The organism is Gelidibacter pelagius (assembly GCF_017581925.1).
Classification (GTDB): domain Bacteria; phylum Bacteroidota; class Bacteroidia; order Flavobacteriales; family Flavobacteriaceae; genus Gelidibacter; species Gelidibacter pelagius.
On the sequence record NZ_JAGEVG010000012.1, the window covers coordinates 1 to 168,629 of the forward strand.

A 168,629-nucleotide genomic window follows, 5' to 3' on the forward strand; every position below is an offset into this window, starting at 1 on the left:
GGCGCCATATCATAACTTTCAATGGGGTTTATTCTATCGACCGTCAAGGTACTCTTAAAAAGGAGATGCAGATTTCGAATAAATACCGACCGACGCGATTTTATAAACTTGGGGAATAATATATATATGTCGCCCCTTCAGGGCTATATGGTAAATCGGTTTATTTCCATTAGCATAGGTCTACGCACTATGCTTATGTATGACACTCTTTCAGAGCTCTTGAAATGCGAGAGGTACACAATTGTTTTTCAGAAAACGGGATGCAGCCCTGAAGGGGCGTCATGTCATCAGTCAAGACGACAATCTTGAGTTATGAATGTTTGGGGAATAATGTGTATGCCGCCCTTTCAGGGCTATATGGCGAATCGGTGATTTTTATTAGCATAGGTCTACGCCCAATGCTAATGTATGACGCTCTTTCAGAGCTCTTGAAATGCGAGAGGTATATAATTTTTTTTCAGAAAGCGGAATGCAGCTTGGAAGAGACGCCATATCATACCTTTCGATAGGGTTTATTCTATCGACCGTCAAGGCACTCTGAAAAAGGAGATGCAGATTTCGAATAAATACCGACCGACGCGATTTTATAAACTTGGGGAATAATAGGTATGTCGCCCTTTCAGGGCTATATGGTAAATCGGTTATTTCCATTAGCATAGGTCTACGCCCTATGCTAATGTATGACGCTCTTTCAGAGCTCTTGAAATGCGAGAGGTATATAATTGTTTTTCAGAAAGCGAAATCAGCCCTGGAAGGGGCGCCATATCATAACTTTCAATGGGGTTTATTCCATCGACCGTCAAGGGACTCTTAAAAAGGAGTTGCAGATATCGTACAAATATCGGCCTACACGATTTTAAAAACTTGGGGAATAATATATATGTCGCCCTTTCAGGGCTATATGGTAAATCGGTTTATTTCCATTAGCATAGGTCTACGCCCAATGCTAATGTATGACGCTCTTTCAGAGCTCTTGAAATGCGAGAGGTATATAATTGTTTTTCAGAAAGCGGAATAAAGCCATATCATAACTCAAGGCGAAAGTCTTGAGTTATGAATGTTTGGGGAATAATGTGTATGTCGCCCTTTCAGGGCTATATGGTAAATCGGTTATTTCCATTAGCATAGGTCTACGCCCTATGCTAATGTATGACGCTCTTTCAGAGCACTCGAAATGCGAGAGGTATACAATTGTTTTTCAGAAAGCCGGATGCAGCCCTGAAGGGGCGCCATTTCATCAGTCAAGACGACAATCTTGAGTTATGAATGTTTTGGGGAATAATGTGTATGCTGCCCTTTCAGGGCTATATGGAGAATCGGTGATTTTTATTAGCATAGGTCTCGCACTATGCTAATATATGACGCTCTTTCAAAGCTTATGATTCGCATAATTTTCGTCATTATAATTCAGAGAACAGAATGTAGCCCTGAAAGGGCGCCATGTCATAACTCAAGGCGGTAGCCATGAGAAGTGAGAATGTATAACTATAAAGGATACAGCCCTGAAAGGGCGCCATGTCATAACTCAAGGCGAAAGTCTTGAGTTATGTATGTCAAGAGAAATTAAGCCCTGAAAGGGCGATATACCTTCATCAATTATCTTCCAATCTTTATGAATGCCGCATCTCTCATCTAATCCCACACATATCGCTCATCGTATTCCATGTGGTTACTCTCGAGGAATGCGCGATATTCGTCTTGAAAAGTTTTGCGTCTGTGATGCTCTTTCTGGTTGGCGATATAATTAATAACCACATCGACTTCTGAAGCTTTTACTGAAAATGCGCCATATCCGTTCTGCCAATAAAAATTACGATAGGCCTCACCATGTGTTTTCATCCATTTTGAGGAATTGGCCTTCAGTTTTGACATAAGCGTTGCTAAAGTGATGTTTTTGGAGAGTAAGCATAAAATATGGACATGATCTTGATGTCCGCCGACCTTTATAGCTCGACATCCCAGATTGTTGCAGGAGTCACCGAGATATTTATAGAGTTCGTCTTCAATGGATTCATCGATTAATTTTTGACGGTACTTGGTACTGAATACAATGTGCAGATAGTTTTTGACTAATGATTGTGACATAGGCTTTGAATATTATAGCCCTTATTGGGCTACCCAGGGCTACCCAGGGCTGCCATACTGGGGTGAATATGCCGCCCTTTCAGGGCTAACCAGAGATATTATCTCAGTTAGGTTATGCCGCCCATTCAGGGGATACCAATGACTATCGTCATAGGTTGCAGTATATCGTCCCTTCAGGGTTAACATCACACTAAAATACGATATTTATTGGATGTTAATCGTACGGTGGCAGATGTGTAAAGTTGTCAGTATCTTTGTGTAAAATCAATTGATCATGACTACTATTTTTTTTAAGCGCTATCAGATCGCACTATCCGTTTTTTTAAGTTTATTTTTCACTTCACTTGTGGCCCAAGAATCGCTGCCTAAGAATTTCGATGCGTGGGTTGAGTCGAGCAGACAGGATTGGAAAATCCCAGGCATGGCAGTTGGCATTGTGAAAGATGGCCAAGTGATCTATGCGAAAGGATTTGGAGAAAAACGCTTGGGAAGCGGAGAGAAGGTTGATGCCAATACGATTTTCAGTATTGCTTCGGTCAGTAAAAACATGACTGCGGCTGCACTAGCAATCTTGGTAGATGAAGGAAAAATAGATTGGGATGATAAAATCACCAAACATATTCCGTGGTTTCAGCTAAAAGACCCTTGGGTAACGCAGGAAATCACTATTCGCGATGCCTTGACACATCGGGTGGGCTTGGGACGGAAATTAGGTAATAGACTTCAATTTATGACCAATAGTTCACGAGACAGCATTTTGTATCAGATGCGCTATATGGAATTGGAAAAACCTTTCCGTTCAGACTTTGTATATAACAATGTCATGTACTCATTAGCAGGGCAAATTATCGAATATGTCGACGGACGCACTTGGGATAATTTTTTAAAAGAACGACTTTTTGCACCTCTTGAAATGAATTCGACAACTACCAGTATCACTCAGATAAAAACCAACGCTAATCAAGCCTATCCACATCAAGAAATTGATGGAAAAGTAGTGCCGATTTCGAGGCGAAATTGGGACAATGCAGGGCCTGCCGGTGGTGTAAACGCTTCGATAAACGATTTAAATAAGTGGATGTTGATGCAATTGGGAATTTCTGGCGAGTATAATGGGAAAACCATCATCAGTGAGAAGCAGATGAACGAGATCCATAAACCACAGATGGCCCGTCCACAAGCAGATGCAATGGCAGCACAGGGCAGTTATGGTTTTGGCTGGACCATTACCGATTATAATGGAAAACGAGTCCTAACTCACGGTGGCGCAACGGATGGTTTCAACACGGCCATGTACCTCATGCCCGAATTGGAATTGGGAATTATCGTCGTAGGGAACAATTTCAATAGCTTGGGGAATGCCGTTGCTTATCAGGTCATGGATGCCTATTTGGGAAAAAGTGATGTTGACTGGAATAATCGTTACTTACAAGGCTATAAAAAATCTTTTGCACGAGCCGCGGAAGCACGTGAAAAAATCCATCAAGCTCAAGTATTGAAAACAAAGCCGAGCTTAAACTTAGATGCCTATATTGGTAGGTATCAATCTGTAGGGTACGGAAGAGTAGAAGTGAAAAAGCAGGGTAAGGATTTAGTATTACATTTTTGGGATACGGATGGCTTGGAAGCGAAACTTGAGCATTGGCACTACGACACGTTTAGAGCGGTTTGGAAAAACCCGGCCCAACGTGAAGAATTTATGCAATTCCATTTAGGCAAGGATGGCAAGGTAGAAGCTTTGGATTTCGAGTTTTCTCTACGGCCATTATCTTTGCAAGTAGGTGCCTATCCATCGAATTATACACATACAGAGCAGTTTGTTAAGCAGAAATAAAACGGATTAAAAAAACTTAAATTTGATCTCCTTCGGCATGAAATGAACCCCCTTAAAATCGGTAATGGCTTTAATTTGATGCCTGACTTCTGGGGGAACAATAATCGTGTCCCCTTGTTTTAGAACTCGTTCTTCATTGTTCATTTTAAAGACGCATTCGCCTTCACGAACAAAAACAATCGATTCGAGATTGGCAAGATGTTCGGGCAATAGCTGTCCAGCATCAGCCTGCATTTGTTTGGCGACTAATACATTGCCTTCGGCAAGTGTCTTTACTTTAGGTGGCGTTACTTTTTCCATAATATCATAGTTTTAAATTGATAGAATTTAGTTTGTAATAACTCTGTTGATGATTCACATCTACAATTTAATCAATCATTATCAGGTTTCAAAACGTCTTGCACTTTGCTTAGAGTTCCATCAATGTTATCGGGGACTTCAAAACCTAAGATGTCACAGATTAACGGATAGATATCAATGTTTTGAAACGAAGGTATTGTATGCTCCGTTTTAAAAGCTGGACCATTGGTATAAAATATGCCATGCATATCTCTGTTGTCGCTGTCAAAACCATGGACGCCAATAGTTTTAATGTTGTTTTGGTTTAAAAGTGCTATGTTTTTTTCATTAGAAAAATAATAGCCAGAATCTGGAATCAATTGGATGGCACCCCAATCTTTGTTTTTTGGGGAGTATTCAAATCCTGGAGTGTCTTCAGTCTTATAGACTTTAAAATGTTTTTCTTTTTCTTTCAGATATTGAAATACTGCGTCCACTTCGGTATCATTATTCGGATGGATATTGACAATAGACCCATTATCGACCGAACGAAATAAACTATCGTTTTGAACCGTTTCGATAGGAATGAGGTGATCTGTAGCAACTGCTGCCATGCCATGGTCTGAAACAATAATGATGTTTACGGGCAGACCGGATGCTTTTACGCCGGTGAGTAAGACGCCTAAATTCTTATCTAAACTATCGAGTGTTTTTTGTAATTCTGCTTCGTTATTAGGACCATATCTATGTCCCGTATCGTCCATGTCAGAAAAATACATGGTTATTAAATGTGGTCGTTGTTTTACTGGTAAAGCCAACCACTCTAACACTTGTGAGATCCGTGTTTCATTTTTTACTTTTCCATCATAATCTTTAGAATACGTTGGTCTTACACCCTGTATTTCTACATCAGAACCCACAAAGAAATAGCTCGCCGTTACCATATTGTTCCTATCTGCGAGCATCCAAATAGGTGTGCCTCCGTAAAAATCGCCATCAGTCACAACTTCTCGGTTTCTGATGCTATATACTTTTTGCTTCTTATTGCTGTAAAAGGTATTACTTAAAATTCCGTGATTATCGGGATACATTCCCGTGGCAATGGAATAATGGTTGGGAAATGTTTTGGAAGGGAAGGTTGAGATCAACGACTCGGCACTGACACCATTCTCAACAAAATTACTGAGATGTTGAGGTTTATATTTATTTACATAATCCCAGCGAAAACCATCCAGGGAAATTAATAGCACATAAGGCTTTTTTTGAGAAGCTTTAGAATTGACAGTAGGGGAGTGTGTACCTAAGTTTGAGCTTGATCCGCAAGATACTATCGTTATTGAAAACAGAATGGAAACAAGTCCGAAAATGAAATGTCTTTTCAACATATTGTATGAATTATTGGTGAAGATTTTGGTGTGTTTATAAATGACTTTATCGCAACAACTGAAATGCTAATTTAAAGAATTAATTTGCGATTCTTCAATTTTAAAGCATTACTCTAAGCCACTAATTAACTTTCTAAAATAAGGATAGTAAATTCTTCCCCAAATTGGATTCTTTTGAAACTTATAGATTTCATTCTTGTCAGAATTATAAATTACAGGAATAGTGAAGCCTGCCCATTTTTTTCCGGATTTTAACTTTCTACAATATTCTTTTGCTTCTTCATTCATTTTGGAAGAAATCAGAATGGATATGACACCTAAGCCAGATTGCAGTCCTTGTGGCCATCCTTTATAATTGGTTTCTGCCAATTTAAAGGAATCGTTCAAATGCTTTTCAATCATGGGAATTGTGATTTCATCACCTCCCATATCGGTTGCGACAATAAACGTATTTAATTGAGTGGCAATCCAAGTCCATTTGAATTTCATTTCGTATCCAATGATCGTTTTTTTTATCCGAAATTGTGGTTTCAGAATGAAAAATTCCACCACTGGAAAGGCTTTTTTTAATTGATTCGAGATTCATTCTTGATTTGTATTAATTTTGACTAATGTTTTTTAATGATTTTAAAATCAGTTGTTAGCATTTTTTTGTTAATAGCTTTTCTTTTGATTTTTTTTTAAAATGTTAGTTTTAAAAGATTGTTTACTTCGCAAATAGGAAGGATTATGGTAAACGTTTTATGTATGCGTTGTGGTGTGGTTTCGGAACATTTCAAACAGGTACTTCCCAATGGGAAATCTGCCCTGTCACACATTTTTGCGTGGAGGATTTTCGAAGTAGGCGATTACAAAATATTACACATCTCTGTTAGAAAATACCTTTTTTTTCAGTTCAACAATTGCTCAATCAGGTTGATAAATTCGCTTAATTCATAAGCAACTAATATAGTTAAAATAGATAATTCGTTTTAAACTTCTCTTTTCTTGTAAAAGCTAAACTAAAGCATACAATTAGAATAATCATGAATAATTTAATTTCATTCGCATAAGAATAGTGCATGACTTTCGAGAAGAAAGATAAAGGAGTAAAAACTCCTATAATCAAATTCAGCCATTTTGTTTTTATTCCGCTATATACAGAGAATATTAAGCTTGAAATTCCGAAACCAATAAAGGAAATATTAGTCAGAAGTTTATTTTCAAGAAATGACATCTTATAACTAATAATTAAACCAATCAAAACTTTAACTAAAAATTTCATTTTGTTTTTTCAAAGAGACGAATTCCAATTAAGATCCCAATTCCGATTATTATCCTTTCGTTGTTCATTTTTCAGTTGTTTGCTAACGGTAATGTGTTTTAGTTGTGGCGTGGGATAAACACGGGAGATTCCAAAAGGCAAACTGCCAGTGGAAAATCCGTCCTACAACACTTTTGGTCGTTGAGGTTTTTTCAAGTAGGAAGTAAAAGCCCTTGCTTATAATTACTGTTGCAGTAGTTTTAAAATATTAATCCTCTTAAAATTTAAATGCTACAAGGCCTCCTATTGTAGATACTTTAAAATTCATGCTATAATCCATTCCAGCGAATTTTATAGAATCTTTCGTAAAGTGTAAAAAATTACCACCTAAAAAATTGATTCCTTGCATCTTTATAGCATCATTTTCCATTTCAATTGATAAATATTGCGGATTACACCTGTTTTTAATAAATAAATAGCTGCGTTCTGATTCAACAATAAAAGGAACTGCCGACCAATACCTGTTAGAGTTCATCCAAAATATCAATCTTCCATTTATGTCATAAAATTTCGTTTTTATCGTGTATTTTCCATTTTTAAGTTTTTGAAATTCTATAATATTTTCTTCTTGGTATTTAACTATTATAGGGGTATCAATAAAAGTACTCCCACCAGTAATAACTTTTCTTTTAGTAACTTGAAGAAAAATGCTTCCACTAATTCTATCTCCCTGTTTATGTAAGTTTACTCGCTCTAATAATTCTTTTTTAGATATTTGTCCTTGATGAGTTTGTCTATGACAGTTTGGACATAATAATATTAAATTTTCAATTGAATGCTTGCCTCCATCTGAAAATTCTTCAATATGATGTCTGTCTGTTATGATAGTTCCACACCAGGCACATTCAAAAAAATGCTTTTCTTGAACGGCTTTACTAATTCTTTGTGGTATATATCTCTTACTCATTTTTTGATTTATTTCCAACTAAGGCTTATTAATGTTCTGAAAATCAATTGTGCGTATTTTCAGTTGCATTTTTGTTTTCTCGTCTAAAAAAGGTTAATTTGAGGAGTCAATTTTTATAATTTACGGGAAATTACTGCCAACTCATATTTATAAGCACACAATATACTCATATTCCCCAAACATAGGTAGATACAAATATCATTTACACTCGTTTTCTATACAAATAGCGCTGTTCACTAATGGATCAATTCATAACTGAATAATATTAAAAACCAGTCAACACTCGTTTATCTTAATAAAAAAAGCACCAACAAATGCTGGTGCTTATTCTATAAAAGTATGTGCTTTTAAGGCGCTGGTGCCGCTACAACTCCTAAAGTATATAATTGCTCCATGGTTGGTGTTTCACTACCACCTTCTGGTTCTAAAGTAATTCCAAAGGCTTCACTTTCGTTGGCATTGGCAATGGCAAATATTTTGTTGTCGTCGGTATTGAAATCGTCAATAGTGCCCAAACTCGTTGGCGTTAACGGATTCAGTTTTAAAGACCATACTTGGTACACTTTGCCAGATGGCGCCTCCGGAAGTCCTTGAGCGTCTAAGTAAATACTGTTGTCCTTTTTGTTCCAATAGACCTTCGCGTAGGTGTTTGCAAATTCACCTTGGCCTCCTAACGGTACTGAGATGATATCCTTATCACGTAAGAAATCCAACAATTTTTTTGAATCGGCGAGCTTTGTTCTGGAGTTTGCTATCTGCTCTTCCAAAAAGGCATTTTCTATTTCGGCAGTATTTAAATTGGATTCCAGTTCTTTATTTTGATTCAATGTCCAAAATAATCCAGCACCAATAATAATAGCTGCCGCCCATCCTGTATAGGTCAACCAGTTGTATTTGGGTTTGGCAATGGAAATGACTTTGGTGTCGGCCTCTGATGTATTAAATGTTAATTTGTCCTTGATTGTTTGAAGCAATCCTGCGTTCTTATTATTAGAGGCGGCAGCAGTGAGTTTAACAACGGCAGCTTCTATGTCTAAAACCTCCTGAAGTATTTCTGGATGTTCGCGCATGAGTTGATACACCTCTTTGTTTTCGTTCTCAGATAGTGCACCGGCCACGTAAAGCTCTAAAATTCCAGATGCTATATAAGCGTTTATATCCATATTATTTGAGTACAATAGTTCTTAGTTCCTTAATGCAATTTCTATTTCGTGTTTTGATGGTGCCAATGGGCATGTCAAGAGTCTCTGAGGCTTCCTTTTGGGTGAATCCCTGAAAGTACAAAAGTTCAATCACTTCAATACATTTTTTGGCAAGCTGGCTCACAAACTTTTTGATGCCAATGGCGTCGGTCTGATCATCTAAACTATCACTGTGTTGTAAAATATCTACGAAATATTCAGCATCCAGGTTTTTTCTTGAATTTTTAAATGCTTTGGACCGCGTTTTGTCAATGGCAGCATTTCTGGCAATATTCAGGATCCAGGTGAAAAACCGTCCTTTCTCTGCAGAATAGCTGTTGGCATTGTTCCAAGCTTTTATAAAAACATCCTGCATGACTTCTTCTGCAATGGCATGATCTCTCACTATATTGTAGATGACGCCCTGCATGCTATCGCCATACATACGGTAGAGCTCTGTAAACGCTTTTTCGTCCTTTTGTTGAAATTTTGAAATCAATACTTCTAATTGCATATAGTGTTTTTAGATGTTCTTAAGGAAATTTAAAATTGAGAACAAAAAAGCCACCTTTTAAAGTGGCTTAAGTTTGTCATTGTTTCTTAACGTCACGGATTATTCAATAATTCCCCCACAACTTACGCGTCCGCCGGCATCACCTGTTGGTTGGCTTACAAAATCATCAACACCTTCGTGTACGATGATGGCTTTTCCTATAATGTCTTTATTGGCATCTCCACATCCAATGCACCACTCGTCAGTAGACATAGTAATGGTTGCATTTCCATTGGCATCGGCTTGAAGGTTTCCAATATCGCCTTTGTGATAGCCATCTGGACTTCCCCATTTGCCGTGAGGTTGATTGGTTGGATTCCAGTGACCTCCAGAAGACGTCCCGTCGGCTGCTGAACAATCTGCTTTTTCGTGAAGGTGGATCGCGTGCTCACCTTCGGTAAGTCCGCTAAGCACTGCCACCATAGTGACTATGCCATCTTCTTCAGTAAAAACAGCATTACCTTTCACCTGACTGTCGCTTTTGGCTTCCATGGCCACTTGCAATTTTATGACTTCTTTTACTGGGGTTTCTTTTGACATTTCTTTCGTTTCATCAGTCTTCGTTTCCTTTTTGTCGTTTTTGCAGGAAGTCGTGATGGTCATAGCAAAAACAGCTAAGAGTATCAGTGATATTCGTTTCATGGTTCTAGTTTTTAGTGTTTAAATTTTAATTATGAAGGATTAAAGTTACAGTTAATTTACGTGTATTTAGCAATAGGGATTGTAAAAAATAAGATTCATCTCAAATAGTTGCTATTTAATCTTATGCTAAAATTAATTTAAACGGAAGAGGTTATATGACTTATATCATATTTTTTATAACGTATTTAAAATATTTTTGAATCAGATTTAATCGAAACAAGAATGAAAAGGTCTTTAATAGATAAATACAATGTTGCTGGGCCTAGATATACCAGTTATCCAACGGTTCCGTATTGGATTGATGACACATTTTCCATGAAAGCATGGAAAGATTCACTTCTTATGGCTTTTGATGAAAGTAATGAAGAGGAAGGACTGAGCCTTTATATCCATTTACCATTTTGTGAAAGTTTATGTACGTTTTGTGGCTGCCACAAGCGGATTACCAAACAACATAGTGTTGAAATTCCGTACATCAATGCCTTAGTGAAAGAGTGGGACCTCTATTGTGATCTGTTGCCATCAAAACCCATAATAAAAGAAATGCACTTTGGGGGCGGCACACCAACCTTCTTTTCACCCACACATTTAAGCCTACTCATCAATTGTATTTTAAGACGTGCTACCTTGGCTGAAGACTATGAGTTCAGCTTTGAAGGCCATCCTAATAATACGACAGAAGAGCATTTACAGACTTTTTATGACCTCGGATTTAGGCGAGTTAGTTTTGGGGTTCAGGATTATAATGAAACCGTTCAAAAAGCGATACATAGAATCCAACCTTTTGAGAATGTCAAACGGGTGACTGAGCAGGCAAAAGCTATCGGTTATACTTCGGTTGGACATGATCTTATTTTTGGATTGCCATTTCAAACAAAGGAGCATGTCAAAGAATCGATAGCCAAAACAAAACTATTGAAACCTGATCGGATTGCATTTTACAGTTATGCCCATGTTCCTTGGATAAAAGGCAATGGCCAACGCGGTTTTGATGAAAGCAATTTGCCATCTGGAGAGGCCAAAAGAAAGCAATATGAATTGGGCAAGACCTTGCTTTTTGAAGCGGGTTATCATGAAATTGGAATGGACCATTTTGCATTAGAATCAGATTCATTGTACCAATCCATGATTACAAATCAACTTCATCGTAATTTTATGGGATATACAGCTTCAAAAACCAAGGCGATGATTGGTTTGGGCGTATCGGCAATTAGTGATAGCTGGTACGGATTTGCACAAAATGTCAAAAATATTGAAGATTATTACCATTTGGTTGATGAAGGCATCATTCCTGTAGTGAAAGGCCATATTTTAAATTCTGAAGATCTAATCATCAGGAAACACATTCTAAATTTAATGTGTCATTTTCAGACCTCTTGGACTTCAAAAAATCTATATTTTGAAGAATTGCCGGAGACTTTGGAGTATTTGAAAGAAATGGAACAGGATGGTTTGTTAGTGCGTAGTGAAGGGCAATTGACTATTACCGAGGAGGGAAAACCATTTGTTAGAAATGTATGCATGGCCTTTGATTTGCATTTAAAAAGGAAAAAGCCTGAAACACAATTGTTCTCAATGACTGTATAAAGAGTCAAAAATTAAAATCAAACTTTGATAGTGGCTTTCATTTGTCACTTTAACATAATATTAGTACCTTTTATCTTTAATAAAAACACCTACCTATGAAAAAAATTATTGTTCCAATAGATTTCTCCAAATATTCTGAATATGCCCTTGAGGCGGCAGCTATATTGGCGAAAAAAAACAATGCAGAGATTTTCGCATTGCACATGTTAGAAATGTCCGATGCCATATTGACTGCCTCAAATGACGGACCAAAGCCGAAAATGTTGTTTTTCTTAAAACTTGCTCAGCAAAAATTTGATGAGTTTTTAAGTAAAGACTATTTAAAAGGCATTAAGGTGACTCCAATTGTCAAACATTCTAAAGTATTCAGTGAAGTCAGTGAGGTTGCTGAAGAGCACCATGCCGATTTAATTGTTATGGGATCTCATGGCGTCACTGGATTTACAGAGGTTTTTGTAGGGTCGAATACTGAAAAAGTAGTACGTCATTCTAAACTTCCGGTACTTGTGATCAAGCAAAAACCGACCAATCTCAATTTTGAAACCGTTATTTTCCCTTCAGATTTTACAGAAAAGAGTGTGGACGTTTATCAGCGTGTTTTAAAGACGTTGGGAGAGACTTCCAATGTGCATTTATTGTATGTGAATGTCCCTGGGGAGAATTTTAAAAGCACAACTGAAATGGAAAAGAACGTGGCAAACTTCTTAATGAAAGCGGAAGGGGATATGAACAATTTAAACAAGGTTCATTATGTGTCAGATTATTCCATACAACAAGGAATTATGAATTTTTCAAATCTTTTTGGAGCCGATTTGATCGTCATGCCAACGCACGGAAGAAAGGGATTGGCACATTTTTTTGAAGGAAGTATTTCTGAGGATTTGGCAAATCGAGCCAATCTTCCTGTAATGACATTTAAAATATAGAGAAAATTTATGATATATAAGACGATGAATTATATCTCATGTCGTGTAACAAGCAGGCTTTAAGGCTGTTCGTTACATGACATTTTTAATTAGGACAAAAACGTCCGATATATGACAAAAGTCATATTTTGTACTGTTAAATACTAATAACTTTGAACCATAAACCAATTATAACCACACTATGAAATCAAAACTAAAATTTACAGTATTAATTGCAACAGTATTTTTATTTAGCTGTTTCCAAGAAAAAAAAGAAAAATACACGGCCGCTGAGGACATCCCGGTGAGTCTTGAAATGATTGCGGAATTGACCGCACCGCCACACGTACCAAAACCTGTGGGCAAGCGCAAAGCAAAAAAGCTTATTGTAAAAATGGAGATCCTCGAAGCCGAAGGTGAAATTTCAAATGGGGTACGTTATGTATTCTGGACTTTTGGAGGTTCAGTTCCAGGAAGTTTTATCAGAGCTCGTGTTGGAGATGAAATCGAATTCCATTTACAAAACCACCCAGACAACAAACTACCTCACAACATTGATTTACATGCGGTGAATGGTCCAGGTGGAGGTGCAGAGTCTTCTTTTGTGGCTCCAGGTCACGAAAAAGTGTTTTCCTTTAAGGTATTGGCTCCTGGTTTGTACGTTTACCATTGTGCAACAGCTCCTGTAGGGATGCATATTGCCAACGGTATGTATGGTCTTATTTTGATAGAGCCTGAAGGTGGTTTGCCTCCAGTAGATAAAGAGTACTACGTCATGCAGGGCGATTTCTACACTGCGGGTCCTAACGGCGAACGTGGGTTGCAACCTTTTGACATGCAGAAAGCAGTTGATGAAAAAGCGGATTATGTGGTCTTTAATGGAAAAGTAGGTGCGTTGACTGGTGATGGAGCATTAACCGCTAAAGTAGGGGAGACCGTAAGACTTTTTGTGGGGAATGGAGGCCCTGGATTAGTGTCATCGTTCCATGTCATTGGAGAAATATTTGACAGGGTAACCGTTGAAGGAGGAAGTCTTATCAATGAGAATGTCCAAACAACGTTGATTCCTGCCGGCGGGGCAGCTATGATAGAATTCAAAGTAGATGTTCCAGGATCGTATGTTTTGGTTGACCACTCTATTTTTAGAGCGTTCAATAAAGGTGCTTTAGGATTGTTGAATGTGACTGGTGAAGAAAACGAAAAAATATACTCTGGAGAGCAGATGGATAATATTTACCTTCCAGAAGGTCCAGGTATCCAAAGAATGCCAACAACAAGCGAGATTAAAGAATCTGATGTTCCTGCAAAATCCTTTGAGGAGCAAATGAAGTTCGGAAAACAGATTTATGGTCAAACCTGTATTGCTTGTCACCAAGCGGAAGGACAGGGTATTCCAAGCGCATTCCCTCCATTGGCAAAATCTGATTATCTAAATGCCGATGTTGACAGAGCTATTGAAGCCGTGCTTTTCGGATTAAGTGGAGAAATTACCGTAAACGGTGAGAAGTACAACAGTATTATGACCGCACAAATGATTTCACAAGAAGAAGTTGCCAACGTAATGACCTATGTTTATAATAGCTGGGGCAATAATAAAACGGTGGTGACAACTGAGATGGTGAAGAAAGTGAAAGAAAAAAATAAGTAGTCGAAATTGCCCGCCTGAATGACGGAGTCGGGCAGGAAGTTGAATCCCGATAGCTATCGGGAGAAGTTGAAGTTGAAATGATTTTTTTGACAACAGACAACAGACAACCGAAATAATAATTTATAAAAACCACAAATCATGCGTACCAAATTCTTCAGATTGTCCTTTGTTTTGATTTTTGTCCACCTATTTAGTTTTGGGCAATCTGAAGATATGGCACGTATTGATGGCGCCCGATACATTCCGTTATACGGACGGGATTCCACGGTAGTTGAGGTTAAGGACTTTGATCTGGATAAGTATCCGGTGACCAATGAACAGTATATGGACTTTGTAAGGAAATTTCCAGAATGGCAGAAATCCAAAGCTAAAAAAATCTTTGCCGATGGGATGTACCTCAGAAGTTGGAAGGATGATTTTGAACTCAATGACGACGCCAAGTTAAATAGCCCTGTTACCTATGTGAGTTGGTTTGCAGCTAAGGCTTATTGCGACTGTATGGGCAAACGTTTACCAACCATGGACGAATGGGAATATGCTGCCATGTCAGATGAAACGTCTAAGGATGCCCGTATCAAGAAATCTTACAATGAAAAGATTTTATCCTGGTATGAAGCCCCTCGATCCAACGAAAATCAAATTGGGCAAAACCCAAAAAATTATTGGGGTGTTTCTGACTTACATGGTTTAGTTTGGGAATGGACCTCAGATTTTAATTCTGTTATGCTCTCGGGTGAATCACGAAAAGATCAAGACGGAGATAATAACTTATTCTGCGGAAGCGCCTCCGTGGGTGCTACTGATTTAATGAATTACGCAGCGTTCATGCGCTACGCTTTTAGAGGCAGCATCAAGGCCAATTACGCGATAAAGAATCTCGGGTTTAGATGTGCCAAAGATATTGAAACCCCATAATTATTATGAAAAAAACACTTTTTATACTGTGTAGTATTCTTTTTATAGGATTTACTGCCTGTAAAAACGACAGCTCAAAATCATCGGATGAAGCCATAGCGTATTACTGCCCAATGGAATGTGAGGGCGATAAAACCTACGATGAGCCTGGCAGTTGCCCTGTTTGTAAAATGGATTTGGTACCCATTGAAACGATAAAAGAATCAGAAAAAAGATCAGATGAAATTTCAGACCTTTCAATTTTCAACATAAAATCTACTTGGACTAATCAAAATGGAGAAGACCTTCAGTTTGAAGATCTTAAAGGTGATGTTTTGGTTACGGTCATGATCTATACCTCTTGTAAAGCAGCTTGCCCACGATTAGTGGCCGATATGCGGAATATTGAGGAGCGACTTTCAAAAAGTACTAAAGAAAATGTCAAAATGGTACTGGTCAGTATCGATCCAATTACAGATACGCCTGAACGGCTAAAAGCCTTTGCAGAAGAAAATGTCATGGATAAACACCCGTGGCTGTTTTTGCGATCTTCAGAGGACAATACCAGAGAATTTGCTGCAGTTGTAGCGGTTAATTATATGAAGATTTCACCAATTGACTTTTCACATTCAAACATTATCACCGTTTTTAATGCTGAAGGTGAAATGGTATTTCAGCAAGAAGGTCTTGGGGTTAACTCTGATGCCACTGTTCAAAATATAGAAAAAGCGGTTGCATCCATTCAATAGGCTAAAAACCATGACTCTTAACAGGTCAAACAAGTATAGGTTCTAATAAACAAAACTCATGAAAAAACTAATTTTTTTAATGTGCTTCGGCATGTTGAGCCAGACATTTTTTGCCCAAGAATTTGCTATCGATCTCCAATTAAGACCGCGTGCTGAGTATAGGCATGGCTTCAAAACCTTAGTTCCTGACGCTGCCGATGCTGCGACGTTTATCTCGCAACGTTCGCGACTTAATTTTAACTATGGCAGCGAAAAACTGAATGCTTATATTTCTTTGCAAAATGTCAGAACTTGGGGAGAGGTCAGCACCTTATCTGCAAGTGATGCAAACGGAACTGCCATCCACGAAGCTTGGGCATCTTTTAAATTGGATTCTGAATTTTCATTTAAAATGGGACGTCAGGAAATCATTTATGATGATTCGCGAATTTTCGGCAATGTCGATTGGGCACAGACGGGGAGAAGTCATGATGCGTTTATAGCCACTTACCAACCCAATTCTAAAAACCGATTGGACATTGGTCTTGCACTGAATGAAGAGGATGAAACGCTGTTCAAAACCGATTATGATGTCAATAATTACAAGGCATTTCAATATGCATGGTACCATACCAGTTTGGATAATTTAAACTTGAGCCTTTTGGCACTCAATACAGGGTTTACATTTGATAAAAATGGCAAACAGGAGGTAGATTATAATCAGACACTTGGTGCTTTTGTATCCTTTGGGAAAAATCAATTAAAGGGTGATGCTTCAGCTTATTTCCAAACTGGAAAAATTGCCGATCGCAGTTTAAGTGCTTATAATTTAGCCGGAAACTTACATTATCAAATCAATTCAGAATTTACTTTTGGGCTTGGTGCCGAATTGCTTTCTGGGACCGATATGAACTCAACATCAGATAAGATGAACTCATTTAACCCATTATTCGGTACCAATCATAAATTCAATGGATGGATGGATTATTTCTATGTGGGAAATCATATCAACTCTGTCGGATTATTGGACATTAGTGTGCCATTAAAATATCAAAAGGAAAAAGTAACACTTCAATTGGTACCGCATTTATTTTCATCTGCAGCCACTGTGGTGGACAATTTTGGGAATGAAAAAGACAACTATTTAGGCACTGAAATAGATTTTTCATTTGGCTATAAAATTGCCTCTAATATTGATTTCCAGTTGGGATATTCCCACATGTTCGCAACAGAAACCATGGAGGTCTTAAAAGGTGGCAACAGAAACAATACCACAAATTGGGCTTGGGCCATGTTTGTGTTCAAACCAAAATTATTCACGCATACAACTAGTAAGTAAATCACTGTTTTTATTGGAATTCCGAAGAGAGGAATTCCGAACAAAATTAGCATAGATCATCCTTCAAGATATCCAATATATGGGTCTTGAAGGATTTTTTGCGTTTTGCCTATGGCTTCTATAGTTCTGCTTTTAAGAAGGTTAGTATGGAATGTCTCATAAATGTAAGTTTTATAATCACTTTAGTGCAAATTACCACAGTAAAGAGGACAAAATCATCCGAAATATGATTATTGTCATGTTTTATAATAGATTATCGACTTAAATTTGTTGTATAAAATCAAAAAGAATAGAACTATCACGTGAAAATAGTTCTGAAATTTTTATCACAACTTAAATTTTTAACAAAATGAAAAAAACACTAACAATTTTCACAGTATTAAGTGTAATGCTGTTTATGGGGTGTGGTGATGGAGAAAAAAAGAAAGATGATCCATATGCGAAACCAGCACCTACAGAGCAAACTAAAGCTGTATCCAGCGTGCCTGCTTCTCAAAGGGTAGACTTGACCAACAAAGGTATTGGTCCGATCAAAAATGTTGAACTTGGTGAAACGATTGATATGGAAATGGCCGCCAAAGGAGAGGAAGTGTACAACATGAACTGTACTGCCTGTCACAAAGTAGACAAAAAATTCATTGGTCCCGCTCCAAAAGGGATCTTGGAAAGAAGAACTCCAGAATGGGTAATGAATATGATCTTGAACCCTGAGGAAATGACTAAAGATGATCCGCTTGCCCATGATCTTTTACTTGAATTTAACGGTTCGCCTATGGCAAACCAACACATGACGGAGGAACAGGCAAGACAGATGGTGGAATATTTTAGAACTCTATAATATATATACTAACAACCGATCGGCTTTTGAAGGAATTAATTTCTTCTTGATCTAAAAACTAATCTCGTATGAAAACAACTCTTAAAATGCTCTTTGTTTCATTTACATTACTTCTGTTTGCAGCTTGTAAGAATGAAACAGCCACCGGAACGACAGAAGAGCTTTCCACTCAAAGCGATGTCCAAACAAAAAACCAGGGACAGGCATTTATTGAAGATGATGAGTCACAGCCAAATGTTCTGCAAATTGCAATTGGATCCCCTGACCATACCACATTAGTGGCAGCTGTCCAAGCAGCAGGTTTGGAAAACTCGTTGGTTAACGCCGGACCTCTAATGGTATTTGCACCCACCAATGCCGCCTTTGATGCGTTACCTGCAGGAACGGTAGAGGACCTTTTGAAACCTGAAAACCAAGAAAAGTTGGCTTTTATCCTTAAGAATCACGTAACACCTGGTAACTACTCAAAGGATTTTTTGAAGAAATTTAAGAAAGTCGGGCAGGCTAGTGGCGAGGATGCCGCAGTAGAGGTTAAAGGTGAAGAGGTATACGTAGGTGGCGCTAAAATTTTAGCGAGTGTTCCAGCCGGAAATGGTATTGTACACGTCGTGGATAAAGTAATATTACCAGCAAACTAACTATAAATCAATTTAATATAAACAATAAGGACAATGAAAAAATCAATTAATATTTTATTTTTCTTAGCTATAGCTGCCGGATTGGTTGGCTGTAACAATGGAAATGACAGAAAGTCGGGCAAAGGCCAAGGTGGTCTTGCTACCAATGCAGCAGAAAGAGTCTATGTTGCTCCCGGTGAGCACGACGAATACTATGCATTTATGTCCGGAGGATTTAGTGGTCAGCTTAGTGTTTATGGCTTGCCATCAGGTCGTATGCTAAAAGTTCTTCCAGTTTTCTCACAAAATCCTGAAAATGGATATGGTTATACAGAGGAGACCAAACCGATGTTGAACACATCTTTTGGATTCGTGCCATGGGATGACTCTCACCACCCTGATATTTCACAAACAGATGGAGTGTTGGATGGTCGTTGGATATTTATCAATGGAAACAATACCCCACGTATTGCACGTATCGATTTGAAAAACTTTGCAACTGAAGAAATTATTGAAATTCCAAACAGTGCAGGGAACCATAGTTCATCATTTATTACCGAAAACACCGAGTACGTTGTTGCCGGAACACGTTTTTCTGTGCCAATCCCACAAGAAGATATGCCAATCAATGAATACAAAGGGAACTTTAAAGGATCTCTAACGTTTATTAGCGTTGATCAAGAAACAGGAAGAATGGGAATTAAATTCCAGTTGATAATGCCTGGATTTAACTATGACCTTTCTCACCCTGGGCGCGATAAAAGTCACGGTTGGTTCTTCTTTACCACTTATAACACTGAAGAGGCCCACTCACTTTTGGAAGTTAACGCATCACAAAACGATAAAGACTTCATCGCAGCCATTAACTGGAAAAAGATTGAGGAATATGTGAACAATGGCGGTGGAAAAATGGTTCCTGCCAACTATGCACACAACGTCATGGATGAGCATACCCACACGGCTACCTCTACAATGTTGAAAGAAGTATTGACCGTAAATCCATTGGACGTTCCTGGAGCTGTTTATTTCTTACCAACTCCAAAATCGCCGCACGGTTGTGACGTAGATCCAACAGGAGAATATATTATTGGTAACGGAAAACTTTCTGCCGACTTGACAGTGCACAGTTTTACCAAAATGCTTGATGCTATTGAGAACAAGAAATTTGATGGTGAGGCTTATGGCATTCCAATCTTGAATTTTGAAGACATTCTTGCTGGTGTTGTTAAGCAACCAGGCTTAGGACCATTACATACTGAATTTGATGATAAAGGAAATGCTTATACCACCTTCTTCATCTCCTCTGAGGTTGTAAAATGGAAAGTTGGAACTTGGGAAGTTTTAGATCGTCAACCAGTATTTTACTCTGTAGGTCACGGAATGATTCCTGGAGGAAACTCACGTAAACCGTTTGGTAAATACTTTGTAGCCTTAAATAAGATTACAAAAGACAGATACCTGCCAACCGGCCCAGAGTTGACTCAATCGGCACAATTGTTTGATATCACAGGTGATAAGATGGAGCTCTTATTGGATTTCCCAACTATTGGTGAACCTCACTATGCTGCTGCCATTCCTGCGGATATGATTAAGAACAATTCAAGAAAGATCTATAAACTTGCTGAAAACAAGCATCCTTATGCTGCTTTTACTAATTCAGATACTAAAGTCGTTCGCGAAGGAAAGAATGTTCATATTTATATGAATATGATCCGTAGCCACTTTAACCCTGATAATATTGAAGGTGTAAAAGTAGGAGACAAAGTATTCTTCCACATTACAAACCTTGAACAAGACTTTGACGTCCCTCACGGATTTGCGGTAATTGGAGCTAATAATGCAGAAATGCTGATTGTTCCAGGTAAGACAGAGACCTTGGTTTGGGAACCTAAACAAGTAGGTGTATGGCCGTTCTATTGTACGGACTTCTGTTCTGCGCTTCATCAAGAAATGCAAGGCTATGTCCGCGTATCACCAGCAGATTCTGACATTGAGTTGTCTTGGTCTTTAGATGAAGATTAAATATAAATAACCAATATTATAAGTTTAGGGAAATTTTGTTTTAGTGTTTATTTCCCTACTATAAGGCGAGAGTTGAATTATCGCTCTCGCCTTTCTATTCTTGCGTAGGCAGGAATCTCTAAAATAATTTAAACAATTGATTGTCAAAATTGATTTTTTAATGCTGTGAACAGTTTATTAAGATAGACTGTTTTAAAATGAGTATTAACAAAAAAAATATTCCCGTTTGCATGGGAAGCACTATTATGAAAAAAGCAGGAATAATAATGATCATAGGCTCCTTGCTATTATTGGGTCTCTTTAAATTCCCATTGTGGAATATTATGCTCGGCGCACCACAGTACCCAGATCCACTTGGGATGAATATTTATATTCAAGGTATAGAAGGTAACGAAGAGTTTGATATTCAGAACATTGATGGTCTTAACCACTATATTGGGATGAAAACCATTCCCAAAGTTGAAGAGATGTGGGAATTTGATGTATTTCCAAAGGTTATTGGGTTTATGGTGGCTCTTGGCGTCATCATTGGTGTGCTTGGTTTCTTTGGAAAAGTGAGCTATAAATGGTTCCTTGGGTGGTTTGTATTAATGTCTGTTTTAGGGGCATTAGGAATGTACGATTTCAATTTATGGTTAATTGATTATGGTACTGATCTAGATCCCAAAGCGATTATGGCATACACCCATCCAGATGGTACGCCAATGACCTATAAACCACCACTGATAGGCTATCAAAAGATGCTGAACTTTGATGTGGATTCTTGGCCAGCAACAGGAGCATATATGATATTTGTTGGAATGTTGCTTACTGTAGTAGCCTTCTTTGTTGGGAAAAAGGAATCCAAAAAAGTTGCTTAATTTGTGCTAAAGCTAGTGTTGAACAAATTTTGATTTGATTGCCAATATTATAAAAATATAAACAAATGAAACAGTTTTTTTTCCTAAGTATTATCAGTCTTTTATTAGCGTCCTGCAACGTGAGTCCGCAGCCTATAAATTACGGGTCTGATGCCTGTCATTTTTGTGATATGACCATTGTGGACAAGCAACATGCCTCGCAATTGGTGACTACAAAAGGTAAAGCTTATAAATATGATGCCATTGAATGTATGGTTCATTCCGTACAGGATGAGTTTAAGGATACTGAAATGGCTTATTATTTAGTGGCAGACCTCAATGCACCAGGTGAGTTGATTGATGCTACAAAGGCCACTTATTTGGTCAGTGAACGATTGCAAAGCCCAATGGGAGAAAATCTTTCAGCATTTTCAACTGAAGAATCTGGAAAGAAAGCCCGGGAGAAATTCACTGGAGATCTCTATTCCTGGAAAGAAATTCAGGACCACCTGAAAATTATAAAATAGAAAAAGGGCTTCAGCAGTTCCTGAATGACTAAAAATCTCCAAGATTTGCTGAAGTTTTTTTATTAATTTCGAAATCACACTGATTTTCTAAAGTTTTATTTTTTTAATCTTCTCGGAAGAGAATGACTTCATATAGCTTAATTTTAACTTCATTTTGAAAAATAAACACTACATAATCTTCTTTTTAGCGGTATTGTTTTGCATGACCAGCGTATGGGCAAAAACAATCACTGTTTGTTCCTCTTGTTCCGTCAAAACAATCCATGAAGCGATTCAGCAGGCATCGGAAGGTGACACTATTCTGGTTAAAAAAGGAATTTATAAGGAGGCCAATTTAAAAATAGATAAAAGTATTACGCTAATCGGTGAGGACCTTCCAACGATAGATGGGGAAGAAAAAGGCGAGATTATAACCATAGGCGCGGACAACGTGACGCTCGATGGGTTTAAAATTATTAATGTAGGCGTTAGCTATACCACCGATTATGCCGCTGTACGCGTTGTAAATAGTTCTGGATTTGTCATTCAGAATTTAGATCTTGAAAAACTCTTCTTCGGAATTTATCTTCAAAAATCCAATAATGGAAAAGTTCTGAACAATACTGTTAAAGGAGAGGCTGTGACTGAATTTAATTCAGGTAATGCCATCCATTTGTGGCATTGTAGTAATGTGGAAGTACGAGGTAATGATGTCCGAAATGTTCGTGATGGGATTTATCTTGAATTCTCTGATAATATAACCATCACTGATAATTTCACCAAAAACAACGTGCGATATGGACTTCATTTCATGTTTAGTAATAATAACAAAGTGCGCAATAATGTTTTTGAAACCAATGGTGCTGGAATAGCTTTGATGTTTTCGAAATTCATGGAGGTGGAACACAATGTCATTACTAAAAACTGGGGAACCGCATCTTATGGTTTACTGTTGAAGGAGGTAACCGACGTTAATCTTAAAAACAACAAATTTATAGAAAATACGGTGGGAATAACGGTTGAAGGGAGTAACCGTTTGGTATATGCCAACAACGATTTTATAAGCAATGGTTATGCCATAAGAGTTAAAGGTGCTTGTTATGAAAATCAAATTATTAAAAACAACTTCCTATATAACTCATTCGATATTTCCTATAATGGAAGGATCCACGACAATAAATTTGATAATAATTTTTGGAGTAATTATACAGGCTACGATTTGGACAAAGACGGCATAGGCGATGTGCCCTACCGACCCGTAAAGCTTTTTTCATATATAGTGAATAGAACCCCAGAAGCCATAATTTTATTGCGAAGTCTATTTATTGATCTTATAGATTTCTCAGAAAAGGTTTCCCCAGTTTTCACCCCAGATGATTTGATGGATGAAAATCCAAGAATGAAACGCATAGACCATGATAAAAATTAAGGAATTGTATAAAAAGTTTGGAAAAAATGAGGTTCTAAGTGGCCTCAATTTAGAAATCGGAGAAGGTGGGATTTTCGCCGTCTTAGGTCCAAACGGATCTGGCAAAACAACCTTGATCAAATGCTTGTTGGGCATGGTAATTCCAAACAAAGGGGATGTCTCTGTGTTAGGTGAGAACATAAAAAAAGATTCTAACTACAGACACAAAATAGATTATCTACCCCAAATCGCCAATTTCCCCAACAACTTAAGAGTGAAAGAATTAATTACAATGATTAAAGATCTACGTGGCAAGACTAACTTGGATCAGGAATTAATCAGCTTGTTTAAATTAGAGCCTTTTTTAGATAAAAAATTAGGAAATCTTTCGGGTGGTACCAAACAAAAAGTAAACTTGGTATTAACCTTTATGTTTGATAGTCCATTGGTGATATTGGACGAACCAACTTCAGGTTTAGACCCCATTTCATTATTAAGATTAAAAAAATTGATCCAGGCAGAGAAAGCCAAAGGTAAAACCATTCTGATCACCTCGCATATCATGAGTTTTGTTGAAGAGATTTCAGATGAAATTGTATTCCTTTTAGAGGGTAAAATATACTTTAAAGGAACGATTACCGAACTTAGAGACAAAACCAATCAACCGGATTTCGAACATGCCATCGCATCCATATTAACAGACAATCATGTTTAAAATATTAAAATATAGTTTTTACGATTTAATGCGCAGCCGTTGGAGCTACGTGTATTTTGCATTTTACTTATTACTTGGTGTTGTGTTGTTGTTTTTAAACAACGACTTGTCCAAAGCGGTCATCACCTTAATGAACGTTATTATTGTTTTGGTGCCTCTAATAGGAACCATTTTTGGCGTCATGTACTATTATAATTCCAAGGAATTTACAGAGCTGTTATTGGCACAACCCTTAAAACGATCATCGATTTTCCTGGGTCAGTATCTCGGTGTAGCCATTTCGCTGTCCATGAGCTTGATTTTAGGATTGGGCATCCCGTTTGTTTTTTACGGTTTGTTTATGTCCAATGCCATTTGGGATTTTTCCTTATTACTTATAACAGGAACATTTCTGACCCTCATATTTACAGCTTTGGCCTTTAATATCGCTTTATCCAATGAAAATAGAATTAAAGGTTTTGGTTATGCCATTTTATTATGGTTGTTCTTAGCCATTATTTATGATGGCATCTTCCTAATGTCACTGATTATTTTTGAAGATTATCCTTTGGACAAACTTTCTTTAATTGGAACCATGTTAAACCCCATAGATCTATCTCGTACTTTAATCTTGCTTAAGTTGGACATTTCTGCCTTGTTAGGTTATACCGGCGCGGTATTCAAGCAGTTTTTTGGAACCAATTTCGGATTGATCGTATCTTTTTCGGCATTGACTTTGTGGGTGATTTTACCGGTTTTGAGAATCACCATGAAAGCCAAGAAAAAGGATTTTTAAACTTTTAGTGATTGGAATTGGATTGTGATAATTATCATATAAAATTTAGAATATGATACTTAACTTTGTACCATGATTACTACCATTGCACATAAAATTACAGCCTATGTTTTGGTGTTTATATTATTTGCACATAATATCAATACTCTAATGATTATAGGTGATTTTTTGGCAAATCAAGCAGTCATCGCAAAAAACCTGTGTATTCAAAAAGACGACCAACAAGGCTGTAATGGGAAATGTCAATTGACCAAACAGATTGTAGAAAGTACACCAGATTCCAATACCGACTTGCCAGCACAAGAAACAAGGCGTATGTCCTTGGATGCCTTTTGTTTGTATACAATTCAAGTGGCAGAAACTCAAACGGAGATCTTTTCTGCAACAAAGAACATACCTTTTGGATACACACCGTCCATTCTTCTTCAGTATCAGGATATTGATACCCCACCACCCAACTTTAGTTAATTTTTTAGGTATAAAAACCTTGTTTTTTCCTTTTCTGGCTTGTTTTTACACGCGAGCAGGGGACTTTAGAACTTTTTTAAACTTTATCATTAGTGTCCGATAAATGATATAATTAGTTATAAACCTATTCAAAACATAGGATGTTACTTGATTTTCAAAATGACTCCTTACTCTTTAGAAACCATTTCTATGGAAATTGATTGGGCAATTTTAGCTGAAACAATATCTAATTGTTAATTAGTTACAATCAGGTCTTGATTTTATATCGAACAACAATGAAACTTAATACTCAAAAAAATGAAACTAAAATATATCATCCCAATTCTTTTTATCACCTTATTTACAGTGTCATGTTCGAGTGATGACGATAATTCAGACACCATCATCAATGAGGTTGAAAATCTTAAAAAAATACAAGAACTGACCAACGCTACACATTCTGTCGAATTATTCAACACTTCTGGTAAATTTGAAACCGGTTATAATGCAATAACTATCCGAATCAAGGACAATGCCACCAACAATTATGTTGAAAACGCTTCCATATCTTGGATGCCCGTAATGCAAATGTCCACAATGAAACATTCGTCTCCAAAATCTGATATTACTAAATCTTTGGGTCAGAAAACACTTTATGAGGGATTTATTGTCTATCAAATGGCTAATCTCGATGGGTCAGGGTGGTCTTTAAAAGTTGATTATACAATAGACGCCATTAATTATTCTGTCCATTCAGATATTACCGTGATGCAAAGCGAGTATCAAAACGTGACCAGTTTTATGGGTGCCGATGACAAACGCTATATCATTGCTATGATAGAGCCAAGATCTCCTAAAATAGCTATTAACAAGTTGAAATTGGGTTTGTTTCAAATGGAAAGCATGATGTCATTTCCAGTTGTTGCAGATTATCAAATAACCTTGGATCCACGCATGCCAGGAATGGGAAATCACAGTTCACCTAACAATACCGATTTGAACTATAATTTGGCAGAGAAAATGTATGAGGGGAATTTGTCCTTAACCATGACTGGCTATTGGGTACTCAATCTAAAGTTGTTGAATGATTTTGATGAGGTTTTGAAAGGTGAAAATGTCACCGAAGAACATCCGAAGAGTTCCCTTTATTTGGAGCTTGAATTTTAACCCATCCTTTTTTACAAATTTTACAAAGCTATCTGAACACATCGTTCTGTCAGGTTGAGCGCAGTCGAAATCAAATTGAACTTTTCGACTCTTCTCATTCTGACAGAAAGGATAGTTTTTATAACCACTACGACAATGAAAAAGCTCATAACAGCTGTGATTTGGATGTTTTGTGGCGGATTTATCTTCGCTCAAGAATCCCATGACACTAAAAAAGATACGACCAAATTAGATGAAATCACTTTGGTTGGCAGACGTAAATTAAGTAATTATCGACAAGAAAAAACCTTATCGAGTATTGATGATTATTTAGAAAAATCGAATAAAATTACTATGATCAAGCGTGGCAATTACGCTTGGGAACCCGCCATGAACAATATGAACAGCGAGCGGTTAAACGTGACTATTGATGGTATGCAGATATTTGGGGCCTGTACTGATAAAATGGATCCCATTACCTCTTATGTTGATGTATCCAATTTGCAGAAAGTAAGCATCGGCTCAGGACAATCAGGATCTGAAAATGGGCATACTATCGGAGGAGGTATCGATTTGCAGTTACCAAATTCTAAATTCCAAGGTTCCGGATTAAAAACAAGTGTCGATCTGGGCTATGAAACCAATGGCAACTATAGAACGGGTGGTTTGGATCTGGAATATTCTGGTGCTATATTCTATCTCAATGCTGATGGCATCTATCGTAAGTCAGATAATTACGATGCAGGAAATAATGAGGAAGTGCTGTATTCGCAATTTCAAAAATATAATATTTCGCTGCAAAGTGGCTATAAATTGAATGAGCATCACACATTAGAGGCAGCCGTCATTTATGACAAGGCAACTGATGTCGGATATCCTGCACTGACTATGGACGTTTCGCTTGCCGAAGCACTGATTACTTCAGTAACGCATAAATATGAAAATGATTCGACCTTTATTCAGTCTTTGGAGTCTAAGCTTTATTACAACACCATCACTCATGTAATGGACGATTCCAAACGTCCAGATGTGCCTATTCGCATGGACATGCCTGGATGGAGTGATACTTATGGGTTTTATAGTAAAGCGTCTATGCAGGTGAGCAAACACGCACTTGAAGTCAATCTCAATGGGTTTTACAACCGCTCCTGGGCAGAAATGACTATGTATCCCAACGATCTCAATCAATCTGCTATGTTTATGTACACATGGCCAGATATTCGAACCTTGTATTCAGGTATTTACGCTAAAGATACTTATGCTATTAATGATCATACTTCTTTATCAGCAGCCTTGAGGGTCGGATTTCATCAAAATGAGATTGCCAAAGAAACCGGCTTGGAAAGTCTTCAAATATTCTATCCGGAAATTGGAGCTCTAAAAAACAGAGCCTTGTCCAGTTTTACAACCAATTACCTATATAAAAAAGAGCATTATGATGTGTCTTTTGGAGCAGGTTATGGTGAAAGAGCACCATCAGTCAGCGAAGGTTATGGGTTTTTCCTCTTCAATAGTTTTGACAACTATGATTATATAGGCAATCCGACCTTAAATAACGAAAAGTCTATTGAAGCCAATTTTAAAGCGAATTACCACGAGAATAATTTTCATATAGGATTGGAGACCTCTTATTTTTATATCATGGATTATATCATTGGAAATATAGATGAAAGCTTGAGTGCAATGACTATTGGTGCTGATGGTGTAAGAGTATACGATGCGCTTTCAAATGCCAAAATATTTAATGTGTATTTGAATTCATCTTACAAGCTTTCAAATTCATTTTCAGTAAATGGAACTGTGGGCTACAATTATGGAAGTGGTAGCAATGGCGAGAACCTACCTTTGATAAAACCCTTTTCCTATTTGGCGGAAGTGAACTATTCAATTCCAAAATTTAACGCGGCGTTACAATTGGAAGGTAATGGCAATCAAACCCGATATAGCAGTTATTATGGCGAAGATGAAACGCCATCATACGCGACTTTAAACTTAAATTTAGGCAATGAATTTAATCTCAAGACCAATAAGGTGGTCTTGAAATATGGGATAGAAAATATTTTGGACACTAATTATTCAACTTATGCCGACTGGAATAATATTCCACGACAAGGCCGAAATTTTTATATAAATATGTCTTATGTAATCTATTAGATCAGCGCCAGAACTCATCACTCACATTGTCTACAAAGCGTTCGTCATGATGAATGTCTTCAATGAGTGCCAATTGTGCTTCTGTAGCGTTCTTTTGGATTTCGGGAAAAAGTATACGTTCTTCAAATCGGATGTGCTGCTCTAATTCCTCTTCAATTTTATGAAGGGACTTTTCAATATCCTTTTCGTCATTGAAGAGGCGTTTTAGGCGTCTGTGCTCAGCCAAGGCACGTTTTACCAATTCATTGTCTGCTTTTAAAAGCGGGAAGATATGGGCTTCTTCAAGTTCAAAATGTGGAATCAGTTCATTTTCAAAAAACCAATCGGCGTAGGTTTTAATGCGCTCAATTTCGATGTTTTTGCTGAATCCACTTCTGATTTTCCAAGAAAGCAATAAACCATGATGGTGCTCTCTGCTGAAAGGTTGAAGTGCTTTATGTCGTTTTAACGGTTTTTGTTTCATGATTGATAATATTTAAGATAAAAATTAAAATGCCTAAGGGCAAAAGAATACTGCTAATGAAAAGCAATAAATAATAGTTGGGTAACATCCCAAGGGCAAAATAGTAAAAAAGACCCTGAATAAGCAATAAAACCTCAGTTGCAATGAATCCGATGATGAAACAATAGATTCCAAAGGTCAAAGGCTTGCTTTTAATGGAAATCAGGTTTGAGCTCAAAAGGAATGCAAACAAAAATCCTGTGATGACTCCTAACATCATCAAATGGATAAAACCAATCACAAAATTGTGATACTGGTAGGCCATTCTCGAGATGGTGGGCACGATAGAACTGGTTTGTAGAGCTATTTTCATGATAAAAGAAATGAGTGCCAAAGCATACATCGATTTGATCAGTGTTGGTGTCTTCCTCCAGAATTCCTGCCAGTGTGGACGCAGCAATAAGATAAAGTAATATCCTGATAAAAGCTGTAATAATGCACCCAGTCCATTAATCCATAAAAGTATAGAATGAAAGGCATACCAACTAACAGGTAAGGCAAAGGTCAGTACGGTGGAGGCAATAAGTGTGATGAAAAAACGCTGAAAAAGCGGGGTGCCTTTTATATTAAATTGATGTAGGAATACCGCTAAAACAGCAAACATAAACCAACCATTAAACTGAAAATGCAGGAAAAACTGAATAGCTATTTGAAAAAATGCAGATTCTATCCCCAATTTTGCAGCCGCTGGACCTAAGCACCAAATACCAATAGTAGAAATGAACATAAAAACTAATGAAGCCTTCAGCAGTAATTGTATAGGTTTTGAATGGATTTTGTGATGTTTCCATATCAATCGGATAAACAGGTAGCTACATATAATATGCAAGGTTGAAAAACTAATGGAGATGGCAGCGTATCCTTGAAATGGAAAACTGACCATCATGCCAATCACGGCAATCTCCGTGAGCCAAAATAGACGGTTATAAACCGGTTTCTTATCTGGGATAAAATGATGGATTAGCAGCACATATAACATGAGATATACCCAACCCAACATTGCGCCATGCGAATGGGCATGCATCAGGCTCCTAAATTCAAAGGGTAGGGGTTTTACAAATTCATGAAGGGGAATCACAAAAACATACCGTAACATCAAACCCATTATGGCTGCGACCAAAAAGTTTATGAGACATACGATAACGAGTTTTTTCTGCATTTAAGAGGTTTTCATCATTCAATAAATGAATCCACTATGATAGGATTTTTTTTGATAAATAAAGAATTTATAAAGAAGAATTCTTTAGTCATTCTGTATAGTGTCAGGCTATGATGTTTCAAAATTAAATAGAAAAACACTCCCTAATCGTATCTTTTATTGCGGTACTTGAATTTCTTCAAAGAAGCATACAAATACCACAGCAGGCCAAGAAACGAAAAAGAAGTGTCTTATCAACAATTAAAACCAAAACTAATTGAGAGTTTGTTCCAGCGCAATTGCTTTAGGGAACAATATATTATTTTCTAAATGTATATGTAGATGTAAATCCTTTTCAAATTCATCCAACATGGCAAAGGTTACTTTGTACGTGTTGCAGGCATCCGCTGGTGGCGTATAATTATTTGTCAGTTCCACGATTTTTCTGAAGCGATCACCTTCAAGTTCATGATCATGTTTCATCAAGGCAATTGGATTTTCTACAGTTGTAAATTGTGGCGATTCAATTTTAGTACCTTCCATTTGGGCCTTCACCATACGCTTTATAAAAGGGAAGAGAATAAGTTCTTCTTTTTTCATGTGAGATGCCATCTCTTTGGCACAGCCGATAAAAAGTGTTGTAATTTCTAAAAGTTCAGGATGTCTTTGTCCGTGTACTTTACAAAGTTTATCTAAAAATTGACGTAATATTGGTGTTTTTTCTTCAACATATCGGTGGTGTTTCTTTTCGATATATTCTGCCAACAAATCCAATGGCCATGATTTATAGTCAATAGATTGTTGGTTGTTTGAAATTTGAATTTCCAGGAGTTTACCGAGTAATTCCTCGACCTCGATATTATTTTTTTTGCATACCTCTTCAACAGTTCTATCACCTTTACAGCAAAAGTCGATACCATAGTTTGAAAATACCGCTGCGGTTCTAAAGTCGTCAGCCACAAACTGACCGATCTGTTTTTGTGCGTCTTTATGTAATGTTTCCATAAATTTCTTCCCATCCTCTATAAACAAGGATTTTTTCGGGTGCTTATTAATTAGACAATTATTATTTCGGATAGTTTTATCCTATTTATATATAAATTTTTTTTTTTAAATTTTTAAAAATGAAGCCCCAGATTTGATGTCTAAAGCCAGTTGCTCAAGATTAGTGCTTTCCAACATTAGTTTTAACTCGTTGCGTATCACTTTAAATTGGTCGTGGACAGGGCATGGGTGATTCTCATCACAAACGTTCAAACCCAAACCACAACCGTGATAAATGCTGTCGCCGTCAATGGAATTTACAATTTGAGACAGTTTGATTGAGGAAATCTCTTCTTTCGGAATTTCGAATCCACCATGAGCACCTTTTACTGAATTGATAATGTCGTTCCTTACTAAGGCTTGAAGTATTTTTGCAGTAAACGCTTCTGGGGAATCGATTTCTTTAGCAATCTCCTTTAAACTGACCCGATTGCCATCATAAGAGTTCAAGGCTATATAGATAGATGCTTTAATACCGTATTCGCAAGCTTTTGAAAACATATTGGGTTTTTAATTTAAACAAATATACATTAAAATTTAATTCGGACAAAATTATCCGCATTAAAACATTGCTAATATTTTTAATCACAATCAATCGTACCTTGGACCATATCAACAACCGGCGCAGGGGATATATAAGGAATACCTAAGCCCATGCCTCGAAGAATAAATAATAGACCTATGACCACTACAAATACTGGAATTGCTTTTTGAATACGCTGTTTTACTGTGGTATTTAGAAATTTTCCGAGATAAATGGCTGATGTCATCAACGGGATGGTACCTATACCAAAGAGTGCCATATATAAACTGCCTTTTAGGGCGCCTTCCATGCCTAAAGAAGCAAAAACTGCCATATAGACAAGTCCACAAGGCAAAAAGCCATTTAGGAATCCGATAGTCAAAAAAGTGTCCGCAGTTTTTTTCTTAAAAGCTTGGCCCAGAGCTCTCTTCACTCTAGAAATCAGCTTATATATAGGTTTCGAAAAATTGTATTTATTGAAAATTTTTGTAGGCATGAGAACGACTACGATCATCAAAATACCAATAAATATGGAGAGTTGTTGTTGCAAGCCAAAAATATAAAGACTTTTTCCAACCAATCCGAAGAAGAGACCTATAATACTATAGGCTAAAAGCCTTCCGAAATGATAGGTGAAAATCTGGAAAACTTTTTTGGCGGAGTTTTCACGATCTACAGGTAACATAAAGGCGATTGGCCCACACATGCCCACGCAATGAAAACTTCCTAAAAGACCAAGTATGACCGCAGACCAGAGCATTTAATAGACAATATCTTTTTTGTACAAATACAAATTTCCGTTATATTGCCAATCCACTTTAATGTTCCAACGACCACCTAACAAACTTTTGTCAGGTATGAGCAAATTATGGTCAGACAATGAAATTGCACTTTCAAAGTCTAATTGTTTATTAGATGGTCTATATAGGAACACTTTTCCTGTGATTTTTGATAGCTCCATATCTTTCGGAAAACTAAGAATTATGCCTTCCGGAACGCGTTTCCAAGTAATATCCTCTTTTAGATGTTGCGCGTTTTTCTGTTTGTTCATGTCGTTTTCAAACTCCAATTCCTGATTGTAGTAGTTCTCAACCACCAAATCATGTTCATACTTTTTGTTGACGGTCATTGAAATAACAAAATACAATATAAAGCTTATAAAAAATATAAACGCCAACACAATCCCTGTACCCCAATTAATTTTCATAATCCTTTATGCCTGCGAAGGCAGGCATCTCTTTTTAATTCGTTAATATTTAGTTTCTGAAACCTCCACCCCTGAAACTTTGGGAGTAAAACCTTCCCGCTTATTTCGTTCTTTCTCTGCGACGCTAATTATAACTTCTCGGTCCCAAAAAGTTGACAGAAGTGGTTTCAATCAGTTCATCATCACTGTAAACTTCAATCATTACTTTATTCTTGTCCGATTTTAATTCACTTTGGTCAATTTCAATAAACATGGTGCCTTCTGCTAATCCTTGCATAGGAACGATAAAACGATCCTCTGCGGAAACCACCTTGACAACGCCTTTATAACCTCTCAATTTGAAATTAATTTCTGGAATATCCTTCGTGGTCTTATTGATCAGTTTATAGGTGAATACATTACTGATAATGTTATTTTCCTTGTGTTCATATAATTGACCAGGAAGTCTTAATACACGCGCTTCTACATCATTTCTCAACATTAACATGCCTATAAGAAGACCTGTTAAGATCACTAAAACCGCAGAGTATCCTTTGAGGCGTGGTGTAAATTCGAATTTCTTTTTCTTTTCAATATTTTCTTCACTGGCATATCTGATCAGGCCTTTCGGAAGGTTGATGCTCTCCATGATATGGTCGCACTCGTCAATACACGCCGTACAGTTGATGCATTCCAACTGTGTGCCATTTCTGATGTCAATACCTGTTGGACACACATTCACGCATTGAAAACAATCAATGCAGTCTCCAAAACCAAGTGCTTCTCTATCTTCGTTTTTACGGAATTTTTTTCTACCATTTTCACCTTCTCCACGTTTGTGGTCATAAGCAACAACTATCGATTTATTATCCAATAATACGCCTTGTAATCTTCCATAAGGACAGGCTATTATACATACCTGTTCTCTGAACCATGCAAACACAAAGTAAAAGACACCAGTAAAAATGAGCAAGGGAAGTAACGTGCTGGCATGGGCCACCGGACCTTCGGCGATATATACCAACAATTTATCGCTGCCAATTAAAAACGCTAAAAATACGTTCGCAATGACGAATGAAATGACCAAGAACAGAAACCATTTGAAACCTCGCTTTCTGATCTTTTCCGCATTCCAATCTTGTCGATCCAAACGCATTTGTGCACCTCTGTCGCCTTCAATGGCGTATTCAATCCGTCTGAATACCATTTCCATGAAAATGGTCTGTGGGCAAATCCATCCGCAGAAAATACGGCCGAAAGCCACTGTAAACAGGGCGATAAAAATCACACCTATCAACATTGAAATGACAAAAAGATGAAAGTCTTGAGGCCAAAATGGAAAACCGAAAATATTAAAACGGCGTTCTAAAATGTTGAACATTAAAAACTGGTTGCCGTTGATTTTAATAAATGGTGCGGACAAAAAGAAAGCCAAAAGCACATAACTTACCCACTTCCGATAATCGTAAAATTTTCCGCTTGGTTTTTTCGGAAATACCCATTTTCGGTTACCTTCTTCAGTGAGTGTACCTATTGAATCTCTAAAGCTTTCGTTTTCAGGAGTCTCCACAGTATTTTATATTTTATCCCGAAGGACATGATCGGTTTTTCAAAATAAAAAGCCGAATGATTTTAATCTATTCTTCTACCCAGATATCACCTTCCGGATCTTTTGGATTTGCAGGTGTTGTTCCTTGAAAAGTCAGGATGTAACTTGATACCTGAGCCATTTCAATTGGCTTTAATGTCGATTTCCATGGAATCATTCCTTTTCCACTACGCCCACCTTCACTCACGGTATGGAAAATGTTTTTGATTCCACCACCCAAAATCCAATGTTCGTCTGCGAGGTTTGGACCAATTCCACCGCCACCATCTGGCATATGACAAGCTACGCAATAAGCATCATAAACGACTTTTCCATTAGCTAAATCAGCCGGATCTGTCATAACGGTTACAGAGTCAAAATCGACCAGATCTTTGGCGTTTTTCTTATACTCTTCCAATTCCATTTTTGCGAGTTCTAAAGTGGAATGTAATTCGTCATATTGGGTTGGCCCGTTAAAGACATGAAAACGCAACATATAAACCACTGCGAAGACAATTGAGGCATAAAAACCATAGCGCCACCATGGTGGAAGATCGTTGTCTAGTTCTTTAATACCATCATAATCATGATCAAGGATGATTTCACCTTCTTTTTCAATGGGCTTTGAACCCAGCATCTTTTTATAGGTTTTTTTGACCCATTCCACAATTTTTGGAGTCGATGTTTTAGTGGTCAGATACCTCGCTTTAGCGTCTTCATCCAAACTTTGAAACATGACATTCTCCAAAGCGGCAATAATAGCTTCAATACCTATAATGAGAAGCAATACAAACCCTAAGAACAATAAAATCATGGGATTGTTCATAAATGCGGGATCGTGCGGTGTGCCCACAAAGAGTTCTACAATGACCCAGATAATAAAGAATAGTACGGGTACCCTAACGTATGCTGGAATTAAATTTCTCATAATTGTGTATCGTTTTGGTTGTCTAAAGGAATGTCGCTCATTCTATCGATATATTCTTTTTTTGCAGTCAATACCCACCAAAAAAGCGCTACGAAGAAAATGAAAAATATGAGCAAGGAAATCAATGGATATATTTCTATACCTGAAATACTGTCCATATGGTTTTTTATATATTTCAACATAATGGTTAGTTTTGTGTTGTTTCTAAATCTTTGACTTTAATATCAGTTCCAAGGCGCTGTAAATAGGCGATAATTGCCACAATCTCACGATCGCGCATTTCAACGAAATCATCGCCGCCATTGGCTTTATCTTTTTCGTAAGCCTCTGCAAAAGCAGGATCACCGTAAAGGTTCTCTTCAATCTGAGTTCCTTGTTCTGTCATGCTTTGTTGTGCATTTGCAACGTCTTCTTCCGTATATGGCACTCCTAAAGTCATCATGGCCCTCAATTTTCTCTCGGTTACAGACTTGTCCAATTTATCTGTGATCAGCCATTTATAACCAGGCATAATGGAACCAGAAGAGGTACTTTGTGGATCATACATGTGGTTAAAGTGCCAACTGTCAGAGTATTTGCCACCAATTCTGTGTAAATCAGGTCCTGTACGTTTACTTCCCCATAGGAATGGATGGTCATAGACATACTCACCAGCTTTTGAGAATTCACCATAGCGTTCTACTTCATCCCTAAAAGGTCTAATCATTTGAGAGTGACAGCCAACGCAACCTTCTCTAATATAAAGATCTCTACCTTCAAGCTCAAGGGGGGTGTATGGTTTTACGCTCGTAATGGTTGGAATGTTTGAGTCTATCACTAAGGTCGGTACAATTTGAACAATACCACCAATAAGGATGGCTATTGTTGCTCCAATAGTCAATTGAACAGGTCTACGCTCTAACCAACTGTGCCAGTGTTCGCCAGCAACCATTCCTTTAGAAACGCGTTGTAACGCAGGAGCTTCTGCAAGCTCATCAGTAACTTCGCTTCCTTTTCTTACTGTTTGAATAATATTGTAGATCATGACGATCATTCCCGTCAAGTATAAAGTACCACCAATAGCACGCATCCAATACATTGGCATAATTTCGGTAACGGTTTCCAAGAAGTTACCGTAAACCAAAGTACCATCAGGATTAAATTGCTTCCACATACTTGCTTGGGTAAAACCAGCAACATACAACGGTAATGCATACATGATAATTCCTAATGTTCCTATCCAGAAATGGAGGTTGGCCATTCCAGTAGAATATAGTTTCGATTTGGTCAATCGAGGAATCAACCAATAGATCATCCCAAAGGCTAAGAATCCGTTCCAAGCTAAGGCAGCAACGTGCACGTGCGCAATAATCCAGTCGGTATAATGAGCAATGGCGTTTACGTTTTTAAGCGATAACATTGGTCCTTCAAATGTTGCCATACCGTATCCAGTAATCGCTACCACCATGAATTTTAAAACAGGATCAGTTCTTACCTTATCCCAAGCACCACGAAGTGTCAATAGTCCGTTGATCATCCCTCCCCATGAAGGCATTAATAACATGACTGAGAATGCGACCCCTAAATTTTGTGCCCATTCAGGTAATGCTGAGTATAATAAGTGATGCGGTCCTGCCCAGATATAGATAAAGATCAACGACCAGAAGTGGACTATGGAAAGTCTATAGGAATACACAGGTCTGTTGGCTGCTTTAGGTACAAAATAGTACATAAGACCTAAAAACGGTGTGGTCAGGAAAAACGCTACAGCGTTATGCCCATACCACCATTGTACCAGGGCATCCTGAACTCCTGCATAAACAGAATAACTTTTAAAGGCACTGACCGGTATCTCTAAACTATTAAATATATGAAGTACGGCAACCGTAACAAAAGTGGCAATGTAAAACCAGAGCGCAACGTACAAATGACGTTGTCTTCTTCTTAAAATAGTCCCGATTAGGTTCCATCCAAAAACAACCCAAACAAAGGCAATGGCAATATCGATTGGCCATTCTAATTCAGCATATTCTTTTGATGTTGAAAAACCTAACGGCAGAGTAATTGCCGCGGCAACAATGATTAATTGCCATCCCCAAAAGTTGATGTTACTTAGGGTATCACTGAACATCCTGGCTTTTAGCAAACGCTGTGATGAATAGTAAACCCCAGCAAAAATGGCGTTACCCACGAATGCAAAAATAACCGCATTGGTGTGTAAAGGTCTCAACCTTCCAAAACTCAACCATGATATGCCATCGGTAAGGTTAGGGAAAAGGAATAGAAAAGCTAATAAGAGTCCCACGATCATCCCAATAAGCCCCCAGAACAAGGTGGCATAAAGGAATTTCTTAACGACTTTATTATCGTAATAGAATTGTTGCATTTCCATAGTAAAAAAATTATTCTTGGTTAGTTAGTTTTGATTTTTTTAAAGTTTTTGGTTTTTCTTTTACTAATTCGTCTTCAAAAAGCATACGTACAGACGGTGTGTAGCTATCATCATACTGTCCGTTTTTTACGGCGAAAATGAAGGCAACAAAAAAGATGACGGCTACTAAAATGCTCAGACTCAGTAATAAATATATAACACTCATACCTGATAGAAGTTATGGCTCAAAATTACGTTTGACGCTTTTATTATTTTATGATATTTATCATGTTTCAGATATTCGAATTACGAATATCGGAATATTTTTATAAACTTTCTCCTTTTATTACCGTGTAATTCCTACGGGTTATTAAGGTGGTTTGGCATTTAAATCTCCCAAGGCCTCATATTTTAAATGATGAAATAAGAACATGCCTATCAATACTGCATTCTATTTCAATTTTCGCGCAGTTAAGTTTGTAGCGATAGTCGTGAAAACCACAATACTAATCGAGCTTAAGGGCATCAAGATGGCTGCAACAACAGGTTCCAATCGTCCGGTTACCGCAAAAGAGACGCCCACGACATTATACATAAATGACAGTACAAACGCCCATTTCACAATTTTAATGGCCGATTTTGACAAGTTAATAAAATCGCTGAGACTATTAAATCTTTCTGCATCCAAAATAGCATCACATGCAGGAGAAAATACATTCACGTTTTCTGAAAGTGCAATTCCAACGTTACTTTGTGCAAGAGCACCGGCATCATTGAGACCATCTCCAATCATCAATACCTTAGCACCTTCACTTTGATGATGTTTGATATATTCTAACTTATCATCGGGTTTTTGATTAAAAAGCAATTTGGTCCTTGCCGGAAGCAATTTTTTCAAATTTTCCATTTCGCCTTCATTATCACCAGAAAGAATGGCCAAATCATAGTTCTTTTTAAGCTTATTGAACAACTGCGACAAGCCTTTTCGATAACTATTATAGAAGGTGTATTTTCCTTTGTAAGCATCGTTGCTACTGATATGGACTGATGTGTTCAGGGCAGCTGCCTCGTTTGTTCTTCCAACAAAATTTGCAGAGCCGATTTTCATGCTGTCTTGTTGGTGCATCCCTTGAATGCCTTGACCTACATGCTCTTCAAATTGATCGAGCATGATGATGTCATTCTCTTCTAAAAGATCATAAAGCGTTCTGCTCAGTGGGTGGTTGGAACCTCTCAAAGTGTTTTTCAATAAAACCTCTTCAGCTATCGAAAGGGAATCCCCTTCGTAAGTTGCTGTGCTTTGTTTGTTGGAAGTGATAGTTCCAGTTTTATCAAATATGATGGTGTCTATCGCTGCCAACTGTTCAATAACAGTGGCGTTTTTTAAATAGAACTTATGTTTGCCAAAAATGCGAAGGATATTTCCAAGTGTAAATGGTGCTGCGAGGGCAATGGCACACGGGCAGGCAATAATCAAAACTGAGGTAAAAACGTTTAATGCCTTACTGGAATCAACAAACAACCAAAATGCTGTAGAAATAAAGGCGATGCTCAGAACGACAATGGTAAACCGTTTACTGATCAGGTTGGTCAATGTGGTAAATCCGTCTTCCTTAACTTTATTGAACACATCATTGCCCCACAATTGGGTCAGATAACTTTGTTCCACACTTTTTAAAGCTTCCATTTCTATACTTCCAGAAGTCTGCTTGCCTCCTGCAAAAAGCTTATCTCCAGAGATTTTACTGACAGCATCTGATTCCCCTGTGACAAAACTATAATCTATTTTTGCTCTTCCTTTGATGAGCACACCATCTACAGGAATCAATTCCTCATTTCTGATCAGCAATCGGTCGCCCTTTTTAATATCATACACTTGAATTGGATGTTCCTGACCAGCTTTGGAAATTTTAGTAATGGCTATTGGAAAATAGGATTTATAGTCGCGTTCAAAAGATAGAAACGAATAGGTTCTTTGTTGAAAGAATTTGCCCAATAATAAGAAGAACAATAAGCCTGTTAAACTATCAAAAAAGCCCGATCCGTGGTCGAAAATGATATCAAAAGTGCTTCGTAAAAAAAGCACGATAATTCCTAATGCAATAGGCACGTCAATATTCAATACTTTGGCGCGTAAGCCTTTGTAAGCAGAGATATAGTAATCTTGTGAAGAATAAAAAACCACAGGTAGTGAAAATGCAAACATCAACCACCTGAAAAATGGCTTGTACTGGTCGAGCCAAAACTCTTTCACTTCAAAATACTCGGGAAACGACAGGAACATCACATTGCCAAAGGCAAATCCAGCAATTCCGAGTTTGTAAATTAAGGAGCGGTTAACCTGAGTTTTACCAGTGGAGAAATCTTCTAAGCTGATATAAGGCTCATATCCGATGGAACTCAGTAAAATGACCGCTTCTTTTAAGCTGAAATTTTGAGAGTTATATTGTAGTCGCACAGTTTTCTTGCCGAAATCTACTTGCGAATTTGAAATATGGCTATTGAGTTTATTTAGGTTTTCAAGAATCCAAATACAGGAACTACAATGGATTTGTGGAATATAAAGTGTTGCTATTTGTGATTTGCCATCATCAAACTCCACCAATTTATCAATAATGTTCTGTTGGGAAAGGAAGTCGTATTTTCCTTGAATATCTTTTGGAGTTGTGCCTGGTGCAGATTGGAGGTCATAATAGCAAGTGAGGTCATTTTCTGAGAAGATTTCATAAACCGTCTTACAACCTTGGCAACAGAAAGTTTTCTCGTCAAAAAAAATAGTGGACGAATCAGAGAGATCTCCACAGTGGAAACAAGTTGAAGATTCCATAATTATGCTCTTTTATACCTTGCGCAAAGGTCGCAAATGATTATCATTTAAACTATGATAATTGTCATGTTTTTCTTAATTTTGGGGGTCAATAAACTAGGTATGAGTAGATGTGAGCAATGCATTGCACGTCAATTGAATTCGATGAAAACCTTGACAAAAGATGAACTCAAAGAGGTAGCTGCATGCAAGAGAACAATTTTTTATAAGAAAGGGGAAGTCATTTTTGGTGAAAATGAAATGCTCTCTGGCGTTTATTGCGTGAGAGAAGGCATTTGTAAAATGACAAAATTGAGCGCCAATGGAAAAGATCATACTGTCAAATTAATGGGTAAGGGCAAATTGATAGGCCAGCGCTCCGTGATTAGTGAAGAACGCACCCATTTAAGTGCGGTGGCTCTTAATGATGTTGAGCTGTGCTATGTGCCTAAAGATCAAATTTTGGGCAGTATTAAATCCAACCAAGAATTTTCTTTTAATGTGTTGCAGAATTTGGCCCAAGACTTAAGGGAAGCCGAAGGTGACCTTATCAATATGGCCCAAAAATCTGTGAGACAGCGTCTGTCTGAGGCTTTGACCTATGTTAGTAAAAATTTCGGAGAGACCGAAGAAGGTTATTTGAACGTCAACTTATCCCGCGAAGACTATGCAAGTATCGTTGGAACGGCTACGGAATCTGCCATCAGGATTCTATCCCAATTTAAAAAGGAAGGTCTGATTTCTACCTCAGGTAAGAAAATTAAAATTGAAAAGTTAAAGGAGTTGGAACGTGTGGAGTAAGAGGTATTCTATATTCTTTTGAACATTGTAAAACACTGTTCTCAATTCAATTCCAAAAATAAACCCCAAAGCTTTTAATGCTTTAGGGTTATTCTCAAAGTTTTTTCAAAGTATTCTCAATATTTCGAATCACTAAGACTCGTTTTTAGATTTTATCTCTGTAGCTTTCATTTCTCCATCAAGAGGTGCATTTGCATTCTTCAAATATTTATCTAAAAACTGAAGCACTCTGCTATAGGCTTCAATTTGATTTTCTTTTTTGATAAACCCATGACCTTCATCCTCAAAGAGGACATATTCAACAGGAACTCCATTTTTACGGACCCCGGCCACAATTTCATCAGATTCTACCTGTAAAACCCGTGGATCTTGAGCGCCCTGTAAAACGATCAATGGCTTGGTTACTTTATCTGTATGGAACAACGGCGAAATGCGCTTGAGCCGTACAGAATCTTCTGTAAATGGATCACCCAATTCTAAGTACAATGATTTTCTCATAGATTCCCAATAAGGAGGAATACTTTTTAAAGTTCTGATCCAATTGGTCACGCCAAATAAATTGACCCCCACATCAAATTCTTCAGGAGCGTAGGTTAAGGCTGCCATGGTCATATAGCCACCATAAGAACCTCCAATAATTCCAATTTTATTACCATCGATTTCCGGTTGGGTGGCGAGCCAATTTTTGCCTTCCACACAATCCTGTAAATCTTTTTCACCGTGATTCAAATCGTCCATTTGGTAAAAAGTTTTACCGTAACCACTACTGCCTCGATTGTTGACGGCCAGAACGGCATAGCCATGATTGACCATATATTGAATAAACGAACTAAAGCCTTGACGAGATTGTCCACCAGGACCTCCATGCACCCAAACCATTGCTGGTACTTTGTTGTCCTCTGAAGCTTGATGAGGGAGGTAGTAAATGGCAGGAATTTCCACACCATCAAAGGATTTATAGCGAATGACCTTGGCAGTCACCAAATCTTCTGGATGAATGTCCTCGTTAAGGACATTGGTCAGCTGATGTTGTTTTTTGGTTTTAAAATTATACGTGTATAGATTGGATGGCATATTGGATCCACCAACATATAGGCGCATCCATTGTTCGTCATCACTGAAACCAACGCTGGTAATGCTTTGATCTCCGAAATCAGGCAAATCAATAGGAGCATTCGTGGCGACATCTATAACTTCAATGGCGTTTTTGCCATCTTCATTCACATAAACGACCATATACGTGCCGTTTTTGGTGAAACCTGCACCCATAATATCCCATGATTTTTCAAGGACCTGAGTTTTTTCCTTTGTTTTGAGATCATATTTCATTAAATAGGAAAACTCTACCCCATCATCTGTGGTATAATAAAGTGCACTACTGTCATTGGAAAAGTCTTGTGCCGAATTGCTGCTCTGGTTACTGTTGACTTTCGACTTCTCTCTTGTTTGTACATTATAAACATATAAATCGCTGTCATTGGTGTTCAAAGATTGTGCTAATGCAATAAAGTTTTTGTCCTTTGAAATCCCGCTGAAATTTAAGCCATCATTATTTTGATAAATCATTTTTGAGTTAAAGTTGGAAATATCCATCTCATAGACATCAAAGAATTTCGGATTCATTTTATTGGATCCGAAGTAAAACGATTTACCGTCATCAGCCCAACCATAGAATTGTGATTTTGCTCCTTTCTCTGGGGTCAAATCTTTAATAGTGCCTGTGGTATCACGTAAATAAATATGATCGATTTCATCCCCATTGCCATCTGCTGATAATAGCATACGGTCATCATTTGGGAAAAATGATTCTGCAAAATAAGACGTGCTGTCAGAGGCGGTAATGGGTGTGTAGCTGCCTCCAGTGGTCGGCACCGTGTAAACATTAAAAATTCCTGATCGGTTGCTTGAAATCAAGAGTTTGGAATTGTCAAAAGAAAAACTGCCACCAGTTACGGCTTCGTTATCCATAAACTGCTCAATGGTGTACTGCTCAACTTTGACGGCAGTATCCTCTTTTTTTTCATCCTTTTGGTCCTTGCAAGAAAAGCAAAGAAGAATTGTAATCGCAAAAATGAAGTGTTTCATGATTTTAGTGTTTTAGTTGGTTGGTATGCGGAAATATCTTAGACCTCAGATTTACATCGCTATTTCAACGCGTTGGCTTAAAGATAATAAAAAGGTATTATTAGATTCATAAAATAGATGTTAATAGATTTATCAGTCGCGCAAAATGTCGTATTTTTATGATGCTATGACAAAAAATACAAACACAAAACGAAAAGGTTTTGTTTTCAAGACTTATGAAGCGCCTTTTCAATCACCTTTTGATAAACTTTTCGAGATTTTTAAGGAGCTGATTACCCATACTTCTGGTGATTTTGACGAGGCTATTGATTGGTTGCGGGAATTGGATAAGGAGTACAAATTGACCACTGCAGAATACACCATTGATGATTTTATCGAAGACCTTAAGAAGAAAGGTTATATAAGAGAAGAAATCGATCCGGACGGAAACGGTGGAATAACCATTACCTCAAAAACCGAGCGTGCCATTAGACAACAAGCACTTGATCATATTTTTGGGCAGATCAAACGTAGTGGACAGGGCAACCATAAAAGTAAAAGCCCTGGAATAGGTGATGAGCATACGGGCGACTTTAGAAATTATCAGTTTGGTGATGCTTTGGACAAGGTGTCTATAACCGAAAGTTTAAAAAATGCTCAGATCAATCATGGCATTGGTGACTTCAGCCTATCTGAAGAGGATTTGGTGGTTGAAGAAACTTTGCACAAATCCCAAATGAGTACGGTGCTAATGATTGATATCAGTCACAGTATGATTTTATACGGTGAAGATCGGATCACTCCTGCAAAAAAGGTAGCAATGGCTTTGGCCGAATTAATTACTACCCGTTATCCGAAAGACACCTTGGATATCTTGGTTTTTGGCAATGATGCATGGCAAATAGAAATTAAGGACTTACCATATTTAAAAGTGGGGCCTTATCATACCAACACCGTTGCCGGATTACAATTGGCTATGGATTTATTACGAAGAAAACGAAATACCAATAAGCAAATCTTTATGATTACCGATGGAAAACCGAGCTGTTTGCGACTTCCAGATGGTCAGTACTACAAGGACAGTGCGGGATTAAATCCGTATATCGTGAATAAATGTTATGCCATGGCGCAACAAGCCAGAAGATTGCATATTCCAATTACCACCTTTATGATTGCGCAGGACCCCTACTTGATGCGTTTTGTAACTGAATTCACAAAAGCCAACCAAGGGAAAGCGTTTTACACAGGACTGAAAGGGTTGGGTGAGATGATTTTTGAGGATTATGAGACGAATAGGAAGAAGCGGATTAGAGGATAGAATGCTGGAAGTTGGAAGCACGAAGCACGAGGTTCACTCAACCTGCAAGCTTTCTAAAACCTTGTAGTTTAAAATTAGATAAATAACGAATTCAAATTGATGTAAATAAATTCTGAAATTTTTGTGTCAGAACTTTTTTATGTAGACAAATAACATATGAAAATAGAAACTATAACAACATTAGGCGAACTAAAAAACGCCAATTATCAAAGCAAATCGATAAAAGACGAATTGCGAGACAATCTGATTCAGAAAATTAAAAATAAAGAGACCTCATTTGAGGGCGTGCATGGTTATGAGAATACGGTGATTCCTGAATTGGAACGAGCCATTCTTTCCCGTCATAATATCAATTTATTGGGATTACGTGGCCAAGCTAAAACTCGCTTGGCGCGATTGATGTTAAATCTCTTGGATGACTATATTCCGGTGGTAGAAGGTTCTGAAATTAATGATGATCCTTTACATCCAATTTCGAGATATGCCAAGGAATTGATCAAGGAAAAAGGCGATGATACACCTATTGAATGGTTGCACAGAAGTGAGCGCTTTGCCGAAAAATTGGCAACTCCAGATGTTACGGTTGCCGATCTTATTGGTGATGTGGATCCGATCAAAGCAGCGAATTTAAAATTGAGCTACGCCGATGATCGCGTGATCCATTACGGTATGATTCCGCGCGCCAACCGTTGTATTTTCGTAATTAACGAATTGCCGGATTTACAAGCGAGAATACAAGTGGCATTATTTAATATTCTTCAAGAAGGTGATATTCAAATTAGAGGTTTTAAATTAAGACTGCCATTGGATATTCAATTTCTGTTTACTGCAAATCCTGAAGATTATACCAATAGAGGAAGTATTGTGACCCCGTTAAAAGATAGGATTGGCTCTCAAATCTTGACGCATTATCCAATTGATATAGAAACGGCACGATTGATTACGGAACAAGAGGCGAGAGTAGTAGAAGGGCAGAATGACATGGTTACGGTTCCTGATTTGGCTCGGGACCTATTGGAACAAATTGTTTTTGAAGCACGGGAAAGCGAGTATATTGATTCCAAAAGTGGTGTGAGTGCCCGTTTGAGTATTACCGCTTTAGAAAATTTAATGAGTACCGCAGAACGTCGCGCTTTAATAGCAGGCGATGGAAAGACAATGGTGCGTTTAAGTGATTTTGTTGGGATTATCCCATCCATAACTGGAAAGGTGGAGTTGGTTTATGAGGGTGAACAAGAAGGTGCAGCCGCTGTCGCTTATAATTTGATCGGAGAAGGTGTTAAAAGTCTCTTTGAGGAGTTTTTCCCTAAGATTGAAAAGCTAAAGAAAGAAGACGCTGAAACCCCTTATGACGATATTGTGTCTTGGTTCTTCAATCAAAAGGACGGCTTTGAGCTTTTGGATGATTTGAATGATACAGACTATAAAAATTTATTGGATACCATATCACCATTAGACGAATTAATGAGTGAACATCAACCTAAATTAACTAAGGAAGAAAGTTATTTTGTTAAGGAGTTTGTGCTATGGGCCTTGGTGGAATTCAAACAATTGAATAAATTCAGATTTTCAGAGGGCATTCATTTTAAGGATCCTTATGGAAGTTTTATAAGTGGTATTTAAAAGAATACGTCACTTTTAAGCGTCGGAAAAGAGTCGTTTTAAAAATAAGTTAAAACAGCATATAACACGCATCAAATTAGAGTTTTGGTGCGTGTTTTTTTTATCATTTATGGCATGGATTTAGCGCGTTCCTCTGGATTTCACATTATTTTCGCATAGCGTAATAATTTCTATTATTCTTTTTTTTCGAGTGATCTCTCTTTTAGCCTGATTTAGCCAATACAAATAGTTTTTTCTGTACGAGGGCGCGAAATCTTGATAGTTCTGAAACGCCTCTGTGTTTTTATTAAATTCGATTTGAAGATCTTCAGGAATGATGCCGTTTTCAACCGCATCCAATGCGGTCCAACTGCCATTTTGTTTTGCAATTTCAATAGTCTTAAATCCGCTGTCATGCATTAAATTATGGGATGTCAATTCTATAATATGACGTTTATTTAAAGCACTCCAAACGCTTGTAGCATTTCGTTGTGTAAAATACTGACGACGTTTGCCATCTCCCAAACTCCTTGCAGTGGAATCGATCCAACCATAACACAGTGCCACCTTTACCGCTTCTTCCCAACGCATGGAATCTTTTTCGTGGTCTATCTTGTAGAAAATTAGATGCACACCTTTACAGGAAGAATGATTTTCATGGAGCCATTCTCGCCATTCGTGGTCTGATTTAATATAGAGTTCTTCGAGATTCAAGTTTATAATTTTTTGGATTTCACATAAGAATCGACGTCGATTAAAAGGTCATCTCCTTTTATATTCATCATGGACCAATCTGCTTTGGGGTATAACCACAGTTCTTTACCGTTAATAGCAACTCGTATTGGCATTTCGAAACCCTTGACGGTATTGATCCATCGGTATTTCAATTGTTGATCTTTTATTTTATACTCCAGAGTTGGGATTCTGACATCTCTCAGATATTGATTAAAGAACGCGGACAAATCAATTCCAGACGTTTTAGAGATATAGTTTTCAATCTGTTCTGTAGTGACTGTTTGATGGTAAAATGTCTCGTTCAGACCTCTTAAAATTTGTCGCCACTGGTCATCATTGTTGATCCATTGTCTCAAAGTATGCAACATATTGGCGCCTTTATAGTACATATCTCCAGAGCCTGATTGGTTCACCTTATACGGGCCAATAATGGGTGCATCGTTTTGAATACCTCGTCGTGTACCGATGATATATACTGCCCCAGCCTTTTTCCCATAGAAATACTCTACAAATATACTTTCAGCATAGGCCGTAAAACTCTCGTGGATCCACATATCGGCCATATCCTTATAGGTGATGTTGTTGGCAAACCATTCGTGGGCAGATTCGTGGATGATGATGAAATCGAATTTTAAACCCCATCCCGTACCAGAGAGATCTCGTCCTAAATAGCCATTTTCAAATCCGTTGCCGTAAGTGACGGAACTTTGATGCTCCATTCCCAAATAGGGCACTTCTACCAATTTATAACCATCTTCATAAAACGGATAAGGCCCAAACCAATGTTCAAATGCTTCCATCATTCGTGGGGCATCTTTAAATTGTTCCTTGGCTTTCTCAAGATTGTCTTTCAGAACATAATAATCCATTTTCAAGATCCCGTTTTCGCCATTATAATCTTCAGAAAAATGGACGTAATCGCCAATATTCACATTGACCCCGTAATTATTGATGGGATTGTTGACAAACCAATGATAGGTTTTTGTCCCGTCTTTATGGTCTTCAATACTGCGCAACTGTCCGTTGGAGACTTCCATCAGTGCCTTCGGAACCCTAACGCTGATGAGCATACTGTCCACTTCATCATACATGTGGTCTTTGTTTGGCCACCAAACGCTGGCACCAAGTCCTTGGCAGGAAGTGGCCACAAAATCATTGCCATTGTCGTCCTTTTTCCAAGAAAAGCCACCATCCCAAGGGGCTCTTATGGCTTCTTTGGGTTGGCCTTCATAATAGACATCCAGACTTTGGAGACTTCCTTTTTTTTGATCCTTCTTTAGGCTTATAAAGTGGGCGTTGCCTTGAAGATCTACGCTGAGCTCTTCTCCGTTTTGAGTTACTTTGGTGATGGCTAATGGCGCTTGTAAATCAATTTGCAGCACCGAATTAGGTTCTATAACCCTATAATGTACAGTGTTTTTACCTTCGATGGATTTAGTACTCGGATCCACTGAAATATCCAAATGATAATACGTCAAATCCCACCAGGCACGTTCAGGTGTTATGGAGCCTCTTAGGCTATCTTGTTTTGTAAAGATTTTGTTTTGGCCATTTATGGTTTGAAATGATACTATAACCAAAAGGGAAAAAATATACTTGTTCATTGTCTAATTTCTTAAGATTGAGTTTGGAAAAGCGACCACACTTTCATAACCATCTTTTCCTACTGAAGCAACACCAAAATACGAATTGTCAATGACAATGCCTTTCAGTGTAAATTCGTCAATATCTCCAACATATCTGGAATGGTCCCAAGTTGGTGAGGTTGTATCTCTCCAGTAAATTTTATAGCCTTTAGCACCTTCCACTTGGTCCCATTTTAATCTTGCGGATGCTTCTACAATCCCACCAATGGCAACGGATTTAGGTGGAGGTGGAGCAGACGCCAAACTCTCCATGTTTATGGCATTGACTGCAGTTAATTTTGCGGCGTACGGAAAATTGACATGGTTAAAGGTGTCGCCATAATTGATCCCGTTTTCGATGCGAATATCTTGATGTTGTTGGGTATAATTCTCATGCGCTTCCATGATACGGATGCCAGCAAATCCTAAATCGTTGAACGGACGATGATGGCCGCCGCGACCAAAACGATCGAGTCTATAAACCATCATCGGATTCATTTCAGGCATATACGTTTGAGTGGTTTTATGAACGTAACGAGCCAATTGTCGTGAAATTCCATCTACTTCACCACCATAAAAACGGCGCATTTGACGTTCACGCTCAGTTTCGGTTGGAGGTACAGGCTCTGAAAATATTCTAAAGGTTCGGTTGTCAATCACACCATCAACGCCTTCAATATTTCCAATCATATCATTGTTCAAAACGCCAATAATGTCCCAGCCTTTTTCCTTGGCATAAGCGGCCAAGCCTGCACCACCAAAAAGACCTTGTTCTTCACCAGAAAGCCCAACATAAACAATACTGCTTTCAAATTTATATTTGGAAAGTACACGCGCCGCTTCAATGGCTCCGGCCATTCCCGAGGCATTGTCATTGGCACCTGGAGCATCTACGGTAAAATCCATAGTGTCGCTGCCACGTGAATCAATATCGCCACTCATTATGATGTATCGGTTTGGGTATTTGGTGCCTTTTTGAACGGCAACCACATTGACTACCCATGTATCATGTGGCACGCGATTGTTACCTTCTTTGGTCACAAAATCCTTTTGATAGAACACGTGCAAACAGTTATTACAATCTTTGGAAATAGTTTCAAATTCCTGTTTGATCCAGCGTCTGGCAGCACCAATTCCCCGAGTGTCAGAAACGGTGTCACTAAACGTATTTCTGGTGCCAAAATTGACGAGTATTTGCACGTCGTTTTTAATCCGGTCGGCCGATACAGCATCGATTATATTGTATATTTTCTGGTCAGTTTGTGCTGAAAGATGATAACAAAAAAAGAATAGAATTATGAATTTTAGTAGCGTCTTCATGGCATTTTATTTTCTGATGATTAACTAAGATAGTTGACTTTATTTTTTATAATTAAATTTTACGGTTTCCACGCTGCCGTTGTCTTGTTTGATATCGACATAAATATTCATTTCGTTGGCACTTATTTTTTCAAAAATCATGCCTTCAAAAACGACTTTATTTTCTGTGATTTCTTTCAGTGGAAAATCGATGGTTTTTTCCTTTTCTTCCCAACCTTTAAGATCGCTCCCAAAATGTTTGAGTTGTAGGATGAGCGTATTTTCTATCTCACGAATGATTATAATCTCATAAAAAACTACTTTGTCGTTATCAACCAATTTAAAGGTGGCCATCATGGAACCAGCAGAAGGTTCGCTCCAGTTTTCTTCCGTCTGTCCACCGAATGCTTCTCCTTTCCAATTGCCAGCAATCCATTTGATGTTCTCGAGTTTGGGCTCCAGTATCGCAGATGTATTCATTAATGTGTTTGTGGCTGAGGTTGTAAGCTCTCCAACGATGGCTAATTTGTTTCCATCAGGACTTACTGTTAAACGGCTGAGATTGTTAATGCCATAGGATTTTAAGGAGGTTATTTCAATCCACCCCGATTTGTTTTTGGGATTTAACTTGAAAAGTGCCTCGTCTTTGGCCATAAGAATACTCCCATCTGCCAACCAGCACATATCTTCAACCCCAGAAAGGGTAGGGGCAATCGTTTTTATAACCCCAGTTTTAGGATTTAAAGATTTTATTTCTGAAGTACCATCCGTGTTTTTAGAGATAAAACTGATCAGGTTCGAATTTGGAATGTGATGTAAAGATCTCCCGACATGTGTTGTTATCTTTTTATTTAGACCTGTCTTTAAATCAGAGGTATAAAGAGAGAGATAGTCAGCTTCCAAAACAGAAGAAATAACTGTGTTGTTGTCAAACCAAAGATGATAGCCAACAACCAAAGTATCTAAAATAACGGTATTGGTGCTGTTTTTTAAATCATAACGATATAGGCGCTGTTTTCCGTCAGGATCTAATCGGATAGCAGAAACGGCATTTTGGTTAGGGATTTTTAATGGGGAATATTCGCCACCTTCCGTAAAGCAAATCCAAGTTTTTGAACCGTAATTGAGGTTGTATTTGACGATATCGGTTTGTGCATTCCGCGTTCCAGCGTATAAAATCGTCTCATTATCCATAAAGGACGGTTGATTGTCGTAGCCCTCATTATTTGAAATGTTTTGAAAGTTGGATAACTTAAATCCGTCTTTTTCAGTATTCAAGTCTAATAAAAAAACGTCAGTGTTGGGTTGTGCAAAGCTTAAAAATGTACTTAACGCGAACAGGATTGAAAATCTCGATTTCATAGAGGCTTATTTTTATAAAGATATAATTTTTGAATGTAAATTGAGTATTAAATTTACAGGGCCATTCGTGTTCTCTATAAGTTTAATGAGGAAAACGAAGAAGAGTCAAAATGGAATGATTATCAATCAAGAACTTCGAGGTATTAAAACCCACTGATGGATGGAAATCAAAAAGCCAATTCAAATTAATGAATTGGCTTTTCTTTGTTAATCAAATTTGAGTTAGTCAAAATTTCAGAAACAATATGTGTATCGGATCGTTTCGCACTGATGTCTCAATTTGAAATCTGGAAAATTAATTATAAGTTATACTTGTTTTCCGCTTTAACTTTTTCCGCAATGGTATTACGCAAATCTACAATATCTGGGTAGTTGGCGTATTTCACAAAACGCTTCAAGCCCATCAACAACATACGTTGTTCATCGCCTTCTGCAAATGAGATGATACTTTCCTTTCCGTTTTTCTCAACAATAGAAACCGCATTGTACAAATACAATTTCGCCATTGCAATTTGGATTTCCTGATCTTTTTCACCAAAACGTTTAGCGTTTTTCTCAGCTCTTAGAATAGTAGATTCAGCCATGTAAATCTCAATGAGGATATCCGAAGCAGCTAACAATAATTGTTGGTGACCTTCTAAATCTGGACCAAACTTTTGGACTGCAGCACCTGCTACCATTAAGAAGACTTTCTTAAGTTTAGCGATCATTTCTTTTTCTTCAGCAAATAACTCAGAATAATCTGGGGTGTCAAAAGAAGGGATGCCCAATAATTCGTCGGCGACAGCTTTAGCTGGACCTAACAAATCGACATGACCTTTCATTGCTTTCTTGACCAGCATGCCCACAGAGAGCATTCTATTGATTTCGTTGGTTCCTTCATAGATTCTTGCGATACGCGCATCTCTCCAAGCAGCTTCCATTGGCGTATCTTTGGAAAAGCCCATCCCACCAAAAATTTGGATGCCTTCGTCAGCACAGTTTTGAAGATCTTCAGAAACAGCAACTTTCAAAATGGAACACTCGATAGCATATTCTTCAACACCTTTTAATTCGGCTTCCTGATGAGAGTTACCAGCCGCTTGACGCATGGCAATTCGGTCTTCTATATTTTTGGCAGCTCGGTACGAGGCTGATTCCCCAGCATAAGTACTGGTAGCCATTTCGGCCAATTTCATTTTAATGGCACCAAAATCTGAGATTCGAGTGTTGAATTGTTTGCGTTCATTAGCGTATTCAACAGCAGTTGTTGTAATTCTTCTTTGAGAATCCAAACAAGCTGCAGCCAATTTGATTCGACCAATATTCAAGGCATTCATGGCGATTTTAAAGCCTTCACCACGACCGGCCAACATGTTTTCTACAGGAACAACGGTGTCACTAAAAAAGACTTGTCTTGTTGAAGACGCGTGAATTCCCAATTTATTCTCTTCCTCACCTAAGGTAATCCCATTTTTAGGATCTTGCTCTACGATAAATCCAGTGATGTTTTTATCATTTTCTATACGAGCAAAAACAATGAACAAGCTACAGAACCCCGCGTTGGAGATCCACATTTTCTGTCCGTTGATTTTGTAAGATTTACCATCTTCAGAAAGTGTTGCTGTTGTTTTACCTGAATTGGCATCAGAACCAGCGCCCGGCTCAGTAAGTGCATAAGCTCCAAACCATTCGCCGCTCGCTAATTTAGGAACGTATTTCTGTTTTTGCTCTTCCGTTCCATAAAGGGTAATTGGCATCGTTCCAATTCCTGTATGTGCTCCGAAAGCCGTACTGAAAGATCCTGTTCCACTGGAAATGTATTCACAAACAATCATGGTTGAGACAAAGCTCATTCCCATTCCGCCATAAGCTTCAGGAACTGACACGCTCAAAAAGCCCATTTCACCTGCTTTACGCATTACTTCTTCAGTCAAGGCATAATCCTTGGCTTCAAAACGATCTTTATGCGGAATAATCTCACGATCATTAAACTCCATGACGGAGTCGCGCATCATTTTTTGCTCTTCATTAAAATCTTCAGGAGTGAAGATATCTTCGCAATTGGTTTCCTTGACGATGAACTGGCCACCTCTTAGTATTTCTTTTTCTTGTTGTGTTTCCATAGTAGTTAGATTATAAGTATCAAGAGCCAGGAGTCAAGACTAAAGATTTAGTCCCGATTGAAATCTTGAAATCATTTTTTGAATATGTATTATTTTTTGTTCTAATTCTTTAAATTTTTCTTCTGATAAGTAATTTTCATTGAATGCCACTATCAATTGTGTTTCCCATTCAAATGCTGAACCTAAGCTGTCTTCAAGATATTTATTGAAATGTTTATCGGTGCTTTTACTTGAGCCTTCAGATATATTTGAAGGAATTGATATGGCACTTCTATTCATTTGTGAAACCAGAACGAATCTTTCAAAATCAGGAAACGTTCGGGTTAATTTGTAATTATCTTTAACCAAACTAATACCTTCCTGCCAAATTTTTAATTTTTTGAAGTTGTGCATAGTCTTGCTTCTTGGTTCTAAAAGTCTTGATACTACTTTAGGAATTCAAATATCCCACATGCCCCTTGTCCTGTACCAACGCACATCGTTACGGCACCATATTTCCCTTGCATATTGCGTTTGCGCATCTCGTCAAATAGCTGTACCGATAATTTTGCACCTGTACATCCAAGTGGATGGCCTAAAGCAATAGCACCTCCGTTGACGTTTATGATATCTGGGTTAAGGTTGAGCTCTCTGATAACGGCAATGGATTGCGAAGCGAAGGCCTCGTTTAATTCAATTAATTCCAAGTCTTTCTGCTCTAAACCAGCCAGTTTTAATGCTTTAGGAATTGCCTTAACAGGACCGATTCCCATAATGCGAGGTTCAACTCCTGCAGCTGCATAATTGACCAATCGGGCAATAGGTTCAAGATTCAATTCTTTGACCATCGCTTCACTCATAATCATTACAAAGGCAGCACCATCACTCATTTGCGATGAATTTCCAGCCGTAACACTTCCGTTTGCAGCAAATACTGGACGTAATTTGGCAAGTGCTTCTAAGCTTGTTCCTGCTCTTGGCCCTTCATCTTTAGTGACAGTATAAGATTTGTTAGCTTTTTTACCGTTGGCATCCACATAAGTCTGATCCACTGTGATAGGTACAATCTGATCTTGAAAACGATTTTCTGCTTGTGCTCTTAAAGCTTTCATGTGTGAATTGTACGCAAATTGATCTTGGTCTTCACGAGATACTTTAAATTGGTTGGCCACTGCTTCTGCAGTATTGCCCATGCCCCAATAATAATCTGGATGACCGGCTTTTACGGTATCGTAATTCAATTCTGGTTTAAATCCAGTCATGGGTACAGCGCTCATGCTCTCTGCGCCACCTGCTATGATGCAATCGGCCATACCTGATTGGATTTTCGCTGTAGCAATGCCGATCGTTTCGATGCCCGAAGCACAGAAACGATTGACGGTTACTCCAGGTACATCAACACTATCCAATCCAATTAATGAAATAAACCGTGCCATATTCAAGCCTTGTGCGCCTTCTGGCATGGCGTTCCCAACAATAACGTCGTCAATTCGCGACTTGTCAAAATCAGGAAGCTCTTTCATCATGTGCTGGATGGTTTCAGCAGCCAGTTCATCAGTTCTTTTAAATCGGAACACGCCTTTTGGTGCTTTACCAACTGCGGTTCTGTATGCTTTTACTATATATGCGGTTCTCATAGGCCTCTCCCCAGCCCTCTCCAAAGGAGAGGGAGTTTGTTCGGGATTTTGTTTTAAATTATAAGTTTCATTTTAAATTGATCTATTTAAAAGTCTCCCCTTTGGGGAGATTTAGAGGGACTTTTAGTTCCTCAACGGCTTTCCAGTCTTCAACATATGCTGAATTCTTTCCAAGGTTTTTCTTTCTGTTGCTAAAGACAAAAATGCTTCACGCTCCAAGTCCAATAAATATTGCTCCGAAACTAAAGTTGGTTCTGACAAGTTACCCCCAGCCATTACGTAGGCTAGTTTATTGGCAATTTTTTGGTCATGTTCGCTAATGTATTTACTGTCTTCCATCGAATCGGTTCCTACTAAGAACATTCCTAAAGCTTGCTTACCGAGAACTTTGATGTCTGTGCGTCTAACAGGTTGCGTGTAACCCGCATCCGCCATTAACTTAGCATGCGCTTTTGCAGTGGCTAATTGTCTGTCCTTATTGACCACAACAACATCTTTCCCTTTTTGTAATAGGTTTAAGTCGAAAGCTTCGTAAGCAGAAGTTGATACTTTTGCCATTCCTATAGTTAAGAAGTGTTCTTGTAGAATGTTTAATTTCACATCACCTTTTTGGAAAAGATCTTGTGCTCTTAAAGCCATTTCTTTAGAACCTCCACCGCCAGGAATAACACCAACACCAAACTCTACAAGTCCCATGTAAGTTTCTGCAGCAGCAACAACTACATCGGCGTGCAGAGACAATTCACATCCTCCACCAAGTGCCATACCATGAGGTGCAGCAACAGTTGGGATTGCAGAATAACGCATACGCATCATTGAATCTTGGAAATATTTGATTGCCGCATTTAATTCGTCATATTCTTGTTCGGCAGCCATCATGAAAATCATTCCGATATTGGCACCTACAGAGAAGTTAGCCGCTTGGTTGCCAACAACCAGTCCTGCGAAATCTTTTTCAGCAATATCTATCGCTTTGTTTAATCCAGCAAGTACATCGCCTCCAATGGTATTCATTTTAGATTGGAATTCCACATTCAAAATGCCGTCTCCTAAATCTTCCACAACTACGCCCGAGTTCTTGAAAACTTCTTTGGACTTACGGATGTTGTCCAAGATGATAAACGCATCTTGCCCGGGTACTTTTTCTTGTTTTTTGGATGGTATATCGTAAAAGAAGGTATTGCCATCTTTTATGGTATAAAACGATTTGTTTCCAGATTCCAACATCTCATTAATCCAAGCTGCAGGTTCTAAACCTTCTGCTTTCATCAATTCAATACCTTTTTCAACACCAACGGCGTCCCAAATTTGAAAAGGACCGTGTTCCCAGCCAAAACCGGCTTTCATGGCATTATCTATCTTATAAAGCTCGTCGGTGATTTCTGGAATTCTGTTAGCAACATAAGCAAACATGGCCGCAAAATTCTTTCTGTAAAATTCTCCGGCTTTATCCTTTCCTGAAATTAAAATTGGAAAACGATCGATCACTTTATCGACCGTCTTGGTCAATTCTAAAGTGGCAAAATTAGCCGATTTCCGATCTCTATATTCAAGCGTATTTAAATCTAAGGTTCTAATGTCCTTGCCTTCCTTTTTATAAAAGCCTTGTCCAGTTTTACTTCCAAACCATTTGTTTTCCACCATTTTATTGATGAAATCTGGAAGTTTGAATAGCTCGTGAGCTTCATCTTCAGGGCAGTTTTCATAAATACCATTGGCAACATGCACCAAAGTATCCAAGCCAACGACGTCAACGGTTCTGAAAGTTGCTGACTTAGGACGGCCAATTACCGGTCCTGTCAATTTATCGACTTCTTCAACCGTCAAATCCATTTCCTTAACTTGGTGGAAGAGGCTTTGGATTCCAAAAATCCCAATACGATTTCCTATAAATGCAGGCGTATCCTTAGCTATAACTGAAGTTTTCCCAAGGAACTTTTCACCATAATTATTTAAAAAATCCAATACATCCTGAGATGTTTTTGGTCCAGGAATAATTTCAAATAATTTCAAGTAACGTGCAGGGTTGAAAAAGTGAGTTCCACAGAAATGCTTTTGGAAATCTTCACTTCGGCCTTCACTCATAAAATGAATCGGAATCCCTGAGGTGTTCGAAGTGATCAAAGTTCCAGGAGTTCTGTGTTTTTCAAGTTTTTCGAAGACTTGTTTCTTAATGTCCAAGCGCTCCACAACAACTTCCATAATCCAATCCACATTTTTCACCTTTGCAATGTCGTCTTCAAGGTTACCAGTGGTAATCCTGCTGGCGAACGATTGGTGATAAATAGGAGAGGGCTTCGATTTTAGAGAAGCAGTCAAAGAATCATTAACAATTCTGTTTCTAACGGCTTTATCTTCTAAGGTCAGTCCTTTAGCTTTTTCGGCATCATTCAGTTCTCTTGGAACAATATCAAGAAGTAATACGTCAACGCCTATATTGGCAAAATGACATGCAATACCGCTTCCCATAATTCCAGAGCCAACAATGGCTACTTTTTTTATTCTACGTTTGCTCATATTATTATAAACTATTTTCTTTTTGATTGTATATGTTTTTGTTGGAGATCATATTATTGATTATTTCAGCCACCTCATAGAAATGCTGCAATTGTTCCTCTGTCGCATTGTTACGAATGGCTTCATTAAAAGTCAGTACTTTTTCTTTAGAGTAAGCTCGTTTTTTCTTTCCGAAATCGGTTAGAAAAATCAAAACGCCGCGTCCGTCTTCTGGATTGGGACGCCGCTCAATCAGTCCACGTGCTTCCATTGATTTTAAAGTCCTGGATAAACTCGTGGCTTCCATGCCCATTTTAGGGCCCATAGCGGTTGAAGGCGTGCCTTTTTCTGGATCAATGCTCAGAAGAGCAAATCCTGTTGCCATTGTGCTATCAAATTTTGAAGCCTCTTCGTTGTACATTTTAGTAACCGCTAACCAAGTGGTTCTAAGAACATAATCAATGGTTTTGTCTTTCATTGTAATTAATAAGGATTCCAAATATACAAAAATTTACTATGCATGCATAATAAATTGAAAATATTTTTTACAGAAATATTTGAGAAATTTCGATTCGTTTCAGAAGACTATTAAACCTTTCTAATCTAGATTGGTTAATGAGTTATTTGTACTTTTGCGCAATTACTAACATTACATTTGTTTTGCATGAAATTGTTCTTTAGGAAGCAGGAATATCTAATTCTACTTTACCGTCTGTTTTTAGCTTATGTCTTTTATTTTCTTGCTAGGGTTTTGTTCTTCCTCTATAATTATGATGTTTTGGAAGTGCATTCTGTAGGAGAGTTTTTCAAATTGTCTTATTATGGATTGGCTTTTGATACGGCGGCGATTTTATATGTCAATAGTCTGTTTATTGTACTGTCCCTTTTGCCACTTCGCTTAACAGTTTCTTCCTGGTATCAAAAATTATTGATCTACGTTTATTTTATTACCAATTTGATCGGTTATGCCTTCAATTATGTAGATTTTATTTATTACAAATTCAATTTTGCCAGAACGACACTATCGGTTTTAGAGGTTGTAGAAAATGAAGCCAATAAGACCACGATGTTTTTTAGGTTTATGGTGAGCTATTGGCATGTGTATCTCATCTTTGTTTTGGTGAGCTTACTATGGATTTATCTATACAAGCGCGTCAAGCTGAAACCATCGGCCCATCGATTATCAACGGCAACATATTATTTGTCTTCTCTTATTGGTTTCGTTGTCATCGCTACGTTGATCGTGGGTGGCATAAGAGGAGGCGATTTCAAAAAAAGTACGCGTCCCATCAATTTAGTGGATGCCAGTAAACATGTTAAAAAAATGGAGCAAGCAGATTTGGTACTCAATACCACATTTGCATTTATCAGAACCTTTGGTAACAATAGCTTTAAGAAAGTAGATTATGATATTTCCGATGAAGAGATTCAATTCTACATTAAACCTATTAAACACTATAAAAATAATCCACCCACAAAACCGAATATTATCGTCATCATCACCGAAAGTATGGGAAGGGAGTATTTGGCCTCGTTTAATAAGGACATTGGAGTGGAAGATTATGTGGGCTACACACCATTTTTAGATTCTTTGGCGCAACATAGCCTTATTTTTCCAAATGCTTTCGCCAATGGTGCGAAGTCCATACATGGGATGTCTTCTGTATTGTCCGGGATTCCATCCTTTGTTGATGCCTTTACATCATCAAGCTATTCCAATCAAAAAATTCAGAGTTTGGTTTCTGTTTTGAACGATTTGGATTATGACACGTCTTTTTTTCATGGCGCACCAAATGGATCAATGGGGTTCTTGGGCTTTAGCAATATTTTGGGATTCGATCATTATTATGGTATGGAAGAATACGGCAACGACGATGATTTTGATGGGAGTTGGGGTATTTGGGATGAACCCTTTTTACAGTATATGAAATCCACTTTAGATCATAAACAGCAGCCATTTTTTAGTACTGTTTTTACAGTGTCTTCCCATGAACCGTTTAAAATCCCTAAAAAATACAACGGCGAATTTCCAAAGGGACACATCCAAATGCACGAACCTGTTGGCTATACAGATTATGCGTTTAAACAGTTTTTTAATGCGGCAAAGAAGGAACCGTGGTTTGACAATACCATATTTGTCATTACTGCCGATCATCCCAATCAGGTATATTATGATGTTTACAATAAAACGATCAACAGACGTGCAGTACCGATCATGTTCTACAAATCCGATGGAAGTTTAACAGGTGTAGATAATGAATTGGCGCAGCAGATAGATATTTATCCCACCCTGTTAGATATTATCGGGTACGATAAACCCTTTAGAAGTTGGGGAAGAAGTCTCATTTCAGATGATGGTGTTGTGCCCTTTGCGATTAACCATAATGCATCGCAATACCATATGTTAAGAGGTAACTACATTTGTACTTTTGATGGCAAGAAGGCTACAGGGTTTTATGACATTGACGATAAAAGTCTCGAGCATAATTTGATCGCCAATCGAACGCCCGAAATGGATGAAACTGAAATAGCCTGCAAAGCATTTTTGGAGGATTATTTTGAACGTATTGTGGATAAGAAGTTGAGTTTGGAGAAATAAAAAAGAGCTTCGTTTTAAGAAGCTCCATGGTTTAGGGTCTATATATTTTCTCAATAAGGTCTTTATACATCTCTTTGATAACTTTCCGTTTCATTTTCATGGTTGGCGTTAGTTGGCCACCTTCAATGGACCATACATCAGGGGTCAGTTCAAATTTCTTAATTTGCTCCCATTTCCCAAAATGCTCATTAGCTTTGTCAATTTCCTCTTGGATTCGTGCCAATACAACGTCCGAGTTTTCAATTGAATCGCTATCCAGCTTAATATCTTTGTCTTTATGTTTGATCCATTCCCTGATGAATTCAAAATTAGGTTGGATCAATGCCGCTGGCATTTTTTCGCCTTCACCGATCACCATGATCTGTTCGATAAATCGAGATTGTTTTAATTCGTTTTCCAATAGTGCCGGAGCCACATATTTTCCTCCAGAGGTTTTGAACATTTCTTTTTTACGATCAGTAATTTTCAAAAAGCCGTCTTCATCTATTTCTCCAATGTCGCCAGTATGAAAAAAATCGCCGGTCATGACTGACTTCGTTTGTTCAGGTTCATTAAAATAGCCTAACATGATATTTGGACCTTTCACAAGAATCTCCCCGTCCTCAGCAATTTTCACCTCCACATTATCAATTATTTTTCCAACAGTGCCTACTTTAAAGCCTTTGTTTCGCATATCATTTACTGAAATCACCGGAGAGGTTTCTGTCAATCCGTAACCTTCCATGATCGGCATTTCGGCAGCGGCAAAAGTTCGTGTGAGTCGTGGTTGCAATGCCGCACTTCCAGAAACCATCATGTCCAAATTGCCACCAAGACCTTCTTTCCATTTGCTGAAAATGAGTTTTCTTGCTAGTTTGAGTTGCAGTTCATACCACCATCCGTTGGCACCATAGGGCTCATATTCGAGACCTAAATCTATGGCCCAGAAGAATAACTTTTTCTTAATGCCTGTCAATTCACTTCCTTTGGCTACAATTTTATCATATACTTTTTCGTAAAGTCTCGGCACCGCAGTCATGACATTTGGCTTGACTTCTTGAAGGTTTTCGCTCATTTTCTCAATGGATTCTGCGAAATAAATTTCCACACCACAATATTGGTAGAGGTACAGAATCATACGTTCAAAAACATGGCAAACAGGAAGGAAGCTTAAAGCCTTGGATTTTCCGTATTCAAACGGTACTCGTTTTTTGCTATCCAGGACGTTAGATACCAGGTTGTTATGAGAGAGCATGACTCCTTTTGGTTTTCCAGTAGTTCCGGAAGTATAAATTAAAGTGGCTAAATCGTTAGGCTTTACCGCAGCCATACGTCCTTCAACCTCATGTTGATTACTCTCATCTTTACCTAATTCTAAGATTTCTTTCCAACTTTTTTCACCTTTGATATCATCAAAAGTGTAGACCGCTTTCAGTTTGGTGTTTGCTTTGATGGCATTGATTTTGGCCAATACTTCTTCATCCGAAACAAAACAAATTATTGATCCGGAATGGTTGAGGATATACTCGTAATCAGACTCAGAGATGGTAGGATAGATGGGTGTGTTTTGCGCTCCAATTTGCAAAATTCCAATGTCCATAACGTTCCATTCCGTTCTATTATTGGATGAAATGACCGCGATTTTATCATTAGTCTGTATACCAAGACGCAGCAAACCTCTGCTTATGGCATTGGCTTGATCAATATATTCTTGAGTCGAAATTGAGGTCCATTGGCCGTCATATTTTGTAATAAGTGCTTTCTCAAGGTTATAATGTGTTAATTGATACCTTGGAAAATCAAAAATTCTGGTAACGTCAGTCATTAGTTATACGAAGTTTAGGTTATGCAAAGTATGAAAATAAATAGGATATTCAAATGACGACATAAAAAAAGGGGCTTTTAATAATAAAAACCCCTCTATATTCCTAATCTAATAATTGTTTGTTATTGGTTTTCAATCCATTTACGCGCATTGACAAAAGCTTCCAACCAGGGAGAAACTTCATCTTTTCTCCCTTCTGGATAATACGGCCAATTCCATTGAAAGGTGGAACGCTCAATATGCGGCATGGTCACTAAATGTCTACCAGATTTATCACACATCATGGCAGTGTTAAAATCAGATCCATTCGGATTAGCTGGATAAGCGTCATAACCATATTTGGCCACGATATTATAATGGTCTTCCGAGAGTGGAAGTTTGAACTTGCCTTCGCCGTGTGAAATCCATACGCCTAAGGTGCTGCCCGCCATACTTGAGAGCATGACCGAATTGTTTTCTTGTATTTTTACTGAACTAAAGCTGCTTTCGTGTTTATTCGATGTATTATAGGTGAGTTTTCCGTGAGTTTCGTGCTCTGGATTGACTAAGCCTAATTCCATCCAAAGTTGAGCACCATTACAAATCCCCACGGAAAGTGTATCCTCTCTTTTAAAGAAATTCTTTAAGGCGAGATTTGCTTTTTCATTGTATAAAAACGCACCGGCCCAGCCTTTTGCAGAGCCTAAAACATCAGAGTTTGAAAATCCGCCAACGGTGCCAATAAACTGAATGTCTTCCAGGGTTTCACGACCCGAAATTAAATCGGTCATGTGTACATCTTTTACATCAAATCCTGCCAAGTACATGGCGTTTGCCATCTCGCGCTCGGAGTTGGAGCCTTTTTCTCTTAAAATGGCTGCTTTGGGGCGTGCAGTACGGTCAAGTCGCGACTTGACCGTACGTCGCGACTTGACCGTACCTTCCAATTTCCCTGTGAAATGCTCTGGAAATTTATATCGTAATGGCTGATTCTTATAATTCTCAAAGCGAGCTTTTGCCAAGCCGTTTGCGGTTTGTTTTTGATCGAGTAGAAAAGAGGTTCTATACCACATATCACGCAACTTCGATACCGTCATGCTAAACACATCGCTTCCATTGATAATATTTAGGAAATCGCCTTCCACAACCTTTCCAATCTTGAAAAATTCAATATTTGCATCGGCTAATATCTTTTCTGCTGAAGCGTCTTTGGTCTGAAAAACGAATCCTGAATTTTCAGCAAAAAGTAGTTTGAAAGAATCTTTTTCACGGATGTTGGTCATATCAAATTCGGCACCCAAATTGTTATCGGCGAAACACATTTCCAATAAGGTGGTGATCAATCCGCCAGAAGCCACATCATGTCCAGCAACAATTTGGTCATCTTTAATTAAGGTTTGGATGGTGTTGAAAACAGTTTTCACATAACTTGCATGTTGAACTTTCGGCGTTTCGGCACCAATTTTATTCAGGATTTGCGCAAAAGAGCTACCGCCCAATTTGAATCCATCCTGAGAAAGATTGATATAGTAGATGCTTCCTGCATTTTTCTTTAAAACAGGCTCGACGACTTTAGAAATGTCGTTACAGTTTGCTGCAGCTGAAATAATTACGGTGCCAGGAGAAATAACCTCTTCATTGGGATATTTCTGTTTCATGGAAAGCGAATCTTTGCCAGTTGGCACATTGATGCCCAAATCAATTGAAAATTCAGAAACTGCTTTTACGGCAGTGTAAAGTCGTGCATCCTCACCTTCATTTTTACATGGCCACATCCAATTGGCTGAAAGTGAAACACTTTGCAATCCATCTTTTAGAGGCGCCCAAATTATGTTTGTGAGTGCTTCAGTAATCCCATTTCTACTTCCTGCAACAGGATCTATCAAACCCGAAATAGGGGAGTGGCCAATGGAAGTGGCGATACCTTCTTTTCCTTGATAATCCAGGGCCATAACGGCCACGTTATTCAGTGGTAATTGTAATGGTCCGACGCATTGCTGCTTGGCCACCTTACCGCCCACACAACGGTCTACTTTATTGGTCAGCCAATCCTTACAGGCAACGGCTTCCAATTGTAATAATTGGTCTAAGTAATCGTAAAACTTATCTTTTTTATAAGTAACGGAGTCGTAATTTCTGCTGATGGTTTTATCCGTCATGATTGTTTTTGGAGAACTTCCAAACATGTCATTAATTTCCAAGTCCATTGGTTTTTTGCCTGTGGTCTTGGATTCAAAAGTAAAACGGTGATTTCCGGTCACGTCTCCAACTGTGTACATTGGCGAACGCTCACGATCTGCTATCTTTTGAAGTGTTTCTAGATGTTTTTCAGCAATGACCAAGCCCATACGTTCTTGCGATTCATTGCCGATAATTTCTTTTGCAGAAAGTGTTGGATCTCCAACCGGTAATTTATCTAAATCGATCAATCCGCCGGTATCTTCAACCAGTTCACTTAAACAATTCAAATGGCCTCCAGCACCATGATCATGAATGGAAACAATAAAGTTTTCTTCACTTTCAACCATGCCACGAACGGCATTGGCGGCACGTTTTTGCATTTCGGGATTGGAACGTTGAACGGCGTTTAATTCGATACCGGTTGAGAATTCCCCAGTATCAGCAGAGGATACAGCTGCGCCACCCATTCCAATACGGTAATTTTCACCACCAAGAATAACGACTTTATCACCAACTTTAGGCGTGTCTTTCAAGGCTTGATCTGCTTTTCCGTAACCAATGCCTCCAGCTTGCATGATGACTTTGTCGTAACCCAGTTTACGTGGAGAGGCCGAGCCTGTTGAAGCCTCTTGATTTTCATCGTGCTCAAAAGTTAAAACGGAACCACAAATTAACGGTTGGCCAAATTTGTTACCAAAGTCGGAGGCACCATTACTGGCCTTAATTAAAATATCCATCGGGGTTTGGTACAACCACGGACGGGTTTTCATTTTTTGTTCCCAAGGCCGGTCGGCTTCCAATCGTGAATAAGCCGTCATATAGACCGCAGTTCCTGCTAAAGGCAAAGACCCTTTTCCTCCTGCGAGTCGGTCTCTGATTTCTCCTCCTGAACCTGTAGCAGCACCGTTAAACGGTTCTACCGTGGTTGGGAAATTATGAGTTTCTGCTTTTAAAGAAATAACGGATTCGTAATCTGTAGTTCTATAAAAATCAGGTTTGTCGGCAGTTTTTGGTGCAAATTGTTGAACGATTGGGCCTTTTACAAAAGCGACGTTGTCTTTGTATGCCGAAACTATGCTGTTTGGGTTTTTATTGGAAGTTTCACGAATCATCTTGAACAGGGAGTGTTCCTTTTCATCGCCATCAATTACAAAAGTACCGTTGAATATCTTATGGCGACAATGTTCGCTATTGACTTGTGAAAATCCAAAGACTTCCGAATCGGTCAGTTTTCTACCTATTTTGTTGGAAATAGCTTCTAAGTATTCAATTTCCTCGTCATTTAACGCCAATCCCTCTTGTTGATTATAAGCTGAAATATCATCAATATCGATGATCGGCTCGGGTTGGATATGAATTGTGAATGACTCTTGGGTAATCCCCTTATATTTTTCAGAAATCATCGGATCAAAGTCTGTGAAATCTTCTGTTACAGACTGGAATTCTTCAATTCGGATGATGTCAGAGACCCCCATGTTCTGGGTGATTTCAACAGCATTCGTACTCCAAGGAGTGATCATAGCAGCACGAGGGCCAACAAAAAAAGCATCCAGAGATGCTTGTTCTATTTTAGGTTGGTTGCCAAATAACCATACCAATTTATCGATGGTTTCAGTTGCTAATTCTTTTGTGGCTTGAACAGCAAATACCTTGCTGTTTTGGTTTCCGAAGAAATGAATCATTATGTCTTAGTTTATGCCTGACTTTTTGTGCAGACAGTTTGTATTTTGAAAGTGCAAAATTAGTCTTTTTTAAGGATATTATTTAAAAACTATTGATAAATAAAAACGGCTTTCACTTCAACAGGATTAGTGATCGAAGTAAAAACCGCGCTATAAGACTTTTTGCCAAATTGAGTAGAAATAAATGACAATCCTTTAGAACTTATCTACTCAGCTATCGGAAACATCTCCTATATAAGGAGAGCATTTATTCATAATAGAATGAACCGTACTAAATGGGGCATTCAAACTATATAATCCTTATTTTTTCTGTAAGAGTGCCATATAAAAACCATCAAAACCAGTGATATGGGCGAGTAGCTTTTCGTCTTTCACAAAAGTAAAATCTTCTCCAGCTTCTGAAGCTAAAAATGCTTTCACTTGATCTTGGTTTTCAGAAGGCAATATGGAACATGTCGCATAGACCATTTGTCCGCCCGATTTGACCATTCTTGAGTATTGTTGCAGAATTTCTTGCTGGGTTTTCTTTATTTTATCAATGAATTCAGGTTGCAGTTTCCACTTGGCATCAGGATTTCTTCTCAATACGCCTAATCCAGAACAAGGTGCATCAATCAATACACGATCGGCTGTGTCATAGAGTTTTTTGATAACTTTAGTCGAGTCGATAGCTCTTGTTTCAACATTGAAAACACCGTTACGTTTGGCACGTCGTTTAAGTTCGTTAAGTTTGTTTCCGTAAATATCCAACGCAATAACCTGACCCTTATTTTCCATCAAAGCAGCAAGGTGCAATGCTTTTCCACCGGCACCGGCACAAGCGTCAACCACGCGCATTCCCGGCTCAACATTTAAAAACTTTGCAACCAATTGTGATGAGGCATCCTGAACTTCAAAATGACCATCTTTAAAAGCTTCCGTTTGAAAGACATTGGCGCGTTCTTTTAACTTTAAGGCATCGGGATAGTTTGGTATAAAGTCCGTTTCAATATCTAAATCGAATAAAATGGCCTGTAGCTTTTCTTTAGTTGTTTTTAAAGTATTGACTCTTAAGATGACATCTGCCTGTTCGTTCAATGCACTAATTTCTTTGGTCCACACCTCATTGCCCAATTCTTTTTCGCCCAATTCATCCATCCAGTCAGGAATGGACTCTTTGAATTTTCTGATTTTGGAAAGTTCGTCAAACCGTCCTTTTATTTTTCTTGTAGGCGTGTTTTCAAAATACGGCCAATCCGGAAGTTTGATCCCTTTTAAAGTGGCCCAAACGGCAAACATTCTCCATATATTATCTCTATCAAACGGCTCTTTAACATCAGCAATTTCAGCGTATAGACGCTTCCATCTCACAATATCATAGGTGGTTTCTGCAACAAAGGCACGATCGCGCGCACCCCAACGTTTATCGCGTTTTAAAAGTTGTTGGATGACTTTATCGGCGTATTGCCCCTCGTTAAATATCAGCATCAATCCATCAATAACCGCAAAACATATATTTCTGTGTAATCTCATTTTTTAATTTATTAATTGTCGTTAAGTGACACGACGGCAAGTATTATTGTAAAAATTGCGACTGCAAAGTTACGTTAAAATGCCACGAATGCGCGACTATTTTATTTTTTTTGATTCTAAATCAAGTATCTTTCGGCAAAAAATGTGACCATGCGAATATTGACCACTCTATTTTTGTTAACAGTAATCCTGTCTTGTAAACAAAAAGAAGCACCTATTAAACCTGAAATCTCCTTAGTTGAGATTGAAGAAATTTTTAATGACAGCAGTTTAAGTTTCAGAGCGATTGATGTAGCCTCTGATAAGAGCTTAGCTTTTGCCGCCAATAATGGCGTTTTCGGTTTATATAATCCTCAAACTGAAGAGTGGGCAACGGCAACACAGGATTATGACACTTTAAATCTGCAATTTAGAGCAGTGGCCAGAACAGTTAATGATTTTTTTATGTTGAGCGTAGAAAATCCTGCCTTATTATTTAAGACAGGTGAAAATGGTGAAATGGAAGTGGTCTATAAAGAAGTACATGACAAGGTGTTTTATGATGCGTTGAGTTTTTGGAATTCAGAAGAAGGAATTGCCATCGGTGATCCAACCGATGATTGCATGAGCATCATCATTACACGAGACGGTGGCGAAACTTGGAATAAGTTACCCTGCGATAGCTTACCGAAAAGCATGGAAGGTGAGGCCGCTTTTGCAGCAAGCAACACCAATATTGCGATCGTTGGCAACAATACATGGGTTGCTACTGGTGGGAAAATTAGCAGAATATTATTTTCAGGTGACAAAGGAAAGTCTTGGGAAATTTTTGAAACGCCAATGATTAACGGAGAAAACACGACAGGTATCTATTCCATTGATTTTTATGACGAAAATAATGGATTTGCCATTGGTGGCGATTATACAAAACCCGAAGCGACAAAAGCGAATAAGATGAGAACCTCAGATGGAGGGAAAACTTGGCAATTGGTGGGTGATGGCTTAGAGCCAGGGTATCGAAGCTGCGTGCAATATGTTCCAAATGGCAACGGAAAGGAGCTTGTAGCCATCGGCTTTAATGGCATTGACTATTCATCTGATTCCGGTAGCAGCTGGAAACACTTAAGTGATGAAGGTTTTTACACCATCAGATTTTTAAATGATACTGTGGCTTATGCCGCAGGAAAGGGGAGAATAGCACGGTTGAAATTTCAATAATAACAAGGAAAATTCCAATAAAAAAATCCAAATTCCATTTATTTAGTTTTGGAATTTGGAATTTTTACTCTTTGAAGTTTGAGACTCTAATCATTGTTTCCCATGTTGATCACCATGACGCTTCCTGTACTCTTGGAGCATCTTTCGGTTGAATTCATCCTCAGCTGTTTTCAGCTGAAGAATTTTCTTCGCCGGTAACACATTTTGTTTCAAGAGATTTTCGATAAAATCGATACGTAAATTCTCTCTATTTCTTTCAAATTTGATAAGATCATTCAACATAACTTTGGCTTCTGCTTCAGAGATGTTTTCTGAAATCTGTTTCCTTTTTTCATAGCCAAGTCTTCGTTGTGTATCTTTTTCAGATTCATAAGCATTGTAGATAGGCCAGAATTTCTGGGCTTCTGTTTGGGTCAATGCCAAACGCTCAGTAATAAAAGCGACTTTAAGCGACTTTATTTTTTCTCTTTTATCTGAGTCTTGTGAGAATGTTGACCAAGAGGTCAAAACCACAAATAAAATGATTGTTATCTTTTTCATTTTCCAAATATTAAATCTTCAATGGAAGTATTGTTAAGAAGGTAGTTTTCTAAGGACTCTTCTGTAAGTGTATTAGATACAAAGTTCTCTAAGACCAGATCGTCTTCATTTAAAAGCGTTGCAATATCATCAATGTTGAGATTTTCATTATTTAAATAATCTTCGATGGAAGCGGTCTCAACCTGATTGATGGATAGTGGATCATCAGATTTAAAAAACACTGTAAACATCAACAACAAAGTGGCAGCAACACCTGAAATGACGGCAACATTTCGCCATGGTATCATCGGTATGATTTTAGATGTATCTTTTAGTTCCTCTTCTTTTTTAAGACGTGCTTGTAATTTGACATCAAAATCTTCAAAGTAATTCTCAGGAACTTTGAAACCAGTGCCCGTCATAGATGCCATATCTTTCTGAACGGCCAGTTTATCTAACAAGTGCTGATCAAAAGTATCAAAATAAGAATCAGGGGTCGTAAACCCAGTTTCCTTAATATTATGTAACTGACTTTTCTTCATGCTATTACTATGACTTTTTATTTCGCAAAAGGTTTAATCGCTGGTTAAATAAGACTCTATTTTTTTCACGGCAATGTGATAAGAAGCTTTTAATGCTCCTTCACTAGTTTCCAATATCTCTGACATTTCAGAGTATTTCAAATCATCAAAATACCGCATATTGAATACCAGTTTTTGTTTTTGGGGTAAAGTTGCGATGGCTTTTTGTAATTTCAACTGAATTTCGTCACCTTCAAAATAAACATCGGCTTCAAGATTATCAATGGTATGATCTTGTAATTCCTGACTACCAATGCTCTTCAATTTTGAATGACGTTTTAGGTGCGAAAAGGCCTCATTGGTTGCAATGCGGTAGATCCATGAGAATAATTTGCTCTCACCCTTAAAACTATGGATATTTTTATAGACTTTGATAAAGGTGTTTTGTAAGACATCATCAGTATCATCATGACTCACAACTATTTTCCGAATATGCCAATACAACCGTTCCTTATATAGTGTAAGCAATTCCTTAAAAGCAGCGTCTTTAGTTGCTTTTGATGTTAATCTTAAAATGAGTTCTTCGTCGCCCTGCACAAAAACGTTTTTTATAAGACTGTGGAAGGTATGAAAAGTTTAATTCAATTGTTCTAAAGTTTTCTTAAAATCTTTTAACTGATAATCAATCAATTGCATCTTAAAAACTCGATTAAGGGTAAAATTTATCGATGAATCGCATTTTTTCCTTGTGTAGTATTATTAAAAGTAATAAGTTTACACCTACCTAACCTACTTAATCGTCAGTGTCTCCCTAAGCACTGGCAATAAAATGAAAAGGATGCGCATTGGTAGTGGCATCCTTTTCTTATTAGTAGAACTCTGTTTTAAAAATGAGCAACTCTCCTCATATAAAACAGATGATTGTCCCGATAGCTATCAGGATAATCCCGTTTTTTAGCAGGATAAATTACTTCTTTCTAAATGTTTTTGTAAGCTAATTTATCAATCTCCTTGATCTGATAAACGCTGAAAGAGATCGGTGATCAAGCCCATTCCAAAGCTTCCTTATTAGATGATTTTTTGTTTTAATAATTGAATAGGCTTACTCGAAACTTTGCATATCCACCAACATTTTGTAAACGCCATTTTTTTCAATGAGTTCATTGTGTTTACCCTGTTCAACAATCTCTCCTTTTTGCATCACTATAATTTCGTCGGCATTTTGGATGGTTGATAATCTATGGGCTATGACAATCGAGGTTCTGTTGCGCATCATGTTTTCCAGGGCAGATTGGACCAAACGCTCACTTTCTGTATCTAATGCAGAAGTGGCTTCATCCAAAATCATAATAGGAGGGTTTTTTAGGACCGCCCGGGCAATGCTTAAACGTTGCTTTTGACCTCCTGATAATTTATTTCCAGAATCGCCAATATTGGAGTCAATACCATTGGGGAGATCTTTTACAAACTCCCAAGCGTTGGCAATTTTTAAGGCGTCAATAACTTCTTTATCGCTCGCATTCTGCTTTCCGATTCTAATATTGTTGGCAATGGTGTCATTGAACAAAATAGAATCTTGAGACACGACACCCAACATGCCTCGCAACGAGGTTTTGGATAAGTTCTTAATGTCAACGCCATCAATAGAAATGGTACCTTCATTGACATCGTAAAATCTGGTAATTAAATTAGCAATGGTACTTTTACCGCTTCCTGATTGGCCAACGAGTGCAACAGTTTTCCCTTTAGGTACATTGATATTAAAGTTTTTTAGTACTAAATCATCTTCATATTTGAATGAAATGTTCTCTATGGCGATGTTAGATGTGAATTCGTTTTTAATTATAGGATTTTCAATTTCCATGATCGTGTTCTCAGATTCCAAAAATTCCAGAATCCGATTGGCCGCACCGTTTCCTTTTTTAACCCCATAACTTGCTTTAGCGATGGCTTTAGCTGGTGTGAGTACATTGTAAGCTAACATGATATAACCTAAAAAAATACTTGCTTCCATGGAGTTGTCCACGAATACCAGGTAGCCACCATAAACCAATAAAATTCCGATAACGATAATTCCTAAAAACTCGCTAATGGGAGCCGCTAAATTCTGTCTGTTTAAAAGTTTGTTTGAGTATTTATAGTAGCGATCATTTGAATCTTCGAACTTTTTTGCAAAGACGTGTTCTACATCAAAAGCTTTGATAATACGCAAACCAGACATCGTTTCTTCAAGAATCGACAGAAAGACGCCTTGTTCTTGTTGCACCAGTAAAGAGCCCTTTTTAAGCGATTTTCCAACCTTAGAGATGATAAAACCTGAAATAGGAATAAATACAAACACAAACAAGGTAAGTTTGACACTCATAAAAAGCATTACTCCTAACGAGAATAAAATGGTTAGAGGCTCTCTGACGACCATCTCCAAAATTGACAAAAAAGAATTTTTGACTTCATCCACATCAGCGCTGACACGAGAAATTGTATCACCTTTGGTTTTTTCAGAATAGAAGGCGAGGGGCAACGTGACTATTTTATCGAAGAGCACATTTCTGATGTCTTTTAGAACGCCATTTCTTAAAAATGTGATATAATACATGGCGAGATAATTGAAGAGGTTTTTCAGCAAAAAGATGGCAATGATCACAGAGACCATAAACATCAGTACCTTGAAATCACCGTATGTCTCAATTTTATCAACTATAAAAAAATTGAGGGAATCTTCCATATACTCTTTGAAACCAGAAAACCCTTCAAATGTAGGTTCAGCAACAACTGGACGTTGATCGCTAAAAATAACCTTAAGGACGGGTATTAAGGCAACAAATGAAAGTGTGCTAAAAAGCGCATAAAGTATATTGAAAAAAATGTTGAGGTAAGCATATTTTTTATACGGAATAATAAACCGATAAAACTTTTTTAAATACTCCATTTAACTTAGGTTCATGTCTTTTAGCATCGCGTCAATTTTTTTCTGCAATTGACTATCCACAGAAGCATAAGCTTCTACAGAAGACAACGGTGCGTTAACGCTCATATAAAATTTTATTTTAGGTTCGGTGCCACTTGGTCTCAACGCTATTTTACTCCCATCTTCAGTATAATAAATAATGACATTTGATTTTGGGATATGTATGTCTTCATCTTTATTGGTGATAAAATTCTTTGCTTTAGAAATTTGGTAATCTTCAATCCGTGTTACTTTGGAACCATTGATTTCCTTTAAAGGATTTTCTCTGGCGTCAATCATCATTTGTTTAATTTCTTGGGCGCCTTCTCTACCTTTTTTGGTGATTGCAACTAAATGCTCTTTATAAAGTCCATGAGTGACGTACAATTGCAATAGTGTTTCATAAAATGAGCTGCCATCAGCCTTGGCCTGTGCTTCTATTTCGCATGCCAATAGCGTAGAGGTTACCGCATCTTTATCACGTACAAAATCGCCAACCATATAACCAAAGCTCTCTTCGCCGCCTCCAATAAAGTCAAGCTCAGGAAAATCCTTGATCATTTTGGCAATCCATTTAAATCCAGTTAAGCCTTCTTTATATTCTACCCCGTAAGATTTTGTCAAGACTTCAACCATTGGCGTAGAAACTATGGTAGAGCCAACAAACTCGTTGCCATCCAGTTTGCCCTGTTTTTTCCATTGTCTTAATAGGAAATCAGTCATTACCAACATGGCTTGATTGCCATTAAGTAAGATTAATTTTCCCTCTAAATCTCTAACGGCAACACCTAAACGGTCACAGTCAGGATCTGTTCCAATCACAATGTCGGCATTCACTTTTTCTGCGAGTTCCAGCGCCATTTTCAAAGCTTCCGGTTCTTCGGGATTTGGCGATTCTACCGTTGGAAAATCACCATCTGGAACTTCTTGTTCTTTAACAATATGGACATTTTTATAACCTGCACGTTTCAGCGTTTCAGGAATGGTCACAATAGAAGTTCCATGGAGTGACGTAAAGACAACGCTGATGTCGTCTTTTGCTTTCTGGGTTGTGAAGTTTCCATTCTTTACCGAAGCGTCGATAAAGGCATCGTCCACTTCTTTGCCTATAATTTTTATGAACTTCTCCTTAGCTTTAAAATTGATTTCGGAATACTCCAAACTGTTAATTTCGTCAACAATGGCAGCATCTTGGGGTGGTACCAATTGTCCACCATCTTGCCAATATACTTTAAATCCGTTGTATTCAGGAGGGTTGTGAGAGGCTGTTAAAACAATACCACAATGACAGTCCAAATGTCTTACTGAAAAAGACAATTCTGGAGTTGTGCGTAAATCTTCAAACAAATAAACTTGAATGTCGTTTGCTGAAAATACATCGGCCACAACTTTTGCCAAGGTTTTACTGTTATGGCGACAATCATAAGCAATAACCACTTTAGGCGTTTCATTTGGAAACTGCTCATGCAGGTAATTGCTCAGGCCTTGTGTATTTCTTCCAAGTGTATATTTGTTGATGCGATTGGTGCCAACACCCATAACGCCTCGCATGCCGCCAGTACCAAACTCCAAATCCTTATAAAATGCTTCTTGGATTTCTTTAGGATGAAAAGCAATACTGTCCTTGATTTTATCTTGTGTTTCTTTATCAAAAGTTGGTGTTAACCAAGTGTTGATACGTTCTAAAATTTTTGGTTCAATGTGGATCATGGCGGTGTGATTAAAGTTAATATTACAAAAATAGGCAATTCAGCAAATGTTAATTGATTAAAGACTATTAATTTAATGGATTAGAAATTCAATTCACTATCAACAAGATAACGTTTTCTGTCGTCTTTGTTGCGTAAAATGATTTCGCCCAAAAAACCAGCAATGAAAAATTGGGTTCCAATGATCATCGTGGATAGTGCGATATAGAATTGTGGTCGATCTGTAATCAAACGTCCCGTAGGGTTTAAAAAGAGTTTGTCTATCCCGAGATAAAGCGTGAAACCAAGTCCGATAATGAGCATAATTGCGCCCAAAGCGCCAAAAAGATGCATTGGACGTCTTGCAAAACGTGAGATAAACCAAATAGTCAACAAGTCGAGAAAACCATGAATAAACCGGTTCATCCCAAATTTAGTTGTGCCATATTTTCGAGCTTGATGTAGGACTACTTTTTCGCCGATATTTGAAAATCCTGCATTTTTGGCCAACACTGGAATATAACGGTGCATTTCGCCGTGGACATCAATATTTTTTATAACGTTCTGATTGTAAGCTTTGAGGCCGCAGTTAAAATCGTTCAATTTTACTCCTGAAGTTCTGCGTGCCGCCCAATTGAAAAGTTTGGAAGGCAGGTTTTTTGAAACTACTGAGTCGTAGCGTTTTTTCTTCCATCCCGAAACCATATCATATTGCTCTTTGACGATCATATTATAGAGTTCAGGAATTTCTTCTGGACTATCCTGCAAATCGGCGTCCATGGTGATGACTACATCGCCTTGCGCTTTTTCAAATCCAGCGTGAAGTGCTTGTGATTTTCCAAAATTCCGCATGAAACGAATGCCCTTAACATTGGTGTCCTTTTCTGACAATTGTTTAATGACTTTCCACGAACTATCGGTACTGCCATCATCAATAAAGATGATTTCATAAGAAAAATGATTGGACTGCATAATTTTTGCAATCCAATCATATAATTCAGTTAACGATTCCTGTTCGTTGAGTAGTGGTATGACTACTGATATGTTCATTTAAATGGTTTCAAGTTGTAATGAATCAAAAGTAGTGAAATTAGTTCATAGAGATTGGCTCTGATTTTCTCATCACTAATGCAACAATAAGGCCGATTACTGCATATGCAAACAATTGCCATGCAATAGACTTTAATTGATTTATGACTGAAAATTGCTCTTGTTCACTCATTGCAGCAGCAGCTTTGTCAATTTCAGATTGAGGTGCGCCAAAATTCTCCATCATTTGAGTTGAGGTCTCAATAATCTTCTCTTTTAAGAACTGAGCTGCTTCAGGATCTATAATATTAAAAAGAATAATACTAAAAGCAGTGCTTAGAAGAACGCCAATTGCTACAGTTATAAAATACGAAGAAAACGCTTGTTTAAAGGTCATAAAGCCGCCTAATATTTTTTTTGATTTTGCAGACGAAAGAATTCCAAAAGATAAAATCATTAGGAATAAAATGATATTCAGCCACCATTTTGTCATGAGTTCTAAATCTACAACATACATTAGAACCATGATTAAAATCATTAACAAACCTAAATACACGCCATATTTTAATGCTAAAGATTTAATTGAGTTTTCCATATTATTTAGTTTAATTAGTTTATATATTAGTTAGTAAGCAAATATAGAAAAACGTTACAAACAAATTATAGTTAAGTTTGTAATCTACGGTTTAAATGAGCTAATTTTGCGCTATAAATGGAGGTGTAAAAACCATTCCGTAGTAAAAAGTGAAAATTTAAACCAAATGTATTGTGCATTTGTAAAAAATACTTAAATTTGCACTTTCAAAAATTGAACGATTTTAAAGTATTTAGAGATGAAAAAAGGTATACATCCAGAAAATTATAGACTTGTAGCATTTAAAGACATGTCGAATGAAGACGTGTTTTTAAGTAAATCTACGGCTGATACAAATGAAACTATTGACGTTGATGGTGTTGAGTATCCACTTGTAAAGATGGAGATTTCAAGAACATCTCACCCATTCTACACAGGTAAATCCAAGTTGGTAGATACTGCTGGTCGTATTGATAAATTTAAAAGCAAATACGCTAAATTCAAAAAGTAATTTAGTCTCCAAAATAGTAAAAGCCTTCAGATATTTTCTGGAGGCTTTTTTGTTTTCTATAAATACACTACTTTTGAGCCTTGAAATTTTCGAAATCGAAATAGTTGCAATATTAAGGAGATGTGTTTTTTCTCTTAGGTGGGAGTTTACGTCTGTAATATTGATTTTGATTTCTAACCAACTTTTATTTTAATAAATGAACTACATCCTTTTTGACGGTCCTTTTAGAGATAATCTTTTGCCTTTTACCTTTACACGGCCAGTGGCCGATCTTAGAATAGGTATTTTGACCATTAGGGAAAAATGGGAAATGCATTTAGGATTTACCACAACCACCATTACGGAAGATTATCTTTCCGAAAGATACCCTATGGTGGAAATGGATGAAAACGTCATGATCAATGCGTCTTATCTGCCAAATAATGAGTTGGTGCAATTGGTGAAGAACCTCAAAGAGAATCAAGCTGTTTTTCAGGGTGAAGATGTTATCGCTTTTTTTACTAAGGACGCTCAGGAAGATATTGATTTTAATGCTTTTCACGCTATTGAGTATGATGGACAAGCAATTAAAGTAGAGTATGTTTGGGATATTTTCTCAAAAAACGGAGAGGCCATCCAAGAAGATTTTGATTTGGTCACAAGTGGCAGGGATTCACAACCTATTTCTTCAACCAATAGTATCATAGCGCCACATAACGTTTTTCTCGAAGAAGGTGCTATTTTGGAATTTGCCACCCTCAATGCCGCTAAGGGACCAATTTATATCGGGAAGGATTCAGAAATAATGGAAGGTGCCATGATTAGGGGACCATTTGCGCTTTGTGAGCATTCAATTGTTAAAATGGGTGCTAAAGTTTATGGACCTACTACAGTTGGCCCGTATTCTAAGATAGGAGGAGAGGTTAACAACTCTGTTCTTTTTTCTCACGCCAATAAAGGCCATGAAGGTTTTCTAGGTAATTCGGTGATAGGCGAATGGTGTAATTTGGGCGCTGATACCAATAATTCCAATCTTAAAAACAATTATGCTGAGGTTAAAGTTTGGAACTATACCACCGAGAGTTTTGGAAAAACTGGACTACAATTCTGTGGACTTATGATGGGTGACCATAGTAAATGCGGGATCAATACCATGTTCAATACTGGAACCGTAATTGGTGTGAGCGCGAATATCTTTGGAAGCGGGTATCCCCGTAATTTCATACCGAGTTTTAGTTGGGGAGGTGCTTCTGGATTTACAACTTATCAAACCAATAAAGCCTTTGATGTGGCCAAAATGGTGATGGCCAGGCGCCAAATTGAGTTCTGCGATGTGGACAAAGAAATTATGAATCACATCTTCGAAATCACCAGAAAATTCAGAAGGGATTAACTCATTCCCGTCCAACTTTTGCGAAGTTTCCTATTTTTTTCTTTGTTAAAATGGAATAGAGCACAAGCTACATCATGAACAACATTAGTTTGTCTTAGACTGGTATTCATGCTATAAACCAACCCAGCGTGTTGAATTCTGCTTCCTACCTAATTGTATGATATTTGTATTACTTTCAAACAATTGCGTAACTTTGCGCTTCAAAATCCAAAAACAAGTTAAATTTGTATTTTACTTTTAGAGATAGAGATTTTTACTTTAAAAAGAAGCTTCTATTTTTAGAAAATGAAGACCGAATTATGAGAAAAAGAGTAGCGTTTTATACTTTAGGGTGCAAACTGAATTTTTCAGAAACCTCCACCATTGCAAGAACTTTCGTAAATGAAGGTTTTGATCGGGTGGAATTTAATGAAGTGGCAGATATTTATGTGATCAATACATGTTCTGTTACAGAAAATGCCGACAAACGTTTTAAATCCATCGTAAAACAAGCGCAAAAAGTTAATCCTAATGCTTTTGTGGCGGCGGTGGGCTGTTATGCGCAATTAAAGCCCCAGGAGTTGGCAGATGTCAATGGCGTGGATTTAGTGCTTGGAGCAACAGAGAAATTCAAAATCACCGATTATTTAAATGACCTTTCTAAAAATGACATGGGAGAGGTGCATTCCTGTGAAATAGAGGAAGCTGATTTTTATGTGGGAAGTTATTCCATTGGCGATAGAACACGTGCTTTTTTAAAGGTTCAAGATGGCTGCGATTATAAATGTACCTATTGCACCATACCATTGGCCCGAGGCATTTCGCGAAGCGACACTATGGAAAGTGTCATTGAGAACGCTAAAGAAATTGCCAGCCAGAATATCAAGGAAATTGTATTGACAGGGGTCAATATTGGCGATTACGGCAAAGGTGAATTCGGCAATAAAAAACATGAGCATACTTTTTTGGATTTAGTGACAGAATTGGATAAGGTAGAGGGGATTGAACGTTTGCGAATTTCTTCTATTGAACCAAATTTACTTAAGAATGAAACTATTGATTTGGTTTCTAAATCGAGAGCTTTTGTACCACATTTCCATATTCCTTTGCAAAGTGGGAGTAACGACATTCTTAAAAAAATGAAACGTCGATATATGAAGGAACTTTATGTAGATCGGGTTTCAAAAATAAAAGAAGTCATGCCAGAAGCTTGTATTGGAGTTGACGTAATTGTTGGTTTTCCGGGAGAGACGGATGAACTCTTTTTAGAAACTTATAATTTTTTAAATGGTCTTGATATTTCGTATTTGCATGTATTTACTTATTCTGAGCGTGACAATACTGAAGCTGCCATAATGGAAGGTGTTGTTCCCAAAAATGTGAGAGCAAAACGCAGTAAGATGTTGAGAGGGTTATCGGTAAAAAAACGTCGTGCTTTTTACGAAAGTCAATTGGGAACCACAAGAACTGTTTTGTTTGAAGGCGAGAATAAAGAGGGTTATATTCACGGATTTACAGAAAACTACGTCAAAGTAAAATATCCATGGAATCCGGAACTTGTAAACACGCTACATCAAGTAGAGCTCACTAAAATTGATGCTGATGGTATTGTAAGGTTTGATTTTATTTCCGTTCTTACTCACTAAATTTTCTTTATCAACATGTTAACCTGTTTTTTGTCCGGCTTTTAAGCTATTTAACCCTTTTTTTTTAGATAATCAACACTTATCAATAAATTTGATGTTGATCCCACATCTAATAAATTTAAAATGAAAACTTCTATACGCCTACTTTTTTTTACTTTCAGTTTGATTTTGCTTTTGAGCTCTTCAAAAAATGAAGTCAGAAACCCAGTAATTGGCGCTTGGGAATTAACGACTTGGACTGTGGGCATCCCTATCGCTTTAAACGATAATGCGCAGTTTACCACAAATCTTTTGGATCAAACATCCTGTGATGTGAATGAAATTCTATCCTTTGATAGCAACGAGATTGTGATTTCTGAGGATTCGTTCAGCCCCAATGTTACGATTCGCTTAAAAGATGGTACTTCTGATGTGTATTTAGTTGAAGAAACTTGTGCTGAGGGGGCTATTGGTTATGCGACGGATTATTCTCAAGATACAAATGGAGACATTCAATTTAATGGTACAGTGGGAGTTGTAACAAATAATCGACTGACCGTTATCTACAAGAATGCTATAAAGATTTATAATGAAGCGTTAACTGAAGTGATTGAGAGTAAAGATTTGACACTGATATACACGAAAAAAGGATAAAAAAAAATCCGAAGAATAAACTTCGGATTTTTAATTTTAGATTCTGATACCTACTGGAAGCATCTTTTGATACTTTCTGTTCCTCCTTACAAATTTAGCTATCTCCGGACTCGTTGGTACGACGCTAATATTTCGTTCAGAAATATTTTCAAATACCATAATCAAGAAATTAGTTTCAAATTCCTCAGACGTAACACACTCAGGAATGAACATTTTGGTTAGAAAAATTTTACGGTCTTGAAGAGAGTATTCGATTTTCGCCAAATCATCTTCAACTTTAAGCTCAAATTGACGTAAGAAGTCATTGTCAACTAATTCTGCTGCATCAATCATAATAATATATTTAATTTTATTTCATTGGGCTGGAAGGCGCAGTCACTACATTTTTATATAGCTTTGCGATACAAATTTACGAAAAATTACCATAGCAATCGGTTTCTTGACTGTTAAATACTTAAGAAGTAAACGCTTACGAGAGTTTTGAGCAAGCATTCTTTTATTTACAGTAGTTTAAAAAGTTTGTATAAAGATTTAAAATTTCAAATGGAGAAAAGCATAATACCTGTTTATCTTATGCCCGGAATGGCAGCGAAACCAACCATATTTGACCGTATAAAATTGCCTGAAGATCAATTTAAGATTTATTGGCTGGAGTGGATGATGCCTGAAGACAATGAAAGTTTGGAAAATTATGCCAAACGGATGATTCTAAAGATCGAACATGAGAATCCAGTGCTTTTGGGGGTTTCCTTTGGTGGGATTTTGGTGCAGGAAATGAGTAAATTTATGAAGCTAAGGAAATTGATTGTGGTAAGCAGTGTCAAATCACGCCATGAACTACCTAAACGGATGAAGATTGCTAAATTTATCAAAGCCTATAAATATGCCCCAACACAATTGCTATCAAATTTGGACGTTCTTAAAAAGTATGCCTTCAATGAAACCATTTCCAAACGTATTGATCTTTACAAAACCTATCTGGCAGTAAATGATAAGCGCTATCTGGATTGGGCTATCAAGGAAATGTTGCTCTGGGATCAGGAAAAATCCAATGAAGATGCCATTTATATACATGGAGACAAGGATGCTATTTTTACGCATTCATGCGACGGGGACTGTATTGTTGTAAAGGGTGGAACGCATATCATGATCGTTACAAAATACAAATGGTTCAATAAGCATCTGCCAGAATTAATAACAGGCTCAAAGTGAATATTGTTGAATTATTTTTTACATTTATAAAAAAATTGCAAAATGAAAATTATTAAGAATTTATTAGCCATTGTGGGTCTTGTCAGTATTTCAGGATTGTTCATATTTGCTGTCCAGTCACCTGTAGGTAAAGATATAAAGCCAGAGCAGAAAATTGAAAATGGTTATAATATTTATGCTTTAAAAATACCCGAGGACCTTAACTTTGCCGATGAGCCACTGCCATTGTCTATCCCAGATGTTTATGAGCGGATGGATAGAGAGCTTTTGGTCAATACCTATTGGCAATCTAATGCACTTTTGATGTTCAAACGTGCCCAAAAGTATTTCCCAGTCATTGAGCCTATCTTGGAAAAGCACGGTATTCCTGACGATTTTAAGTATTTGGCAGTGATAGAAAGTGGATTGACCAATGCTGTTTCTCCCGCAGGCGCAAGAGGTATTTGGCAGATTATGCCAGCAACTGGAAGAGAAAATGGCTTAGAAGTCAATGATAATGTAGATGAACGTTACCATTTAGAAAAATCCACCGAAGTAGCTTGTAAATACCTATTGCAATCAAAACGGAATTTAGGGTCATGGACTTTGGCAGCTGCAGCCTATAACGCTGGCAACGCTGGAATATCAAGACGTTTAAAAGAACAGGGAGTGAACGATTATTATGACTTACTGCTAGGGGAAGAAACAGGACGTTATATGTTCAGAATTGTGGCGTTGAAAGAGATTATGACAAATCCTAAAACATACGGTTTCAATTTTGAAGACAATGATCTCTATGCCAACATCCCAACGTTCAATGTTGTTATAGATAAGGAAGTTCCTGATTTTACAGCGTTTGCCCAAGAATATGGAATCAATTATAAAATTCTTAAAATCCATAATCCTTGGTTAAGAGAAACCCGATTGAATAATAAATCAAGAAAGGAATACGTCATAGAAATCCCTGAAAAAGGACATTACTCCAATAATTAGTGCTGGCTTCTATCTCCAATAATATTTGGGTCATCCTGATAGGTATAAATTATCTCTTAGTTATTTTAACAGCATTTATCGTGCTGACTAAAAACTTGAATCCAACCAAAACGATATCCTATATTATCGTTTTGGTTTTTTTTCCATTTTTCGGTCTTATCGTCTATTATCTTTTTGGACAGGAATATCGAAAAAATAAAATCTTCAACCGGAAAAATATTCTCAATCAAAAAATAATTACAGACATCAGTGAACGACTTAAACCTGATAAGCAGGAAATCAGAGATTTAAAGGAGGATCTCTTAGATGATAAAATTAAGCTTGTAAAGTTACTTCATAGCAGTCAAAATGCACCCTTAACAATTAATAATGATGTAAGAATCATTAAAAACGGGGAGAATAAGTTCAAATTATTGTTGGCAGATTTAAAAAATGCGAAGAAACACATTCACATGGAATACTACATTTTACGTGATGATAAGATTGGGATGCAGGTTATTGATATTCTTTGTGATAAAGCAAAGGAAGGGGTTAAAGTAAGATTGAGTATAGATGATGTAGGCAGTAGTATTTCAAGAAAGAACAAGAAGAAAATGGTGGAAAGTGGTGTGGAATGGCGTCCGTTCATGCCGGTTCTTTTTCCAGGTTTTACGGGAAAAATGAATTATAGAAACCATCGTAAAATTGTCATTATTGATGGACAAATTGGTTATATAGGAGGCATCAACGTTTCGGACACCTATGTCAACTATGACGACACTGCTATATTTTGGAGAGATACGCATTTAAGGATTATTGGAGAATCCGTGAAATCTTTGCAAATTCATTTCTTAATGACCTGGGAGTTTGTTTCCGGTGAGAAGATTGAGATGGAAGAGGACTTTTTTCCAAAGGATGATTGTAATGAATGTGCAGCTATGCAAATTGCGGCAAGTGGGCCAGATACAGATTGGTCCAATATTATGGAAGTTATTTTTACTGCCATTGTTACCTCTGAAAAATATGTGTATTTGACAACACCCTATTTTATTCCAAACGAACAGATCATTACGGCGTTGCAAGTAGCTTCAAAAAGTGGTGTTGATGTGAGATTGCTTATTCCTAAGGAATCAGATTCTTGGACCGCAAAACACGCTACCAACTCTTATATAGAGTGCTTACTAGAGGCCGATATTAAGGTTTATAGATACTGTAAGGGCTTTATCCATGCCAAAACGATCGTGATTGATGATGTGTTCTCTACTGTGGGAACCACTAATATGGATTATAGAAGCTTCAATATCAATTTTGAAATCAATGCGATTATCTACAATAAAGAAAAAAGTTTGGAGCTAAAATCACATTTCTTTGAGGATTTAGATGAAAGTGAAGCCATTGATAAAGAAAGATGGTTGAAAAGACCAAGGATTGAAAAATTAAAAGAATCCTATTGCCGACTATGGGCACCATTACTTTAGTCTGAGTTTTTTTATCGATAAACTTTAGGAACATTGAGTAAGGCAGTATCATTTTGATTCGCTAATAACTCGGTAATCCCTTTGTGGGCCTTTTCGGTGAACAGTTCTTTAGTTGACTTGTTTACGTTTTTTAGGAAGAATTTCCTATCGATATCCGAAATCTGTTTGAATTGGTTGATATAAAAACATGCAGGTGCGCCAAAGGAATGTTTTAATGCTGAAAGTGCGTGGTTGAAATTGTTATGGCGTTCATCAACATAGACTACAGTGATGTTCTTGTTGTAATGACGAGCTTTCTTTTTGGCTATGTCTTTCTTGTTCCAGTATAAGATAATGATGTCTACTTTTCCGTTATATTCATTAGCTAAAGAATTAATTGCTTTTATCTCCTCCTTTGTCTGAATAATTGCCGAATTCTTTGTGATCAATAAAAATGGCTTGTCAATATTTTCTGTATGCAGTGTGCCTCCCGCTACCTTTTTCAGTTTTAAATTAGAAATATAAGTATTCCGTATATGGACTCTTATGAGCGTATCAAATAAGGCATCTACTTTATCAGGCATTTGGTTTTTGATGGCCAAATCAGATTTGATATTGAATTTTCTTAAATGTTGCGAAAGTGCATCATCAAAATACACTTTATTTTCTTGAGCAAAGAGCAGTGGTATATATGTGAAAAGTAAAAGTATAAGTAGTTTTCTAAAGACCATAAGCGGAAGGTTTTTGTTAAGAGTGAGCAACTTAGGCTATATTCAAAACAATCTCAAATCTTATCGATAAGCGCTTAAAAAACACTGTTAATCTCCAATTATGAACCTCGGGCAAGCCTTGGAAAATCAAAAACCACTGGTGGCAATAAAAAAGCACCTCATAAAGAAGTGCTTGGATTTAAGTATCGGGTTAATGAGTAACTCTTATTTTGATTTTTTAAAAGAATGAATCCTAGCGTCTTCTTCCCTGTCTGTTTCCTCCGTAATGCTGATTGGGCATTTGCGCTTTCTTCATACTATCCTTCATCATTTTGATTTGATCTGCAAGCATATTGCGTTTATCTAGCTTTTGAGCTTCGTTCAAGAGCATCTTGGCTTCTTGAGGTCTTCTTTTGCTAAATGCAATTCCTGCAAGATTTAATTTTGCCATGGCCATATCGTGGTCCATTGCCAGACCAAAAGAAAGCGCTTTTTTAAAATATTTTTCGGCTTCATTCATATTGGTTTGGGAGACCATAATACCGTGAAGATAATTGTAATAGCCTTCTTGTTTTTTTACCAAAGCACTAGAAGGATTCTTAATCATATCCAACCACTTTTTAGCGCCGACAAAATCTTGCTTTCGCAACCTTAAAAATGCTAATAATATAAATTCGTTCTTAAAATAGAGGAATACGAAAATTGTGGATAATAAAATAAACATGATGCCATTTCCGATATATCCTTCGGTAAATTGATAAACGGCATAAGCTATGATTAAAGCAGTTATAACGAGTTTTATGTTTTTATTGTACATGGTTTAATTTAATATTTTGTAAGTAATAGTAGATGTTATTTCAGTTGGTATAGTCATGTTTTGGGCATTCACTTGCGTGTCGCCTATATAAATACCTTCAACAGTAATCTCCTTAAACAATCCTGTTTTTGAATTGGCATTAATCGTTGTTTTTTGGGTTCCGGTAAGCACCATTGTGACATTCTCATCAATATTGGACATGGTGACGTCTGCATTTCCAGAAACCGTATATGCATCCTCAGTATATGTTGATAAGGTCCATTTGTTTTTGGCTCGTAAATCTCCTTGATAAACATTCTCCCAAGTATCATTGATGGTTACGGCCTTGGCAGGCAAAAAATATGTCATCTGCTCAAAACTATTGGAAAGTGCCTCGCTTCCAAATTGTTTTTCAAATTGTGCTTTGTTAGCTTCGATGGTCGCTCCATCGATAATATTAGCGGCTTTGAACATGGAAGCAATTAACTCTTCACCTCCGGAAATAGATTGGATTTTCCCAGTTCGTTCCATGATCATAGTTACAGGGATGTTTAAAGTGCCTTTAAACATTTTCGAGGTCAGATCGGCATCATCTTCATTGGCTGTGTCTGCGTTGAGCAGCTCACCAAGCTCAGGAGAGCTCATGGTCATTTTTAGATGCTGAAATGTCATTTCCAAAACAATCACATCTTGTTCAACTTTAACCACCTTAAACTGCATCACGCTTTTCAAATGGTTATTAATAATTTGATCTACACCATTAATGTCTTGTGTAATATGCTGTTTGGCCTGTTGTTCAACTCTAAAAGTGTCATCTGTCTTAAGATTATATTGCAGCACTTTTTGAGCAGTTAAACTCAAAGATGAAAGAAAAATAAGCAAAATAGTTAATGCCTTCATATATCTTTTTAATGGGTCTGTTTTCAAATCACAAAGAAACTAATTTTTTTTAAGTTGGCATTGATATATTCTATCTTATTAAAGGCGACTCTCCTTAGAAATAAGTCGTAAATTTAAAGCCTTAATTGGAAGATGAAAATTTCATAAAAATATTTCAAAATTTGATTTGCCAGAGTAAAAAGTCTTTGTATATTTGCCCGCAGTTTTGAAGAAAGAATCAAGACCAAATTTTAGACTATACAAGATTATTTTAAAGATATAAAAAAATGAGCAAAAGAACGTTTCAACCATCGAAAAGAAAGAGAGTAAACAAGCACGGTTTTAGAGAAAGAATGGCTTCTGCCAATGGAAGAAAGGTCCTTGCACGTAGAAGAGCTAAAGGAAGAAAGAAAATATCTGTATCTTCAGAAACAAGACATAAAAAATAATGATTGGGAATGATTAACAATTGTTGATAATTTAAAGGTGTTACTTAGGTGTAACGCCTTTTTTTGTACCTAATTCATACTTATTTTTGTGCGGGTAAAAATCGAAACAATCGAAAGCATCAATAATTTGAAATAAAGACCCAAAGTTTCAACTTTTTTGAACACCGAATACTCAACACCAAACACCGAACACTGTCTGCCCCACCGGAGGATTTACGGAGGCAGCAACACTGAACACTGAAAAATAACCCAATACAATGCCTAGAAACAAAAACATTAAATCTGTACTTATTATCGGATCAGGTCCAATCGTTATCGGACAAGCTTGCGAGTTTGATTATGCAGGTACACAAGCCTTAAGATCACTTAGAGAAGACGGTATAGAAACCATTCTCATTAATTCAAATCCGGCAACAATCATGACAGACCCTACTATGGCGGATCATGTCTACTTATTGCCACTTACTACAAAATCGCTTATAACAATCTTGAAGGAGCATCCACAAATTGATGCTGTTTTACCGACTATGGGCGGGCAAACGGCTTTGAATTTATGTATTGAGGCGGATGAAAAAGGCATTTGGAAAGATTTTAATGTCAAATTGATTGGTGTTGATATCAATGCTATAAATATTACTGAAGACCGTGAAGAATTCAGAGAGTTGATGCTTAAAATAGGGGTGCCAATGGCGCCTCAAGCTACGGCGACTTCTTATTTGGAAGGTAAGGAAATTGCGCAAGAATTTGGTTTTCCATTGGTTATTAGAGCCTCATTTACGCTTGGAGGCGAGGGTGCGTCCTTTGTGCATACAGAGGATCAGTTTGACAACTTGTTGACTCGTGGATTGGAAGTTTCTCCTATTCATGAGGTCATGATTGATAAAGCTTTGATTGGATGGAAAGAATATGAATTGGAGTTGCTGCGTGATAAAAATGACAACGTAGTCATTATTTGTACCATTGAAAATATGGATCCGATGGGCATCCACACAGGAGACTCCATTACCGTTGCTCCTGCAATGACCTTATCGGATACAACCTTCCAACGGATGCGTGATATGGCCATTCATATGATGCGCAGTATTGGTGACTTTGCTGGTGGATGTAATGTTCAGTTTGCCGTGAGTCCAGATGAAAACGAAGATATCATTGCGATTGAAATCAATCCACGGGTTTCGCGTTCGTCAGCATTGGCAAGTAAAGCAACTGGATATCCAATTGCTAAAATCGCTTCAAAATTGGCCATTGGTTATAATTTGGACGAATTGACCAATCAAATAACAAAATCAACATCGGCTTTATTTGAGCCGACATTGGATTATGTGGTCGTAAAAATTCCGCGTTGGAATTTTGATAAATTTGAAGGCGCAGATCGTACTTTGGGACTACAAATGAAGTCTGTTGGAGAAGTGATGGCTATTGGTCGATCGTTCCAGGAAGCGCTTCACAAGGCTACTCAGTCATTGGAAATTAAGCGCAACGGACTTGGTGCTGACGGTAAAGGCTATAAAAATTATGACCAAATTCTCGATAAATTGGAACATGCCAGTTGGGATCGTGTGTTTGTAATATATGATGCCATTCAAATGGGGATTCCGTTGAGCCGCATCCATAAGATCACGAAAATTGATATGTGGTTCTTAAAGCAGTATGAAGAATTGTACCATCTTGAAAAGGAAATTTCGACCTTCACTATTGATACCATTGAACATGATTTGCTCTTGGAAGCAAAGCAAAAAGGCTATGGAGACCGACAGATTGCGCACATGTTGAACTGCTTGGAAAGTCAAGTTTATAAAAAACGTGATGAATTAAACATTAAACGTATCTATAAATTGGTAGATACCTGTGCTGCCGAGTTTAAAGCACAAACACCTTACTACTATTCGACATTCGAAAATAACGTGGAATCTCCAGATGGTACACAAATATCCGCTAATGAAAGTGTGGTTTCTGACAAGAAAAAGATCATTGTTCTAGGTTCCGGTCCTAACCGGATTGGACAAGGTATTGAATTCGACTATTGCTGTGTCCACGGTGTAATGGCAGCTTCAGAATGTGGGTATGAAACCATTATGATCAACTGTAACCCTGAAACGGTTTCTACAGATTTTGATATTTCTGATAAATTGTATTTTGAACCAGTGTTTTGGGAACATATTTACGACATCATCCGTCATGAAAAGCCAGAAGGTGTGATTGTACAATTAGGTGGACAAACAGCATTGAAACTGGCCGAAAAGTTAGATCGTTATGGGATCAAAATTATCGGAACAACTTATAAATCGCTTGACTTAGCTGAAGATAGAGGGAGTTTTTCTAAATTATTAAAGGAAAACAATATTCCTTATCCAGAATTTGACGTGGCTACCACAGCAGACGAAGCTTTGGCAATTTCAGATGTACTTGACTTCCCGATTTTGGTAAGACCTTCTTATGTTCTTGGAGGCCAAGGCATGAAAATTGTCATCAATAGGAAGGAATTGGAGGAACACGTCGTGAATTTGCTTAGAAAAATGCCAAATAACCAATTGCTTTTGGATCGTTATTTAGATGGTGCCATTGAGGCGGAAGCTGATGCGATTTGTGATGGCGAGAATGTTTACATCATCGGTATTATGGAGCATATTGAACCTTGTGGCGTCCATTCAGGTGATAGTAATGCAACGTTGCCACCTTTTAATTTGGGCGAATTTGTATTGCAGCAAATAAAGGATCACACCAAAAAAATTGCCTTGGCCTTAAACACAGTAGGACTGATCAACGTTCAATTTGCTATTAAGGATGATATTGTGTACATCATTGAGGCGAACCCAAGAGCATCCAGAACGGTGCCTTTTATAGCAAAGGCCTATAAGGAACCTTACGTCAATTATGCGACGAAAGTCATGTTGGGTGAGAAGAAGGTCGCAGACTTTAACTTCAATCCGCAATTGGAAGGTTTTGCTATCAAACAACCAGTATTCTCATTTAATAAGTTTCCAACGGTCAACAAACAATTAGGGCCAGAAATGAAGAGTACTGGGGAAAGTATCCTATTTATTGACAGTTTAAAGGATGATCAATTTTATGATTTGTACTCGAGGCGTAAAATGTATTTAAGTAAATAACAAGTTATTAGCGAAATTATTCGTTGAAATGCATTCTATGTTTTATTAATAAATTGTAATTTAGCTCGCTTGCTAATGAAATTTATTTAATGAATATAAAATGCATTTCTTTTTTGATGTTCTTTTTCGTGTCTCTTGTAGGGCATTCTCAAAAGAATATTTTTGAAGTAGCCCGTTCTGGCTCAGTAAATGAAATAAAGGCTTTGATGGCGATTAATGCGGATACGATCAATGCAGTTGAAGGTTCAGGTTATTTGCCTTTAACCTTAGCCTGTTATAATGGAAACAAGGAAGTTGCTCTTTTTTTAGTGAATCATGTCAAGGATATTAACGGTACGAGTAAGATGGGTACACCATTAATGGCAGCCGTTTTTAAGGATGATGTTGCTGTTGTGAAAGCCCTGTTGACTATGAAAGCAAATCCTAATTTGGCGGATGGCAATGGAACAACCGCGTTGCATTATGCTATTATGAGCAGGAATGAAGCTGTTATAAAGCTATTGGTTGATGCTAATGCAGATGTGGCTTTTAAGGATAAACGAGGAAACTCTGCTTTAGACTATGGCAAAATGACTCAAAACCAAACTATTATTAATCTATTAGAAAAGAATAAAATATGAAAAAAACTACTTTGGCCTTTTTAGGTGTTTTATTAACTTCATTTGCTTTTGCTCAAACCTATTCTACGGGGGCAATGGAGCTTCACAATGCAGATGGTATGGTTTTTACCGCAAAAGTGGACGTTACCAGCACTTTGGTAACTTTGACTCTTAACGGTCCAGATGATCGTTATTTGGGGTTCGGATTTGGTCTTCAAACAATGGCCTCCGGTGGAGATGTTATACTTTTTTATGATGATGTCAATACGCCTGCAGAAGACTTTCAGTTGTCTGATAGAAAATTCTTAGGTACTGGACAGGTACCTGAAATTGATGTCAATCAAGATTGGACCTTGGTGTCAAACACACTCGAAGATGGTCAGCGTACTGTGGTAGGCACGAGAGTTTTAGATACAGGGCATGATGACGATTATGTATTCTCTACTTCTGATAGTTCTTTGAATTTTACTTGGGCAATTGGTAGCAGTTATGCACTTGACCGTCACAGTGCAAGAGGTGGTTCTATGCAATCTTTAACCTTAAGTCAAGATGAGGCCGCATTAAGTGATTTTACCATGACGCCTAATCCGGGACGCTCTAAATTTGAATTGCGACTTCCTATTGGGGTCAGCAATGTGAAGCTGCAAGTTTATGATGTTTTAGGTAAAAATATTTTATCCAAATCAGTGAATACACTATCAACTACGGTTGATGTTTCAAAATGGAACAACGGAGTGTATTTGGTTAGAGTAACGTCAGACAATGGTTCACAAACCAAACGTTTTGTAAAACAATAAAATTGTAAAGAAATATATCAAAGACCATCAACACTAACATTGATGGTTTTTTTATGAAATTAAGGGAACACTTACCAAATACAGAAGTCCAACTAATATGGCGATCCCAAAACTGATCAGGGTTCCAATTAAAATATATTCTGTCAACTTGCGCTCTTTTGATTCTCTAAGATCACCAAATCTGAATACTGATTTTGCCGTAATCAAAAATCCTACAGCTTCCCAATGGTCTAAAATCACAAAGACAAATACTAAGACACGTTCCAGAATCCCGATATACTTTCCAGCATCCTTAAGAGATTCATTGCCTTCAATAATCTTTGAAATATTCCATTTTAAAAAGATGGTCTTCATAATGATAGAGACGGGAATGGTCAAGAATAATACGGAGGTAAGGAGTAGGAGTGTATGATCTGTCAGTAGATGATCTAAGCCCGCATCCTTGGCTATAAATAACCAATAGACCAGCAAAATAATCAGAAAGTGCAGGAACTGGTCTATAAAGAATAGTAGTCGTTTTGTTTTCTTGGTTTGAAGCTTCAGTTTTAAGGCATCAATAACAAAATGTGACACCCCGATGATTAATATTAATGGCCATTTTGAAACATCCCAAAGAATAACGAACAATAAAACAATATGAATAAAAACATGCAGGTATAGCTTTGGAGACCTCAATGTTTTCTTTTCCTTTTCTTTTATCCAAGATGTCGGTTGAAGGAAAAAATCTCCAATAAGATGTGCGAGTATGAGTTTTATGAGTATCATGCCTGTAATTGTATTATTTTTTGGCGGTAGTGGTGTTCCAACTGCATAATAAGTTCTAAATGGGCGCGTTTTTGTCTGCTGCTCACCGCATTTTGATTGATGCCTATAAGTTTGCCAAGTTCTTCTTGTAAGGCATTTGGTTGCTCTATATATAATTTTACAATTTCTGCCGAATTCGTTGTCCATTGATCCATTATGGTCAAAGCCAATTTAAAGTAGAGATTGAGTTCTTGATTCAATTGTTCGTTAGTGGTTTTGATCTTGAGATTGACTTTTTCTTTTTTCAAGGTTTCTAAAGTTTCACCCGAAAATTGAAAAGCCTCCCCATTGGATTCCACAACAGTTTTACCGGTAAATGATTTTTCTCCAATACCTATGGCAATACGTACGTCCAAGCCTTTGATGGTTTTGATGCAGGCCTTAATGTATAGGGCTGCTTTTAGACTTTCAGTAATATTTTCCAACTCCAATTGAAAGCTATCCCCTCTATAGATTTCCCATTGGGAAGGGTTTTGCGTACATACGGTTAACGCTTCTTTTAAAGTGGAAAGCCATACCTCAGGATTTTTGATGGATCGCGATTTGATGATATCTCCTGTCAATATACTGGTCATAAAAGGTATTTAATGAGTTTAGATTATCAATTCATTATGTGATAATGACAATTATCACATATTAAGTTGATAAATTCAATTATCATCTTATTAAATGATATTCAAATATATCGCTTATATACGAGATAAACAAGTTACGGAATAGCAACCTTAACTTTATAAGCTTCTAAAATATGCAAATAGTCATTCGGTGAAAAGTCTTTCTCTTTAAATTCCTTTCGTCTCAAGCGTTTCATATCATTCCGTTTTAAACATTTTAAAAACCGCCTGACTTCCTGTTTATCGTTGATGATCAATCCTGGAACTTCAACAGAATTTCCATCATCATCCTTTGCAACCATCGTAAAGTAAGAAGAGTTGCAATGTTTTATTTCGCCAGTTCTAATATTTTCGGCTTCCACACGAATGCCGACCACCATTGATGTATTGCCCACATAATTAATAGAAGCCTTCATGGTCACCAATTCGCCTATCTCAATCGGATTCAAGAAATCGACCGTATCTACAGATGCGGTAACACAATAAGTTTTAGAGTGTTTTGAAGCGCAGGCAAACGCAATCTGGTCCATTAAATTGAGAATATAACCGCCGTGAATTTTTCCATTAAAGTTCGAATTTGACGGCAGCATCAATTCGGAAATTAAAATCCTTGAGTCATCTATTTTTTTAAATTTTGTTTCGTCTTGCATATTATTCGTCATCAATGGCACGTTTTAATAGTTTTTCGTTTTGTTGTTTACTGGCTTTAGCGCCAAGTGTTTTAAGGGTTTCCACGCGTTTGATCAAATTTCCTTTCCCGGTTAATTTGACCATCGCACTGTCATAAGATTTTTGCACGGTTCCTATTTGATTCCCAACCTTGACCAATTCTTCCGTTAAGTTAACAAAAGAGTCATATAACCGGCCTGCGTGGGTGGCTATTGCAATGGCATTTGCCTTTTGCTTCTCGTTTTGCCACATGCTGTCAATAGTTTTTAAAACGGCAAGGAGCGTGGTAGGGGTGACAATAATAATATTTTTATCAAACGCATCGCTGTACAAGGCTGGATATTCCATAGAGGCGATGGCAAAAGCAGATTCTATTGGGATGAACAACAATACAAAATCCGGACTTTCCATGTCGTAGAGTTGGTGGTATTTTTTTTCTCCCAATTCACTGACACGTTTTCTAACCGAAATTAAATGGTTTTTCAAATGTGTAGAGCGTTCTGATTCGTCAACTTCGTTGATATACCTCTCGTAAGCCACTAAAGATACTTTTGAATCGACAATCATTTTCTTGTCCCCGGGCAAAGAAATGACCACATCTGGCAGTACGCGTTTGCCATCTTCAGTAGTAAAACTTTGTTGAACAAAATACTCGCTGTCTTTTTGAAGTCCGCTGCGTTCCAAAATCCGTTCCAATACCAATTCCCCCCAATTTCCCTGCATTTTAGTATCACCTTTCAAGGCTTTGGTCAAATTGGTGGTCTCTTTGCTCATTTGTTCATTGAGCTCTTTTAAGCCGATAATCTGACGACGCAAATCGGCGCTTCTGGTGATGTCTTCCTTATTGGTTTCTTCCACACGTTTTTCAAAATGTTGAATTTTTTCGTGTAAAGGTTTTAAGATGGCGTCTATATTCTCTTTATTTTGTGTGGTAAATTTAGTCGATTTTTCATCAAGGATTTTGTTGGCTAAATTTTCAAATTCAATGGTGAATTTTTCCTGTAACTTTTCTACTTCAGCTTTTTGTTCTTGATTTTTCGTGAATAGATTTTCGAAATCGGCATTTTTTCGCGTCAATTCAGTGTTTAGGAATTCCTTCTCACTGCGGATAAACTCACGATCTGTTTCAATTTTGGCCAAGGAGTCTTTAAGTGAACTGAGTTGGGCTTGATTATTTTGTTCAATTTTTTGAATCTCCAAATCATGCTGCATTCTTGAATCAAGAAGTTGCTGCTGAAGATTCAAAATGCGTTCTTCAAGCGTACTTTGTTCGCCCTTATTTGTGAGTTTAGTGATAGTAATACCAATATAGGCACCAATTCCGCCAGAAATAAGAATGGAAATAATAAGGATAATGCTGTCGTTCATTTCAAAAATGGGTTTGATCAAAGATAGATTTTTTTTCGAAAGAAGATGGAAGAAAGAAGTTGGAAGCTCGGAGCGGGAAGCGGGGAGTTGGAAGGATTAAGTGGGGAGCACGAAGTTAAAAACTACAATTTCAGATTTGTCAATTAATATAATAAAGTGAATACTGAGACTGCCAACTGAAGACTGAAAACTGCCAACTGAAGACTATTTTCTAACTCTAAATGTTCCCGTGTTTTCATCAAAAGAGATCAGATCTTTAGGGAATAAGCTGTTAAAAGTACCTTTGGAAATGAGCTGGCATGGTGGGCCAGATATGACTTCGTTTTCGCTCATCACAATCATATTATCGCATAGTTGAATGGCCAAGTCTATTTCATGAGAAGAGAATAAAATAGTTTTCCCGGTGTCTTTCGTTAATTTTTGAAGCAGTTTTAAAATATAGGCCTTATGGTACATATCAAGATGGGTGGTTGGCTCATCCAAAATGATCAAATCGGTATCTTGGGCCAAAGCACGTGCAATCATTACTTTTTGCAACTGCCCATCACTTAATTCGAAGCATTTTTTAGTTTTGAGAGCTTCAATATTGGTTTGAACCAATGCTTTATTGGTGATGGCAATATCTTCCTGAGATAAACTCCCCATCCAATTGGTATATGGTTGCCGTCCTAAAGCAACCAATTCAAAAACGGAGAGGTTTTTTGAAGCAATCAGCTCTGTCAGTACTAGACTTAATTGTTTTGCCAAATCAATCGGTTCATAATCCAAAACCGCTTTGGAATTGATATAAACCTCACCCGATAAAGGTTTTTGCACATTGGTCAAAGTCCGTAAAAGCGTTGATTTCCCGATGCCGTTGGCCCCCACTAAACCAACCAGCTGCCCTTTTTCTAAACTAATATTGATGGAATCCGCTATAATAGTTGCTCCTTTTTTGGAAGCGTAACCAATGGATAGGTTTTTGGTTTCGAGGACGATATGTGGTGGTGTTTTAGTCACGCTATTAAATGATGAAATTACTATGAGACGTTAAGATTTGTCTGTTATCTGTTATCTGTTGTCTGTTGTCTGTTTTCTATTGTCTGTGCTGTCTGTATAAAATTTCTATATTCTATATTCGAAATTGGATAGTCAAAATTACTGCCCTCCACATTATGAATTTTCAAGATGTCGCCCCTTTGGCGCTTGATTTTATAAGTTATATCCTATTACAGAGATATCATCCCTCAGGGATTTCTTTAGATCTATTGACGTCAAAAACTTATAAATCTGTCAGTTATCTGTTTTTGTTGTGTAGTCAGTTTTAACTTTGTGCGTTAGCTGTTTAAAACTTCTCTATCTTTTATTCGAAATTGGTTATAAGATAATCACAATTATTATTTTTCTCTTAAACATCTAAACATCTAAACATCTAAACATCTAAACATCTAAACATCTAAACATCTAAACATCTAAACATCTAAACTCATCCCTAATCTCCTAATCCCCTAATCCTCCATTCTTCTAAAACAACATCTTCCGCTTTCTCACCAACAACCAAATCACCACCGGCGCACCCACCAATGAGGTAATGGCATTAATAGGTAGTGTATAATCGCTTGTTGGCAATTGTGCAATACTATCACAAATAAGCATTACTATGGCACCAAATAAAAATACGGCAGGCAATAGAATTTTATGGTTGGACGTATGGAAAATCTGACGGGTCATATGCGGAATGGCCAAACCGATAAAGGCAATTGGTCCTGCAAAAGCCGTAATGGTTCCTGCCAATAAACTGGTGGCAATAATGATAATGAGTCTACTCTGTTTCAAGTTCAGCCCCATACTTTTAGCATAATTTTCGCCTAATAATAGGGTGTTCAAGCCTTTTATTGAAACGATGGTCATCAAAACACCTGTTAGATAGATTAAAAAGAAGATCAAAAGTTCGTTCCACGAAAGGTTGCCAAGACTTCCAAAGCCCCAAAAAATATATTGTTGGAGTTGTTCTGCGGAACTAAAATAAGAAAGGACACTAACTACGGCAGCGGTGATACTCCCAAACATCAACCCTATAATAAGGATAGCCATAGTGTCGCGTACCCTTGAAGATACGATCATGACGGCCAAGAGCACTAAAAAACTCCCTAAACTTGCAGCAATCACAACGCTCCATTTGGAGATCAGCAAGGTGGTAAAAATACCGCCAAAAAAGCCTGAACCCAGAATAACCAATGCAACACCTAAACTTGCTCCGGAACTAATACCCAAAACAAATGGTCCAGCCAACGGATTTCTAAAGAGCGTTTGCATCAGTAGGCCTGAGATACCTAATCCGGAACCCACCAAAATTGCCGTAAAGGCTTTTGGCAAACGGTAATTTTGAATGATGTAATTATCAGCTTTACCGATCAGACTATTGAAAATTTCCTTTGTAGTTATGGAGACAGATCCCAAACTAATGTTCACGAAAAAACAGATGATGAGCAGCGCTATCAGTATCAAGAATGGATATGTATATTTTTTTTCCATGTGTTCAAGATCTGACAGGTTTCTAAAACCTGTCAGATCTGAATAATTATTTTATTTTTTATTTTAAACGCTCAAAAAAATGAGGCTCATAGTCGTTTAATAGTTCTGGATGAGTTATTTTAATTAAATCCTTTAAGACCAAGTCTGGTCGTGCCATACCCATTTCAAAATAGGTAACGCCTCCTGTTTTTCCTGTAGTATTGACAAAGGAGTAGACCGCTTTGTTTTGGAATGCTTTAAACTTGGTGTAATGGGGACTAGCTTTTTCGATGGCCTCCAAACTTGAATAATAAGAAGGGCTAATCCAAATCTCGGCTTCTTTAGCCTTGTCAAAAACAACTTCAAAATTAAGTGAAAGACTGCCTTTATCCGTTGTGTCACTCCACAAATAATTAGCGTTGGCATCTTTTAATAGGATGGCTTCAGAGCTGGTGCCACTCGGTAAATACCAAATATCCTTGTACATGGCGCCACTTAATACTGTTGGACTTTGAGTCACATTTTGGGCAATCTTCTTAGCTTCTAAATAATCGGCTTCAATATTCTTAAAAATCGAATCGGCTTCTTTTTCTTTATCGTAAAGCACACCAAAGAACTTGATCCATTCTGCTTTAGCCAAAGGCGATGTTTCAACCCAATCGCCATTAAAGATCACTGGAATTCCCGCCTTCTGTATATTGTCAAAAGCTTTGTTGTTGCCATCAATGCCAAATCCGATCACCAGTTCTGGTCGCAGTTCCAATAAGACTTCCGTATTGATACTTTCATTTTTGCCTAATTCCCTCACCAAGCCTTCATCTATTAAAGCTCTTGTTTTCTCTGAGGATACATAATTTGTGTCAGGAAAACCGATCAACGTGTTTTCAACATTTAATAATTCCAATGCAGGAATGTGAGTGGTGGAGGTGACCACTATTTTTTCGATGGGTGTGATTAAAATGGCATCAAACTCATCTTTGTTTAAAGTAATCTTAGGTGCCACTTCTTTATTTACCAACGCATAGCGATAGGTTTTATCCGATTTTGGCCATGGATTTTTGATTTCCAATACCTTAAAATCTTGATAATTCTCTACGGAGAAACCTTCAGCATAAGAAAGTGATGGGTTTTCTTTGTTTGATGCTTGATGTTTTACAGGTAATCCTTTGTCTTCTTTACAGTTAACAAGGATTAAAAACAGTAATAAAAGTGATATTTTCTTCAAAATCTAAATTTTTCACTTCAAAAGTAAGATTATTAACTGAAATAGGGGACTTGCCCGTTGGGAAGATTCTGGAATAAAAACATTTTAAGCCTTCAGGCTTTATCCATATAAAATGATTAGTTTTGCAGCGAATTTGGTTTGATATAATAATCTATGTCAATTAAAAGGGAATTTGGTTAATATCCAAAACTGTTCCCGCAACTGTAAGCTATAACGCTTCATGTTACACTTCAAGTCACTGTTACGCATAGCGCGATGGGAAGACGAACATGAAGACGCAAGTCAGGAGACCTGCCAATTTCATCATCAAAAGCGGCTTTCGGGTAAAGAGCCTTTAGATTATGAAAAGACTACTTTATATTTTTATTATTCTGGTTCTTGGCAACGTTAATGTTGTTCATGCACAGCTGGATTCTATCCAAAAACTGGATGAAGTTATCTTGAGCGATGTTAAGTTGAAACGCTACACCTCAGGATACAAAGTAACGGTGTTAAAAGATTCTGTTTTAGCAAAAAGTCCGTGGTCGTTGACCGATTTACTGCGCTACAATTCAAATATCTACTTTAAGGAGAACGGTTATGGCATGGTGTCTTCACCATCTTTTAGAGGCACGAATGCCTCACAAACAGCGGTGGTTTGGAATGGCATCAATATCAATTCCCAACTTAACGGACAAGTCGATTTTAATACCATCAACACATCCAATTATGATTCTGTTGAGATACGGAGCGGTGGTGGCAGTGTGCAATACGGCAGTGGCGCCATAGGAGGGAGTGTGCATCTGAGTAATGCCTTGTCGTTTATGAAACACACCGATCATACGGTGAGAATGAGTTATGGCAGTTTTGATACCAAGCGGGCAAATTACGGACTTTCAACGGGCTCAGAAAATTGGTCGGTTAATTTAGGTGTGGCCTACGTCGATTCGGAAAATGACTATAAATATCTCGGCACGAATAAAACCAATAAAAATGGGCAATACGATAATTTAAGCTTTAATCTCAACGCGGGCTACCTGCTTAATGACCATCATGTCTTCAAATTGTATCATCAAAGTTTTGTAGGGGATCGTAATTTTTCAGGAACACTCCTGGCACCATCAAAAAGTAAATATGAAGACACCAATTACAGGTCCATGTTGGAATGGGGCTATTTTCATAAACAGTACACCTCCAAAGTAAAGGTGGTTCATCTTCTTGAAGAATTTAAATATTTTGAGAATAAAGATGCAGAGTACTTTTCCTTTGGTCGGGTGCAGAGTTTTATAGGAAATCACAATCTCAATATCAAACTGACTGAAACTATTGATTTGCGAACCATCATTGAGTTTGCCAAGTACTCAGGAAACGGAGATAGTTTCTCAAAGCCAAGCCGAGATGCATTTTCCGCCACCGCATTGTGGAGACATAAGGTTTCTGAACCACTGATTTACGGATTGAACATCAGAAAAGATTTTACCTCAGATTTTGAAAGTCCGCTCGTGTTTTCTGTGGATGGCGAATATCGTTTTAGTGAAAGCTATGCGCTCAAATTAAATGGTTCCAAAAATTTCAGGGTGCCTACGTTCAACGATTTGTATTGGAATCCTGGCGGTAATTTGGATTTGCTTCCTGAATCCTCTTATCAAGTTGATTTCGGACAGGAATTCTCATCTAAATTCGTCGATCTAAAATTGAACGCTTATTTTATCAACACCAAAGATATGATCCAATGGGTGCCTGATAATACCGGATTGTTTCGACCACAAAACATTAATAAAGTCAAAAGTTATGGTGGCGAATTGGAAGTTTTCCTTAAATATACTATCGGAAGCCATCATCTTAATATGAATTCGGGATATTCCTATACAGTTTCTGAAAATGATGCCAATGCCAAGCAGCTCATCTATGTTCCGTTACATAAAGCCAATTTAAACTTCGGCTATAGTTTTAAAGCTGTAGAATTATTTTATCAGCATCTCTTTAACGGTGAAGTTGACATTATTGGAGGACAGTTGGATGGGTATGATGTGGGGAATTTGGGACTTTCCTACAATTATGAGATTTCCAAAAATGTCCATTCCATTTTACAGTTTAATATCAATAACCTTTATAATACAACCTATGAAAATGTGGCGTTGCGTTCAATGCCCAACCGAAATTATCAATTACAATTAACTCTCAAATTTTAAAACTATGAAAATTAAAAACAATTTAGTATTAGCATTATCATTGCTTGTTTTGTCATTCTCTTGTAGTAGTGATGATGATAACCATGAGCAAGAGCCACAAGGCGCTTACGAAGATGGCATTTTGATTACAAATGAAGGTAATTATGGCCATGGTAATGGCACTGTTACTTTTATATCGGATGATTTCTCTTATGCTGAACAAAAGATGTTTTTCAATGTAAACGGTACGTTGTTAGGAGATACTGCTCAAAGTATTGGCTTTCATGAAGACTTGGCTTATATCGTAGTCAACAATTCCCAAAAGATTGAAGTGGTGAATCGCTATACATTTCAATCGGTAGCAACCATTGATTCTGGGTTGAGTAATCCACGCTTTATCACTTTTTTATCTGGAAAGGGCTATGTGACCAATTGGGGTGATGGTTCAAATCCAGAGGATGATTTTGTTGCAGTTATTGATTTAGAAACCAATATAGTTTCAGGCACAATTTCAGTAGAGGAAGGTCCTGAAAGAATTATTACAAATGGAACATCTATTTATGTAGCACATCAAGGAGGCTACAGCCAAAACAATATTGTTTCGGTGATTAAGCCAAACTCTGATGAGGTAGAAACGATTACTGTTGGAGATGTACCAAATTCGATGGTTTTTGATAGTCAAGGGGCGTTATATGTGTTGTCTGGTGGGATCCCAGCGTGGACGGAAAATGAAACAGGCGGTCAATTGGATGTTATCAACACGAGCTCTAACACCGTTTCAGCAACTTTTGGGTTTGACGATAATGAGCACCCATCTAATTTGACTTACGGAGAATCGCTTTATTATACTCTAAATGGAGGAGTTTATAAGTTAGCTATAGATAGCCAGGAGTTATCGACAACGCCAGAAATTGAAGGTGTCAATTTTAATTTTATGACCGTACGCAATAACATTTTATATGGTGTAGGTGCAGAAGATTATACTTCAAATGGAACTTTACAAAGTTATGATTTAGGAACAAATGCGACATTGCATTCAAAAGAGGTGGGAATTAATCCAGGTGGAATTTATTTTAACGATTAATCAGAATCGAATCTTATATTCAATAAAAAAGCCGCTATTTCAGCGGCTTTTTTTAGGTGATGATTTTATCTCAGATTTTGAAATGCTGGAAGATGATCCAGAACATCAATATACATTTCATTATCTAACAATTTCTTGTCAACTTGATCTTTTAAAGGAATCAAATTATTATCTATCGATGGGAATGGTCGTCCACTTCCAGTAATGTCAGCAATTGCTTTTGCTAAAAATGGTTCGTTAGCCTCACCTAAAACGCCAAGGAAGTTCACTGCCTCTGTCATTTGGAACTGCTCCATTGCGCTTAGAAAACCATTAGGTGGCACACGTGTATCATCTTTATTTACAGACACAGCTACTAAAGGCTGTATGGCATAGGTATGATTAGGATTTGCGTTTTGACGAGAAAAGTTTTCAGAATCATATAAGGTCACTGAAGCTTGGGACTTTCCGGTTGTTCTACCACCAATTTGAACTACATCAATATAAGCAGACAGCCCGTTAATTATCAGCTCGCTCGCAGAGGCTGTTCTGTTAGTTGTTAAGACATAAACCTTTTCTAAATTCAGAGAATTAATGGCACCTACACCTCCCGGGGCATTGTTCTTGAATGTATATGAAGTGTTTTCAGATTGTAAATTTTCATTCCAAACAAGTTTAGAAAAAACTTGACCATTGAATTGTCCGGTGATCATACTTGCCAAAAGTGCTGCGGTATTGACTGATCCGCCGCCATTATATCTTAAATCTAAAACCAAATGCTGAACACCCGCAGCTTTTAATTCCCCAAAAGCTTCATTTAATTGAGGATCATAATTACTAGTAAAGCTAGTATACATTAAATAACCAATTTTAGAACCATTGATGTCTAATATTTTGGTCGTGTGCACTGGATTCTCGTTATAAGGTTTTTTCGTCAATGTTACAGTATCAGAAGTTGAGTCTACGGAGTCATCATTAGGAGTTGCAGTGCCATTGTCGTTATAAGTAGCCAAATTTAATGTGTATGTTTCTTGATTTAAAAGCGCGTTGAAGTTATCTCTGGTCATTGGAACACCATCTATTGCATTAAAAGCTTGTCCGCGTTTTAAACCAGAGGTACTTGCTTCACTATCATTTAATACCAATCTGACAACGCCAAATACCTTGGTATCGCTACCAGGCTGCAGATAATAATTGGACTCTAAGCCGTTGGTTTTAAATTCACCCTGAAACTGCTGCTCTAAAGCAATATAGTCAGATGTAATAAAACTAAAACGATCCACAACCTCTCTTTGATATATTAAACTTTCAAAGAACTCTTCAGGTACGGAATATCCGTTTATGTAATTTGTATAAGCTTCATCGCTAGGAAAACGGCTGTCTGCTAAATTCGGAACATCAGCTTTATAGAGATAAAAAAGGTTCATCGCTGTCCAAACATAATCATTAACTTCATTTTTAACGACAACCGGAGGTGGCACTTCATCATCTTTATCTTTAGAACAGCTCATGTTTAAGCTGAAAACAACAAGTGCGAAAAGGGCAAATTTTAAAATTTTCATGGGACTTTTATTTTATTATCTATTAATAGGTCGGTAATTTAACTCGAAATTTACTTACATTATTGTAAAATCAAAAATATTTGTAACAAAACTGAAAGTCTTTCGTCGTAAGAATAGAAACAGGTTTAACTCATCTGTTATAAAACTAACCATAATGACACAAACTGATTTTGTAAAATTGGTACTTCCTTTTAAGGATAAAGTCTTTAGACTTGCCAAGCGGCTTCTGGTCTCTAAAGAGGAAGCAGAAGATGCCACGCAAGAGGTCTTGATAAAATTATGGAACAACAAGGAAAAGATTGAGGGGTATAATAATGTAGAAGCTTTTTCAATGACGATGACCAGAAACTTGTGTTTGGACCGATTAAAATCAAAACAAGCTCAAAATTTAAAAATTGTCCACAGCAATTATCAGGATCATAACGTGTCTTTACAAAAACAATTGGAAATCAATGATAGTGTGGATTGGGTTTCAAAGATTATGGAAGAGTTACCTGATCAGCAAAAAATAATTGTGCAACTTAGAGATATAGAAGAATATGATTTTGATGAGATTGCGAAAGTTTTGGAAATGAACGAAACCGCAGTAAGAGTCGCCTTATCAAGGGCGAGAAAGACAATAAGAGAAAAATTGACTAAAAAACACAGCTATGGCATTAATTAATATAGAACAACTTTTAGAAAAGTACGATAACGCTGAAACGAGTTTGGCGGAAGAAGCACAGATAAGAGCATATTTTGCCGAAGAAGATGTGCCTGCACATTTAGAATCTTATAAGTTATTGTTTCAATACGTGTCGCAAACAAAACAAGAACAGTTTACCAAAGACGTTCCATTACTTCCGAAAGCATTCGGGACTAAACGTACAAAATTGTACCAGTGGATTTCAGTCGCAGCCGTAGCGGTCCTTATGTTGGGAGCCTATTTTCAAGTGAATCAAATGAATCAGAAAACCTCCCTGAATGATTTGAGCCAGGAACAATTGATGGCGTACAACCAAACTATGGAGGTCTTTAACTTAGTGTCTTCTAAACTCAATAAAGGCACTAACCATTTAGGAGCTTTAAATTTAGTGTCCTCTAAGTTGAATGAGGGTGCTGAAAACCTGATCCATATCAAAGAATTTAACAAAGCAACAAATAGAATTATTAAAAACAAGTAACCTGATTAAATAAAGAAATTATGAAAAAATTAAAAAAACTTCACGCATATCTTCAAAAGAAGAGTGGCGTGAGCAAAAAAGCAGTTATTTTGTTGGCCATTTTGATTGCGCCAATGGTATCCTTTGGACAGAGCTTTTTTGACAAGTATGAGTCGATGAAGGGTGTTACATCCGGAGTCATCAGTCAAAAAATGTTTAAAATGATTGCTACTATAGACGTGGACCTTGATGATTCTGAAGCCCAAGGTTATTTAGATATGGTCAAAAAAATTCAGAGTATCAAAGTATTGAGTACTGGCGATTCAAATATTTCTTCAAGTTTATCCGCTGATACTGAAAAGTATATTAGCAGCTCAAAAATGGATGAATTGATGCGTTTTAAAGATGGTAGCCAAACAGTGAAGTTTTATGTCAAGGAAGGACGTGATGAAAACCATGTCAAAGAACTGCTGATGTATATTAGTGGGCTGAAAGAATTGACCAAAGACGCCAACATTGAAATTAATGGTGAAAAGAGAGAGGTTGAAACCATCTTGGTGTCCATTATTGGCGATGTAGATTTGCGAGAGATTTCCAAAATCACAAGCAAAATGAATGTTCCTGGTGGTGAACATCTTGAAAAAGCTGGAAAAAGTAAAAAACAATAACTATGAAATCATTAATCAAAAATCTAACAGTAATGACTCTTTTGATTGCAACGCTTCACAGTTGCAATCAAGGGCCATCGTTACAGAGCTATTATGTTGATAGTCAAGAACAGCCTAATTTTCTTTCAATAGATGTGCCATTAAGTATGTTAAACCTTGATAAAGAACAATTGACTCAAGATCAGAACGACGCTTATAAATCCATCCAAAAGTTAAATATGTTGGCTTATAAAGTCACTCCTGACAATACTATGGAATATGAAGCAGAAATGGCAAAAGTGAAAACCATTTTGAACAATCCGAAATATGAAGAATTAATGCGAGGAGGCAGCCCTGAGGAAGGAACCTTTACCATCATAACTTTGGGTAAAGATGATGATATTGACGAGTTTATCCTATTTGGAAATATCGATAGCAGGGGCTTTGCCATTGTAAGAATTTTAGGCAAGGACATGAACCCAAATAAAATCATGACTTTAGCATCTGCATTGGACAAAGCAAATATTAACGACTCACAACTCAATCAGTTTACTGAGTTTTTCAAATAATCGGAAGAGTAGGCTGTGTGTTTAAAATTAAAAATCACCCAAGAAACATTAGGATTCTGGGTGATTTTCGTTTTCATATAATCTAAAAAACATATATATCACAAGACAGATGAAAGTTCCGAACAATAAAAATTTCACTATAAAGTAATCGAGTACATCAAAAATGCCGGCAATTAAAAAGCCAATGGCAACAATTCCTGTAAGTATTCGTCCAATGAAGTCGATTCGGGCCATCTTCTAAATTCCTGTGTAATTGCTTGGTGTAATTTGTTTCAATTCTTCTTTTATAGCGTCTGACACTTCTAAGGTATTAATAAAGTCTGATATTGACTTTTGATTAATTGTAGTATTGGTTCGCGTTAATCCCTTTAAAGCTTCGTACGGATTTGGATAGGCTTCCCTTCTTAAAATTGTTTGGATAGCTTCTGCAACAACGGCCCAATTATTTTCAAGGTCTTCCTGAAATTTAGGCTCGTTCAATACCAATTTGCCCAAACCTGTCAAAGTGCTTTTGAATCCAATAATTGTATGTCCAAAAGGTACGCCCACATTTCTCAATACCGTGCTATCGGTCAAATCACGTTGTAAACGTGAAATAGGTAATTTTGAAGATAAATGCTCAAAAATAGCATTGGCAATTCCTAAATTACCTTCACTGTTTTCAAAATCGATAGGGTTGACTTTATGTGGCATGGCACTACTGCCAACTTCACCTTCTTTAATTTTTTGTTTGAAATAATCCATGGAGACATAAGTCCACATGTCCCTGTCCAAATCTATAAGAATGGTATTGATTCTTTTTAAATTATCAAATAATGCCGCCATATGATCGTAATGCTCAATCTGCGTCGTAGGAAAGGAATGTTGTAAACCTAATTTTCCTTGGACAAACTTTGTTCCAAAAGCTTTCCAATCAATACTTGGATAGGCAACTTTATGTGCATTGAAATTTCCTGTTGCACCGCCAAATTTTGCTGCACTCGGAATATCGTTCAGTAAATTGAACTGTTCTTCCAATCGTACTACGAACACTTCAATTTCTTTGCCTAATCGTGTCGGCGATGCCGGTTGTCCATGTGTTCTCGCTAACATCGGGATGTTTGCCCATTCTTTAGAAAGTTCTTTCAGCTTTTCAACCACATTCAGATATTCAGGGACGTAAACGTCGGTCATGGCTTCTTTGATGCTTAAAGGCACAGCCGTATTATTGATATCCTGAGAGGTCAATCCAAAATGGATGAATTCTTTGTACGCATTCAGATGAAGCGCATCAAATTTCTCTTTAATAAAATATTCAACTGCCTTAACATCGTGATTGGTTACTTTTTCAATGGCTTTAATGGCCGATGCATCCTCAGTTGAAAACTGTGTGTAAATCGCTCTTAAATCATCGAATTTTGAAGTGTCAAAATCTTTGAGTTGAGGCAACGGTATTTCACATAAAGCAATAAAATAATCGATTTCTACCTGAACCCGATATTTTATAAGTGCTTCTTCTGAAAAATAATCGGCTAAACTGCTGACTTTGTTTCTATATCTTCCATCAATTGGGGAAATAGCATTTAAAGGTGATAATGACATTTGATGCGTTGTTTTTGTTGAGTTAAAAAGAAGTTGCAAAGATAATAAAGAAAGTTAGAAGATGGGACTGGGAGCTCGAAGTATGTTTGAATATAAATTTTAAATTATATTGACATTGTCCGATATAGTTCACCACAGTTTTGGGTTCTGAGCTTTCTTCGCCGTGCTTCCAATCTCAAGCTTTCTTGATTTTTTTCAGAATTTGACGTGCACGGGCTTTAAATCCAGAGCTTTGCATTTGAAAATCCCGCTCTAAAATAAGTGCCAATTCTGGGTGGATCCAATTAAAATCTTGGCCTAATAAATAAAGCGTATTCATTGAATAGGCTTTAGGTGCAATTTTTTGGTCATTGATCATCCAGTCAAAACAGGCTTCAATGATTTTTTCCTTATGAGTGCTGGTGAAGGCGCTCTGCAAGTTATTTTGATTTTTTGAGTAATAAGCTTTGGTCAGATATTCGCAAATTTTTGCGACAGGTCTAATTGCCGAATCTAAATGTACATGATGAATGTTTTCTGTAAATTGATCTAAATGCGGAATAATGGCTTCGAGATTTTTGCCGCACATAAACTCAAGAATCCAAGCGGCCCTGCACGAGGTTTTATCGTCAACCATAAAAAGAATATTTAGCAATTCTGGAATCAATTCCGGTTGTGCCAGTATTAAATTGGCGTATTTCAGTCTACTGGCGCGTGAATGGTCCACATAGTTTAATTCGACGTAAAGTTGGTCAGTAGTCACTCGTTTTACTTATTTTTAACCCTAAAACTAACAAAACTGAAAATTTTAAAAAAGCGATTATTTTAAATCTTTCGTTTTTGTTGTAGATACTATGTTTAATCCTAAACGAACATCTGAGTGAAGCGTGTCTTTTAACTTTTTTTGATAGCAGACCTTTTTGCAGAAATGAAAAAACATATTTATACATCTTCAGTAAATGACTATGATTCGTCACCCGTCATCCATCATCCGTCATCGGTCACCCTTCATCCAGCTAAAACCACCAAGTCGTGATAAATAAAAAACTTCTCATCATCGGTCATGTCTGGCCAGAACCCAGAAGCTCTGCGGCTGGAAGTAGGATGATGCAACTTATCGAAGCCTTTCAAAAGGAGGATTACGAAATTATTTATTCTAGTGCCTGTGCCAAGAGCAAAAATGCATTCGACTTATCAGAGATTGGCATCGTTCAAGCGAACATTGAGATGAACCACTCCAGTTTTGATCATTTTATAAAGAGCTTCGATCCAGATATCGTCATTTTTGACCGATTTATGACCGAAGAACAATTTGGCTGGCGCGTTGCTGAACATTGTCCAGATGCATTGAGAATCCTCGATACTGAAGATTTGCACTGTTTGAGAAAGGGAAGACAGCAAGCTTTTAAAGAAGGAAAGGCCTTTAACCAATCTTATCTTTTTAATGACTTTTCAAAACGCGAGATGGCAAGTATTTACCGTTGTGATTTGACTTTGATTATTTCAGAAGTAGAAATGGAGATTCTAAAAAATGAATTTAAAATACCTGAAAATTTATTGCTTTATTTACCTTTTCAACTCGATGTGATTTCTGAGCAAGGGATTTCAGATCTTCCAGATTTTGATAGTCGTGAGCATTTTATAACCATCGGTAACTTTTTGCACGAGCCTAATTATAATTCAATTCTGTATCTGAAAGAAACGATTTGGCCATTGATCAGAGAGAAATTGCCCAAAGCCGAATTGCATATTTACGGCGCCTATGCGTCACAAAAAGTAACTCAGTTACATCATGAGAAGAGTGGGTTTTTAATCAAAGGTTTTGCAGCAGATGTTAATGAGGTCATGGCAAAAGCCAGAGTGTGTTTAGCGCCGCTGCGCTTTGGTGCTGGTTTAAAAGGAAAATTGGTTGATGCCATGAAAAATGGGACCCCATGTGTGATGACATCTATAGCTGCTGAAGGCATGTTTGGAACCTTAGAACCAAATGGATATGTTGACGATTCAACTGAATTATTCGTAGAAAATGCGGTTTTACTTTATGGAAATGATGCTCTATGGAGGGAAAAGCAACATAATGGTTTTGATATTCTTAACCGACGATTTGATAAGATGATCTTTCACGACCGGTTATTTAATGTTATAGATGAAACCATCCAGCATCTAAAAAACCATCGGCATCTTAACTTTACTGGTCTAATGTTGCATCACCATTTGCTTCAATCTACTAAATATATGAGCAAATGGATTGAGGCAAAGAATAGTTAATATTGAAATTAAAAGACAGGTTTTAATCCGTTTTAATTGTTTCATAGATTAATATTTCTCCAAAATATAATCCGCAAAAAGATGTTGGGAATCGGTCAATCGATCATTGATTTTTAGTGAAGAGCCTTCTAATATCCCATTTAAAATAAGGTCGTTATATTTTCTGCTGGTTTCCATATGGATTTTTTCACCCTTTTTAAATGTGAAGGTTTTATTTAAACTCTTTATGGAAACGTTCTGATCTTTTGTGCTCACCAAGAAGCTTCTGGCAATGCCCTCTTCTTCATCATATTCTGGTTTGTGCTCAAAGGTATCAACGTCAAAATCGGCATCCAATTCTTTATTTATTCGTGTTAATAGATTGAGATTAAAACGTTTGGTTATCCCTTGGGCGTCATTATATGCAGGAAGTACCACCGATTTTGGTTTTATCAAGTCCACACCCAGTAAAACCCTATCGCCGATTTTTAAATTATCATCCAATTTTTGAATAAAGTCTTTAGCTCTTGCATCGGTTAAGTTTCCAATATTTGAGCCTAAGAACAATACAATTATTGGGTGGGAAGAAGCTTTTAAACCGCTCAAAACATTAAAATAATCACCCTGTTTTGGATGGATCTGTACGGTTGGCAGTTCTTTATTTATTGATGCCTTTAATTGAATCAGTGCGTTTTCTGAAATATCAATGGGATCATATTTAAAATTATAATTTTGATCATCCAATGCTTTCAGGAGCTGTTTTGTTTTTGTTCCGTCACCAGCGCCTAACTCTACAAGCTCAAAAAAGTTGTTTTTTTCAAGTTTTAGAGCTTTTATAAGTTCTTGATTTTGATTCTTGAAAATATCAAACTCTGCATTGGTGAGATAATACTCTGGCATATTCATGATTTCGACAAATAGGGCATCGCCAATTTCATCATAGAAATATTTGGAAGGCAATGTTTTTTTTGAGGCACTCAAGCCAAAGTCGATGTCTTTTTGAAAGTCTAAGTTCATATATTATTTAGCGAGTCTGATTCCTGAAAATTGCCATTGTGCTTGAGGGTGAAAGAAATTCCTGTAGGTATGACGGCTATGGCCTGGGGCAGTGGCATTGGAGGCACCTCTCAAAACCATCTGATTGATCATAAATTTGCCGTTGTACTCTCCGACTGCTCCTTCGGCTGTTTTAAATTTTGGATAGGGTAGATAAGCGCTATTGGTCCATTCCCAATGCGTTCCCCATTGAAATTGTTTTGATGCCACTTCCCATTCAAATTCTGTCGGTAATCGACATCCTTTCCATTGGGCAAATGCCGACGCTTCATAAAATGAAATATGGGTCAAAATAGCATTTTTATTTATGGTTTCTAAACCAGATAGGGTGTAGTGGTGCCATTGATCATTGACATTCTTCCAATACATGGGGTGCTTTATTTTATTGTCATTGATCCAAAACCAAGCCTCATCTAACCAATATTCAGGTTTTTGATAGCCGCTATCCTTTATAAACGCTATAAAATCACCGTAGGTCACGAGTCCGTTTGATATTTCGAAAGGCTCTAAAAACACACGATGTACGCCCAACTCATTGTCAAAACAGAAATCGTTGCTATCATGGCCAATAGTGTAAATTCCTTCATCGATTTTTAGCCAATCCTCAGTTTTATTAAAATGAGTAATATAGTTTTTCTCATAAAGTTTTGGATACAAAGGATTGAACGATAGCGTGTATTTTATGTCTGAAATCAACAATTCTTGATGCTGTTGTTCATGATTGATTCCTAAAATGGTCAGGGATATGATATCTTTATCAGATGTCGATTCCAATAGTTCAATCATTGCTTTATCGACATAGGCTCTAAAGTCATAAATTGTTTCAATTTTTGGCCGTGTCAACAATCCTCTATTATGTCTTTCAATGCGTTCGCCAATACTGTTGTAATAACTATTGAATAGGAACCCAAAATCTTTGTTGAAAACCTTATAGTTAGCAACATGGTTTTTCAAAATCATTTCTTCAAAAAACCAGGAAACATGGGCTATATGCCATTTTGGGGGACTTGTGAAAATTGCAGATTGAGGGGTGTAATCTTCTACCTGTAAAGGTTTACAAAGAGCTTCCGTACGTTGCCGGGTTTCGATATATTTTTTAGTGAGTGTATTCATAGCGTTTATAAAGATACTAAGGATTTTATTGTTTTAAAATGAAAATCTGAAATGGGAGCGCTTTTCTTGTAAATGAGATAAAACTTATAGGTGGTTGAAAAATAGAAAACCTTACATTTTTTTGAGTTTTTAACCCCAGCAGTTATTAAAATAAATTATAGTTTTGCACCTTAAAATTAAACCTATGATTTCAGTCGATAATTTAGCTGTGGAGTTTGGTGGAACTGCCTTGTTTAGCGAGGTATCCTTCACCATCAATGAAAATGATAAAATTGCCTTAATGGGAAAAAATGGGGCAGGAAAATCTACAATGATGAAAATTATTGCCGGTGAACAAAAGCCATCAAAAGGCCATGTGCGTTTTCCAAAGGATGCTATTATCGCATATTTACCACAGCATTTACTGACTGAAGATGCCTGTACTGTTTTTGAGGAGGCTTCCAAAGCTTTTGCACACGTCTTTGAAATGCGCGATGAAATGGAGCAATTGAATACAGCTTTAGAAACCAGAACGGATTATGATTCTGAAGACTACATGAGAATCATTCAGAAAGTATCGGATTTAGGTGAGAAATATTACGCTCTTGAAGATGTCAACTATGATGCGGAAGTCGAAAAAGCTTTGGCTGGATTGGGCTTTAAACGTGCTGATTTCACCAGAATGACTAGTGAGTTTAGTGGTGGTTTCCGGATGCGGATCGAATTGGCAAAGATTTTGTTGCAAAAACCAGATCTGATCCTTTTGGATGAGCCGACCAACCATATTGATATCGAGTCCGTCATTTGGCTTGAAGATTTCTTGCTCAACAAGGCCAATGCAGTGATGGTCATTTCTCATGATAAGGCGTTTATTGACAATATCACCAACAGAACGATTGAAGTCACCATGGGGCGGATTTACGATTATAAAGCCAACTATTCCCATTATTTACAATTGCGAGAAGATAGACGGGCACATCAAATTAAAGCTTTTCAAGAACAACAACGATTCATCGCCGATAATATGGCGTTTATTGAACGATTCAAAGGGACGTATTCTAAAACCAATCAGGTGAATTCCAGAGAGCGCATGTTGGAAAAATTGGAGATCATTGAAGTGGATGATATCGATACTTCCGCTTTGAAATTGAGATTTCCTCCAGCACAACGTTCAGGAGATTATCCGGTCACGGTTAAGGATTTGTCAAAGTCCTATGGTGACCACGTCGTGTTTGAAAATGCCAATATGTCTATTTCAAGAGGGGAGAAGGTCTCGTTTGTCGGGCGAAATGGTGAAGGAAAGTCCACAATGATCAAAGCCATTATGGGTGAAATTGACGTGGAAGGAACATGCCATTTGGGCCACAATGTGAAAGTTGGATATTTTGCTCAAAATCAAGCGTCATTATTAGATGAAGGCCTAACCATCTTCCAAACGGTAGATGAAGTCGCCCAAGGTGACGTGAGGACGCAAATCAAAAACATCCTCGGCCGATTTATGTTTAAGGGCGATGATATAGATAAAAAAGTAAGCGTACTTTCTGGTGGAGAAAAAACACGATTGGCCATGGTGAAACTACTGTTGGAACCTGTCAATTTATTGATTCTGGATGAGCCTACAAATCACTTGGATTTAAAATCAAAAGATGTGTTGAAAGAAGCGCTTTTGGATTTTGACGGTACCTTGATATTGGTCTCGCACGACCGGGATTTTTTACAAGGTCTTTCTCAAAAGGTATTTGAATTTAAAGACCAACGGGTCATAGAACATTTTGAAACTATTGACGATTTCTTAGTGAGAAATAGAATTGAAAACTTGAAGGAGATCGATTTACGAAAATAATGTTTTCTGTGATACAGTCATACAAACTTTTAATTCCGTTCACTGTTTTATGATTTTTTATTTAGATTTTGAGCCATAATCACAGAATAATATCTATTTTTTAGAGTATTATTGTTGAACAACAATGCCTATGAGAAAAGCCATCAGACTCTTAATTAGTAAATTAAGAACTTTTTTAAGAGACAAACTTCATCAGTATGATGTGACTCTTCCTTATATCATCACTGTTGTTATTGCACTTATTGTTGTTGTGGGAGGAATTAATTTGTTTGTAGAACTTACCGAAACTTTAAAGTCGGATGTGTTGGCAGATTATGATCATCGAATCACTGAATATGTGATCTCCCACCGCAATCCCTCACTTACCAAATATTTCGTTTTTGTGACCCATGTGGGTGATATTTACGGGTATGCCATTGTATTGGGTACTTTTATGGTGCTGTCGATATTCGTTTATAAGCGATGGAAATATGCGGTACAAATTGTTCTGGTTTTGGCACTATCTGCTATTTCCAACTTGATCCTTAAACGTTTTGTGGATCGGGCAAGACCAGGTATCGAACATATGGTATCGGTAGAGACACTGAGCTATCCAAGCGGACATGCGATGAGCGCAATGGCGTTTTATGGCTTCCTGATGTATCTGTTCTACAGATTCAAAATCAGTATCTTTTTGAAAATCCCAATCATCTTACTCTTGGGTATCCTGATTCTGAGCATTGGACTAAGTCGAATCTATCTTGGCGTACACTTTCCTTCGGATGTCGCTGGCGGTTTTATAGCAGGTTTTATTTGGGTGATTTTTTGTATTCTTATTTTTGATCTTATAGAAATTTTCAGAAGAGACCCGAGCACGCCTAAGGTATGACTCTCAGTACATGAATTCGTGTTGATTGTTGGTTTAATACTGCTAACGCACAGGGAGTGGATATTGGGCTTGCTTTGAGAAATTTCAAAAGATCTTCTGCAATTGCCGAAATTCGCATATAACAGTTTGATTTTTATATTCTTAAACTATATCATAATGGCGCTCAATCCTTTTATGCAGGTAGAGGGTTTAGAGGGGTGCTTAAAATTTAATGCTTCGAATTCCCTTAATCTATAATGAGCATTCTTTTTTAATTGCTACTTTTAAGCTCCTAATAATTAAATGAAGTTTTAAATTGTTTAAAAAGCACCTGCTTTTCTGTGTTACATTTCTGTTTTTCTGTATGCCATGGAGTTGGTCACAAAATGGTCCACCTATTATTGATGCTGTTGGCGATCAGGTCTATTGCCCAATGACCCAAATTCCGGTCACTACCTATTTCAATATTACCGATCCTGAGAATTCTGGTATTCGAGAATTGTTCATCCAAATATCTACGGGTTATGCCGTTAATGAGGATCGATTGTCATTGACGGGTACGCATCCCCATGTCGAAACGTCATGGAATAATACACAAGGTAAGTTAACACTTTCAGGGGTGGGTAATACACTTATACCTTATCCTGATTTGATAAATGCCGTAAGGGACGTTGTGTTTGAAAGCAATTCAGCGTCAATTTCTGGTGATCGATATTTTTCGTTTACGATAGGAAATGCGAATTACCTGCCATCAACTGGACATTATTATGAGTTTATTCCCTCGGTAGGCATCACTTGGAGAGAAGCGGTAGTTGCAGCATCCAACTTGACTTATTACGGTCTGCAAGGCTATTTAGCAACTATTGGTTCTTCTGAAGAAGCACAATTGGCAGGAGAGCAGGCTTCAGGCGCGGGATGGATAGGAGGTACGGACGAGGATGAAGAAGGGGTTTGGAAATGGGCGACCGGACCAGAAGCTGGGGACGTGTTTTGGATCGGGGCTGCCAATGGCTCAGCACCACCAGGCCAGTACGCCAATTGGAACACTGGGGAACCTAATAATTTGGGCGGTGAGGATTATGTACATATCACTGCACCTAATGTGGGTTTGCGTGGCTCTTGGAACGATTTAAGTAACACAGGAAGCACTAGTGGAGATTTTCAACCCAAAGGTTTTATTGTGGAATATGGAGGGATGCCAGATGACCCTGAGATTGATATCTCTGGCAGTACGAAGATTACGATAAACACAACGCTCCAAGCCATCAATCTACCTTCGCCAACTCTTCTTTTTATGGAATGTGATTCCGATGCGGATGGTGATCCTGCCAATGGTTTTACGACCTTTGATCTTAATTTTTATATGCCTGATTTGCTAAATGGGAGCGCGGTATCAGACTTTGATTTCAACTTTTATACGGATTCAAACTATACGGATCTTATTTCTGACCCTTCTAATTATACAAATACAGTTCAAGACGGTCAGCCCATTTATGTCCGTATTTTCAATGATGAATTCGGTACCTGTTCCATAGATACTTCTATTTCGGTAGGAGTTGCCAAATTGCCCGTAGTGCCAAATGAAATTACTTATCAAAATTGTGATGAAGACGGCATTGCTGACGGGTTTACGGATTTTAATTTGGATGAAATTGATGGACTATTGAATACGAACAATGCTTCAGGTTTAAGCATCAGCTATCATTTAACAGAATTGGATGCCAATCAAAATACATCATCTTTAAATCCTTTGTCATTTAACAATTCTATAGCTTCAACCATTTATGCACGTGTTGAAAATGCTGAGGGTTGCTATACTGTATCAACCATTAATCTACAAGTGTCTACGACTTCTTTTCCTGAAAATCACCTTCAAACCTTGGAGGTTTGTGATGATGACGGGATGAACGATGGCTTTAATGAGTTCGATTTGAGAGCAAATGAAAGACAGTTTTTATTCCAATTCCCAACGGGTCAAAATTTAAGTGTCCATTATTACGAGGATTTTAAAGATGCGCAATTGAATCAAAATGAAATTCAGAATACTTCAAGTTACGTAAACAGAACTGCATTTTCACAAACAATCCATGTCAGGGTTCAAAGTGCAGACAACGGCGATTGTTTTGGGGTTGGTTCGCACTTGCAATTAAAAGTAAACCCTCTACCCGAATTTAGCGTATCTCAATCGGAGGGATTGTGCTTAAATGGTGACCCTATTGTTCTAACAATCGAAAACCCTACCGGAAATTATAGTTATGTCTGGACCAACGCGTCGAACGAAATTATCAGTACATCAGCAACTGCAGCTGTTACAACCGCAGGAACGTATACCATTATAGCGAGCTCAGATGGCTGTGACTCCTTGCCAATCAACTACATTGTTGAAGCATCAGAAATCGCTAACTTAACAGATGTTAGTATTTCTATTGCTGACTTGTCAAATTCCAAAACCATCACTATTGATACCAGTATTTTGGGCGCTGGCGATTATGAATATTCTTTAGGAAATAGGTATGGTCCCTATCAGGATTCGCCCACTTTTACAAACGTTTCCGCTGGTGTTTATTCGTTTTATGTGAACGACAAAAATGGTTGTGGAATTGCTGAGACAAAAGTATATGTGATGGGGTTTCCAAAATACTTTACACCAAACGATGACGGTTTTAACGATAGATGGAATATTGAAGGTTTTGAAGGACAGTTTTCTGCACAATCCTATATTGAAATTTATGATCGCTATGGGACGTTTCTTGCGCGAATTCAACCCAATGGATTAGGTTGGGATGGCACCTATAAAGGCCAACCTTTGCAGGCTACTGATTATTGGTACTTAGCACAATTTTTAGATGATGAAGGTCAAACGCGGAATTATGAAGGCCATTTTAGTTTGATTAGATGATGAAGTATGAATTTAAGTCTTTATGTTTCCGTTGGTTCTGTGATTTCTATATCACGCTCCCAGCCTTCATGCTGCAGAACAATCTTTTCAAAGGCCGTGCAAGCTCCATTGGCATCGAGTTCTGGTAAAGCTTGATATTCTGATACCCAACAACGGTAGACTTTATAAGATATAACTAAGCTCCCTTGCATATTGAAAAGATCAATGATGATATCTTTTCTGTTTTTAGCTAAGGAGGTAGCTGTATCTCCAGCCAAATTAAATACTAAATTTGCCCAGTCTTCAAATGCAGTATCATGTGAAAGACCACGCTCAAGCGTAATTGGCTCAAAAGTTGTTATTCCGGGTGATAGTCTAAAGCTACTCGCGTCACCTCCATCCCGATGCTGTAGAGGTGCTGTGATACGCGTCAAGGCACTTACTTTTGTAACAGCAGCAATATATTTGCCATCCCATCTTACTCTAAATTTAAAATTTTTATAAGGGTCTAATCGATAATTGTTTACGCTGAACATTGCCATGAGTGCTTCATTTTAAATTAATGATACTCTAAAGTACAATAAGTTAATAAGTTATCCAAAACGACTTTAATCCTTACTCTTTAATAAACCAATAATTTCTTTCACTCCTTTTGTTGCCGTTTCAGCAATCACAATTAAACTCCCCCGGCTATCCATAGCAGGTTTTGGATCTATAAAATAGGTAGGTGTTCCTTCGGGTACATAGTGCATTAAGCTCGCTGCAGGATACACTTGCATTGAAGTTCCAATAATGACTAAAATATCCGCAGTAGCACAAACTTCCATAGCAATATCCATATTAGGAACCATTTCTCCAAACCATACAATGTGTGGTCTTAATTGATGCCCTTTGGGGCAGGTGTCTCCCAATTTAATATCGCCCTGGTGTTCAAAATAACTGAGTTCATCAATTACGTTTCTGACTTTTAGCAATTCGCCATGAAGATGAATAACATTGGAGCTGCCGGCGCGTTCATGCAAATCGTCCACATTCTGAGTGATAATAGACACCTTATAATCTTTTTCGAGCGATGCCAAATCAAAATGTGCAGCGTTAGGTTCTACAGTTAGCAATTGTCTTCTCCTTTGATTGTAAAAATCAAGTACCAACTCAGGATTGTCTTGAAATCCTTCTGGTGTTGCAACCTGCATCACATCATGGCCTTCCCATAATCCATCAGCGTCTCTAAAGGTTTTAATTCCACTCTCGGCACTCATACCTGCGCCAGTAAGTACAACAATATGTTTCATGTTTTTATTTTTTTATCTAATTCGTTATATAAGCTTCAGATGTTATATGTAACTTCTAATAATAAATGAAAATTTTTAAAAGAAACTAAATTTATGCGACATTTGAATCTTTAATAGGTAAAACACCACTCAACTTGGGTGTGCATTATTTTTGTTTTGTTACTTTGCCCAATATAGCCTATTTCAATGATTGATCTCAGACTTTTAGAACATTTAGAATCCCAGCTTACACCAGAACGGAAAGCACGATTTGATGCAGTACTTTCAAATCGGACCAAACATTTCACGGTTGCTACCGAAGACGTTTACCAGTTGCATAACACGAGCGCCGTGATTAGGAGTTGTGATGTGTTTGGAATTCAGGAGGTGCATATTGTGGAAGAGCGGAACTCTAAGCGCATTGATCGGGAAATCGCAATGGGTTCGCAAAAGTGGGTGGATTTGAAGCGATTCCATACGGTCATTGACTGCATCAAAAGCTTAAAAGAAAATGGTTATCAAATTGTGGCAACAACACCACATGAAAACGATCAGCTGCTTGCGGACTTTGATATAAATCGAAAATCCTGTTTCTTCTTCGGACGGGAAACTGAAGGCCTTTCCAAAGAGGTATTAGAGGCTGCAGATTGTTTTTTGAAAATACCAATGGTAGGCTTTACTGAGAGCTTGAATATTTCAGTTTCGGCAGCTATTATTTTACAGGAGGTCACCAACAAGCTGCGGCAATCGGATGTAGAATGGCAATTGTCTGAACATGAACAGTTGGAGAAGCGTATGGATTGGGTGTCAAAAACCCTAAAAAGTTATGATGGGATTGTAGCAAGGTACTATCAAGAAACAAATTCTACTTAGAGCGGCGCTGGCTTCTGCTCAGTATCTTATATTCTTCATAGCATTCATTGATGGCATCCAAGATCTGAAGATCATTTGCTGTTTGGATAAACTCCCTTGAATAGTTACACTGACTTACGATTTCATCTAAATCTATCCTATCTACTTCTAATAATACCATAAGCATTTCACGATCAAAACGAGACGCTAACAAGTTTCTGATTTCATCGTCCTTTTTCATTTGTTTCAACTTCTGCAGCTCTCTCGGTTTCTTTCCAAACATATTATATAAAAAGTCGGCAGGATTAAAGAGGGCACCTAAAACCTTGTTCACAGCACCGGTGTTACTTCCTGCTTCGTATCCTGTTGTTGATAAGCCCGAAATGCTATATCTATAATTGGTTTTAACGGGAACTTGCTTAATATCAATCTCTAAATAACCTGTAAGACGCAATTGATTCACAACCACTTCCTCTAATGCAAGCGCAAGTTCTGTCATTTCAATTCTGGTTTCACCAAATTTCAACCAATCGTTTGTCACTCTTACCTTAATGGATTTATAGCCTAAAAATGAGAAATGCAAAGTGTCATTTGCAGTTGCTTTTATCTCAAATTCACCTTCACTGTTAGTAGTAGTGCCAACAACTTGATTTAAGTTGACAATATTTACGCTTTCCAATATGTCGTTGGTACTCGTGCTATAGACGACACCCTTAACAGCGGTTGGTTCCTGTGCCACACTTAGTGTAGAAATGAAGAAAAAAGCAGTAAGTATTAGTAGGTGCCTCATTGGTTTATTTATGCGATAAAAATAAGAAACAAAACTCACAAACCTGTTGAAACCATAGAAAATTGATATAATATTAACTTTCAATGGCAGGGATTGGGTTTTAGCTGGGAGGGATTAAGGATGAGTTCAAAGTTCAAAGTTCCCGCCTTCGCTAACGCTGCGGGCGGGCAGGCAGAGTATAGAGTTTTGGTCTTAGCTAACGCTGCGGAGGGGCAGGCAGAGTTTGAGTTTTGAATTCTGATCATGTTGGAGTTCGGCCCAAGATTATTTGGGAGTTATGAAGAACGGATGAAAACTACAAACGCTCTGCAGCTCGGTGATAAATAGGCGCGAAATAGAAGAGAGCTTCCAATTGAAAACCTTTAACTGATAATTTCTTACCCAATTCTTTTAAAAAACTCACTAAATAAAAAAACGAAGTGAAAAATTTAAATTTCCCACTTCGTTATATTTACATTTCTAAGCTCTAAGCGATAAGTTCCGGTCTTCTGTCATCGGTCAACCGTCAACTCGCAACCCAACTTCAAACTTCCAACTCTTATCTTCTCGACTGTCTAGGTCTTGAAAAACTGGCTTCACCTGATTTTTCAGCTACCCCGGCACGTCTGTCACGTCTGTTTGGGCCTGAACTATCTCCTGAGCGTCTCGGTCTTGACGCATCTGAACTTCTTCTTCCTGAAGATTTAAAATCACCTCCAGAACGTCTTTCACCACGTGGTTTGAAGTCGCCATCTGAGCGTCTTCCTCCGCCTCCGGAACGTCTTTTGTTTCTGCTTGTAGCTCCGCCTTGATCTTGACTGACCTCAACATTCACAAATCGTCCATTATGCTTATAGTCATTGAAAAAAGCCAATACTTTTTCTTGTAATCCTTTTTCGGTATTAAAGAAGGAAAAACTGTCCTTAACATCAACTTTAAAGACGTCATCTCTTCCCAGTTCCAAAATTTCCTTTAAGAAATCCTTCAAGCTCATCCAATCATAACCGTCTTTTTTACCAACATTGATAAAGTAACGCGATGAATCATCATTGCCTCCAAAACTACGACCAAAATCTCTACCTGAATCGCCATCTCTATCACTTCCGCGAGATTCAGGTACCGATAGGTTTTTCGATTTATTGTAGTAGTTAAAGAATCGTGTGAATTCTACAGAGAAGAACTTTTGAATCAGTTCGTCTTTAGAAGTGTCCTCGAACAACTCGTTAATACTGGTAAGATATTTTTCAATCTCAGGATTGATTTCTGTCGTGTGGATTTTATTTGCCAAAGACATCAATTGTACTTCACAAATTTCCATTCCGTCAGGAATATCCTTTCTAACAAAGCTCTTATTGATGATACGCTCAATGCTTTTGATTTTGCGCAATTCACTTTTAGAAACGATTACTATGGAAACTCCAGTTTTACCTGCACGACCTGTTCTACCTGAACGGTGGGTATAAGTTTCAATTTCATCCGGCAATTGGTAATTGATAACATGGGTGATGTTATCTACATCAATCCCACGAGCAGCCACATCAGTAGCCACCAACATCTGAATTTGGTTTTTACGGAAAGAATTCATGACCATATCACGTTGGTTCTGGCTCAAATCGCCATGTAAAGCACCAGCGCTATAACCATCTTCTATCAATTGTTCCGCTACCTTTTGCGTATCGCGTTTGGTACGACAAAAAATTACTGAGAAAATATCAGGATTTGCATCGGCCAAACGTTTTAAAGCTTGGTAACGGTCACGAGAATTTACTAAATAATATTCATGTGATACTTGATTGGTACTTTCATTTTTATTACCAACTGTAATTTCAACTGGCGAATTCATGAATTTTTTCGCAATGTTTGAAACTTCTTTTGGCATGGTTGCAGAAAACAACCAGGTGTTCTTATCTTTAGGAGAATGGGAAAGAATATCCGTAATATCCTCATAAAAGCCCATGTTCAACATTTCATCAGCCTCATCAAGGACTGCGTATTCAATTTTAGAGATGTCCACCATATTACGGTTGATCATGTCTTTCATACGTCCTGGAGTGGCAACGATAATTTGTGCGCCTCTTTTAACTTCTCTTGCTTGGTCACTAATGCTTGCACCACCATAAATAGCGGCAACATTAAATCCTTTGCAATATTTTCCGTAATTTTTTAATTCGTTGGTAATTTGTAAACAAAGTTCACGAGTAGGAGAGAGGATCAAGCCTTGGGTTGTTCTGCTCTCTATGTTGATTTTTTGCAACATTGGAAAACCAAAAGCAGCAGTTTTACCTGTTCCTGTTTGTGCTAAGGCCACTAAATCAGTGTCTTGTTCTAATAAAATTGGAATTGCTTTTGCTTGGACATCACTTGGCGTAATAAAGCCAATATCAGTAATAGCCCGTAATAGGTCATCATTAAGACCTAAATCTTGGAATGTGTTCATTCGATTTAATAAGTATTTGATTATGTTCTTGTGGTGTTACAACAGAAGCGAATCGACATACTAAACCTAAACTCCCAGTAACACATCCTCACCTTGAGGAAATTTTTACAAGGTGCAAAGGTACAATTTAATTTATCACATATCCTAATTGTTATGCGGTTGATTTGTAATAAATTCCCACCAGTGGGTTTTAATAACCCGAAACTTGTCTCGATCAAAAGAACCAGTTCAAATTCATACCTCGTGGCCTTGCCCGCCCGTTCCGGTCGGACAGGATCTGAAGTTTTCGATTAAATGGTATTCAAAAAATTAACAAGCTGATGCACCGCTTTCCCACGGTGTCCAATACGATTTTTTTCTTCCAAAGATATTTCCGCAAAGGTCTGGCTATGCCCTTCGGCTTTAAAAATCGGGTCGTATCCAAAGCCTTTTTCACCGCTTTTGCTTTTGGTAATCTCACCCTTGCAAATTCCTGTGAATTGATGCTGAAATCCGTGAAGTTCCAATGCAATGACGGTTTTAAATTGTGCTTTCCTATCGGCTGAATACTTAAGGTTTTCAAGAAGTTTTTGAATATTGTCTTCTGAGTTCCGCTGTTCTCCGGCATACCGAGCAGAATAAACACCTGGCGCCCCGTTAAGTGCGTCCACTTCCAAGCCGGTATCATCGGCAAAACAGTCATAACCATAGTGCTTTTTAATGTATGTCGCTTTCTGGACGGCATTACCTTCAATAGTATCTTGAGTTTCAGGTACATCTTCAAAACATCCAATGTCTTCAAGGCTTAATAGTGTGATGCTTTTTGGAATCAAACTTTGGACCTCCTTGAGTTTGTTGAGATTGTTGGTGGCGAAAACGAGTTGCATAGTTAAGTATTGATCGGTAAAATTACTTTAATAATTTTGAATTGACCTTAGAGAAAAGAGAAAAGAGAAAATAGAGGGTAGATGGTAGAGGGTAGAGAAAGTGATTAATGATTGAAGATTGAAGATTGAAGATTGTTGATTTTTGTTGAGTCTTGAACCTTGAACTTTGAATTTTGACAATCGGAGAACTTTAAGCTTATTTTATGATGTTTGTCAGCTTTACTTCTTTTTTAAACCCGTAATTTAGTCTCATAACCTAAAAAATATAATTATGACGATTAACATTCAATTCGTAAATTTAGATCATAGCGATTCACTTGCTGAACATACAACTGAAAGATTAAATAAAATGGCTGAAAAATATGATTGGCTGATCAACGCCGATGTGTTTTTTAAGGAAGAAGGCACCAATCCTGAAAAGGGAAAGATTTGTAATATTAAATTGAGCTTGCCAGGACCGCAAATATTTGCTACTTCTGATGAGAAAAACTTTGAAATGTCGGTCAAGGAGACGATCAGCGATTTGGAAATCCAATTAAAAAAGAGGAAACAGACTTTTATGACGCACTAGAAATAGGCATTAGGCATTAGGTATTAGTGTTGAAAGTTTTGTTGTAATTCTTCAGATTATACTTTAAAACTTTTGTAAACTATAAAAAAGAAACTTGCCTGCCGGTCCGAAGCTTTTTTGAATGCGGAAAACCTGAAACTAATTATTACCGATGATGATAAGGTTCATTCCTTAAGATAGTAAAAGCACGATACAATTGTTCTATCATGAACAAACGAATCATTTGATGGGAAAATGTCATTTTAGATAAAGATATTTTCCCATTTGCTTTATGATAGACATCCTGCGAAAATCCGTAAGGCCCGCCAATGACAAAGACCAATTGTTTTATTCCAGAATTCATGTACTTTTGAAGATGTACAGAAAAGCCGACAGAATCGTATTGTTTTCCATTTTCATCTAATAGAATGAGAATATCTGAGTTGGTGAGTTTTGCTAATATCAGTTCGCCTTCTTTTTGTTTTTGTTGCTCTTCGCTTAAATTCTTCGCTTTTTTAAGATCGGGAATGATCTCAAAATCAAATTTAATATAGAACCCTAGGCGTTTCTGATAATCGTCAATCAGCATTTGCAATTGTTGATGATCGGTTTTCCCAATAGCTAAAAGTTTTATTTGCATGGTGTAAATTTACAAATTTGCGGTGATATAGAATTTCGGATTTGGAATTTGAGTATTTCGATTATCAATTAGTATTTTTACATTAAATATTACTAAGATGATTTCACAAGAACAATTCAATATAGAAATAGAAGGCATTATTGCTAATGCTGTTAGAGAAGATGTCGGAGATGGTGATCACAGCTCCTTGGCATGTATTCCTGCTTCAGCCCAGGGCAAGGCAAAGCTTTTGGTTAAGGATGACGGCGTTATTGCCGGTGTAGCCTTTGCCAAACGCGTCTTTCAATATATTGATAAAGACTTAAAAGTAGAAACTTTGATCCAGGATGGTGAGAAAGTAAAATACGGCGACATTGTTTTTTATGTGGAAGGGTCATCGCAATCCATTCTTAAAGCAGAGCGTTTGGTTTTAAATGCGATGCAGCGAATGAGCGCCATTGCGACAAAAACAAAAACCTTTGTGGATTTGTTGGAAGGCACCGGCACCCAAATTTTGGATACTAGAAAAACGACGCCAGGGATTCGGGCACTCGAAAAATGGGCCGTAAAAATAGGAGGTGGAGAAAATCATCGGTTTGCTTTATATGATATGGTGATGTTGAAAGACAATCACATTGATTTTGCCGGCGGAATTACCAAGGCTATCACAAAGACAAAAGCGTACTTAAAGGAAAAGAACTTAGACTTGAAAATTATTGTGGAAGCCAGAAATCTTGATGAGATTAAAGAGATCCTCAAGACCGACGGGGTTTACAGAATTCTGATAGATAATTTTAATTATGCCGACACCAAGAAAGCCGTAGCCCTGATAGGGGACCAATGTTTGACCGAATCGTCGGGAGGAATCAATGAGGACACAGCAAGAGAGTATGCTTTATGCGGCGTGGATTATATATCCTCTGGAGCCTTGACCCATTCGGTATATAATATGGACTTGAGTTTAAAAGCCGTTTAAATGTCTGACCAAACTGATGAAAATATTGAGGATGATATCGAGGACAAGCTCGAGAAAATCCCCGTTTTAAAGTATTTCATCAAACTTCTCAAAAAAATTAAATTACCTGCTTTAGAAGGGTTGACCTTGTATTACTTTTTGAGGCTTTATGGCAAAGGGATCATTAAAGGAGCGGTAACCAGTAGGGCAAGTGCCATCGCCTTTAGTTTTTTTACGGCAATATTTCCTTTTTTATTATTCATTATTATCCTGATCCCCTATATTCCCGTAGCAGGTTTTGAATATGAATTCAAAGGGTTTTTGAACTCGGTTTTGCCACCGCAAACCTCAGACTTCTTTTTTGATAATATTTTTCAGAATATTTACACTAAAGCGAGTGGTAGTTTGATTTCGACAGTATTTCTATTGTCCATTGTTTTAATGGCGAACGGGATTAGTGCTCTTTTTTCAGGCTTTGAAAGTTCATACCATCAGCAATTGACGCGAAGTGTGGTCAAACAGTACTTATACTCCATGTTTGTAGCACTAATTTTGGTCCTTTTATTGATCATTACCATTGCGGTCATAGGATATTTTCAAATTTATGTCATCCAAAAGGTACTCTACTATATGGATAAACAGGGTTATGAAACCTATGAGGAGGGCTTATTTATGGTGGCCTTAGCCAAATATATATTTTTCGTGATTATGGTTTATATCGCCACAGCCACTTTGTATTATTTTGGTACCAGAGAAGGTAAAAATTCTAAGTTCTTTTCAGCGGGGGCTTTGTTGACGACAATCTTGATTATTGTATTTTCGTATTTATTTGGAATTTACGTCACTTATTTCTCAACTTATAATGAGCTATATGGCTCCATTGGCGCTTTGTTGATTTTACTTTTTTACCTTTGGCTGAACTCCAACATTTTGCTGCTGGGCTTTGAGCTCAACGCTACTATACGACTTTTGAAGAAATTTAATCTTCAAAAACAAATAGCTAAAGAAAAACCCTAATTCACCCCATGCAATATTTTATAGACGTCATACTTCCCATTCCGCTTGAAAGGCTATTTACTTACAGCATTACCCGAGCTGAATCAGAATTTTTGAAAGCAGGAATGCGAGTGGCGGTTCCCTTCGGTAAAAGTAAAGTTTATACAGCATTGGTGTTTGAGATCCATCAGCAACAACCAGTAGCGTATGAGGCCAAGGAGATTCATCAAATTTTGGATGATGCACCGATCATTACCCAAACGCAGTTGACCCATTGGCAATGGATTGCGGAGTATTATCTCTGTACTTTAGGTGATGTTCTTAGGGCTGCTTTACCCAACTCTTTTTTGTTGGAGAGCGAGACTATCATCACAAAAAACAATGATAAAATTATCAATGACGTCGACCTTAAGGACGAGGAGTTTTTGGTTTATGAGGCACTTCATCATCAGTCGTCCCTAAAACTTCACGATTTGATCAGTATTCTTGACAAGAAGAATGTATTTCCCGTTATCAATTCCTTGTTGGATAAAGACGCTATTGTGCTTCAGGAAGAGGTTTATGAAAAGTATAAGCCAAAATTGGTGCGCTATGTTAAGTTGAGTTCCCAATATTCAGAATCAGAAAAATTACAACATTTACTGGAGGAGTTGAGCCGGGCACCAAAGCAAAGGGATGTGATCATGACCTTGTTTTCAATTTCCGCACAGACAAAAAAACCGGTGAAAGTCTCGGACTTATCAGATGCCAGTGATGCGTCTCCAGCCATCATCAAAACCTTGATTGATAAGGAGATTTTAGAGGAGTATCATTTTCAGGAAGATCGTGTGGCCTATTCGGGTGATGCCAATGAGGCTTCAAAAACCTTGAATATCTATCAAGAAAAAGCACTCGAAGAAATCCAGCAGTCTTTTGAGAAATTCAACATCACTTTACTTCACGGGGTGACTTCTTCAGGGAAAACCGAAGTCTACGTCAAACTTATTGAAGAGGTCATTAGCAAAGGAAAACAAGTATTGTATTTACTCCCCGAAATTGCTTTGACAACGCAGTTGGTCAGTCGATTGGAAACTTATTTTGGCGGAAAAGTATCGGTGTATCATTCCAAATATTCCTCACACGAACGCTTTGAACTTTGGAACAATGTGTTGCAAAATCAGCCCAAGGCGCAGATTGTCTTGGGGGCACGTTCGTCTATTTTCTTGCCGTTTCATGATCTCGGCTTGGTGATTGTTGACGAAGAGCATGAGACTTCTTTTAAGCAATTTGACCCTGCCCCAAGATATCACGCCCGCGATGCTGCGATCGTGTTGGCATCGCTTTTTAAAAGTAAAACCTTATTAGGCTCGGCAACACCAAGTTTGGAAAGCTACCATAATGTGAAACAAGGAAAATATGGTTTGGTGGAAATTACGCACCGATTCAATGATGTCATGATGCCGGATATTGAGTTGGTCGATATTCAAGATAAGCACAAGCGCAAACGGATGAAAGGGCATTTTAGCGATCGGTTGATTGAAGAGATGACGGAAGCTCTGCGGGTAGGCCATCAAATTATTTTGTTTCAAAACCGACGCGGATTTTCGCCGATCGTTGAATGTACTACCTGTGGTCATGCGCCACAATGTCCAAACTGCGATGTCAGTTTAACCTTTCATCAGTACAAGAATGAATTGCGCTGCCATTATTGTGGTTATTATACGGCCATGCTCAAGAACTGTATGGCCTGTGGCAGTGTGGAATTGGACAATAAAGGTTTTGGCACGGAGCAGGTCCAGGAAGAAGCCAAAGAACTTTTTCCGGAGTACAAAGTGGGGCGAATGGATTTGGATACCACCCGGGGGAAATTTGGCTATGACAAAATCATTACCGCTTTTGAACAAAAAGAAATAGATATTTTGGTCGGTACCCAGATGCTGACCAAAGGGTTGGATTTCAGGAATGTAAAACTTGTTGGCATTATGAATGCTGACAATATGCTTAATTTTCCTGATTTCAGAGCGCTTGAACGCAGCTTTCAATTGATGTTGCAGGTCTCGGGTAGGGCAGGACGTACGGATGAAAGGGGCAAGGTTTTGATCCAAACCTATAACCCGCACCATAGAATCTTACATCAGGTTTCTACCAATAACTATGCAGAGATGTATTTGGAGCAGATGGACGAGCGCCATAATTTTAAATACCCACCAATTTACAGGTTGATAAAAATTACCTTAAAGCATAAAGATTTTAACAAAGTTAATATTGGTGCCGAATGGTATGCTACGGGTTTGCGGCAAGTTTTCAAAAGTAATATTTTAGGCCCCGAATTCCCGCCAATATCAAGAATCAGAAACCAATTTCACAAAAATATCCTCGTTAAGATTCCACCGCAGCAATCCCTATCAAAAACGAAAAAAGCCATTGTTAAAATTAACAATAGCTTTTTGAGTATTAAAGAATTTAGGTCGGTTAGGGTGATTCTAAATGTCGATAACTTTTAGTGAGATAGAAATTTGGAACAAATTTCGTAGTCGAACTAATCCCGCTCCTTAGCGGGATCTCTTCATCGGTTTTACTTCATTTGTTATAGAAATTTGGAACAAATTTCGTAATCGAACTAATCCCGCTCTATAGGGGATCTCATTTTGTGTTTGATTTTTGGCTGTTGAAATTTAGTTCAAATCTCGTAACGATTCCTCTATTCCAATGTTTTAGGATTTAGGGGCACCATCAATTAAATATTATTTAACGCATCCACAAGTTCCGTCTTTTTATTCCTACTCAGTGGAATTTCATAGGCACCAACCTCAACATTCTTACTGTTAAAGCGGTCTACCTTGTCCAAGTTGACAATGTATGATTTGTGAATTCTTAAAAATTTACCTTCGGGCAGTTCCTGCTCAAAAGCTTTCATGGTTGAAAGTACAACCAAGCTGTTCTCTTCGGTAACCAATTTAACATAGTCACCAAGGGCTTCAATCCATTTGATGTCCTTGATATAAACTTTACGCTTTTTTAAATTGCTTTTAACAAAGATGTGCTCGCCATCAGCTTCATTGAAATCGAGTTTCAATTTGTGCTGCTCGAGAGCTTTATCTACGGCAGTATTAAAACGTTCTCGGGTGATCGGTTTCTGTAGATAATCGGTAGCATCATAATTAAAGGCTTTAAACGCGTATTCCGTTTTACCAGTAACAAAAATAATTTGAGGTTTGTTGTTGAGAACGTCAAGTAGCTCAAAACCATTAAGAACTGGCATTTCAATATCCAAGAAGATGAGATCTACTTTATGGGTATTCAAGCCATTTTTGGTTTCAAGTGCGCTACTATATTCTGCTATAAGGTTAAGTGATGAATGATTTTCAATTAACTTTACAATCGATAAGCGTTGTATCGCAGAGTCATCAACTACTACACAGTTTAAAGTCATAACATTTGATTTATTTAGGTTAAGATATCGACAATAGTACGAATAATTCGGACAAAAACCAAATAACATCGATAAAGTGTTGTAATTAACATTATTTTTAACAACTATATTCGGGATGAAAAAATACTCAAACTTTAGTTGTAAGAACCATAAAAAATGGTTATTTTTGCAGCCATTTTTAATTATTAAATATACATTATATGAATCATTATGAAACTGTTTTCATCTTAAATCCCGTTTTATCTGAAACTCAGATAAAGGAAACAGTAGAGAAATACGAAGATTTTCTTGTTTCTAGAGGAGCAAAGATGGTATCCAAAGAAGATTGGGGCTTAAAAAAATTAGCTTATCCAATCCAAAACAAAAAAAGTGGCTTTTACCACTTATTTGAGTTCACTGTAGATGGTGAAGTCATCAATCCACTAGAAGTAGAGTTTAGACGTGACGAGCGTTTTATGCGTTATTTAACAGTGAAATTGGACAAGCATGCCATTTCTTGGGCTGAAAGAAGAAGAACTAAACTTAAACAAAAAGCGTAATTATGTCATCAATAGAACAACAAGCTAAAGGAAAAAAAGATGGTGAGATCAGATATCTGACCCCATTGAATATTGACACAAGTAAAACGAAAAAGTACTGTCGTTTCCAAAAGTCTGGTATCAAATATGTTGATTACAAAGACGCCGACTGGTTATTAGGTTTTGTAAACGAGCAAGGTAAATTGTTGCCAAGACGTTTAACAGGAACCTCTTTAAAATATCAAAGAAAAGTATCTGTAGCGGTTAAGAGAGCGCGTCACCTTGCGTTGATGCCTTATGTAGCAGATTTATTAAAATAATAAAAACATAACTATGGAACTTATATTAAAACAAGACGTTGAAAATTTAGGATTTAAAGACGATGTTATAACGGTTAAGAACGGTTATGGTAGAAATTTCTTAATTCCTCAAGGACAAGCGATAATGGCAACGGCTTCAGCTAAAAAAGTATTGGCTGAAAACTTGAAGCAACGTGCTTATAAAGAGAAACAAATTATTGAAGAAGCTCAAAAAGAAGCTGAGGCGATAAAAGCATTGGAAATTAAATTAACTTCTAAAACTAGTGCTGGTGCAACTGCAGGAGACAAAATATTTGGTTCTATTACCAATATTGATTTGGCAAATGCATTGAACAATGCAGGTATTAGCGTTGATAAAAAGTATATCGCCATTACAGGAGGTAACATCAAACGTTTAGGTCAATATGATGCAGTCATCAGACTTCATAGAGATGTAACCGTTGATATGACTTTTGAAGTTATTGCAGAAGCATAATTCTCAAAATAAAATTTTAAAAAGCCTCAATCCTTCTTGGAACGAGGCTTTTTTCATAAATGGAAATCTATGATTCCGTTATAAAGTAGAATACTGTTATGAGATATTTGGTCTGAATGTTTTGTCTAAATCGCTCAACAATTTTTAATCTGATAATTAAGAGATTTCTGCCTTCGCGGAAATGAAATAATCATATTTTCATGAAATATACAAGACTCACTAAAGAACAATTTGAAGAACTGCACCAGGAATTTATTAATTTTTTGGCTACACAATCTATTACTGCTGAAGAATGGACGGATATAAAAACCAATAAACCTGAAGTTGCTGAAGAAGAATTAGATGTGTTTAGCGATTTGGTTTGGGAAGGTGTTTTAAGGAAAGTGGTTTATTTAGAACATATTTCGCCGCAACAAATGCATTTGTTCCATTTAAAGGAAAATGATATGCAGTTGATTGCCATAAAATTAAATATTGAGACTGTTGATTTGACCACTTCCGAAGGTTTTGATTGGTTCAGGGAAAACCTACTTTCTGATGACGTCGAATTCCTAACCGCCAACAAAACTTATTCAGAGGATAAAGCCTTAGATAAATTTAAACTCATCCAACAAGGTGGTGTCATAACTAAAGGCGATTTGTATAAGTATTTTGAGAAGCTGGTAGGTACGAATTAGAGTTGGAAGAATGAAATTCCAAATTTTAAATTCCAAGTTCTAAATTTCAAATTCCAAGTTTTCGTTTTCACTTCACTCCAGAAGGATAGACAGCTTCAATTTCAATATCATTTTCAATTTCTACTTCAAGCAAAGTAGTGTTTTGCGTAAATCCGAGACCTCAGCGATAGTGAACTGGCGAAGCAAATCTGTAGGAGATTAAAAGTTTCAAATTCCAAATTCCAAATTCCAAGTTATCGTTTTCACTTCTCAAAAGATGGACAGGCAGTTTTAACTTCAACTTCAATTTCATTTTATGAAACATTAACATCTTGTGCTAAGCTTAGGTTAAAGCCTCTCTGTGATTTTTCTGTGAGTTGTATTTTGGTTAAATTATAGTAAATCAAATAATAATCTTAAAAATATAAATTATGGAAAACCTAAATAAAAAGAGAGTTGCGATTTTAGCAACTAATGGATTTGAAGAAAGTGAATTAAAAGAGCCAAAAGCCGCTTTAGAAAAAGCTGGCGCTGAAGTTCATATTGTTTCGGAGAAATCGGGAACTATAAAATCTTGGACCGATGGGAATTGGGGTTCGGAATTCAATGTTGATAAAACTTTAGACGATGTCAATCAAAAAGATTATAATGCTTTGATGCTACCTGGTGGCGTGATCAATCCCGACACATTAAGAAAAAATCCTAAAGCGGTGAAATTCATAAAATCATTTTTTGAAAATCACAAACCGGTTGGTGCCATCTGTCATGGACCTTGGTTGTTGGCGGAAGCTGATGTTTTAAAAGGTCGAAAAATCACGTCTTATAGCTCAATTAAAACCGATATGATCAATGCTGGTGCCAATTGGGTGGATGAAGAAGTTGTCGTAGATGAAGGTTTGGTAACCAGTAGAACTCCTAAAGATCTGCCTGCTTTTAACGCAAAGTTGGTCGAGGAAGTTTATGAAGGTAAACACAAGGAGCAGGTTGCATAAATATACAGCATGGTTTAACAATTTAAAAAACTTTAATTATGGCAAAACAAAAGAATCATGGTCCGAGTATAAAAAATGATGCTCGCTATGAAGCCTTAAGAGAAGAGGGCTACAGTAAACAAAAATCTGCCAGAATAGCCAATACCAAAAAACCTGGTAAGAAAGGAGGAAAGGCTGACATTTATGAAAACCGCACACTAAGCGCACTTTATGAAAAAGCCAAAGAAATTGGCATTAAAGGCAGAAGTAAAATGAATAAAGAAGAATTGATCCATGCACTAAGAAATAATTAGATGGAAACAATTCCTATTGAAACAAAAAACGTCAGACATTCTAAACAATGTCTGACGTTTTTTTATTCCAAATATTGGATCATAGTGCTCTTAAGTTCTTTTTTTTCTAAAACGCTGTAAACTCAAGCATTAACTTTTCCAATTCTTTAAAATTGGCATCGTAAGTTTCTCTTGTTGAAGTTAAATCGATCCACAAGAAAGATTTGGTAGTTTCAACAATAATATAGCAGCAGTTGTAAAAAGAGTCATCCGCTTTTAATTGCACCTTGTATGCTTTACCGATACTTTTAAATTGGTCGAGGTTTTTCTTATATAGAAATTTATGCTCATTTGACCATCTTGGTGTTTCACCGGATCTGTATCCAGCGACAACCCAATTTTCAAAATTCTGGAAGGTTTTAAATGTATCCTTTTCGAAGGATTTAAATAAAAGAGCGCCTTTTGAATTATTTATTTCAGGAAATGTGCCACCAAAAAAATTAGCACTCGGAGTCTCCTTAATGTCCCACCATTTAGCTACCACCACGCTGTAGCCATAAGTGGAATCAACATATTTAAGTTGATCCTGTCCAGACTTTTGCTCTGAAATGATTTTTTCTGCGTTCGCGTTGACGCTTGGCTTGGTCTGTGCAAAACCCATAATTGGGAATTGAATAAAAAGAACAAGGGCTACTAAGATTTTTATTTTCATGCTATTAAATTCATTTTATTCCCACCAGGGGGCTTTAATACCTCGAGCCTTGCCTCTATCAAAATGATAATTTTGTTATTTCTTACTCATATCTCGTTGACTTGTTCCAGAAGAGGTCTTTAATAATCGAGATGTATTACTGCACTTAAAGACTGGTAAAGAGTTAGGGGTATTTAAGAAGTTTTAGAAATCAGAGTTTGAATACTTTGGAATTGTAGCTTGCATCTTCTAACTCCTCCAGTGCTAAATTATAATCGTACTGAAGATCTTCATGCAAATTGCTCACTATTTTCTTAATGGCTACGATTTGACGGTCATAGATATTGGTAAGTGTGACATTTTTAAAAACAGAAGGTTTGAAGTCTTTAAGAACTGTGCAAAAATGGAGTAATAACTCTACTTCAGTCTCTTTCTTTAATGAATATCTGGCATATTTTTTAATATTTCGGAGAATTTTTCGCACACTCTTTTTTATATAAAAGTAGCTGTTGGTGTTGATGCCTTCGAATTGTTCGTCAATTTCAGCTTTAACTGTTTCGATATATCCCGATTCATCATGAGACTCAAATAATAAATAGGTAAGCAGTTCTTTGTTTTCCTTTTTAAATTTAGAAAGACGCAAACAAAGTTCCAGCAACTCTTCCGAAGAACGGTGTTTTAATTCTTTCTTAATAGTAACAACAGAAACTGCTTTCATCCAAAATTATTATTTTTTTTCAACTGAATATTTTCCAGCTCCGACCAATGCGATAACTATAAATCCAATCAGATATAATAATGCCTTTTCTTTAGTTCCAAAACTGTCTTGAGCATGCACTATAAAAGCAGCTACTGCCATAGTACCGATAGCCGGAATAGCGGCAATTTTCGTTTTAAAACCTATTAAAACAAAAAGGGGAGCCACGACTTCTCCTATGAGTGCTAAGATGAGAGAAACTACATTTCCTACGCCAAGAGGGTCGGGAAAACCGCTTGGGTTTTCAAGAAGTATACTTATTTTTGGAATTCCGTGGGTCAACAGCATTCCTGAGAAGCCTACTCTTAAAATAGCAAGCGCCAAATCATTAAACTTGTTTTTCATTTACAATAGGGTTAAAAATTAGGGTGTTAATTGGGAATAAAATAAGGTATTCAATTCCAAAAAAGCAAAAGATTATAAATATTATCTCAATTTTGGGTAATCATTAGGATTTACTTCGTGCATCATGGCATAAACGCTTTCAAAAATATCTTCTGTTGAAGGTTTTGAAAAATAATCGCCATCTGATCCGTAAGCAGGTCGATGTGCACGTGCGGTCAAAGTTTTTGGCTTACTGTCCAAATGTTGGTAAGCGTTTTGTTCGCCCAAGATTGCATTGAGTAGATAAGCTGATGCACCACCAGGAACATCTTCATCAATCACCATCAATCTGTTGGTCTTGGCGACACTTTTCACAATATCGTGATTCAAATCAAAAGGTAATAAAGACTGTACGTCAATAACTTCGGCATCGATTCCAACTTCCAATAATTCTTTGGCAGCCTGTTGTACCAAACGTAAGGTTGAGCCATAGGATACTAAGGTGATATCGCTTCCGGTTTTAAGTGTTTCTACAACTCCTAAGGGTGTTTTAAACTCCCCCAAGTTAGTTGGTAGTTTTTCTTTAAGTCGGTAGCCGTTTAGGCATTCTACTACTAATGCAGGTTCATCACATTCTAAAAGTGTGTTGTAAAAACCAGCTGCTTTGGTCATATTTCGGGGTACCAAAACGTGCATTCCTCTTATCAAATTTAAAACACCTCCCAATTGCGAACCAGAATGCCAAATCCCTTCCAGTCGATGACCTCTTGTTCTAACAATTACAGGTGCTTTTTGCTTGCCTTTGGTTCTGTAATGTAAGGTGGCAAGGTCGTCACTCATAATCTGAAGCGCATATAGGATATAGTCCAAATACTGAATTTCAGCAATCGGACGTAAACCTCGCATGGCCATTCCGATGCCTTGACCCATAATGGAGGCTTCCCGGATGCCAACGTCAGCAACCCTAAGCTCGCCGTATTTTTCCTGCAAACCTTCTAAACCTTGATTGACATCGCCAATTTTTCCGGCATCTTCACCAAATATTAAAGCCTGTGGATATTTTTTAAATATAACGTCGAAGTTATCGCGAAGTACCAATCTGCCATCTACATCTTCTGCCGAAGTATCATAGGTTGGTAGGACTTCCTTGACATATAGGGCTGATTTTTTAGAATGGCTATATAAATGTGAGCTGTATTTTGGCTGTATCCTTTCCATGTACGCGTCAATCCATTCATGGAGAATATGTTTTTCAGAAGAGTTTTCTGAAATAACATAGCGCAACGATCTTCGAATTGCTGAAGCAATGTCTTTTCTGATAGGATCTGAAACATTGGCCAATTCTGTAATCACACGTTCAATGAAAACCTTGTTGATGCTCGAGTTTGCCAAATTGGTAATGAGTTGAATTGCTTCTTTCTGCTCTTCTTTTATAGGATTTTGATAGGCTTCCCAAGCTAATTTTTTGCCTTCTCGAACTTGCTTTTTGATGTTTTTATCGATGGTATCCAATTCCATTTCTGTGGAAATACTACTGGTAATGATCCATTCACGCATTTTACGGATACAGTCATTTTCAATTTCCCAATCCAAACGTTCTTTGTTTTTGTATCGCTCATGAGATCCAGAAGTGGAATGGCCTTGTGGTTGTGTCAATTCTAAAACGTGAATCATGACAGGCACATGTTCTTCTCTTGCTATTTTTGAGGCCCGTTGATAGGTTTCTACCAATTCGACATAATCCCATCCCTTGACTCTTAAAATCTCATAGCCTTTGTGTTTATTGTCACGTTGGAAACCTTTTAAGATTTCTGAGATATTTTCTTTTGTAGTTTGATGTTTTGCATGAACCGAAATGCCATATTCATCGTCCCAAATGCTAATCACCATCGGTACTTGCAACACACCTGCGGCGTTGATGGTTTCAAAAAACAAACCTTCACTGGTACTCGCATTTCCTATGGTGCCCCAAGCGACTTCATTGCCATTATTTGAGAATTTTGGACTGTGGATGCCCTTGACGTTTCTATAGATTTTTGAGGCCTGCGCCAAACCTAAAAGACGGGGCATTTGCCCAGCAGTAGGAGAAATGTCAGCACTTGAGTTTTTTTGCTCTAGAAGATTTTTCCAATCCCCTTTTTCATCCAAACTGTGGGTTCCAAAATGGCCACCCATTTGACGTCCCGCCGACATAGGATCATGATCAATATTCGGATCACCATAAAGACCTGCGAAAAACTGTTGAATGCTTAACTCACCAATGGCCATCATAAAGGTTTGGTCACGGTAATATCCAGAACGGAAATCGCCGTTTTGAAACACTTTGGCCCAGGCCAATTGTGGGACTTCCTTTCCATCACCAAAAATTCCAAATTTCGCCTTTCCAGTTAAAACTTCTCTTCGGCCTAGCAGGCTACATTCCCTGCTAGTCATCGCAATTTTATAATCTTTGAGAATTTCAGATTGAAATTCTTCGAAGGAAAGGTCTTTGGTTGTTTGTGGCGTCGTTTGCATAAAGTGCTTTTTAGATATTGCAAAAGTAGTCAAAATGGATAGGTTTTGCAATTCAAATGCACTTTCAAATGATGGATTATAGTTTAATTATTGAACCTAAACGCTTTAAAAGTCTGTATGTCAAGTGCTGATAATTAAGTTGTTAATATTCTTTAATGCTCAAGGAGGGTAGAATTAAACAGTTTCAAAATTCTTTTATACTCATCCGTCCAGCTGCTTGGCTCTATAAAACCGTGATCTTCTGCCGGATAAACAGCCATTTCCCAATTGTCTTTACCCAATTCAATTAAACGTTGGGCTAATCTGACCACGTCTTGAAAATGGACATTGACATCCACCATTCCATGAGCAATGAGCAAGTTGCCTTTTAATCCTTCTGCAAAATAAATAGGAGAGGAGCGCTCATAAGCAATAGGGTCGTTGAATGGTTCGTTTAAAATATTGGAAGTGTATCCGTGATTGTAGTGTGCCCAATCGGTGACCGATCTTAATGCAGCACCAGAAGTAAACGTGTCCGCTTCATTAAACAATGCCATTAATGTGATGAAGCCTCCATAGCTTCCACCATAAATTCCAATCTTATTTTTGTCAACACCATAATTTTCCACCAAATATTTAGCACCATCCACTTGGTCAGACAAATCTTTTCCGCCCATATGTCTGTAAATGCCAGTACGCCAATCTCTACCATAACCTGCGCTACCTCTGTAATCAATGTCGATAACGGTATAGCCCAAATCGGTCAACAAATTATGGAACATATATTCTCTAAAGTAAGACGACCACCATTTATGGACGTTCTGTAGATAACCCGCGCCATGGACAAAAATAACCGCTGCGTTATTATTGACCGATGCCTCTGGTAGATAGAGTCGTGCGGGCACTTGTGCGCCATCCTCAGCTTTAAATGTGATAAGCTGTGGATCTCTCCAATTATAGGATTTAAAGACATCCGATTGTCCTGAAGTCAATTGAACGGCTTCAGCTTTTGCAGAATTCTTTTTATAATAGAGCTCCCAAGGTTGATTGCTGTAGGAATGTAAAATGGCCATGTGTTTTTCATCTGGAGAAAGCGTCACGTCATTGTTGCCAGTCATAGAGGTCAATTGCTCCATTTTCCCGCCCATTAACGGCATCTTGTAAAAATGTCTTTCACCAGGTCCAACTTCAGAGCTAGTCAAATACCAACTTTTTTGGTCTTGGGAAAGAAAAGGATCAAAAACCTCATAACTTCCTGAAGTCAAAGCTTTTTTCTTTCCGTTGGTAACATCTAAAAGATACAAATGTGAATACCCTGTGGCTTCCGATTGAAAATAAACATGTTTGTTGTCAGGTAGCCAACCCAAGGTGCCACCACCCATAGACCACCCAATGCCTGGTCCGGCAATCCAGGCTTCGTCGCGCTGTCTGTCTAAAGTAGATAATTCACCAGTAGATAAATCCAATTTCGCTATCCAACGGTCTTTATTGTCTTTCGAACGGATATTAACAATAGCATGTTGGCCGTTATCAGAAAAATAGGCTTGTGAGGTGATCACCGCACGCTCTTTGGCTTCCCATTCTTTATCTGGGTAATCCTTGACATAGTCTGGCAAATCCTTGATTCCGGGAAGAGCACTAGTTTGGACCTTGTAAACCGTATCTTTTTCAATATTGTAGATGGCCAGTTCTACCTTTGTTTCGTCATCGCCAACTTTCGAACGCGTGTTCAAATCCTTGGTATAACTTGAGGCGTCGATATAATTTGGAACGATGGTGGCGTCGCTCTTACCACGATTAAAGAGCGTGAAGGTTACGTATTTAGCGTCTGGAGACACTTGCAGATTACTAATTTGGCTATCTCCTGTATAGTAGGTATATGCTTCCTTTTCTTTGCGTCCTTCTCTTATTTCTTTTGTAGTTTCTTTTTTGTCTTCGCGTTCTTTTACTACGCTTAACAATTTTAAATTTTCTGCTTCCAAATAAGAGGATTTATCCGATGATTTTGGGTCCTTTTTCTTAGATTCCTCTCCTGATTTTATTTGGGTCAATTTTTTTAAGATGCCGCTTTCTTGTGAATAGATATAAGCATTGTTGTCAGCTTCAAAAGAAATCCAATCTTCATTGGCCAAGAAATTTGGACGACCTATGTTTTTGGGGAACTGGAGCAACTCAGTTTCTTTTCCTGATTTGATATCAAAAATGATTAAGGTATTGCCTTTGGAATAGATCTTTTTAGTTTTGGATTTGTTGTAGGTACCACGTGCGAAATCAATATTCTTTTCTTCAGTCCAACTTACTTTTTCAATCTTTTTAGGAGATGCCAAGCGGATCCGATATAAAGAGTCTGCAGGATCAGCATCTTTGTTATAATTAAAATAGATGCCTTTACTATTCTGATCCCATTTGACGTTGGAGGGAAATGTTCCCATCCATTTTGGGTCTTGCATTATTTTTTCAACTGAAAGCTCGCTTTGTTGTGCGAAGAGGTTGATGAAAAGAACAGAAAAGAGGAGGCTGAGGAAAAAGGATTTAGTCATGGGTGTTTGTGTTTATGTTGTTCAAGGTTTAAGGTTCAAAATTCAAGGCTCAAGGTTTCGAGTTCCCATCGTCAATTGCATTGCGTCCTTCGCATACAATTTTGTGTTCCCTGCGGTTAAATTTAGGGTTATATAGTTTCGAGCATTTTTTGTCGGTTAAAACTGACATCACGTTTATTAAATAAGTTGCTACTTCACAAACTTATGAATTTTCAATAAATTTTAACGATAAACTCCGATGGTAAATGAAAATGGAATTCTTAGTGTCCAAGGTTCAAAATTCAGAGTTCAAGGCTAAGTGGTCAACTTCGATATTCAGTATTCAGTCTTCAATCAACTGACATCGGTCACCCGTCATCGGTCATTTAAAATTCAACAGTTAGAGTTTGAGCCTTTCAGTTTTCCGCATCCGCTTTGCTTCGGACAGACAGCCCCGCCTTGGTAAATACTTCGTTCGGGCAGACAACTTAAATTTCAATTTCAACTTCTCCAATTTCACTTTAATACCACTTCCGTCTAAAAAGCCCTAATAGTACTTCTGGATCTACGGTAAATTTAATACGGATACGCTGGCTATAATTAGGTTCATCAACTTCCCAACCTAAACTGGAATAGATCGGAAAATAGAGTTCAAAATAATCGGTTACCAAATCCAATTTGATGCCTGAATCATAAACAAATTTTGGGTTGACAGACTTGTTTTTAACCAAACCAACATCCCCATAGGCCTCAATAAACCGCCATATAGTGGTACTCATATTCGCAGTAGTCATCCATTGATTGGCAAAAGGAGTTTCTAATTTCGATTTGAAACCGCCTTCTGCAATGATAATTTGCTGACTGAAAATACCCGATGCTTCCGAGCGTCCTAAATAATTGTAGTCAAACAAATAATCTGTAGGTCTATCCAACGCAAAACTAAAATAGTCTGAATTTTCATCGGTTTTATTAAATAGGAATGCTCCAGCAAAAAACCTAAAATTAAATTGTCTATTGCGCTCTGTCAATTTTCGCCATTCATAATTGACCGCAATTTTTCCGAATTTTTTGGCGATTTGAAAATCATAATAAAATTTGGAGAAATCAATCAAAGCGGTGTGTGCATTGACATATCGTACGTTGAATACACTGTAATCCGGATCATTTACGACTAAGAGAGGATTGTCTTTGATTGTTCTAGAGATATCCAAATATCTAAAATTGATATAACTGGATTTGTTCGACCTAAAACTATTATTATCTCTGAAATAAAAGGAAACACTCGGGCTGAGTTTCGTCACAAATGCATCTTTGGCAAAGGCCGAATAACTAACACCCAAACCATAATTAATTCTGAATAAATTTCGATCCTCAACATGTTGCGTGTAAACACCTAATGCGCCACCTGTAATTGTTTTTGAATTGAAGGCGTATTTCGGGGTGAATTGATAAGTAAAATTCTTCATCAATAGGGTTTTGTTATAAACTTTGGCACCTAAAGTGAAACCGTCATAAATATTGTTGTACTCCACTAACGGCATGAAAAAAACCTGATTGTAGTTGGGGTCTTCTATATCTTTAAACAGTCTGAATTGTAAGGGTTTATTGTTGAAAAACCAACCTTTTAATGATTTCCAGTTGTCCCGGAGATTGTATTCAGGAATGATATTGTCGTAATTCAGTACCAGCTTTGTGGCATCATCGCGAGGAATGGTCAATGTTTTGGACCCATGGATCTGCTCAATCCATGTTTTGGAAAGCACGGAGTCATTTTTTAATGTGAACAACGATACAGGAACATTATTTTTTCGCTTATTCTTGATGGTGAAGGTCACTGAATCCTCAGTCTTTACGATATCTTTAATCCTGAAATCTATTTTTTTTCTGCTGTCGATATAGTCCGTAAAAAACCAATCCACATTTTTATCGGTGTTCTTTTTTAACAAGTTCTCAAAATCAGCACTCGTTGTAGCTTTAAGTCTAAAAGTTTCGAGATACTCGAAAATGGTGTTCTCAACAATATTAGAATTAACAAAATCATTCAAATATTTGAGTCCTATGCCCGCTTTGTACTTTCCGGCAATATTCGCATTGAATTTCAGCAATTGATCTTTTGGTAAAGTTAAAGGCTGATCCCGGTTAGAGCGCGCCATTTGCATAAAATACAAATTGTACTGCTCATTAAAATCGACATCGGCAGCGTGGAATGATCGAAGGCCCCAGATATTGGCCAAAGTTCCCAAAAGCTTAAGATCAGGATAATTATCTTCAACATATTTCATCAAAAAATAAATCTGAATAGCATCTTTGAGCCAATAGTCCTTCCGAGGATCTAAAAGTAAAGTATTATCCAGGTAATTGTTGAGAGTCGTTTTTAAAAGCTTCAGTTCATATTGCAAGTTTCTGGGGAAAGGATTTAGAAACTTTGGCAATTGGTTTAAGCCATAAAGCGGATCTTTTCCGTATTCGATTTCAGTAACCAAAAGATAATCATGTGGATACTTTCCTAAGTTTTTAGTGACAAACTGAGTGATTCTGTCGGTAATGATGGCACGATCGGTTGGCAAAATTCCTTCATTCTCCAAATTGGTAATAACCGTAAAATTATCTGTCTGAACAAAGTTGAATTTCGGAAATCTATTGAGATAAAGTTTGCTGTCCACACGATCCTTTCCGTAAAAATAAAACGTCTGCGTACTGTCTCCTTGTGTGAGATCTTGAATGGCGAGTTCGGAATAAATACCATAATTTTTGGGGAATTCCGCCTTCAAACTGATATCTGCTTTTGGAACGTAGAGATCGTTCAAGTTTTTGTTACTGTAATAATGCCACTCCCCATCGTAAATTGCGGGAGTAATGTACCAATATTTTAAATTGAGTTCATTATTGGATGTGGCACCATAATCAGTAAACGTATCATCTGGAAACTGTAAATTATAAAACAATTCAATATGATAATATTCGTTTGGCAATAAAGGTATAGGCAATTCTACCTCTATGACATCAGGATGTGGTTTTAACCGTGTGTGATTTAGTTCTTGACCTGAACTATCTTTCAAAGAAGTAATGTTCGTAAAGCCGCGCATGTCGTTTTTCGCGAAATGGAACTTCGTGCTGTATTCTTCAGCAAACCTTTTTGCTAAAGGGGTATGTTTTGTGGAGTAGCTATTGCCCCAGTCGTTGAGGTAGATTTTGGTCAACGTATCATTTGTATTGTTTTTGTAGCGAAGGGTCTGTGCTACTTTTGCGCTCTTCTTTTGCATGTCGAATTGGGCATCGATGTTGATCTTATTTTGACCTAACATCAACACCGAATAAAACAATATGAAACTTAAAAGAAAATGTCTTTTCAATGGGCTATGACACGCTTTAAAGGTTTGAACTTTTATAATAAAATGATTTCGCACAAGTTCTTTACGAAAAATAATAAATTATGGACGAGATATATAACGAATTTTAGGAGATTGTGGTTTTAAAACTATAAAACAAGATGATTTCATCCTCCATAAACTTTTATAAACAATTTTAGAGCACATTTTTTAGTGAGAAATCTCAAATGTGCTCTAACTATTTTATACTTGATGGATTCATATTACAATCGATACCTAAAAAGTGATATTTTGATGGCTTTATTTTTTTAGAAATTCGGGCTCAGTTCAAATTCTTTATAAAAATCGTCCAGTATCTCCAAAACTTCATCTGGTGTGTCCACCAAGTGAATGAGGTCTAGGTCTTTGGCGCTGATATTACTAAAAGAGTCTAAAAGTGTTGTTCTTACCCATTCTAAAAGACCTGTCCAAAATTCAGTACCTACTAGAATAATAGGAAACTCTTCAATTTTATTGGTTTGAATGAGCGTGATGGCTTCAAACAATTCGTCCAATGTTCCAAAACCTCCAGGCATTACTACAAAACCTTGTGAGTATTTTACGAACATGACTTTTCTTACAAAAAAATAGTCAAAATCTAAACTTTTATCAGCGTCTATATAAGGGTTGTCATGTTGTTCAAATGGCAGATCAATGTTCAGTCCAACCGAAGTGCCACCTGCAATGTGTGCTCCTTTATTGCCAGCTTCCATAATTCCAGGACCGCCACCAGTGATGACACCATAACCATGTTCTACAATTTTTTTCGAAATTTCCTCTGCTAACTTATAATATTTATGATCTGGCTTGGTACGTGCCGAACCAAAAACGGAAACACAAGGTCCAATCTTGCTCAATTTCTCATAACCATTGACAAACTCTCCCATTATTTTAAAAATGGCCCAAGAATCATTGGTTTTTATTTCGTTCCAAGCTTTGCTATGTTTTTCTAATCTCATTCTGTGTATGGTCTATTTTTTATTGATTATTTGTATTCTCAGTCTCAGTCTCAGTCTCAGTCTCAGTCCTCAGCGGTGTACTCATTCATTCAAATTCCTCAGCCCTAATTTATCTTCCATGATCCGTGATCGATCATCATTTCTAATGCCTCCTAACAACTCGCCAAAACAGACAAATTTAATAGAAAATAACATAATAAGTTCTATTCAATCGGTTTTAAAACCGATTTGCTATGATTTTTCAAATTACCAACGATGACTTCTGGTTCTAATCTAAATATTTCTCTCTAAAATTCGCTGGTACCACATGATTTGCTTTAGTTTTGAAGCGGCAACACGCCATAATTAAAATAAAAAAAGAGGCAAATCGTGAAATTTGCCTCTTTAGAAGTTCATGTCGTGTTATACTATTTCAATGCTATTTTAAAGCGGTTTACGGCCAGAAATGATATTGTAAAGAATAGCAATTACAGCGATCACTAATAGAATATGGATCAAACTGTTAGTAGCTAATCCCTCTACAACACCCAAAAAGCCTAAAAGCCATACTACAATACAAATTACGGCTACAAGCCAAAGAATACCTCTCATAATTGTTAGTTTTAAAGTTACCTCACTAAGATAGTAAAGAATCCGGCCTGTTAATGTGCTGTTTTGAATAAATGTTTAACATTATTCGTATCTTTTTATATATGAACCTCTAAAATATATCATTTTTGGTGGCTTTCAAGCTCCTTTTTGAGGAATTGTGCTGTATAGCTTTTCTTGTGTTTTGCAACTTCCTCTGGGGTGCCTTCCACAATAATCTGTCCGCCACCTTTACCACCTTCATAGCCAATATCAATGATATAGTCCACAATTTTAATGACATCCATATTGTGCTCAATAATTAAAATGGTATTGCCTTTATTAACAAGTTCGTTTAAAACGTTCATCAACACCCGGATGTCTTCAAAATGCAAACCGGTAGTGGGTTCATCAAGAATATAAAAGGTATTTCCAGTATCGCGTTTGCTTAATTCGGTGGCCAACTTAATACGTTGGGCCTCACCTCCAGATAGGGTGGTACTTTGTTGTCCAAGTGTGATATATCCCAAACCTACATCCTTTATGGTTTGTAGTTTTTTGTGGATTTTCGGAATGTGCTCAAAGAAATCGACAGCTTCATTGATGGTCATATCCAACACATCACTGATGGATTTTCCTTTGTATCGAATTTCTAAAGTTTCTCGATTAAAACGTCTCCCTTGACAGGTTTCACATTCCACATAAACATCGGGAAGGAAATTCATTTCAATCACCCTTAGGCCACCACCTTGGCAGGTTTCGCAACGTCCGCCTTTCACATTAAAACTAAAACGTCCTGGCTTATAACCCCGAATCATGGCCTCGGGAATTTTTGCAAACAAACTGCGGACTTCGTCAAAGGTCTTGGTGTAGGTTGCCGGATTACTTCGGGGCGTTCGTCCGATGGGCGATTGATTGATATCAATGACTTTGTCGATATGTTCCAAACCTTTAATGCTCTTGTAGGGCATTGGTTTTTTGACACCATTAAAATAATAAGCATTCAGAATAGGGTAGAGGGTTTCGTTTATTAAAGTCGATTTTCCACTTCCAGAAACTCCTGTCACACCAATCATTTTACCCAAAGGCAGCTTTACGGAGACATTTTTAAGGTTGTTTCCTGTACAGCCTTTTAATTCAATGAATTTGCCGTTGCCTTCACGGCGTTTCTTCGGAATCTCAATTTGTTTGGTGCCATTGAGATAATCTGCAGTAAGTGTGTTATGGGTTTTTAATTCTTCGGGTGTTCCAACACTAATGATTTCTCCACCATATTTTCCGGCTTTGGGACCGATATCAATCACATAATCTGCACTTTCAATCATGTCTTTGTCATGTTCAACAACAATAACGGAATTACCAATATCACGAAGGGCAATCAGTGATTTGATCAGTTTTTCATTATCACGTTGGTGTAATCCAATACTCGGTTCATCCAAAATATAAAGAACACCCACCAATTGAGACCCAATTTGAGTGGCCAAACGGATCCGTTGTGCTTCACCACCAGACAAGGATTTTGAACTTCTGTTAAGGGATAGATATTCCAAACCTACATCTAACAGAAACTGTAATCGGGTTTTGATTTCTTTGATGATTTCTTCCGAAATGAGCAATTGCTTTTCAGAGATCTGGGAGGCCAAATCTGAGAACCATTCCGCTAAGTCAACTATGTCTTTATTGGCCAAATCTGCAATATTCAATCCATTCACTTTAAAATAAAGCGATTCTTGACGCAAGCGTGAGCCGTGACATTCATCACACTCTACCTTATCCATATATTCTTTGGCCCAACGTTTCAACGAGGTTGTCTCTGCGGCTGCAAATTGGTTTTCTATAAAATTGGCGACGCCTTCAAAATCAATTTTATAATCGCGGGTGACGCCCAAGGTTTTGCTTTCTACGGAAAACTTCTCGCTGCCACCATACAAGATCATCTTTTTTGCCTCTTCAGGAATGCTTTTGTACGGATCAGTTAGCTGAAAATTGAACCGTTGTGCAATGGTTTCAAATTGCTTAAAAATCCAACTGTTTTTGTATGGTCCATGTGGAGCGAGTGCACCGGCTTGGATCGAAATACTGTCATCTGGAATGATTTTTTTCTCATTGACCTGATATAGTTTGCCGATGCCGTTACATTTTGGACACGCCCCTTTTGGTGAGTTGAACGAAAAATTATTAGGTTCAGGATTAGGGTAGGAAATTCCCGAAGTAGGACACATCAAACTTCTACTAAAATAACGGGTTTCATCAGTATCATGATCCAAAACCATTAAAATATCGTCCCCGTGGTACATGGCGGTATTAATGGTTTCAGTAAGGCGCTTATCATTATCATCGGTGTCGTCAATCTTGAGTCGGTCAATGACAATTTCGATATCGTGGTTTTTATAACGGTCCAATTTCATACCCTTGACAAGGTCTCTCACTTCACCATCGGCTCGAACTTTTACAAAGCCCTGTTTCGCGATTTGCTCAAACAATTCACGATAATGTCCTTTTCGCGAACGGATGACAGGCGCCAAAATATTGATGCGCTTGCCGTTATAATTCTCTTTGATCAAGCTTTTGATTTGCTCATCGGTATAACTCACCATTTTTTCGCCAGTGTTATAGCTATAGGCATCACTCGCCCTAGCGTATAGCAGTCGTAAAAAATCGTAAATCTCAGTAATGGTGCCGACAGTGGAACGCGGCGATTTGCTCGTCGTTTTCTGTTCTATAGCGATGACTGGTGAAAGACCATCAATTTTATCAACATCAGGACGTTCCAAACCGCCCAAAAACTGACGGGCGTAAGCCGAAAATGTTTCAATATAGCGTCGTTGGCCTTCGGCATAAATGGTATCAAATGCAAGGGACGATTTTCCACTTCCTGAAAGTCCTGTAATCACCACAAGTTTCTCTCTGGGAATGGAAACATCTATATTTTTTAGGTTGTGAACGCGTGCGCCCTGAACCTCAATAGTTTCTTCAAATTTACTCATATACATAGCAATCTTGACTGATTTACAGACAAGTTCGCAAAGGTACTGATTATGAAGTAAAAAATGAAAGAGTTGATATTTAGAGTTTTGTTAAATAATGTTGATGATCTATTGAAAAGTAATATGTAATTTAATCAAGAAACTTACAAGCTGAAGAAAATGTAAGAATATTATGATGACAATTATTCCTTTTACCGATGGTAACTATAAATAAAACATTTTAACCTTAAAACCAGTTTATTATGAATTTAAAAATTACACTTTTGACCTTTATGATGTGTTTGTTATTATCCAATACGTCACTTTACTCACAAAAACCGACTTTTGAATGGGCCAAAAACATTGGAGGACGAAACAGTGACCTTGGCTACGATATTACCTCAGACAATGATGGAAATATATATATAGTAGGTGCTTTTTCGCTCACTGTTGATTTCGACCCTGGAGAGGATACTGCTAATTTGACGTCTAATGGGAGCTATGATATTTTTATTCAGAAATTAGATGGCGATGGCAATTTACTTTGGGTCAAACAAATTGGAGGTATTTATGAGGATTATGGATTAAAGATCACCACCGATGTTGGTGGAAATGTTTATATAACTGGAGCGTTTGCTGGAACTGTTGATTTTGATCCGGGTCCAGATGTCTTCAATCTTACAGCTACAAACGATTTTGATATTCATATTTTAAAATTGGATACTGACGGCAATTTTCTTTGGGCGAAACAAATTGGAGGCGATCGAAATGATTACGGAAGAGGTATTGGTACTGATTCTAGTGGCAACGTGTATGTGACGGGTTTCTTCCGAGAAACCGTTGACTTCGATCCTGGACTTGGAGTTTACAACTTAACAGAGGTTGGGAAATCTGATATATTTCTATTAAAATTGGATACCGATGGTGAGTTTATTTGGGTGAAACAGATGGGCGGAGCAGAATCTGAATTTGGCAATGCCCTTGCGGTAGATGCAAATAATAATATATACATCACGGGAACTTTTAAAGCAACCACTAATTTTGATCCTAATGGTATTTATGAACTAACTTCAGCAGGAAATGAAGATATTTTCGTGTTAAAGATGGATGACGATGGCAACCTTCTTTGGGTCAGGCAGATGGGGTCAGTTGGTGTTGATACGGGGCAGGATATTTCTGTTGATAAGGATGGAAATGTATATTCAATCGGTAGTTTTATTGGTACTGTAGATTTTAATCCCGGTGATGATACCGCTAATTTGGAGTCATTAGGTGGCACGAATATTTACGTGCAAAAGTTGGATACTGATGGCAATTTTTTGTGGGCCAATTATATGGGAGGTCTTGGTAATGATGTCGGCTACTCTATCTCAAACGACAGCAATGGAAACGTATATGTTGCTGGTCACTTTTTTAATAATGCCAGTTTTGATTCAGGGGCTGGTCTGATAAATCTGACAGCTGTAGGTGGCTATGATGCATTTGTTCAGAAATTTGACACTCATGGCAATTTTGGATGGCTTAAACAAATTAGTGGCACTTTTAATGACTATGCCTATTCCGTATTTGCTGACAATGATGGAAATATATATAGTACAGGGACTTTTACTGCTACTGTAAATTTAAATCTTGAAGGAAGTAATGGGAGTTTGACTTCAAATGGAAGTTTTGATTGCTATATTCTCAAGTTAAGTGTGGACATCTTAGGTATTGAAGACTCCTCTTTTTCTGCTGGCTTGGTGATGTATCCTAATCCTACAAAAGGTGATTTTTTAATTGCGTTTAAAAACGAACAGGCCAAAGTTTCTATAAGATTACTTTCTATAACTGGACAAGTGCTAATGGAAGATCAATTTCACGATACAAAGAAAATCCCTTTAGAACTTCATCAGCCCAATGGCCTTTATTTTCTTGAAATCCTTGATCATCAAGCTAAGAAAACGGTGATCAAAGTTGTAAAAGAATAGAGGGGTTTTTATATAACTGGGACCGTGTGGATGCTTTATGAACCGTCTACACTGTTCTGTTTATAGGCCATCATCCCAATCCTTTAAATTCTTTCGCCCATTTAATTAGGTTATCCGCTGCAGGATCGAGATTTAATTTTTCAATAATATTTGTACGATGTTTTTGTATGGTCCTTGGCGATACGCATAACATATCGCTGATTTCGGTAGAGTTTTTATCTTGAGCGATCAGTTGAATGATTTTGCGTTCAGAAGGAGTAAGCAGCGTCAATTTTTTAAGATCGTTTTCGACATTCGTTTCGAACTCTGCTCCCAAGGATTTACTATAATAAATTGTGCCGTTGAGAACTGTAGTAATGCAGTGTTGAATTTCTTCAATGCTATCTTCTTTTAAGAGATAGCCATGAACACCCGAGTTTTTAGCTTGTAATACAAAGTTTTTCTGTTTGTGATAGGTCATCACAATAAAACAGGTTTTTAAATCTATGTTTTCTGTGCATTTGACCATCACCTCAAAACCGTTTAGTGAAGGCATTTCAATATCTAAAAGAGCAATGTCAGGGTTTAAGTCAGTGATTATACTTACCGCTTCCAAACCATTCTCAGCCGTCCCGATGATTTGATATCCTACTTGTTCAAGTTCTTGTTTTAGACCCTTCAGCATGATGGGATGGTCTTCGGCAATAACAATCGTAGTGCTAATTTTAGGGCTAGCTTTTTTCAAGGGATGTAGGTTTTATCATAGGTAAAAATACATTTTAATGACTGGATTGTTATATTTTAATTTAAATAAATTGACAATAACTCTGTTTTTACGTCCTTTAAATGCACTTCTCTCTTAGAAAGATAAAACGGACTTTTTGGAATCGGTTTTTGATTAAGTGTTAAAAATAGGTAGTTTTATAACAAGTTGAGTGCCCTTGCTCGAGTTGGATTCTACTTCTAATTTTGCTGAAATTATTTTACTGCGTTCCATTACCGATTTCATTCCTAAGCTTTTAGACGTATTCAATGCTCTGTTGTAGTCAAAGCCTTTACCATTGTCCTTTATAGTCATGATCAAAGTGTTTGTAATGTTTTCAATACTTACAAATACAGCTTTGGCCTCTGAATGTTTTAGTACGTTGTTTAGTGCCTCTTGAAGAATTCGGTACAAATGCAAGGCTTTATCATTGGTGATGAGCTTGTCTGTGTTCTCCAATTCTAAAGTGAAAAAGACCTCGGTGTTTTCATCCAACTCATTGATTAAATCTTCAATCGCGGCCGTAAACCCCAATCGCTCCAATGTTGCGGGATATAAACCTTGTGAAATAGTACGAAGATTGGCCAAGGTGTCATTGGCTAAATTTCCAAATAATGGATCTTCGATGGTTTTTAGTTTTCTGGTTAAAAGCATGAGTTGTTGCCCAACGGAATCGTGCAATTCAAAAGCCAGTCTCGTACGTTCCTGTTCTTGGGTGTTGATGATATCTTGCGTAAAGAGTTCCTGTAATTTTTGTCGTCGTTTATTATTGTTATTAGATCGAACAATCGTTACAAAACCAAAGAGACCCAATAAACCCATGCCACCAAACAACAACCACTGATTTTTTAGTTTGTTTTCAGAATCGAGTAAGGCTATGTTGCTTTTTTGGTTTTGGATGGTTAAATCGCGTTTTTCAGTCTCATAAATTGTTTGATAATAGGCTAAAACACGTGTTTTTTGAATACTCCCAATCGAATCTTTAATTTTAGTGTAATTTTTAAAGTGTGCAAAGGCCTTGTCGTTATTACCTGTATTTTGATACACTTTAGACAAGAACAATTCAGCTTCTTGGATTTCTTCATATTGATCCCCCTCATTTTTTAGATTGTGAAAAACGATGCCATATTTTAAAGCGTTTTCATAGTCTTTTTGTGCGAAGGCCACTCTCATTTTAGCATTTAAGTAATAATGGGCATTTTGTCCTGTGGTATAGTCATCATCAAGTTCCAATTCCTTTAACAGATTTTCTGCTTGCTGGAGGCTGTCATTTTCTGCCAAGGCCGCTGCCAATCCCGATTTTAATGCAGGCTCAAAGAATTCTTTATTTTCCGAATCCTGATTTTCTGCTAATGCCAATTTCAGATTCTTGATACGGCTACTTTGTAGATTTATTTTATTGTCATCGGCTGCATTGTTATAATAAATGACTGGTAAATTGGGAAAGGAATTGGATATTTTAGCCAATTTTATAAGTTCATTCCTTTCTTTTTTTGCTTCTTTAAAAAACCCATTTTTACTGTAAAGAATGGAAATAGCATTTTTTGTATTCAACCACATTAAGGTGTCCTTTTTATTTTGAAAAAGGGTTGCTGCCTCTTGAAGTTCTAAAGAAGCTTCGCCAAATTTTCCATTGTTGACATGTGCCATCCCTATTGCAAATTTAGAGAGTTCCACATATTTCGAATTATATTTTTTGGCATAAACATAGGCGCTGTCAAAGAGTTTTATCGCATCTTCAAAAAGTCTTGACTCATAATAAACGTAAGCAGCTTCATAATAAAAATCATCTATAATATTCGGTTTTGATACTTGAGATAACAGGGGATAAGCCGCCTGGATTATTTTTTTAGCTTCTTTATAATTGTTAGTTCCATAATTGTGGTAATTAATAAAATTAATGGCGTGTTTCATGGCCATGTTCACGGAATCCATTTTCTGAGCAAAGGAAACAGTAACACGAAAAATAGAGTCGCTATTAAACGTACTGTCGTATCTAATTTCCCCAGCCAAACTATCCAAATATTTTAGGCGATCTTGATCGGAAGCTTCTTTATTGGCGTTTTTCCAAATACTTTTATTTTGCTCTATATCTCTGTCTTGTGCTTTGGAAAGTATCGGAATAATAAAGAGTAGGCTTAAGATATATAATCTCATTAGGGTTGCGGTTTGGGTGAAAATAAATTTTAAAAACCTAAATGTGGTGTTTTTGATCTGTAAAAAAAGGAATTCTGTTATTTTTTGTTAACAAATTACGAAGTCAGGAGTACTTCTACTTTAAAAATAATGAAGGAATATCAGCAGATTTGTTATTATTGTATTTCAAAATATAAAACTCAATTCATGCAATTATTAGGAATCAGCTCCAGAATCAATCACCCAGAATTTGGCAAGGGCGTCGTCACCAATGTGACTTCAAAACATTATTGGGTGACGTTTATTGATAGCGGATTGGAGACAATAGACTTAGATAGCGATTTTGAAGTTATTGAAGCCGCTGAAGATGATGTGGATACCATCAGTTTTTACGAAGTGGAAAGTACTTTAAAAGCCATCTTGAAAAAATGGAGTGATGTCAGCGAAGTAGTCAATATAGGCGATAAATGGAAAGGCGGAAAATTCATAATGCAACCCGGCGACACCAATTTGAAAGCAACAGAAGTACCTATCGATACGTTTTTTCACAAAATCACTATGGTCCGAGACCGTTTGCGAGTGATGGAGCAAAAGATCAATAGCAGCAACCTTGAAGAACAGGAGAAAATTGACCTACAGCAGTATATCACCAGAAGCTACGGCAGCTTAACTACATTTAATGTCCTATTTAAGCTTAAGGATCATAATTTTGTGGGACAGCGGAAGTAGTTGGCATTCTTCAGTTGACCGTCTTCAGTGGCAGTCTATGGAATTTAGGCGAGTTATGAGTTATGAGTTATGAGTTATAAGTGGTGAGTGTGCTATAGTCTGGAGATATTCTTTGTGTTAGCTGTGTTTACTTTGTGGTTCTTTTGTGTCATAACTTTTGGAAAGCGAATTTTCTCTAAAGGCAAATCAAAAATATCAATGTCGATTCAGTGTCAAAATCAAAACCGTCTGCGAGCATCTGCGAAATCTGCGGGATATTTTATGTTAGACTTGAAGAAGAACATTACTTCCGTCCTACTAAATCCGTAATCTCAAATCCAAAGATCATGAACTTATGAAACGTCGGTAATTGCGCACCGCTTTCGGTAGTTCTCCAATCGCTCCAAGAGGCTTTCAATCCGTTGATTGGCAGTATATCTACCCACATCTGAAAACTTGTTGGTTTTCCTGAAGCATCCAAATGCCATAAATACGAGTCTCCGGGAGTCGTTCCGCCTGAAGTATAAGTTACTAAAAGACCTTCTGATCCATCTTCCAAAGTCACTATACGACGTTCTGTGCCAGGATCAAAAACCTTGTAAGGTGCCACCAGCCAAAACGAATCGTTATTAAAGTTGGAGATGGCTTTTTCGATGAGTTTTTTAGAAGATTCCTTGTCAACTTTTTCCTCGTTTTCAAAGGCTTCACTTTTTGACGGATCGTTCAAATCTAAATCGACGCGATAGGATTTCCAATAGACTTGGCAATTGTTTTTGGCTTTGTTCCATTTATAATGATGGCGCTTATTGAAGGTCCATTCTATATAGTTGGTATTTTTATAGGCTTCATGATCTAAAGCATTCAGCATTTTAGTTGCCAACAATTCTGCCGGTTCACCTTTGATTCCTGTCGGCAAATCTTCATCGTATTTGAGATATAAAAAACCGAAGAAGAGCAGGGTAGGAAGTGTGAAAAACACAATCACCCCAGCGATAATTTTTAAAACTTTTTTTGGTTTGGCCAATTGATGTGGGTTTTATTTGCGAAGATAGGTATTTCACAGGGTTGTTACGCAGAGTTACACAGAGGTTTCACAGAGTTGTGCGGAGTTGTTTCGCAGAGGTTTCGCAGAGATTTCACAGAGTTGTGCGTAGTTTTATTTCAAAACTATTAGTAATTCTATAAATCTCCGTGTAGCTCTGTGTTTCTCCGTGCATCTCTGTGTCATAAATCTGTGTCGCATCCCCTAATTTTCATTTTCATACCCCGCAGGACGTTTCCATCTCACCGGCGCCTTTGGTTCCGGCTTCATTTCAAATTCTTGGGTTTCCAATAGTTTTAAAGCTTCCTTGACGCCACGTTCCAATTGTGGATCCCTTCCGTTCATGCTCAATTTTGGTTCTTGAATCACTTCAATGTCTGGAGCAACACCTTCACCTTCAACTGCCCATTCGCCATTGACATCATAAAAACCACCACGTGGTGCTACCATACGTCCACCATCAATAAAAGGAGGTGTGTCCCAAGTGCCCACTAATCCGCCCCAAGTTCTGGTGCCAATCAACGGTCCGATTTTTTTCGCTTTAAACATATATGGGAGCAAATCGCCTCCAGAACCTGCGCGTTCATTGATCAGCATCACTTTTGGCCCCCAAATGCCTGCCATTGGTGTTGTCCAAGGTCGGTTGTCATTGGTTTTACTGTTGAAATACCCAAAAAGCTCCCGGGACATGATGTCAATCATATAATCCGCAGCTGATCCACCACCATTATTGCGTTCGTCAATAATAACGCCTTTTTTATCCTGTTGAGAGAAATAATATCTGTTGAAGGAAGCAAATCCGGGCTGGCTCGTATTTGGTACATAAACATAAGCCAATTTGCCATCAGAAAGTTCATCTACCTTTTTACGGTTGCCTTCCACCCAATCCATATATCGAAGACCTCTTTCATTGGACACAGGCTTGATTAAAAATGATTTGGCGCCTGTTTTTGTCGGTTTGCTGTTGACTTCAATCGTAATTTCCCGGTTTGCAGTTTGTTCCAATAGGCTATAAATATTCTCATTTGGACTCACCGTTTTACCATTGATGGTAATGATATAATCGCCTTCATTCACGTTTATACCTGGTAAACCTAAAGGTGAGTAGGTATCTGGATTCCATGTTTCACCAGTGTAGATTTTATTAATGCGATACCCGTCCTTTGTCCATTCAAAGTCACAGCCCAACAATCCTACTGGCACACGATCTATTTTGGGCATATCGCCACCTGATACGTAGGAGTGCCCAATAGACACCTCACCACTCATAATATCGATCACATAGTTCAAATCTGTTCTGTGGCGCACATGGTCAATCCACGGTGCATACCATTCATAAATCTTATCCCAAGGGGCGCCATGAACGTTGTTCACATATAGGAAATCACGCATATAACGCCAGCCTTCCTTAAACATTTGATGGTATTCTTCCTTTGGATCTACTTTTATTTTAAGATCCATTTTGAGCTTTTCCTCATCTTTAGGAGGTTTTGAAGTGTTGACAATGCTCCAGTTATTGTTTTGTCTGATCAACGCACTTTCACGATCGGCAGAAACGACCATCTCGGAAACATTCTTTGCATAATCCGTGGCTTTCCTATCTTCTAAGCTATAACTGTGTATTTTTTGTCCTGATTCATCTGGAACAGACTCTGCAATAAATACGATGTTCTTCGGACCTTTTATTAATCCAACATAATTAGCTTGTTTAAGCTGAAGTGGAACAGTGCGATTGAAAATGTTTTCTTTGTCGATGACAATTTTTGGGACTTCAGCTACTTTATCTTTGTCCTTGGAATCGTCCTTCTTCTTTTTGTCATCTTTAGCCGCTGCTTTATCATCACTTTTTTTGGAATTCTCTTCATCCGTTTTTGGAAGAATAGGAGCATCATCCTTACTGTTCAAGACGATAGCATAAAGACCACGGGTCACATTTACATCATAAGAACTCATGTCCAACCACCCTGAAGTGAGTCCATAATTGGTACTTGCCAAGGTGAAAATATATTTTCCTGAGGCATCCCAAACTGGGGTTATGGCATCTGCCATCCCATCTGTAATTTGAATTCTCTCGTTGGTTTCTACATTATAAACAAAAATGGCCTTGAAATGGCTTTCCAATTGTTTGGCATAGGCAATCCATTTACTGTCCGGAGACCAAACAGGATTCATTGAGCGTTCAGGATGTGCATACCGATCTGTATCTGCTTTAACAGCTTTTTTTGAGTCTAAGTTCAATACCCAAATATTATAATCGGTATCGGTATATGCTATGTATTTGCCATCATTGGACCACTCCGGTTTAAAGAAGAAAGTGGCATTGGGTAAGGTGATTTCCTCTTGATTGTTACCATCTTGATCGGCCACAACCATTTTATAATTTCCGCTGGCATCAGAAAACCAAGCTATTTTATCACCTTTAGGAGACCAAACCGGACTGCGGTCTGCCACTCCTGACGAGCTGGTGAGATTGCGCCAAGTGCCATGTTCTTTAGGAACCGTAAAGATGTCGCCACGATGCTCAAAAACAGCACGCATGCCTTTTGGGGAAATCTGTGGATTGCTTAACCTATTTGCGGAAACATCTTCCCATCGCGGTCTTGCAAAATTCAAGTCGCCCGTTGCCGTAATATTCAATTGTGTGGTAGCTAAGGTTTCCACGTTTACAAGATGCAGATAGCCACCTTGTTCATAAACAATTTGATCTTGATTGGCACTTAGACTTTTAACGTCAAATTTTTTGTGAAAGGTGATTTGTTTCTCCGTTTTAGTTTGAGGATCGAAGGACCAGATATTACTGGTATAATCGCGCTCTGATAAGTAATAAACCACACCGTTCAGCCAAACAGGATCTAAATGGCGTTCTTTATCCAACTGTGGTGTGGTGATCAAATCTTTAGTTTCCAAATCGACAATCCAAATAGGCATGGCTTGTCCACCACGATAGTTTCGCCATTCAGGATCCCAAGAGGTAATTGGGGTGTAGGCAATATACTTTCCATCCGTAGAAATATCGCCGTAAGCTGCCCTTTGTAAATCTAAAGCTTTTGGAAAACTCTCCTTTGTTCCAACGGTATAAAGTTTTGTGGATGCGGTTGGTTTTCCTTCACGGCCGGATCGGAAGAGAATCTTGTTATCTGGTGTCCATCCTTCAACATAGTCGCCATCCGGATGGAAGGTGATGCGTTTTGGTTCGCCACCTTCAGAAGGCATGATATACACATCGGTATTGCCATCATATTCTGCCGTAAAAGCGATGGTTTTTCCGTCTTTAGAAAAATGAGGATTAGATTCGTAGCCTTCGCCACTGGTCAAACGTATTGCTGTGCCTCCATTCAGAGGGGCTTTCCATAAATCGTTGGCATAAATAAAGACAACTTCTGTTTTTGAAATGGTGGGTTGTCTCAACAGTTGGGTGCCTTGTGAGAATATTGACAGTGAGAAAAACAAGGCGGAGAAAACAAGGAAACTTTTCATGATGGCGTTAGTTTAAAAAACAACTTTAAAGGTGTAAATTATATAAATTGATGTTAATGGCAGACTATTCTAAACCGTGCAACTGTTTTAATGTTGCTAATTTTTCATCTGAAAATGAACGCAGTTCTTCAAAGAAACTGGTGAATTCCTCTTCAAACTCCTGATAGAATTCTTTAAGTTCATCGGTAGCTCTGTCCATTCCTGAAATATTCTTGGTGCGTATATTCATGCCATTCAAGACTTTTTGAATGCCTTCAATTTTCGCATAACTCAACAGCCAATTATCGGCTATCATATAAGGCACCATCTTTTGTGCACGACCGGGTAAGAACTCAGCGTGTGTTTTCAATATTTCGTAAAAATTGTCCACGTAAATATCTAAAGGTATCGTAGAATAGTGCGACCAGTTTTTGGCTAAAAAGTGATCATACAAAATATCTACAATCACACCACTGTAATGGCTATAGTTTTCATGCAAACGTTTGGTACTCATTCTTACGGTTGGATGTGCATCGGTAAACGTATCGATTTCGCGATGGAGGAGAATGCCAATTTGAATGTCTAAGGGATACTTTTTATAGCGTTTCCCTTTAATACTATCAGCCATAAAATTGCCTATGGTGATTAATTCGTTGTCTCCTGAAAGATAAATGTGGGCTAAAAAATTCATTGGTCTAATTTACGGAATTGCTTTTTAGATTTCCGATTTTGTAATTGTATATTTGCTTTTCATTTATAAATTAAAGATATGACACTTATAAAATCAATTTCAGGAATAAGAGGTACAATTGGAGGCAAAGTAGGTGATAATTTGACGCCTATTGATGCTGTTAAATTTGCATCGGCTTATGGAATTTGGTTAAAAGAACAACGAAATAAAGAAAACTACCGCGTGGTGGTGGGTCGTGATGCGCGGATTTCTGGTGAAATGATCCAAAACCTAGTCATGAACACCTTAGTTGGTTTAGGCATCCATGTCATCGATCTCGGATTGTCAACAACCCCAACGGTTGAGGTTGCCGTGCCAATGGAACACGCCGATGGAGGTATTATTCTAACAGCGAGTCATAATCCAAAACAGTGGAATGCTCTTAAATTGCTTGATGCAAAGGGCGAGTTTTTAAATGGTGCTGAAGGTGCACGAATTTTGGAAATAGCTGAAAACGATCAAATGACCTTTGCAGAAGTAGATGATCTTGGAGAGATTACCAAAAATGAAGCGTATATGGACATCCATATTGACGAAGTTTTGAAAATGCCCTTGGTGAATCAACAAGCTATTAGAGACGCAAAATTTAAAGTGGTTGTTGATGGTGTCAATTCTACTGGAGGGATTATTATTCCTTTGTTATTGGAACATTTGGGCGTGCAGGCCGTAAAACTATATTGTGAGCCTACGGGCCATTTCCCTCATAACCCAGAGCCTTTAAAAGAGCACTTACAAGATTTATCAGCGATGGTGGTCAAAGAGCAAGCGCATTTTGGTATTGCGGTAGATCCGGATGTTGATCGTTTGGCTTTTGTGGATGAGAAAGGAGATATGTTTGGTGAAGAGTACACTTTAGTTGCTTGTGCAGATTATGTATTGAGCAAAACACCTGGCAATACGGTGAGTAATATGAGTTCCACCAGAGCTTTAAGGGATATTACAGAAAAACATGGCGGCAGTTATGAGGCCAGTGCGGTAGGCGAGGTGAACGTTGTGGAATTGATGAAAAAGAATAACGCCATCATCGGTGGAGAAGGTAACGGAGGAATAATTTATCCTGAACTGCATTATGGCCGTGATGCGCTTGTTGGTGTGGCTTTGTTTTTAAGTCTATTGGCAGAAAAAAGAATGACGACAAGTGCATTGAGAGCAACCTATCCAAGTTATTTTATGGGCAAGAAAAAGATAGAGTTAACACCTGGATTGGATGTGGACGGAATTTTAAAAGCAATGGAAGCGCGTTATCAAAATGAAAAACTCACCACTATTGATGGGGTGAAAATAGATTTCAGCGAGAGTTGGGTCCATTTGCGCAAAAGTAATACGGAACCAATTATCAGGATTTATACGGAAGCACTTTCACAGGATGAAGCAGACGCGCTTGCAGATAAGATCATTTCTGAAATTAAGGCTGTCGCAAATATTTAGTACCTTTGAAGGAGATTCTAAACTGAAGATATCCCGTCATTTTGCGGGTAATACAAAGAAATTGATTGCCATGATAACCACCGAAATATCCAATAAAAAAACTACCGAACTGGAACGTTACTTTCAACAGTTCAGAAAACATATCATTGGTATTGATCAAGAGTTTATGACGCCTTATGGAAAGCAGAAAATCGTTTATACAGATTGGACAGCTTCAGGGCGTTTATACAGGCCTATTGAAGAAACATTGATGAACGTCTTTGGTCCGTATGTGGCGAATACCCATACAGAGACAACGGTTTCTGGGACTGCCATGACTAAGGCTTATCATAAGGCGAAGCATATTATAAAAGACCATGTAAACAGCAACGACGATGATGTGCTGATTTGTTGCGGTAGTGGCATGACTGAGGCTATTAATAAGTTTCAGCGGATTTTGGGCTTGAAAGTTCCTGAAAACATGAGAAAGCATACCATAGTTCCGGATGCCATGAAACCGGTTGTGTTTATTACACATATGGAACATCATTCCAACCAAACATCCTGGTTAGAAACTATTGCAAAAGTGGAGGTGATTCCTCCAGGGGAAGACGGTTTGTTTTGTATGGAGAATTTTAAAGTGCTTCTTGAACAATATAAGGATCGCCCCATTAAAATTGCTTCGGTTGTAGGCGGCTCTAATGTCACTGGCATCCAAACACCTTATCATGATATCGCTAAAGTGATGCATCAAAATGGCGGGGTGTGTTTCGTTGACTTTGCGTGTTCTGCACCTTATGTGGATATTGACATGCATCCAGAAGATGAAGAGCAAGCTTTGGACGCCATTTTCTTTTCACCACACAAATTTATTGGAGGTCCGGGAACATCTGGTGTTTTAATCTTCAGTAAAAAACTGTATAAAAACATGATTCCTGATAGTCCGGGCGGTGGTACCGTAAGTTGGACCAATCCTTGGGGAGAGCATAAATATATCGATAATATTGAAGATCGAGAAGACGGTGGAACCCCAGGATTTTTACAAACCATTAAAACTGCATTAGCCATTAAGCTTAAAGAGCAAATGGGCGTCGACAAAATATTGGAGCGCGAGCATGAAATCGTTGACTATATTTTCAGCGAGCTAAGTCCTGTTGAAAACATCAATATTCTTGCAGGCCAGCATCAAGAGCGATTGGGAGTGATTTCTTTCTATATTGATGATCTGCACTACAATTTAGGCGTCAAACTTTTAAACGATCGCTATGGGATCCAAACACGTGGAGGATGTAGTTGTGCCGGCACTTATGGACACTTCTTGTTGCACGTGGATATGGAAACCTCGAATGCTTTGACCCATGAAATTTCTTTAGGTGAATTAACTCGTAAACCTGGTTGGATCCGAATGTCTATTCATCCGACAACTACATCAGAGGAAACGGTGTATGTTTGTGATAGCTTAAAAGAGCTTGCCAAACATCATCAGGAGTGGGCTAAGGAGTATCAATATATTCCGGCAACCAACGAGTTTGTGCATAAATCTACTTTAGAGGAGGATAAATACGAACTTCCGGTGGATGATTGGTTTGAAATGTAATTGATGCGGTGGCGGATGGAACGCCGTCCTGCCCGTCCGTTCAGGCGGGTGACACGGATTGAACTGATATCTATTGAATATTTGCTTTTGAAATTTTAATAGTTGACCAATTTCGTAAATACTTCATCCCAGCTTAGCGTCTCTGTGAGAGATATTTCACATGTTATTTAAATTCCGCAGGAACTTTATCCCTATGCTTCCAACGTCGGTGCGTCCATAGATAATATTGTGGAGCTTCGCGGATTTGTTTCTCGACTTTTTTTGTGAATATATCGGAGATTTCGTAGTCGGGATAGTCGTTTGGGTTTACTGCAAGGGTTTCAAAAGTGGTCTCGTAATAGCCGCGTTTAAGACGTTTCACCCTGAAGAATACCACGGACATATCCAATCGTTTTGCCAACATTTCAGCACCGGTATGGATTGGAACTTTGATGCCCATAAATTCATTCCAGTGAAAAGCTCTTGTCACCTGAGGTGATTGGTCTGATACAAAGCCGTTGATGGTCAACTCGCCTTCTAACTTTGTTTGGGTCAATGTGGGAACCGTTTCTTTTGTGGTGATTAAGGTGCTGTCGTATTTGGCGCGAATTCGTTTTACCAGTCGGTCAAAATATTTATTGCTCAAGCGGCTATAAACAGCATATCCTTTGTGTGAGACATACTTTTGTAAGATAAAGATCCACTCCCAACTCCCGTAATGTCCACACATGAGCACGACGCTTCTGTTTTGCTTTCCCAGATCGGTGAGGAGTTCCACATTTGCAAACTTGAATCGTTTTCTCATTGACTCTTCAGAAATGGTCAATGATTTGATGGCTTCCACCATCATATCACAAAAATGATGGTAAAATTTCTCAGTGATGTCGTTGATTTCAGCTTCTGGTTTCTCAGGAAAAACTAATCTTAGATTATCTTGGACCACTTTTTTTCGATACCCTACAAGTTTGTAGATGATTATGTACAGTCCATCAGAGAAGGCATAAAGCAATCGAAACGGAAGGATTGATATCAGCCAAATAAGTGGATAAACTAAGATGTAAACGAGAAATTGCATTTTTTAATATTAGATTTGCAGCTGCAAAGATATGCTTTAATATAAATAATACGTTTTGAGTTTATGGGTAATTTGGATTTGGTGACCATTGTAGTAATTGCAGCAAATGTAATTATATCATTTAAAGGATTTAGCGATCGTGGTTTTTTTGAACGCTACAAATTTAACGTTGGTGGTATTAGGCGTGGTGAAAAGGTTAGAATATTCAGTTCTGGCTTTTTGCATGTAGACACAATGCACCTTTTCTTCAATATGTTTACCCTCTATTTTTTTGCTCCAGTAGTGATTCTCTATTTGGGAACCGTTCATTTTCTGATCATTTACATAGCCAGTTTGATTTTAGGAAATCTCCTGTCGCTCTATTTCCATAAAGATGAATATCACTATAGTGCCGTAGGGGCAAGTGGTGCCGTTACCGGTGTTTTATATTCGGCTATTTTATTGGAACCTTCTATGCAGCTGGGTATTTTGTTTATTCCATTGCCAATTCCTGCCTATGTTTTTGGAATCTTGTATTTGTTATATTCTATCTATGGCATGAAAAAACAATTGGGCAATATAGGTCACGATGCGCATTTTGGCGGTGCCATTGGTGGTTTTGTGGTCACATTGATCCTTAGGCCTTCTCTTTTTCAAACGGATTTATTGATGGTCGGTTTGCTGGCAATTCCTATTGTGGTTTTATTTGTGATGCATAAAACGGGGAAGTTGTAAGTGCATAGTGCTTAATAATCGAAGTCAATCTTATTCAAACTAATTCAAAAGCTCACCAATCTTCGCTTCTAACGCAGCACCTCTTAAGTTTTTCGCAACAATTCTCCCCGAAGCATCTAAGATATAGGTGGCCGGAATAGAATTGATATTGTACAGTTTAGCGATCGGATCATTAAAATAATTGAGGTTTGACACATGATGCCAAGTCAAGTTGTCGTCTTTGATCGCTTTTATCCATCTGTCTTTATGTCCAGGCCTGTCCAAAGAGACGTTGATGATTTCCAGACCCTTATCATGATACTTTTGATAGACTTTGACCACATTCGGGTTTTCTTTTCTGCATGGCCCACACCAAGAGGCCCAAAAATCAATGATGGTTACTTTTCCTCTGATATCACTTAAGGCAAGGGTATTGCCTTCAGGAGTTGGTGCGGAAAAATCAGGAGCCACTTTACCAATGTCTAAGGCGCCGAATTTGGCCATATGCAGCATCTTTGCTTCCAATTGAGCGGCCACACGTTGGCCATATTCTGAAGATTTGAGATCAGATGTCATAGCATCAAACTTTTGTTCTATAACTTTTAGATCGCTGTTGGGTGTTGCAATCAAAGACTCCATCAAGACTAATGAAAAATAATTGTCTGGATGTTCACTTATAAAATTCGTTGGATAATTTGTCAATTCCTGATTGATGTCTCTTATTTCTGTGGCAATTCGGGCATTTTCGGATTTGTCTTCAGCTGTTGCGAGCGCCCTGTTCTCCGCGATTAAAGCGTTGCGTTTGTTTGTCAATTCCTGTGCTTTATGCATATAAGTGGTTAACGCATCGTTAGATTTTGATCCTGAAATCGTAGAATTTCCCAGATTGTCTGGGTTTACGGAAATTGTAAATTCTCTATTTTCAATGATTATCGGCAAACGACCAACCACACTATTCATGGTCAAATACCAAAGTTGAGGTGAGTTTATTTCCCCTTTAAAAACGAACTTCTCATCCACAACAATAGAGGAGTCTTTAATAATTTCGCGTTGTTGATTATCGACAGTCTTTAAATAGGCTCTGACACCGTTATATACTCCAGGAGCCGTTCCACTGATGACATAGCTGTCTGTTTCAACTTGAGGATCGGACTTGCACGACGTCAATACGATGCAGACTATTAAAAGACTAAGGACTCTTTTCATGGGACTAATTTTTTATGGGTTCACAAATATAATAAGATATGACAGATAGGAAAGTTTATGAGGCTCTCATCAAAGCTTAATAAATTTAACATTTACTCTTAAAGATGGCATTTTTACGATATTTTTGCAGGAAAATGACGCTTTATGATTGCTAATGATACTATTGTTGCCTTGGCTACCGCTTCTGGAAGTGGTGCCATTGCGGTAATCCGACTTTCGGGAAAGGATGCTATTTCAATTGGCTCACGGTTTTTTAAATCGGTTTCAGGGAAATCCCTATCGGAACAGAAAACGCATACCGTACATTTAGGTCATATTGTTGATGATCCCAGAGTGATTGATGAGGTTTTGGTGACGATATTCAAAAACCCGCATTCGTACACCGGTGAAGATGTCATTGAGATTTCCTGTCATGGAAGTTTATATATCCAACAGGAAATCATTCAGTTGTTTTTGAAGAATGGCTGCCGAATGGCAAATGCTGGAGAATATACTTTAAGAGCCTTTTTAAACGGAAAACTGGATTTGAGTCAGGCCGAAGCCGTAGCCGATTTGATAGCCAGTGATAATGAAGCCTCCCATAAAATTGCCATGCAACAAATGCGCGGTGGGTTTAGTAATGAGATTAAACACCTGCGTGACGAATTACTGAACTTTGCAAGCTTGATTGAACTCGAGCTCGATTTTGCTGAAGAAGACGTCGAATTTGCCAATCGTGATGAGTTTTATAACTTGGTGAACCGGATTATTCATGTGTTAAAGCGACTGATCGATTCCTTTGCGGTTGGAAATGTCATTAAGAACGGGATTCCTGTGGCCATTGTTGGCGAACCAAACGTAGGGAAATCTACCTTACTCAATGCGCTTTTAAATGAAGAACGCGCCATCGTTTCTGAGATAGCGGGTACGACGAGAGACACGATTGAAGACGAAATGGTGATAGGGGGGATGAGCTTCCGATTTATTGACACGGCGGGCATCCGTGAGACTGAAGATATCGTGGAAAGTATCGGTATTAAGAAAACTTTTGAAAAGATAGAGCAAGCTCAGGTGGTGTTATTTTTAATTGGCAGTGGTCAGCTTGCCGATGGTAATGATGCGATTCAATCCTTTATCATTGAAATAGAAAAAATAAAGAACCAGTTTCCTCAGAAGCAATTATTGGTTGTGCTTAATAAAATCGATCAAATTTCCGATAGCGAGCTTGCCAATATTACAACGCACCTTGCACCTCACACCGCACACCTCATTCCTATTTCTGCTAAAACTGGATTTGGAGTAGAGCTGTTGACCGACACCTTATTGAATCTTATCAATACGGGAGCACTCAGAAACAACGAAACTATCGTTACCAACACCAGACATTACGATGCGCTCCTAAAAGCCTTTGAAGAAATCCAAAAAGTGAAATACGGTTTGGATTCAGAACTCTCTGGCGATTTGTTGGCCATTGACATCCGTCAGGCACTGTATCACTTTGGAGAGATTACAGGAGAGATAACCAATGATGACTTGTTGGGCAATATTTTTGCTAATTTCTGCATCGGAAAATAAAACTGGTTTCCGATACTTGTTTAATGTCTTCTTTTAATTGATATACAGATAGTTATAGTGTTAAAGTTTTTCTTTCTATTTCTTTTAGTATTACTTTTGGTACCACATATGTACTACATTTTAAATTTATGTAGTACAAACGTACCACATAATGAAAATAAAACTAAAAGAACGGAAACTACCAAGTGGGAAAATTAGCTTGCTAATAGAGTACTATAAGGGATCAGAGATATCCTCAGAAGGTAAAAGAAAACACATTCGCGACTATGAAAATCTAAAAATGTATTTGCATGGTGAACCGAAGAATACTATTGAAAGAAAAGAGAACAAGGAAACTATGGCCTTAGCCAAAAAGATTCTTGCGATTCGGGAAGCAGAATATTATCAAGGCAAGTTTGATCTTAAAACCACAACAAAAGGGATCAGACGGTTTTTAGAATTCTTTCGCGAAAAAGCAGAAGAGCGCTATGATAGTCCTAAAAATTATGGGAATTGGTCGGCCGCACTCATACACTTTGAGCGTTGTATTTCTCCAAACATTACTTTTGACGATATTGATGAAGCTTTTGTTAACAGAGTTCGAAAATACATCGACAAAGAAGCGCGTTCCAAAAGTAAATTGCCGTTATCATTAAATTCAAAATACACCTACTTCAACAAATTTAAAGCGACCCTTAGAGCTGCGTTTGACGAAGGCTATTTAGCACTTAACTATGCTACAAAAGTAAAGTCCTTCGAGCAAGCAGAAAGCCAACGCGAATATTTGACTTTTCAAGAGTTGCAAACCTTAGCCAACACCGATTGTAAATATGAAGTTTTAAAACGTGCTTTTTTGTTTTCATGTTTATCAGGTTTAAGATGGTCAGATATTAATGCGATGACTTGGTCAGAGGTACGTGATGAAGATGGGGTAAGCCGGGTAAACTTTAGACAAAAGAAAACTGACGGTGTGGAATATCTTTATATCTCAGATCAAGCCCGTGAATTGTTAGGCGAGCGTTGTGCTCCCAATGATAGGGTATTTGTAGGTCTAAAGTATTCAGCAGTTTATAATAATGAAATAGTACGTTGGTGCAATCGTGCAGGCGTATCAAAGCATATTACGTTTCATAGTGCCAGACATACAAATGCAGTTCTGTTATTAGAAAACGGCGCGGATATTTATACGGTTTCCAAACGTCTTGGACATAGAGAGATAAGAACCACACAGATTTATGCCAAAATAATTGATACAAAAATGAAGGAAGCGGCTAATAGTATTCCGATATTGAATATTACATTAGAATGACAACCTGAATTAGAATGGGACTTCGGTTTTTTTTAGCTTCAAAGGGACCTGAAGCCTAAATTGGGTAATGTTCGTTTTCGTAATTTTCGATAAGCAATAAAAGTATTTCCGCTTCGTCGCCTTCTATTGTTTTGATTGGGGCATCAAAGATTATCTCCAACCTTTTAAGAGCGTTTCGGTAATCTTTCTCAGATTTAATTGGCTTTAATTCCATAACTGTTTATTAAAATTGTATCAGCATCGATCTTGTCGTACCCACCAGCCGGACGGGCAGGTTCGCCATCGGTGCCAATAAAACGAATAAATGCCCAATTTTTTTGGTAATTGTACTTCGCAATTAAGAGGTAAGCATTTCCATTAATATTAAAAACCACTCGACCGTCTGTTAAGATGCTTGCATTTGCTTAAGTTTACATAACATCATTGGGTGAGAACCATGTTCCATTTTTAGCTGTATAGTACCAGGTTTTTAAATACTGTTCCGAATCAGCGTGCTTTCCCCAAAATTCCCTAAGTGTACTCTTTGCAATTATGCGTTTCATTGGTTCAATTATGATATAAATATGTAAATAGTTCTCTAATTAAGAACAATTCATATATTTTAAAATTAATTGTGAAATCTTTTTTTAGAGTTATCATCTAGAATATGTCATCAACAAATACTATTTAAGTAACCAAAACAGAGAATTTAATATTTTAGTATTAAAATGATTAGTTAGAAGTTTTTCTTATCTGCATTACGTTTTTTATTCGTGAAACTGTAAAATCGACGTCTAAATTAATTTTTCTCTAAAATTTTAACATATTTTAAACCACAAAACTACTAACACTCGTTCTTCTGATTGTTAATAACTTGAAATGTATCCTAAATGATCTATTGTTGAAGCCCTCATTCAATATCATTTGATACCCTTTGCTATCAAATACACATAAATGATACATAAGAATAATAGGGTTAAATTATTTCGGTTAATTTAATGACTGCCAAATGACTGTGCATAACTTATTGTTGTGATATTTTCTTTCACTAGTCTCTTTTTATACATTTATTTCCATCATCCCATAAGGGAAAACAAAAGTGCTTTTGTTCATTTTAATCATTTAAAACAATTAAAAATGGACAATTTATTATTATTGGAACGATTAGATCGTCTAGAAAAATTAATGGTCGGACAAAAAGAAGTTTTGACCTTTAACGAAGCCTGTGATTATACAGGTATATCCCGAAGCTATCTCTACAAATTGACTTCTTCAGGGAAAATCCCACACTCCAAACCCAACGGCAAAATGCTCTTTTTCGAGAAGCGTAAACTTGTGGAATGGCTACTACAAAACAAGCGAAAATCGCAACACGACATAGAAAGTGAGGCATTGGCCTATTCCTTAAGGAATAAGCGCATTTAATCTGCGAAATATACTATTTCACTAAAGCCAACGTCTATGGAAACAAATAAACAG

General features: G+C 37.6%; 145 protein-coding genes and 1 riboswitch. Of the genes, 64 read left to right on the plus strand and 81 right to left on the minus strand.

Going from position 1 to position 168,629, the window contains the following annotated elements; translation table 11 throughout:
- Positions 1–1,632 precede the first annotated feature (1,632 nt).
- Complete coding sequence (gene tnpA / locus J4051_RS10980; RefSeq protein WP_208233923.1) at positions 1,633–2,085, minus strand: IS200/IS605 family transposase; 453 nt, start codon at positions 2,083–2,085, stop codon at positions 1,633–1,635.
- 274 nt (positions 2,086–2,359) lie between these two features.
- Here tnpA and J4051_RS10985 point away from each other — a divergent pair, with 274 nt between their 5' ends.
- Positions 2,360–3,919, plus strand: a complete 1,560-nt coding sequence (locus tag J4051_RS10985) for a serine hydrolase (RefSeq protein ID WP_208233924.1) — start codon at positions 2,360–2,362, stop codon at positions 3,917–3,919.
- A gap of 6 nt (positions 3,920–3,925) precedes the next feature.
- On the opposite strand, the gene J4051_RS10990 is transcribed toward J4051_RS10985, so the two are convergent.
- The 7 genes from J4051_RS10990 to J4051_RS11020 form a co-directional block, all read right to left on the minus strand.
- The gene (locus tag J4051_RS10990) at positions 3,926–4,219 is read right to left on the minus strand and encodes a cupin domain-containing protein (protein WP_208233925.1); all 294 of its coding nucleotides are present in this window, start codon (positions 4,217–4,219) and stop codon (positions 3,926–3,928) included.
- A gap of 71 nt (positions 4,220–4,290) precedes the next feature.
- Positions 4,291–5,448: an alkaline phosphatase family protein gene (locus J4051_RS10995; protein WP_317192713.1), complete on the minus strand. Its 1,158-nt coding sequence runs from the start codon at positions 5,446–5,448 to the stop codon at positions 4,291–4,293.
- Positions 5,449–5,691: 243 nt separating this feature from the next.
- The gene (locus J4051_RS11000) at positions 5,692–6,072 is read right to left on the minus strand and encodes a hypothetical protein (RefSeq protein WP_236027384.1); all 381 of its coding nucleotides are present in this window, start codon (positions 6,070–6,072) and stop codon (positions 5,692–5,694) included.
- Positions 6,073–7,103: 1,031 nt separating this feature from the next.
- On the minus strand, positions 7,104–7,793 hold the full coding sequence (locus tag J4051_RS11005) for an HNH endonuclease (RefSeq protein WP_208233927.1): 690 nt from the start codon (positions 7,791–7,793) through the stop codon (positions 7,104–7,106).
- 347 nt (positions 7,794–8,140) lie between these two features.
- The gene (locus J4051_RS11010) at positions 8,141–8,956 is read right to left on the minus strand and encodes an anti-sigma factor (protein WP_208233928.1); all 816 of its coding nucleotides are present in this window, start codon (positions 8,954–8,956) and stop codon (positions 8,141–8,143) included.
- A 1-nt stretch (position 8,957) separates the two neighbouring features.
- Positions 8,958–9,488 (minus strand): RNA polymerase sigma factor, encoded by a 531-nt coding sequence (locus J4051_RS11015; RefSeq protein WP_208233929.1) that lies wholly within the window; start codon positions 9,486–9,488, stop codon positions 8,958–8,960.
- Positions 9,489–9,587: 99 nt separating this feature from the next.
- A complete protein-coding gene (locus J4051_RS11020; RefSeq protein WP_208233930.1) occupies positions 9,588–10,169 on the minus strand; it encodes a superoxide dismutase family protein in 582 nt (193 codons plus the stop codon).
- 222 nt (positions 10,170–10,391) lie between these two features.
- On the opposite strand from J4051_RS11020, the gene hemN reads away from it, so the two are divergent.
- The 17 genes from hemN to J4051_RS11105 all read left to right on the plus strand — a co-directional run bounded on the left by hemN (position 10,392) and on the right by J4051_RS11105 (position 28,737).
- The gene (gene hemN / locus J4051_RS11025; protein WP_208233931.1) at positions 10,392–11,756 is read left to right on the plus strand and encodes an oxygen-independent coproporphyrinogen III oxidase; all 1,365 of its coding nucleotides are present in this window, start codon (positions 10,392–10,394) and stop codon (positions 11,754–11,756) included.
- A 95-nt stretch (positions 11,757–11,851) separates the two neighbouring features.
- Entirely contained in the window at positions 11,852–12,682 is an 831-nt protein-coding gene (locus J4051_RS11030; RefSeq protein WP_208233932.1) for a universal stress protein, read from the plus strand.
- 181 nt (positions 12,683–12,863) lie between these two features.
- Entirely contained in the window at positions 12,864–14,309 is a 1,446-nt protein-coding gene (gene nirK / locus J4051_RS11035; protein WP_208233933.1) for a copper-containing nitrite reductase, read from the plus strand.
- 138 nt (positions 14,310–14,447) lie between these two features.
- A complete protein-coding gene (locus tag J4051_RS11040) occupies positions 14,448–15,224 on the plus strand; it encodes a formylglycine-generating enzyme family protein (RefSeq protein WP_208233934.1) in 777 nt (258 codons plus the stop codon).
- Positions 15,225–15,229: 5 nt separating this feature from the next.
- Complete coding sequence (locus J4051_RS11045; RefSeq protein ID WP_208233935.1) at positions 15,230–15,952, plus strand: SCO family protein; 723 nt, start codon at positions 15,230–15,232, stop codon at positions 15,950–15,952.
- A 58-nt stretch (positions 15,953–16,010) separates the two neighbouring features.
- On the plus strand, positions 16,011–17,270 hold the full coding sequence (locus J4051_RS11050; RefSeq protein WP_208233936.1) for an alginate export family protein: 1,260 nt from the start codon (positions 16,011–16,013) through the stop codon (positions 17,268–17,270).
- A gap of 349 nt (positions 17,271–17,619) precedes the next feature.
- Positions 17,620–18,108, plus strand: a complete 489-nt coding sequence (locus J4051_RS11055; RefSeq protein WP_208233937.1) for a c-type cytochrome — start codon at positions 17,620–17,622, stop codon at positions 18,106–18,108.
- A 68-nt stretch (positions 18,109–18,176) separates the two neighbouring features.
- Positions 18,177–18,746, plus strand: coding sequence for a fasciclin domain-containing protein (locus J4051_RS11060; protein WP_208233938.1), 570 nt, complete (start codon positions 18,177–18,179; stop codon positions 18,744–18,746).
- A 33-nt stretch (positions 18,747–18,779) separates the two neighbouring features.
- A complete protein-coding gene (gene nosZ, locus J4051_RS11065; RefSeq protein ID WP_208233939.1) occupies positions 18,780–20,747 on the plus strand; it encodes a Sec-dependent nitrous-oxide reductase in 1,968 nt (655 codons plus the stop codon).
- A 245-nt stretch (positions 20,748–20,992) separates the two neighbouring features.
- Complete coding sequence (locus J4051_RS11070; RefSeq protein ID WP_208234052.1) at positions 20,993–21,607, plus strand: hypothetical protein; 615 nt, start codon at positions 20,993–20,995, stop codon at positions 21,605–21,607.
- A 65-nt stretch (positions 21,608–21,672) separates the two neighbouring features.
- On the plus strand, positions 21,673–22,113 hold the full coding sequence (locus J4051_RS11075) for a nitrous oxide reductase accessory protein NosL (RefSeq protein WP_208233940.1): 441 nt from the start codon (positions 21,673–21,675) through the stop codon (positions 22,111–22,113).
- Positions 22,114–22,315: 202 nt separating this feature from the next.
- The gene (locus J4051_RS11080; RefSeq protein WP_208234053.1) at positions 22,316–23,521 is read left to right on the plus strand and encodes a nitrous oxide reductase family maturation protein NosD; all 1,206 of its coding nucleotides are present in this window, start codon (positions 22,316–22,318) and stop codon (positions 23,519–23,521) included.
- Positions 23,508–24,215, plus strand: a complete 708-nt coding sequence (locus tag J4051_RS11085) for an ABC transporter ATP-binding protein (RefSeq protein ID WP_208233941.1) — start codon at positions 23,508–23,510, stop codon at positions 24,213–24,215. The genes J4051_RS11080 and J4051_RS11085 overlap by 14 nt, the downstream gene beginning before the upstream one ends.
- A complete protein-coding gene (locus tag J4051_RS11090) occupies positions 24,208–24,990 on the plus strand; it encodes an ABC transporter permease (protein WP_208233942.1) in 783 nt (260 codons plus the stop codon). The genes J4051_RS11085 and J4051_RS11090 overlap by 8 nt, the downstream gene beginning before the upstream one ends.
- A gap of 72 nt (positions 24,991–25,062) precedes the next feature.
- Positions 25,063–25,458, plus strand: a complete 396-nt coding sequence (locus tag J4051_RS11095) for a hypothetical protein (protein ID WP_208233943.1) — start codon at positions 25,063–25,065, stop codon at positions 25,456–25,458.
- A gap of 297 nt (positions 25,459–25,755) precedes the next feature.
- Entirely contained in the window at positions 25,756–26,604 is an 849-nt protein-coding gene (locus tag J4051_RS11100) for a hypothetical protein (RefSeq protein WP_208233944.1), read from the plus strand.
- Between the two features lie 135 nt (positions 26,605–26,739).
- Positions 26,740–28,737: a TonB-copper family protein gene (locus J4051_RS11105; RefSeq protein ID WP_208233945.1), complete on the plus strand. Its 1,998-nt coding sequence runs from the start codon at positions 26,740–26,742 to the stop codon at positions 28,735–28,737.
- Between the two features lies 1 nt (position 28,738).
- Here the strand turns inward: J4051_RS11105 and J4051_RS11110 are convergent, their stop codons facing one another.
- The 12 genes from J4051_RS11110 to J4051_RS11165 form a co-directional block, all read right to left on the minus strand.
- Positions 28,739–29,200, minus strand: coding sequence for a hemerythrin domain-containing protein (locus J4051_RS11110; RefSeq protein ID WP_208233946.1), 462 nt, complete (start codon positions 29,198–29,200; stop codon positions 28,739–28,741).
- Positions 29,172–30,398: a hypothetical protein gene (locus tag J4051_RS11115; protein WP_208233947.1), complete on the minus strand. Its 1,227-nt coding sequence runs from the start codon at positions 30,396–30,398 to the stop codon at positions 29,172–29,174. The genes J4051_RS11110 and J4051_RS11115 overlap by 29 nt, the downstream gene beginning before the upstream one ends.
- A 252-nt stretch (positions 30,399–30,650) precedes the next feature.
- Positions 30,651–31,382, minus strand: a complete 732-nt coding sequence (ric, locus tag J4051_RS11120) for an iron-sulfur cluster repair di-iron protein (protein ID WP_208233948.1) — start codon at positions 31,380–31,382, stop codon at positions 30,651–30,653.
- Positions 31,383–31,487: 105 nt separating this feature from the next.
- Positions 31,488–31,922 carry an RrF2 family transcriptional regulator gene (locus J4051_RS11125; RefSeq protein WP_208233949.1) on the minus strand — a complete coding sequence of 145 codons (435 nt, stop codon included), beginning with the start codon at positions 31,920–31,922 and terminating at the stop codon, positions 31,488–31,490.
- Positions 31,923–32,002: 80 nt separating this feature from the next.
- Positions 32,003–32,704: a sulfite exporter TauE/SafE family protein gene (locus J4051_RS11130; RefSeq protein WP_208233950.1), complete on the minus strand. Its 702-nt coding sequence runs from the start codon at positions 32,702–32,704 to the stop codon at positions 32,003–32,005.
- On the minus strand, positions 32,705–33,151 hold the full coding sequence (locus J4051_RS11135; RefSeq protein ID WP_208233951.1) for a FixH family protein: 447 nt from the start codon (positions 33,149–33,151) through the stop codon (positions 32,705–32,707). It lies immediately after the preceding gene.
- Positions 33,152–33,275: 124 nt separating this feature from the next.
- Positions 33,276–34,700, minus strand: a complete 1,425-nt coding sequence (ccoG, locus tag J4051_RS11140) for a cytochrome c oxidase accessory protein CcoG (RefSeq protein ID WP_208233952.1) — start codon at positions 34,698–34,700, stop codon at positions 33,276–33,278.
- A 67-nt stretch (positions 34,701–34,767) separates the two neighbouring features.
- Positions 34,768–35,646: a cbb3-type cytochrome c oxidase N-terminal domain-containing protein gene (locus tag J4051_RS11145; RefSeq protein ID WP_208233953.1), complete on the minus strand. Its 879-nt coding sequence runs from the start codon at positions 35,644–35,646 to the stop codon at positions 34,768–34,770.
- Positions 35,643–35,828 (minus strand): CcoQ/FixQ family Cbb3-type cytochrome c oxidase assembly chaperone, encoded by a 186-nt coding sequence (locus tag J4051_RS11150; RefSeq protein ID WP_208233954.1) that lies wholly within the window; start codon positions 35,826–35,828, stop codon positions 35,643–35,645. The genes J4051_RS11145 and J4051_RS11150 overlap by 4 nt, the downstream gene beginning before the upstream one ends.
- 5 nt (positions 35,829–35,833) lie before the next feature.
- Positions 35,834–38,017, minus strand: a complete 2,184-nt coding sequence (gene ccoN, locus J4051_RS11155; RefSeq protein ID WP_208233955.1) for a cytochrome-c oxidase, cbb3-type subunit I — start codon at positions 38,015–38,017, stop codon at positions 35,834–35,836.
- A 10-nt stretch (positions 38,018–38,027) separates the two neighbouring features.
- Positions 38,028–38,222 (minus strand): cbb3-type cytochrome oxidase assembly protein CcoS, encoded by a 195-nt coding sequence (gene ccoS / locus J4051_RS11160; protein ID WP_182201961.1) that lies wholly within the window; start codon positions 38,220–38,222, stop codon positions 38,028–38,030.
- A 225-nt stretch (positions 38,223–38,447) separates the two neighbouring features.
- Positions 38,448–40,823, minus strand: a complete 2,376-nt coding sequence (locus J4051_RS11165; protein ID WP_208233956.1) for a heavy metal translocating P-type ATPase — start codon at positions 40,821–40,823, stop codon at positions 38,448–38,450.
- A 102-nt stretch (positions 40,824–40,925) separates the two neighbouring features.
- Between J4051_RS11165 and J4051_RS11170 the strand changes: the two genes are divergently transcribed.
- Positions 40,926–41,603 carry a Crp/Fnr family transcriptional regulator gene (locus J4051_RS11170; RefSeq protein WP_208233957.1) on the plus strand — a complete coding sequence of 226 codons (678 nt, stop codon included), beginning with the start codon at positions 40,926–40,928 and terminating at the stop codon, positions 41,601–41,603.
- Positions 41,604–41,735: 132 nt separating this feature from the next.
- Here J4051_RS11170 and J4051_RS11175 read toward each other — a convergent pair whose 3' ends face one another.
- Complete coding sequence (locus J4051_RS11175; protein ID WP_208233958.1) at positions 41,736–43,688, minus strand: S9 family peptidase; 1,953 nt, start codon at positions 43,686–43,688, stop codon at positions 41,736–41,738.
- Between the two features lie 166 nt (positions 43,689–43,854).
- On the opposite strand from J4051_RS11175, the gene J4051_RS11180 reads away from it, so the two are divergent.
- Together J4051_RS11180 and J4051_RS11185 are read left to right on the plus strand one after the other, a co-directional pair.
- The gene (locus J4051_RS11180) at positions 43,855–44,985 is read left to right on the plus strand and encodes a vWA domain-containing protein (RefSeq protein ID WP_208233959.1); all 1,131 of its coding nucleotides are present in this window, start codon (positions 43,855–43,857) and stop codon (positions 44,983–44,985) included.
- Between the two features lie 156 nt (positions 44,986–45,141).
- Positions 45,142–46,608: an MATH domain-containing protein gene (locus J4051_RS11185; protein ID WP_208233960.1), complete on the plus strand. Its 1,467-nt coding sequence runs from the start codon at positions 45,142–45,144 to the stop codon at positions 46,606–46,608.
- 120 nt (positions 46,609–46,728) lie between these two features.
- Here the strand turns inward: J4051_RS11185 and J4051_RS11190 are convergent, their stop codons facing one another.
- The 9 genes from J4051_RS11190 to J4051_RS11230 form a co-directional block, all read right to left on the minus strand.
- On the minus strand, positions 46,729–47,301 hold the full coding sequence (locus J4051_RS11190; RefSeq protein ID WP_208233961.1) for a YdeI/OmpD-associated family protein: 573 nt from the start codon (positions 47,299–47,301) through the stop codon (positions 46,729–46,731).
- A 2-nt stretch (positions 47,302–47,303) separates the two neighbouring features.
- Entirely contained in the window at positions 47,304–48,926 is a 1,623-nt protein-coding gene (locus tag J4051_RS11195) for a M1 family metallopeptidase (RefSeq protein WP_208233962.1), read from the minus strand.
- 3 nt (positions 48,927–48,929) lie between these two features.
- On the minus strand, positions 48,930–50,267 hold the full coding sequence (locus tag J4051_RS11200) for a M28 family peptidase (RefSeq protein WP_208233963.1): 1,338 nt from the start codon (positions 50,265–50,267) through the stop codon (positions 48,930–48,932).
- A 39-nt stretch (positions 50,268–50,306) separates the two neighbouring features.
- Positions 50,307–51,608 carry a DUF6265 family protein gene (locus tag J4051_RS11205; RefSeq protein ID WP_208233964.1) on the minus strand — a complete coding sequence of 434 codons (1,302 nt, stop codon included), beginning with the start codon at positions 51,606–51,608 and terminating at the stop codon, positions 50,307–50,309.
- Between the two features lie 299 nt (positions 51,609–51,907).
- Positions 51,908–53,713 carry an acyl-CoA dehydrogenase family protein gene (locus J4051_RS11210; protein WP_208233965.1) on the minus strand — a complete coding sequence of 602 codons (1,806 nt, stop codon included), beginning with the start codon at positions 53,711–53,713 and terminating at the stop codon, positions 51,908–51,910.
- A gap of 39 nt (positions 53,714–53,752) precedes the next feature.
- A complete protein-coding gene (locus J4051_RS11215) occupies positions 53,753–54,106 on the minus strand; it encodes a four helix bundle protein (RefSeq protein ID WP_208233966.1) in 354 nt (117 codons plus the stop codon).
- A 32-nt stretch (positions 54,107–54,138) separates the two neighbouring features.
- The gene (locus J4051_RS11220; protein WP_208233967.1) at positions 54,139–55,329 is read right to left on the minus strand and encodes an acetyl-CoA C-acyltransferase; all 1,191 of its coding nucleotides are present in this window, start codon (positions 55,327–55,329) and stop codon (positions 54,139–54,141) included.
- Between the two features lie 123 nt (positions 55,330–55,452).
- Positions 55,453–57,846, minus strand: coding sequence for a 3-hydroxyacyl-CoA dehydrogenase/enoyl-CoA hydratase family protein (locus J4051_RS11225; protein WP_208233968.1), 2,394 nt, complete (start codon positions 57,844–57,846; stop codon positions 55,453–55,455).
- 4 nt (positions 57,847–57,850) lie between these two features.
- Positions 57,851–58,303 carry a MarR family winged helix-turn-helix transcriptional regulator gene (locus tag J4051_RS11230; RefSeq protein ID WP_208233969.1) on the minus strand — a complete coding sequence of 151 codons (453 nt, stop codon included), beginning with the start codon at positions 58,301–58,303 and terminating at the stop codon, positions 57,851–57,853.
- A 186-nt stretch (positions 58,304–58,489) separates the two neighbouring features.
- Between J4051_RS11230 and J4051_RS11235 the strand changes: the two genes are divergently transcribed.
- Positions 58,490–60,424, plus strand: coding sequence for an LTA synthase family protein (locus J4051_RS11235; RefSeq protein WP_208233970.1), 1,935 nt, complete (start codon positions 58,490–58,492; stop codon positions 60,422–60,424).
- A gap of 31 nt (positions 60,425–60,455) precedes the next feature.
- On the opposite strand, the gene J4051_RS11240 is transcribed toward J4051_RS11235, so the two are convergent.
- The 3 genes from J4051_RS11240 to J4051_RS11250 form a co-directional block, all read right to left on the minus strand.
- Positions 60,456–62,228, minus strand: a complete 1,773-nt coding sequence (locus J4051_RS11240) for an AMP-dependent synthetase/ligase (RefSeq protein ID WP_208233971.1) — start codon at positions 62,226–62,228, stop codon at positions 60,456–60,458.
- Between the two features lie 122 nt (positions 62,229–62,350).
- Complete coding sequence (gene purL, locus J4051_RS11245; protein ID WP_208233972.1) at positions 62,351–66,070, minus strand: phosphoribosylformylglycinamidine synthase; 3,720 nt, start codon at positions 66,068–66,070, stop codon at positions 62,351–62,353.
- Between the two features lie 300 nt (positions 66,071–66,370).
- Positions 66,371–67,582, minus strand: coding sequence for an RsmB/NOP family class I SAM-dependent RNA methyltransferase (locus J4051_RS11250; RefSeq protein ID WP_208233973.1), 1,212 nt, complete (start codon positions 67,580–67,582; stop codon positions 66,371–66,373).
- 150 nt (positions 67,583–67,732) lie between these two features.
- Between J4051_RS11250 and J4051_RS11255 the strand changes: the two genes are divergently transcribed.
- On the plus strand, positions 67,733–68,779 hold the full coding sequence (locus J4051_RS11255) for a WD40/YVTN/BNR-like repeat-containing protein (protein ID WP_208233974.1): 1,047 nt from the start codon (positions 67,733–67,735) through the stop codon (positions 68,777–68,779).
- Between the two features lie 90 nt (positions 68,780–68,869).
- On the opposite strand, the gene J4051_RS11260 is transcribed toward J4051_RS11255, so the two are convergent.
- From J4051_RS11260 to J4051_RS11290, 7 genes are all read right to left on the minus strand, one after another.
- Complete coding sequence (locus J4051_RS11260) at positions 68,870–69,319, minus strand: hypothetical protein (protein ID WP_208233975.1); 450 nt, start codon at positions 69,317–69,319, stop codon at positions 68,870–68,872.
- Entirely contained in the window at positions 69,316–69,840 is a 525-nt protein-coding gene (locus J4051_RS11265; RefSeq protein ID WP_208233976.1) for a hypothetical protein, read from the minus strand. The genes J4051_RS11260 and J4051_RS11265 overlap by 4 nt, the downstream gene beginning before the upstream one ends.
- A gap of 33 nt (positions 69,841–69,873) precedes the next feature.
- On the minus strand, positions 69,874–70,416 hold the full coding sequence (locus J4051_RS11270; RefSeq protein ID WP_208233977.1) for an RNA polymerase sigma factor: 543 nt from the start codon (positions 70,414–70,416) through the stop codon (positions 69,874–69,876).
- A 505-nt stretch (positions 70,417–70,921) separates the two neighbouring features.
- Positions 70,922–72,748 carry an ABC transporter ATP-binding protein gene (locus tag J4051_RS11275; protein WP_208233978.1) on the minus strand — a complete coding sequence of 609 codons (1,827 nt, stop codon included), beginning with the start codon at positions 72,746–72,748 and terminating at the stop codon, positions 70,922–70,924.
- Positions 72,749–74,476: a phospho-sugar mutase gene (locus tag J4051_RS11280; protein ID WP_208233979.1), complete on the minus strand. Its 1,728-nt coding sequence runs from the start codon at positions 74,474–74,476 to the stop codon at positions 72,749–72,751.
- Positions 74,477–74,556: 80 nt separating this feature from the next.
- Positions 74,557–75,504 carry a glycosyltransferase family 2 protein gene (locus J4051_RS11285; RefSeq protein ID WP_208233980.1) on the minus strand — a complete coding sequence of 316 codons (948 nt, stop codon included), beginning with the start codon at positions 75,502–75,504 and terminating at the stop codon, positions 74,557–74,559.
- A gap of 40 nt (positions 75,505–75,544) precedes the next feature.
- The gene (locus J4051_RS11290) at positions 75,545–76,078 is read right to left on the minus strand and encodes a DUF4199 domain-containing protein (protein WP_208233981.1); all 534 of its coding nucleotides are present in this window, start codon (positions 76,076–76,078) and stop codon (positions 75,545–75,547) included.
- Between the two features lie 238 nt (positions 76,079–76,316).
- Between J4051_RS11290 and J4051_RS11295 the strand changes: the two genes are divergently transcribed.
- From J4051_RS11295 to J4051_RS11310, 4 genes are all read left to right on the plus strand, one after another.
- On the plus strand, positions 76,317–76,568 hold the full coding sequence (locus J4051_RS11295) for a type B 50S ribosomal protein L31 (RefSeq protein WP_208233982.1): 252 nt from the start codon (positions 76,317–76,319) through the stop codon (positions 76,566–76,568).
- A gap of 196 nt (positions 76,569–76,764) precedes the next feature.
- Positions 76,765–77,940, plus strand: coding sequence for a GlmU family protein (locus J4051_RS11300; protein ID WP_208233983.1), 1,176 nt, complete (start codon positions 76,765–76,767; stop codon positions 77,938–77,940).
- 299 nt (positions 77,941–78,239) lie between these two features.
- Positions 78,240–79,565, plus strand: a complete 1,326-nt coding sequence (mtaB, locus tag J4051_RS11305; protein ID WP_208233984.1) for a tRNA (N(6)-L-threonylcarbamoyladenosine(37)-C(2))-methylthiotransferase MtaB — start codon at positions 78,240–78,242, stop codon at positions 79,563–79,565.
- Between the two features lie 123 nt (positions 79,566–79,688).
- Positions 79,689–80,198: a hypothetical protein gene (locus J4051_RS11310; protein ID WP_208233985.1), complete on the plus strand. Its 510-nt coding sequence runs from the start codon at positions 79,689–79,691 to the stop codon at positions 80,196–80,198.
- 36 nt (positions 80,199–80,234) lie between these two features.
- Here J4051_RS11310 and J4051_RS11315 read toward each other — a convergent pair whose 3' ends face one another.
- Complete coding sequence (locus J4051_RS11315) at positions 80,235–80,531, minus strand: N-acetyltransferase (RefSeq protein WP_208233986.1); 297 nt, start codon at positions 80,529–80,531, stop codon at positions 80,235–80,237.
- 210 nt (positions 80,532–80,741) lie between these two features.
- Here J4051_RS11315 and J4051_RS11320 point away from each other — a divergent pair, with 210 nt between their 5' ends.
- From J4051_RS11320 to cls, 3 genes are read left to right on the plus strand one after another with little or no spacing between them, the layout of a single operon-like run.
- Complete coding sequence (locus tag J4051_RS11320; RefSeq protein ID WP_208233987.1) at positions 80,742–81,410, plus strand: alpha/beta hydrolase; 669 nt, start codon at positions 80,742–80,744, stop codon at positions 81,408–81,410.
- A 42-nt stretch (positions 81,411–81,452) separates the two neighbouring features.
- Positions 81,453–82,382: a lytic transglycosylase domain-containing protein gene (locus J4051_RS11325; protein ID WP_208233988.1), complete on the plus strand. Its 930-nt coding sequence runs from the start codon at positions 81,453–81,455 to the stop codon at positions 82,380–82,382.
- Entirely contained in the window at positions 82,382–83,839 is a 1,458-nt protein-coding gene (gene cls, locus J4051_RS11330; protein WP_208233989.1) for a cardiolipin synthase, read from the plus strand. Before J4051_RS11325 ends, cls begins: the two co-directional genes overlap by 1 nt.
- Positions 83,840–83,850: 11 nt before the next feature.
- Here the strand turns inward: cls and J4051_RS11335 are convergent, their stop codons facing one another.
- The 3 genes from J4051_RS11335 to J4051_RS11345 all read right to left on the minus strand — a co-directional run bounded on the left by J4051_RS11335 (position 83,851) and on the right by J4051_RS11345 (position 86,224).
- Positions 83,851–84,549 (minus strand): hypothetical protein, encoded by a 699-nt coding sequence (locus J4051_RS11335; protein WP_208233990.1) that lies wholly within the window; start codon positions 84,547–84,549, stop codon positions 83,851–83,853.
- A 232-nt stretch (positions 84,550–84,781) separates the two neighbouring features.
- Positions 84,782–85,345 carry a DUF2892 domain-containing protein gene (locus J4051_RS11340; RefSeq protein ID WP_208233991.1) on the minus strand — a complete coding sequence of 188 codons (564 nt, stop codon included), beginning with the start codon at positions 85,343–85,345 and terminating at the stop codon, positions 84,782–84,784.
- Positions 85,346–85,348: 3 nt separating this feature from the next.
- Positions 85,349–86,224, minus strand: coding sequence for a DUF6263 family protein (locus tag J4051_RS11345; RefSeq protein WP_208233992.1), 876 nt, complete (start codon positions 86,222–86,224; stop codon positions 85,349–85,351).
- 266 nt (positions 86,225–86,490) lie between these two features.
- On the opposite strand from J4051_RS11345, the gene rpmH reads away from it, so the two are divergent.
- From rpmH to J4051_RS11365, 4 genes are all read left to right on the plus strand, one after another.
- Complete coding sequence (gene rpmH, locus J4051_RS11350) at positions 86,491–86,652, plus strand: 50S ribosomal protein L34 (protein WP_208233993.1); 162 nt, start codon at positions 86,491–86,493, stop codon at positions 86,650–86,652.
- A 257-nt stretch (positions 86,653–86,909) separates the two neighbouring features.
- Positions 86,910–89,762: a carbamoyl-phosphate synthase large subunit gene (gene carB, locus J4051_RS11355; protein ID WP_208233994.1), complete on the plus strand. Its 2,853-nt coding sequence runs from the start codon at positions 86,910–86,912 to the stop codon at positions 89,760–89,762.
- Between the two features lie 89 nt (positions 89,763–89,851).
- Positions 89,852–90,382, plus strand: coding sequence for an ankyrin repeat domain-containing protein (locus tag J4051_RS11360; RefSeq protein WP_236027386.1), 531 nt, complete (start codon positions 89,852–89,854; stop codon positions 90,380–90,382).
- The gene (locus J4051_RS11365) at positions 90,379–91,158 is read left to right on the plus strand and encodes a T9SS type A sorting domain-containing protein (protein WP_208233995.1); all 780 of its coding nucleotides are present in this window, start codon (positions 90,379–90,381) and stop codon (positions 91,156–91,158) included. Before J4051_RS11360 ends, J4051_RS11365 begins: the two co-directional genes overlap by 4 nt.
- Positions 91,159–91,209: 51 nt before the next feature.
- Here J4051_RS11365 and J4051_RS11370 read toward each other — a convergent pair whose 3' ends face one another.
- The 7 genes from J4051_RS11370 to J4051_RS11400 form a co-directional block, all read right to left on the minus strand.
- Positions 91,210–91,923, minus strand: coding sequence for a DUF3307 domain-containing protein (locus J4051_RS11370; RefSeq protein WP_208233996.1), 714 nt, complete (start codon positions 91,921–91,923; stop codon positions 91,210–91,212).
- Positions 91,920–92,537, minus strand: coding sequence for a SatD family protein (locus J4051_RS11375; protein WP_208233997.1), 618 nt, complete (start codon positions 92,535–92,537; stop codon positions 91,920–91,922). The genes J4051_RS11370 and J4051_RS11375 overlap by 4 nt, the downstream gene beginning before the upstream one ends.
- Positions 92,538–92,671: 134 nt before the next feature.
- Entirely contained in the window at positions 92,672–93,238 is a 567-nt protein-coding gene (locus J4051_RS11380; RefSeq protein ID WP_236027387.1) for an acyl-CoA thioesterase, read from the minus strand.
- On the minus strand, positions 93,228–94,613 hold the full coding sequence (gene rmuC, locus J4051_RS11385) for a DNA recombination protein RmuC (protein ID WP_208234056.1): 1,386 nt from the start codon (positions 94,611–94,613) through the stop codon (positions 93,228–93,230). The genes J4051_RS11380 and rmuC overlap by 11 nt, the downstream gene beginning before the upstream one ends.
- Before the next feature lie 204 nt (positions 94,614–94,817).
- The gene (locus J4051_RS11390) at positions 94,818–95,612 is read right to left on the minus strand and encodes an ABC transporter ATP-binding protein (RefSeq protein ID WP_208233998.1); all 795 of its coding nucleotides are present in this window, start codon (positions 95,610–95,612) and stop codon (positions 94,818–94,820) included.
- Between the two features lie 504 nt (positions 95,613–96,116).
- Positions 96,117–97,127 carry a FecCD family ABC transporter permease gene (locus J4051_RS11395; RefSeq protein WP_208233999.1) on the minus strand — a complete coding sequence of 337 codons (1,011 nt, stop codon included), beginning with the start codon at positions 97,125–97,127 and terminating at the stop codon, positions 96,117–96,119.
- A gap of 58 nt (positions 97,128–97,185) precedes the next feature.
- Positions 97,186–98,331 carry an ABC transporter substrate-binding protein gene (locus tag J4051_RS11400; RefSeq protein ID WP_208234000.1) on the minus strand — a complete coding sequence of 382 codons (1,146 nt, stop codon included), beginning with the start codon at positions 98,329–98,331 and terminating at the stop codon, positions 97,186–97,188.
- A 117-nt stretch (positions 98,332–98,448) separates the two neighbouring features.
- Positions 98,449–98,644: riboswitch (cobalamin riboswitch) on the plus strand.
- Between the two features lie 28 nt (positions 98,645–98,672).
- Between J4051_RS11400 and J4051_RS11405 the strand changes: the two genes are divergently transcribed.
- Together J4051_RS11405 and J4051_RS11410 are read left to right on the plus strand one after the other, a co-directional pair.
- On the plus strand, positions 98,673–100,502 hold the full coding sequence (locus J4051_RS11405; protein ID WP_208234001.1) for a TonB-dependent receptor plug domain-containing protein: 1,830 nt from the start codon (positions 98,673–98,675) through the stop codon (positions 100,500–100,502).
- Between the two features lie 4 nt (positions 100,503–100,506).
- Positions 100,507–101,565 (plus strand): DUF5074 domain-containing protein, encoded by a 1,059-nt coding sequence (locus J4051_RS11410; protein ID WP_208234002.1) that lies wholly within the window; start codon positions 100,507–100,509, stop codon positions 101,563–101,565.
- 65 nt (positions 101,566–101,630) lie between these two features.
- Here J4051_RS11410 and J4051_RS11415 read toward each other — a convergent pair whose 3' ends face one another.
- Entirely contained in the window at positions 101,631–103,106 is a 1,476-nt protein-coding gene (locus tag J4051_RS11415; protein WP_208234003.1) for a S41 family peptidase, read from the minus strand.
- Positions 103,107–103,260: 154 nt separating this feature from the next.
- On the opposite strand from J4051_RS11415, the gene J4051_RS11420 reads away from it, so the two are divergent.
- Genes J4051_RS11420 through J4051_RS11435 form a run of 4 tightly spaced genes read left to right on the plus strand, consistent with a single transcriptional unit; the run spans position 103,261 to position 105,464 of the window.
- On the plus strand, positions 103,261–103,770 hold the full coding sequence (locus J4051_RS11420; protein ID WP_208234004.1) for an RNA polymerase sigma factor: 510 nt from the start codon (positions 103,261–103,263) through the stop codon (positions 103,768–103,770).
- Positions 103,757–104,269: a hypothetical protein gene (locus J4051_RS11425; RefSeq protein WP_208234005.1), complete on the plus strand. Its 513-nt coding sequence runs from the start codon at positions 103,757–103,759 to the stop codon at positions 104,267–104,269. Before J4051_RS11420 ends, J4051_RS11425 begins: the two co-directional genes overlap by 14 nt.
- Positions 104,270–104,289: 20 nt before the next feature.
- On the plus strand, positions 104,290–104,916 hold the full coding sequence (locus tag J4051_RS11430; protein ID WP_208234006.1) for a DUF4252 domain-containing protein: 627 nt from the start codon (positions 104,290–104,292) through the stop codon (positions 104,914–104,916).
- A gap of 2 nt (positions 104,917–104,918) precedes the next feature.
- Positions 104,919–105,464, plus strand: a complete 546-nt coding sequence (locus tag J4051_RS11435) for a DUF4252 domain-containing protein (RefSeq protein ID WP_208234007.1) — start codon at positions 104,919–104,921, stop codon at positions 105,462–105,464.
- 237 nt (positions 105,465–105,701) lie between these two features.
- Here the strand turns inward: J4051_RS11435 and purB are convergent, their stop codons facing one another.
- Together purB and J4051_RS11445 are read right to left on the minus strand one after the other, a co-directional pair.
- A complete protein-coding gene (gene purB, locus J4051_RS11440; RefSeq protein WP_208234008.1) occupies positions 105,702–107,045 on the minus strand; it encodes an adenylosuccinate lyase in 1,344 nt (447 codons plus the stop codon).
- A 175-nt stretch (positions 107,046–107,220) separates the two neighbouring features.
- Positions 107,221–107,787 carry an adenylosuccinate lyase gene (locus tag J4051_RS11445; RefSeq protein ID WP_208234009.1) on the minus strand — a complete coding sequence of 189 codons (567 nt, stop codon included), beginning with the start codon at positions 107,785–107,787 and terminating at the stop codon, positions 107,221–107,223.
- A 269-nt stretch (positions 107,788–108,056) separates the two neighbouring features.
- On the opposite strand from J4051_RS11445, the gene J4051_RS11450 reads away from it, so the two are divergent.
- Entirely contained in the window at positions 108,057–109,292 is a 1,236-nt protein-coding gene (locus J4051_RS11450) for a glycosyltransferase family 4 protein (protein ID WP_317192714.1), read from the plus strand.
- A 48-nt stretch (positions 109,293–109,340) separates the two neighbouring features.
- On the opposite strand, the gene J4051_RS11455 is transcribed toward J4051_RS11450, so the two are convergent.
- Positions 109,341–110,288, minus strand: a complete 948-nt coding sequence (locus tag J4051_RS11455; protein ID WP_208234010.1) for an L-histidine N(alpha)-methyltransferase — start codon at positions 110,286–110,288, stop codon at positions 109,341–109,343.
- A gap of 3 nt (positions 110,289–110,291) precedes the next feature.
- Complete coding sequence (gene egtB / locus J4051_RS11460) at positions 110,292–111,440, minus strand: ergothioneine biosynthesis protein EgtB (protein ID WP_208234011.1); 1,149 nt, start codon at positions 111,438–111,440, stop codon at positions 110,292–110,294.
- A gap of 184 nt (positions 111,441–111,624) precedes the next feature.
- On the opposite strand from egtB, the gene J4051_RS11465 reads away from it, so the two are divergent.
- The 4 genes from J4051_RS11465 to J4051_RS11480 all read left to right on the plus strand — a co-directional run bounded on the left by J4051_RS11465 (position 111,625) and on the right by J4051_RS11480 (position 117,008).
- Complete coding sequence (locus tag J4051_RS11465) at positions 111,625–113,262, plus strand: ABC-F family ATP-binding cassette domain-containing protein (protein ID WP_208234012.1); 1,638 nt, start codon at positions 111,625–111,627, stop codon at positions 113,260–113,262.
- A 130-nt stretch (positions 113,263–113,392) separates the two neighbouring features.
- Entirely contained in the window at positions 113,393–114,130 is a 738-nt protein-coding gene (locus tag J4051_RS11470; RefSeq protein WP_208234013.1) for a phosphatase PAP2 family protein, read from the plus strand.
- Positions 114,131–114,267: 137 nt separating this feature from the next.
- Positions 114,268–114,342 carry a DUF4256 domain-containing protein gene (locus J4051_RS19255; protein ID WP_208234058.1) on the plus strand — a complete coding sequence of 25 codons (75 nt, stop codon included), beginning with the start codon at positions 114,268–114,270 and terminating at the stop codon, positions 114,340–114,342.
- A 131-nt stretch (positions 114,343–114,473) separates the two neighbouring features.
- Positions 114,474–117,008, plus strand: coding sequence for a T9SS type B sorting domain-containing protein (locus tag J4051_RS11480; protein WP_208234014.1), 2,535 nt, complete (start codon positions 114,474–114,476; stop codon positions 117,006–117,008).
- Positions 117,009–117,028: 20 nt separating this feature from the next.
- On the opposite strand, the gene J4051_RS11485 is transcribed toward J4051_RS11480, so the two are convergent.
- Together J4051_RS11485 and J4051_RS11490 are read right to left on the minus strand one after the other, a co-directional pair.
- Positions 117,029–117,529 carry a phage tail protein gene (locus tag J4051_RS11485; protein ID WP_208234015.1) on the minus strand — a complete coding sequence of 167 codons (501 nt, stop codon included), beginning with the start codon at positions 117,527–117,529 and terminating at the stop codon, positions 117,029–117,031.
- Positions 117,530–117,595: 66 nt separating this feature from the next.
- The gene (locus tag J4051_RS11490; RefSeq protein WP_208234016.1) at positions 117,596–118,279 is read right to left on the minus strand and encodes an SIR2 family NAD-dependent protein deacylase; all 684 of its coding nucleotides are present in this window, start codon (positions 118,277–118,279) and stop codon (positions 117,596–117,598) included.
- Between the two features lie 186 nt (positions 118,280–118,465).
- On the opposite strand from J4051_RS11490, the gene J4051_RS11495 reads away from it, so the two are divergent.
- Complete coding sequence (locus J4051_RS11495) at positions 118,466–119,131, plus strand: TrmH family RNA methyltransferase (protein WP_208234017.1); 666 nt, start codon at positions 118,466–118,468, stop codon at positions 119,129–119,131.
- Here J4051_RS11495 and J4051_RS11500 read toward each other — a convergent pair.
- The 3 genes from J4051_RS11500 to J4051_RS11510 form a co-directional block, all read right to left on the minus strand.
- Positions 119,124–119,900: a carboxypeptidase-like regulatory domain-containing protein gene (locus J4051_RS11500; RefSeq protein WP_208234018.1), complete on the minus strand. Its 777-nt coding sequence runs from the start codon at positions 119,898–119,900 to the stop codon at positions 119,124–119,126. The genes J4051_RS11495 and J4051_RS11500 overlap by 8 nt on opposite strands.
- Positions 119,901–120,438: 538 nt before the next feature.
- On the minus strand, positions 120,439–122,316 hold the full coding sequence (locus J4051_RS11505) for a DEAD/DEAH box helicase (RefSeq protein WP_208234019.1): 1,878 nt from the start codon (positions 122,314–122,316) through the stop codon (positions 120,439–120,441).
- 290 nt (positions 122,317–122,606) lie between these two features.
- Positions 122,607–123,182: a non-canonical purine NTP diphosphatase gene (locus tag J4051_RS11510; RefSeq protein ID WP_208234020.1), complete on the minus strand. Its 576-nt coding sequence runs from the start codon at positions 123,180–123,182 to the stop codon at positions 122,607–122,609.
- A gap of 271 nt (positions 123,183–123,453) precedes the next feature.
- Here J4051_RS11510 and J4051_RS11515 point away from each other — a divergent pair, with 271 nt between their 5' ends.
- Positions 123,454–123,753, plus strand: a complete 300-nt coding sequence (locus tag J4051_RS11515) for an HPF/RaiA family ribosome-associated protein (protein ID WP_208234021.1) — start codon at positions 123,454–123,456, stop codon at positions 123,751–123,753.
- Positions 123,754–123,898: 145 nt separating this feature from the next.
- On the opposite strand, the gene rlmH is transcribed toward J4051_RS11515, so the two are convergent.
- Entirely contained in the window at positions 123,899–124,372 is a 474-nt protein-coding gene (gene rlmH, locus J4051_RS11520) for a 23S rRNA (pseudouridine(1915)-N(3))-methyltransferase RlmH (RefSeq protein ID WP_208234022.1), read from the minus strand.
- 97 nt (positions 124,373–124,469) lie between these two features.
- On the opposite strand from rlmH, the gene nadC reads away from it, so the two are divergent.
- The 3 genes from nadC to priA are packed head-to-tail and all read left to right on the plus strand — an operon-like array spanning position 124,470 to position 128,785.
- Complete coding sequence (gene nadC / locus J4051_RS11525; RefSeq protein ID WP_208234023.1) at positions 124,470–125,327, plus strand: carboxylating nicotinate-nucleotide diphosphorylase; 858 nt, start codon at positions 124,470–124,472, stop codon at positions 125,325–125,327.
- A complete protein-coding gene (locus J4051_RS11530; RefSeq protein ID WP_236027388.1) occupies positions 125,328–126,323 on the plus strand; it encodes a YihY/virulence factor BrkB family protein in 996 nt (331 codons plus the stop codon).
- 8 nt (positions 126,324–126,331) lie between these two features.
- Entirely contained in the window at positions 126,332–128,785 is a 2,454-nt protein-coding gene (gene priA / locus J4051_RS11535) for a replication restart helicase PriA (RefSeq protein WP_208234024.1), read from the plus strand.
- Between the two features lie 233 nt (positions 128,786–129,018).
- Here priA and J4051_RS11540 read toward each other — a convergent pair whose 3' ends face one another.
- Positions 129,019–129,714 (minus strand): LytR/AlgR family response regulator transcription factor, encoded by a 696-nt coding sequence (locus J4051_RS11540; protein ID WP_163515359.1) that lies wholly within the window; start codon positions 129,712–129,714, stop codon positions 129,019–129,021.
- A 200-nt stretch (positions 129,715–129,914) separates the two neighbouring features.
- On the opposite strand from J4051_RS11540, the gene rpsF reads away from it, so the two are divergent.
- From rpsF to J4051_RS11570, 6 genes are all read left to right on the plus strand, one after another.
- Positions 129,915–130,253: a 30S ribosomal protein S6 gene (gene rpsF, locus J4051_RS11545; protein WP_129017129.1), complete on the plus strand. Its 339-nt coding sequence runs from the start codon at positions 129,915–129,917 to the stop codon at positions 130,251–130,253.
- Positions 130,254–130,255: 2 nt separating this feature from the next.
- A complete protein-coding gene (gene rpsR / locus J4051_RS11550) occupies positions 130,256–130,552 on the plus strand; it encodes a 30S ribosomal protein S18 (RefSeq protein WP_027124835.1) in 297 nt (98 codons plus the stop codon).
- Positions 130,553–130,565: 13 nt separating this feature from the next.
- The gene (gene rplI, locus J4051_RS11555) at positions 130,566–131,027 is read left to right on the plus strand and encodes a 50S ribosomal protein L9 (RefSeq protein WP_208234025.1); all 462 of its coding nucleotides are present in this window, start codon (positions 130,566–130,568) and stop codon (positions 131,025–131,027) included.
- A 200-nt stretch (positions 131,028–131,227) separates the two neighbouring features.
- Entirely contained in the window at positions 131,228–131,704 is a 477-nt protein-coding gene (locus J4051_RS11560; RefSeq protein WP_208234026.1) for a DUF6495 family protein, read from the plus strand.
- A gap of 410 nt (positions 131,705–132,114) precedes the next feature.
- A complete protein-coding gene (locus J4051_RS11565) occupies positions 132,115–132,675 on the plus strand; it encodes a type 1 glutamine amidotransferase domain-containing protein (RefSeq protein WP_208234027.1) in 561 nt (186 codons plus the stop codon).
- A 38-nt stretch (positions 132,676–132,713) separates the two neighbouring features.
- Complete coding sequence (locus tag J4051_RS11570; RefSeq protein ID WP_208234028.1) at positions 132,714–132,968, plus strand: DUF7218 family protein; 255 nt, start codon at positions 132,714–132,716, stop codon at positions 132,966–132,968.
- 106 nt (positions 132,969–133,074) lie between these two features.
- Here the strand turns inward: J4051_RS11570 and J4051_RS11575 are convergent, their stop codons facing one another.
- The 9 genes from J4051_RS11575 to uvrA all read right to left on the minus strand — a co-directional run bounded on the left by J4051_RS11575 (position 133,075) and on the right by uvrA (position 147,612).
- Positions 133,075–133,659, minus strand: coding sequence for a hypothetical protein (locus J4051_RS11575; protein WP_208234029.1), 585 nt, complete (start codon positions 133,657–133,659; stop codon positions 133,075–133,077).
- A gap of 190 nt (positions 133,660–133,849) precedes the next feature.
- Positions 133,850–134,356: a hypothetical protein gene (locus tag J4051_RS11580; protein WP_208234030.1), complete on the minus strand. Its 507-nt coding sequence runs from the start codon at positions 134,354–134,356 to the stop codon at positions 133,850–133,852.
- A 9-nt stretch (positions 134,357–134,365) separates the two neighbouring features.
- Complete coding sequence (locus J4051_RS11585) at positions 134,366–134,740, minus strand: DoxX family protein (RefSeq protein WP_208234031.1); 375 nt, start codon at positions 134,738–134,740, stop codon at positions 134,366–134,368.
- A gap of 81 nt (positions 134,741–134,821) precedes the next feature.
- Positions 134,822–137,233: an alpha-ketoacid dehydrogenase subunit alpha/beta gene (locus J4051_RS11590; RefSeq protein WP_208234032.1), complete on the minus strand. Its 2,412-nt coding sequence runs from the start codon at positions 137,231–137,233 to the stop codon at positions 134,822–134,824.
- A gap of 152 nt (positions 137,234–137,385) precedes the next feature.
- On the minus strand, positions 137,386–139,752 hold the full coding sequence (locus tag J4051_RS11595; RefSeq protein ID WP_208234033.1) for a S9 family peptidase: 2,367 nt from the start codon (positions 139,750–139,752) through the stop codon (positions 137,386–137,388).
- A 500-nt stretch (positions 139,753–140,252) separates the two neighbouring features.
- Positions 140,253–143,036, minus strand: a complete 2,784-nt coding sequence (locus tag J4051_RS11600) for a gluzincin family metallopeptidase (protein WP_208234034.1) — start codon at positions 143,034–143,036, stop codon at positions 140,253–140,255.
- 332 nt (positions 143,037–143,368) lie between these two features.
- Positions 143,369–144,058 carry an LOG family protein gene (locus J4051_RS11605; protein ID WP_208234035.1) on the minus strand — a complete coding sequence of 230 codons (690 nt, stop codon included), beginning with the start codon at positions 144,056–144,058 and terminating at the stop codon, positions 143,369–143,371.
- Between the two features lie 423 nt (positions 144,059–144,481).
- Positions 144,482–144,649 carry a lmo0937 family membrane protein gene (locus J4051_RS11610; protein ID WP_182202196.1) on the minus strand — a complete coding sequence of 56 codons (168 nt, stop codon included), beginning with the start codon at positions 144,647–144,649 and terminating at the stop codon, positions 144,482–144,484.
- A gap of 119 nt (positions 144,650–144,768) precedes the next feature.
- Positions 144,769–147,612 carry an excinuclease ABC subunit UvrA gene (gene uvrA, locus J4051_RS11615; protein ID WP_208234036.1) on the minus strand — a complete coding sequence of 948 codons (2,844 nt, stop codon included), beginning with the start codon at positions 147,610–147,612 and terminating at the stop codon, positions 144,769–144,771.
- A 242-nt stretch (positions 147,613–147,854) separates the two neighbouring features.
- On the opposite strand from uvrA, the gene J4051_RS11620 reads away from it, so the two are divergent.
- Positions 147,855–149,558 carry an SBBP repeat-containing protein gene (locus tag J4051_RS11620; protein ID WP_208234037.1) on the plus strand — a complete coding sequence of 568 codons (1,704 nt, stop codon included), beginning with the start codon at positions 147,855–147,857 and terminating at the stop codon, positions 149,556–149,558.
- Positions 149,559–149,628: 70 nt separating this feature from the next.
- Here J4051_RS11620 and J4051_RS11625 read toward each other — a convergent pair whose 3' ends face one another.
- Entirely contained in the window at positions 149,629–150,282 is a 654-nt protein-coding gene (locus J4051_RS11625; protein WP_208234038.1) for a response regulator, read from the minus strand.
- Between the two features lie 153 nt (positions 150,283–150,435).
- The gene (locus J4051_RS11630) at positions 150,436–152,457 is read right to left on the minus strand and encodes a tetratricopeptide repeat-containing sensor histidine kinase (protein ID WP_208234039.1); all 2,022 of its coding nucleotides are present in this window, start codon (positions 152,455–152,457) and stop codon (positions 150,436–150,438) included.
- Positions 152,458–152,643: 186 nt separating this feature from the next.
- On the opposite strand from J4051_RS11630, the gene J4051_RS11635 reads away from it, so the two are divergent.
- The gene (locus J4051_RS11635) at positions 152,644–153,165 is read left to right on the plus strand and encodes a hypothetical protein (RefSeq protein ID WP_208234040.1); all 522 of its coding nucleotides are present in this window, start codon (positions 152,644–152,646) and stop codon (positions 153,163–153,165) included.
- Positions 153,166–153,448: 283 nt separating this feature from the next.
- Here J4051_RS11635 and J4051_RS11640 read toward each other — a convergent pair whose 3' ends face one another.
- From J4051_RS11640 to J4051_RS11650, 3 genes are all read right to left on the minus strand, one after another.
- Positions 153,449–154,168: a hypothetical protein gene (locus tag J4051_RS11640; RefSeq protein WP_208234041.1), complete on the minus strand. Its 720-nt coding sequence runs from the start codon at positions 154,166–154,168 to the stop codon at positions 153,449–153,451.
- Positions 154,169–154,390: 222 nt separating this feature from the next.
- Entirely contained in the window at positions 154,391–157,663 is a 3,273-nt protein-coding gene (locus J4051_RS11645; protein WP_208234042.1) for a S41 family peptidase, read from the minus strand.
- A 64-nt stretch (positions 157,664–157,727) separates the two neighbouring features.
- The gene (locus J4051_RS11650; RefSeq protein ID WP_208234043.1) at positions 157,728–158,333 is read right to left on the minus strand and encodes an acyl carrier protein phosphodiesterase; all 606 of its coding nucleotides are present in this window, start codon (positions 158,331–158,333) and stop codon (positions 157,728–157,730) included.
- Between the two features lie 78 nt (positions 158,334–158,411).
- Here J4051_RS11650 and glmM point away from each other — a divergent pair, with 78 nt between their 5' ends.
- Together glmM and J4051_RS11660 are read left to right on the plus strand one after the other, a co-directional pair.
- A complete protein-coding gene (glmM, locus tag J4051_RS11655; protein ID WP_208234044.1) occupies positions 158,412–159,800 on the plus strand; it encodes a phosphoglucosamine mutase in 1,389 nt (462 codons plus the stop codon).
- A gap of 70 nt (positions 159,801–159,870) precedes the next feature.
- Positions 159,871–161,376 (plus strand): aminotransferase class V-fold PLP-dependent enzyme, encoded by a 1,506-nt coding sequence (locus J4051_RS11660; RefSeq protein ID WP_208234045.1) that lies wholly within the window; start codon positions 159,871–159,873, stop codon positions 161,374–161,376.
- A gap of 163 nt (positions 161,377–161,539) precedes the next feature.
- Here the strand turns inward: J4051_RS11660 and J4051_RS11665 are convergent, their stop codons facing one another.
- On the minus strand, positions 161,540–162,430 hold the full coding sequence (locus tag J4051_RS11665; protein WP_208234046.1) for a lysophospholipid acyltransferase family protein: 891 nt from the start codon (positions 162,428–162,430) through the stop codon (positions 161,540–161,542).
- A 63-nt stretch (positions 162,431–162,493) separates the two neighbouring features.
- Here J4051_RS11665 and J4051_RS11670 point away from each other — a divergent pair, with 63 nt between their 5' ends.
- A complete protein-coding gene (locus tag J4051_RS11670; protein WP_208234047.1) occupies positions 162,494–163,144 on the plus strand; it encodes a rhomboid family intramembrane serine protease in 651 nt (216 codons plus the stop codon).
- Positions 163,145–163,183: 39 nt separating this feature from the next.
- On the opposite strand, the gene J4051_RS11675 is transcribed toward J4051_RS11670, so the two are convergent.
- The gene (locus J4051_RS11675) at positions 163,184–164,329 is read right to left on the minus strand and encodes a TlpA disulfide reductase family protein (RefSeq protein ID WP_208234048.1); all 1,146 of its coding nucleotides are present in this window, start codon (positions 164,327–164,329) and stop codon (positions 163,184–163,186) included.
- Positions 164,330–164,473: 144 nt separating this feature from the next.
- Between J4051_RS11675 and mnmE the strand changes: the two genes are divergently transcribed.
- Together mnmE and J4051_RS11685 are read left to right on the plus strand one after the other, a co-directional pair.
- On the plus strand, positions 164,474–165,883 hold the full coding sequence (gene mnmE, locus J4051_RS11680) for a tRNA uridine-5-carboxymethylaminomethyl(34) synthesis GTPase MnmE (RefSeq protein WP_208234049.1): 1,410 nt from the start codon (positions 164,474–164,476) through the stop codon (positions 165,881–165,883).
- A 151-nt stretch (positions 165,884–166,034) separates the two neighbouring features.
- A complete protein-coding gene (locus J4051_RS11685) occupies positions 166,035–167,171 on the plus strand; it encodes a tyrosine-type recombinase/integrase (RefSeq protein WP_208234050.1) in 1,137 nt (378 codons plus the stop codon).
- A 194-nt stretch (positions 167,172–167,365) separates the two neighbouring features.
- Here J4051_RS11685 and J4051_RS19040 read toward each other — a convergent pair whose 3' ends face one another.
- Together J4051_RS19040 and J4051_RS19145 are read right to left on the minus strand one after the other, a co-directional pair.
- Positions 167,366–167,563, minus strand: coding sequence for a type II toxin-antitoxin system HigB family toxin (locus J4051_RS19040; protein WP_317192715.1), 198 nt, complete (start codon positions 167,561–167,563; stop codon positions 167,366–167,368).
- Positions 167,564–167,581: 18 nt separating this feature from the next.
- Complete coding sequence (locus J4051_RS19145) at positions 167,582–167,713, minus strand: hypothetical protein (protein WP_262897798.1); 132 nt, start codon at positions 167,711–167,713, stop codon at positions 167,582–167,584.
- A 574-nt stretch (positions 167,714–168,287) separates the two neighbouring features.
- Here J4051_RS19145 and J4051_RS11695 point away from each other — a divergent pair.
- On the plus strand, positions 168,288–168,575 hold the full coding sequence (locus J4051_RS11695; protein WP_208234051.1) for a helix-turn-helix domain-containing protein: 288 nt from the start codon (positions 168,288–168,290) through the stop codon (positions 168,573–168,575).
- Positions 168,576–168,629: the final 54 nt, after the last annotated feature.

Excerpts from the sequence above, each read along its gene's own strand:
- J4051_RS11395 (WP_208233999.1), bottom strand. The coding sequence starts at position 97,127 with ATGGAAAAAAAATATACATATCCATTCTTGATACTGATAGCGCTGCTC.
- J4051_RS11650 (WP_208234043.1), bottom strand. The coding sequence starts at position 158,333 with ATGAATTTTTTAGCCCACATTTATCTTTCAGGAGACAACGAATTAATC.
- J4051_RS11130 (WP_208233950.1), bottom strand. The coding sequence starts at position 32,704 with ATGCTCTGGTCTGCGGTCATACTTGGTCTTTTAGGAAGTTTTCATTGC.
- J4051_RS11430 (WP_208234006.1), top strand. The coding sequence starts at position 104,290 with ATGAAAAAATTAAAAAAACTTCACGCATATCTTCAAAAGAAGAGTGGC.
- J4051_RS11375 (WP_208233997.1), bottom strand. The coding sequence starts at position 92,537 with ATGACCAGTATATTGACAGGAGATATCATCAAATCGCGATCCATCAAA.
- J4051_RS11185 (WP_208233960.1), top strand. The coding sequence starts at position 45,142 with ATGAAAATAGAAACTATAACAACATTAGGCGAACTAAAAAACGCCAAT.
- J4051_RS11040 (WP_208233934.1), top strand. The coding sequence starts at position 14,448 with ATGCGTACCAAATTCTTCAGATTGTCCTTTGTTTTGATTTTTGTCCAC.
- ccoS (WP_182201961.1), bottom strand. The coding sequence starts at position 38,222 with ATGAGTGTTATATATTTATTACTGAGTCTGAGCATTTTAGTAGCCGTC.
- J4051_RS11380 (WP_236027387.1), bottom strand. The coding sequence starts at position 93,238 with ATGACGAATAATATGCAAGACGAAACAAAATTTAAAAAAATAGATGAC.
- J4051_RS10990 (WP_208233925.1), bottom strand. The coding sequence starts at position 4,219 with ATGGAAAAAGTAACGCCACCTAAAGTAAAGACACTTGCCGAAGGCAAT.
- J4051_RS11610 (WP_182202196.1), bottom strand. The coding sequence starts at position 144,649 with ATGAGAGGTATTCTTTGGCTTGTAGCCGTAATTTGTATTGTAGTATGG.
- J4051_RS11230 (WP_208233969.1), bottom strand. The coding sequence starts at position 58,303 with ATGAAAGACAAAACCATTGATTATGTTCTTAGAACCACTTGGTTAGCG.
- J4051_RS11240 (WP_208233971.1), bottom strand. The coding sequence starts at position 62,228 with ATGACTGACGTTACCAGAATTTTTGATTTTCCAAGGTATCAATTAACA.
- J4051_RS11225 (WP_208233968.1), bottom strand. The coding sequence starts at position 57,846 with ATGAGCAAACGTAGAATAAAAAAAGTAGCCATTGTTGGCTCTGGAATT.
- J4051_RS11050 (WP_208233936.1), top strand. The coding sequence starts at position 16,011 with ATGAAAAAACTAATTTTTTTAATGTGCTTCGGCATGTTGAGCCAGACA.
- J4051_RS11405 (WP_208234001.1), top strand. The coding sequence starts at position 98,673 with ATGAAAAGACTACTTTATATTTTTATTATTCTGGTTCTTGGCAACGTT.
- J4051_RS11685 (WP_208234050.1), top strand. The coding sequence starts at position 166,035 with ATGAAAATAAAACTAAAAGAACGGAAACTACCAAGTGGGAAAATTAGC.
- J4051_RS11325 (WP_208233988.1), top strand. The coding sequence starts at position 81,453 with ATGAAAATTATTAAGAATTTATTAGCCATTGTGGGTCTTGTCAGTATT.
- egtB (WP_208234011.1), bottom strand. The coding sequence starts at position 111,440 with ATGAATACACTCACTAAAAAATATATCGAAACCCGGCAACGTACGGAA.
- J4051_RS11590 (WP_208234032.1), bottom strand. The coding sequence starts at position 137,233 with ATGCAAACGACGCCACAAACAACCAAAGACCTTTCCTTCGAAGAATTT.
- nosZ (WP_208233939.1), top strand. The coding sequence starts at position 18,780 with ATGAAAAAATCAATTAATATTTTATTTTTCTTAGCTATAGCTGCCGGA.
- J4051_RS11580 (WP_208234030.1), bottom strand. The coding sequence starts at position 134,356 with ATGAAAGCAGTTTCTGTTGTTACTATTAAGAAAGAATTAAAACACCGT.
- priA (WP_208234024.1), top strand. The coding sequence starts at position 126,332 with ATGCAATATTTTATAGACGTCATACTTCCCATTCCGCTTGAAAGGCTA.
- mnmE (WP_208234049.1), top strand. The coding sequence starts at position 164,474 with ATGATTGCTAATGATACTATTGTTGCCTTGGCTACCGCTTCTGGAAGT.
- J4051_RS11180 (WP_208233959.1), top strand. The coding sequence starts at position 43,855 with ATGACAAAAAATACAAACACAAAACGAAAAGGTTTTGTTTTCAAGACT.
- J4051_RS11090 (WP_208233942.1), top strand. The coding sequence starts at position 24,208 with ATGTTTAAAATATTAAAATATAGTTTTTACGATTTAATGCGCAGCCGT.
- J4051_RS11075 (WP_208233940.1), top strand. The coding sequence starts at position 21,673 with ATGAAACAGTTTTTTTTCCTAAGTATTATCAGTCTTTTATTAGCGTCC.
- J4051_RS11110 (WP_208233946.1), bottom strand. The coding sequence starts at position 29,200 with ATGAAACAAAAACCGTTAAAACGACATAAAGCACTTCAACCTTTCAGC.
- tnpA (WP_208233923.1), bottom strand. The coding sequence starts at position 2,085 with ATGTCACAATCATTAGTCAAAAACTATCTGCACATTGTATTCAGTACC.
- J4051_RS11565 (WP_208234027.1), top strand. The coding sequence starts at position 132,115 with ATGGAAAACCTAAATAAAAAGAGAGTTGCGATTTTAGCAACTAATGGA.
- J4051_RS11145 (WP_208233953.1), bottom strand. The coding sequence starts at position 35,646 with ATGAGAAATTTAATTCCAGCATACGTTAGGGTACCCGTACTATTCTTT.
- J4051_RS11495 (WP_208234017.1), top strand. The coding sequence starts at position 118,466 with ATGATTGATCTCAGACTTTTAGAACATTTAGAATCCCAGCTTACACCA.
- J4051_RS19145 (WP_262897798.1), bottom strand. The coding sequence starts at position 167,713 with ATGAAACGCATAATTGCAAAGAGTACACTTAGGGAATTTTGGGGAAAG.
- J4051_RS11275 (WP_208233978.1), bottom strand. The coding sequence starts at position 72,748 with ATGGAGTATTTAAAAAAGTTTTATCGGTTTATTATTCCGTATAAAAAA.
- J4051_RS11335 (WP_208233990.1), bottom strand. The coding sequence starts at position 84,549 with ATGGTCTTTAGAAAACTACTTATACTTTTACTTTTCACATATATACCA.
- J4051_RS11255 (WP_208233974.1), top strand. The coding sequence starts at position 67,733 with ATGCGAATATTGACCACTCTATTTTTGTTAACAGTAATCCTGTCTTGT.
- J4051_RS11675 (WP_208234048.1), bottom strand. The coding sequence starts at position 164,329 with ATGAAAAGAGTCCTTAGTCTTTTAATAGTCTGCATCGTATTGACGTCG.
- J4051_RS11485 (WP_208234015.1), bottom strand. The coding sequence starts at position 117,529 with ATGGCAATGTTCAGCGTAAACAATTATCGATTAGACCCTTATAAAAAT.
- J4051_RS11575 (WP_208234029.1), bottom strand. The coding sequence starts at position 133,659 with ATGAAAATAAAAATCTTAGTAGCCCTTGTTCTTTTTATTCAATTCCCA.
- J4051_RS11100 (WP_208233944.1), top strand. The coding sequence starts at position 25,756 with ATGAAACTAAAATATATCATCCCAATTCTTTTTATCACCTTATTTACA.
- rplI (WP_208234025.1), top strand. The coding sequence starts at position 130,566 with ATGGAACTTATATTAAAACAAGACGTTGAAAATTTAGGATTTAAAGAC.
- J4051_RS11470 (WP_208234013.1), top strand. The coding sequence starts at position 113,393 with ATGAGAAAAGCCATCAGACTCTTAATTAGTAAATTAAGAACTTTTTTA.
- purL (WP_208233972.1), bottom strand. The coding sequence starts at position 66,070 with ATGATTCATTTCTTCGGAAACCAAAACAGCAAGGTATTTGCTGTTCAA.
- J4051_RS11060 (WP_208233938.1), top strand. The coding sequence starts at position 18,177 with ATGAAAACAACTCTTAAAATGCTCTTTGTTTCATTTACATTACTTCTG.
- J4051_RS11665 (WP_208234046.1), bottom strand. The coding sequence starts at position 162,430 with ATGCAATTTCTCGTTTACATCTTAGTTTATCCACTTATTTGGCTGATA.
- J4051_RS11420 (WP_208234004.1), top strand. The coding sequence starts at position 103,261 with ATGACACAAACTGATTTTGTAAAATTGGTACTTCCTTTTAAGGATAAA.
- J4051_RS11540 (WP_163515359.1), bottom strand. The coding sequence starts at position 129,714 with ATGACTTTAAACTGTGTAGTAGTTGATGACTCTGCGATACAACGCTTA.
- J4051_RS11320 (WP_208233987.1), top strand. The coding sequence starts at position 80,742 with ATGGAGAAAAGCATAATACCTGTTTATCTTATGCCCGGAATGGCAGCG.
- J4051_RS11670 (WP_208234047.1), top strand. The coding sequence starts at position 162,494 with ATGGGTAATTTGGATTTGGTGACCATTGTAGTAATTGCAGCAAATGTA.
- J4051_RS11005 (WP_208233927.1), bottom strand. The coding sequence starts at position 7,793 with ATGAGTAAGAGATATATACCACAAAGAATTAGTAAAGCCGTTCAAGAA.
- J4051_RS11020 (WP_208233930.1), bottom strand. The coding sequence starts at position 10,169 with ATGAAACGAATATCACTGATACTCTTAGCTGTTTTTGCTATGACCATC.
- J4051_RS11695 (WP_208234051.1), top strand. The coding sequence starts at position 168,288 with ATGGACAATTTATTATTATTGGAACGATTAGATCGTCTAGAAAAATTA.
- nadC (WP_208234023.1), top strand. The coding sequence starts at position 124,470 with ATGATTTCACAAGAACAATTCAATATAGAAATAGAAGGCATTATTGCT.
- J4051_RS11310 (WP_208233985.1), top strand. The coding sequence starts at position 79,689 with ATGAAAACTTCTATACGCCTACTTTTTTTTACTTTCAGTTTGATTTTG.
- J4051_RS11195 (WP_208233962.1), bottom strand. The coding sequence starts at position 48,926 with ATGAACAAGTATATTTTTTCCCTTTTGGTTATAGTATCATTTCAAACC.
- J4051_RS11135 (WP_208233951.1), bottom strand. The coding sequence starts at position 33,151 with ATGAAAATTAATTGGGGTACAGGGATTGTGTTGGCGTTTATATTTTTT.
- J4051_RS11095 (WP_208233943.1), top strand. The coding sequence starts at position 25,063 with ATGATTACTACCATTGCACATAAAATTACAGCCTATGTTTTGGTGTTT.
- ric (WP_208233948.1), bottom strand. The coding sequence starts at position 31,382 with ATGGAAACATTACATAAAGACGCACAAAAACAGATCGGTCAGTTTGTG.
- uvrA (WP_208234036.1), bottom strand. The coding sequence starts at position 147,612 with ATGAGTAAATTTGAAGAAACTATTGAGGTTCAGGGCGCACGCGTTCAC.
- J4051_RS11570 (WP_208234028.1), top strand. The coding sequence starts at position 132,714 with ATGGCAAAACAAAAGAATCATGGTCCGAGTATAAAAAATGATGCTCGC.
- rpsF (WP_129017129.1), top strand. The coding sequence starts at position 129,915 with ATGAATCATTATGAAACTGTTTTCATCTTAAATCCCGTTTTATCTGAA.
- J4051_RS11510 (WP_208234020.1), bottom strand. The coding sequence starts at position 123,182 with ATGCAACTCGTTTTCGCCACCAACAATCTCAACAAACTCAAGGAGGTC.
- J4051_RS11515 (WP_208234021.1), top strand. The coding sequence starts at position 123,454 with ATGACGATTAACATTCAATTCGTAAATTTAGATCATAGCGATTCACTT.
- J4051_RS11370 (WP_208233996.1), bottom strand. The coding sequence starts at position 91,923 with ATGATACTCATAAAACTCATACTCGCACATCTTATTGGAGATTTTTTC.
- J4051_RS11620 (WP_208234037.1), top strand. The coding sequence starts at position 147,855 with ATGAATTTAAAAATTACACTTTTGACCTTTATGATGTGTTTGTTATTA.
- J4051_RS10985 (WP_208233924.1), top strand. The coding sequence starts at position 2,360 with ATGACTACTATTTTTTTTAAGCGCTATCAGATCGCACTATCCGTTTTT.
- J4051_RS11315 (WP_208233986.1), bottom strand. The coding sequence starts at position 80,531 with ATGATTGATGCAGCAGAATTAGTTGACAATGACTTCTTACGTCAATTT.
- J4051_RS11085 (WP_208233941.1), top strand. The coding sequence starts at position 23,508 with ATGATAAAAATTAAGGAATTGTATAAAAAGTTTGGAAAAAATGAGGTT.
- J4051_RS11410 (WP_208234002.1), top strand. The coding sequence starts at position 100,507 with ATGAAAATTAAAAACAATTTAGTATTAGCATTATCATTGCTTGTTTTG.
- J4051_RS11340 (WP_208233991.1), bottom strand. The coding sequence starts at position 85,345 with ATGTACAATAAAAACATAAAACTCGTTATAACTGCTTTAATCATAGCT.
- J4051_RS11150 (WP_208233954.1), bottom strand. The coding sequence starts at position 35,828 with ATGTTGAAATATATAAAAAACCATATGGACAGTATTTCAGGTATAGAA.
- J4051_RS11300 (WP_208233983.1), top strand. The coding sequence starts at position 76,765 with ATGAACTACATCCTTTTTGACGGTCCTTTTAGAGATAATCTTTTGCCT.
- ccoN (WP_208233955.1), bottom strand. The coding sequence starts at position 38,017 with ATGGAAATGCAACAATTCTATTACGATAATAAAGTCGTTAAGAAATTC.
- J4051_RS11595 (WP_208234033.1), bottom strand. The coding sequence starts at position 139,752 with ATGACTAAATCCTTTTTCCTCAGCCTCCTCTTTTCTGTTCTTTTCATC.
- J4051_RS11435 (WP_208234007.1), top strand. The coding sequence starts at position 104,919 with ATGAAATCATTAATCAAAAATCTAACAGTAATGACTCTTTTGATTGCA.
- J4051_RS11465 (WP_208234012.1), top strand. The coding sequence starts at position 111,625 with ATGATTTCAGTCGATAATTTAGCTGTGGAGTTTGGTGGAACTGCCTTG.
- J4051_RS11215 (WP_208233966.1), bottom strand. The coding sequence starts at position 54,106 with ATGCACAACTTCAAAAAATTAAAAATTTGGCAGGAAGGTATTAGTTTG.
- J4051_RS11425 (WP_208234005.1), top strand. The coding sequence starts at position 103,757 with ATGGCATTAATTAATATAGAACAACTTTTAGAAAAGTACGATAACGCT.
- J4051_RS11105 (WP_208233945.1), top strand. The coding sequence starts at position 26,740 with ATGAAAAAGCTCATAACAGCTGTGATTTGGATGTTTTGTGGCGGATTT.
- J4051_RS11560 (WP_208234026.1), top strand. The coding sequence starts at position 131,228 with ATGAAATATACAAGACTCACTAAAGAACAATTTGAAGAACTGCACCAG.
- J4051_RS11455 (WP_208234010.1), bottom strand. The coding sequence starts at position 110,288 with ATGAACTTAGACTTTCAAAAAGACATCGACTTTGGCTTGAGTGCCTCA.
- glmM (WP_208234044.1), top strand. The coding sequence starts at position 158,412 with ATGACACTTATAAAATCAATTTCAGGAATAAGAGGTACAATTGGAGGC.
- purB (WP_208234008.1), bottom strand. The coding sequence starts at position 107,045 with ATGTCATTATCACCTTTAAATGCTATTTCCCCAATTGATGGAAGATAT.
- rpsR (WP_027124835.1), top strand. The coding sequence starts at position 130,256 with ATGTCATCAATAGAACAACAAGCTAAAGGAAAAAAAGATGGTGAGATC.
- J4051_RS11415 (WP_208234003.1), bottom strand. The coding sequence starts at position 103,106 with ATGAAAATTTTAAAATTTGCCCTTTTCGCACTTGTTGTTTTCAGCTTA.
- J4051_RS11235 (WP_208233970.1), top strand. The coding sequence starts at position 58,490 with ATGAAATTGTTCTTTAGGAAGCAGGAATATCTAATTCTACTTTACCGT.
- J4051_RS11260 (WP_208233975.1), bottom strand. The coding sequence starts at position 69,319 with ATGAAAAAGATAACAATCATTTTATTTGTGGTTTTGACCTCTTGGTCA.
- J4051_RS11080 (WP_208234053.1), top strand. The coding sequence starts at position 22,316 with ATGACCAGCGTATGGGCAAAAACAATCACTGTTTGTTCCTCTTGTTCC.
- J4051_RS11175 (WP_208233958.1), bottom strand. The coding sequence starts at position 43,688 with ATGAAACACTTCATTTTTGCGATTACAATTCTTCTTTGCTTTTCTTGC.
- J4051_RS11265 (WP_208233976.1), bottom strand. The coding sequence starts at position 69,840 with ATGAAGAAAAGTCAGTTACATAATATTAAGGAAACTGGGTTTACGACC.
- J4051_RS11605 (WP_208234035.1), bottom strand. The coding sequence starts at position 144,058 with ATGAGATTAGAAAAACATAGCAAAGCTTGGAACGAAATAAAAACCAAT.
- J4051_RS11000 (WP_236027384.1), bottom strand. The coding sequence starts at position 6,072 with ATGAAATTCAAATGGACTTGGATTGCCACTCAATTAAATACGTTTATT.
- J4051_RS11660 (WP_208234045.1), top strand. The coding sequence starts at position 159,871 with ATGATAACCACCGAAATATCCAATAAAAAAACTACCGAACTGGAACGT.
- J4051_RS11220 (WP_208233967.1), bottom strand. The coding sequence starts at position 55,329 with ATGAGAACCGCATATATAGTAAAAGCATACAGAACCGCAGTTGGTAAA.
- J4051_RS11530 (WP_236027388.1), top strand. The coding sequence starts at position 125,328 with ATGTCTGACCAAACTGATGAAAATATTGAGGATGATATCGAGGACAAG.
- hemN (WP_208233931.1), top strand. The coding sequence starts at position 10,392 with ATGAAAAGGTCTTTAATAGATAAATACAATGTTGCTGGGCCTAGATAT.
- J4051_RS11500 (WP_208234018.1), bottom strand. The coding sequence starts at position 119,900 with ATGAGGCACCTACTAATACTTACTGCTTTTTTCTTCATTTCTACACTA.
- J4051_RS11600 (WP_208234034.1), bottom strand. The coding sequence starts at position 143,036 with ATGTTAGGTCAAAATAAGATCAACATCGATGCCCAATTCGACATGCAA.
- J4051_RS11125 (WP_208233949.1), bottom strand. The coding sequence starts at position 31,922 with ATGTTTTCAAAAGCTTGCGAATACGGTATTAAAGCATCTATCTATATA.
- mtaB (WP_208233984.1), top strand. The coding sequence starts at position 78,240 with ATGAGAAAAAGAGTAGCGTTTTATACTTTAGGGTGCAAACTGAATTTT.
- J4051_RS11210 (WP_208233965.1), bottom strand. The coding sequence starts at position 53,713 with ATGGAAACACAACAAGAAAAAGAAATACTAAGAGGTGGCCAGTTCATC.
- J4051_RS11015 (WP_208233929.1), bottom strand. The coding sequence starts at position 9,488 with ATGCAATTAGAAGTATTGATTTCAAAATTTCAACAAAAGGACGAAAAA.
- J4051_RS11295 (WP_208233982.1), top strand. The coding sequence starts at position 76,317 with ATGAAAAAAGGTATACATCCAGAAAATTATAGACTTGTAGCATTTAAA.
- J4051_RS11115 (WP_208233947.1), bottom strand. The coding sequence starts at position 30,398 with ATGCAGAAAAAACTCGTTATCGTATGTCTCATAAACTTTTTGGTCGCA.
- J4051_RS11285 (WP_208233980.1), bottom strand. The coding sequence starts at position 75,504 with ATGAACATATCAGTAGTCATACCACTACTCAACGAACAGGAATCGTTA.
- rmuC (WP_208234056.1), bottom strand. The coding sequence starts at position 94,613 with ATGAACGACAGCATTATCCTTATTATTTCCATTCTTATTTCTGGCGGA.
- J4051_RS11505 (WP_208234019.1), bottom strand. The coding sequence starts at position 122,316 with ATGAACACATTCCAAGATTTAGGTCTTAATGATGACCTATTACGGGCT.
- J4051_RS11280 (WP_208233979.1), bottom strand. The coding sequence starts at position 74,476 with ATGATCCACATTGAACCAAAAATTTTAGAACGTATCAACACTTGGTTA.
- J4051_RS11205 (WP_208233964.1), bottom strand. The coding sequence starts at position 51,608 with ATGAAATCGAGATTTTCAATCCTGTTCGCGTTAAGTACATTTTTAAGC.
- J4051_RS11480 (WP_208234014.1), top strand. The coding sequence starts at position 114,474 with ATGCCATGGAGTTGGTCACAAAATGGTCCACCTATTATTGATGCTGTT.
- rlmH (WP_208234022.1), bottom strand. The coding sequence starts at position 124,372 with ATGCAAATAAAACTTTTAGCTATTGGGAAAACCGATCATCAACAATTG.
- J4051_RS11070 (WP_208234052.1), top strand. The coding sequence starts at position 20,993 with ATGAAAAAAGCAGGAATAATAATGATCATAGGCTCCTTGCTATTATTG.
- J4051_RS11630 (WP_208234039.1), bottom strand. The coding sequence starts at position 152,457 with ATGAGATTATATATCTTAAGCCTACTCTTTATTATTCCGATACTTTCC.
- J4051_RS11250 (WP_208233973.1), bottom strand. The coding sequence starts at position 67,582 with ATGAGATTACACAGAAATATATGTTTTGCGGTTATTGATGGATTGATG.
- carB (WP_208233994.1), top strand. The coding sequence starts at position 86,910 with ATGCCTAGAAACAAAAACATTAAATCTGTACTTATTATCGGATCAGGT.
- J4051_RS11585 (WP_208234031.1), bottom strand. The coding sequence starts at position 134,740 with ATGAAAAACAAGTTTAATGATTTGGCGCTTGCTATTTTAAGAGTAGGC.
- J4051_RS11360 (WP_236027386.1), top strand. The coding sequence starts at position 89,852 with ATGAATATAAAATGCATTTCTTTTTTGATGTTCTTTTTCGTGTCTCTT.
- J4051_RS11030 (WP_208233932.1), top strand. The coding sequence starts at position 11,852 with ATGAAAAAAATTATTGTTCCAATAGATTTCTCCAAATATTCTGAATAT.
- J4051_RS11165 (WP_208233956.1), bottom strand. The coding sequence starts at position 40,823 with ATGGAATCTTCAACTTGTTTCCACTGTGGAGATCTCTCTGATTCGTCC.
- J4051_RS11645 (WP_208234042.1), bottom strand. The coding sequence starts at position 157,663 with ATGAAAAGTTTCCTTGTTTTCTCCGCCTTGTTTTTCTCACTGTCAATA.
- J4051_RS11490 (WP_208234016.1), bottom strand. The coding sequence starts at position 118,279 with ATGAAACATATTGTTGTACTTACTGGCGCAGGTATGAGTGCCGAGAGT.
- J4051_RS11010 (WP_208233928.1), bottom strand. The coding sequence starts at position 8,956 with ATGGATATAAACGCTTATATAGCATCTGGAATTTTAGAGCTTTACGTG.
- rpmH (WP_208233993.1), top strand. The coding sequence starts at position 86,491 with ATGAGCAAAAGAACGTTTCAACCATCGAAAAGAAAGAGAGTAAACAAG.
- J4051_RS11200 (WP_208233963.1), bottom strand. The coding sequence starts at position 50,267 with ATGAAGACGCTACTAAAATTCATAATTCTATTCTTTTTTTGTTATCAT.
- J4051_RS11170 (WP_208233957.1), top strand. The coding sequence starts at position 40,926 with ATGAGTAGATGTGAGCAATGCATTGCACGTCAATTGAATTCGATGAAA.
- nirK (WP_208233933.1), top strand. The coding sequence starts at position 12,864 with ATGAAATCAAAACTAAAATTTACAGTATTAATTGCAACAGTATTTTTA.
- J4051_RS11045 (WP_208233935.1), top strand. The coding sequence starts at position 15,230 with ATGAAAAAAACACTTTTTATACTGTGTAGTATTCTTTTTATAGGATTT.
- J4051_RS11635 (WP_208234040.1), top strand. The coding sequence starts at position 152,644 with ATGCAATTATTAGGAATCAGCTCCAGAATCAATCACCCAGAATTTGGC.
- J4051_RS11345 (WP_208233992.1), bottom strand. The coding sequence starts at position 86,224 with ATGAAGGCATTAACTATTTTGCTTATTTTTCTTTCATCTTTGAGTTTA.
- J4051_RS11290 (WP_208233981.1), bottom strand. The coding sequence starts at position 76,078 with ATGGAAAACTCAATTAAATCTTTAGCATTAAAATATGGCGTGTATTTA.
- J4051_RS11055 (WP_208233937.1), top strand. The coding sequence starts at position 17,620 with ATGAAAAAAACACTAACAATTTTCACAGTATTAAGTGTAATGCTGTTT.
- J4051_RS11365 (WP_208233995.1), top strand. The coding sequence starts at position 90,379 with ATGAAAAAAACTACTTTGGCCTTTTTAGGTGTTTTATTAACTTCATTT.